Origin of the sequence: Alcaligenes sp. SMD-FA (assembly GCF_025960365.1) — a bacterium.
Classification (GTDB): domain Bacteria; phylum Pseudomonadota; class Gammaproteobacteria; order Burkholderiales; family Burkholderiaceae_B; genus Alcaligenes; species Alcaligenes aquatilis.
Map to the genome: position 1 here is coordinate 2800749 of NZ_CP110108.1, position 227243 is coordinate 3027991.

A 227243-nucleotide genomic window follows, 5' to 3' on the forward strand; every position below is an offset into this window, starting at 1 on the left:
GACATGACCTCCGGCCAGCCTATGGACCGCCTCGTTTGTGGGGATGTGGGCTTTGGTAAAACCGAAGTCGCCCTGCGTGCCGCTTTCCTGGCCGTGGCCAATGGCAAACAAGTGGCCTTGTTGTGCCCAACCACCCTGCTGGCCGAGCAACACACACAAACATTTTCAGATCGTTTCGCCGACTGGCCTATCCGTGTTGCTGAGCTGTCTCGCTTCCGCTCGACCAAAGAAACCCAAGCCGCCATTGCGGGCCTGCGCGACGGCAGCGTCGATATTGTGATTGGCACGCACAAGATCCTATCCTCGGACGTACGCTTCAAGCAACTGGGCCTGGTTATCATCGATGAGGAGCACCGCTTTGGTGTGCGCCAGAAAGAGGCCCTAAAGCAGTTGCGGGCCGAAGTCGATATCCTGACCCTGACCGCCACCCCTATCCCCCGTACCTTGGGCATGTCTCTGGAGGGTATACGGGACTTCTCCGTGATTGCCACGGCGCCGCAAAAACGTCTGGCGATCAAAACCTTTGTACGTCGTGAAGATGGCAGCACCATACGCGAGGCCCTGCTACGCGAATTAAAACGCGGTGGCCAGGTCTACTTCCTGCACAACGAAGTTGAAACCATCCACAACCGCCGCGCCCGTCTGGAAGAGCTGGTGCCTGAGGCCAGTATTGCCGTGGCTCATGGTCAAATGCCCGAGCGCGAGCTGGAAGCCGTCATGAAGGGCTTTTACCAGAAGCGCTACAACGTGCTGCTGTGCACCACGATTATTGAAACCGGCATTGACGTGCCAACCGCCAACACCATCGTCATCCACCGCGCGGATCGCTTAGGTCTGGCTCAATTACACCAGTTACGTGGGCGCGTCGGCCGCTCTCACCACCAGGCATACGCCTATCTGCTGACCCCCGGCGAAGATGCCATCACCAGCAATGCAAAAAAACGCCTGGAAGCTATTCAAGCCATGGAAGAGCTGGGCGCAGGCTTTTTCCTGGCCATGCACGATCTCGAAATTCGGGGTGCCGGTGAAGTACTGGGCGAGTCCCAGTCCGGAGACATTCAGGAAGTAGGCTATTCCATGTATGCAGATATGCTCAACACCGCCGTCAAAGCCCTGAAAGCCGGTGAAGAGCCTGACTTGGATTCGCCCTTTGCCTTGCAGTGCGAAGTGAACCTGCACACGTCCGCCCTGCTGCCGGCCAACTACTGCCCGGATGTGAATGCCCGTTTGGGGCACTACAAGGCCCTGTCACACGCTCGTACAGAAGACGATCTGATCCATATCCATGAGGAACTGATCGACCGCTATGGCTTGCTGCCAGAGGCGGGCGAGAACCTGCTGGCGGTGCATCGCTTGCGCATCAAGGCCGAACCATTAGGGATTGTGAAAATCGATGCCAGCGAAGCCCAGGCAACAATTCAGTTTTCTTCCAAACCCAATGTAGACGCAGTCAGCATTATCGAGCTGGTGCAAAAGAACAAGCAGGTGCGCCTGGCTGGACCGGACAAGCTGAAGATTGAAATTACCAAGGGCGAGGAAATCAAGAACCGCATCCAGGCCGTACGTAATGTGCTGAACAGTTTGCGCAAAGAGAAATAAGCCTTAACAACAAGGCTGGACATAAAAAGAGCGCTGCCACTGACAGCGCTCTTTTTTCGACGGTAAAGGCTGACTGCTTGAGTGTTTACTCTAGCCAATGAGGCGTTCTGAATACGGATCGAACCATTGCACTGTTTGCTTGGCAACAAACCGAATTCCGGGTTCAAGAGAAGCGCCCAACACTATAAAGAAATAGCCGGATCGACGCAGCGTTCTATTGCTCCTCTTTCTGCCTGGCCTGGTTCTCAGGTAGTTTGCTGCGCTGCGTTTAGCTTTACTTTGCATCGCCAGACTACGCTGGCGATCCACCACCATCAAACATCCAGGCGGAACCAGTTCAGTACGGCATCCAGCGGAGAGTGATTCAACGCAAAGCTGGCTTGCTCCTGCACCACCGGTTTGGCACGGTAGGCCACCGAGTACTTGGCCTTGGACATCATGGGCAGGTCATTGGCCCCGTCGCCTATCGCAATACATTGTTCCGGACCAGCGCCCAGTTCCACAGCCAGTTCCTGCAAGAAGCGAGCTTTGGCCTGACCATCCACGATTGCGCCCAGCACCTTGCCAGTCAGCGTGCCGTCCACCACTTCCAAGGTATTGGAGTGGGCGTAGCTCAAGCTGAAACGGTCTTTCATACGTTCGGTAAAGAAGGTGAAGCCACCCGAGACCAACAAGGTTTTCACGCCATGGGCATGAGCCGTCGCAATCAAGCGGTCTGCGCCCAGATTGGGTTGCAAACGCTCTTCATAGACACGGGTCAGATCACTGACAGGCACACCTTCCAGAAACGCAACACGGCGATTCAGGCTTTCGGAGAAATCCTTGATCTCGCCGCGCATGGCTGCTTCGGTAATCGTGGCAACCTGCTCTTTACGGCCAGCCATATCGGCAATCTCATCAATACACTCGATATTGATCAGCGTGGAATCCATGTCCATTGCCAGCACACGCATTTCTTTCAGGCGGTCAATCTGCTCCAAAAAGGCAAAGTCCATCGCGCCGGTCTTGCACAAGGTTTGCACGTGAGCACGTTGCGTGGCGTCAGCACCCAACAGGCGTACGGCGGTAGGCCCCAGCTCCTGCACTCCATCGGCCTGCACCACTGCGGCAATTTTTTCGATGATGGCGCTATCTAGGCGCGGCCCTTGAAGAATGAGATGAGACATCAGATCGTCCACAAAGCAAAAAGTACAGCACAGCCATTGTGCCAAAAGACGATTATTGTAGCCTGCCACGGGCCCTGCACACCCCAAGCTGTACACGACGATGTCAGTTTCCAGCCTGAACCCATCCTGCTACGATAAACGCTATCGCGAAATGACGAGGACGCCTTTCATGTACATCTGGCCCAACAATACTTTGCTGGATCTGCTTCACATCGAGCAACCCATCGTTCAAGCCCCTATGGCAGGTGCCCAAGACAGCGAACTGGCTATTGCCGTTGCTCGTGCCGGCGGCCTGGGTTCCCTGGCCTGCGCCATGCTCAGCCCAGAACAGATTCGGGAACAAGTGGGTTTGTTCCGGCAAGCTGTCTCGGCCCCTATCAACCTGAACTTCTTTTGTCACGACGACCTGCGCCTGGAGCCAGAGGCCCTGCAAGAGTGGCGGTTGCGATTAATACCCTATTACCAGGAATACGGCCTGGATCCGAATCAGGAACTGCCCAAAGCAGCACGCGCACCGTTCTCCAACCCACATGCTGAATTGGTTGAGGAATTAAAACCTGAAGTCGTCAGTTTTCACTTTGGTCTGCCCTCCCCCGAGCTGCTTGAACGCGTGAAAAAGGTCGGCACTCTGGTCATGTCCAGTGCGACTTCCACGGCCGAAGCGGTCTGGCTGCAAGAGCACGGTGCCGACATCATCATCGCCCAAGGCCTGGAAGCCGGTGGCCACCGTGGCATGTTCCTGGACGATAAGGTGCATACACAAGTAGGCACCCTGTCTTTGGTTCCCCAAATTGCTGATGCTGTCAGCATCCCCGTGATTGCTGCCGGAGGTATTGCCGATGGGCGCGGTATTGCTGCTGCCCTGGCCTTGGGTGCCAGCGCCGCTCAAATTGGTACTGCCTATTTGTTCTGTCCTGAATCCAAGATCACCCCGCTGCATCGCCAAGCCCTGTCCAATAGTCGTTCAGACGGCACAGCGCTGACCAATTTGTTCTCTGGCCGCCCGGCTCGCAGCATCCGCACTCGCCTGATGGATGAAATCGGCCCGTTAAGCACCAGTGCTCCGGTATTCCCCCATGCGGGTTCGGCACTGAGCCCGCTACGTATCGAAGCCGAGAAACAAGGTCGCACTGAATTCAGCTCCCTGTGGAGCGGACAAAGTGCTGCCTTGGGCCGTGCCCTGCCTGCTGAGCAACTGACGCTGGTCCTCGCTCAAGAGGCCCAGGGCGTCTGCAAGCGACTGGGAGTGGCTGGTGCCACCCATGCCCCTTTGGACAAACCTTGATCGATTGTACGGGCAGCTTGTGGCTAGACTGGCGAAACAAAGCAAGTCTAGCCCCACAGGCCTTCAATAGACAGCTATCGAGCATCCAGGCGGGATAATAATCGGACGACAAGACTTTAGAACTGACGCACTGAAAAAAACACCAAGCAGTTTTTTGACCTTGAGCGGCCAGACATAAAAAAAACCTCGCAAACTGATTTGCGAGGTTTTTTTATTCAATAGCACCACTACTCAAACTTGCCCTTGGGGTGTCGCATCAAATAGCGATACACAAAACCGGGATACGCCATTACCAAGAACAATGCAAAGGTAATGGTGTAGAACACCCAAGTCTGTTTGAACGGATTACCGATGCTTGCTTCAAAAGCAAAGCCGAACGCACCCACAATCCCGTAAAACGCACAGACTTCCAAAAGGCGAGAAAAAAAGCCTTTGGACACTTTCTGATGGCGCGAGCGCCAAACCGGAAAGTAAAACATGGCTCCTACCAATACCAGACCCAGAAGCAGCTTACCCAACAGAACGGGCAAGGAGTTCAGGCCAGAGCTGGAGGCAATCATTGTGTAGATTCCCAAGCCCAACGCGGCCAGCACGGTCAGGTACACAAGGCCGACAATCAGTTGCAGCCAGGGCGAGAGACCAGAGCGCTCGCCCGGCAAGGACCAAGGCAAAACCAGCAAGGGCTTTTCCACAAGAAACGGCAAGTTTGCCGTAATCACGGAAAGAACAATCAAGACCCAGATGGAAAGGCTTTGGTCCATAGTGCTACCTACTTAAAACTGCAAGGAAGACTGAATCACGCGGATGCAGGTATCCATCAGGCCACCCGGCAACAAGCCCAGGCCGATAATCAGAACACCATTCACCATCATGACCAGCTTGGTCATCAAGCCTGTTGCCACAGGATGCGCTTCACCTTCGGGCTCGTCGAAGTAAACGACCTTCACGACACGCAGGTAGTAGAAAGCACCGATCAAGGACATGATCACGGCAAACACGGCCAGCCAGACATAGCCCGCACCCACCACGGCTTGCAGAACACTCAGCTTGGCGGCAAAGCCGGACAGCGGAGGAATACCAGCCAGGGAGAACATGGACAGCAGCCAGACCAGAGCCAAGCCAGGGTTTCGACGGTTCAGACCTTTCAGGTCGCTGATGTTTTCACATTCAAAACCGCGACGGCTCAAGATCAGAATCAGGCCGAAGGTGCTCAGTGTGGTCAGAACGTAGATCACCACGTAGAACAACGAAGCGCCGTAGGCTTGAGAGTGAGTCTCGCCATTGAACACGCCAGCCAGCAAGCCCAAGAAAATGAAACCCATGTGCGAGATGGTCGAATACGCAAGCATACGCTTGAGATTCTTTTGCATGATCGCCGTCAGGTTACCCAGAGCCAGCGACAGCACAGCCATGATCAGCAACATAGGCTGCCAGTCCACGGCAATACCGTGCAAGGCTTCAACCAGGAAGCGCATGGTCACGGCAAAAGCAGCCAGTTTGGGAGCAGCACCGATGATCAGGGTGACGGTGGTTGGGGCGCCTTGGTAGACGTCCGGTGTCCACATGTGGAAAGGAGCCGCCGTCAATTTGAAGGCCAGACCAGCCACCACAAACACCACACCAAAGACCAGAGCCAGACGCTCGGCTTGACCGTTGGAGATGACTTCAGCGATGAGCGGGAATTCCAGATGGCCGGTAGCGCCAAAAATCATGGACATACCGTACAGCAAGATACCCGATGCCAAAGCACCCAGCACGAAGTACTTCAGAGCCGCTTCGATGGACTGGCGATGTTCACGACGCAGCGCAACCAATGCGTACAGCGCAAAGGACATCAGCTCCACACCCAGATAAGCGGTCAACATGCTGTTGGCCGAAATCATGATCATCTGGCCCAGCAGAGCCATCAGAGTCAGGGTGTACAACTCACCACCACGTTCCATCATGTCACGCTGCTCAGCGTATTCACGGCCGTAAATCAGGGTGGCGGCCACGGCTGCACACGAGAGCAGCTTCAGGAAGTGAGCCATCTCGTCCACGACGAACAGGCCACCGAACGAGACGCCGCTAACGCCCTTGGACCACTGCCAGGCCACGCTGGCCGCAACCACGGCAAGCGTCAGCAGGCTGAAAACAAACGTCGAGTGGCGCTGTTTGTGTGTACTGAATGCATCAAAAATCAGCACACACGAAGCCAGAACCAGGAGCAGGATCTCGGGCAAAGCCAGAGAAAAGTTAAAGGTAGTATCCATAGTGATTCGGCCTACAGTTTCGAGATGGAGACGTGTTGCAGCAACGCTTCAACCGAAACGTGCATGACCTCGGTGAACGGCTTGGGATAGACACCCATGCCCAGCACCGCAATCGCCATTACGCCAAGAACGAAGAACTCACGGCCGCTCAGGTCGCTCATGCCGGCAACCTTGTCGTTACCGACAGGGCCAAAAGCCACACGTTTGAGCATCCACAGCGAGTAAGACGCACCTGTAATCAGCGCTGTTGCAGTCAACAGACCAATCCAGAAGTTGTACTCAACCGCACCCATGATGACGGTGAACTCACCGATAAAGCCGCTGGTGCCTGGCAAACCGCTGTTGGCCATCGAGAACAGCACAAAGAAGGTGACGAAACGAGGCATGACCTTGACCACACCACCGTAATCGGCAATTTGGCGGCTGTGCAGACGGTCGTACAGAACGCCAATACACAGGAACATGGCGCCAGACACGAAACCGTGCGAGATCATTTGCATGATCGCGCCTTCCATACCCGTGGTGTTGAATACGAAAAAGCCCAGTGTGACAAAACCCATGTGAGCCACAGAGGAGTAAGCCACCAGCTTTTTCATATCGTCCTGAACGATGGCGACCAAACCAATGTAGATCACCGCGACCAGGGACAAGGCAATAATGATTCCGGCCAGACCTTGCGAGGCATCAGGAGCGATGGGCAGGGAAAAGCGCAGGAAACCGTAAGCACCCAGTTTCAACATGATGGCAGCCAACACCACGGAACCACCGGTAGGTGCTTCCACGTGGGCATCCGGCAACCAGGTGTGGACAGGCCACATAGGCACTTTCACTGCAAACGCCATGAACAGCGCCACAAAGATCAGCACCTGCGTGGTGTAGTCCAGGGGGACTTTGTGCCAAGTCAGGATATCGAAGGTGCCGCCGGACACGTTCCACAGGTAGATGAAAGCAACCAGCGTCAGCAGGGAGCCCATCAGGGTGTAAAGGAAGAACTTGACCGATGCATACACGCGGTTTGGACCACCCCAGATACCGATAATCAGATACATCGGGATCAGCGTGGCTTCAAAGAACACGTAGAACAGCAAGCCATCCAGAGCGGCAAACACGCCAACCATCAGACCCGACAGGATCAGGAAGGCACCCATGTATTGCGCCACGCGGCTGGTAATCACCTGCCAGCCCGCCAGCACCACGATCACCGTGATGAAAGCGGTCAGCAGAACAAACCACATGGAAATACCATCCACGCCAAGGTGGTAATTCACCTTGAAGGCATCAATCCAGGGAGCCAGCTCGACAAACTGCATGTCGGCTGTACCGGGATTGAAGCCCGTGTATAGAGGAATAGTGACAACAAGACCGGCAATCGAACCCAGCAAAGCCAGCCAGCGGGTGAAGGTGGGACGATCATCACGTCCCAGAGCCAGCACCAACAGGCCAGCGACGATAGGTACGAAAATCGCCAGCGTTAACCAAGGAAGAGTAGAAGACGCCATATCGCTAGCCATTACCGAACCGTCAGTACAAAAAAGGATAAGAGCGCCAGGATCCCGAGGATCATGGCAAAGGCGTAGTGATAGACATAGCCGGACTGGATATGACGGCTGATTGCAGCCACCCAGCCCACTACGCGCGCACTACCGTTGACCACCAGGCCGTCAATCAGACCGCGGTCAGCACCTTTCCAAAGGCCCGTACCCAGGCAGCGAACGCCACGAGACAGCACTTGCTCGTTGAACCAGTCAACGTAGTACTTGTTCTCCAGGATACGGTAGATAAAAGAGCAGTTCTTTTTGATAGCGGCAGGCAAGGCGGGATTGACCAGGTACATGTACCAAGCCACCACCGCACCGGCTACAACCAGCCAGAATGGCACCGTCACAAAACCATGCAAGGCATATGCCATCCAATCAGTCCAGTGGGCAGCCAGGTTTGCCATTGCAGGGTGGTCGGGCAGAACCGTAACAATGCCGTCAAAGTAACCACCGAACAGCAGCGGATCCACAAACCAGATACCAGCGAAAATCGATGGAATGGCCAGCAGAACCAGAGGCAGCGTCACCACCCAGGGCGACTCGTGAGGATCACCACCGTGAGCGTGATGATCATCATGAGCATGCGACTCGTCGTGTTTGACATCACGGAAGCGCTCTTTGCCGTGGAAGACCAGGAAATACAGACGGAAGGAGTACAGCGAGGTAACGAACACACCGATCAGTGTGGCGTAATAAGCATAGGTCGAACCCCAAATGCCAGCTTCGCCTGCGGCTTCGATGATGTGCTCTTTCGAATAGAAACCCGAGAAGAACGGTGTACCCACCAGCGCCAACGTACCGATCAGGAATGTCAGCCAGGTAATAGGCATGTACTTGCGCAGACCACCCATGTTGCGGATGTCCTGATCATGATGCATGCCGATAATGACCGAACCAGCGCCCAGGAACAGCAAGGCTTTGAAGAAAGCGTGCGTCATCAGGTGGAACACAGCGGCCGAGTAAGCCGAAGCTCCCAGAGCCACCGTCATGTAACCGAGCTGGGACAAGGTGGAGTACGCCACAACGCGTTTGACGTCGTTCTGGATAATACCCAGCAAGCCCAGGAACAAGGCACCGGTTGCACCGATCACGATGATGAAGGACAGCGCGGTTGTCGACTGTTCAAACACAGGCGAGAAACGCGCCACCATGAAGATACCGGCCGTCACCATGGTCGCGGCGTGAATCAGTGCCGAGATAGGAGTAGGACCTTCCATGGAATCAGGCAACCAGCTGTGCAAAGGAACCTGAGCCGATTTACCCATGGCACCTACAAACAGGGCCAGAGCCGCAACGGTCAGCAATTGCCAGTCGGTACCGGGGAATGTCATGGTGCTCAGTTCCTGAACCTTGGCGAACACGTCGCTGTAGTTCATGGAGCCGGTGTAGGCATAAAGCAAGCCAATCCCCAGAGCAAAACCGAAGTCACCTACACGGTTGACCAGAAAGGCCTTCATGTTGGCGAAAATTGCGGTCTTGCGCTCGTACCAGAAACCGATCAGCAGGTAGGAGACCAGACCCACTGCTTCCCAACCGAAGAACAGCTGCAGCATGTTGTTGGACATGACCAGCATCAGCATCGAGAAGGTAAACAGCGAGATGTAGGAGAAAAAGCGCTGATAACCGGGGTCATCTTTCATGTAGCCAATGGTGTAGATATGCACCATCAGCGACACGGAAGTGACCACCACCATCATCAGGGCAGTGAGCTTGTCGATCAGAAAACCGATGTCCCACTGAATGCTGCCAATGGTGATCCAGGTGTAGACCGGACCATTGAAGGTCTGGCCGTCCAGAACCTGAAACAGGACCATGACCGAGCCGACAAAAGAAAGCAGCACGCCCGCGATCGTGATCAGGTGAGCGCCTGTCTTGCCGATAAATCGACCCAGAAAGCCGGTACCGAACAAACCGGCTAGCGCCGAGCCCACCAGGGGGGCAAGCGCAATCGTTAAGTAAAGATTTATGGAGTTCATTAGTGTGCTATCCCATCAACCCTTAAGCTGGTCGAGATCTTGGACATTGATCGAATTAAGGTTACGGAACAACAGAACCAGAATTGCAAGACCAATGGCCGCCTCGGCCGCTGCGACCGTCAGGACGAAAAAGACAAACACCTGACCGGCCTCGTTGCCCATCCACGTTGAGAAGGCCACAAAGTTCATGTTGGCCGACAAAAGAATCAGCTCAACAGACATGAGCAGGATAATCAGGTTGCGACGGTTCAGGAAAAAGCCAAACAGGCCGATCGTGAACAGCACAGCGCCCAGGACCAAATAGTGCGCAAGCGTCAGCGTCATCATCATTTGTCTCCTGGCACGACAGCGTCAGCCGAACTGGACACCGACGGCTTTTCGGTTTGAGAAGGAATAGAAACCATGCGCAGACGGTCTTTGGCGCGAACCTTGACCTGTTCGCTGGAGACGGTGCGCTTGACACCCTCACGTTTACGCAGAGTCAGCGCAATGGCCGAGATCATGCCAACCAGCAGCACAATGCCGCCCAGCAACACCGCCAGTACATACTGGGAGTACATCAACTCGCCAATGACGCGGGTGTTGTTGTAGTCCGCAGCCACTGCGGCAGCAGGTGCCGTTGTGAACCACAGCTTGGTCAGCACAAAGCCCATTTCCAGAACCATGATGGCGCCGATCAACAGCCCCATCGGCACATGAGCCTTGAATTTCTTGGCAGCGGATTCCTGACGTACGTCCAGCATCATGATGACGAACAGGAACATCACCATCACCGCGCCCACATAGACCACCACCAGCAAAAGGCCCAGGAACTCGGCCCCCATGGTGATCCACATCATGGCGGCCGTGAAGAACACCAGAATCAAGTGCAATACGGCCGTAACCGGGTTTTTGGCAGCGATCACGCGATACGCGGCCACCACCATCACCAGCGCCAACACATAAAACAGAACAGTAGTAAATAACATGAGTGTAGAGCTCCGGCCTTAGCGATAAGGTGCATCTGCGGCACGACGACGAGCGATCTCGTCTTCGTAGCGATCACCGATAGCCAGCAGCATGTCCTTGGTGTAGTACAAATCGCCGCGTTTTTCGCCGTGGTATTCGTGAATATGTGTTTCCACGATCGAATCGACCGGGCAGCTTTCTTCACAGAATCCACAGAAAATACACTTGGCCAGATCGATGTCGTAACGCGTGGTGCGACGGGTGCCGTCCTCACGTTCGGCCGATTCGATCGAGATAGCCATGGCGGGACATACTGCCTCGCACAGTTTGCACGCGATGCAACGCTCTTCGCCGTTTTCGTAGCGACGCAAAGCGTGCAAACCGCGAAAACGTGGCGAAGCGGGCGTGGTTTCAACGGGATAACGCAGCGTCACTTTACGCTTGAAGAAATACTTCCCCGTCAGGCGCATGCCTTTGAGCATCTCGGACAGCATCAGGCTGCCAAAGAAATCTTTGATTGCTTCCATAATCTTGCCCCTTAGCCTTATTGCCAGATGTTCCAGGGCGTCTGCATCCAGATCGCCACAATAACCAGCCAAACACCGGTCAGCGGGATAAATACTTTCCAGCCCAAACGCATGATCTGGTCATAGCGGTAACGTGGGAACGTTGCACGGAACCAGATGAACATGGAGACCACGACAAAGGTCTTCAGACCCAGCCACAGCCACCCCGGAATCCAGGTAAATGGAGCGAACTCGACGATTGGAGTCCAGCCACCCAAGAACATGATGGACGCCAGAGCCGACAAGAAAATCATGTTGGCATATTCGCCCAAGAAGAACAGAGCGAAACCGGTACCGGAGTACTCCACCATAGGACCGGCCACAATTTCCGATTCGCCTTCCACCACGTCAAACGGGTGACGGTTGGTTTCAGCAACGGCGGAAATCACGTAGATCACAAACAGTGGCAGCAGTGGCAGCCAGTTCCAGGACAGGAAGTTCAAGCCCTTGTCCGCAAAGTAACCCTGAGTCTGACCGACCACGATACCCGACAGATTCAGCGTGCCGGACACCAGCAGCACGGTAATCAGGACAAAGCCGATGGCCAGTTCGTAGGACAGCACCTGAGCGGCGGCACGCAGACCACCTAGCAAGGCGTACTTGGAGTTGGATGCCCAACCGGCCACGATCACACCGTACACGCCCAGCGAGGTAATCGCCAGAATGTACAACAAACCGGCATTAACGTCGGCCAGAACCACATCGGGGCTGAAAGGAATCACCGCCCAGGCGGCCAAAGCAGGCATCAGCGTCACTACCGGAGCCAACAGGTACAGAACCTTGTTGGACTTCGCCGGCACGATCAGCTCTTTGGTCAGCAGTTTGAAAACGTCAGCGAAAGGCTGCAGCAAGCCGCGGTAACCAACACGGGTCGGTCCCAGACGAACGTGCATGAAGCCGATCATCTTGCGTTCCCAGTAGGTCAGGTAAGCAACACACAGAATGACGGGCACCGCGATAGCAACAATCTTCAGCAGCGTCCACACCACATACCATGCGTCCGGACCCAGCAGGTCCGAACCGTAGCTATTGATGGCAGAGAGAAATTCCATGTTATGCACGCTCCACTGTCAATTGACCGAATGCGCTACCCAAAGCGGCAGTTTCAGAAAAAGCGGTGGCAACACGCACCGAGTTCAATGCCACGGTGTCATCCAGCTGAGCTGGCAAGCTGACTTCGCCTTGCGAAGAACGAACCTTCACCAGATCGCCGTCGGCCAAACCCAGTTGAGTCAGCGTGGCGGCGGCCATGCGAGCCGTAGGGGCGACCGAAGCAGGTGTTTCCTGCAAAGGAGCCGAACGGCGCACCAGCGCATCGCTGCGGTAGATAGGTACATCAGCCACACGCTCCAGACCGCTAGCAGCAGGCAGCACGCTGGCAGCCAGATTGATCTGGTTGGACAGACGCGATTCCACACCGGCAGCCATGACAGAGTCACGCACCGATTCGGAAGTTTCGTCGTCAAAACCATCCAGCTGGAACAGATTGCCCAGTACGCGCAGAACCTTCCAGGCCGGACGGGTATCACCCACAGGAGCAGCAGCGCCCTTGAAGCTTTGTACACGGCCTTCGGCATTCACAAAGGTACCGGAGGTTTCAGTGAACGGAGACACGGGCAGCATGACATCGGCCCACTGCTCGGCAGCGGAACGATAGGAAGTCAGTGCCACCGAGAAAGTGGCGGACTTCAATGTTTCTACAGCTCGTTCGCCCAGATCGCTGTCCAGTGCAGGCTCGACATTTAAAACCAGGTAAGCACGCAGGGTTTGAGCCAGCATTTGCTCGGCGGTCAGACCGCCCTTGCCCGGTACGGCGTTGGCCAGGTAACCACCCACCGTGTTACCACCGGCAGTCAGGAAACCCAGCTTGGCACCGCTAGCCTGTGCAATGGCATTGGCGTTAGCAGCAATCACGCTGGCCTGATCCGAGTTGGCCGCCATATTGCCCAGCAAGATAGCCACACGTTCGCCGGAGGCCAGGCTGTCAGCAATCTGCTGAGCTTCAGCAGAAACCTGTACGCCTTCCAGACCAGCAGGAACAGCGCTGTCCTTGGCTTTGGCAACAGCAACCAGCACTTGAGCCAAGGAATTGGCCAACTGGCTGGGAGCCACCGTCATGCGGCCAGCAATCGCATTGAACAATGGATTATCGGCAGCCGAATCAATAAAGGAAACTTGAGCACCGCGTTTGACTGCCTGACGCAGACGCTGAGCCATCAAGGGGTGATCTTTGCGCAGGAAGGAACCTACGACCAGAACGCGATCCAGCTCGTTCAAGGCCGTCAGAGGCATACCCAACCAAGGCACACCGGCCAGAGCGCCGTCCAGACGGGCATCGGTTTGACGCAGACGGAAGTCCACGTTTTCGGTACCCAGCGCACGACCCAGACGAGCCAGCAAAGCCAGTTCTTCGGTTGTGGAGGTAGCCGAACCAATACAGCCCAGTTGATCTGCACCAAACTTCTCGCGTACGGCATTCATGCCGGCAACGATGGTTTGCATGGCGTCGTTCCAGGAGGCTTCACGCCACTGGCCATCATCACCACGCACCATGGGGCGAGTCAGACGGTCTTCGGTGTACAGGCCTTCGTAGGAGAAACGGTCACGGTCGCTGATCCAGCACTCGTTGACTTCGTCGTTCTCGAAAGGTACGACGCGCAACACCTTGTCCATCTTGGCTTGCAGTACCAGGTTGGCACCCACGCTGTCGTGCGGGCTAACGCTGCGACGACGGGCCAATTCCCAGGTACGGGCATTGAAACGGAAAGGTTTGGACAACAAGGCACCCACGGGACAAACGTCAATCATATTGCCCGACAATTCGGACTCGACTGCGCGACCCACAAAGGTGGTGATTTCGGCGTGTTCGCCACGGTTGAGCATACCAACCTCTTGGACACCGGCGATTTCTTCACCGGTACGCACACAGCGGGTGCAGTGAATGCAACGCTGCATGGCTTCGGTCGAGATCAGTGGGCCCATGGATTTGGCGGCTACGACGCGCTTTTCTTCCTTGTAGCGCGACTCGGAGCCACCGTAACCCACGGCCAGATCCTGCAGCTGACACTCACCGCCCTGGTCACACACGGGGCAATCCAAAGGGTGGTTGATCAGCAGAAATTCCATGACGCTCTTTTGAGCAGCCACAGCTTTTTCCGAACGAGTACGCACAACCATGCCGTTGGTGACGGGAGTGGCGCAAGCAGGCAAAGGCTTGGGCGCTTTTTCCACGTCCACCAAACACATGCGGCAGTTGGCGGCAATACTCAGTTTTTTGTGATAACAGAAGTGCGGCACGTAGACCCCGGCGTCATGGGCAGCCTGAATGACCATGCTGCCTTCCGGGGCGTCAACTTTAATGCCATCGATGGTGAGTTCTACCATTACGTTGTCCTGGCCTACAAATATTGAGGCACCACACAGCCTTTATGCTCGATGTGGTGTGCGAACTCGTCGCGGAAATGCTTAACGAAACTGCGCACCGGCATGGCCGCAGCATCACCCAGGGCGCAAATGGTGCGGCCCATGATGTTGTGTGCGATGTCGTCGAGCATGTCCAGATCTTCCGGACGACCTTGACCGTTCTCGATACGATGCACCATACGCCACAACCAGCCTGTGCCTTCCCGGCACGGCGTACACTGGCCGCAGCTTTCGTGATAGTAAAAATAAGACAGGCGCAGCAGGGACTTGACCATGCAACGAGTCTCGTCCATCACAATGACAGCGCCCGAACCCAGCATGGAACCCGCCTTGGCAATGGAGTCATAGTCCAGGTTGGTGGCCATCATGATGTCAGCGGGCAAAACGGGCGAGCTGGAACCACCGGGGATCACCGCTTTCAGTTTGCGACCGTCACGCATGCCACCGGCCAGTTCCAGCAAGGTGGCAAAGGGGGTACCCAAAGGCACTTCGTAATTGCCGGGACGCTCTACGTCGCCAGTAATGGAGAAGATCTTGGTGCCGCCGGCGTTAGGGATACCTACTTCCAGGTATTCCTGGCCGCTGTTGCGCAGAATCCAGGGTACAGCCGCGAAGGTTTCGGTATTGTTGATGGTCGTTGGCTTGCCGTACAGACCGAAACTGGCTGGAAATGGTGGCTTGAAGCGAGGCTGGCCCTTCTTGCCCTCCAGGGACTCCAGCAATGCGGTTTCTTCACCGCAAATGTAGGCGCCGTAGCCGTGGAACGCATGCAGTTGGAAGCTGAAGTCCGACCCCAGGATCTTGTCACCCAGAAAGCCTGCCGCGCGGGCCTGCTCCAGCGCTTCTTCAAAACGCTGATAGATTTCAAACACTTCACCGTGGATGTAGTTGTAGCCGACGGTAATGCCCATGGCGTAGGCGGCAATGGCCATGCCTTCGATCACGATGTGCGGGTTAAAACGCAGAATATCGCGGTCTTTAAAAGTGCCGGGCTCACCCTCGTCAGAGTTACATACCAGGTACTTTTGACCGGGCAAGCTGCGAGGCATGAAGCTCCACTTCAAACCTGACGGGAAACCTGCACCACCACGACCACGTAACGCCGAAGTCTTGACTTCAGCAATCACGTCTTCGGGTTTCATGCCAGTGGTCAATACTTTACGCAGGGCTTCATAGCCACCACGCTTGACGTACTCTTCCAGGCCCCAGTTGTCGCCGTTCAAACCAGCCAGAATCTGTGGCTGAATATGACGATCATGAAAAATCATGCTGCGCGACAGGTCGCCACCAGGGTTAGGTTCCAATCCCTGAGCGAACTTGCGCAGAATGTCCGGTGCAATCATGCCGATTCTCCGTGTGTCTTCAATTCTTCGAGCATGGCATCAATGCGCTCGGCTTCCATGCGCACGCACATGTGCTGATTGTTCAGCAACATGACGGGCGAATCACCACATGAACCCATGCACTCTCCCATGATCAGGGAGAACTGGCCGTCCGCCGTGGTTTCACCATATTCGATACCCAGCTTCTCTTTCAGGTATTCGCCAGCCTTGACGCCATCACGCAGCGCACAGGGCAAGTTGGTGCAAACGGAAATAGTGACGCGACCAACGGGTTTGGTGTGGAACATGTTGTAGAAGGTCGCAACCTCCTGCACCGCGATCGGCTCCACGCCAATGTATTGGGCAACATCCTCGATAATTTCTGGCGATACCCAGCCTTTTTCCTGCTGGGCAATGGCCAGGGAGGCCATGATGGCAGAGCGACGTTGATCTGCCGGGAACTTGCTCAGTTCCTTATCTATCTGTTGGTAGGCTTTTTCGGAAAGCAACATAATTCGGTTCCGTTTTTCCAGGCGCGACCTTAACGGTCGATCTCGCCAAACACAATGTCCTGCGTACCGATGATCGTGACCGCGTCAGCAATCATGTGACCGCGGCTCATTTCATCGAGGGCCTGCAAGTGGACGAAGCCCGGAGCACGGATCTTCATGCGGTAAGGCTTGTTGCCGCCGTCAGATACCAGATAAATGCCAAACTCGCCCTTGGGATGCTCCACACCGGCATACACTTCGCCAGTCGGCACGTGCATCCCTTCGGAGAACAGTTTGAAATGGTGGATCAGGTCCTCCATCCCGGTTTTCATGCGTTCGCGCGACGGCGGCGCCACTTTGTGGTTATCCGTGATGACAGGGCCGGGGTTGTTGCGCAGCCACTGCACACACTGACGGATGATGCGGTTACTCTCGCGCATTTCTGCAATACGAACCAGGTAACGGTCGTAAGAGTCACCGTTGCGACCCACAGGAATATCAAACTCGACGCGGTCGTAGACTTCGTAGGGCTGCATCTTGCGCAGATCCCACTCCACGCCCGAACCACGCAGCATGGGGCCGGTAAAGCCCAGCGCCTTGGCGCGATCAGCGTCGACCACACCTACGCCCACCAAACGCTGCTTCCAGATACGGTTATCGGTCAGCAAGGTCTCGTACTCGTCAACACAAGCAGGGAAACGGTTGGTGAAGTCTTCAATGAAATCCAGCAAGGAACCTGAACGCGCTTCGTTCATGGCTTTCAGTTCTTTGTCGGAGCGGTATTTGTTGGCCTTGTACTGGGGCATGCTGCCGGGCAGATCACGGTACACGCCACCTGGACGGTAGTAAGCTGCGTGCAAACGAGCACCGGAGACCGCTTCGTAGCAGTCCATCAGGTCTTCGCGCTCGCGAAAGGCGTACAGAAACACGGCCATGGCACCCACGTCCAGCGCATGCGAACCCACGGACATCAGGTGGTTCAGAATGCGAGTGATCTCGTCAAACATGACGCGGATGTACTGGGCACGCAAAGGCACCTGCACACCGACCAGACGCTCCACAGCCATACAGTAGGCGTGTTCATTCACCATCATGGACACATAGTCCAAGCGGTCCATATAAGGCAGGGTTTGCAGAAAAGTGCGGTTTTCGGCCAGTTTCTCGGTGGCGCGGTGCAACAGACCAATATGAGGGTCAGCACGCTGAATAACTTCGCCGTCCAGCTCAAGCACCAAACGCAATACACCGTGTGCGGCGGGGTGCTGAGGACCAAAGTTCAGGGTGTAGTTTTGAATTTCTGCCATGATGCTTATCGCCCAATTCCGTAATCATCCTCGCGCACCACACGTGGCGTGATTTCACGCGGCTCGATGGTGACGGGCTGGTAAATGACCCGCTTCTGCTCGGTGTCATAGCGCATTTCGACGTAGCCGGAGATGGGGAAGTCTTTGCGGAACGGATGGCCGATGAAACCGTAGTCGGTCAGGATGCGACGCAGATCAGGGTGGTTCTCGAAAATAATGCCGTACAGGTCAAACGCCTCGCGCTCGAACCAGTTCACCGAAGGCCAGACCTCGAACAGGGTTGGCAAAGCGGGAAAATCGTCGTTTGGCACAAAGCAGCGCACACGCAAACGCCAGTTGTGCTTCAAGGACATCAAGTGCAACACAACAGCAAAGCGGTGGGGAAACTGAGCCGATGCAGCCTGATAGGTGGGTGCTTTCCAGGCGGAATAATCAATCCCGCACAAATCAATACAGGTCTCAAAGCGCAAGTCAGCGTGGTCACGCAGCAGTGTGCAGGTATCGAGCCATGCATCAACCGGCACTTCCAAAGTGAGTTCATTGCGCGCTTGCGTCAACGCAGCCTGCTCACCAAGAATAGAGAGCAAGTTGGTTTTTAAAGTTTCTAGCCGTGTCATAGTCTTGTTTAGCCTGTTCTAACCGTTCAGCGTGCGATGGTATTGGTCAAACGGATCTTGTTCTGCATTTGGAGCAAGCCGTAAACCAAAGCCTCAGCGGTTGGAGGACAGCCCGGCACGTACACGTCTACCGGCACGATGCGGTCACAGCCGCGCACAACCGAGTAAGAGTAGTGGTAGTAACCGCCACCATTGGCACAGGAGCCCATGGAAACAACCCAGCGTGGCTCAGCCATCTGGTCGTACACCTTGCGCAAGGCAGGCGCCATCTTGTTGCACAGAGTGCCCGCCACAATCATCAAGTCAGATTGACGAGGGCTGGGACGGAAAATAATGCCAAACTGGTCCAGGTCATAACGAGCCGCACCAGCGTGCATCATTTCCACTGCACAACAGGCCAGACCAAATGTCATGGGCCACATGGACCCTGTTTTTGCCCAGTTCAGAAACTTGTCTGCACTGGTCGTCACAAAACCTTCTTTGAGAATGCCGTCGATAGCCATAGTAGTTGCCTTTTGCCGGATCAGAGCCTGGGAAGCCCCGGCCTATCCTGTTGCTGACCAAACCCGCTGTCATCAAGACGCATCCTCGTGCCCCTTATGCCCAGCAGCAGACGCGAAAACCCCAAGCAGGGTTCTCCATGGATGGGTTATTCCCAGTCCAGAGCGCCTTTTTTCCATTCGTAGATAAAACCGACCGTCAAAACGGCCAGGAACGCCATAACGGTCCAGAAACCGACCAGGCCTACTGTTCCATTGGCCATGGCCCAGGGAAACAGAAAAGCGATTTCCAGATCGAACATGATGAACAGAATCGCGATCAGGTAGTAACGAATGTCCACCTTCATGCGCGAATCGCCGAATGCTTCAAAACCGCATTCGTAAGGAGAGAGCTTTTCAGCATCGGGCCGGTTTGGACCAAGCACTCGACCGACTAAAAGTAGAGCCAGGCCAATCCCAGTGGCGACGATGATAAATAGCAAAACGGGAAAGTACTCTTGCAGGTTCATGCAAAGCATCCAATCGCAGTAAATAAACTCTTGGATTGTAGCATTTTGAGAGCACAGTTTTGGGGGATAACCCCAAAGCATTACATCTATGCGCGGGTGTTGCACCCACGCCGCAAAAACTGTCAGCTACCTGACTGGAAACCCTTCAACTATTGATTATTTATTCTATTAAGGGTTGCGATTATAGACCTCAATCAAACATCTTACTCGTTTTTGTAAGGTAAATGTCAGCCACCAAGCAGAAGAAAAGGATTTTTCCTGCTTATTTTGTAAGCAAGCCAAACAAGACCAAGCAGTCGCAATGGACGTTAGACAGACTTAGCACGCGCTCCAGCCCCTGACCCTACACCACAACAACAGAGCACTACCCCAAGAAACCCATAACCTTAACTCAACAGCAAGCACATACCAACGCACTCATCAACACGAGCAGCAAAACCAAATAAAGCCGCTATAGCCCAAACGGACTCAAACAGACACCAAAAAAAACAGCAATAAAAAAGCCATCCCGAAGGATGGCTTTTTATACTTCTGCAGTTCAGGCGAATCCGAAAATTCGCCTTTCGCAACGCGTAGACATGCTACGCGAAACGATTAGAACTGGTGACGCAGACCAACGCCGATCAGAGTCGACTTAGCATCAGGCATGAAGTACACGTTCTTGGCGTAGGAACCAATTGCGTACACGTTCGTGCGCTTGCTCAGTGGGTGGCTGTAACCCAGGCTGAAGGTGTGCTGTTTCTTCATTTCCCACGACAGCGTGGAGTTAGCCAGTGCATCTGGAGCCGAACGAGGATCAGCCATCGTCCAGGAACCCATCACAGTACCGGCACCCACTGGAGCGGACAAACCGACCAAGTAGGAGTTAACTTTCAGGCCGTCCAGGCTGTTCAAGCCATTGGCAAGCATTGCATCACCCAAACCAAAACCGCTGTAGGATTGAGCAGCGAACAAACCGTCACGGGTTTGACCGAAAGCCAAGTAAGCCTTCACAACTTCAAAGTCGTAGCTACCACCGATGTTCCAGGACTTAACAGTGTCACCACCGCTAACTGGACCATTCACAACAGCACGGCTTTCAGCAGTTTTGTACTGATCGTATGTCAGAGCAACACCGATAGGGCCGTTAACGTAACGCAGACCGGTGGTCACGGCGCGCTGGTTGCGCTCCAGACCATCATTAATGTTGTTAACTTCGTTAATCTTAGCGACTTGAGAGCCATCAGTGTTGAAAGAGTAACCAACGCCGAACTGGAAGCCGGAGAAGTTAGGGGTTTGGTACATGACCATGTTGTCGTAACGAGCGGTGTTAGCGGCTGTGAAAGCACCACCGATGTTAGCTTGGTCGAAACCACCGCCGAAAGGATCGGCTACGCCTGGCAGGTACTTGGAGGCGATGTTAGTTTGACGACCGAAGTCCAGTTGACCCCAGCTGTCACCAGCCAGACCCAAAGTGGCGTGACGACCGAACAGACGGCCACCTTGAGCGGACTTACCGGTGGACAGGTCAAAGCCGCTTTCCAGTTGGAATACAGCGCGCAGGCCATCGCCCAGATCTTCGGAACCTTTCAGACCCCAGCGGTTGCCCGACTGGATGCCGTTGATCATACCGGTTTTCTTCTGTTCGTAAGAACCACCGGCGCCGTTAACGTAGGTTTCAGTAGCTTTGAATTTTTGGTAACCGATACCACCGTCCAGAATACCGTACAGGGTGACAGACGTTTCTGCGTGTGCGACGCCAGCGAAGCCGGCCATCAGAGCAGCAGCGAGCAGAGTCTTTTTCATGTAAGAAATCTCCGTAGATTTGAGTAAATCAGAGCAGCCCAACTACAACAGTGCTGCTGCTCTTTCTAACTCCGCGATGGGAAGTTAACGCTATTGCATCAAAATTCCCGTCGCTTGACTACGAAACCCTTCGGAAACGTGAATCTTTGTACACAGCTTGTTGGCTATACACAACAAAAACCCACTTACAGCGGCTTTCCAAGCCACCTCAACCTAAGGCGACGATTAGCAAGCTAAAGCCAAAACCCTCTTAAGAACTTGCTTTAACTTCTGCTGGCAATCGGTCGCCAATACTGGCTCTATGGAAACACAACAAAAAAACAAACCCTGCCGCCTAACTGGAAGTAAGCCCCTAAAGCCCATCCCAAACTCGGGACACCCAAAGCAGTGATAACAACAATTTCCCATATTACGAGAAACAAGGATTTAACAAAACTCAGAACACACTGACCCAGCCGAAGCTCTTTTCAAACCAGAACAAACACCCCAACACACCCCAAAACCCTGCAATTTGAGCAAGACACTAAGCACCAAAAAAATGGCAAAAAAAAACCTGCCCTTTTCAGGATCAGGTTTTATTTCCAGGCTCTGCAATCACAAAGCTTTCTTACTTTTTAGTTTGGTGCCGACGACGAGACTCGAACTCGTACAGCTTTCGCCACTACCCCCTCAAGATAGCGTGTCTACCAATTCCACCACGTCGGCAAGCAATCAAGACAGCGATATTAGCATGACAAAAGTAAGACTGTCAGTACAAAACAAGCCCAAACACCCAAAAAAGCCCGTACTCAGGCATATTTTGCATAAACGTCACTAAATAAATGAAGCCCGCCTTAAAGCGGGCTTCGATATCGCACCTTCAGATCCTGCGCGTGACCTTTGTGAGCCCTTATAGAGAGCGACAAGAACCCCACAAATAGGCCAGACTTACTCAGCAGCAGGAACTGCTGGCGCGCTTGGTTCAGGGGCTGCCGAAGGAACCGCTGCAGGTACAGAAGCCGCTGGCGCAGGAACCGAAGCAGCACCCGATGAAGCTGCACCAGGCACAGAGGATTCATACCCCTGCATCACACCCGCATCAGCTTTTTGGGCTGGGTGATGAGCTACCCAAGCCAAACCGCCAGTAGACACAAAAAAGACAATTGCCGCCCATTTGGTCATGCGCGACAAAAAGTTGGCCGCACCTGCTGCGCCGAACACACTACCCGCCGAGCCACCACCAAAGGCCGAGCCCATATCAGCGCCCTTGCCTTGCTGCAGCAGAACCAGACCAATAATCAACAGCGAGGAGATAACCTGCACCGCCATCAGAACGGAAGACATCCAATCTTGCATTTAAAGACTCCAGACCCTTTAAGCGGCCACAATACGTAAAAATTCCTGTGCATCCAAAGACGCACCACCCACCAAGGCACCATCAATATCCGGCATGGCAAACAGCTCTGCGGCATTATCCGCTTTCACACTGCCACCGTACAAAATACGCAACTGATCCGATTCCATGTAGGCACGAATCTGCTGATGCATTTGCTGCGCTTGCTCCGGCGTTGCGGTCAGACCCGTACCAATCGCCCAGACCGGCTCATAGGCCAGCACCAGTTTGGAAACCACCTCGGCCCCAAGAGCCTTGATAGGTTCGAGTTGATCTTGCACCACACAGGTTTCCTGCCCTGCCTCACGATCGGCCAACTGCTCGCCAATACAGACAATCGGCGTCAAGCCCGCATCCAGTGCCGCAATAACTTTGGCGGCGACTTGAGCACTGCTTTCCTGATGATACTGACGACGTTCGGAATGCCCGACAATCACCCAACGACAACCCACATCAACCAGCATTGCCGCCGAGATCTCCCCGGTATACGCCCCCTTGGCGTGGACACTGACATCTTGAGCACCGACCGCGATGGTCGAATCTTTCAAGATACCTGCCACCTGGGACAAATACACATAAGGAACGCATACAAGCACATCACAATCTGCCTGAGCATCAGGCTGAACGAGCAGTTCTTGCAGCAGACGGCTGTTGCCATCAAGCGAGCCATTTAATTTCCAATTACCCGCAACCAGTCGTTTACGCGAAGAATGTACGCTCATTGCTCCCTTGATGCCAGTCAAAAAGTTACACCAACGCCCACAATCAAGGCGCAGCTAACCGACTATTGTAGCGTGAGCGAATCCATTTCGCGCATATTTAGCAGAAAATTCATTTCAACACGATAAGAAAAGGGGCGGCCACGCCACCCCTCGCAGCTTTTAAGGAATAAGAATGATCTTGCCCACCTGCTCACCCGCCTCCATCATGGCGTGCGCTTCACTGGCTTTTTCCAGAGGGAAAGTGGCGTGAATCAAGGGGCGAACCTGCCCTGCTTCCAGCAAAGGCCAGACTCGCGCTTTCAGCGCCTGAGCCAGTTGCGCCTTGAACTCTACAGAACGAGAGCGCAAGGTTGAGCCGGTAATAGTCAGACGACGACGCAGAATCTCACCACAATTAATCGTGGCCTTCACCCCACCCAGCAAAGCAATAATGACGATACGGCCGTCATCGGCCAGGCACGTCAAATCCCGGTTGATGTAATCACCAGAAACCATATCCAGAATCACATCCACGCCACGACCACCTGTTTTGCTCTTGATGACGTCTTCGTAAACCTCGGTTTTGTAGTTGATACCAATCCCGCCCAGACGATGAATGGCCTCTACGCGCTCGTCGCTGCCAGCCGTGGCATACACCGTATGCCCCAAAGCCACTGCCAACTGAATGGCTGTCGTTCCAATGCCACTGGCACCACCATGAACCAGCAAGGTTTCGCCCTTGCTCAATTGGCCACGCTCAAACACATTGCTCCAGACCGTAAAGAAGGTTTCTGGCAGGCCCGCCGCTTCAAGCAAGCTGAAACCCGCAGGAATAGGCAAGCACTGCTGTACTGGCACCACACAATATTCGGCATAGCCACCACCAGTAACCAACGCACAGACCTGATCACCAATCTTGAACTCACTACCCTGCACATCGCCCGATACGATTTCACCGGCCAGTTCCAGACCAGGAATATCAGAGGCACCAGCCGGTGGCGGGTAAGCGCCTGCTCGTTGCAAGACGTCCGGACGGTTCACGCCCGCCGCCAGCACCTTGACCAGCACCTCACCAGGACCTGTTTGTGGCATGGGGCGCTCGCCCACTCGCAACACTTCCGGCTTTCCAAACTCGGTAATCTCCACAACTCGCATACCTACTCCCTAATCTCTAGACTATTTTTTCCAGCGCGGCCAAAAGACAAACAACAAAAAGCCACCTTACTTGCTGCAATCTATCACAGGCACTGGTATCAACACCCCTATTCCTGCCATGAAAACAGATTATTTCCATGACGTTGGCAAATTTATACGTTACACTTTAAGGCTTTCCTGGCCGCCGTGCTTTTCACACGAAGAGCGTGCCGGGAAAAAGCCCAAGGAATAGGAAGCGTGCCAGAGCGGTTGAATGGACCGGTCTTGAAAACCGGCGATGGGGTAACCCATCCGTGAGTTCGAATCTCACCGCTTCCGCCATCATCTCCCGCTGCATCCATGGCGGAATTGGTAGACGCAAGGGACTTAAAATCCCTCGATCTTTGATCGTGCCGGTTCGATTCCGGCTGGATGCACCAAATATTCACGATAGCTGGCAGATCTCTTTGCCCACCATAAAAACCTCGGTTTTTATTCGCTCGTGACAAATAAGTACCAATCAAAAAAGCTCGCTTCAAAGCGGGCTTTTTTGCGTCCTGCCTGAAAACCAATCCAAGCCATCGCCCCGCAACCGCCACCTGAACCTGACCGACTGTTTATCCCTCCGCTCCGTAAAGTCTCTCCAACCCCTACTGGACCGAAACCGTCCCAAGAAGCAAACAGCTCAGAAATAGCGAACCAACAACAAGCAAAGCCACAACTACAACTACAACGACAACTAAGGCTACGACTGAAACCACTGGCATAACAAGCACAGGTACAGGTACAGGTACAGCACCAACAGATTACCCTCCAGCTCCTGACACAACCCAATACGCAGCCCCTTTCCCAAAAAGCAGCCAAACGCAAAAAACCCGCCTTTCGGCGGGTTTTTCTTCATGCAGACTGCAAACGCTATCAGGAAGCAGCAGGAGCGGCTGGGCCGCCTTGGGCTTCAATACCGCCGATTGCCTTGATCGACAGACGCAGACGACCTTTCTCGTCAGCTTCGATGACCTTGACCTTAACAACCTGACCCACTTTCAGCACGTCATTGATGTTGGCGATACGGTAGTTGGCAATCTCGGAGATATGCAGCAAGCCATCACGGCCTGGCAGCACTTGAACAATCGCACCAAAGTCCAGCAAGCGCATCACTGGGCCTTCGTATTCCTGACCCACTTCCACTTCGGCGGTCAGTTCTTTGATACGACGCTCGGCTTCGCGGGCCTTGTCCAGATCGGCGCTGGCGATCGTGATGGTACCGTCATCCGAAATATCGATCTGTGTACCGGTTTCTTCGGTCAGGGCGCGGATGGTGGCACCACCTTTACCAATCACGTCACGAATCTTCTCGGGGTTGATCTTCACGGTCAGCATGCGAGGCGCGAATTCGGACATCTCGGTACGGGAACCGTCGATGGACTCTTTCATCTTGCCCAGGATGTGCATACGGCCTTCGTGAGCCTGAGCCAATGCAACCTGCATGATTTCCTTGGTGATGCCCTGGATCTTGATATCCATCTGCAAAGCAGTAATACCTTTCTCGGTACCGGCAACCTTGAAGTCCATATCGCCCAGGTGATCTTCGTCACCCAGAATGTCGGTCAGCACAGCAAACTTGTTGCCTTCCTTGATCAGACCCATGGCCACACCAGCCACGTGATCCTGCACAGGCACACCAGCATCCATCATGGACAGAGAGCCACCACACACGGATGCCATGGAGGAGGAACCGTTAGATTCAGTGATCTCGGACACCACGCGGATGGAGTACTGGAAATCTTCAGCGGCTGGCAGCAAGGGAGTCAAAGCACGCTTGGCCAGACGACCGTGACCGATTTCACGACGCTTGGGAGCGCCGAAACGGCCAGCTTCGCCGGTGGCGAACGGAGGCATGTTGTAGTGCATCATGAAGCGATCACGGTACTCGCCCATAATCGAATCAATGATCTGCTCGTCTTGCTTGGTACCCAGGGTGGTCACCACCAAAGCCTGAGTTTCGCCACGCGTGAACAAGGCGCTACCGTGAGCACGAGGCAGAACGCCCAGACGGATGCTGATAGGACGAACGGTACGGGTGTCGCGACCGTCAATACGGGACTCACCGCTCAAGATGCGCGAACGCACGATCTTGCTTTCCAGGTCGAACATCATGTTTTCGACGGCAACCATATCAGGCAAGGCCTGACCGGCGGCTTCAGCTTGAGCCTTGACCGTTTCTTTAACTTGAGCGTAAACAGCGCGCACTTGCTCGGTACGAGCCTGTTTTTCGCGAGTTTGGTAGGCTTGTGTCAGGCCCTCTTCAGCGGCAGCGGTTACCGAAGCCAGCAGGCTTTCGTTAACTGCGGCAGGCTGCCAATCCCACTCGGGCTTGCCAGCTTCTTCAACCAGTTCGTGAATGCAGTTGATGGCTGCTTGCATTTGCTCGTGAGCAAACACCACACCACCCAGCATGATCTCTTCAGACAATTGCTTGGCTTCGGACTCAACCATCAGCACAGCTTGTTCGGTACCGGCCACAACCAGATCCAGAGCCGAGGATTTCAGCTGAGTGGCGGATGGGTTCAGCACGTACTGGCCATCAACGTAACCCACGCGAGCAGCGCCCACAGGACCGTTGAAAGGAATGCCGGAAATAGCCAGGGCAGCCGAGGCACCAATCATGGCAGCGATATCAGGATCAATTTCGGGATTGACCGATACCGTGTGAATAATGACCTGAACTTCGTTGTAGAAGCCTTCAGGAAACAGAGGGCGCAGTGGGCGGTCGATCAAGCGAGAGATCAGGATTTCGCGCTCGGACTGACGGCCTTCACGCTTGAAGAAACCACCAGGGATCTTGCCAGCGGAGTAGGTTTTTTCGACGTAATCAACGGTCAGAGGGAAAAAATCCTGACCTGCTTTCGCTTCACTTTTGCCAACAACAGTGGCCAACACAACCGTGTCTTCAATCGAAACCAGCACGGCACCTGACGCCTGACGTGCGATTTCGCCGGTTTCCAGAACGACGGTATGTTCGCCGTACTGGAAAGACTTGGTGACTTTATTGAACATTAGGAGAATCCTTACAATAAAAAAACCGTGCACACAGCGAAACCAGTTCGCCGAATGCACGGTTGTTTAGCGGGGAGCCAGCCCCGGTATCACTTACGCAGACCGAGTTTTTCGATCAAAGCACGGTAAGCGTCTGGATTACGACCTTTCAGGTAATCCAGCAATTTGCGACGACGGCTAACCATGCGCAACAGACCACGACGGGAGTGGTGATCTTTGTTGTGAGCCTTGAAGTGGCCAGTCAATTCGTTGATGCGAGCGGTCAGCAAAGCCACTTGCACTTCTGGGGAGCCTGTATCGCCTTGTTTACGCTGAAACTCGGAAACGATATCGACTTTTTTGATATCTGCAACTGCCATTTTATTTAGCCTCTAAGACTTGCGTTAGGACCGAGGTGCCCTAACGTGTTGAAAATGAAATTGAACGCACCAGACCAAGGTCCGATGCAAGCAAACGATTATAGCTAAAAACTGGAGAAGGCGTTAAGCATTTCAACCTGAAAACCCGCTCAAGCCGAGTATTTTAGTTGTTTCCACGCCGAAGTCGTGCCAAGGCTCGGGCCCGACGCCAGCGCCAGGCCATAACGAACCAACCCGACAAACCATACAGGCAGAACAAGCCAAACAGGAACACAGGGGGATCAGTAGAGACAAACACAAAGACCAGCACAAAAAGCAGCATGGCCCAGAACGGTACGCTACGGCTGACCGCAAAGGACTTGCCACTATAGAAAGGCGCATTGGACACCATGGCCAGACCGGCATAAATGGTCAAGCCAAAGGCAACCCAGGGAATGACGTTCACTTGCAAGGACAGCTTGTTGTCCACGGCCAGCCAAACAAAGCCGGCCACCAGCGCAGCAGCGGCCGGGCTTGGCAAACCCTGGAAAAAGCGCTTGTCGACCACTTCAATATTGGTATTGAAACGAGCCAGGCGCAATGCTCCACCGGCCACGTAAATAAAGGCAGCCAACCATCCCCAGCGCCCCAAACCCTGCATGGCCCAGACATACATGACCAGCGCGGGTGCCGCACCAAAAGAAATCATGTCAGCCATGGAGTCGTACTGCTCGCCAAAGGCGGACTGGGTGTTGGTTAAACGAGCGACCCGCCCATCCATGCCATCAAATACCAGCGCCAGGAAAATGGCGATGGCCGCCGCTTCAAAACGGCCATTCATGGCCTGCACAACGGCATAAAACCCCGCAAACAGATTGGCGGTCGTAAATGCGTTGGGCAGAAGATAGATGCTACGCCGACGACGTGTTTCATCATTGAGCAAATTGGGCATAATTTATGCTTTAAGAGTTGTTGCTAAGGACTGAACACTCAAATGTAGCATTGTCCACAAAGCTACAGAGTGCGAATAATTCCAGCAAATATAAGCCAGAGCGAACAGAAATGGCCAAGGGGCCTGCGGCCAGGGAGTTCGCGGATAAATAATGGATTTTATCGAACCCGCTTGCGCGCCACCCCGACAGGGGCACGATAGACCAATCAAGCACTGCATTTTATCGCGCCCTCACCAATACGGCTATAAGACGAGAACAAGGCGCTTCCACGCTTGCTTTTAGCCCAAGCAGAAGCTGCGTTGAAGGTCAAATTCTTGCAGCAATAAAAAACCGGCTGACGCCGCAAGACGTCAGCCGGTTCAGGTTCAAGACCAGGACAGCTTATGGAACTGCCCCGATATCAAACTTAGTTCTTGGACTTATCAACCAGCTTGTTAGCGGCAATCCAAGGCATCATGGAGCGCAGCTTGCTACCCACTTGCTCGATCTGCGATTCGGCGTTGATACGACGACGCGAGATCAGAGTAGGAGCGCCAGCGGCGTTTTCCAGGATGAAGTTCTTGGCGTACACACCAGTCTGGATGTCTTCCAGGCACTGACGCATGGCTTTGCGGGTTTCGTCGGTAACAATCTTCGGACCGGTCTCGTATTCGCCGTATTCAGCGTTGTTGGAGATCGAGTAGTTCATGTTGGCGATACCGCCTTCGTAGATCAAGTCCACGATCAGCTTGAGCTCGTGCAAGCACTCGAAGTAAGCCATTTCAGGAGCGTAACCCGCGTCAACCAGCGTGTCGAAGCCAGCCTTGATCAGCTCAACGGCACCACCGCACAGAACAGCCTGTTCGCCGAACAAGTCGGTTTCGGTTTCTTCGCGGAAGTTGGTTTCGATGATACCGGCACGGCCACCACCGTTAGCGGATGCGTAAGACAGAGCCACGTCGCGAGCAGCGCCGGTCTTGTCCTGGTACACAGCGATCAGGTGAGGAACACCGCCGCCTTGGCTGTAGGTACCGCGAACGGTGTGACCTGGAGCCTTGGGAGCAATCATGATGACGTCGATATCGTCACGTGGCACAACTTGGCCGTAGTGAACGTTAAAGCCGTGAGCAAATGCCAGAGCAGCGCCGGGCTTGATGTTTTCAGCAACCTGGTTGCGGTAAACCTCAGCAATGTTTTCGTCAGGCAACAAGATCATGACGACATCAGCACCCTTGACGGCCTCAGCCACTTCCTGAACTTTCAGGCCAGCGTTCTCGGCTTTGCTCCAGGAGGCGCCGCCTTTACGCAGACCAACAACCACGTTCACGCCGGATTCGTGCAGGTTCAGGGCGTGGGCGTGGCCTTGCGAGCCGTAACCGATGATGGCAACGGTCTTGCCTTTGATCAGGGAAAGATCACAATCCTTGTCGTAGAAAACTTTCATTTCAGGTGCTCCAAATTTAATAATTTCGCTTAAACAGCAATTCGAGAATGGCCGCTCATGCAGCAGCGGCACAAAAAAGACCTTGACTCATTACTTCCAGAACAGGCCACCGCGGTCTACACAGCACCAGGCCGTGTTTACCCTTTACAAGGAGCCGCCTTGAAAAGCAGCCCCCTGAATAAAAGCGGTAATTATGTCCTGAAAAAGCCTTGGCTTACAGCTTTAAGACACGTTCGCCACGGCTGACACCAGAGACCCCGGTGCGCACTGTTTCAAGAATGGCCGTACGATCCAGCGCATTGATGAAAGCAGCAATTTTGTCTTGAACACCGGTCAGTTCGATGGTGTATGTCTTGTCCGTAACATCAATGATGCGACCACGGAAAATATCCGCCATACGCTTCATCTCTTCACGTTCCTTGCCCACTGCCCGCACCTTGATCAGCATGAGTTCACGCTCGATGTGAGGGCCTTCGGACAGATCCACCACCTTGACCACGTCAACCAGACGATTCAAGTGCTTGGTGATCTGCTCGATGACGTCGTCCGCCCCTCGGGTAACGATCGTCATGCGAGACAGGGTGTCGTCCTCGGTTGGAGCAACCGTCAAGGTCTCGATGTTATAGCCACGGGCCGAAAACAGGCCGACCACACGGGACAGTGCGCCGGGCTCGTTTTCCAGAAGGATAGAAATGACGTGTTTCATGGTTCTCTCCTTACAGATCGTCCGGGCCCAAAAGCATTTCTGTCAGGCCGCGGCCTGCTTTCACCATCGGGAACACGTTTTCGGTTTGGTCCGTGATGAAGTTCAGAAATACCAGGCGGTCTTTGTGCGTGGTGAAGGCTTCGCGAATAGCGGGGACCACATCGGCTGGCTTGTCGATCTCCAGACCCACGTGACCATAGCTTTCCACCAGTTTGACAAAGTCAGGCAGTGCATCCACATAGGACTCGGAATAACGCGAGCCGTAGTCGATTTGCTGCCACTGGCGCACCATGCCCAAATAACGATTGTTCAGGCAAAGAACCTTGGGGCTCAAGCGGTACTGTTTACACGTAGACAGTTCCTGGATGTTCATCTGGATAGAGCCTTCACCCGTGATGACCGCAACATCCTGGCCAGGGTTGGCCATTTGCACACCCATTGCGTAAGGCAAGCCTACGCCCATCGTGCCCAGGCCACCGGAATTGATCCAGCGACGGGGTTTATTGAATTTGTAGTACTGAGCCGCCCACATCTGATGCTGTCCTACGTCGGAGGTCACGAAAGCGTTGCCGCCCGTCACTTCCCACAGGGATTCCACCACGTATTGCGGCTTGATCAGTTCGTCCGACTTGGCGTAGGCCAAGGAGTTCTTGCCACGCCAGACATTGATCTGTTTCCACCAGTCGTTCAAGGAAGGCGGGTTTTGCGCTTCCTGACGGCTTTGCGCATACAGCTCGTTGAGCTCGGTCAGCACGTCTTTAACACAGCCTACGATAGGCACATCCACTTTCACGCGCTTGGAGATCACGGAGGGATCAATATCAATATGAATGATCTTGCGTGGATTCTGACCAAAGTGACGGGTATTGCCGATCACGCGGTCATCAAACCGTGCACCGACAGCGACCAGAACGTCGCAATGCTGCATGGTCATATTGGCTTCGTAGGTACCGTGCATGCCAGGCATGCCGATGTACTGGTCGGCCGTGCCTGGATAAGCGCCCAGCCCCATCAAGGTAGTCGTGCACGGAGCACCGCTTAACTTGACCAGCTCATTGAGCTCGTTTTCGGCATTACCCAGCACCACGCCACCACCGACGTAAATCAGTGGGCGTTCGGCGCTATTGAGAATCTGGACGGCTTTCTTGATCTGCCCCTGGTGGCCTTTGGTCACAGGCGCGTAGGAGCGCATCTTGACCTCGCCACGCTTGGGCGTGTATTTACACGTTGCGGTCGTAATATCTTTGGGGATATCAATCAGCACAGGACCAGGGCGGCCCGTCGTGGCAATGAAAAATGCCTTGCGAATGGTATCGGCCAAATCACGAACATCGCGCACCAAAAAGTTGTGCTTGACGCAAGGGCGGGTGATACCGATGGCATCACATTCCTGGAAAGCATCTTCACCAATTGCCTGGGTGCTGACCTGTCCACTGATGATAACCATCGGAATGGAGTCCAGGTAAGCGGTTGCAATACCGGTGACAGCATTGGTGACGCCCGGGCCACTGGTTACCAGTGCCACGCCCACTTTTTGAGACGAACGGGAATAAGCATCCGCAGCATGAACAGCGGCCTGTTCATGGCGCACAAGAATGTGCTGGAAGCGGTCCTGCTTGAAGATTGCGTCGTAGATATAGAGAACGGCACCACCCGGATAACCGAAAACGTGTTCCACGCCTTCGTCCGCGAGCGTGCGCACGACAATATCTGCGCCATTTAATTCAGACATGAGTTTTCCTTTCAGTCTTGCTCTGCAATATCGATCGACCACGACGGTCCGAGCTTGAACCGATGTCAGCAACATGATCTGGCGCTTCATGGCCCACAGGACCACACCACCCAGACACATTACCGTCCGGCCTGCACTCTTCGACACCCAGTGCGTGCACACAAAAACGTATGCGTTAGCTTGAAACGGAAGTCCTGGCATCCCACGCTTGTGACGCGGCCAGCAACAAAGTTTTTAGGCGCAAAAAACCGGGCGGATGGCCCGGTTAACAGTGCCTCGCTACAATTTGCTCGGATATGGAGCAAAAACACCTGGTTACTTTACCTTGACTGCACAAAGCGAGCAACTGTGATTGTTGGTAAAGTGCAAAAAAACAGGCTTAAAGCTTACATACGTAAAACGATATACTGTCTACCCATGACGAGCTGTCCGGGTATTTTATGGCATCGCCCATCCCACAATTAAAACAATTCCTGTATAGCCACTATTTTTTCGGTGGGCTGCGCCAGTCCATCGGCGTGTTGTTGCCGGTCATTATTTTGGGCCGTTTCTTCGGTCACTATGATATTGGCGTCATTGCCTCCATGGGGGCCACCTGTGTGGCCATCATTGACCAGCCGGGCGGCCCGCGCCGCTACCGCAACAATGAAATGCTCGGTGGCATTGCACTGGGCACGGTCACAGTCGGCCTGACGGGTCTGGCCTCCAGCTCCCCCCTGCTCCTGGTGCTGTGCGTCCCCTTTCTGTGCTTTCTGTACAGTATGTTCTCCGTCTTTGGCCGTCGTGGCGGGCTGATTGGTTTTGCCGCCCTGCTGCTGATGACCTTGACGATGCGCTTTCCCATGCAGCCTCACGAGGTGCTGGCCCATACGCTGTACTCCTTTGCCGGTGGCCTGTCCTACTACCTGTTCAGCACCCTGTTCCGACGCCTGTTCTGGTATCGGGAAGAGCGCCAGACACTGGCAGTAGCCCTGTTTGCCACAGCGGAATACATGGAAGCGCGCTCACAGTTCTATGACTCCACCTCGGACCTGGACGCCTGCTATCGACGGCTGATCAATCTGCAATCCAATATGACCGAAAAGCACCAGGCCGCCCGCGATGTGGTGCTGCGTGAACTGCCACGCGGTTATGGACGAGGCGATCACCACCGCAAGGCACTGCTGACAATCTTCTTGAATATGGTCAGCATTCTGGACTCGCTGGTCGCGACCTATACCGACTACACCGTCCTGCGCCGCCAGCTTTCCGACAGCGATTTCATGATTTTTGCGCGTGATGGCTTGCACAAGCTGTCGCTGGATATTGGCCGCATTGCCATGAATGTTTCACGCAGTGCTCGCACAACTCGTCGCTCCAGCGTCAAAGCAGAGATCCGCGCCATGGAATACGAGCTGGAGAAATACAAGCGCCAGGGCATGTCTCAATCAGACCCGGAAACGTATGCACTATTAGTTCAGGTGTTACGCCGCCTGCGTAACCTGAACCGGATCGTCGAGCATATGGCCAGCCTGTCTCACCGGGCCAGCCAGAATCTTCCAGTTGATCAGTACCTGAATAAATCGCTAAGCCGAATGCTGTCGCGCGAGGAGCTACGGCTGGGCATGCTGACCAGCAATTTCAAGCTGAAGTCCTCGCACTTTCGCTATGCGGCACGGGTCAGTATTGCTTCCATGGTGGCACTGGGTGTCGGCGCACTCAGCACTCACTTCCAAAGCGAATTGGGCCTGGTCAGTGCCCTGACCGCCCACAGCTACTGGATCATCCTGACGATTCTGGTCATCATGAAACCGGGCTTTGCCATTACCCGCCAGCGCAATGGCTGGCGTCTCTTTGGCACGGTACTGGGCTGTGCGGCCGCTTTCCTGCTTCTGAAACTGACCAACAACCGCGAGCTGTATCTGATTGCCATGTTACTGGCCTACCTCTTGGGCAACAGTCTGGTCCAGTTGAACTTCCTGCTATCGGCTCTGTTCAACACGATCTTTGTGATCCTGTCCTTCCAGTTCCTGTCCACGGGTGGCTCCTTCATTATTGGAGAACGTTTGGTGGATACGCTGATTGGTTGCGGTATCGCCATGGCAGCCAGCTACTTGCTGCCCAACTGGGAGTCCAGCGCCATGACAGGACTGGCTCGCGCGGCCTTGGCCGCAAACAAAGAATTCTGGCGTGCCGGTCTGGAATTCGCTCGTTTGAGTCGTCTGCACAACCAGAGCCTCAAGAGCGGGCAGGATGGCCAGCCCACGATGACAGAAGCCCAGAAAGAACAAGTGGATCTAGACTTGATGGAAGCCGATACCGCTTGGCAAGTGGCCAACAAAAACGTACACATTGCCTTCAGCAATTTTGCCTCGGCCTTTTATCGCATGATGGATGAGCCTGTCAGCCGTCAAGCCAATGTATCCCTACTGAATAATCTGCTGATTCAAAACCATGTACTGGCCTCGCAAATCAGCGCCGCCACGCCACTTCTGGCTAATTTGAGCCAGATCCCGCCGGGCATACAGAACTCTTTGGATGCGATTGGCGCACTGATCAACGATCAGGATGCAGAGCCGCCCGCCTCTATCGAAACCGAAGGCGAACTGGCCATGCTCGCCTACCCTATCCGCCAAATGAGCAAAGCCGCCCAATTGATACGTCAGGACATGAGAGGTCTGGAATACAGCACTGGCCCGCAGTTGCCACCGGAGCGCAAGCAGGAATTGAAACAGCAAGGGGCGTGATGGCCCTATCCCGTATACATGGGGAACTCGCTGTCAGGGCCAAATACGCAAAAGCACAAAGCACAAAGCACAAGAGCATAGGGCACCAAGCCTTCCTCAGGCCGCTGGCCAAAAAAAAGCAAGGCGCAATATATGGCCCTGCCTTTCCTCTTCATACCAGCAAGACTGCAGAGCAACTAAAGATCTGCCCCTACTAGGAAAGTAATAAAGCTAAATGCTTATCCAGCCTTGGCGTCCTGTTCGGAGCGACGAAACACCAGCTTATCCTCGCTGGACAACTCGGGCTGAAATATATAGCCTTCACGATCAAACGCTTTCAAACCTTCCACCGTTTGAACACGCTTATCGATAACAAAGCGTGCCATCAAACCACGGGCTTTCTTGGCGTAAAAGCTGATGATCTTCCAGACACCGTTTTTCTCGTCCTGGAATACACACTGCACCACACGAGCACGCAGGGCTTTCTGATCCACCGCCTTGAAATACTCTTCGGAGGCAAGGTTCAGAACGACGGGCTTGGTTTTCCCGTCCTGACGCTCGTTCAGATAGTTGGCAATGCGGCTGCCCCAGTACGCGTACAGATTCGCACCACTGGGGTTTTTCAAGCGAGTCCCCATTTCCAGACGATAAGGGCGCATCAAGTCCAAGGGACGCAATACGCCGTACAAGCCACTGAGAATCACAATGTGGTCCTGCGCCCACTGCAGTTCCTTGTCCGACAAGTCTGTCGCAGCCATACCTTCGTACACATCACCATTGAAAGCCAGAATGGCCTGACGGGCGTTGGAGCGGTCAAATTTGGGCTCCCACTCCTGGTAGCGCTGAACATTCAAACGAGCCAGATCGTCACTTAGCTTCATCAAACCAGCGACATCCTCTTCGGACTGAGTGCGCAAAATATCAATCAAGCCTTGCGCCTGCTCCACAAACAGAGGCTGGGTCGCCAGCTCCGTGCGTACAGGGGAGTCGTAATCCAGCTTTTTTGCTGGCGAGAGCAATAACAACATGCGCCTATATCCTTTCTATACAAACAGATAAAGGGCCACGCCCTTTATCTGTTATCCACACAATACGCTTTGACAACAATTAGCGAGCCGTCCAGCCACCATCCAGGCTTAGCGTCGTACCCGTCATCTGATCCGCAGCGGGAGACGACAGGAACACAGCGGCACCGCCCAATTGCTCGGGGGTGACAAACTGCAGGGAAGGTTGTTTCTCAGCCAGCAGCTCGCGAGCGGCGGCTTCAATATCAATGCCTTTTTGCTGGCTGATCGCTTCAATCTGTTTTTCTACCAAGGGCGTACGTACCCAGCCCGGGCAGATTGCGTTGCAAGTAATACCCTTGCCAGCATTTTCCAGCGCCGTCACCTTGGTCAGGCCCACTACACCGTGCTTGGCAGCCACATAAGCCGATTTATTTACCGATGCCACCAGACCGTGTGCCGAGGCGATATTGATAATGCGCCCCCAACCCTGCTTTTGCATGATGGGCAAGGCTGCTGCCGTACCGTGAAACACAGCCGACAGGTTCAAGGCAATGATGGCATTCCATTTATCCACCGGGAATTCTTCGATAGGCGCGGTGTACTGAATACCAGCGTTATTGACCAGAATATCCAGACCGCCCAAGGCCTCTGCCGCCTTGGCAATAAAGTCACGCGTGGCCTGTGCGTCGCTCAGATCTGCATTCAGATAATAGGCTTTGACACCAAACGTGGACTCCAGCGTGCTGCGCTCGCGCTCGATATCTTCAGGCTGACCAAAACCATTGATCACCACATCTGCACCGGCTTTTGCCAATTCGGTGGCCATGGCCAGACCGATACCGCTGGTCGATCCTGTTACAACTGCTTTTTTACCTTTCAGCATAGATACCTCGTGAGTATTGACAACAGAGAACTGAAACCTCAAGTGTACTCGCCGCCCCCACTGCCGGGAAATGCAATGGGATCCTTTTGTCCGGAATCCTCAAGGCCTCCAGAGCAAAGTCAAACACCATCGGACCCGGTGTTAGCGCATTGCCCTATATACCTTCTGCCTACGCTGGAAAAAAGTCGGCCATGCAAAATGTGACGGGTGAATTTCCCGGACATCGGCTGCCACTGACACTTTTACCTTAACGTGCTCATGTGACAAAACGGCAAACAAACCAAGCACAGAGAACAGGATATTCAGACCGGCAGAAAACAAAAAAGCCCTTGAATAATCAAGGGCTTTTAAAATCTTAGGTGGCGGACAGGGTGGGATTCGAACCCACGGTACGCTTGCACGTACGCCTGATTTCGAGTCAGGTACATTCGACCACTCTGCCACCTGTCCGCGATTGCTTATATGGTTACAAGCAAGCCCATAAATATAGATGAAATAACCAGCTATGACAAGCATTAAAAATGAAAGGCGAAAACGCCCTACCAGATAGGTCTGGAGAACTCGCTGACGGCTATACCAACGAGAGGGACCCGCTTGGACTGAGGACGAGTGGCATCAACCGGTGTTATCGGCGATAGACAAGCGAAATCAAGCTCTCTAGCATCACAGAAGCTGAGCCATATCGCCTTGCGGTCACAAAACCTGAACACACTGACAGCAAGCCAGTATGCGGCACGACTCGAACAAACACCTCAGCGTCACTTGGGCTCCTCATCCTGGCGCTGCCGCTGCATTGACCAGCCCAGCCTTAACAAACGCTGCAACGCACATTTTCATGTTTGTCCATCTGACTGACGCAGACATGCGTGGAGCCACATAAACCAGCCCTCCTCACCGAGTCTTTCATCATGCCTATTTCCCTGCTCTCACCACAACGCCTGCTGATTCCACTGCTCAGTAGCACCAGCCTGCTGCTAGCCGCTTGCAGCGGCAACTATGATCATGCGCCTTCCAACGACCTGACTGAGGCACAGCTTGAGCGCGGCATACAAGGCCTGCAAACCCTGGTGCCACAATTGATGGAGCGCTCTGGCGTGCCTGGCGTTGCCGTGGCCGTTGTCTGGAATGGAGAGCTGCGTTATGCCCAAGGCTTTGGTGTGCGCGAAACAGGCAAACCCGAGCCTATCACGCCAGACACTGTGTTCCAGCTTGCCTCAGTCTCCAAGTCTGTGGGCGCCACCGTCGTTGCCACGCAAGTGGATGCAGGCGTCATCACCTGGGACACTCCCGTAGCCACACAGCTACCGGACTTTCTGCTTGCCGGCGGTGGCGCCCAACCTAGCGTCGGTGATCTTTACGCCCATCGATCAGGCCTACCCGACCACGCAGGGGACCAGTTGGAAGATCTGGGCTATGACCGCGAGACAATTTTGCACCACCTGCGGTATGTGCCTGTCAAACAACTGGGTAGCCACTACGCCTACACCAACTTTGGTCTGACTGCGGCGGCTCAGGCCGTTGCCAACGCCGCAGGCACCGAATGGGCCACACTTTCGGAGCGTGAGCTATACCAACCTTTAGGAATGAGCCGCAGCAGCTCGCGCTTTGCCGACTTCATCGCCCAGGATAACCGTGCCATAGGACATAGTTGGCAAGACGGGCGCTACCAGGCTTTATATCAACGCCAGCCCGATGCACAATCCCCCGCTGGTGGCGTCAGTTCTAGCGCACGCGATATGGCGCGCTGGCTGGCCCTATTGCAAGGCATGGGTACCAGTGCCGAAGGTCGCAAACTATTCGCACCGGCTGCTCTGGAACCCGCACTGGTGCGCCAGTCTCCGCCCGGCCACCAATACGGCTTTGGCTTTAATGTCGGTAATGATCCCTATGGCCAGCGACTGAACTCACACTCGGGAGCTTTTCTACTGGGCGCCTCTACCGTTTTCATGCACTGGCCCGATTCTGCACTTGGCATTGTAGTACTTACAAATGCAGCCCCCAGCGGCGTCGCCGAGGCCAGTGCAATTTCCTTTATCGAGCTGGTGCGTAACGGCTCCACCTCACAAGACTGGTACACCGTCCTTCATGATCAATTCCAGCAGGAAATGTTCCAACCTTTCGGCTCATTGGCGGGCCAAACACCCCCTGCCACACCTGTCCAGCCCTTACCGCTGGAGCGCTACACTGGCACGTACGACAACGATTACTACGGTCAGGCGTCCATCACCCTCGCCAACGGTACGCTGACACTCAGTCTGGGCAAACAAGGCCAATCGTCCTACAAGCTACGCCACTGGGACGGCTCTCGCTTCGTTTTCAGTCTGCTGGGTGAAAACGCCGTCGAGGGCTCAGTCTCGTATCTGGATTTCACGATCAACCCGGTCGGCAACGTAACGGGCCTGCGCACTGAATACTTCGCTGAAGATTTATCAGGTGGCAGCTTCATGCGTAGCGGCTATTGACCCCAAAAAAAGAAGGCTGAACAATCAAGGGTTTACCCTGCATTTCGGCCTTCCTGGCTTGTCCGGCGCATGGGGTGAGCCTATAGTGAAAACAGACATTGATGCATCACAGCCCTGCCTTTTGGGGGCAGCCCTTGGAATTCCAGTGCCACGCGCTGGACTTGATAAAAGGAGTTGTCATGCAAACCTTCCAATGGATTATTGACGCGAATGGCGACGGTATATATAGCCTGAATGAGATCCTTCAGACTATGCGCTGGGGATTCCGGATACCGGGTAGCCTGATCATCGAAACCCTGGGTTCTATTCCAGCCTTAGCAGACCTGCTCAATATTCGGGCCTCGGATGCGACAGGTTACGCTTCGCTGCGAGGTGGGCTGGTCAATATCCTGTCACTCTTTTTCTGGGCTTCTCTCTGTCTCTGGTTTCTGGAGGCCAGCTCCAAGCCGCGCACAGAGCCTGCGCAACGCAACCCACGCCGTACCCCACACCTGAACAAGCAAATGGATTCCGTACACGGTCGACAGTTGCATGCGAATTACAATCGTCGCCCCATCCGCCATCGTCAGGTTGAACGCCACACCTTCTGAATCCACTCATGCACCTCCCCTGTCCTGTCGGGCAGGGGAAACATATGTTAAGAAAGGTAAACCTCCCGCATAGCTCATACGAGCCATGTTGCGTTTGGAAGTGCTTTGCCAGGATTGCCTAACGTTTGGGACACCGATTTCAAGCAACAATCGCTGCTGCTAGAGTCACGAGAGGTGCAGCATATGAAAAAGCTACTATTAGCTGGCTTGATGGTCTTGGGCACCCACACTGCCTTTGCAGGTGGTGTAAGTGTGGACATCAATGTCGGTATTCCCGGTATCGGTTACGGACCGATCTACTACCCGCCCGCTCATGTTGTGGAACGCCCGGTTTATGTCGCTCCACCGCCGGTGGTTTACCACCCTCCCCGCTATGTCTATCGTCCCGGCTACGTGGAATATGGCCGCTCCAACAAGGAATGGCGCAAGGAGCAGCGACGCGCACACAAACGCTGGCGCAAGCACCAGGAACGCGACTGGGATGATGACTAATCCTTCACGACGGGACCAGGAATAAAAAAGGGCTGAGGACCATGAAGGTCATCAGCCCTTTTGCGATTCAGGCAGATGCTTTTACTGCGCAGGCACCAGGCGTTCCAGACCGCCCATATAAGGACGCAGAACCTTGGGCACAATGACGCTGCCATCTTCTTGCTGGTGATTTTCCAGGACGGCTACCAAAGCCCGGCCTACAGCCAGACCAGAGCCGTTCAATGTATGCACAAACTCAGGTCGAGCCTTGCTGTCGGCACGGAAACGGGCTTGCAGGCGACGGGCCTGGAAAGCCTCGCAGTTCGAGACCGAGGAAATCTCGCGGAACGTGTCTTGTGCTGGCAGCCACACTTCCAGATCGTAGGTTTTGGCGGCAGAAAAACCCATATCGCCGGTACACAGCTGCACCACACGGTATGGCAGTTCCAGAGCTTGTAGAACATGCTCGGCATGGCCGACCATGGACTCCAACGCTTCGTAGGATTGTTCGGGGTGAACGATCTGCACCATTTCCACTTTGTCGAACTGGTGCTGACGAATGACGCCACGGGTATCACGACCACCGCTACCGGCTTCCGAACGGAAACAAGGCGAGTGAGCAGTCAGACGCATAGGCAACGCATCACCAGCCAGAATCTCGTCGCGCACCATGCCCGTCAAGCTGATTTCGGAGGTGGAGATCAGGTACAGGTCTTCAGGCTTGGATTCGGCCGGATCGGCTGGCTCGTTGTCCTGACCACCTTTGGTAACCCAGAACATATCGTCCTTGAACTTGGGCAGTTGGCCTGTGCCGTACAAGGTAGACGCGTTCACGATGTAAGGGGTGTAGCACTCGGTGTAGCCGTGCTCTTCCACTTGAGTATCCAACATGAACTGAGCCAGAGCACGGTGCAAACGGGCCAGAGGGCCACGCAGAACCATGAAACGGGCACCAGCCAACTTGCGGGCGGCTTCAAAATCCAGGCCAAATTGTTCGCCCAGGTCCACGTGGTCACGCGGCGCAAAAGTGATATGTGCAGGTTTGCCCTGATCATCTTTAGGACCGGGAATCCAGCGGCGTACTTCTACGTTGTCTTCTTCGGACTCGCCCACCGGAACGCTGTCGTGCGGCAGGTTAGGTATCGTGGCAAACCAGGAGGACAGCTCGGCCTGTACTTGGGACAGGTCCTGCTCCAACTGCTTCAGGCGCACCGGGATTTGCTGGGATTGAGCCAATGCCTCGCTGGCGTCTTCGCCCTTGGACTTGAGCTGGCCAATGCGTTTGGCCAGTGCATTGCGCTCGGCCTGCAGGGTTTCAGTTTCCACCTGTACCGCTTTGCGGCGGGCTTCCAGCTGCTGGAAACGCTCGGTGTCAAATTGCACGCCACGTTTCGCCAGGCCCTGTACCAGCGGCTCCAAGTCTTTGCGTAATTGGTTCAGATCTAACATTTAATAGCCATATAGGTGATGGTTCAATCCCGATTGATCTGGTGATTTTAACCACAAGCCACCACAAGCGCAGCACAGCGCAAGCCGTAGCGGGATATCGGGAAATACGGAGGTGGCAGGTCAAGCAAGCGCCTGTCCTGTCTTAGGTATCTTTTTTACCGGCCTGCTCGTCCAGCTGACGCAGGCGCTCCATTTTTTCAGCAATCTTGATTTCAAGACCACGGGGCACGGGCTGATACCAATGCGGATCGGGAATACCCTCCGGCAAGTAAGTCTCACCCGCCGCGTAAGCATTGGGCTCGTCATGAGCATAGCGATACGCATGACCGTGGCCCAGCTCTTTCATCAGCTTGGTCGGGGCGTTGCGCAAATGCACGGGCACTTCACGGCTTTTATCCTGCTTCACAAAGGCGCGGGCCTGGTTGTATGCCATATAACCGGCATTGCTCTTGGCGGCGATAGCCAGATAAATCACGGCCTGCCCCAGCGCCAGTTCTCCTTCAGGGCTGCCTAGGCGCTCAAAGGTCAAGGCGGCATCATTGGCAATTTGCATGGCGCGCGGATCGGCCAGACCGATATCCTCCCAAGCCATGCGGATGATGCGGCGCGACAAATAACGGGCATCTGCCCCACCATCCAGCATCCGGGTCAGCCAATACAAGGCGGCATCCGGGTTGGAACCGCGCACCGATTTATGCAAAGCAGAAATCTGGTCGTAGAAATTGTCTCCCCCCTTGTCAAAACGCCGAGAGTTCAAGGTCAGCGCGTTTTGCAGAAAGTCCGTTGTGACCCGCTCGGTGCCGGAGGTCTTGGCGGCCGTATTAGTCTGCTCCAGCAGGTTCAAGAAACGCCGGGCATCACCGTCGGCATAGCCGATCAAGGTATCAACGGCTTGATCGTCGAACGCCAGACCATCCAGCGCATTTTGCTCCTGTACGCGGCGCAGCAGCAGCTTGAGTTCATCATCCGTCAAAGACTTGAGCACATAGACCTGCGCCCGCGACAGCAAAGCCGAATTGACCTCGAACGATGGATTTTCTGTAGTGGCGCCAATAAAGGTCACCAAGCCACTTTCGGCATAAGGGAGAAGCGCGTCCTGCTGAGATTTGTTGAAGCGATGTATCTCGTCCACGAACAGGATGGTGTGCTTGCCCATGGCCAGATTCTGCTGGGCCTGCTCCATGGCCGCACGAATGTCTTTTACGCCTGAAAAGACGGCGGACAAGGCGATGAACTCGCACTCGAATGCACTGGCCGTCAAACGCGCCAGCGTGGTTTTACCCACACCGGGAGGCCCCCAGAAAATCATGGAGTGTGGTTTCCCGGACTGAAAAGCCAAACGTAGTGGCTTGCCCTCGCCCAACAGGTGAGACTGGCCCACCACCTGATCGAGGGTTTTGGGGCGCAGCGCTTCGGCTAAGGGTGCGGCGGGTTCCTGAGCGAACAAATCACGCATGGCGATCGCCCTTCCTAAAATGGCAAGACCTGGTCAAAGCGGACCAGGTCTGTATTGAAAACTTGTTTTGTCAGAGCCAGCTAAGCGCTGCCTCTGACGATAGCTGCACAAAAACAGAATGTGCATCAAGGCATGGAGACGACATCCACTCCGGCAGGAGCCTTGAACGTGAAGGTACCCAAGGTAATCCGAGGGTTCGGTTCCAAGCCGGTGAAGTCGATATACGTGGTTTGCCCGAACGAGTCCTGCAATTCCAGACGACGTGGCTCACGATCCTTGAAGCCGATGTCTACGTAGGAAAAGCCAGCATCGCTTTGCAAAGGCGTGGCTCGGATCCACTCCAGCCCATCCCGCGCATCTTGTTCAACCAGACGGAAGGAATCTTCCAGATTGCCGGTACCAAACAAGATTGCGGCAGGCGAGGCGCCAATGGACTGGTCCACACCACGCTCGGTAACTTGGGCCAGATCCGGGTCGTATTGATAGAGCAGCTTGCCGTCAGACACGATCAACTGCTCATAAGGGCGTTGCACATGCCATTTGAACTGGCCGGGGCGCTGAAACACGAATTGCCCGGACTGCGGCGCACCTTTGGACTGGCCATTGCTATCGACTGTGCGCTGGGAAAATTCGCCTTTTGCGGCATGCACATCTTGCACAAAAGAGCGCAATTGCTCGCTGGCCGACGCGGCCATGGTCAAGGCAGGTGTAGCGGCCAGCAGCATGCTGGCCAACAGTGTCTTAATCTTCATCTTTGGCACCTCCTGCGGGGACCAGAATTTCGCGGTTACCGTTGGGCTGCATGGCCGACACCAAGCCTGCCTGCTCCATTTGTTCCAACAGTCGGGCGGCTCGGTTATAACCGATACGCAAATGACGCTGCACCGAGGAAATCGAAGCGCGGCGATTTTTGATAATGACTTGAACGGCCTGGTCATACAGCGGGTCGGCTTCTGCATCCGCCATACCCGTCACCGGGTTGACTCCCTCACCCGATTCGCCTTCGACAGCACCTTCCAGCAGGCCCTCGATGTAATCGGGCTCGCCATGTTCTTTCAAGTGCTCGACAACACGGTGAACTTCCTCATCGCTGACAAATGCGCCGTGTACTCGTTTTGGCAAGCCTGTACCAGGGGGGAGGTAGAGCATATCACCCATGCCCAGCAAGGTTTCCGCCCCCATCTGATCCAGAATGGTGCGCGAGTCGATCTTGGAGGACACCTGGAAAGCAATACGGGTAGGAATGTTCGCTTTGATCAGACCCGTAATCACATCCACACTCGGGCGCTGCGTGGCCAGAATCAGGTGGATGCCAGCGGCACGGGCCTTCTGGGCCAAACGAGCAATCAACTCTTCGATCTTCTTGCCCTGCACCATCATCAGGTCAGCCAGCTCGTCGATAATGACGACGATCATGGGCAACACGGACAACGGCTCGGGAGCATCCGGCGTCAAAGAGAAAGGATTAGGGATAGGCTCTTCACGCTTTTGCGCTTCGCGTATTTTGGCGTTGTAACCGGCCAGATTGCGCACGCCCAGCTTGCTCATCAAGCGGTAGCGTTTTTCCATTTCCGCCACACACCAGTTCAAGGCGTTGGACGCCAATCGCATATCCGTGACCACCGGTGCCAGCAAATGAGGAATGCCTTCATAGACACTCATCTCCAGCATCTTGGGGTCAATCAGGATCAGGCGCACATCGGCCGGGTCTGCCTTGTACAGCAGCGACAGAATCATGGCGTTGATACCCACCGACTTACCGGAGCCCGTGGTACCGGCTACCAGCAGGTGGGGCATCTTGGCCAAATCCGCTACCACGGGCTTACCAGCAATATCCTTGCCCAAAGCCATGGTCAGCAAAGAAGCACTGCTGTGATAAGTTTGCGAGCCGACGATTTCCTCCAGACGCACCATTTGGCGGCGGGGATTGGGTAGCTCCAGACCCATCAGGTTTTTGCCGGGAATGGTTTCCACCACCCGAATGCTGACCAGACTCAAGGCACGGGCCAGGTCTTTAGCCAGATTCACGATCTGGCTACCCTTCACACCCGTGGCAGGCTCGATCTCGTAACGGGTAATCACGGGGCCAGCCTGAGCCGCCACCACCGTTACCGCGACACCGAAGTCGGACAATTTCTTTTCAATCAGGCGCGAGGTGAATTCTATCGTTTCCTGCGACACGGTCTCTACATTGTCTGTAGCCGGGTCCAGCAAAGACAGCGGAGGCAAATCGCCCGCTTCGCCAGCCTGACGAGGCACCTTGAACAAGGTCTGCTGCTTTTCTTTCTCGACGCGCTCGGATTTGGGCACGGCCACAAAAGCAGGTTCGATACGAACAGGCTGTTCGTGTACCAACTGCTCCTGCTTGGCCACCACGCTTTCCGTACGCTCGGCACGTTTGACCTCGCCTACCCGGCGATCCTGACGCGCCGACCACAAGATCATCACACGACGAATCGCCCCTTCGATCAATCCGCCCAGTCGTTCAGCCAGCGTCAGCCAGGAAAAACCGAAGAACAAGCTGGCCCCACCGGCGAGCAGGCCCATCAGCACTAAAGTGGCACCGCCAAAGCCTATCGACGTTACCAATAGTTGCGAAAACAATTGGCCTAACTGCCCACCAGCCCCCGCCGGAAGCTGCCATTGCTGCCCCAGATCTTTAAAGAACAGCGACTCCAGGCCCATACTGCCCAGAAACAAAAAGAAAAAGCCGATGCCAATTTCCCAATGCACCCGCGGCAAGACGTCCTCGCTCTTGGTGCCGGGCAAGAGTAAAGCGGTCAGACGATAAAAGCCCACAGCCACGCGCTGTACCAGCAGCACCACCCAGAGCCAGGCTGTCAGGCCAAATAGGTACAAGAGGAAATCGGCGATATGGGCACCAAAAATGCCCCCGCCATTTTGAGTCAGACCCGAATGCACGGAATGCGACCAGCCAGGGTCGCCCGGATCCCAGGTCGCCAGTACCAGACCGAGCCAGGCTGCCAGCGCAGCGAAGATAATCCACCGTGCTTCGCGCAGCAGTCCTGTCAGGCGCTGTTGCAGGGCGGAAGGCCCATTACGCACATTTTTGGATGACCGGGACGAACGAGGGGATGTTGCAGGTATTCTTGCCATGGACTCATTATAATTGGAGATCGTCTTTTTCGGATTTTCTGTGATGTCGACTACTAAGCACGCAAAAGTACTCATTCTGGGCTCAGGCCCGGCCGGCTATACCGCAGCGATCTACGCAGCCCGCGCCAACCTCAACCCTGTCTTGGTCACCGGCATGGAGCAAGGTGGCCAACTGATGACCACCACGGATGTAGATAACTGGCCAGCCGATGCCCAAGGCGTCCAGGGACCTGATCTTATGGCACGTTTCCAGGCGCATGCGGAACGATTCGAAACAGAATTAATCTTTGACATGGTGTCCTCGGTTGACCTGTCCACCCGCCCGCTGACCTTGAATGGGGATAGTGGCACAGTCTACACCTGCGATTCGCTGATTATTGCAACAGGTGCGTCGGCGCAATACCTGGGCTTGCCATCGGAACAGGAGTTCATGGGCCGTGGCGTCTCCGGTTGTGCAACATGTGACGGTTTCTTCTACAAGAATCAAGACGTGGTGGTCGTCGGTGGTGGCAATACCGCCGTAGAAGAAGCCCTGTACCTGTCCAATATTTGCAAAACCGTGACACTGATTCACCGTCGCGACACTTTCCGCTCCGAGCCCATCCTCACCGACAAACTGATGGATCGCGTCCAGAACGGCAATATCCGCCTGAAACTGCACAGCGAATTGCAAGAAGTGCTGGGCGATGCTTCTGGCGTGACCGGTGTGCGCATTATCAACAAGCAAACCCAAGCCACTGAAGATCTGGCCGTGACCGGCGCTTTTATCGCCATCGGCCATAAACCCAACACCGGGATCTTCGAAGGCAAACTGGATATGCACGATGGCTACATCACCACTCGTAGCGGCCTGAAAGGCATGGCAACCATGACCTCCGTTCCCGGTGTGTTTGCCGCAGGTGACGTGCAAGACAATATCTATCGTCAGGCCATTACCAGTGCAGCCAGCGGTTGCATGGCCGCCTTGGATGCACAGCGCTGGTTGGATGAAAACAAATAAGCCCAAAGCCGTAGGCCGCAGCCTGGCAGACCTGAAGAAGTTGCAAGGTCAGGTCCGCCAGGATCTCAACCCGCCCCCGGCCCCCGCTCGTCCTCAAGCTCGCAAGCGTCCCCGTCCACCGGATCCCGGTGGCAAGCCGGCCAAGCCGGCTCCTGCCAGCAGCGCCGCAGCAGCCCAAGACCCCATTTCTTTATTGGACCCCAGCGACAGGGCCTGGCTACGCCAGTCCCTGCGTGACGTCGCTCCCTTGAAAAAACGCGGTCAAAGCATGCTTATGAGCCGCCCTACAGCCAGCCCGGAACAGTTGGAGCAACGTCGTCGCCACGCGGTAGGTGCGCCCGTCAACACACCTGCCCTGCCCCAAGCCTCTGACCAATATGTCAGCGTGCAAGGCGAGAGCAACGATATACGACATTTGCGTGCCAGCTGTGGCCCCGATGTCTTGCGCGACCTGGAGCGCAACCGTTGGCCGATTGAGTCCAGCCTGGACTTGCATGGCTCCGATCTGGAGCAGGCCCGAGAGCGACTGGACAACTTTCTACGTTCCTGTCTGGAACACGGTGTGCGCTGTGTACGAATTGTCCATGGCACGGGCTACGGCTCACGCAATGGCGAACCCGTTTTGCGTCATGCCGTGCGTCGCTGGCTAACCCAGTTGCCCAGCGTTCTGGCCTATATGGAATGCGCGCCCAATGAAGGTGGGCAAGGTGCCGTCAAACTGGTGCTGCAAGCCATGTCTGAACCCGGTGTTTGATTTTCTTTATTGAGTACAGACGTAAAAAAGGCCAGCTTTCGCTGGCCTTTTTTTTGTTGTTGTTATGTTGTACTGCCTATTGCTTTTATAATAGTGACCGTTTTGTTCCGGTCTTTGTTGCCCAGCTTCGCGGGCTATGTCTCCTCACCTGCATGAAACGTATTGTGCCCCATTTATAACGCTGTCACACTTAGGGAATGCACTGATACCCGCATCGCAAGAAAAGATCCGTCGCCCATTCGTAATGTTTATTCGGCTGCCTGCTCCAAAGCCTTTACGGCCCGTTTCAAAAACACCTGCATTTCTTTCTCAGCCTGCTTATCGCCCTGTTCCTGGGCAATTACCAAACCCTGCTCCAGAATTTCCCTGGCCTGTTTGAATTGCTGCAGATTCACCAGCACCCGGCCCAATAGCTTCCAGGCTGCGGTGTAACGCGGATTCATTTCCACCGCTTTGGACAAATGTTCACGAGCGGCTTCCAAATCACCCTCGCCCATACACGCATTGCCCAAGCCAAAGCGCAGCAAGGCATTATCCTTGCCTGCGGCCAGTAGTTTCTCCAATCCTTCGCGCATAATCCGTACCTCTGAAAACCCAGCAAGACTTGGCCGCGTTGCCTTTGCACAAAGCAAAATAGCGACAGCGATAAGCCTGAACAGCTTGATGGCTATCGAACAATATAACCATCAATCTTTAAGCTTGGTTTTGTAGCACGGAATATCAACGAGCAACCAAGCAGCCCAGGCTCGGTAGGCCCATTCCCCTGCCGGTACCGCCTTGGCTAGCGCTTTAGGCCAGATCGCCTTGCAACACCCCCTTGCTGACCACTTCACGGCCATCCAGGCTCACCGTGCAATTACGCATCGGATAGTCGAAGTGGCAATCGGAAAAACGACCTGCCGCAGGATTGGCGCCAGTAGAAAAGAGAAAGTTACCCGCAAAGGCACGCAACTCCGTTCCGTTGGTATCGCGCTTGTCGTACATGGCCAAGGAATCCCAACGAGCTGCCGGTGCCATGCCCCAGCCCACATGGCTGACCGCATAGGCATCCTTGTCATTCCAGCTTGCGTAGTAGGAACGGATCAAATCGGCATCCACGCCCTTGCCCTCAATAGCCACTACATAATCGTTTTCGATACGCAGGGTCACCGCCGATTCCAGATAACGCTTGAAGGTCAGGTTCACATCCCCGCTATCGAGCACCAGCGTGCCATTCACACTGCCATTGCTGGGGTAGCAAATACATAAGCCGGCAGGCCAATACCCAAAGCTGCCCGGCTTGTCGGCTATCCCGGCACTGCCGCGCCCGATCACACCCGCCAGGCTGACCGTCAGGTCCGTACCGGCCTCGGAGCTGATGTGCATAACGCTGGCGTCGGTAATCAGCTTGCCGCCAATATCGCACTTACTTTGCAAGTAAGGACTGGGTTTGACCCGCTCCAGAATCTCGGGATGCTCGTCGCTGATCATCATGATGCGGGCACCGTTGGCCAGCAGAGCCGCACGCTCGGGCGAATGCAGCAACCCTTCTACCGTGCAGTCCACGATGAACTGGCTGCCTGCCAAAGCCTGAACAATCGGGTCCATACCTTCCAGAGCCAAAGAAGTCCCTGTCGAGCGCAAGGCAATATTGCTTTTCAGACGTGGCGAGACCAGTTTCACATGGCAAACCCGTGCGCCCATTTGCGTCAGGGCCAACTCGGCCAGCTCGGCCAGCACGGAGCGCGATTGCGTCTCGGACAGCACAACGGCCATTTCGCCGGGCTGCACCTTGCACAGACCAAACACCTCTACAAAATCAGCAATCCACTTGCCTTCAATATGCTCACGCAACATTTCTTACTCCTTGAGAACTCAAAAAAGGCGCTGCGCGGCTCCTTCAGCCGGGCAACGCCTATACAGGTCAATCGTGTAAATCCTTGCCCTTGGTCTCAGGCGAGGCAATGGTGGCCCACAAGGCCAGAATGCACAGACCAATCAGGTACCAGTCAAACACCTGCTTTTGATTGATGGAATGCAGCCAGGCTTGCAAATAGGGAGCAGTCCCGCCCGTCAGGGCACCAGCGACCGAATACGGCAAACCCATGGCGACCGCCCGGATACGAGTCGGAAACTGCTCGGGGAAAAAGGCGGGCATGATCGCAGTGGGGGCAGAGATCAAAAGCATGCCGCCTGCCATGAACACCATCAGACGCCAAATTTCGCCCTGACCACCCGTTAGCACCAGGGTCAGCGGGATGATGCTAACGATTGAGCCAATGGAGAAAAAGTACCAGTTCACTTTGCGACCAAAACGATCCGAGAATGCCCCCCAGAAAATCAAACACAGGATCAGGAACAGATTGGCCCCAACGCCTACCCACATCACCTTGGCAGCAGGCATGCCCAAAGAGGTAATGGCAAAGGTGGGTGCCATAATGGCCCAGACGTAATACAGCACCGTGCCGCCTGCCGACAAGGCAAAAACGCGCAAGCAGGCGCTGCGGTACTTCCAGACCTCCGCCCAGAACACCCGCGCACCAGGGCGTGCCGTTTTGCCTGACGCTTGCGCTGCAGCCTGACGGGCTTTGAACATGGGGGTTTCGTCCAGTTTTCTGCGCAGATACAGCGCATATACCCCCAAAGCACCGCCCAGCACAAAGGGCACACGCCATGCCCAGGCCCGCACAACCTCTTCACCCAGCAGGCTGGTCAGGCAGGCACTGAGCAAGACAGCCGCCAGAACCCCGATCGTGACAAACACAAAGACGGAGGAAGACCACAGCCCGCGTTTATGGGCAGGTGCCATTTCAGTGACGTAAGTGAAAGAGGACACCACCTCCCCACCATGGCCAATGCCTTGCAACAGGCGGCCCATCAACAAGAACAAGGCGGCAATCGGCCCCACCATGTCATAAGTCGGCGCAATACCAATTACCAAACTGCCCAAGGCTGTCACCAGCATGGACAAGGTCATGGTGAAACGTCGCCCCTTGCGGTCGGCCAGCCAGCCAAAAAAGATGCCTCCCAAAGGGCGCATGAAAAAGCCCACGGCAAATACTGCCAGCGTGCCCAGCAAGGCCGCCAGCGGGTCCTCACTATGAAAAAACTGCTTAGCAAAATAGGCGGCAAAAATCGAATACGCCGTCCAGTCGTACCACTCCAGGGCGTTACCCGCCCCAACCCCCAAAATAACGCGTCGACGCTGCGCAGCAGTCATGGGCTGCTCGCGCAAAGATGATGTAGGTGCGTCCAAGAGATGTCCCCTTCACTGTGATAGTTATGCTTCTTGTTGTTTGTTTTTGATCCGGTGGCTCAGGCCACCAACTGCGTGAAACGAGAACGATGAAAGATCAGTGGCGAGATTTCGCGTTCGATCTGCACATCGTGGATAAGCAATTGCACGGCATCGTGGTCCCCGGCCGGATGCACTTGAAAAACACTGCAGTCAAACCAGACTGATGCCCCTTGGATATGGACAGCCCCCTCCTCGGTCAGCTCGACCTCGATATCGCTGAAGCGGCTGTCCTTGTCCGGCCCAGCCAGCTGACGGCAAATAGCCGCATGTTCAGCACTCAAAATTGACACCCCCAGACGCGAGGCGCTCGACAGCAGCGCCCAGGTCGAGGAACTTTTCTGTACAAAAAAGGCGGCCAAAGGCGGATCCAGCGATACCCCTACGGAAAAACTGGACGCCACAATGACGTGCGGCTTGCCATCGAGCACAGCCGCAATAGCGGCAACCCCCGACGGAAAGTGCCCAAAGGCTTCGCGTACCGCCCTGGCTCCCAACCCACTTATGTTTTCTTTCATGACGATGACTCTGCTCAGGCGTTAAAGACCCAAAACCCAAAATGAGGCGAGCGCTCCTGCAGCCTGCTCGCTTGGCCTAAATTCTGTTTCGATCGTCATTTATTTGCAATAACAAAATAGACAATCAATGTCTTTTTTTGTTGATTTTAGGTGTTAACCCTATGAAAAATCGTCGTTTTAAACACTATAGGCCTATGCAATTTGCCTGTAATTTATTGCGAATAATGATCTGTAATTATTTATTTGCAATAAAATACCAATTAATAAAGCCCTGAACTACGGCAACAGGGCCTATCCCTAACAAGAAGGACAGCATGTATTTACATATCGTTTTGATGGCGCCCCACACCCCGCTCAGCCCGGAGCTGGTCCCCAAGCTGGATCACGCCTTTATCCGCATACGCCAGGAGTGCCCAGGCATAGAGCGCTTTGAGTGGGTGCCGAATTTGTCGCGCAGCTCTGCGCGCTACAGCCATGCCCTGCTGTCCGTATTCCGCACGCAGGAAGCTTTGGACGCTTACCGGGAGAGTGACGCTCATCAGGCCATGCTCGATGCCATCGCTGCGCATATTCAGGACATCGTGGTGCTGGACAGCGTGCTGGAGGAAACCCTGCCCTGAAAGGCCATGCCGCAGCCCTGTCGCACAAGACGTAACAAGCCTCGAATGCGGCCACGCTAGCGCCGCCGGGGCACGCACGGTAAAATGGCCCGCTACAAACCTACTATCAAAAATGGGTAGCGATCAGCCCCTCCACCGGAAAACAGAATGAAAGCAAGCGTCGCGATTGATGAGTTCATCGCCAGCCGAGACCATGGCGAGCACGAGCAACTTGCCCCGCACCACTACATTCTGACGCTCTACGGTCTGTTCGCCCGTCCCACGGGCGTCATCATTCCGGTGGCCAGCGTGGTCCAACTGCTAGCTGACCTGGGCGCTGAGCCATCCAGTGTGCGATCCGCTATTTCCCGACTCAAGAAAAAAGGCGTACTGGTCAGCCAACAAGCCGCCTCAGGCAAAGGCTATGCCTTGGCCGCCGAGCTGGAACCGCATATGCAAGCCGGTGACGAGCGGATTTTCTCCTCGCCCTCCATGAATATTCGGGATCCCTGGCTACTGGTCTCCTTCTCTGTTCCAGAAAGCGAACGCCAGAACCGTCACAAGATTCGTACCGGCTTGGCCCGCATGGGTTTTGGCACGGTGAATGCGGGCCTGTATATAGGTCCGGCGCGCTTGCAGGCAGAGGCTGTCGAGTACATACGCGAGCACCAGCTCTGGCCCTATATTGAGTTGTTCACCTGCGAACCCAGTGGCCTGAGCGATATTCAGGAAAAAATTTCCCGCTGGTGGAATTGGGACAAATTGGCCAACGAGTACCAGTCCTTTTTAAACTCATATCAGCACGAGGTTGAGGTCTGGCAAACCGCTTTGCGCCAGGGCACGGGCGACCCGCTGGAAGCCTTCCGCCTCTATATGCCCATGGTGACCCGCTGGCGCAGACTGCCCTTTCTGGATCCCGGCCTGGCACCCGAGCTATTGCCTGACAACTGGGTCGGCAATACGGCCCGTAAATTATTTGGTGACCTACACCGCCTGCTTAGCCCCTTGAGTTCGCAACACGTGCAACAGGCCATTCCAAACTGGAAGGCCCACCGCGCGGAGTAGATCAGCTTCTGGAGTCATGCCCCTACAAAACGGGCAATGTCCCCCCTCAAGTCCTGGGAAACACACTCAAATCGTTCCTGCGTTACCCCCTGCATCATGGGGGCATCCTGCCAAGCCAGAAAGTTGCCAAACTGAAACGGCAGATCAAAACAATGCCCACTGAACACCGCGTCAAGTGGGCTTTGCTCTGTAAAGTCACTCCACACCACAGCTCGCCCCGCTGCTTTCAGGCTAGCCGCATACTGGGTAGGAAAGCGCTGAAACTGCAACCAGGAAGACGCCGCCACAACTTGCTGATACGGTGTCAAGCCCGACTCTGCTCCCTGATACACGCCGTTTCGCAGCAGGTTGGCGGGTAAATCTTCCGCAGGCCATACACCCAAAGCCTGATCGACCTGTTCCTGCGTCGCCTGCCGGTGAAAAGGTACATCAAAAAAGAACACCGAGGACTCTTGGGCAGTACAACGCAGATACACCGCCTGCGCATGGCAGGTTTGTGCCGCCCAGTCAGGATTCAATAAATCCGGCGGCATCCCGGCACTGGCCACCGGCAAGAATGCCGAAGGAGCATGAGCCAAGCGTGGCGGCTCTTTATCCAGGGCCAGCATGCCGTGCTGCATCAAGGTATCGACATCCGCCATCAGCCACTGATCGCCCAGGCTTTGTCGCACACGCTCCGTGGTTTTTCTTTGTTGCTCGGGCGTCCACGGTGTGCGCGTCCCCATGCTGAGCAAAGCCACGCGATCAATCCAGCCTCGCGTGGACTCCAGCACACTGAGCAAATGCGCGTACCAGCCACCCGCCGACTGCCCCATCAAGGTGATCTTGTCCGGGTCGCCACCAAAGGCGTGGATGCGATCTTTCACCCATTGCAGCGCCAAGAGCAAATCGGCTGCTGGTAAAGGCAAATCATCCGCCTGTGCATCACCCAAGTGCCCCAAGGCGCCCAGACGATAATTCACATTGACGACCACCATGCCCTGCGCTGCCAAACGGGTGCCGTCATACCAATTCAAAGAAGCACCACCACTCATCCAGGCACCACCGTGGATAAAAAAGACGACAGGCAGACCTTGCGCTTGAGCTGGCGCCCACACATTCAGAAAATAAGCATCTTCAGATTGGGGGTTGGCACTGCCTGCGCCCATGACTGCAGCAAGGCGGCTGGGGCGCTGCGGAAATAAAGGCACCTGATCCAGAGATGTCGCTGCCACCCGCCCCACCGCCGCCTGCGCCGCTTCAAAACGATGCGTGCCTTGGGCGTAACGCAGGCCATACCAGGCCTGCACCTCTACGCCATCGGCACGACAACGGCGCGAGGGCGCATTGATCAGCAATGTCGCCGTCATGGCTTAGAGCTTGTTGGAAATATAAGGCGTACCGGTCATGCCGTTGCCGTGCAGCTCGTATCCCATGGGCGCAGTAATCGAGGCATGGCGAGTACCGGTATTAATATCGCGCCACATCCGGCCCAGCGGGCTGTTTTCCGCAAACGAAGCGGTGCCATGCAACCAGCAAAGATTGTTCACCGCATCCACCAGTTCGTGTCCGGCATGGCCGATCCCGGCGCGATGACGCGCACGCAGTTCCAAGGGCATGGGCACTATGCCAGAGGCAGCCGCATCAATCTGCGCCGCAGCACGTTCCAACAATAAACGGGCGCCATCAATCTGGATACTGGCCGAGCCCAAGTTCTGCACAAACGCCCCCGAATCCGACTGTTTCTTGTAATGGGTATAGGTAATGCCACGCTTGCCACTGACGCCACTGGTGAAATCCACGGCCGCTTGAGCCGCTCCCAAAGATGGCGCTTGAATGCAGGTGGACATGGTCAGGTGCGGCGTCAAACGACGGCCAAACGTGGCCGAAGGATCTTGCTCCTGCACATCCCCCATCAATTGCTGAAACGTGATCAAGCGCTCTTTGGGCACCCACAGGTTTTCAGCCACCATGGTGTTGGAGCCAGACCCTCGCATACCGATGGTGTACCAGGTGTCCTGAATGTCAAACTCATCACGACGCATCAACACAAAGCCCACGGTAGGCTCGACCAGCTCGCTTTCCTTGATGAACAGAATTCCCAGCGCCCAGTCCGAATGATTGCTGTTCGATGCAAAAGGCCACTTGCCCGTAATGCGCCAGCCATCGCCATCCGGCGTTGCCGTGCCTTGCGGTTGGGCAAAAATGGACGCGGCACGGATAGGGCCATCTGCAAACACCTCATCGAGCATCGCATCGCTAAAACGGTTGGCCAGCATGACCGAACCATTCGAGATCACCACACACCAGGCGGCTGCCGGATCGTAATAGCCCACGGCGCTGGCGCACTGCAAGAGCATGTCCGCGCCACCCTCGTACCCGCCGTAGCGCTTCAAGGTCGAAATGCGCCAGGCCCCGGTGGACTCCAAAGCCTGAACCGCCTCATCCGACAACACGCGATTACGGTCAGCCTGTGGGGCCAGCTCGCGTAACAGCGGACCGATCTCATGGATACGTTCTAGAATCTCCTCTGTCTCCTGACGGGATGGGGCCTGAGTAACGGTGATCCGCTCGTGCTCGGCGACCAACGTAGCTCCTGTGATAGCCATAACTGCTCCTTAGAATTATTTGATGTAGCAAATTTATATCTATCGTCAGTTAATCGCAATATCAATAATTATGGAAACAGTCGAAAACCCTTGTTTTATTGGGTTTATTCGGGTTTTCACCTAGTAAAAATCACGCCTTCTTTTTATTTTTAATTGCATAAAACTAACGATCAAAAATAATTTGAGCGCAATGATAGAAGAAAAAGACAGGAGCGGAACGGCCCGCCAAAGCATGAGGCGAAAAAAAACCGCCGACCCGAAGGTCGACGGTTTTTCATGTAGAAAACTGGCTTTAACAGCCTGTTTTCATTACATGTTTTCGATCATGACATCGCCAAAACCGGAGCAGGACACTTGAGTAGCGCCTTCCATCAGACGGGCAAAGTCATAAGTCACTTTACGCGAGGTGATGGATTTTTCCATGCTGGAAATGATCAGATCAGCAGCTTCGGTCCAGCCCATGTGACGCAGCATCATTTCAGCGGACAAAATCAGCGAACCTGGGTTCACGTAGTCTTTGCCAGCGTACTTGGGAGCAGTACCGTGGGTAGCTTCGAACATGGCCACGGAGTCCGACAGGTTGGCGCCGGGAGCGATACCAATACCACCCACTTGAGCAGCCAGAGCGTCGGAGATGTAATCGCCGTTCAGGTTCAGTGTGGCGATAACGTCGTACTCGGCAGGACGCAGCAGGATCTGTTGCAAGAAGGCGTCAGCAATCGAATCCTTGACGATGATCTCGCGACCGGTCTTGGGATTCTTGAATTTGCACCATGGGCCGCCGTCGATCAATTCAGCGCCGAATTCTTTTTGAGCCAGTTCGTAAGCCCAATCACGGAAGCCACCTTCGGTGAACTTCATGATGTTGCCCTTGTGAACGATGGTCACGGAAGAGCGATCGTTGTCGATAGCGTACTGGATGGCCTTGCGCACCAGGCGCTCGGTACCTTCGCGGGAAACAGGCTTGACACCAATACCGGAAGTATTGGGGAAGCGGATCTTGTTCACGCCCAGGGTGGTTTGCAGGAAATCGATCAGCTTCTTGGCGCTTTCGGACTCAGCAGCAAATTCGATACCGGCGTAAATGTCTTCGGAGTTCTCGCGGAAAATGACCATTTCGGTCTTTTCTGGCTCACGCACAGGCGAAGGAACACCCTTGAAGTAGCGCACTGGGCGCAGGCAGACGTACAGGTCCAGTTGCTGACGCAGGGCCACGTTCAGGGAACGGATGCCACCGCCAACGGGAGTGGTCAGAGGACCTTTGATGGACACGACGTAGTCTTTAACGGCATCCAGTGTTTCTTCTGGCAGCCACACGTCGGAACCGTACACCTTGGTGGATTTTTCACCGGCGAACACTTCCATCCATTCGATCTTGCGCTTGCCGCCATACGCTTTGGCAACCGCAGCATCGACCACTTTGATCATGACTGGCGAAATATCCACGCCCGTACCATCACCCTCGATGTAGGGAATAATGGGTTGATCGGGAACATTCAGGGAAAAATCCGCGTTAACTGTAATTTTCTGCCCCGACGCGGGGATCTTGATATGCTGATAGGACATGGATGCTCCAGTTGTGCTCCAATATTAGGGATAGCTAAACACGGAACGCTTTTGCGTTTCCGAAGTCTTATATAAGAGTTTAACTTAATTCGCGCGTATTCAGGCACCTGTAAACTCAAAGCTTGTCAAAAATGCTTGCATTCTTGACAACTTATCTATTCTACACGGCCCCGATGGTGGCTTGTACCAGCCAGTCATTCTCACCGTTTCCCGTAAAATTCGCGCCAAAGATTCGCATTTTCTGACCATTTTTTTCTCGACTCCACCATGTTCAACCCCTCTCGCGAGCAGGTTCGCCAATTTTTCATTGAAGCTTGGGACAAACACCAAAGTGGTCATCTGCTGACCGCTCTAGAGACCATGGCAGTGGATCTGGTACAGCAGCACCCCGAGTACCACGACGATTTACGCAACGCCGATGCCGTCAGTCAGGACTATTCCGTGGAGCAAGGACGCAGTAACCCTTTCTTGCACCTATCCATGCATCTGGCCATCAATGAGCAACTGTCGATTGACCAGCCTCCGGGCATCAAGGCAGCATATCAGCGCTTATTGACCAAGCACGATCAGCATGCCGCAGCGCACATCATCATGGAGGCACTGGGCGAGGTGATCTGGGAAGCACAACGTCTGGGCACGCCGCTAAACAATGAGCGCTATATCGAATTGATTTTGCGCCACAGCACGCGCGACTAACGCCGCAAGCTGCTTTACTTCCTATGGCTTAACGGGCCGGGCTGACGCGACAGCCACACGGAAATACTGTCAATATCCGCTTGGCTCATGGTGTTGGCCATCGCTCCCATGATCGCGTTCTTGCGAATATTGGACGTTGCCGGCGCTCCGGCCTGCCCACGCTTGTACGCCATCAAGGCCTGACGTAAATAATCCGCATGCTGGCCAGCCAGAATGGGATACTCCGGATTCAAGGGCGTTTTCGCATCCTCGCCATGACAGGAGGCACAATTCAGGTTCTTCCAGGCTTGTCCGCCTGCATTGACCAAATCGTCAGCAGCCATTGCCTGACCGCCCCCTGCGACCATCAGCCCCATTGCCACCAGTAAGACTGTTTTTCTCATACGTACCTCCCCGTCCTTAAGGTTTGTTGCCCGCGTAATACGCGGCAATGTCCGCCATGTCCTGTTCGGACAAGCTCAGCGCAATGGCTTGCATGGTGGGGAAGGTTCGAGCGCCGCTGGCATACTCCTTGAGCGCCGCTTCTATATACGCAGCACCCTGCCCGGCAATCATGGGAACGTGATAGACCTCGGGAAAGCTGGCCTTGTAACCGGGCAAGCCATGACAGCCTATACACATGGAGATCTTGTCGCGCGCCGCCTCGGGATTGGCCTTGATCGGCTCGGAATCCTGCGCCTGGGCTGCCCAGGGCAGACAGGAGCTGGAGGCCAGAAGAAAGAAAGAGACACACCGCTTCATTTGCAACTTCATCATCGCTATTCGCTTTGTCGTGGAGTTGAAAACGGTCCGGGTCAGGCTCTGCGTCTATTGCAGCAAAAGGTGAATCAACGCGACACCTGGCTCTGTGATGCTGACCGACGAGTACTGAGACGATTGTATGATAATTGCCAAGGATGACTGATACTAGTATTTATACCCGAGTTTCTATTCTTGACAGATCAACATTTTAAGTACAAGTTTGAGCCGATTTATGACTACTACGACCCGTTTTGAAGGCACCGACCAGTACGTTGCCACCGATGATTTGAAGCTGGCCGTCAACGCCGCTTTGACGCTACAACGTCCTTTGCTGATCAAAGGCGAGCCGGGTACCGGCAAGACACTGCTCGCCCTGGAAGTGGCCCGTGCCCTGGGACGTCCCCTGCTGCAATGGCATATCAAGTCCACCACCAAAGCGCATCAGGGTCTGTATGAATATGACGCGGTCTCGCGTCTGCGCGACTCCCAATTGGGTGATGAGAAAGTCCACGATATCGGCAACTACATTGTGCAAGGCACCTTGTGGCAAGCCTTTGAGTCCGAGGAGCCTACTGTCGTTCTGATCGACGAAATCGACAAGGCCGATATCGAGTTCCCCAATGACTTGCTGCAGGAACTGGACCGCATGGAGTTTCATGTCTATGAGACTCGCCAGACCGTCAAGGCGCGCCACCGCCCATTGATCATCATCACGTCCAATAACGAAAAAGATCTGCCTGACGCCTTCCTGCGCCGCTGTTTCTTTCATTACATCCGCTTCCCGGAGCGCGAGACCATGGAACAGATTGTGGCCGTGCACTATCCCAACCTGCGCAGCGACATCCTGTCCAGCGCCCTGGATACCTTCTTTGCCCTGCGTGATGTCCCTGGCCTGAAGAAAAAACCCTCCACCTCGGAGTTTCTGGACTGGCTGCGTCTGCTACTGGCTAACGACATTCCGGCCGATGCCCTGCATGAGCTGGATGAAGGCCTGCCCCCCATGGCCGGTGCCTTGCTGAAAAACGAACAAGACTTGTCCTTGATGCAGCGTCTGGCCGCCATGAGCCAACGCAGCCAGCGCCGGAGCTGATATGCAAACAAGCGCTTTTTCCCAGCCACTGGCTCCCTTGACGCTGCAAGGATGGGGCGTGCGTCTGGAGCCTTTGCAACTGGCGCATGTGAAATTGCTGGAAGCGGCTGCGGCCGATGGCGAACTTTGGAATGTGCGTGTGACCAGCGTCCCCGCCCCCGGCCAGACCCAGGACTATGTCAATAAAGCTCTGGACGGTCTGGAACAGGGCCATATGCTGCCCTTTCTGGTATGGGACCTGAGCACAGACCGAGCTGTCGGCACCACGCGTTATCACGACATTATTGCGCCAGTGGGCCGCCTGGAAATCGGCTACACCTGGTATGCTCGCAGCGCCCAGCGCAGCCACGTCAATACCGCGACCAAGCTGCTCTTGCTGCAACATGCTTTCGAGACCTTGGGAGCTGGCGTCGTAGGCTGGCGTACCGACCACCTGAACTTCAAATCCCAGCAAGCCATCACCCGCCTGGGAGCTCGTTTCGACGGACGAGTTCGCCACCATGCTATGCGCCGCGACGGCACGATACGCGACACCCTGTTCTACAGCCTGATGGCAGGCGAGTGGCCGGATGTCCGCGCCCACTTGCTGGACAAACTAAGGCAGCACGGCCATGTTGCTTGATTTCTTCTACCACCTGCGCGAGCGCGGCCTGCCGGTTTCCATTCAGGAACACCTGACGCTGCTGGACGCATTGTGCAAAGGGATCATGCCCCCCACGCTGGACGATTTTTACCATCTGTCCAGACTGGTGCTGATCAAGGACGAAACCCTTTACGACCGCTTTGATTTGGCCTTTGGTGAGTTCTATCAGCCACAGTTGGAGGCGCTGGCCAAGGACAAGACCTTGCCCGAGGACTGGCTACGCAAAACACTGACCCGCAACCTGACGCCTGAACAGAAAGCTGCATTGGAAAAGCATGGGCTGGAAAAACTGCTGGAGATGTTCAAGGAACGTCTGAACGAACAGCAAGGGCGACATGCGGGCGGCAGCAAATGGATTGGCACGGGTGGCTCCTCACCGTTTGGACATGGTGGCTATCACCCCGAAGGGATCCGTATCGGCGGCCCCTCTGCAGGAAACCGTACCGCCATCAAGGTCTGGGAAAAGCGCGAGTTCGTGGATTACGACGACCAGCAAGAGCTGGGCACACGCAACTTCAAAATGGCGTTGCGACGCCTGCGCCGCTTTGCCCGCCAGGGCGCCCCCACCGAGCTGGATCTGGACAGCACCATACGCGAGACAGCTCGCAATGCCGGCATGCTGGATCTACACATGCAGGCCGAGCGACAAAACCGGGTCAATGTGCTGATGCTACTGGATATTGGCGGCAGCATGGATGACCACATCGCCCAGGTAGAATCCCTGTTCTCGGCTGCACGCTCTGAATTCAAGCACCTGGAAGCGTATTACTTCCATAACTGCGTGTATGAATCAGTCTGGCGGAACAATGCTCGCCGTCAAAGCGAGAGGCTGGATACCTGGGATTTGCTGCGCAAGTACAACGAGGACTGGCGCATCATTATCGTAGGCGATGCCACCATGAGTCCTTACGAGATCATGGCTCCAGGTGGTTCTGTTGAGCACTACAACAAGGAAACCGGTGCAGCCTGGCTGCAAAGGCTGAACGATCACTGGCCACGTATCGCCTGGCTCAACCCGGAACCGCAGGCTTATTGGCCGTATCGACAATCCATCGCCATCATTCAGAACCTGATGTCCGACCATATGTACCCCGTTACCAGCGCAGGGCTGGAAGAGGCGATGCGTTACTTGTCGCGCTAAACAACCACCTTCTGTTCGACGACGGACAGGAAATCAACACCCGAGGCGCCAAAGACAAGGGCATAAGGTCAGCCAAGGGCGCTTTCCCTTCAGACATAAAAAAAACCCGCACAGTCACAAAACTGCTGCGGGTTTTTCATCACGCTTTTCAAGCCATCAACGCCCTTTCTGACGCTGCAACATCCCAGCGCGCTGCTTCTCCAACTCATTGATCTGACGCTGCAATTCACGCAGCTGCTCACGGGCTTCACGTTCCTGCTCTGCCAGAGCCTGAGCTTCGCGGCGGGACTCTTCACGCTGGGCGATGGCCAAAGCTTCTTGCTGACGCTGCAAAGCCAGATCGTTTTGCAAAACAGTCAACTGGTCCGCGCTTTCATTCAATTTCTTTTCAGCATCAGCCACTTCGGCCTGCAGCTTGATGCGCTCCAGATCAGCGGCGGCATAGTCTACTGTGTCCTGACGGTACTGGGTGTACATACGCTCGGCCAGGGATTCGTCGGTGGTCTTGAACACACGCCAGAATTCACGCTGCTGAAACAGGGCCACGTAATACGTCATGCTCTCGGCAGAGAACAGCAAGCTGGCACCAAAACGACCGTTATAGGCAGTACGCAGCTCTTGGACGGCACGCGCCTGAATCAACTGCTGCAACTGGGCCACAGTGGTGTTCTGATAGGCAGGAGCCGGTGCCGGTGTAGGGGCCACTTCCGGCGAAGCGACAGGCGCCACTTCCTGGACATCTTGCTCTTGAGTTTGCGCCACTACAGGCCGCTCTGGCTCCTGCACCAAAGACATCGAGCTGCACCCTGACAATAAAAAAAGTCCTCCCAAGGACAGCAACGCCGCCGTCTTCTGACTAAGGTTCACCATACCCATCCCTTGATAATCCATTTTTTTGTGTTTAGCTTGATACACAGAATCAGCCCGTATTCTAAACGCGCGTTGTCGCATCTTGTGCCTTTATGTTGAATTTGCGCATCTTTTCCCACAAGACTTTGCGAGAAATTCCTAATACAGCAGCCGTATCCTGGCGTCGCCAGTTCTGCGTATCCAGAACATTGATAATGCGAGCGCGCTCCTCCTGCTCCTGCGCACTCAGGCTGATGACCGGCTCGGGCCGCTCCAAAATAGGCGCCCCTTCAGGCAAAGCCATGGCCGGAGCCATCACCGGGGCGTTAAAGCGTTCCAGCACTTGCCGCAGTTGTACCGACTCCCAGGCACCGAACTGTTTACTCATGACAGCAACACGTTCAACCAGATTAGCCAGTTCCCGCACATTACCGTTAAAGCGCATGTTGCCTACGGCATCCAGCACCCATTGCGGAATATCTTCAACGTCACATTCCAGCGCCTGTTCCAGCAAGGCGCAGAAAATAGCGATCTTTTCCTGAGAGCCGCGCTGCTCCAGATTCGGAATCAGCAGCTCAACCACGGCCAGACGGTAATACAGATCAGCGCGAAACTGACCCTGCTGCACCAAACCCAAGAGGTTTTTATTGGTGGCCGCGACCATACGAAAATCGACCGGGATCTGTTGCGTCGACCCCAGGCGCGTCACGCAGCGCTGCTCCAGAACGCGCAGTAGTTTGACCTGTTGATGCAAGGGCAAATCCCCGATTTCGTCCAGAAACAGGGTGCCTTGATCTGCCTGCTCGAAATAGCCTTTATGAGCGCCAATTGCGCCCGTAAAGGCCCCTTTCGCATGGCCGAAGAAATGAGCCTCGAACAAACCCTCGGGCACTGCCCCGCAGTTCACCGGAACGAAAGGGCCTTGGGCACGTGAGGAGCGCTCGTGCAACAGTTGGGCAATACGCTCTTTACCCACGCCTGTTTCGCCATGAATCAGCACACTGGCCCCGCTATCGGCGTACATATCCGCCTCAGCAATCAAGGCTCGCATCACAGGCGAGACGGCAACTAATGGCTGAGGGCCACCCTGCCCTTCACGCTCGACCTGTGCGGTCAAGCCGGCCAACTTGGCAACCAGGGTACGCAACTCGGCCTGACTGAAAGAAAGCGGCAAAGTATAGGAGTACGCCGACGGGTAAAAACGGGGGTCATAGCCCCGGTTCTCCGAAGCGACCCAGATCACCGGAATGGCATGCTCAACCAGCCATTGGTGCTGCTCAAAACGCCCCTGGGCCATCACACTGACAGACACCAGAGCAACCGCATGACGCGTGGGATGACGCTCGGCGTCCAGCACCAAGGAAGGCTCTACGCGCATGACCGCTACCGAACTGGGCTCCATGGCACGCTCAGCGCGCGTCACCAGATCAGAGCTGCCCTCCCAGACGTATAAAACAGGTTCATTACCCATAAAGCTGACACTCATTGCTGTGTTCGCCTCCCGCCCTATTGCACCAGATAGGCAGTACCACACTGCACATCATGAAGTTTCACATCAGCCTCGACCAGACTCAGGCCCAGCAGCTTTAGCAACCCCTCCAGCAGCGCACTCAAACCTTGCAACACAGGGTCCAACAAAGCGACGACCAGACTTAATACGGCACCGACCAGGTTGGAGTCTTTAAAGACCAATACCTCGACCGCACCTGTCCGGCACTCGCGCATCGCTTGCTGACCACCAATACCACCGATCACGCAGGCCAGATCACTCAAGGGCGCACCCAGCAGGGTTGTCAGCAAATTATCGACAAAGCCCAGGGTTCCGCCCAGCACACCAATCAAGCCGTTCTGGCTCATGGTTCGAGACAATTGCTCCATGCGCTCCTTGGACCAGTTCATCTCGTTCACAACAGCCGACACTGATCGACCTGCCCCATCCCCCACCAGACTTTCTGCCATCTGACGCTTGCCGGATGCACCGCTCCATGGGGTGTTCAACAAATCACCAAGAATGCCGGAAAGAACGGCATCAGAGAGCAGACGCACACTACGGGACAGGTCCAGTTGAGTGGCATTGACAGTCGCTTCCGAAGGCTCGCCCGGAGGTGCCGTCAGCGTCACGTGAACCGGATCTTTGGTATCAATCAGGGGTAAGGTCACTTTGGCCGTCAAGGGCAAAATACCCAGCACGTTAATGATGCGGTGACGCTGAATATCCCCAAAGGACTCATCCTTGCAACTGTTGCTGGTCGAGAAGAAATCCGAATGCGGAAATTTGCCCAGACACACGTTCACCAAGGAGGAACTGACCGCAATGGTGGCCTGATTCTCGGCAATCGGAGCGCGGCAGATATTCACCAGTTCGCCAGAGGCCTGGGACAATTCGATAATGACCGGCAGGCTGACTTCCGTCCCCAGGATTTTCAAAATCGGGCCTGCCAGCGGAATCTTGGAGGTATCCAGATTCAGATAAACACGTACACCTGCCGAATTCGCTTTAGTGCCTACCCCGCCCATGGCAATACTAGGCGGCTCTACGATCCGTACTCGCAAATCCAGGGCATTATTGAACATATCGGTCAAACCGGCTGGCAGCGCCGTCAGGCTCAGATCGATCAGGTTCTGACCATTGGCCACCACCAAACCGGTGTTGACCAATTGCAGCACATCCAGATTCACATTCAAGGCCGACAGAGGATCCACACCATTGATCAGGGCCAAGATACCGCCATCCCCCAGCAGCTTGATCGGCAAATCCAGGGGGCCGACACCCAGCAGCAAGCGAATATAGTCCTGTAAGGCGCCAACATCCAGACCCAGTGTTTTTTGCTGATCCAGCAAATCCAGACTGGCACTTAGCAAATCAGCCAAGGTCAGTTGCTCCAGTTGCGCCAACTCCTGCGGCGTTCCGACACCGGCAATGACAGTGGCAGGCAATCCCAGGGCTTTCAACAAACCGGAAGGCGTAATTTTGGCATTGACCAGACCGGCTGAGTCCAGCACCGTCAATTGATCCGGACGCAGACCTACGCCGCGCAGCAGGTTATAGACCAGGCCATTGCGTTTTAAGGACAGCAATCGACTGCCCACGGAAAAGGTCGCAACCGGCTCGCTGTTCTTGGCAGTGGCAACCGCTTCGATCACCGAGGAGGTGAAAAAGGGAAACAAGGAAGGGGGTTGATAACTCAAGTGGACGCGCACCGAGTCAGCGGGCAAGGCCGGCACGAAGCGCTGGGTCGGGTCACTTTGGTTGCTGTTCCATTGACCACAAAGGACTTTGGCGCCATCGCCCGTCAAACCCGCCGCAGGCGAATCGGGTTGGCTACGCAGGCTGAACCTGGCCATGTTCTCACCTTGCTGGCAGCCCAGTGCATCCCCAGAACCCAGGGCCTGCGCCCCCGCCAAGGCAGCCAGGTCAGCCGCGTTTTGCAGCCCCCGCTTCACATGGAAGTTATGCCCCAGGTGCGCCGCCCCCAGCAGCACCAGCCCCACCAGCAAAGCTGCGGCCGCAGGCACAATAATGGAACCTTGCTGCTTGTGTGCCTGCTCGTTTTGGGTTCGAGTTATTCCCCATTTCATCTCGCTCTCCTGGCCTGCTCCAGCCTTATAGGCTTAATCACTACTGTTTGTTTTGATGCGTTCTTTCATGTACTCAGGAATGGGATGCTTGAAGCTGTTCAAGTAACGCTCCCACACCAGATTGGCTGCGGCTCCGTGCACGGGCAAGGCCTTGCCTTCCCGGTCCGGGTCGGCCTGCATGCTAAGTAGGCTGCGGGTATCAGGGCCCACCTCGATGCGTGGTGGGATATGGCGACGCTCGTTCTGCACATGCACAGGCAGGCCTTCCACTTCAGGCCAAGGATGTACTTCCTCATCACTCAAGCGGTACTTCTCGTAAGGCTGACGTTCAGCGGGCACTGTTTCCGCCACCGGAGCGGCCGGTGTATGCACACCCTGATTGCTGGCTGCTGCCGGGCTGGTGCTGACCGGGTAGGTGCTGGTGCCTGAAACCATGGTTCCAGTCAGCGGAGCTTGTGTCTGCGCCCAGGCACTACTGGCCATCAACAAGGTGCAGCAGGCCAAAATGCGGGATCGGTTCATTGCGATATCCTTGAAAAAACGGCAATCAATTCATTGACGAGGACACAGGGCCCAGGCTCTCGAGCAAGGGTCGGTTCAAGCCCGCTTGCGTGGAGGAAACCACAACAGAGGCGGGACGAGCCACAACCTGACGCTGAGGCTGAACGGATCGATTCAAGACCACTTGATCCGCTGCCACCGAGGGGGCTGAGCTCAATGCCACCGCCTGAGCTCTGGCCTGCTCATCCTTTGCAGCCGCTGCCATGCGCCGCTCCTGTTGTTTCTGCATTTGCTGACGCGCATGCAATTGCTCTAGTTCCTGCCCAATTTGCTCGGCCATCTGCACAATGGCTTGCTGGGTTGCCGGGTCCATACCCGCCTGCTGCATCACAAAACCGGCCCGCTGCGTCTCCTGACTAACCAGCAGATACAAGGCCATATTGCTCAAGATCTTGGGATTGTCCGGGGCCAGTTCTGCGGCCTTACCCAAGGCCAGACGTGCTTCCTGGGGGCGGCCGGAACGCAAGTAGGCATAGGCCAGATCGCTTTGGACAATCGCGTTCGTAGGGTCTTGCTGAGCGGCCTGTTTCAGAAAATGGGCGGCCTGATCAAAGTGCTCTTGCGAACCAGCGATCAAACCCAAGCCTTGATAAGCCCTCCCGGCCACTGGCGTATTCAACAGAGCCTTAAACGTATGCGCGGCTTGTTCCAACTGCCCGGTTTGACGCTGCGCCTCGGCCCGCAACACCATGACCTCTGGATCGGTGCCGTATTCTTTTTCCATGGCCTCGGCATAGGCCAGGGACGCAAAGTAACGTCCCTGCTTCTGCGTCTCTTGCAGCATGCGTACCGCCATCTGCTTGTCGGTGGGCTTGCGCTTTTCCCAGTGCTCAATCTCTTTGCTCTGCAAAAAGGCTTCCTGCTCCTGTTGCTGACGCACCAGCTCGTAAGCAGAATCCGTGGTGGAGCACGCCACCAGCAAGGTACTGCCCAAACCCAGTGCAGCCCAGCGCATTACGGGACGAATCCATGTCGACGTTTTCATTAAAATCATCCTCCGGCCACTTGGCTCAAGCCACGGAACAAGGCCAGAAAACCCGACCCTGCAGTAATAATCAACAAGGCAGGCAGCAAAGTCAGCACCATGACGCCCGTCATCTTCACCGTCAATTTGCCCACTTTGGCCTTCAGCTCCAGACGACGCTGCTCGCGCAAGCGCACACCGAAGCGGTGCAAGGGTTCTTGCATGGCACCGCCGTGCTGATCCACCTGCACAATCAGGCGGCAGATGACGGCCAGATCCTCGTTGGTAAAGCCGCTGGCAATCCGCTCCAAAGACTGCTCACGAGTACGGCCACGGGCGTATTGCTCGACCGCAATGGTCAGCTCGGAACCCATAACGGGAATCACGTCATGAAATTCACGCTCGATGGTGTGCAAGGTCTGGTCCATGGACAGGCCCACGCCTTGCAACAAACGCAGCAAGTCCACAAACAAAGGCAGCTCGGCAGCGATACGCAGACGACGCTGCGAGACGCGGCGTACCAGCCACCATTTGGGTAACATCCAGCCCAGGGCAAAACCAATGAACACGGACACAAACGGCACATACTCATTTAGCCTGCGCGTCATGGGCAGCAAGCTGAACAAGATGATCAGGAAAATGCTCAGGCCGACTCGACTCAAGACGAAATACTGCCGCGCCACATCAATATGCTTGAAGCCAGCATTCATGACGAGCACACGATCTTCTTCACTAAGCAGGCTGGATCCGAAGCGCCCTTTAAGCCAACGCTCCCCCAAACTGCCTGCCTGCATCTTGATCTGTTCCACCGTTTGACGAGACTGGCTAGGCGCCTGCGACGTATGCGCTGCACCTTTCAGGCGTTCATCAACGACCTGGCTTAAACGCGTGGCTTGCTGACGCTGCTGCCAATGGTGGTGAAACCACAAAGCAAACAGAATCAAGCCTGCCAATGCGCAAGCCACGGCTCCCCAGACCAGAACGGTTTGTGCTTCCAAGGCCATCATGTCTTGCTCCTAGACATTGCGTGCCATCCAATACAGCCAATAACAACCCACACACTGCAGGACTGCTGCGAACAACAGCATGCGAAAACCCACCGGGTCATTCCACATCGTCAGGAACAGCTCGTTATTGAAAATCAGAATGTAGACCCCGATCAGGATCGGCAATAAAGCCAAAATCCAGGCGGACAGGCGTACTTCAGCCGACAAGGCGACCAGCTCACTGCGCGCATTTTCCCGGTCACGCATGAAACCCGCCATACGTTCCATGGTCTGGTCACTACGGCCACCAAAACGCATCGCTACGCTGATAACGGCAGCCACCAAAAACAGCTCATGCAAGCCGTGTTGGCGCGACACCGCACGCAAGGCCACATCCAGATCCTGACCAGACCGATGCAGGGAGTTGGCATCCTGCAACACCTGGCCCAAAGGTTGCGGCGTGTTGTCAGCCGCACTTAAAAAGGCCGCGCCCATACTGTTACCGATGGTGATCAAGCGAACCATCAGATCCAGAAAGTCCGGAATCTGCGAAACGATTTTGCGGTGACGCTTATCGCTGCGAAACCACAAAAAGGTATAGGCTCCCAGCACCGTCGCAAGCAGCATGGCGCCCCCCGCCACAGGGCCAACCAGCACCAGCAAGACAGCAGGCGGCACCACGATGCACAGCAAAAGGGTCAGATAAAAACGCTGCGAGGGCCGAATCCCGGTGCGCAGCATGAACTCACGCCACCCTTTCGGTGCGCCCAACCAGGCATCCTGGGTGCCGGGCTGTGCCCGTACGCTGCTCTGTACCGCCGGGCGCAAAGCCAACTGCTGCTCCAGAACGTGGGCTGAACGCTGTGCCTGCTGGTGCTGTGCACCTTTGGCCCAAAGCAGCAACGCCCCCAGCATTAAAATCACAGCCGCCAAAGCGATATACAACGCCATCATTTAGCGTCTCCAATCCCAAAAACCACCGCCTTCTTTAGGCGTGTTTTCCTGGGCCTGAACTTGCTCGTTAGCCAGTTGGTCGCGATACTGCAGCAACTTGCGGGTATGCGGATGAATGCCCAGGCTGACCCAACGATCCTGTTCGGTGCCATCGTCCAGCACATAGGATTCGTGGCGATACAGCTCTTGCATGGCAATCACGCCATCGCCCATGCCGGTCACTTCGGTAATAGACAGCACCCGGCGCTTGCCGTTGGGCAAGCGACCAATCTGAATAATGAAGTCCAGCGCACTGGCAATCTGCCGGCGCAAGCTGTCTTCACTACCCTGGAAACCCGCAAAACCGGCCAGCATTTCCACTCGATACACACATTCACGCGGCGAGTTGGCGTGGATTGTGGCCATGGAACCTTCATGGCCGGTGTTCATGGCCTGCAGCATGTCGATGACTTCGGCACCTCGCACCTCACCCACCACCACCCGGTCAGGACGCATACGCAAGCTGTTACGCAACAGTTCACGAATCGAAATCTCGCCACTGCCGTCATATCCTGCCTGACGCGCTTCCAGACGCACTACATGCGGGTGGTTCAAGGCCAGTTCGGCGGTATCCTCTACTGTGACAACGCGCTCGGTCTTGGGGATGTAAAAGGCCAGCGCATTTAGCAAAGAGGTCTTGCCCGAGCTGGTCCCGCCAGAAATCAAAATATTGCAACGCGAAGCCACGGCCGCTTGCAGCAAGCGGTCAACCGGTTCGTCAAAGGCCCCCAGGCGCAGCAAGTCTTCCGGTTTGAGCGGATCCTTGCGGAACTTGCGGATGGAGACCATGGGGCCATCCACCGCCAAGGGGTGAATGACCACGTTCAGGCGACCACCATCGGGCAAACGGGCATCGACCATCGGAACCGACTCGTCCAACCTGCGTCCCAGCGGAGCCAAAATACGACGCACAATGCGCAGCACATGCTGATCGTCGGTAAAGCCGCTGGGTTCACGCCCCAGAACGCCACCACGCGACACAAACAGCTTGTCGTAGCCGTTGATCAGAATATCTTCGACCCCAGGATCTTCCAGCAGATCCTCCAAAGGCCCCAAACCCGCCAGTTCACGAGTAAGCGCCTGCACGATCTCGCGCACTTCCTGTTCGTTGACAGGCACCCGCTTCAAACGCACAAAGCTGGCTAATTCGATACCCACAAAATCCTGAATGGCCTGCCGTGTCCAGCGGCCAAACTCGGCTCCCAACTCCTCGATGCGAGCCAGCAAATGTTCATGGGCCTGTTCCCGAACCTGAATCAGGTCGGGACGACCACCGAGCAATGAAGTATTGTTCATGCTTTACTTTTCCATGCTTGGGCCTGTTCAGCCCCCGAACCTGAATTTCAACCGTCCCAAAACCGAACTGACCTTGTTTTGTGACAGCCCCTGCCTGCGTCCCGTCAGCCCCGATGCCAGACTTTGCAAGGCACGGGTATACGGGTCCTTCTCATCCACTTGCACCAAAATCTTGCCCAACCCGGCGCTGCGCATATGCCCAAGACGCCGATCCGGTAGCACGGCTGCCAGTTCCAGGCCAAAGCGCTCTGCAATGGCTTGCCCCGAAAAGCCGTAAGCCGGATCAAACTGATTGACCACCAGACGCACATTGGCCAGCGCATCGAACTGCGCACGCACAGCCATGAATTCCGCCAGGGATACCAGCGCTCCCATACTTTGGTCGGTTACCACCAGCACCTCGTCCACCAGCGACTCCAGTTCCACCAGAAAACGCGGATTAGGAAAGCCACCGGCATCAATGACCAGACAGCCCATGCGTTCACGCAAATAACTGCACAGGCCCAGCGAATCCTCCAGACTGATCTGATTCAAGGTGTTCACATCGGCGGGCAAAGACAGTAGGTTCAAACCGCTACTGTGCTGCGCCAGCGCCGAGTGCAGCATGGTGTCGTCCATGCGATGACGCTGCGAGGCGGCCTGAATAAAGTCAAAATCCGACCCCAAGCCCATGTACAACGCACAGTCTCCGGTAGGCGCTCCCAAATCCAGCAAACCTACCCGCTCGGTCAGCGGCACCAGCTCAATCGGTAAAGGCTTGGCTGAAGACACACCGCGAACTTCCTTGCCCACGCGATTCATCTCTTGCTGCAAGAGCCAGGCCAGACTGCTGGCGGCGGTGCTGCAACCGACGCCAATACGCGCGCCCATCAACAAAACACTGCGAAAAGGCTTGTCCAGCAAAGGGCTATGCTGGGCCTGCCCCAGTTTTTCTATCAGCACCTGCAACTGATGATGCAGGTCTTCAGTCGTATCCAGGTTCAGGAACTCATTGGCACCCGCACGCAAGGCATTCACAGGCCCCTGCGGCACCGAGGCCCGTCCCACCGCCACACGCTGCACACTGGCATCGAGCCGGGCCAGGCTGCGCACCAAAGTCATGACCGGTCCGTTTTTATCCCCATGCTGTCCATGCACAAAGTCAAAAAACACCAAAGGTTCTGCTTGCTTGGCCAACTCCCGGCGCAAACTCTCGGTCGTGGGCTCAATCGCCCTTACCGTCAGCAAGCCGGCGGCTGCCGTATTGATCATCACAGCCAGCTCGGGGTGCTCTGTACACAAGAGATATTCCCGATATCGTTGCACGTCACCACTCCACGCGCTTAGCGCGAAAACCCTGGCATCTGCTCGTAACCATGACGGCCCAGCAAGAAGTAGCCCCAGGCATTGGGTGCGTCATCCAGCTTTTCCTGACGACCACCCGGCAAGGCAATCGTGGCACCTTTCTGGATAGGTTTGATCAGACGGGGCGTGACGACAATGACCAGTTCCAGCTCTTTCTGGCTGTACTGCACGTTGCGGAAAAAACTGCCCAGAATCGGCAGATCACCCAGGAAGGGGATCTTTTTGACGGCGGCTGCGGTTTGGCGCGACACCAGGCCACTGATGATGTAGCTCTGGCCATCACCCAGCTCGATCGTGGTATCGGCACGGCGGGTGCGCAGTGAAGGCATCACGCCGCCACCGGGCATTTCCACCACACGTGAGTAATCCAGATCACTGGCTTCCGGGGCAACCTTCAAGGCAATACGTTCGGGAGACAGCACGGTTGGCGTCACCGTCAAACCAATCCCGAAAGGCTTGTATTCCACCGTGGTCGTTCCCAAACCGCCCGAGCTGGGGATAGGGATTTCGCCACCGGACAGAAAGCTGGCGCTATGGCCGGACATGGCGACCAAAGTCGGCTCGGCCAGCACACGGGCCAAGCCATTTTGCTCCAGCAGATTCAAGGCCGCACTAAAGTTGCGCGAGTTATACGCCAGACTCAAACCGCCGCTTAAAGCCTGAGGCAGCAAGTTCACTCCGCCCGACCAGGGTTTACCGCCAATGGCATTGGCACTCAGGCCGATGTCCTTCATCACTTCACGGGAAACCTCCACCACTTTGACTTCTACCTGCACCATGCCACTGGTGCTGACCTCGGACAGGTCCAGCACATCCGCATCCGGGCCGGAGCCAGAACGTGCTGCGGCCATGGCATTTTGATGATCCAGCAAAGACGGACTACTCCCCGTAATCAAGGACTGCTGCCCGGCACTGGAGATCTGTGCCGACAGAGGGCTGCCCGATTGCGCCAGTTGCTGCTGCACCTGGCTGGTCACTTCAATGGTCCAGCGATCCGGGTTGGTGCGACCCGGCATCCAGACACGCAAATCCGCTGTGCCTGCACGCTTGCCAATCAGCAGAACCTCGCCCCGCTGTCCGGCCGACGCAGACAGGATCTGCACATCCGCCACACTTTCATCGCTGATCGCCACACGCTGCGGCACTTGCGACAAGCGCAAAACATCCTGATCGTTAGCGACCAGGCGAATCACCTTCTGGCTGGCGCTGGTCTGCGTCGTTTGTGCCATGGCTGGAATCGGTGCCAGACCCAACAAGCAGAGCGCGTACCAGCACCCCAAACCCAGACCCGCTTTTTTGATTTTCTGTCTCATGTGTTTAATCCATGCTGCCTTGCGTCGCTTCCCGTCAGCCCCCACAGCTTGGCTGACCCGTCCCCACAACAAGATGTGTATTGCTTAATACTGAATGACCTCTAAACGGCCCCCGCGGATGACTTCCGTGCGGCGCGGCGGCGCCGCATACGGTTCACCATTGGCTTTGGCTCGTGCCTGAACCTGCTCTTTTTCAGTCTGGCTGATGGCAAACTCGCGCAAGCCCAAACCGGCCATCGCACGGTTTTCCGGCAATTTCAAGGCGTCGCGTTGATCCGCGTCCAGCCCCGCACGCGCTGGAATCAAGCCCGCAAATTCGGGGAATAAAGAAGCATCAGGCAGGTTTTCGTCCTGGGGCGCACGCAAGACCAATTGCAGGCCGCCGCTGCGGCTGGCCAGCAAAAGCTCATTGACCGACTCCACAGGGACCGCCAACATGGCATGGCGGGCTTGGGTCTCGGCACGATTGTTGGTATTGGCTTGCACCGGATCCGGCCCGGACAGCGAGGCACCGCCGTAGGCCAGCACGCGCACACGCGGCATCAACAAACGGGCTTGCGTGTCGTTGACCTCGTTACCACTATTGAAGGTGATGAAAATATCAACCAGATCACCCGGCTCCACCCTATGGCTGGCGCCGGTAATCACGTCAATGGGAATGGTGACGGCCCGCTCGCCATCTTCCAGATACGTGGCCAAGCTTTTAGCAATGAAACTGCTCAGCACTGGCTGGCCCTGGCCCAGATCAAAACGCAAGGTTTTGCCGGTCAAGGCCTCCAAGTTATTGAAAGACTGAGCGGGAGCGGCAGGCCACTGCGCCAGCTCCAGGGCATCGGCCTGCAAGGTTTCCCCGGCTTTCACATCTCGTTTGACCAGAACCACCGCCTGCAAGCTGGCCGCAGGCTCTGTGTTTTGCGTGCTAACTACTGGCTGGATGACCTCGGGTTTGGGCTTCATACCCAGGTACAAGGCAAACGCAACCAGCACGGCTGCGATCAGCAATAAAAGGACTGCTGCCCCCTTCATAATGCCGCTCATTAATGTGGTCTCCGTAGTACGAGTAATGTCTTGGCGCTTAAGCTGCGCAATGGATCTGCCTGATCTTCTTCAGGTCTGAGCAGATCCAGGGTTTGAGAAAGGATTCCGGGTTCAATATCCAGCGTCAGGGAAATCTGGGCGCAGTCGTACTGCGACTCCGAGGTACAGGCCTGGGACTGAACATCCGCACTAAGATCGCCAAACCAATGCAAAAACGCATCGCTCTTGGCTTGGCCCTTGCCATAATCTTTCGCCAGTACGTCATTCAAAAAGGGGGCAATTTCATCCACGGTTTTGACGTGCATCGTCACTTGCCGGGAAAGGTCACCGACCAGATGGCTCATTTTCTGCTTGGCCAAAAACAAAGAGCTAAACGTGATGATGCCGCTGAAGATCAGCAGTAGAACCCCCACCATCAAGGCGAATTCGATAGCAGCAATGCCTTGCTGGCGCTGCGTGGCAGGCAAGGACTGGGCTAACCGAGTCATGGCGTGCCCCCCATTGCGCCCACTTCGCCAGCGACCAGCAAATTAATTTGCGCATTGCCCTTTAATTGTTCGGGCACCACCAAGGCAAACAAGGTATCGGGAGCGAAACGGGGAATCAGCGGGGCTTGAAGATAGTCGTACACAATGCCAACACGCAGCTCTTCACTATGCAAATCCGTGGTGATGCGTACATGCTCACTGCCCACCCAACTGCTTAACCACTGCACCTGATCGGCAGCCACTGCCTTGGCGCGATCCGCGCGTGCCTGCAAACGATCCGGGCTAAGCATAGGGCCGCCCGGCCCAGCACCTGGCTCAATCAGGGCAGCACGGGCACCGGATTCGGCCGCAAAATTCAAAGACTGCTGGGCGGTCATGATCAAACCGAACGTCAGCAAGCCATACATAAAGAGAAACAGCAGGGGAAAAACCAATGCAAACTCCAGCGCGTAGGCTCCTTGTTGGTACTTTTTATCGACACCACGCCGTTTTGCGAATTGGCCCTCTCGTGGGGGCTTTATTGATTGTGAATCCATACCCACCCCATTGTTGCAAGGCATAACCAGGCCCCCAAGGGCACACTACGTGCCTTGACCCGGACGCCCGGCAAAGCAAATCCGTACTTACGTTCCAACGATGGAATCAGCACCAGTACCAAGGCATGCAAACCGGCCAATACCGTGCCAAACAACACCACCATGCCGGCTTCTTTCCACCCCAAGGCCAGGCCCAGCACCGCCATCAGCTTTACATCGGCTGCCCCCATCAAACGTAATAACCAGACTGGATAAAACACGATCAGGGCGGCTGCAAAACCGATCAAGGAGTCCCCCCAACCCGCCACCCATCCAAAAGGAAGGCCATAAGACAGGCTAACAACAAGCTTATGCAGCAGAACCGCTAAACCATAAAAAACTAATAAGGCATTAGGAATTTTCCGTAATCTCAGATCGTTATAAATAATCTGAACGGAAAAGAAAAACAGAATAAAAATAAAAGAAAGATTAATTAAAACGGGCATAAGCATCAGCCATTCAAGCTAAAAGGCACAGCCATTCTTGAATTGGCTGATGCTCGAACAACAATCTCGTAATTAAAACTAGAGATTACCCCCCCGATTTGGTTGTGCCTTCCGTTCCAGCCTTAACTGACGTGGAAACCTTCTCAAACATCGCACGCAAATCGGCACCGAGTGCTGTCAAAGCAGCAATAATCGCCACAGCGATCAGCCCTGCGATCAGGCCGTATTCAATAGCCGTTGCACCGTCTTCATCGTTCCAGAATTGCTGAAGTTGAGTCTTCATGACCGTCCCCATTTAAAAAGAAAAAACCACCCTCAATGGCGAGGGCTAGAGGCCCCTCGGGGCACAACACTTTGCCAAATTTGGCAACTTTCACCGCTAACTGTTATCAATTTTTGTATTTTTCAGATGAAATCATCTTAAACCCAGGTATGTCTATGTTTTTACTAGGGTTTACGTGTAACAACCGTTAAATACACAAACGAATTCTAGCCTAAAGATACGAAAAACGCATGATTGTGTATTTACAACAGCCAAATTCCCATGAAAAAAGGCTAAAAAACAGCTAATTTGAAACTTTTACTTACCTGTTTTGTGTCGAATCTTGTTAATGTTACCGTTTTTATCATTTCAAAATGAAACAGAACAAACGGAAACCCATTGTTGTAGAACACCAGGAATACAGCTTTAATTACTTGAAAGAAAGCGGTTTTTTTTCGATTCGTCGCTACCCACAAGGGAAAACCAGAACCCCCTTAAGTAAGCATGAATACAGTGATAAAGGACTGTTCGCTAACGAGCTAAATCATGCCTATTTTTTTTACGTTTCAGAATGTAATAGTTAACGCTTTTTAAAGCGGCAAGAAGGAATTCCCTGCTTTCAAACACCAAAAAGTGACAGCGAAGATAAACTACGGCACAGTAGAAAAAAGCGCCCGATTTCTAGCGAATACTCATTAATGAACATGAATCTCAAGCACCACTTGTCGCTGGCCCTGCCCAGAAAAAAAACCCCCGATATCATCATCAGCTTGGGTTTATGCATGGGTCTGGCCACAACAGGTTCAGAAAGCTGGGCAGACGCCCCCTTGCGGGGGAACCCGGTTGACTCTTTGCCGCCTATTAATGCGCCTACACCCAGCACCCGCACGCCCTCTTTACATATCCCGCCCGCAGCAGCCCAAAGTCAGTTGCAACAACAACTGCAACTGCAAGTGGTGGTGCGCAGCTTTGATGTCAGCGGCAGTCGCAGTATTCCTTTTGAGCAGATCACTGCTATTTTGGAACCCCTGGCCGGCAAAACACTGAGCATTGCCCAGTTGATCAATGAGGTGAACAAGATCACCGCCCTGTATCAACAACAAGGCTACCCGCTGTCCTTTGCCATCTTGCAGCAGCAGGACTTCTCGCAAGGACATATCAAGGTCACGGTGGTGGAGGGCCATGTGGGCAGTGTTCGTATTGAGGGCGATCCAGGACGCAGCCAGGCACGCATCGAACGCATTGCCCAGGCCATGGTGGATGAAAAGCCGCTGACCCAGCGCACGCTGGAGCGCACCATGAATCTGCTGCGTACCGTCCCTGGCCTGAAAATCGATCCCAAGCTGGACATGCCCGTACGCACCGATGGCGCCTCTGAACTGCTCATCAATGCCCAGCACAAATCCTTCAGAGCCAATGCCAGTGTCGCGGAAATGGGCTCCAGCAAGCAGGCTCTGGTACAACTGAGCGCCAATAGCCTGACTGCCTTGGGCGAAGAGCTAAAACTGACCGCCGCCATTCCTACCCACTCCGAAGACGTCAAATATGTCAGCGGTAACCTGACCATTCCCCTGACCGGCAACGGCTTGAACCTGGAAATTGACGGTTATCACTACCGCTCCGAGCCGCGCGACGAAGTGCTGGAAAGCCAGGGCTGGAACCGTAAGGTCATCAACGAACGCATCGGGGCGGCGATCAGTTATCCCTTTATTTTGAACAATCAGCGCAGCCTTAAAGGCACAGCGGGCTTTTATGCCAGCCGCTCCCTGGACGATTACACCCACAAAACGCTGGATAATGTCTGGATTGAAAACACCACGGACGTACGCGCTCTGAAGGCCGAATTGCGCTATACCGATGCCTCGCCACGCCAATCTCGCGAGGTCAATTTCGGGGTATATAAAGGCCTGGATGCCATGGGCGCCCGCAAATCCCTGAACACCTATTTGCAGCGTGATGCCGAATCGGATCTGGATTTGGACTTCACCCGCTGGACAGCCTCTTTCAAACAGAACCTGGCTTTGCCAGGCCAGTTCGGCATGAGTTTTTCAGCCAGCGGCCAGTACAGCTCGAACGTCTTACCGAACTCCGAACAGATTTCTTTTGGCGCCTGGCGGCATGGCTATGGTTACCCACAAGGCGAACTGGCGGGCGACAAAGGCGTGGGCGCTACGCTGGAGATCAACCGACGCTTCACAAACTCTTCCACCTGGCTCAACAACATTCAGCCGTATATCGCCTATGACTGGGCGCGCGCCTGGTACAACCTGGACCGACTCAACAGCTACAACAACCGCAACCTGCGATCTGCTGCGATTGGGGTCCGGCTATCGAACAACAAGCATTATTTGTTTGACATCAATGTCGCCAAACCACTGGGAGATTTGCCGGTTAACTCCAATGAACGCAAGCTACGTTTAAACACTAACTTCCTGTTCTTTTACGACGGGTTTTAAACACGGCACCTGTTGCACAGTTCCCCAAGGCCATCACAAGATGGCCTTTTTTGTTTTGCATTCCAACGAATTTCAAGCTCAGGTGTTACGAAAAACGTTACGTAACAGGAACGGAACACTCCACAAAAACAGCCTTCAACAAGCTTAAATGAGCCTTGAAACCTGGCAGCATGATTTCAAAAGAAAACAAAAAACCAACCCAACCATTTGATTAAAAACAACAAAATTAAAACAAAGCATTACCAAGCAAATCTGGCACGATACTTGCTTAATGTCTATCAAGAGCCCCTTGAGGGCGTGCTCACACTTCAGATCGGAGTCAGACATGAAAGCAAGGAATTCAGCAAGAAACGCCTCGACCCAACGCAAGCTGCAACGCGCCGTTGTCGCTACCTTAGTCATCAGCGCCGCCGTTCTGGCCGGTTGCTCCTCGCGCGGTGGGGTACGCGATGGTCTGGATGTATCGGTTCGCCCACCTGTTGTTGATCCCAACCTGCCCAACCCCGGCGATGGCGACCATGGCGGCGGAGACAACGGCGGTGGAGATAACGGCGGTGGGGACAATGGTGGCGGCGATAACGGCGGCAAGGACACTAGCCTGACACAAAATGCGCTGGGCAATCTGGGCCAGGCAGTGGACAACGTAGTGCCCTTGAACCTGAGCAAAACGGGCAATCAACTGGGCAAAACGCTCGATAGCGCACTCAAACCCGTCACCGACATCGTGACCGACACCACACGCACCGTCGGCGGCGTGACTGGACTGGGCCAACCGGTCAACGGTCTGACAAATCAAGTCGGTGGCGTTGTGACCAATCTGGGCGAGCAATTAGGTCAGACAGGCCTGCCCCTGAATCTGGGTGAAGGCGCTGGCGGCCTGCTATCCCATCTGGGTCAAGCCGTCGGTTCGGTCGGCGGCTTGCTGGTTAACGATCCCAACAACCCCAACCCGCTGGGCAACACCCTGCACCACGCCACCAAAGGCGTAGAAGTGCTGACCGGCTCCTTGCTGGGTGAAGGCAGCCTGCTGCACCCATTGACCTCACAACTGGGCCTGGACGGAATCTTGTTGGCGGGCAGCGGCGAACCCATCCTGCAACCTGCACTGGGCAATGTCGGGCAAACCGTGGACAACATTCTGCCGCTGGGCCTGAACCCGATTCTGGGTGATGTGGGTGGCGCCTTGGATAACACGGTGGCACCGGTCGTTGCCACCGTCACCAATGTGACTCAGCAAGTGGGTGATGGCCTAGGGGTAGGCCAACCCATCAATGCGTTGCTCGGGGGTGTCGGTAGTGCCTTGGGGAACGTGGGTAGCCAGTTGGACAATGCAGCGCCTCTTGGACTGGGCGGTGTCGTAGGACATCTGGGACAGGCTGTCGCCTCGGCAGGCGGGTTGTTGCACGCGACAGATGCAAACACCAATCCCTTGGGCAACACCTTGAATCACGCCACCCAAGCCGTCGCTTCCCTGACAGGTGGCTTAGGCGGCATCACAGGCGGTGAAGGGGGTGGCCTGCTGGCACCTGTAACCGGGCTGCTAGGTGGCCTTGGTGGCGGAGATGGAGCGAACGGCGGTTTGCTGGCACCCGTCACTAACCTGGTCGGTGGTTTGACCGGCGGTTTGGGCGGCGGTGATGCTGCCAACGGTGGGCTGCTGGCCCCGGTTACTGGTTTGGTCAGTGGACTCACTGGCGGCTTGGGCGGCGGCGACGGCGCGAACGGTGGGCTACTGGCCCCGGTTACCAACCTGGTCGGTGGCTTGACCGGAGGCTTGGGCGGTGGTGAGGCCGCCAACGGCGGACTATTGGCCCCCGTCACTAACCTGGTTGGCGGTTTAACGGGTGGCTTGACTGGTGGTGACGCATCCAACGGTGGCTTGCTAGCCCCTGTAACCGGCCTTCTGGGCGGTATCACAGGCAGTGTTTCGATTGGTGGTGGCGCCGCCGTAGAAGGCCAGGCAGGTGGCGGCTTACTGGCACCGGTTACCGGTTTGGTCGGCGGCCTGGTGGGTGGATTGACCGGCGGCGTCAACGTGCAGGCAAATGCAGACACAAGCGGCGGTGGGCAAGCCAATGGCGGCTTGCTGGCGCCCGTAACCGGCTTGCTCGGTGGCCTGCTGGGAGGTGGCCGTCAATGATGAATAAAGTCATGAACCCGGTCAGTTTGCCGGTGAGCCGTCACCCTGGCGCACAAAGTGCCGGGGCCCGCTCCAACTGGTCCTCGCACAACGATGAACACAGCATGCTTTCAGAAAAGATGCTGATGGATCTGGGCAAGATGCTGGGTCGTCAGTTCACCATCTACGCAGAAGCTCTGAAAGCCAGCTTGGCCGAAGAGGCAAACATGCCTCTGAACGATTTCAAGGCCTTGGAATACATCATGGAATTCGATGCCTTGCCCACTGGTCAGTTAGCACACCTGATGGACTTGAGTGCCAGCGGTGTCAGCGCCCTGATCAACCGCCTTGAACATCGGGGTTACATCACACGGGGCCGTCACCCCCTGGACAAGCGCGTAATTGCCTTGCACCCGGTGATGGAAAAGTGTCGCGAGGTTCTGGCTGTGAAAGAGCGTGCCATTAATCAGGCCATCAACACCGCAGCGAATCAAAACCCGGCCCAGCTAATTGCCATGTACGACTTTCTGGTCGATAGCATGAGCACCTTCAGGCAGAACACCAAAGCCTGGCTGGATGCCAAGGCCCTGGTGCCACGAACCTCCTGAGCACCCTGCCCTCCCTTTACCGAACCGCTGCTTGTCAGCGGTTCTTTTTTTGTTACGTAACACGTTCCGCCCAAAGCCCAAAACCCGTAACAAATAGCCCTCTTTTTTTTGCTTACTTTGCGCCAAACCAAGAGCACATGCGGCCTATCGCAAACCCAATTAATTGGCATGCAAATTGCTTATACAAGAATCAGGAAGCAAGCAAGTACCCCGATCATTTATTGGAGCAAGCAATGCATAAAAATACAGACAGCAAGAAACCAGGCCTACGCCTGACACTCCTGGCCACCTTAATGGCCAGCACATTGACCTTGACCGCCTGCGGCAGCTTATTAGGAGGCGGCAGTGGTGGTGGCGGTGGAGAAACCCCCACCAACCCTGGCCCAGGTACGGGCGGACCAGGTAACGGCGGCGATAACGGCGGCGGTGATAACGGCGGTGGCGACAACGGCGGTGGCGACAACGGCGGTGGCGATAACGGCGGCGGTGATAACGGCGGTGGTGATAACGGCGGCGGCGACAACGGCGGCGGCGACAACGGCGGCGGCGACAACGGCGGCGGCGACAACGGCGGCGGCGACAACGGCGGCGGTGATAACGGCGGCGGTGATAACGGCGGCGGCGACAACGGCGGCGGCGACAACGGCGGCGGTGATAACGGCGGCGGTGATAACGGCGGTGGTGATAACGGCGGTGGTGATAACGGCGGAAACCCTCACACTCCAGGCCCCCTTGAAACTACGCTGAATAATGTCGGCGAAGCCGTCGACAATGTCCTGCCAGTCGGTCTACAAGATACCGGTGGCAAACTGGGCAAAACACTGGACACCGTGGTTGCTCCTGTCGTGGACACAGCCACGGGTCTGACTCAACAAATTGGCGGCGCAACCGGCTTGGGCCAGCCCATCAATGGTCTAACACAGCAAGTAGGTGGTGTTGTGACCAATCTGGGCGAGCAACTGGGCAATAGTGGCCTGCCCCTGAATCTAGGCCAAGGCGTAGGCGGTCTCTTAACGGGATTGGGCAACGCGGTGGGCAGTGCAGGCGGTTTGCTGCATGCTGACGCCAACAACCCTAATCCATTGACCGCCGTGCTGGGCCACGCCACAGGTGGCGTGGCGGCACTGACCGACTCCCTCTTGGGCGAAGGCAGCTTGTTGCATCCCATCACCGGCCAACTCGGTTTGGGCGGTTTGCTGGACGGTACCGATGCCGCCCCCATTCTTGAACCTTCCCTTGCCAACGTAGGCCAGACTGTCGACAACATCTTGCCTGTTGGCTTGAACCCCATCCTGGGCAATGTCGGTGAAACCCTGGATACCGTGGTCGCTCCTGTAGGTGCCACGGTGACCAATATCACTCAACAAGTGGGCGATGGCCTAGGTGTTGGCCAGCCCATCAACGCCCTATTGGGCGGCGTAGGTAGTGCCCTGGGCAATGTGGGTACTCAGATCGATGGCGCCGCCCCGCTGGGTCTGGGCGGTGTCGTTGGACACTTGGGCCAGGCCGTTGCCTCGGTCGGTGGACTGGTTCACCAAACTGACAGCAATACAAACCCGCTGGGCAACACCTTGAACCACGCCACACAAGCCGTCGCCTCCCTGACTGGTGGCCTGACAGGTAACGGCGAAGGTGGCTTGCTCTCACCAGTTACCGGCTTGCTCGGCGGCCTGACAGGAGGCTTGGGCGGTGGTGACGCTGCCAACGGCGGTTTGCTGGCTCCCGTCACAAATCTGGTCGGTGGCCTGACCGGAGGACTGGGTGGTGGTGATGCTGCCAACGGCGGTTTGCTGGCTCCCGTCACAAATCTGGTCGGTGGCCTGACCGGAGGACTGGGTGGTGGTGACGCCGCCAACGGCGGTTTGCTGGCTCCCGTCACAAATCTGGTCGGTGGCCTGACCGGAGGACTGGGTGGTGGTGACGCCGCCAACGGCGGTTTGCTGGCTCCCGTCACAAATCTGGTGGGTGGCCTGACCGGAGGATTGGGTGGTGGTGACGCCGCCAACGGCGGTTTGCTGGCTCCCGTCACGAATCTGGTGGGTGGCCTGACCGGAGGATTGGGTGGTGGTGACGCTGCCAACGGCGGTTTGCTGGCTCCCGTCACAAATCTGGTGGGTGGCCTGACCGGAGGACTGGGTGGTGGTGACGCTGCCAACGGCGGTTTGCTGGCTCCCGTCACAAATCTGGTGGGTGGCCTGACCGGAGGACTGGGTGGTGGTGACGCTGCCAACGGCGGTTTGCTGGCTCCTGTAACTGGCTTGGTCGGTGGTTTGACCGGCGGGCTTTTGGGCGGAGCAGCCCCTTCGGTAGATGGCGGTGCCTCTGGCAGCGTGAATGCCGGTGGTGGGACCACTGCAGGCACCAACAACGGCGGCTTGCTGGCCCCGGTAACCGGCCTGCTCGGCGGCTTGCTGGGCGGCCCCCGCTAAACGGAAGGATGGGGCGCTCAACCGCCCCATCCCTTATCCCCAGGAGCTCACTCATTCAGATTTGAAACGCCTGAGCAATCCTGATCTTCAGATGGAGTAAGTCATGACTATAAAGACACGTTTTACGTCCAGCAGGATCGTTTTGCTCAGCCTGACAGCCAGTCTGTTCTCTACGACTGCCCAGGCCGATTTGCTGGGAGCCAGCCCTCTCGCTGTTCCAGCAAATCTGAACCTGAGTCAAAACCTGAGAACAGCAGAAACAATGGTCGTCCAACCCGGCCCGCTTGAAACGAGCTTGGCAAATACAGGTCAAGCAGTAGATAACATTCTGCCTGTCGGATTGCGCAATTACGGACAGCGTGTTGGATTAAGCGCTGATCAAATACTAGACATCCAGGATATAGAGCCCTGGAGAGCTCGAATAATGGAAGCAATTGATCTAGGCACCATCATCGACAGCGAGGGCGTCAACGTCACCCTGGACGAAACTGAACATGGCATCGATATTGTGGGCAAGCTCATTGAAAACGCCAATCTCCCACTCAACGCAGGACAAGCGGCGGGCAACTTGTTGTATGGAGTCAGTGATACGGTCGGTAGCGCAAGAGGCCTGCTCCATAACGACCCCAACAATCCCAACCCGATTAGCTCCACGCTGGAAAACCTAACGGGCAGCCTTGCCGCGACAAGCGATACGCTCTTGCATGGCAGCAATCAGCTACAACCTTTGCTCGGTGCTCAAACCACAGCACTCAATAACAACGCCGGTTTACTGGCCCCTGTCACCAATCTGGTCGATGGGTTAACTGGTGGCTTAGCAGGCGGGAACGTCGGCAATGACGGGCTTCTGTCCCCCATTACTGGTCTGGCCCACTCCCTGACTGGCGGACTTGCGGACGGCACAGAACAAAACGCTGGCCTGCTCGCCCCTATCACCCACCTGGTCAGCAGCGTGACGAGTGGTCTTGGTGGCGACATGGCCAATAACCCAGGCTTGTTGGCCCCCATCACCGGTCTGCTGGGCAATGGTTTGCTTAGCCCACCTGCGGCCACGACCGAAACGCCTCCTGGCAACACAGTCGCCGCCACCAATGTCGGTCTACTAAGCCCCATCACCGATCTGATTGACGGTTTGCTGGGCGCTCCCCCGCGCTAAGGATGTGTGCATATGCCTAATAAACAGCCCCTGAGAACGGATTGGACTGAGCCAGAAGCAAGGGACGAGGTTTTATCAGGGCATATGCAAAGCGACATTGTGCGCATGATGCTGCGCCAGTTTGATGTCTACCTGGAGGCAAACAAAACCCAGTTGGCACAAGCAGCGGGCTTGAGCCTGAATGAATACAAGGCTCTGGAGTTCGTACTGGAGTTCAAACCTCTGTCTCCCGGCAAGCTGGCCCAGCTACTGGACTTGAGTCCCAGTGGTACGCAGGCTTTGATTACACGCTTGGAAAGCGCCGGATATCTGCTGCGCAAGCCGCACCCGCGCGACGGGCGCATGACCAGCCTGTATCCCAACCAAGAGCGCTGCAAGCGCCTGATTACTGATATGAACCTGCCTGCCCATCACATCATGGATGCCACGGCACACTACAACCCCAAGCAATTGGCTGCACTTTACGATTTTCTCTTCAAGAGCCTAGGCCACCTACGCAAGGACGCTTTGGAGAGGCTAAAACACAAACCCAGCTAGACGCGGCATCGTTTTCTTGCTGTTTTGCCCATCAGTGTCCCTGATGGGTTTTTTTTCGATCACGCCGGACATTTGTAAGGCAAGCTGCCTACCCAGCCAAACGACCCCATGCTACAAAAGACACTGGTCGGCTTGGCTGGCTTTTTCATCGCTAAAACCGTAAGGATGTGTTCATGAAACTCTCTGTACTGATTGCCGCCCTGCGCCTGCGCCATCTTGCAGGGGCTGCGCTGCTGTCCACTTCGCTGGCAGCCTATGCCCTACCCGCAGGTCTGGCCCAAGGTCCCTCTGTCGAAGGCGTCACTCAATACACTCTGGACAATGGCCTGCGCCTGGTTCTGGCCCCAGACGACTCCAAACCCACGACCACGGTCAATATGACGTATCTGGTCGGCTCACGACACGAGAACTACGGGCAAACCGGCATGGCTCACCTGCTGGAGCACATGCTGTTTCGCGGCACGCCCACCTTGCGCAATGCGCTGGGCGAATTTTCCAAGCGCGGTCTGGAAGCCAACGGCACCACCTCCAGCGACCGTACCAATTACTTTGCCAGCTTCGCTGCAGATCCCGAAACCCTGAAATGGTATCTGGACTGGCAAGCCGATGTCATGGTCAACGCCTTGATCGACAAGCAGGATCTGGAAGCGGAAATGCCCGTGGTACGCAATGAAATGGAAAGCGGTGAAAACAGCCCTTTCCGTGTTCTGATGCAAAAACTGACCGCTGCCGCCTACCAATGGCATAGCTACGGCAAGACCACGATCGGCGCCCGCTCCGACGTAGAAAATGTGGATATTGAACAGCTTCGCAAGTTCTACCACGATTACTATCAGCCCGATAATGCCGTGCTTTTTATAACCGGGCAGTTCGACACCGATCAAACCCTGGAAAACATTGCCAAGGCCTTTGGCTCCATCCCCAAGCCAACTCGTACACTGCGCCCCGAATACACGGTTGAGCCGGTGCAAGACGGCACGCGCACAGTCACCTTGCGCCGACACGGTGGTACCCCCCTGATCATGTCGCTGTACCACCTGCCCAGCGCCGCCAGCCCGGAATATATGGACTTGAGCCTGGGCATCAGCGCCTTGGGCGATACCCCCAGCGGACAGTTGTACAAGAACCTGGTCAACCAGAACCTGGCTACCAGCGTATTTAGCTTTGACTCCGAAAGCCACGATCCGGGCTACGCCCTGTTTGGTGCCGAGCTCAAACCCGATATGGATCAGCAAAAGGCCTTGAAGGTCATGAATGACACGCTGGAGGGTTTAGCCAAGTCCCCGCTGAAAGAGACGGATCTGGAGCGCATCCGCAGCCAATGGATGACAGGCTGGACACAGACCTATGCCAATCCCTCCAGCCTGGCCAGCGCACTGTCTGAAGCGGCTGCCAGCGGGGACTGGCGTTTGTTCTTTCTGCAGCGCGACCGGGTAGAAGCGGCCAAGCTGCCAAACGTTCAAAAGGCGTTGGAGACCTGGTTGGTAGCCAGCAACCGTAGCAATGGTTTATACATCCCTACAGAAAAACCGCTGCGCGCCCCGCAAGCCACTACAGTAGATGTGGCCAAACTGGTGCAAGACTATACCGGCAAGGACAGTGGCAAAGCGGTAGAGGCCTTTGATCCTAGCCCTGCCAACATCATGGCCCGCACTGATCTGCAGCCCCTGTCCCTGGGCAAGGACCTGGGCGAAGTGAAAATGGCGCTGCTACCCAAGGGAACGCGCGCTGAACGTGTGGAGGCCCGCTTGTCCTTCAAGTTTGGCTCACCTGATCAACTCAAGAACCAGACAGCTACCGCCGCTGCCGTGGCCAGCCTGCTGAGCACCGGCACCAAAAAGCTGAATCGGGAACAGATTTCCGACCAGTTCACCGCCATGCAAACCCAGTTCAGCACCAGCGGCTCCAATGGCCGTTTGTACCTGAGCCTATCCTCGAATCGAGAGAACCTGCCTAAAGCCATTGCTCTGGCGCTGGATGTGCTGCGCGAGGCGAACTTCCCCGAAGACGAGCTCAAGAAATATCAGCAAGCCGTTGTAACCGACCTGAAATCGGCCAGTACCGAGCCTGCAGCCCTGGCAAGCCAGGCCATTGAACGCTATACCAACCCCTGGCCTAAAGACGATATTCGCTACACGCCCAGCTTTGAGGAAGGCATAGAGCGAGTCCAAGCGGTAAACATCAAGCAAGTACGGGACTTCCATCAAAAATTCTACGGTACGGGCGATGTCGCCTTTAGCGCCGTGGGCGACTTTGACAAGGAAGAAGTTCGCAAGGCTTTGGCGGAGGGTCTGAAGGGCTGGCGCAAAGCCCCGACCTACCAGCGTCCGGACGACCCACTGCAAACCGTGGCCCCCAAGGTCTTCGATATCAACACCCCAGACAAGGCCAACGCCTTTTATCTAGCGGATCTGGGTCTGAAGTTACAAGACAGCGATGCTGACTTTCCGGCTGTCTACTTGGCCAACTACTTGCTGGGCCTGTCTGAGACTTCGCGCCTATGGAACCGCGTGCGAGTGGAAGATGGCTTGTCCTACAACGTACGCAGTCAGGTGGAGGCGTCCAGCTATGAGCCCAATGGCTCGTGGAAGGTCTATGCCATCCACGCCCCCAGTAACAGCGAAAAACTGGGCAAGACCATCGACGAAGTACTGACTCAAACACTAAAAGATGGCTTTAGCGAGCAAGAGGTCAAAGAAGGTGTGAATGCTTTGCTGAATTATCGTCGCTTGTCGCGCAGCCAGGACACCGTGGTCAGCAGCGCCTGGTTGAACTACCTGGACCTGGGTCGTAGCTTTGAATGGTCCGAGAAAATGGACCAGGAGCTGCAAAAACTCAATGCCGAACAGGTCAATGCGGCTTTGCGCAAATACCTGAAACCCAAGGAAATGGTCGTGGCAATTGCCGCAGACCACGAGCGCCAGAAACAAGGTGCTGCCGCTCCTGAAGCCCAGGAAACAAAGCAAGGACAGGCACCCGCCCCAGCTCCAACTGATGCCCCGGCTGCACTGGAAGCCCAGCCCTGATAGCTGAAACCCAGGGCCTGCTCAGGCAGGCATAAAAAAGCCCGGTACACATGTACCGGGCTTTTTACTGCGCTTTGCCTTGCAGGATTCAGGAGAAGAAACCCTTCACCTTATCCGTCCAGGACTCGCTTTTGGGCGAATGCTTGACGCCACCATCGTTCAAGGCCTGTTCAAACTGACGCAGCAACTTCTTTTGCTCTTCGTTCAGACGTACAGGTGTCTCGATTTGAATGTGGCAGTACAAGTCACCAGGGTAACTAGAGCGCAAGCCCTTGATACCCTTGCCGCGCAAGCGGAATGTCTTGCCCACTTGAGTACCTTCTGGAATGGTGATTTCGCCACGCCCTGTCAGGGTAGGCACTTCCACCGTTCCGCCCAAGGCTGCCGTGGTAAACGGGATGGTCAGCTCGCAATGCAGGTCCTCGCCATCACGCTGGAAAATACCGTGCGGCTTGATGCGGATTTCCACATACAAGTCACCGGCAGGACCACCGTTAACGCCAGGCTCGCCATTGCCGCTGGAGCGAATGCGCATGCCATCATCAATACCGGCAGGAATCTTGACCTGCAAAGTCTTGGTCTTTTTAACCTTGCCTTCGCCGTGGCACACCACGCAGGGATCAGGAATCTCCTTGCCACTACCGTGACAGGTCGGGCAGGTTTGCTGCATGCTGAAAATGCCCTGCTGCATGCGGACTGCGCCACTGCCTTGGCAGGTACGGCAAGTCTGTGCAGAGGTACCGGGCTTGGCACCCGAACCCGAGCAAGTTTCACAGTTTTCCCAGCTTGGTACGCGAATTTCTGTATCAAAACCGGCTGCTGCCTGCTCCAGGCTGATATCGAGCGCATAGCGCAAATCCGCGCCACGGTAAACCTGAGGGCCACCGCCGCGACGTCCACCGCCACCACCAAATATTTCACCAAAAATATCGCCAAAGGCGTCTGCAAATCCGGCCCCGCCCATGCCACCACCCATACCGCCCATGCCGGCATTGGGATCGACTCCGGCATGACCATAGCGGTCATAGGCTTCGCGTTTCTGTTCGTCGGACAGGATCTCGTACGCTTCCTTGGCTTCCTTGAACTTTTCCTCGGCGTCCTTGCTATCCGGATTACGGTCAGGGTGGAACTTCATGGCCAGCTTGCGATACGCTTTGCGGATTTCATCCTGCGTCGCATTTTTGGCCACACCGAGAATTTCGTATAAGTCGCGTTTTGCCATGTTTGATTAACGACGTCCAAACGCCGCTGTTTGAATAATAATGCCCGATCTCCAGCGTATGCCGCCAAAGATCGGGCCAGGGAACCTGAATCAGGCTCTCAATTACTGATCGCGTTTGACTTCTTTAAAGTCAGCGTCGACCACGTTCTCATCGGCGGGCTGCTGCTGCTGGGCTGCACCTTCAGCACCTTCTTGTGCTGCGGCTTGAGCCTGCATGTCAGCGTACATCTTCTCGCCCAGTTTCTGCGAGGCCACACCCAAAGCTTCCACCTTGGCGTCGATGGCTTCCTTATCGCCTTCTTTCAGAGTTTCCTCCAGATCAGCGATTGCCTTTTCGATCGCTTCTTTCTCTGCCGCTTCCAGCTTGTCGCCGTAGTCCGTCAAGGACTTGCGGGTCGAGTGAATCAAAGCTTCGGCCTGGTTGCGAGCAACGGCCAGTTCAGCGATGCGGTGGTCTTCAGCTGCGTTGACCTCGGCATCCTTGACCATACGCTCTATCTCCTCGTCGGACAAACCGGAGTTTGCCTTGATGGTGATCTTGTTCTCTTTGCCTGTGCCCTTGTCTTTGGCTGACACATGCAAGATACCGTTGGCGTCGATGTCGAACGTCACTTCAATCTGTGGCAGACCACGTGCTGCTGGTGGAATACCCTCCAGGTTGAATTCACCCAGAGCCTTGTTACCGGCAGCAATTTCACGCTCGCCCTGGAACACCTTGATGGTCACCGCAGGCTGGTTGTCGTCAGCCGTGGAGAACACTTGCGAATGACGCGTAGGGATCGTGGTGTTCTTCTGGATCATCTTGGTCATGACGCCACCCAGGGTTTCAATACCCAGGGACAGAGGAGTCACGTCCAGCAGCAGGACGTCAGTACGGTCGCCCGACAAGACGGAACCTTGAATCGCGGCACCAGCGGCCACAGCTTCATCCGGGTTGATGTCTTTACGTGGGTCACGGCCAAAGAACTCTTTAACGCGCTCTTGCACCTTGGGCATACGGCTCATGCCGCCGACCAGGATCACATCGTCGATTTCCGACACTTTCACGCCAGCATCCTTGATGGCAACGCGGCAAGGCTCGATCGTGCGTTCGATCAGGTCTTCAACCAGCGCTTCCAGCTTGGAGCGAGTGATCTTCAGGTTCAAGTGCTTGGGACCGGAAGCATCTGCCGTGATGTAAGGCAGGTTGATTTCGGTCTGCTGCGTAGAAGACAGCTCGATCTTGGCTTTTTCAGCGGATTCTTTCAGACGCTGCAAGGCCAACACATCTTTGGACAGATCAACGCCGCTTTCTTTCTTGAACTCGTCGATGATGTAGTCGATGATGCGCTTGTCAAAGTCCTCACCACCCAGGAAGGTGTCGCCGTTGGTGGAGAGCACTTCAAACTGCTTTTCACCGTCGATGTCGGCGATTTCGATGATGGACACGTCAAACGTACCGCCACCCAAGTCATACACCGCAATCTTGCGATCACCCTTTTCAGCCTTGTCCAGGCCGAAAGCCAAAGCCGCTGCGGTTGGCTCGTTGATGATGCGTTTGACATCCAGACCGGCAATGCGGCCTGCGTCCTTGGTTGCCTGACGCTGGCTGTCGTTAAAGTAAGCAGGCACGGTAATCACGGCCTCGGTTACTTCTTCGCCCAGATAGTCTTCGGCAGTTTTCTTCATTTTGCGCAAGATGTCGGCAGACACTTGCTGAGGTGCCATCTTCTTGCCCTGTGCTTCTACCCATGCGTCACCGTTATCAGCGGCAACAATGGTGTAAGGCACGTGTTCAATATCTGTCTGAACAGCCTTTTCAGTGAACTTACGACCGATCAAACGCTTGACCGCAAAAATGGTGTTGGCAGGGTTGGTCACAGCCTGACGTTTGGCAGGAGCGCCAACCAGGATTTCACCATCCTGCATGTAAGCCACGATGGAAGGGGTCGTACGACCACCTTCGGCATTTTCGATAATACGAACCTGGTCGCCGTCCAACACCGATACACAGCTATTGGTGGTTCCAAGGTCAATACCAATGATTTTGCCCATGATTTTTTACCTGACTAAAAGATTGATTGCGAAAGCAAATTATTTGATGAAATGCATATGGGGAACTGTGTACGCATTTCAAGAGCAACAGCCTTATTTTTTTCACTGTGCCTGCCAAAAATCCGGAAAAGAAGCTTGAAAGCGGGTTTAGCCCGGAAAGCCTGCTGGCACAGTCAGGCAAGCTCTGATTACTTGGGAGCTGACACCATCACCAAGGCGGGACGCAACACGCGATCCGAAATGGTGTAACCCTTTTGCAGCAGTTGGGCGACTGCGCCCTCTTCAAACTCCGAAGGCACGGCCGAGATAGCCTGATGCAGATGCGGATCAAACTTGTCGCCAGCTTGTGGAGCCACTTCTTTCAAGCTATTGCGTTCAAAAGCCTTGTTCAGTTGACGCAAGGTCGTCTCCACCCCTTCTTTCCAGGTTTCAGGGCTTTGCTCGCCCTGGGCCAGGGCTGCTTCCAGGCTATCACGCACCGGAATCAGGCTTTCGGCAAAGGACTCGGTGCCGAACTTACGGGCTTTAGCAACATCATCATCCGCACGACGACGGATGTTTTCCACTTCAGCTTTGGCACGCAGCAACTGGTCGTAATACTGCGACACTTTCTCCTGGGCATGGGCCAATTCGGTCGCCAGATCAGCCGAACACTCTTCAGGCTGCTGGGCCAAAATCTCTGGCTGGTCTTGCTCGACGGTGCCCGTTTGCGCCTGCTCAGGCGTGTTTTCCGTCACTTCCCCGTCCAGAGGCTTATTGGGATCGGCGTGTGTAGCCATTCGATTTTTCTCCACTACAGAATTCGTTGATCGCATAAAAATGGGGGCATCTGCCCCCAGTTCAAGACCTGCTTTCGTATTTTGCTCGCTCGGCCCGTTAAAACCTTCCCTGGCCACTACTGGGCTGACACCAGACGGCTGGGCAACCAGCCTCCCAAATGCTGCACAGCCAGCCGTCCCAGACCTTCGATCCATTGCGGGTCGTCATTCAGGCAAGGAATGTAATGGAACTCGCGACCACCCTCTTCCAAAAAGGCGTCGCGACACTCCACCTGAATCTCCTCCAGGGTTTCCAGGCAATCTGCCAAGAAACCGGGGCAAACGGCATCGACACGTCCTACTCCCTGCTTACCCCACTCACGCAAGGTAGGCTCGGTGTACGGCTCCAGCCAGCGCTGCGCACCAAAGCGACTTTGAAAAGCCATGTGGACCTCTACAGCAGGCTCATCAAGCGCCGCACGCAAGGCATTGGCCGTTTCACGGCAATCGCGATAATAAGGGTCGCCCAGTTCCACGCAGCGGCGTGGCAAACCGTGAAAACTCAACAACAAACGCTCTGGCTTGCCATGTTCATCCCAATAACGACGAATCAGCGCTGCCAAGGAACCAATGTAATCCGGGTGCGTGTGATAGCGCTTGAGAAAACGCAGCTCTGGCTGATTGCGCTGTTTGCCCAGATGCGCCGCGACACAATCGACCGCTGTCGCGGTCGTGCTGGCTGCATATTGTGGATAGAGGGGCAAACTCAAAATCCGCTCGCAACCTGCAGCTTTCAATTTATCCAGTCCGCTGGCAATGGACGGGTTGCCATAACGCATCCCCAGTTCCACCTTTACATCGTGGCCCTGCGAGTGCAACAACTTTTGTAAACCATCGGCCTGGGCCTGGCTATAGACCAGCAAGGGGGCGCCCTGCGGCAACCAGATGTCCTTGTAACGCGGCGCCAGCTTGCTGGGACGGCGGGGCAAAATGAATAGGCGCAAAATAATCTGCCAGACCGGCTGCGGGATTTCAATTACCCGAGGATCAGACAGAAACTCGCCCAGATAACGGCGAATGGATGCCGCATCGGGCTGATCCGGCGTACCCAGATTGACCAGCAAGATACCGACCGGCCCAGCCTGGCGTACCGGAGCCTGGTCATTGAACATATCGGCGTCCTGCTCTTCGGGCAAATAAGGAGAAGCAAACAACTTGGGCATGATGATTAATACCTTAGACAGCCAGCAAACCTTCCGCCTGCCAACAGGTTGAAGATCTATCCATTAACTGGCCGAGTGATGGCTCAGGGCATTGGACAATAGCCGAGCCGTAATGTCCACGATCGGAATCACACGATCATACGCCATCCGCGATGGCCCGATCACACCCAGCGTACCCACGACTTTGCCGTCCACTCCATACGGGGCGGTAATCACAGAGACATCATCCAGCGGCAGGAGCTGGGAGTCTCCGCCGATATAAATCTGCACCCCTTCAGCCTGGCTGGACACATCCAGCAGATGCAGCAGATCGGTTTTTTTCTCGAACAGGGAAAACAGACGGCGCAAACGATCCATGTCCGCCACCATTTCCGAGACATTTAACAACTTGCTCTCGCCAGCGATCACCACGGCCTCCTCACTGTCAGGCTGATGGCTGCCTACATCCACCGCTTGCTGCATCAGGCGCGAAATGTCCGCCTGCAAAGAGCTAAGCTCCTGCGACAAGGCCAGCTTGACCGACTCAAAAGACAGGCCAGAGAAATGCTGATTGAAAAAGTTGCTGGCCTCAACCAGCTCCTGCTCCAGGTAATCACGCGGCACAAACAGGATACGGTTTTGCACATCGCCATCTGGTGTGACGATAATCAGCAACACTCGCTTGTCGGACAGGCGAATAAACTCAATTTGCCGGAAGGTCTGCGCTTTTTTCGGTGCCAGCACCACGCCAGCAAACTGCGACAGATTCGACAGCAAGGCAGCGGCGGAACTGACCGCCCGGTTGGGTTCATCAAAAGGCAGATACTGGCTAAGGTTGCGAGCATCAGGCCGCTCGAAACGCTCTGCCGCTAATAGACGATCCACAAACAAGCGGTAACCCTTGGGCGTGGGAATACGCCCCGCCGAGGTGTGCGGGCTGTGAATCAGTCCCAAGCCTTCCAACTCGGCCATCACATTTCGAATGGTGGCCGGAGAAAAATCAAAAACGGTCGATAAGGTACGAGACCCTACCGGCTGACCATCGGCGATGTAACGCTCGATCAGCACCTTCAACAAGGCATTTGCTCTGTCATCCATGTCGCGTACGTCACTTAAAAACACCAGCACTGCATGATAAAGGGGAGAATCTTACAGCCAAGCCTAGAGTGGCAACTCTATAATCCACTGATCGCCATTATTTCATTAATCTTAAGGTTTTCGCCCCATGCATTTCAAAACGGTTGCCATTGTTGGCAGATACCAGGACTCCGGCTTGGATGCGCCCATCCGATCGCTGGCCAATACCCTGGTCAGCACTGGTTGCTCGGTATTGCTTGAGGCCACAACCGCCCAGAATGCCGGTATTACCGAATTTCCCATCGGCGATTATGCCCAAATTGGCGAGCACGCCGATCTGGCTATCGTGATGGGCGGCGACGGCACCATGATAGGCGCGGCTCGCGAATTAGCACACAGTAAAGTCCCCCTGATCGGAATCAACCATGGTCGCCTGGGCTTTATTACCGATATTCCCTTGAATGACGCCAACGACGCCTTGCTGAGCGTTCTCAAAGGCGAGTATGACGTTGAAGAGCGCTCCATGCTGGAAGGCCGCGTCGTGCGCGACGGACAAGTGCTGTATTCAGGCGTGGCCCTGAACGATGTGGTCATCAACCGCGCTGGCCGTGGCGGCATGATCGAGCTGCGCGTAGAACTGGATGGTGTATTCATGTATCGCCAGCGCTCGGACGGCCTGATCATCTCCACTCCCACCGGCTCGACCGCCTATGCCCTGGCCGCCAGCGGCCCCTTGCTGCACCCGTCCCTGAAAGCCTTTTTGCTGGTGCCTGTCGCGCCGCAAACCCTGTCTAACCGGCCCATCGTGCTACCCGACACAGGTACCTTGAACTTGACCATTACGGCACTGGGCCGGGTGGAATCGGGTGGTAGTGTGCACTTTGACATGCAAACCTGGTCCGACTGTCAGCAGGGAGACCGCATTGATGTGCGTCGCTCCCAGGACACCATTCGCTTTATCCATCCCAAGGGCTACAGCTTTTTTTCCACTCTGCGCCAAAAACTGGGCTGGAATCACATCCCTTTGCCTAACGACGAAAACGAATAAACCTCTATGCTCCGTACCCTGCACGTTCGAGACTTTGTCATCGTGGATCAAGCCACGATTGATTTCGACACCGGCTTCACGGTCTTTTCCGGGGAGACCGGCGCTGGCAAATCCATCCTGATTGACGCGCTCTCCCTGGTTCTGGGAGCACGCGGCGATGCCAAAGCCATACGCGAAGGCTGCACACGCACTGAAGTCAGCGCACACTTCGATTGCGAACAAGACATTCAGCGCTGGCTGAGCGAGCGTGACTTCGATGTTTCGGACGAGTTGATCTTGCGTCGTCTGATTGACCTGCAAGGGCGCAACCGCAGCTACATCAACGGCAGCGCAGCAACCTTGACCCAGTTGCGTGAGCTGGGCGAATTGCTGGTGGATATTCACGGCCAGCACGCACATCAAAGCCTGATGAATCCTCAAAGTCAGTACGATCTGCTCGATAGCCAAGGCGGCCATTTGCCACTGGCGCGTCAAGTGGCACAATCCTGGCAGCAATTGAGCCAGGCGCGCAAAGCCGTCGAACAAGCCAGCCAAAGTGCGGAACAAGGCAAGCGCGATCAAGAGCGCCTGGAATGGCAGATCAATGAGCTCTCCAGCCTGAATCTGCGCGCTGGGGAATGGGACCAGCTACAACAAGAACACACCCGTCTGTCTCATGCTCAAGCCCTGATTGATGGCAGTGCGCTGGCCCTGACCGCTCTGGATGGCGAGGAAACCTCGGTACAGCAACTGCTGGGCAAGGCCAGCCACGAAATGAGCGCCCTATTGCGCCATGACCCTGGCCTGCAAGCGATTGTGGATGCGCTGGAGTCGGCACAAATTGCCGTCACCGAAGCGGCTTCGGATCTGAACAGCTACTTAAGCGATATGGAGCTGGACCCCGAGCGCCTGGCTCAAGCAGAGGAGCGGGTGTCAGCCATTTTCAGTGCCGCGCGCAAACTGAAAGTGGAGCCCGAGGAATTACCCAGTCTGCTGGACTCCTGGCAGGAGCAGCTCGCACAGTTACAGCAATCTTTTGATTTGGAGGCCTTGCAAGCCAAGGCCCAGCACGCGCAGAAGCAGTATCAGGAGCTTAGCGGCAAGCTCAGTGCGGCAAGACGCAAAACCAGTGTGCAGCTTGGCAAACAAGTCAGCCAGGCCATGCAGTCCATGGCCATGCAAGGCGGCCGTTTCGAGGTCGCCCTGACCGCCTGCGAACCTCAAGTCCACGGTGTCGAGCACGTGGAGTTCCTGGTTGCAGGTCACGAAGGCGTCACACCGCGTCCACTGGCCAAAGTGGCCTCTGGTGGTGAGTTGGCTCGAATCTCCCTGGCGCTGTCTGTTATCGCCAGTCAAGCGGCTCGTGTACCTACCTTGATTTTTGATGAAGTCGATACCGGTGTGGGTGGCGCAGTGGCCGAAGTGGTAGGACGTCTACTGCAAGAGCTGGGCGCACGCCATCAGGTTCTGTGCGTGACCCACCTGCCCCAGGTGGCTGCCTGTGGGAACCATCATCTGAAAGTCGAGAAAACGACCGAACAAGGCCAGACTTTTTCCTCGATCCGCCCCTTGACGCAAGATGAACGGGTAGATGAGATTGCCCGTATGCTGGGTGGTCTGAAAATTACGCAAACCACGCGTGAACATGCACGGGAAATGCTGGCGCGACAGTAAAGCCGCTTTTGAAACGCAAACCAAACCACCAGCGCCGCAGCAACTGGTGGTTTTTTCATGTCCGGCTGTGATGCCCTATGGCCTGAATCTGACTGTTCTTTGAATTTTCAGAATGCCGTCCTGGCTATCCTGCCCCCCAATCGTCAGATCCTGGGCCTGCGGGCCAGCTACAACAGAATTAACTACGCAAACCGGGCTTGGCCTGCTTGCCCGCTTCCGAACATTTGGGGCAAATACCATACAACAGCATCGTATGGCTCTCCAGCACAAAACCGTGATCCTGTGCGACCTGATGCTGACGGGCTTCGATATTGCTGTCGGTAAACTCTTCGACAACGCCACAATTGGTGCAAATCAGGTGATCGTGGTGATCGCCATCATTCAGTTCAAAGACGGCCTTGCCGCCGTCAAACTGGCTACGCACCAAAATGCCGGCTTGTTCAAACTGGGTCAGCACACGGTATACCGTGGCCAAACCAATATCGACCTCTTCAGCAATGAGCAAACGGTATACGTCTTCAGCGCTCAGGTGTCGTTGGCCGTCCTGATCGGAGCGGCGAAAAATATCCAGAATCTTCAGGCGTGGAAACGTCGCCTTAAGCCCCATGTTCTTCAGTTCATTTTGATCGTTCATGGCTAAATTATCGCATCTTGATGGGGATGGATCTCAAGTCCGTTCTGATTGAAAACCAGCTCGTCTTGAGGCGGTTCAACGCGCAATTCATGCGCTTTTTCCTAAACCCTTATATGATAACGATTTTATTCCTACTGGGGCATTTCGTGCAGAAGAAGGCCAATTCATTCACTCCTGTCATCCGCGCCATACTCGCAGCCAGCTTGGCTGCCGCCGCCCTGAGCGCCTGCGGATCCTCCAAATGGGGCTTCCCATACCGCGCAGACATTCAGCAGGGGAACTGGATCACTGCCGAGCAAGTGGCCCGCCTGCAACCGGGGATGACTCGCGAACAGGTACGTTATCTGCTGGGCTCACCGACCTTGCAAGACATTTTCCACGCTGACCGTTGGGACTATCCTTACCTGAACCGACCTGGCTACGGCAAGATCGAGCAGCGCACGTTCACCGTCTGGTTTGAAGGCGACACCCTGGTTCGCTGGCAAGGCGACGAACAGCCTGATCGCCAACCATTCGAGCGCAGCGATACCGGCAAGAAACAAACGCCGCCTCCCGCTGACGCCGAAAATACGGCCCCCACGCCCAGCGTGACCGGCAACCAGCCCACGCTTTAAGCTTTACGTTAAGGACACTGGATACATGCGCATTGCCATTGCTGGCGCAGACGGCCGTATGGGCCGTATGCTGATTGAAGCTGTTTTGAACAGTACCGACCTGACACTGGCCGCCGCCTTGGACCACAGCGGCTCCAAAGCCATCGGCCAGGATGCAGGAGCTTTTCTGGGTAAAGACACGGGAATCAAGATCACGGACGATCTGAACGCCCTGGCCCAAGCCGACTGCCTGATTGACTTCACCCGCCCTGAAGGCACCCTGGCCCATCTGGATGCCTGCGTCCAACACGGCACCCGTCTGGTGATTGGCACCACCGGCTTTTCTGAAGCAGAGAAACAACAGATCCAAGCCGCTGGCCGCGAGATTGCCATTGTCTTCGCCCCGAACATGAGCGTGGGCGTCAATGCAACCTTGAAACTGATTGAAATGGCCGCTGCCTTGTTGAACCAGGGCTTCGATGCCGAGGTATTTGAAGCCCACCATCGCAACAAGGTGGATGCACCCTCGGGCACCGCCTTGGCCATGGGTGAAGTCATCGCCCAGACCTGGGGCGAATCCCTGAACGATGTAGCCGACTGGGCCCGTCACGGACATACCGGGGCGCGTCAGGATGGCCGCATTGGTTTTTCCGTTGTCCGTGGTGGCGACATTGTGGGCGACCACACCGTGTTTTTCTGCGGTGAAGGCGAGCGCATCGAAATTTCGCATCGCTCCAGCAGCCGTGCCGGTTATGCCAATGGCAGCCTGCGTGCCGCCCGTTTCCTGGGCGATAAAAGCACCGGCCTGTACACCATGCGGGACGTACTGGGCCTGTAAGTTCCTGACTTGCAGACACTCTGATAAAAAGCCGGCTTTCGAGCCGGTTTTTTTACGCCGCGCAACATCAAGCCATTGGGCCTTCTTTTTCGCTTATTGGCGACCCACTACTTCAACCATTTATTTTATTGTTTGGACTGCAGCAGAGATTTCATCTTGAATATCAGTACATATGCAATAAGAAATACCGAATACAATCAGAGCCACCCCTACAAAATCAGCCATGAAGCTACATTACGCACCCACGGAGACGCTACATGAGTATTCCCTCCTCCTCTGCTGACACGTTGCTGGCTACCCAAGCCTTCCAGGCATTTCGTCATTTATTGGCGACCGGGCAGGTACGCGCGGGGCAGATGGTGTCGATGGCGGAGCTGATGAAACTGAGCGACTTTCCACTGGCTCCGGTGCGCGAGGCCGTCAAGCGGGCGGCGGCGGCCGGGCTGGTCTCTATCTTGCCCAAGCGCGGCGTTCTGGTTTTGGAGGCAACCACGGAAGCCCTACGGGAATGTTTTCAGTTGCGCTGTGTCTTCGATCAGGAAGGGGCCAGGATATTGGCAAGCCGTGCCACGCAGCCCGCACTGGAGAGCTTGCGGGAACAACACCAGAACATCCTGGAGCAGGCGCAAAGCGGCCTTGTCACCACCGCCTTGCAGATTCAGGCCATGGAAGTGGACTGGGCCTTGCACCGCTATCTGGCACAAGCGTTGCAGAACCGCTCGGCCATGACGATTTACGAAGAAAATTGTGATCGCATCAATGTGCTGCAGCACTCGCGACGGCCTTTGCCCGAGCGCATCGTACCCGCCATGAAGGAACATTTGCACATTCTGGACACGCTGCAGGCGGGCAAACCCGAAGCGGCCATGGAAGCGGTACGCCACCATCTGGCACAAACGCTGCGATGGTGGGGCGCGGTAGACGCTTAATTCACCATAACGGGCTCTTGTTCCAGCTCCACGCCAAAGCGTTCCCGAACAGAGCCACGAATTGCTTGGGCCAAGTGTTCAATATCATGCGCGGTCCCGCCGCCATGATTTACCAGCACCAAAGCCTGACGGTCGTGTACACCCACCGCGCCATCGCGCTTGCCTTTCCAGCCACACTGGTCAATCAACCAGCCTGCCGCTAACTTGCATTGGCCTTGCCCAAGGTCATAAGAGACCAGATTGGGCCATTGCTGCTTCAAGGCATCACGCTGCTCGGTCTGCACCACGGGATTCTTGAAGAAACTGCCCGCATTACCCAGGACGCGGGGATCAGGCAATTTTTGACGACGAATCTTGCAGACCGCATCAAAAATGCGTTGAGGGTCTGGCTCCCCCGCCAAATGAGCTTGTTTATTCAGATCGGGATACGCCAGCACCGGTGTCCATTGACGTGGTAAGGCAAAACGCACCGCCAGAATCAACCAGCTACCAGCCGGATCATGCTTGAAGCGGCTGTCTCTATACGCAAAGCCACACTCGGTCGCAGACAGTTCCACCTCTTTGCCTTCTTTAAAGCTCCAGGCCAGCACGCTGTGCACCCGCTGCTCCAGTTCCAGGCCATAAGCACCAATGTTCTGAACCGGAGCCGCACCCACCGTACCAGGAATCAACGCCAGGTTCTCCAAACCAGGCCAGCCCAGATTCAAGCAATGCTGAACAAAATCATGCCAGCACTCGCCCGCCTGCGCCTCCACAACATAGACATCGTCCCGCTCTTGCAGCAGACAGATCCCTTTGCTTTCCACCTTGATCACCAGGGCATCCACGTGCTCGGCCAGCACCACATTGCTGCCACCGCCCAGCACAAAGATACGCTCGCCCTGCTCCACCAGCGCTTGCAAGGCAGGTAGCTGGGTAACATTGTCATACACCACCAGGTCGCGCGCGCGGCTATCCAAACCCAAGGTATTAAAAGAGCTCAAATCCACATTACGCTGCCTGTCCACGGCCCTGTCTCACAATCAAAGAAAGCAGTAAGCATAGCTCGGACGGCCTATTTTCCGGAAAAATTTACAGAATCTATTGACAAGCATATTTCCTGCGGTCTATAGTTACGTTCTTGCTTAGCGCAGCGTTGGTTTCGCAGCAAAAAGCAGTTTATAGGCAGGCTAGTTTGTTAGGCAGTGCAGATAAAAAGCGTAAGCGATAAAAAGCATAAGCAAAATATCAAAAACTCTTGACAAACAAAGATAGCCACTCTAAACTAGCTTTCTTTACTTAATAAGCAAAAGCTAATAAGTAAATCGCTGAAAACAGATTCAATCTGCACAGCAAAATGCGGGAGTAGCTCAGTTGGTAGAGCGCAACCTTGCCAAGGTTGAGGTCGCGAGTTCGAGACTCGTCTCCCGCTCCAGATTCCTAAGGGAAGCCTAGGCTTCCCTTTTTAATCGACCACGGCGCAATGGCAGAGTGGTTATGCAGCGGATTGCAAATCCGTCTAGGTCGGTTCGATTCCGGCTTGCGCCTCCAGTAATGCTGGTCACAAGTCGGTAGTGCAGTAAAAAATGCGGGAGTAGCTCAGTTGGTAGAGCGCAACCTTGCCAAGGTTGAGGTCGCGAGTTCGAGACTCGTCTCCCGCTCCAATATATGATCTACAGACTTCCACTGGCGTCTGTAAGTCGTTGAAAAAAGGAGCTTCGGCTCCTTTTTTCATTCCAGCGAGTGCCACGGAAATCCACTCACAGCCAGCATTTTTGAGGCGCCAATTGAGGCACAAGAATGCGGGTGGGTCGGCTACCGGATAGTTGCTGGGGCTGAGCGGGAACCATGACGAGCATAGGGCCTAAGTCATAACTTAGGAGCCTCGAAATGGCACTCTCTGATCTGACCGTCCGCCAGGCAAGGACTACCGGCAAACGCTATACCCTCTCTGACAACGACTGCCTGAGCCTGATGGTCTCTGCCGCAGGCGGCAAGTCGTGGATGTTCCGCTACTACTGGCTGGGCAAGCAGAAGCGCATGTCCCTGGGCGGCTATCCCGCCCTCAGCCTGCGCGAGGCCCGCACCGAGCGGGACAAGGCCCAAGCCCTGCTCGCCAAGGGGATCGATCCCCAAATCGAACGTGACCAGCGCCGGCACGCGGCCAAACTGGCAGGCGAATACACCTTCAAGAACGTTTTCGATGCTTGGGTCGAGCATCGCCGAAAGGAACTCAAGGAAGGCCGCCAGAGCACGCTGTCGCAGATCCTGCGCATCTTCAACAAGGACGTGCTGCCCGCCTTGGGGAAAATGTCGATCTACGACATTCGCCGCCCCCAGCTCCTGGGGGTTCTGGCGGTGATCGAGAAACGCAAGGCATTCACCACCGCCGAGAAGGTCCGCACCTGGTTCAATCAGATGTTTCGCTATGCCTTGGTCGTTGCCGAGGGGTTGGAGGTCAACCCGGCTGCCGACCTGGACGTGGTGGCGGAACCCAAGCCTCCGGTGACCCACAACCCCTACCTGCACCTGCCCGATATGCCCGAGTTCCTTCAGAAGCTCCGGCTCTACACTCCCCGCGGCTGGCAGACCCAGCTTGGCGTGCGGCTGCTGTTCTTGACCGGGGTGCGCACCGGCGAGTTGCGGTTGGCGGAACCGGAGCAGTTCGACCTCGCCCGGGGTTTGTGGATTATTCCGCCGCAAATCGTCAAGCAGCTTCAAGATGAGATGCGCAAGGCTGGCAAACGTCCGCAAGACGTGCCGCCCTACATCGTGCCGCTGTCCTTGCAGGCCATCGAGGTCGTGCGCTATCTACTTGGCGTGATGCGACCGGCGCAGAAGTACCTGCTGGCTCATACCAGCGATCTCAAGAAGCGCATCAGCGAGAACACCCTCAACAAGGCCTTGCAGCTCATGGGCTACGAGGGGCGCCTGACCGGCCACGGCATCCGCGGCACCATCTCGACGGCGCTCAACGAGATCGGCTATCCGAAGATTTGGGTGGACGCGCAGCTTTCGCACTCCGACCCGAACAAGGTCAGCTCGGCCTACAACCACGCCAAGTACGTGGAGCCGCGGCGCCGCATGATGCAGGACTGGGCAGACCGTCTCGACCTGCTCGAACAGGGTGAAGTGGAAGCCGCGAGCGCGCACCTGACCATCCGCATCGACGGGGTGCCGGCGATGGCGGAAGTGGAGGAAGCGCTGGGTGCGGCCCCCACGGCGGCCGAGCCCGCTGTCACCGGCGTGCCACCCGTGGTGGCCACGCCCATCGTCGTGACCCCGAACAGCGGCGGAATCACGTTCCAGCGGCTGTCGCAGGTGCCGCCGGCTCCGGTGCATGCCCCGGAGCCGGAAGTGTCCGCCATCCAGCGCGAGCGTGAGGAGATGCTGGCCATCTACGAGTCGCCGAACAATCTGCCCGTCCCGTTGTTCGGCAAGCTGGCCGGGAAGTCCAAGGACCAGATCAACCGCGAGCTGAAAGCAGGCAAGCTGCTGTCCATCAGCCTGGGCAACCGGGGGCAGCGGGTTCCCGACTGGCAACTGGTGCCGCTCAAGCACAAGCTGGCCCAGGTGCTCATGAACCAGTGCCCGCACGCAGATTCGTGGGACCTGTACCGCATGCTGACCCAGCCACACCCCGACCTGGGGGATCGTGCGGCCATCGATGCGGTCACGCCGACCAACGTGCCCGCGATCATCCGGGTCATCATGGGCGGCTACCAGCGCCATGAGGATGCGCCCGAGGCCATTGCCATGCGGCCCATCCCCGAAGATGTGCGGCTGAGCGTCCGTCGGCTGGTAGATAGCGCAGTAGTGCTTGAGGGGGCCTAACCCCATTTCGACCTATAGCCGGGGGCCATGACCCCGGCCGTAGGGGCGCCACTACGTGGCGCCAGTCCCGGTGACTTGCATCGCTCTGCGCTCGAACCGCTCCGCAACGGGTTCGGCTTGCGCGTGGGGCCGCTGCAGGTAGGTCACGATTTCATAGGGGCCGTCGGCGAGCGGTCGCATGGTGATTCCCCATCCATGGGCACGCTCGATGCGCGATCGCGCAGATACCCCGATGCCGTAGCCCGCTGCAACCCATAGCGCCAGCATCTCGAAAGAAACCACCCGCCGGATGCTCTCCTGGTCTGCTGGCATGAGGGAGGCCAGCCTCTCATTCAGAAGCGGACAGGCCTCTGCCTGCCAGCGATAGACGGGATAGTCCTGGAGATCGGCGATGGTGAGCTTCGCCTGGTCGACCAAGCGGGACCGAGGCGGAATGGCGACGGCCATGGTCTCCGTCCACAAGAGCTGCGTTTTGAGAGCCGGGTCGCGATCCCCCTGAAGCGACATTCCGACGTCGTAGCGGCCTTCAAGAAGCCCATCAAGCAGGACGTCCCCTGCAACCTCGAAGAACGAGAGGGTGACGTCTGGCTCTTCCGCGCGCTGTCGCGCGAGAAGCGCCGAAAGGTGTGATGACGGTACGCCCGGTGCTACGGCAAGTCTGATACGGGGGGGCGGACTGGTGGCATCGTGCATAAAAGTCCCCACGGAGAGTGTCGATTGCGAAGACAACGCGACATGATACTCATGAGTTAAATTTAACGTGGTTAAATTTTTGTGCCTGATCGACGCTTCTGCTAATGCAGAAGCGTACTGTTCAACGAGGGCGTCCTCCGGGTGCAACCAGATTTGAGGCCGAGCCAGCCCTGGCTTTCGGCAAGGCCGTGCGTACGTTTCGTGTGGATCAGGGTATTGCGCAGGAGGAGTTGGCCGCGCGGGCCGGGATTGAGCGTTCACATATGGGCAAGATCGAGCGAGGGGAACACTTGCCCTCGCTGGCCGTAATCTTGAAAGTTGCCGCAGCGCTCAAAATGAGCGGCACCGAACTGATGACTGCAACGGAACGCAATCTGCATGCCGATGCAGGCTGACGCCCCATCGGAAAGGGCTTCTATCCGTCCACCTGCGAACGCAGGCGAGCAATGAAGCGCTCCAACGGAGGGCACGGCGTGTCTCTTCGAGGCCGGAGTAGGTAGGTGGTAATCACGGCCGAATCTACGGCCAAAGGACGAGCAACGACATCGGCGCGCCGGCTGACCGCAAGTCTGGCGGCTGTGGTGAAGCCGAGACCGTATCCAGCCCCGACCAGTGTGAGCATCATGTCCAACGAGGATGCGTGTCCGACGATATTTGGTTCTCTCTCCAGTGGTCGCAGCAACCTTGATAGCTCGCGGCAGTAACCTTCACACACCCGAGGGTCACACAAGACCAGGGGGTGATCCCCGATCTCCTGAAGTGGAACCTCCTTGTGGGCAAGCAACTCGTGCCTGGCCGGAACAGCAATTACCAAGGGGTCTCGCCAGATGGGGTCGGCAACAATATCATTCTCGACATCAGCTGTATGTGCAAATCCAATAGTGAAATCGCCAGACCGCAGTCCGCGTATCTGTTCAGCCAATGGAACCTCAGAAAGCCGTATTTCAATCTCTGGCTCTTCCTCTCGGCAGTCCGCGAGGAACGCAGACAGGCGCTGGTCTACGGTGCCGTCTGATATAGCAATCCGCAGACTACCATTGAGGCCCGCCGCGACAGCTTTGACGTTTTCTCTGGCCTGATCCAGAACAGTGAAAAGCCTTCGAACATCCTGCAAGAACACAGTGCCCGCTGGAGTCAGACGCGTTCCTCGCCGATCACGATCAAAAAGCAATGTTCCCAGTTCGTCTTCAAGTTCCTTGATGGTGCGGGACAGTGGTGGCTGTTCAATGTGTAATCGCTCTGCAGCGCGTGTGAAGTGCAATTCTTCGGCTAATGCAACAAAACAGCGAAGGTGCCGCAATTCCATGAGCAGTTCTCCTCAATCCTATTCAGGTTCCATGGCGCATCGCATTCGGAATGCGCGGCGAAAGAAGTGAAAATCCTCCCCTATCCTGCTTGAGCCCAAAGAACATTTCAGCAGTTGGAATGAACGTCGCAACCGCGACCCGTCAAACACTCACACTCCAACATCCGCTAAACCAACCAGAGAGTTCCCCCGGCTCTGCCGGGGAGGCAGTAGAAGTTTGACGTTTACAGGGGTCCATCGGGGGAAACTCCAACTCGTGAGCCGCCAAGCACACGAGAGGAGAATCCACCGATGGACGACTACGAGAGCTTAAACCACACGCAATGGGAGTGCCTGTACCACGTGGTGTTCATACCGAAGTGTCGACGCCGCACCTTGTACGTGGAGCTTCGGAAGTACCTGGGAGAAGTGTTCCGTCGGCTGGCGGAACAGAAGGAGAGCCGGGTCGAGGAAGGCCATTTAATGCCGGATCATGTGCACATGATGCTGCGGATTCCGCCGAAGTATGCGGTGTCGCAGGTGGTGGGTTACATCAAGGGCAAGAGCGCTATCCACCTGGCGCGAGTGTATGGAGAGCGCAAGCGCAGCTTTGTTGGGCAGAGTTTTTGGGCGCGGGGATATTTCGTCTCGACCGTAGGCCGGGACGAACAGGTGATCCGGGCGTACATCCGCAACCAAGAGGCAGAAGATCGGCGATTGGAGCAGTTGCAGTTGCTGAGGTAGGCAGGCCACCGCAGGGTGGCCCATACAGAGGGGCCGCGTTAGCGACCCCGCCCAAGCCGCTTTGAGCAGCTCACAAAACTAAAGCCCCCGGCTTTGCCGGGGGATACTTACTGGCTCGTGGTCATCCGACGTTCACTATGTAATTGCTGGCTTTAAGCCAATGGTGGAACGGCGGGTTGATTTAATGCCTTTCACACTCACAGCATTCATCGTATTTGGCGTTCCGTGCTATCTCAGCAATAAGGTGGGAATTGTTGAGGCTTTTAAAAGCTCGGTTGTCTTGCTGCCAACCACCAAACTGCGCAGTGGCGAATGCCCGAATGCCCCCATGATCAACATATCAATGGCCTGCTCTTGTATTGTCCGAACAATGACTTCCTGCGCCTCACCTGGCGTCATAGAAGACGTCACCTCGAAGCCCGCCACCTCCAAGGCGCCCCTGGCCCACTCCAGTGACTTGGATGCATCTTTGCGTTGCGTGCCTGACATCAGCAACAGAATGGGCAAGCCGCGAAACAATGGACTGCCCGCCACCATTTCAACTCCGCGCCGCGTGACGACACCGCCGTCAAAAGCGATCATCACTCGCTGGGGTGCCTTGAAATCTTCGGTCACGGTCAGGATAGGCCGATTCAGCGCGCGAACCATGTGCTCCACATGGTGCCCCAATTCACTACGCTGCGATGTGGCCGCGTCGGCGCCGCGCCGGCCCAGTACCAGTAGTCGTACGCCCTTCGCCTGCTCTACGACAGTTTCTTCCAAATCGCCGTGACGCTGGCGCACATCGACATCGGTGGCCCCGATGGCCATCGCCCGCTCACGCAGCCGATTTAGGAACAAGCGGCCTTGTTCCCGTGCGCTCTTGGCGCGGGTTTCATCCTCTGCTGACAGTTTGGCCAGCAGACTTTCCTGGGCGTCGATACCGATCGCACCGCTGCGGTCATCGCCCATTCCTCGCTCTGGGTGGCTGTCGATGACATGCAAAAACTCCAGGGGCGCATTCATACGGTGTGCCGCCCATGCCGCGCAGTCAGCCACATAGTCCGCATACCTGGATTGATCGACGCAGGCCAGCACCTTGTTCTCGTTCTTCATGATTCGTTCTCCTTTCAATGGCCCGCAAGCATGTCGGCAGCGCCGTCCTTGTCGTGGACAGCAAACTTGTCCACCATCGTGGCGCTGGCCTCGTTCAGGCCGATCACCTCCACTTCAGTACCTTCGCGCCGGAACTTGATGACCACCTTGTCCAGCGCACTGACGGCAGTGATGTCCCAGAAGTGGGCACGGCTGACGTCGATGCATACCTTGTCGATGACCTCTTTGTAATCGAACGTGTTGACGAAACGCTCGGCCGACGCGAAGAACACCTGGCCGGTGATGGTGTAGGTGCGCATGCGGCCTTCGTCCTCCGTGCGCGAGGACGCATGGAAGATCCGCCCCACCTTGTGGGCGAAGAAGAAGCCAGACAGCAGCACGCCGACCAGCACGCCCTTAGCCAGGTCGTGGGTGCCCACCGTCATGGCGACAGTGGCCAGCATCACCACACTGGAACTCTTGGGGTGCTCTCGCAGATTTCGGATCGAGGCCCAGTTGAAAGTGCCGATTGACACCATGATCATCACCGCGACCAGCGCGGCCATCGGGATGCGCGCCACCCAGTCACCGATGAACACCACCATCAGCAGCAGGAACACGCCAGCAGCGAGCGTGGACAACCGACCCCGGCCGCCCGATTTCACGTTGATGACCGACTGGCCGATCATGGCGCAGCCTGCCATGCCGCCGAGAAAGCCAGTCGCGATGTTCGCCACGCCCTGGCCCACGCATTCGCGGTTCTTGTTGCTGTTCGTATCGGTCAGGTCATCGACGATGGAGGCCGTCATCATGGATTCCAGCAGGCCCACCACTGCCAGGGTGGCCGACACCGGGAAAATGATCTTGAGCGTCTCCAGGTTCAGCGGCACATCGGGCAGCAGGAACACCGGCAGGCTGTCAGGCAACTGGCCCATGTCGCCCACGGTGCGGATGTCCAGGCCAAGGAAGATCGCCACGGCGGTCAGCACCACGATGGCTACCAATGGGGACGGCACGGCCTTGGTGATGTAGGGAAACAGGTAGATGATGCCCAAGCCCGCCGCCGTCATGGCATAGACATGCCATGTCACATTGGTCAGTTCGGGCAACTGGGCCATGAAGATCAGGATGGCCAGCGCATTGACGAAGCCGGTGATGACCGAGCGCGAGACGAAGCGCATCAGCGCACCGAGCTTGAGCCAGCCCGCGACGATCTGGAGCACGCCGGTCAGCACGGTGGCGGCCAGCAGGTATTGCAGGCCGTGCTCCTTGACCAGCGTGACTATGAGCAGTGCCATGGCGCCGGTGGCGGCCGAGATCATGCCCGGCCGCCCGCCGGCAAAGGCGATGATCGTGGCAATGCTGAAGGAGGCGTAGAGGCCGACCTTGGGATCGACGCCCGCGATGATGGAAAAAGCGATGGCTTCGGGAATCAATGCCAGCGCGACGACGATGCCTGCAAGCAGATCGTTGCGGACGTTGGACAGCCAGTCCTGGCGAAAGGATTTGATCATTGTTCTATTCCGAGAGAAGACTCAGCCACGGGCTGGAACGGACACAGGCGCGAAAGCGTCTTTCCGAACCCGGAATAGAAAGCCGCCCCTACGCAAAAAAGGGCGGCAAGACGCAGTCAAACGGACGCGCAGCCTCGTGCGAGCAAGAAAGAAATGGGAGAGAAGCTGGCTCGCAGCGAGAATGAGACTTACACCGGCAAAAACTCCAATTGACTGCGGATGAATGCAAAGTCGGTGATTTTAAAGCATTTCGCCTGATGAAAGCAAAAACGGGCTTGGCTTCCATCCTTGCTTCGTGCCGTGCACGATCCTCACGCGGCTTTTGTGGTGCGCCGATACATCGCGCCCCAAGCCAACCCCAGCAAGGCTGCCAGCAACGACCCCGCCAGCACGCCCAACTTGGCCGCGCCCAGCAGGGTTTCATTGTCGAACGCGAGCATGGAAATGAAGATCGACATGGTGAAGCCCACGCCCGCCAGCAGGCCGATCAGGACAATTCCGCTCCACGACACGCCGGGCGGCAACCGGCACCAGCCCAAGCGGACCATCAGCCAGCTCACGCCGACCACGCCCAACGGCTTGCCCAGCACCAGTGCCAGGCCGACGCCGGCCATCACCCACTGCGGGCCTGCGGCGGACAGGTCAATGCCGTCCATGCTCACGCCTGCGTTGGCCAGTGCGAACAGGGGCATGATTCCGAACGCCACCCAAGGGTGCAGCGCCGTTTGTACGCGCACCACAGGGGGCAGCAGCTCGCGCTGGGCCAGCCGCAATTGCTTGAGCGGCATGGCAAGGTGGTGCGTATCGTTGGCGTCATCGTGGTTGCGCAGCTTCTGCGCCGCGTACGCCACCATGTCCAGCGGGTGTTCACGCGTGGGCCGCGACAGCACCGGCGTGAGCATACCGAGAACGACGCCTGCCAATGTTGGATGCGCCCCGGTCATCAACAGGCCGGTCCAGACGATGGCGCCAGGCAGCACGTAGGCGAAGGCCGAGCCTACGCCCATGCGCTGAAATCCCAGCACCACGAGGATGCCCATCGCGGCGACGAGAAATCCCGACAGGTCCAGGCCGCCCGAATAGAACAGCGCGATGATGAGCACCGCGATGATGTCGTCGATGATCGCCAGCGCCAGTAGAAAGACGCGCACGTTGCCCGGAATGCTCCGGCCCAGCAGGGCGAGCACGCCCACGGCGAAGGCGATGTCGGTGGCCGTGGGCACGGCCCAACCCTGCAAGCGAGATGGGTCGGTATTCAAGGCCACATAGATCAGCGCGGGCACGGCCACGCCGCCCAGCGCCGCCATGATGGGCAGGCTGGCCTGACGCAGATTGCTCAAGGCACCTTCATGGATTTCGCGGCGGATTTCCATGCCCACGACCAGGAAGAAAATGGTCATCAGGCCGTCGTTGATCACGAAGTGCAGCGACTGGGAGACAGTGAGGCTGCCGATGCCAAGTGACACCGGCAGATGCCAGAGCGCGTGATAGCCGGGGGCAAACGGAGAATTGGCCCAGATCAGCGCCACGGCGGCGGCTATCAAGAGCGCGATGCCGCTAGCGGCTTCTATGTGCAGGAAACGTTCGAGGGTGGCGAAAGCGCGCTCGGCCAGAAGTTGGGCGCGCGGTAGATCCTGCCGCGTGGTGTGGCGATTCATGGTCGTCAAAACTCCGCGTGGCGGCCCGACCGACGCATGAACCTGTCCCGCTGCGACATGCAGCTAACACCCAACTGCCATTTTACAGGGTTGTAGCTAGAAGATCAGCGAGCGTGAAGTGATGCTCATCGAACTCGTTCCCCGGGCAAGAAACATGGCCGTCCATGCTGCCGTTTGCGCTTGTTGCGAACCCGAATCGCCTCCATCAACCCCACAAGCCAGCAGGCTGGACAACCCCGCATGAAGTAGATGGCCAAGCCGAACAGCCCCATTGCCGGCCAGAAGTGAGGGGTTAGCACGATGCCACCTGCCATAGATGCCAGGGCCAAAACGCCGCGAACCAACTGCGCTGTGACGGAAGTGCTGCAATACATGATGCGCTCCTGTCACCAGAGAACGGTGCGATGGGAATAACTGGAGGATGGCGAGGTTGCCCGCCCTAGACGAGCGTTCTGCCTCTTCCCGCCAATAAGAGGGGCGCGGCCGCCAAAACGGTTCGCGGCAGGCTCAAAAAGTCGGGCTTCATGAAAACGCGGACGGGTGGAGTAGCGCCGCCGTGCAGATATTTCCGTTCGGTTGCGAACCGCTTTAACGACTCCCAGCCTCTAAATGAACAGCCACCGTTCTTGGCGGCCAAGTTCGCCCCTGCGCGCCGTCGCCTTGGGCGGTTCTCCCCTTATTCAGGAATACGCCCATGAAACTACGTATGACCGCCGCCTTTCTCGCTCTTGCCACGTTCGCCAGCATCGCCAGCGCCGGGGAGATCAAACCGTTCAGCCAAGCCGAGTTCGACCGTCTGACGCAGGCTGGCCAGCCCGTGGTAGTGGACGTCAGCGCGACGTGGTGCCCGACCTGCAAGGCGCAGAAGCCGATCTTGGAAACCCTAATGAAGCAGCCCGCCTACAAGGACGTGACCTTGCTGACCGTGGACTTCGACAGCGAAAAGAGCACCGTCCGGGCCTTCAAGGTCAGCATGCAAAGTACGCTGGTAGGCTTCAAAGGCACCCAGGAAGTGGCTCGTTCCGTGGGCGACACCACCGAGGCCGGCATCGAGGGCCTGATTCAGAAGACCACGCGCTGATGACGCTCGGCCTCGGTTCCTACGGCCTCGGACTGCTCGCGGGGGTGCTTTCCACGCTGTCGCCTTGCGTCCTGCCCATCGTACCGATCCTGATTGGCTCGGCGGTCAACGCCCATCGGCACGCGCCGTTGGCCCTGGCGGGCGGCCTCGCTCTGTCCTATGCCATTGTCGGCACGGCGCTGGCCTGGGCAGGCGCCTCGCTCGGCATCGACACAACGATCTTCCGGGGCGTGGGCGCGGCCGTCCTGGGACTGCTAGGGGTGGTGCTCATGTCCAGCGCCCTCCAGCAGCTGTTTGCGTCGCTGACGGCCGGCATCGGCAATGCCGGGAACGACCTGCTTGCGCGTGTCCAACTGGACGGGCTGACGGGGCAGTTCGTGGTGGGCCTGGTGCTGGGGCTGGTCTGGAGTCCCTGCGTGGGGCCGACGCTTGGCGCGGCCATCGTTCTGGCCAGCCAGGGTACGAACCTGGCGCAAGCAGGCTCGATGATGGCGGTGTTCGGTATCGGCGCGGCATTGCCCCTGGTTGCACTGGCCTATGTGTCGCGCAGCGCGATCGGCCGCACGCGATCCAAGCTCCTGCACGCCGGCAAGGCCGGGAAAGTCCTGTTGGGCGCGATCATGCTTGCCCTGGCCGCCCTGATCCTGACAGGCGCCGACAAGCCGATGGAAGCATGGCTTGTGGAACATTCACCGGCCTGGCTCACACAACTGACGACGAGGTTCTGAGCCATGCCGCGCCCGAATTTCACCTTCGTTTCGACAGGGTGACGCCGTGGGAAACATCTTGGACAGCATCGCGCGCCGCTGTGGAGAAGGACTGAGCCGCTACCTCAGTCGGCCCCACCATGTGCATAGCGTAGCCCCGCCGACCGATCCAGACCTTCTCATGGCGTGCCTGCAGCCCGGCGACGTGCTGCTGGTCGAAGGTCAGAGCCGGGTCAGCGTGGCCATCAAGTACCTGACCCAATCCACCTGGTCGCACGCGGCACTGTTTGTCGGCACGGCCGGCAGGCCGACCGATGCCGAAGGGCGGCCCCGTTGCTTTCTTGAAGCCGATCTACGCGAAGGCGTGCGTCTGGTCAGCGTGGCCGAGTTCGCCGATCTGCATACCCGAGTGTGCCGGCCCGTGGGCCTGACCGCTGCCGAGATTGACACCCTGGTCGGCACGGCGGTGGCTCGGCTGGGCCATCAGTACGACTTGAAGAACGTGATCGACCTGGCCCGATATCTGTTGCCCACGCCGCCGGTGCCGGTGCGTTGGCGCCGTCGCATGCTCGGCCTGGGCAGCGGCGACCCCACCCGCGCCATCTGCTCGACGCTGATCGCCCAAGCTTTCCAGTCGATTCGCTATCCGATCCTGCCGCTGATCGAGACCGTGCCGTCGCAGGACCCGATGTGCCCCGGCTGTGTGGCCGAGATTCTTCATGTGCGGCACCACAGCCTTTTCGCCCCGCGCGACTTCGACGTCTCGCCCAACTTCGCCATCATCAAACCCAATCTGGAAGCCGGAATATTTCCACTTAGGAGCACTCCATGAACGCCAAGCTGACACTGCCTCTTCTTACCGAAGACACCGCCCCTGAAAGGAGCCGCGAGTTCCTGAGCAACACGCGCAGGAAGCAGGGATTTGTTCCCAACATGTATGGAGAAATGGCCCACGCCCCTGGCGCGCTCTCGACCTACCTCCATGGGTATGACTGGTTCCGCAAGGAATCCGGCTTCACGCCGGCCGAGCAGGAAGTCGTGCTGCTGGTCATCAGCCGGGAAAACGGCTGCCACTACTGCATGGCCGCTCACAGCATGATCGCCGAGAAGGTATCGAAGGTGCCGCCGCAGGCGCTCCAGGCGATCCGTGAGGGCACGGCGATTGATGACCCGAAGCTGCGCGCCCTGGCTGACTTCGTCAACGAAATGGTGGAATCGCGGGGCAATCCGTCCCAGGCCAGTTTGCAGAGTTTCACCGGCGCAGGCTACAGCGAGCCGCATGCATTGCAAGTGGTGCTCGCCATCGCCATCAAGACGCTCTCGAACTACACCAACCACCTGTTCGACACCCCTATGGAACCAGCCTTTGCGTCCTACGCTCTGCCGGCGGTGACGAAATGAATGCAGTGCCCACTTTGGAGTCAACCATCACTTGCCCGAAATGCGGTTTCAAAAAAACGGAAGTTATGCCTGTTGATTCGTGCCAGTTCTTCTACGAGTGCCCGGTGTGCCATGAATTGTTAAAACCGAAGCCGGGCGACTGCTGCGTGTTCTGCTCTTACGGCACCAGCAGGTGTCCATCCAATCAGGAAGGGGTTGCCGGAGGATGTTGTGAGTAGAAGACATGAGATTGTTCGGCGTCCGGTGGTCGCCGCCGCCGTAGGGATTCTTTGGCGAGTCGCTGACCGCGCTCTACATGGGCGTGATCGCGTGGATCGCGGTGGCCATGCATGTTCACTACATTCTTTCTCCCGGACTGGGCGCTCTGACCCACGACGTCATCAAGCGACCGCACGGCACCTGGGCCAAAACGCCGGGGATGCTCGTTCTCACACCGCTTCTCACCGGATTGGTGGGCACAATCCTCGTGCGAAATATGGGCGGCGGGATGGTGCCGATTCTGCTGGCGACCGCTGCCGCGATGCTCATCATCCGCGTCTTGAAGTCACCGATTGCCCCAGCCATATTCGTGGCTCCCGTTCTTTCTGGTGGTTCTGGTCGGCACGGCAACCCTAGCCGAAGTCACAGGCTGGCGGCTGATCCTGTTCCCGCCGCTGATCGTGATTGCCTTCGAGATGTTTGCCCACGCGGACGTTTGCCCCTGGGCAAAGAAGCCGATCAGGCTGCCGGTCGCGTGTACTTTGAGTGTGCTGATCGGGGGTGCACTAGTCACGACGTTCGGGGATGCGCCGCTGGCGGTGATCGCCAGCACGGCATGCGGCATCCTAATCTTGCGATTATTCGATCTGCACGTGCCGCCGGCGCTCGCCGTGGGCCTGCTGCCGTTTATCATCCCAGCCGTCGATTACCGATTCGCGGCCTCCGTGGGCATTGGCACCTTAACTCTGACCATGCTGTTCCTTGTATGGGGCAGGCTGAGAAGGGTGCGCCTTTCACCGTCCTGAGGGGGCGCAACCTTCTTAGCTTTTGCTATCCAGCGCAGCACGATAGCTGCTTCACGTCCTTGCTGAAGGTCTGCGCGGCGAGCTTCAGGCCCTCGACCATCGTCAGATACGGGAACAACTGGTCGGCCAGTTCCTGCACCGTCATGCGCGCGCGGATCGCCAGCGCCGCTACCTGAATCAACTCGCCCGCTTCTGGGGCCACCGCCTGCACGCCGATCAAACGGTGGCTGCCTTCCTCGATCACCAGCTTGATGAAGCCGCGCGTATCGAAGTTGGCGAGCGCGCGCGGCACGTTGTCGAGGGTGAGCGTGCGGCTGTTGGTCTCGATGCCGGCGTGGTGCGCCTCCTGCTCGCTCAAGCCCACGGTAGAGACCTGTGGGTCGGTGAACACCACCGCTGGCATGGCAGTCAGATCCAGTGACGCATCGCCGCCGGTCATGTTGATCGCGGCGCGGGTACCGGCCGCCGCCGCGACGTAGACGAACTGCGGCTGGACGGTGCAGTCGCCGCCGGCGTAGATGTCCGGGGCGCTGGTGCGCATGCCGGAGTCGATCTCGATGGCCCCTTGCTTGTTCACCGCCACCCGGGCGGCTTCGAGGTTGAGGCTGCGCGTATTAGGTGCGCGACCCGTCGCCACCAGCAGCCGGTCGGCACGCAGTTCGCCATGGTTGGTGGTCAACACAAACTCGCCGTCCACGTGCGCGACCTGGCTGGCTTGCGTATGTTCCAGCACTTCGATGCCCTCCGAGCGAAACGCCACCGTTACGGCTTCGCCGATGGCCGGGTCTTCGCGAAAGAACAGCGTCCTGCGCGCCAGGACCGTGACCTTGGCCCCAAGCCGAGCTAAGGCTTGCGCCAGCTCAACAGCCACTGCCGATGAGCCGATCACAGCTAGGCGTGCGGGAATCGTGTCGCTCACCAGCGCCTCGGTTGAAGTCCAGTAGGGCGTGTCCTTGAGGCCTGGGATCGGCGGCACCTCCGCGCTCGCGCCGGTGGCGATCAGGCAGCGGTCGAACGAAACCACGCGCTCGCCGCCCTCGTTCAGCCGCACGGTGAGGCTGCGGCCGTCCTTGAAGCGGGCTTCGCCCGCTAGCCGCATGATGGCTGGGTTGCCGTCCAGGATGATTTCGTACTTGGCATGGCGCAACTCATCGACGCGCGCCTGCTGCTGGGCCAGCAGCCGTTCGCGCAGGATCGCTGGTGGAGTCGCCTGGATGCCCCCATCGAACGGGCTTTCGCGGCGCAGGTGGGCGATGTGGGCGGCGCGGATCATGATCTTCGAGGGCACGCAGCCGACATTGACGCAGGTGCCGCCGATGGTGCCGCGCTCGATTAGAGTCACCCGTGCGCCGCGTTCGACGGCCTTCAGCGCCGCCGCCATCGCGGCCCCACCGCTGCCGATGACGACAATATGCAGGCCGCCGTCGTGGCTGGCCTTGTCGCCGCCGTCGGCCCAATCGCGCATGCGGTCGAGCAGTCCGCCTTTGGGAAGCGCGTTCGACGCATCGGCCAGCGCCGCGCGGTAGCCGAGTCCGGCGACAGCCGCGATCAGGGCATCGGGTGAAGCGCCGGCCGCGATTGCGAGCTGGGCGCTGCCCTTGGTGTAGGACACTTCGGCCGATTGCACGCCAGGCACGTTTTCCAGTGCTTCCTTGACGTGGACCGCGCAGGAGTCGCAAGTCATGCCGGTGATCTTCAACTGTGTCATGAAGTCATTCCTTTCAATTCGTTGTGGCGCAAGCCAGTCAGCCGTGTTTCGCGGGCAGTTCGCAGCCGTCGGTACCGCAGCGGCGGTTGGCCTGGAATACCAAATCCCAGATCGAAACGACGGCCATCAAGGCGATCCCCGTATAGACCAGGGGCCGCATCCAAGCGGTGCCAAGCAGCCAGACCGCGCCCACGATAACGATGGCGGGACCGACCATACCCAGCAGACTCCGGTGCCATTGCCGGTGGCGTAGCCAACCGAGCGCGTTGGCCGCAAGCGCCAATGCAGCAAACAACGGCAACAGCCTGGAAATGAACAAGCCTTCATATTGCTGGAGAAAACCCAGCCCGATGGCCGCGCCTAGGCTGGCGAGTGCCGGAAAGCACATTGCGCAGCCCATCGCGGAGACGAGGGTGCCCAATGCCCCCGCTTTGTCGGCGATACGCGCAATCGGTTTCATGGCATCGCTCCCGGTTTAGCGTTTGACGCTGGACGGATAGCCCGCGTCTTCGGTGGCTTGGGTCAGCTTCTGGACGTTGGCCTTGGCATCATTGAAGGTGACGACCGCTTCGCGCTTCTCGAAGGTCACATCGACTTGGCTGACGCCCTCGACCTTGGAGAGCGCCTTCTTGACGGTGATCGGGCAAGCGGCGCAGGTCATGCCCGGCACGGCAAGCGTGACGGTCTGGGTAGCGGCCAACACTGGAACGGTGACGGCGACGAGCGCAAGGGATGCAAGCAGTTTTTTCATGGTGTACTCCTGATCAATAGAAGAAAGGCAACACGTAGGGAAATCCGAGCGCGATCAGAACGAGCGCGGCCACGATCCAGAAAATCAGCTTGTAGGTGGTGCGAACCTGCGGGATCGCACACACCTCGCCCGGCTTGCAGGCAGTTGCCGGCCGGTAGATGTGCCGCCAGGCGAAGAACAACGCCACCAGCGCCGCGCCGATGAAGATCGGGCGATACGGTTCCAGTGCGGTCAAGTTGCCGATCCAGGCACCGCTGAAGCCCAGAGCGACCAAAACCAGTGGCCCCAGGCAGCAGGTCGAAGCGAGGATGGCTGCGAGTCCGCCGGCGGCGAGAGCGCCGCGCCCGTCTTGCGATTCCGACATCAGATTCTCCTTTCGAGGATTTGCTCGTTGGAGTAACGTTACTGCCGTAGTCAACTACGGAGTCAAGCGGAATGGAAAACACCTTGGAAAGCCTGACCATCGGCACCTTCGCCAAGGCAGCCGGGGTCAACGTGGAGACGATCCGCTTCTATCAGCACAAAGGGCTGCTGCCCACGCCGGAACGGCCCTACGGCAGCATTCGACGCTACTGCAGCGCCGACGTGGCGCGGGTGAAGTTCGTGAAGGCGGCGCAGCGGCTGGGATTCAGCCTCGATGAAATCGGGGAGTTGCTGAAGCTGGAGGACGGCACCCATTGCAATGAAGCAGCCGAACTGGCGGCACTGCGGCTGGCCGATGTTCGCACCCGCCTGAACGACCTTATGCGGATGGAGCAGGCGCTGTCAAAATTGGTGAGCGAATGCTGTGCGCATGAGGGCCATGTGTCCTGCCCGTTGATTGATGCGCTGCATGGCGATTGAACTGGCATATAGGCGGCTGCTGACACTACGGCGTGATCGCAGCGTTCGTCAGTGCCGCCCTCGATTGCCGATCCGCAGGCCCTGTAGACATTGGGGCCTTGTCTCTGAACATGCTGCCCCCAGTATGGCGCAGGCGGAGCAAACAGGCTCTTCACTACCCTGACGGTGAGGCCAAGACGGACGAGCGCGCTTATTTCCGAATCGCCTCCTGTGTCATGCCACCCAACGCCTTCGACATATTTTCGGTGACGGGACCGCAGTTGTCGGCGCCGTGGCGCGACGCGAGATACTTCGGATCGTTGTAGGCCAGCCAAACTTGCCCGGCCGCGTCCTGCCAGGCCAGCGCCTTCAGGGGTAGGTCGATACCGGCAGTCTGCGCGCATTCCATCAAGGGGGTTCCGCCCTGGGGATTGCCGAACACCAGAAGTTCGGTCGGCCGCAAATCCTTGCCGACCTTCTTGGCACCCTGCGCGTGATCGAGGCGCAAGAAGACGTTGATGCCCCGAGACTTGGCGGCAGTCTCGAAGCGCTCGATGGTCTCCTTGACGCTGTAAGGGCTTTGTACCGCGATCAGCCCATCGGCGGCTCCCGCCGCCGAAGCAAAACAACATGCCATCACGAGGGATGTGGCGCGCAATGCAAGCATGCAGACCTCCTTGTCAGGCCGAAGCCTGTTGGCGCTTCAAGAATCCGCGAATCCAATGGTCGAGCGATAGTTGTCCCGGCCCGATGGCGATCAAGGCAATCGCCATCGTCGCCCAAGGCAGATGAAAGTTCGCCCACCCGTCCGGCACGATGAGTTGGATCACCGCCGTCATGCCGAGCAAGCCCAGGGCACTCAAGCGCGTACCAAGTCCGAAAATCAGCAGGATCGGAAAGATGATCTCGGCCGATCCACTGGCGAAGGCGAGCACGTCAGGCGCAGGCAGGTCATAGACCTTCCCCAGGATGTGTAGCTTGAATTCCTCTTCAAAAAGAAAGCTCGCCGTCGGCGCCAGCGACAGGAAGCCGTCCCATTTGGTGAGGCCCGACTTGAAGAAGGGCAAGGCCAGTGCTACGCGAAGGAACAGCGGCGCCGCCATGCCGGCGATCTTTGTTAGCCAGTGCAATGCGCAGTTCGCCGCGCCAAGTATTCCGGGCCAACCCTTCGGCACTTGGAAGTTACTCATGATCGTTCTCCCTGGCTTCCAACTCGAAGCCGACAAAAGCGCCCATCTGGATTAATTCCCGCAAGTTCTCCGACAGGTCGAAACCGCCGTCGGTGGCGAGGGCTGTTTCCATCGCCTGCGATAGCGTCAGGCCCTGGCCGAGCGCGACCACGAAGTCATGACTCGCGGGGAGCACCTGGCGCACATCCACCTCGGCGTCGGGGCGCAGCACCATCGTGTCCTGCGCTTCGGAGAGATCAATGGGTGCTGGCGTGCCATCGGGGGCGTTCATCCGCCAGATCGTGAAGGCTGGGAATGGCGAGCGCACCAGGCGCACGGAAGGGTGAAGCCGAAACCGCAGCACGGGTGCCTGGTCTGGCGATACGCTGGTGAGCGCGCTGGGTGCCAACGGCTCTGCTTCGCGCTCGTGGTAAGCCTCGGTCGCGGCGCGCTCGATGCGGGCCACGTCGGCGAGATAAGGCAAGGATTCCGTCGGCGGAAAGGACGCGATGAAGTCCGGGAACTCGACTCCATAGTGCAGCAGCACCGGCGAGCCCGGCGGCGTGGCGGCCGCGAAGACGCGGGCCATCGCCGCGAAGAATTCGTCGCCCACCAGCTTGACGACACAGGGAAAGCCTGCGCGCAGCGCGTCCGTCAGGCCAACGAACACATTGTTCCGATAGACGGCAAAGCGCCGTGCGCTCGGCTCGCTGTCGGGGCCGACCAGCCCCTCGGGCACCGCGCGTTCCGGGTCGAGCAGCGCCGAGGCAAATTCCTCCAGGCGTTCAGCCAAGCGTGCCATGACGTCGCTCCTGTACGTTGGACATGCCCATCAGCACATCGGCCATCACGGCTTCCGCTTGCAGTTCGGGCCATGCGGGAATGTTGGAATCCCACTCGATCAGCGTAGGGACTGACCCGATGCGTTGGATGACCTGCCTAAAGAGGTTCCACACCCGCTCATCCACTCTTTGGTCGTGTGAGTCGATCAACAAGGGGCGTCCCTTCTCGTCCGTCTGGCGGGAGTGGCCGGCCAGGTGGACTTGCTGCACATGGTCAAGGGGGAAGTCGTTGATATAGGTGCGCGCGTCCCATTGCTGATTCGTGCTCGCCACATGGACGTTGTTCACATCCAGCAGCAGACCGCATCCGGTTCTGCGGGCGATCTCACGGATGAAATCCGTCTCGCGCCAGGTGCTCTCCTTGAACCAGATATAGGTCGCGGGGTTCTCCAGCAGCATTTGCCGGCTCAGGGCCGTTTGCACCTCGTCAATGTGCTGGCAGATGCGGTTCAGCGTCTCGTCGGTGTAGGGCACCGGCAACAGATCATCGAGGTAGCTGGTGCCGTGCGAAGACCATGCAAGGTGCTCCGACACCAGGCCGGGTTCGTACCGCTCGGCCAGTGCCTTTAGGCGTTGCAAATGCGCCTGGTCGAGCGGTCTGTCGGCCCCGATGGACAGGCCCACGCCGTGCAACGACAGGGGATAGTGTTCGCGGATGGCGGTCAGGTAGCGATGGGGCGGACCACCGGCGCCCATGTAGTTTTCCGCATGGACTTCAAAGAAGCCCATATCCGGCCACGATTCGATGATCGTGCGGTAGTGATCGGGCTTGAGGCTGACACCAGCTCGCGCAGGGATTTCCCGCTCGGCGGCGTGCCCGGTTTGGTGAATGCCCATGTTGGTCCTCGTTATCGCAAGCTGATGGGCGGGGCGACAGGCCACCGCCCACCAAGGTGAACGCTGGCGTCAGGACTTGGCGGTGAGGCTGCCGTGACCGTTGGGCGTCGAGATCGTGGTGCAGGTGCCCTTGGCGACCAGCTTCCAGGCGTTGCCCTGGTAGTCGGTGGTGCTGGTGCCCGCGCAGCTCGTGCCGGCGCCAGCGAAGCAGTCGTTCTGCCCCTTGAGGGCGACGCCGTAGCACTTGTCGAACTTGCCGGTCTTCATCATCTCCATGCTCTTGGCTTGGTTCTCCTGCATCTTTTTCTGCATGTCGGCCTGGCTCATGCCCTGAGAAAATGCGGGAGCAGCGAAGGCTGCGACGAACGCCGTGGCGACGGCGGCGGACAACATACGGTTTGACATTGCAATCTCCTGAAAGGAAAGAAGCAGCCGGGTGAGCTGCGGGTAGTGGGCCGGCAACTGCCAGCCTCATTTCCTAGGAGGTGCCCGTCACGCAAAACGGTTCGCGGGCAGCGAAAAAAAGTCCTCGATCGCTGGTCGCCCCCCAACGCTTGGCAAGCGAGCGCGAGATTCGCCGTCAAGCGCAGGCGAAGGCTGGTTGTGGTTAGACAGCCCGAGGAAGGCGATCAGTACCAATTCGATAAGGCATACCGCCATGCCAGTGGAATCGCACGCAGAGGGCATCGCATGTCGCATGTGCTCTGGGCTTCTGCGGCTTATCAATGCGGACTCTTCCCACGCGGGAGTAGCCTAAAACCCTTTACTTCGTCGGGGCGCGGTGACCGGAGGATGGCTCTAAACCAAGCATGTATTCGCGCACCAGTTCGCGAGCGCGGTGCAGACGACTCTTGACCGCCCCAGGTTGCTCACCCAGCTTGGCGGCAATCTCGGCAATGGTCAACTCCTCGAAGTCGCGCAGAAGTACCACTTCGAGGTAGTGGGCAGGCAACGACTCCAGAGCATGGGCAAGGTCGATTCTCAATTCATCGTCGGGGCGATGAAGCAACAGCTCCTCGGCTACTTCATCAGGCAGTGGCTCGTGCTTGAACATCATTCGCGCGAGCTTGCGGCATTCATGCTTGATGATCGTGAACAGCCACGATGAAAAGGCCGCCGCCGCTTTTAGCCCGCTGACCTTGCGAGAAATGATGAGTAGCGATTCTTGAACGGCATCATCAACGTCGCTCGCATGGCAGTGCTTGTACGCATAGCGGCGCGCATCAGCTTGGCACACTGCCAGCAAACGGGAAAGGGCGGCTGCGTCTCCAGTCTGTGCCGCCATGATTAAATTGTTTCGGTCGCTAACAGAGGCACGCATGCTGATCTCCTGTTCCGGCTCAATGATCAGTTAATCAGTGAGCCTCTATTCCGCCCGTCGTTATGCCGCTCCCATTTTTGGGCTTGCGGCTTCGATTCCTGATCTTCTGATATACACCCGTCGCAAGCAAAGCGGGAGCTGCTGGAGCGATGAAGAGGTATTGTTTGCATTTCAGATGCGTGATCCCAAAATGGCACGCATGCGCTGCCGCACGGGGTCAGCCATGCTCTCGGGTCGGGTGACCAGAGCACTATCGAGCGCCGTATGGGCAATGGAGCGCGGTGACTCTCGGGCAATCATCGGGATGACTTCAGCCAGGATGCGCTGGCCGAGTTCGGCGTTTTGCATCAGATTGGCGATGGCTTGATCGGCGCTGACATGCGCCTCGCGTGGGTGCCAGCAGTCGTAATCAGTGACCATGGCCATGGTGGCATAGGCGATTTCGGCTTCACGAGCCAGTTTGGCTTCAGGCATATTGGTCATGCCGATGAGGTGGGCGCCCAGTTGCTGATACATCCTGGATTCGGCTTGGCTGGAAAACTGCGGTCCCTCGATGCAGACATAAGTGGCCCGTTCATGCAGCGCCCGGTCTGTTCCCGCAATGAGATCGCGAGCAGCCTTCGCCAGTAGATCGGCCAAGGCCGGGCATACCGGTTGTGCCATCGAAACATGGGCCACGACCCCCTGCCCGAAAAACGTGCTGTCCCGACGGCGCGTGAAGTCGATGAACTGATCTGGCAGTACGACATCGAGCGGTCGCATCGCTTCACACAAAGAGCCCACCGCAGATACGGAAACGAGGTAGCGCACGCCCAGTTGCTTGAGCGCGTGAATATTGGCTCGGAATGGCACTTCGGACGGAAGTAAACGGTGACCACGGCCATGCCTTGCCAAAAACGCCACCGGCACACCGGCCAATCGGCCCGTCACGATCAGGTCAGACGGTGAGCCGTAAGGCGTGTCGATGGCGCGCTCTTGAACATCTTTCAGCCCGTTCATCTGATACAAGCCACTGCCGCCGAGAATGCCGATGAATGCTGATGCCATGGGGTGTGTCTCCAAAGATTGGGGGTGATGCGCTTTAGTCGCGCAATGGCCCGTGGTTCTTACAAGAAATTCTGTGCAGGGGGGGGCTGTAACAAATGCGTGCGTTGCAACGACCAACGCAACATGACGACTTGTTCGAGATGATTGATCCATGTCCTGCCAGATCTTGCCTGCTCGCCCCCATCCCTTCATCGTCGCTGAAATGAAACCTTTTCTGGAGGCAAACGGATTTTCGGCGCTCAAGCCCGAAGGGCCGCAATCCCTGGATGCGTTGGCACGCGGCTGTGCGGGTGCCGTCATCTCGCTGGCGGTAACTTCTTAGACTGTTCTGGAGGCGGATGAAGTTCTCAAACGTTTGCGGTCTTCGGCTCCGAAGCTGCCATTGATCGTTGCAAGGTTGCTTTCGTTCGATGAATACCAGCAAACGCTTGAGCGCCTGGCACAGCAGGCTGGACTCGCAGGAGAAGGATTGGCGGTTTCGGCCGGGACCGAAAGCAGCAAGGCGCTGGGCACGTCCGAGGGTTGGCTGTATGTCAGCAAAGACGATTTGACTGATCCTATGCGACGCGAACTGGCCGCACGTTTTCTTAAGCGTTATTATCGTTGAGAGCGATTGATGAAGCGGCTGGTGCTTGTCGGAGGTGGCCATGCACAACTTGGTGTGCTGTTTGGTTTGGCGCGCGCACGTTTGAGTGGCGTGGAAGCGGTATTGGTCACGCCGTCGCCATATCAGTACTACTCCGGCATGTTGCCGGGCTGGATGATCGGAGGGTATGACGAGACGGAATGCCGCATTGACCTGCGGCCTCTGGCGCAAATGGCTGGGGTGCGTTTGGCGCTTGATCACATCTCGGGCATGGATGCGCAGCGGCGCTGCGTTGCCTTATCGGACGGACGCCATCTGGATTACGACTTGCTGTCGCTGGACGTTGGCAGCGAAATTGATGTGAGTTGGCTCGGCGAGTGTGGCGAACGGCTCTTGCCGGTCAAACCGCTCGAAGCCTTTTATGCAGCATGGCCTGCGCTGGTCGATAAGGCGATGCGTGCCTCGTCGTTTCGGCTCGGGGTCGTGGGTGGAGGTGCGGCGGGCGTAGAGCTGGCGCTCGCCGTGCGTCAAAGCTTAGGCGGGGACTCTGCTTCACGGCAGATCATGCTCATCGCCGGGGAGCGCGGTGTACTGCCCGACCACGCGCCAAGTGTGCAACGTCGGGTGCTGCGGCATTTGACTGCGGTTGGCGTGGCCGTGCTGCCGCACCGTGCAGCCGGTCATAGCGAGGGCGTGGTGCTTGATGATGGCCGCTTGATCGCACTGGACGCTGTCATCGCTGCCAACGGCGCGAGTGCACCGTGCTGGCTGCAACGCGCTGGAATCAAACTGGATGCGGGCGGGTTTGTAGCCGTTGATGCCATGCACCGGAGTCTGTCACACCCCGATGTGTTCGCGGCTGGAGATGTGTGTGCCAGGCTGGATCAGCCCATGGCGCGCTCCGGGGTGCATGCCGTACATTGTGGTCCGGTTATGGCGCGTAACCTGATTGCATCGCTGACGGGTGCCGCACTCATATCCTACTCGCCGCGACGCCGTTCTTTGTACTTGCTGGCGCTAGGCAATAGCCGCGCCGTGATGTCCTGGGGGCGTTTCAGCGCTGAGGGAGCCTGGGTTTGGCGCTGGAAAGACCATATCGATCGTCGCTTCATTCAGCGCTACAGCATCGAAAGTAGCCTACACAAAGATGAGGAGGTTTGATCATGAGCCTGTTTCAGCACATCAAAACACTGCGCCATGGCGGAGCTGCGTCCTCATCGCATTGGGCCGCGCGGCAACTGCGCAAGAACCTGCTGGCCATGGCATGGTTAGTTGAGGCCAGCGACCCCTACACGGGCGGGCATCTGTGGCGGGTGTCCCGCTATGCGCGGCTGCTGGCTGATCACGCCGGGCTGCCAGAGGCAGATGCGGCTCGCGTCAGTCTTGGAGGTTTCTTGCACCACCTTGGCAAATTGTGTGCCAGATGCCATCTTGCGCAAGCCCAGAGTGCTCACCGATGAAGAATACGCGGTGATGAAAATCCATCCCGATGTCGGCGACGCGCTCTTTCGCCGAAATTGCGGCGGAGGGTTTCACCAGGAAGCAGCGCCGGAAGGGTTGCTTGTGCAGCCAGAAGGAACATCGGGCGCTCCCGCTGATCTCGAATCCGAGCTGGACATTGCCCTTATTGGACGCACGCTTGATCCAACGGCCTCAGCGCTCTTGATGATTGACACTGAGCCATGAACGAACTGCTATACGCCTTTCGAAGCGCGAGCATTCGCCGTAGTGCATTTCGCGTGGCGCTGGTGGTAGGTGCGCTCCTCAATATCATCAATCAGGGAGGCGCGATCTGGAACGGTGGTGACATCGATTGGTTTCACGGGTTGCTAAATTATCTGGTACCGTTTCTGGTTTCGAGCTACAGCGCCGGAAAGAGAGGCTTGGAAGACGAAAAACACCAGGAAAGAGGATGAATTCAACTACAGAAATAACTTCCGCGTCGCTTGGCGATCCGGTGTTTTTACAGGACTTACGACAGCAAATGATGCGGTTTGCGACCTTGCAGTTGTCAGACGCACACTTGGCTGAAGATGCCGTGCAAGAAGCCCTGATCGGTGCACTCAAAAGTGCAAATCGCTTTGGTGGGCGCGCTGCGCTCAAGACTTGGGTGTTTGCGATCTTGAAGAACAAGATCGCTGACGTGCTACGGCGGCGACAGCGCCTGCATGAAGTGGATCTGGTACTACATTCTGACGAAGAAGGCGAAGATTTTCGGGGGTTATTCGATGCGCGTGGATTCTGGCGAGCGGACGAGCGTCCAGCGGCCTGGGGGGACCCCTATCAGGCGGTGCACAGTGCGCAATTCTGGCGTGTCTTCGAGAGCTGCCTTGATCATCTGCCGAATCAGCAGGCGCGGGTATTCATGATGCGCGAATTTATCGAACTGGAAACGCCGGAAATTTGTGAGGCGGTTGGCATTACGGTCAGCAATCTCAATGTCATGTTGCACCGTGCTCGTTTGCGCCTGCGTGAGTGCCTGGAAAACAACTGGTTCGCAGCGGGAGAGACGCCATGCTGAACTGCAACGAAGTCACCCAACTGTTCTCCGAGAGCCAGGAGCGCAAGCTGACACTCAAAGAAACGATGGATCTCAAATTGCATACCCTGATGTGCACGGGCTGCCGCAATTTTGGCAAACACATGCAGGCGTTGCGTATTTTCGCGCGTAGCTATGCTCAGGGAGAAGGCGCGGCAAAACACTTGCCGCTGGGGTCTGAGAGCGATCAATCAAAGCCTGAATGACGACATTGCGACACATCACGCCGTCGTCCGGTCGGTCCAGTGCAGGCCATGAAAATCAAAGCCCTGCTCCAGCAGGGGCTTGACGACCTGAAAATAGGGCGACACGTCGAAGTCGCGTGGTGCGAACAGGCTGTGATGACGAATGCGTGCGATTTCTTGGATGCAGGCCGGGCAGTCGGGCGATTCGCTGCGGCGCTGTTCGATCACTGGCAGGATGGGATAACGCACCGATTGAAACGCCTGAGCAATTAGGGTTGAGCAGATGGCGCGGCTCGGGTCGCCACTACCCAAAGCCAGCATGCGTCTGCGCATGCCCAATGGCACCGGCGGCGTCGGCAGCAAGTAGCGCGCCAGATCGATCACGTTGCGAAGGTCGTAGCGGTTGCCAATGCGCTCGATCGCATAGCGGCACACACGTTGGCACTCCGCATCGGAGAGCCCGATGGGTCGGCAAATCCGGCTGGGCAACATCGCCAAGGTATCGAGCGATACGCTGCGCACCCCATCCACGGTATCGGCCTCGACCAGCACATGCTCGGGAGGTCCCCCGCGTTCAGCAAGCAAAGGGCCGACATAGAGCGCGGCGTGCGACCAGGTGGATTGGGTCAGGTATTTGATGGCGGTGCTGATACGGCTGTTTCCTTCAACCAGCAGGACATCGCCAGGTCGGAGCGTAGCGGCCAGAAGCGATGGCGGTGTGACGGAGGCTGTGCCATGAACGTGATGTTCACGACTCAGGAAGCGTGCAAGCGCACCGCCAAGGCGTGACAGTACGATGTTCATTGCAACGGACCATCCGTCCGAATCCAGCAACGACGTGCGATCCAGTGATCCAGGGAAATCGCGCCAGGGCCACGTGCAATCAAGAATAACACTACAGTTGCCCACGTGCCATGCGTGGGATAGGCATCAGGGTAAAAATAGATCCGGATGACCGCCGTCATGTCCAGCAGCCCCAGTGCGGAAAAACGGGTGTCGAGCCCAACGAGCAGCAGGACCGGCAACAAGTGTTCAGCGGTGGCCGCCAGCGGAGCGGCAAGTTCCGGAGGGATGAGCGGCAGGCTGTACTCTGCCGCAAAGAGTGCCAGTGCCGAATCCGATAGGCGTGGCCAGCCAACCCGATGCCCATCAGAACCAGGTGCAGTGTTTCCAGTCGGACAACAACCAGACAAGAAACCAGTGTGCCCGCGAGGATGGACGACCCGATCCTCGCCAGGGTTTGAACAATAAAAGATCGGGTAGACATGACTGTCTTTCCCTATCGCGACCAACGCTCGCTCTCGAAAGCCGGGTTCAGGGGCGTGCCCAGCAGGTGATTGGCATAGTTGCTCAGCGTCTTCTGCGTGACGCCGAGCACCACCTCCAGCGCCTGCTCCTTGCTGAACCCTGCCGCCAGAAAGCGTTGCAGCGCCGGGTGATTCGCCACCCAGCCTCGCTCCTGCACGATGGCACGTGTCAAGGCGACCAGCGCCGCCAGTTTGACGTCGTCAGGCTCACGGCCTTCGCGCACAGCGGCCACAACCGGTTCGGGCACGCCAACTATCTTCTTCGCAATCATCGAGTGCGCCGCCACGCAGAATTCGCAGCCGTTATCCACACTGGTGGCCAGCAACACTACCTGGCGTTCGATGGCCGACAGGCTGGTCTTCTCGAAAAATCCCGATAGCGCGATGTAGGCTTCGAGTGCCGCCGGGGCATTGGCAAGACCGGCATACAAATTCGGCACGAACCCGAGCGTCGCCTTGGCTTTTTCGAGAATGGGCGCGGCGGATGCAGGGGCGGATTCGGGCGTGTGGAACGGGTATTGATTCACGGTGTGGCTCCTGTAAGGGCTGGTGGTTGGGACTGGAGATCGGATGCTTCAGATCGGACTCAAGAACTTAGTCGAGCCATGACGACCCGTTCTTACACCCACGGCGAAAACCCGTTGCTGTAATAAATCGGACACTGGCGACGACCAAAGGCACATCACGATTCGTTCATGCCACGCCGAGGAGTTCACATGCACGCCACCTTACCGCTGCTTGCCGCCACTGACTTTCCCGCGCTTAACCGACGCCGATTGACCACTTTGCAGGTCAATCTCGGTTACCGCTGCAACCAGTCCTGCGTTCATTGCCATGTGAACGCAGGGCCTAACCGCAAGGAAATGATGGATGCGGAAAACCTGGCACTCATTCCGAAGGTATTGACCGCGCGCGGGATCACAACGCTGGATCTGACCGGCGGCGCACCGGAGATGCATGAGGGATTTCGTGATCTGGTGCGGCAGGCGCGTGCCCTGGGAGTGCATGTGATCGACCGCTGCAATCTGACCATCCTGTTCGAACCCGGACAGGATGACTTGGCCGAGTTCCTGGCGGCCAGCCAAGTCGAAGTCGTGGCTTCACTGCCGTGCTATTCAGCGGCCAACGTCGACAAGCAACGTGGCAATGGCGTGTTCGAGAAGAGCATCCTGGCGTTACAAAAACTCAATGCCCTGGGCTATGGCGCTGATGGCAGCGACCTGCAATTGAGCCTGGTCTACAACCCGCAAGGGCCCGAGCTTCCTCCGCCTCAAAAAAGCCTAGAGGCGGCCTACAAGCGCGAACTGCTGGATCACTTTGGCATTGTGTTCAACCGGCTACTGACCATTACCAATATGCCGATTCAGCGCTTTGGCTCGATGCTGATTTCCAAGGGGCAGTTCAATGACTATATGCGCTTGCTCAAACACAACTACGCGGCAGGCAACCTGGAAGGTGTGATGTGCCGCGAGCTGGTGAGTGTGGACTGGCAAGGCTATTTGTACGACTGCGATTTCAACCAACAACTTGGGCTGACGTTGCCGGGCTTGGGCGAGCGTCCGCATTTGCGTGCGCTGCTGGATGCCGATCTGTCGGGAAAACCGATTCGCGTGGCCGATCACTGTTATGGATGCACGGCTGGGCAGGGCAGCAGTTGCGGTGGTGCACTGGAGAACGCGAGGCAGGTCATCGCGGTGCAGGCGGTTCACGCATGAAATCCAGGCTAGTGATTGCGATTGCGTTGCTTGCTCTCGTCGCGCTGTACGGCTACTTCGATCTTGGGCGTTTCTTCAGTTTGGCGGCCTTGCAGGCCAGCTTGAGCGATCTGGAGGCCTGGCGCGATCAGACGCCCATACTGGCGGCAGCCCTCTTCTTCCTGATCTATGTGGGGCTGACCGCCCTGTCCGTGCCGGGCGCGGCCGTGATGACCCTGGCTGGGGGTGCCTTGTTTGGCCTGGCATGGGGGAGCGTACTGGTGTCATTTGCCTCCACCGTTGGCGCGACGCTGGCCATGCTGGCATCGCGTTATGTGCTGCGCGAATCGATACAGAAGAAATTCAGTGCCCGTCTGGCCGCCATTGATGCGGGTCTGGCGCGTGATGGCGCCTTCTATCTTTTTACCTTGCGTCTGGTACCGGTCTTTCCGTTTTTCGTCATCAACCTTGTCATGGGTTTGACGCGGATGCCCGCATGGCGGTTTTTCTGGGTCAGCCAACTCGGCATGTTGGCAGGCACACTGGTCTATGTGAATGCGGGCACGCAACTGGCACAGCTCAAAAGCCTGTCGGATGTGGCATCGCCGACGCTGTGGCTGTCTTTAGCGCTATTAGGGGTCTTGCCGTGGATCGGCAAGGCGCTGGCGCGATGGGTGCAGGCGCGTCGGCGCTATGCGGGCTGGACCCGCCCCAAACAATTCGACCGCAATCTGATCGTGATTGGCGGTGGCGCAGCGGGACTGGTCACGGCCTACATCGGCGCAGCGGTCAAAGCCAAGGTGACCCTGGTGGAAGCGCACAAGATGGGAGGCGATTGCCTGAACTATGGCTGCGTGCCCAGCAAGGCGTTGATCAAGAGCGCGAAGGCCGCGCATCTCATCCGCCATGCCGACCATTACGGGCTGACGGCCAGCGAGCCGACCTTTTCATTCAAGGCGGTCATGCAGCGGGTGCAAGCGGTGATCCGCGCGGTCGAGCCGCATGACAGTATCGAGCGCTATACCGGCCTGGGCGTTGATGTGGTGCAAGGTTACGCCAAGATCGTTGACCCCTGGACGGTGGAGATCAAGCGCAACGATGGCGGTATTCAACGCCTGACCGCTCGCAGCATTGTCATCGCTGCCGGGGCACAACCCTTCGTGCCGCCGTTGCCCGGTATCGACGAGGTCGGTTACCTCACTTCGGACACCTTGTGGGAGAGCCTGGCACTGCGCGACGACATGCCACGCCGGATGGTGGTGTTGGGTGGCGGGCCCATCGGCTGCGAGCTGGCGCATGCCTTTGCGCGGCTTGGCGTCAAGGTTACCCAAGTCGAAATGGCATCGCGTTTGCTGATTCGCGAAGACGAAGAAGTGTCGATGCTGGCCAAGAACTCGCTTTCGCGCGATGGCGTCGAGGTGCTCACGGGTCACAAGGCGCTGGGCTGCGAACGCGAGGGCGAACACAAGGTCATCGTCGTCGAGCATGCGGGCCGTGAGCAGCGCATTGTCTTCGACGAACTGATCTGTGCCGTGGGCCGGGTTGCCCGCCTCAATGGTTATGGCCTTGAAGAACTGGGTATCGAGACGCAGCGCACCGTCGTCACCAACGAGTATCTGGAAACGCTGTATCCGAATATTTATGCCGCCGGCGATGTCGCCGGGCCCTACCAGTTCACCCATACGGCGGCGCATCAGGCGTGGTACGCTGCCGTCAACGCCCTGTTTGGCCGCTTCAAGAAGTTCAAGGTGGACTATTCGGTGATTCCCTGGACGACCTTCATCGATCCGGAAATAGCCCGCGTCGGTCTTAACGAGCAGGACGCCAAAGAGAAAGACATCGCCTACGAGGTCACCCGTTACGGGCTGGATGATCTGGATCGCGCGATAGCCGATGGCGCGGCCCATGGCTTCGTCAAGGTGCTGACCGAGCCGGGTCGCGACCGAATTCTGGGCGTGACCATCGTCGGTGAGCATGCCGGTGACCTGTTGGCCGAGTTCGTGCTGGCCATGAAGCATGGTCTGGGGCTGAACAAGATTCTGTCCACCATTCACGCCTACCCCACCTGGGCGGAAGCCAACAAATACGCGGCGGGGGAATGGAAGCGCGCGCACGCACCGCAACGGGTGCTTGCCTGGCTGGAGCGGTTCCACGCCTGGCAGCGCGGGGGTGCGCAATGACAGCCGTGCTTCGTTGGGTTTTGATGGTCTGGTTGGGTTTGAGCGCCATCACCGCGCAGGCCGCAAGCATCCATGATGAATGGGATGGCTTGCTCAAGCAGCATGTCGTGAGTCTGCCGGGTGGGCACGCCACGGCAGTGGATTACCAAGGCATGGCGCGTGACAAGGCGCGCTTGAAGGCGTATCTCGCGCGGCTGGCGCAGGTGCAACAGAGTGAGTTCGACCGCTGGCCGACCGCGACGCAACTGGCTTTTCTGATCAATGCCTACAACGCCGGGACGGTGGACTTGGTGTTGTCGGGCTATCCCGGCATCAGCTCGATCAAAGATCTTGGCAGCCTGTTCTCATCCCCTTGGAAAAAGCGCTTCCTGCCATTGCTGGGCAAGGAGCGCACACTGGATGAAATCGAGCACGAACTGATCCGCGGCTCGGGGCGATACCGTGATCCGCGCGTTCACTTTGCCGTCAATTGCGCCAGCATCGGCTGTCCGGCCTTGCGCGGCGAAGCCTATGACAGCGCGCGGCTGGATGCGCAACTCGACGAGCAGGCGCGGCGCTTCCTGTCTGACCGCAGTCGCAACCGTCTGGAAGGTGGAACGCTGCGCGTGTCGCCGATCTTCAAGTGGTATCGCGGCGATTTCGAGCAGGGCTGGCGCGGCGCGAATGCGCTGGGCGCATTTCTGGCGTTGTACGCCGACGCTGTCGGGCTGACACCCGCGCAAGCACAGGCGCTGCGCGAAGGCGCATTGCCGATCGAGTTCCTCGATTACGACTGGCGGCTCAACGCCAGGCAGGCAGGGCGGTAAGCATCATGAAGATCGCGGTCGTGGTGCCGATGCTCAACGAGCGGGAGGCGCTGCCTGCGTTGCTTGAACATTTGCTGATGCTCAAGCGCCAGTGCGCTGACATATTGCTGGTTGATGGCGGAAGTCTGGATGGTAGCGCCGCGTTTGCCCGGGCCTTGGGTTTCCCGGTGCTGGATTGCGTTCGCGGTCGGGCACGGCAAATGAATGCCGGTGCGCAAGCAACGGCCAGTGATGCCTTGCTGTTTCTGCATGCCGACACGCGCTTGCCGGTGCAGGGCCTTGAGCAAGTACAAGCGGCCTTGGCGGAGGGAGCGGTGTGGGGGCGCTTTGATGTGCACATCGAGGGTCGCAGCCCTTGGCTGCGACTGGTTGCCTTGCTGATGAATCTGCGATCGCACTGGTCAGGCATTGCCACCGGCGATCAAGCCATTTTTGTCAGGCGCGCCGCCTTTGATGCGGTGGGAGGCTTTCCCGATCAGCCCTTGATGGAGGACATCGAACTGTCCAAACGCCTGAAGCGGCTGGCCAAGCCCACCTGTTTGCGCGGACCTGCGGTGACATCCGGGCGTCGCTGGGAAACACGCGGCGTTTGGCGAACCATCGTTCTGATGTGGCGCTTGCGCTGGGCCTATTGGCTTGGTGCGAGTGCGGAAGCACTGGCGGAGCGCTACCGATGAAGACGCGAATCATGGTGTTTGCCAAGGCACCGCAAGCAGGCCGCGCGAAAACCCGCCTGATTCCGGCGCTGGGGCCAGAAGGCGCGGCATCCCTCGCGGAACGGCTGCTGCAGCTGACCATCACGCAAACCCTGGCCGCCAAAGCGGGGCCGGTCGAGTTATGTGTCACACCTGATCCGGCAGACCCGGTGTGGCGGACAGCAAGGCTGCCATCGGGCCTGATGCTGTCCGCGCAGGGCGAGGGCGATCTCGGCGAGCGTCTCACGCGCGCAGCCCGGCGATGCATTGAGAACGGCGAAACGGTGATGCTGGTGGGTACCGATTGCCCGGATTTGACGCCCCAGCGATTGCAAGCCGCCGCGATGGCCCTTGAAAGCCACGATGTGGTGATCCATCCGGCAGCAGATGGCGGTTATACGCTGCTGGGGCTGAGACGCTTTCATCCGCGCATCTTTCAGGACATCGCCTGGAGCACAGATTCCGTGGCTCACGCAACGCTGTGCCGCTGTGGCGAACTCGGCTGGTCCGTGCATGAGGCCGATCGCCTGCACGACATTGATCAGCCAGAGGATCTCGTTCATTTGCCCGAGTCTCTGCGAGGTGTCTTGCATGCGTAGATTCTTGGGGATTGGGACCGCGCTGTGCGGACTGCTGATGCCGGTGGCACTGATGGCGCAGGATGCATCCTCGCTACGACAGGACGTTGGCGTATTCCCTTCGGAATCAGATGTCCCCCCCGCCCCTTGGCGGCTGGTGCGTTTCAAAGAGAGTGTTCCGCCGACCGACTACCGCATCCGCGCCTGGGCAGGCGAATTCGCCATTGAGGCTCACGCCCATGCCAGCATGGCCCTGCTGGCCCGTCCGATTCAGATCGACCTGGTGCGTACGCCGATTTTGTGCTGGCGCTGGCGGATTGACGCGCCGATTGCTGCGGCCGACTTGCGCGAAAAATCGGGCGACGACTACGCCGCGCGGGTCTATGTGGCTTTTCGGATTCCACCGGAATCCATGAGTTGGGTAACGCGCAGCAAGCTTGCCCTGGCTCGCTCCGTGTTCGGCGCTGAAGTACCCGATGCCGCGCTCAACTACGTGTGGGACAACCGCCATCCTATCGGTACCGTGACCCCGAATGCCTACACCGAGCGCGCCATGATGATCGTGGCGCGCTCGGGTGCTGCCGATGCCGGACGCTGGGTCAGCGAGCGCCGCGACGTGCTGGCGGATATCCGCTCCGCCTTTGGCGCTGGCTCGTTTACACCCGTGCTGCTGGCCGTGGCCAGTGATGGCGATGACACCGGAAGCAGCGCGCACGCCGGTTTTGCACGCCTGCGTTTTGTGGCGCGAGGCGCGAGTTGTGATTAATCGCCTATTGGAGGAATGCTTCGTGCGACGTTTACAGAATGTTTGGGGCTCATTCCGTGCTCTGCCGATGTGGGTGCAGATCTGGGTCGGTCTGATCCTGGTGCCGGTCAATGCGTTGCCGTTTTCTTTCTCGACACACCAACGGGGCGTTGGGCCGCTTGGGCGTCGGTATTCGTGGTTTCGACCAATATCCCCATCATGCTTATCGAGGGTGGCATGAGCCGCTTGATGGCGGTGCCGCATCTACTTGCATGGGGGCCGCTGGTGGTGATGCTCTTTCTGCGCCTTGCCAATCCCCATGTAGGCAGCGCACCGTCCACGGCCTCTGAATCCGCTTTGATGTGGGCGCTGTTGCTGGTCAATTCGGTGAGTCTATGCTTCGATACGCTCGATACCTGGCGTTGGTGTCGTGGGGAGCGCGACATTCCCGGGCGGATTCCACATGAGCGGCTGTAATAAACGGCTGGCTGGCCGCGACTAAATCAGCAATCGATCACTTATTTGGAAGTTTGTGCCATGCATGAAGTCGTTCAAGATTATTACGGTCGTCAGCTCAGCGGGTCATCCGACCTGAAGACCAGCGCTTGCTGTGATCCCAGCCAGATGCCGGAATGGCTCAAACCCCTGTTGGCGCGCATTCACCGAGACGTATTGGGCCGCTACTACGGTTGCGGTCTGGTCTGCCCGCCACTGCTCGAAGGCTGCCGCGTGCTTGATCTCGGTTGTGGCTCTGGCCGTGATGTGTATGCGCTGGCTCAGTTGGTTGGCGCGTCGGGCGAGGTTGTCGGCGTGGATATGACCGACGAGCAACTCGCGGTGGCCGAAAAGTACCGTGCCTACCATGCCGAGCAGTTTGGCTACGACAACGTGCGCTTTGTGAAGGGCTATATCGAACAGCTCGATGCGCTGGATCTAGCGCCGAGAAGTTTCGACATCATCGTCTCCAACTGCGTGGTGAATTTGTCTCCGGACAAAAGCGCCGTGCTCAAGGGCGTCGGCCGCCTGCTCAAGCCCGGCGGCGAATTTTATTTCTCGGATGTGTATGCGGATCGGCGTGTCCCGGACGCCGTGCGCAACGATCCGGTGCTCTATGGCGAATGCTTGGGCGGCGCGCTCTACTGGAACGACTTCCTGCGTCTTGCGCGTGCTACCGGCTTCATCGATCCCCGGCTCGTGGAAGACCACCCGATCGCAGTCACTGATCCGGCGCTGGCCGCGAAAGTCGGGGCGATCCGCTTTTATTCAGCGACTTACCGGCTGTTTGCCATCAATGGACTTGAAGATGGTTGCGAAGACCACGGCCAAGCGGTGGTTTATCGCGGCAGTATCGCGCAACACCCCGACCGTTTTGTTCTCGATAAACACCACGATATCGAGACGGGAAAGGTCTTTCCGGTATGTGGCAATACCTACCGCATGTTGCGCGAATCACGGTTTGCCCCCCATTTCGAGTTCATCGGCGATTTCAGTCGCCATTTCGGCCTGTTTGAAGGCTGTGGTGGGGGATTGCCGTTTGATGCCGGTACCATCGCCACTGGGGGAATAGCATGTTGCTGAATACACCTGCCGTAGAGACCGACTCTACCCGTTGTCAAACCTAGTCTTGGTGTGCTGGTGCTATGCAGAGGTAACTCTGCGCGCAGCATCATGGCAGAAGCGTTGCTCAATGGCATCGCGGGACGCTGGATTCGCGCGTACAGCGCTGGCAGCCATCCGACCGGGAGGTCCAGCCGCTGGCATTGGCGTTGATTGATCGCGCGGGGTTTCCGACTTTGGGTTTTCTCAGCAAGAGCTGGGCCGAGTTCGCGTGCCCTGATGCGCCCCGGCTTGACTATGTGATCACCGTGCGTGGTGGCGCCGCCTCGGAGCCTTGTCCGATGTTCCCCGGTGAGGCCGTGCGCATTCATTGGCCCCTTCCCGACCCGACTGCCCCAAGCATCCCGGAGGCCGAACGCGGCCAAGCATTCGCCAACATATTTTAGACGCTCACAGCGCGCGCCCGAACATTGGCGGCTGCGCCACTCGCGGATATGAGCAAACCCGCCATCACAGAGAACTGGGCACCGAACCGGACATTACCGAAGGAGCATCAACATGGAAGTATTCCTGATCCTCGCCGCGCTGGCCGTCGCCTTCAGTAACGGCGCCAACGACAATTTCAAAGGTTTCGCCACGGTATGGGGATCAGAGACACTGGACTACCGCCGCGCGCTCACCCTGGCCACGCTCGCCACCGTAGCAGGAAGTCTCGCGTCGCTGTTGCTGGCTGAATCGTTGGTGCAGCAGTTCTCGGGTAAGGGGCTCGTATCCGATGTGGTGGCAAGCGCTCCGCTCTTTATCGCCAGCGTGGCCAGCGGTACCGCGATGACGGTGTTCCTCGCCACACGGCTGGGATTCCCGGTGTCTACGACACATGCGCTGATCGGCGGCTTGGTTGGTGCCGGTCTGGCGCAGAACGGAGCCGTGCATCTCGACCGGCTGGCATCCACTTTCCTGATGCCGTTGCTGGTCAGCCCAATGCTTGCGGCGGCGCTGGGGGCCGTCGCCTACAGCGTTTTCCGCCTGTGTCCGGTGGATAAGGATTGCGCCTGCGTGGCGCTGCCGGAACCAGCCAAGCCTTCGCCGGTTGATGGCGCCGTTGCAGTGCACTTTGCTATCCCCGACGTCGTCGTGGCGAGCGTGGCGGACTGCGAGCGGCTGGATACGCCGGTGCGCTGGTCAGTGTCTCGGAGCATGGATCGCCTGCACGTGCTGTCAGCGATGGCGATCTGCTTCGCCCGGGGCGTCAATGACACGCCCAAGCTGACGGCGCTGCTACTCGCCGCGAATCTCTTGAGCGCGCAGGGTTCGATTTTGGTCATCACCGCTGTGATGGCGGTGGGTGGTCTGCTGTTCTCACGCCGCGTCGCGCAGACGATGAGCCAGCGCGTCACGCGGATGGATCACACGCAAGGCTTGAGCGCGAATTTGATCACCGCCGTCCTGGTGTTGTTCGCCAGTAAGCTGGGGCTGCCGGTCTCGACCACTCACGTTTCGGTCGGCGCTATCGCCGGCGTTGGGGCGAATGCGGGCACGCTGGATTGGGTAGCGCTGCGCAACATCCTGCTGTCCTGGGGGGCGACTTTGCCGTTGGCGATGGGGCTGGCATGGAGTATCGGCCGTATTGTCTAGCGGCGAAGGCTTGCATGTGTACAGCCTGGTAGGGCCGAGCAAATCAAGATGACCGCTACCTGGATCGGTATCAACTTAACGCAGCAGCAGCGTGGGGATCGTCGATGAACGCAACAGATCATTTGTCTTGCTGCAGAACAACAGGCTGCGTAGCGGCGAATGGTGGCTTTGTTCAACCACCGGAGATCGACTCCCCATGCAGACCATCCATAAGACCCAGTACCACTGCGCTGAGCTGCGGCGCTCTGTGGCCGTGATCCAGCGTATCGAGCAGGCGAGCGGGATCGACCAAGACGATACCTGCATCACCGCCAGCGTCTTGCGCTGGGTCGGGCGGGCGCACCGCACCGCGCCGACCGACAGCGGAATCCAGTCGATCTGGGTTTTCATGAGACCGGTCATCGCGCCGTGGCGCTCGGGCGAGCACCAAACCATCCCTTCGGCCCATTGCGTGAGCGCATGCAACTCCTGCACCTTGGGGTGATCGCTAGGCGCATCGTCCACCAGCGGCAGGCCAGATGGATTGAACATGCGTGTCTCGCCACCGAGCGCACGCAGGATGCGATGCGGGCGGCCTCTTCGGTGGCGAGACGGCTGTACGAGCGCTCCCGCAGCGAGCCATAGAGCAGAAGAAAGCGCGGCGCGTGGCCTGCACGTTCGGGCGCCAGTAATCGCGCTGCATCCGGTTGTTGAAACAGCGCTGCGTCGATATTGGGGAGGTCAAGGCGCGCTTCAGACACGGCGGCCTTCCGCATCGATGACTGGCTCGCCGTCTTCCTTGTTGAATGCGCCGCGCTGCGGCTGCGGCAGAATGTCCAGCACGGTTTCCGAAGGGCGGCACAGCTTCGTGCCCAGCGGTGTGACCACGATGGGCCGGTTCATCAGGATGGGATGTTGCCCGATGAAATCGAGCAACTGGTCATCCGTCCATTTCGGATCGGCCAGGCCCAACTCTGCATAGGGCGTGCCTTTTTCGCGCAGCACGTCGCGCACGCTCAAGCCGGCATCGGCCAGCAGCTTGACCAGCGTTGCGTGCGAGGGCGGCGTCTTGAGGTACTCGATGACCGTGGGTTCTTCGCCGCTGTTGCAGATCAGGCCCAGCGTGTTGCGCGATGTGCCGCAGGCGGGGTTGTGATAGATGGTAATTTGGCTCATACCCTTGCTTCGACTCAGAGATTCGTGGGGTTGGAGAAATTCATGCTGGCCCCTGCGAGCCGCCACCGGCGGCCCAGCCACAAGGCAACATGCACTAACAGGATGAGCACCGGCACCTCTACCAGCGGCCCGATCACCGTGGTGAAGGCGACGGGCGAAGCCAAGCCGAACGATGCGATGGCAACGGCAATGGCCAGCTCAAAGTTGTTGCCTGCCGCGGTGAAGGCGATGGCGGTGGTGCGCGGATAGTCGGCCTGGATCAGCCGGCCCATGAAGAAGCTGATGAGAAACTGGATCACGAAGTAGAGCGTCAGCGGTACGGCGATCTTCAGCGCGTCCAGCGGCAAGCGCACCACGTCGGCGCCCTTGAGGCTGAACATTGCCACGATGGTGAACAGCAGCGCCACCAGGGTGATGGGGCTGATCCGGGGCAGGAAGGCGCGCTCGTACCAATCCTGTCCCTTGCGCCGGATCAGTGTGCGTCGGGTCAGGAAGCCGGCCAGGAACGGGATGCCTAGGTAGATCAGCACCGCTTCGGTGATCGTCCAGAAGCCTACGTCGATGACACTGCCTTGCAAGCCGAATACAGGCGGTAGCACCGACAGGAAGAACCAGGCGTAGGTCGAGAAGAACAGGATCTGGAAAATCGAGTTGAAGGCGACCAACCCCGCGACGTACTGGTTGTCGCCACGCGCCAACTGGTTCCACACCAGCACCATAGCGATGCAGCGCGCCAGCCCGATCAGGATCAGGCCGGTCATGTATTCCGGCTGGTCACGCAGGAAGATCACCGCCAGCACGAACATCAGCACCGGCCCGATGATCCAGTTCTGCACCAGAGACAGCAGGAGCACGCGCCTGTCGGCGAAGACTTCATGCAGCGTCTCGTAGCGCACCTTGGCCAGCGGCGGGTACATCATCAGGATCAGACCGATGGCGATAGGGACGTTGGTCGTACCGACCGAGAGTGCATTGAGCGCATCGGGCAAACCGTCGAACAGCGTGCCCAGGGCAACACCCAGCGCCATTGCGGCGAAAATCCAGACGGTGAGGTAGCGATCCAGGAAGGACAGGCGAGCGGGAGGATTCGGCAGCGAATGTCCGCTTTGAGAATTACCTTGATTCATGACATTTTCCAGTTTGCCAAAGCCCGCAGGCGCTCTACCCCTACCGGCTCCTCGGTCAGAAGAGGCACTACGGCATAGCGTTGAGCGTGCCGTGTGGTCACAGCGTCGATTTCCTGCAATTCGTTGCGTGCACGCTGGCGCAGCAGTGGGGAATGCGGGTGCGCGGCCGCAACGCTGTTGTTGACGATCCAGGCCCACGGTTCGATGCCCGCGCGGCGCAGGTCGTCTTGCAGGTTGGCCGCTTCCAGCACGGGCGTGGTTTCGGCCAGGGTGACGATAAGTACCTTGGTCTGCTTCGGGTCTTGCAACTGCATCATCGGCGTCGTGAAGTGAACGCCCGTCTCACCCATCTGCCGGGCAATGTCGCGGTGGTATGCGCCGGTGGCGTCGAGCAACAGCAAGGTGTGGCCCGTGGGCGCGGTGTCCATCACCACGAACTTCCTACCCCCTTCGCGGATGGCGCGGGAGAATGCCTGGAACACCGCGATTTCCTCGGTGCAGGGCGAGCGCAGGTCTTCTTCCAGCAGAGCGCGGCCTTCGGCATCAAGCTGCGCACCCTTGGTGTCCATGACATGCTGGCGATAGCGTGCCGTGGCTTCCTGGGGGTCGATGCGGCTGAGAGCCAGATTGGGCAACGAACCTTCCAGCGTGTCAGCCAGATGCGCTGCCGGGTCAGAGGTGGTCAGGTGCACGGGCAATCCCCGGCCCGCCAATTCCACCGCGATGGCGGCGGCCAGCGTGGTTTTGCCCACGCCACCTTTGCCCATCACCATGATCAGCCCGTGCCCATCAGCGGCGATCTCATCGACCAGCGCAGACAAGTCCGGCGCATTGATCTGCTCGGGCAGTTCGATGGCATCGGCGCTATGCGTGGCGTCGGTATCAACCAGCAGGTGGCGCAGGGCATCGAGGCCGACGAGGTTGAACGGCTTGAGCGCGATCTGATCCCGAGGCAACGCCTGGAGGACAGCCGGAATGGCGGCCAGCGTGGCCTGTTCTTTTTCGTAGATCGCAGTGGCCAGCGTATCGTTCTTGGCCTCGCTGGCAGGGAATACGCCGTTGATGACCAGGTGTTGCTGCGACAGGCCGATCGCGGCCAGTTCTTCATGGGTGCGTGCCGCCTCGCGCAGCGTGGGGCGCTGCGCGCGAGCAACCAGCACTAGGCGAGTCCGTAAGGGGTCGGCCAACGCTTCTACTGCTGCCTTGTATTGGCTGCGCTGTTTTTCCAAACCCGCCAGCGGCCCCAGGCACGACGCATCGCCTTTGCCTGCTTCCAGAAAACCACTCCATGCGCCCGGCAGTTGCAGCAGGCGGATGGTGTGGCCGGTAGGGGCTGTGTCGAAAATGATGTGCGTGTAATTCTGTGTCAGCGTCGCATCGGTCAGCAAGGCCGTGAACTCGTCGAAGGCAGCGATTTCCGTGGTGCAGGCTCCCGATAGGGATTCTTCGATGCCATCCACGACCGCATCGGGCAACACCCCTCGCACAGGGCCGACAATGCGGTCACGGTACGCTTGTGCGGCCGCCTGCGGGTCGATTTCCAGTGCCCACAGGTTCGGCACGGCGGCAATCGCCGTGATGCGGTTGCCGATGCGCTCGCCGAAAACCTGCCCCACGTTGGACGCCGGGTCGGTGCTGACGAGCAGCACGCGCTTGCCCTGGGACGCCAGTTGTACCGCCGTTGCACAGGCGATGGAGGTCTTGCCGACTCCCCCCTTGCCGGTAAAGAAAAGAAAACGGGGCGGCTGGGTCAGAAAATGCATGGAATCTCCTTGTTCAGCAGCAGCGGCCGCCAGAGCAACAGGCGTTTTGGGCTGGAGAGGCTTCGGGCGCCTCAATGCCAGCCCAGCGGGTCAATTCGCTTCGGCTGGGGTAGCGGCCGGCCAAGGCCACCTCGCCATCGACCAGTACCAGAGGCAGCGCCTCTTGGCCCGAACGTTGCAAAAAGCCTTTCACTGTCAAGTTTTCGGCGAAGGCGAGGGGTTGCTGTGCCAGGTTGAAGCGTTCGACCTGGGCACCGTTTTGCTTGGCCCAATCCACATCGGCGGCAAAGTTCACCAAGTTTTGATCCACTTCAACGCCACATACGCCGGTGCTGCAACACAGCGCCGGGTCGAAAATCTGGATGTTTGGCATGGGGTGTCCTTTCAAATCTGGTTGTTAACGACGCAACGCTCTTTACTCTTGGCCGATGTTTCGCAACTCGCGTTGCAGCGACATCGCGTCCAGGCGTTGCAATGGCAGCGACAGAAACAACTCGATGCGGCGGCGCAAGGTCAGCGCGGCATCCTTGAATGCCTTGAGTTGTTGTTCTTCGCTGCCTTCGATGGCTGCGGGATCGGGCACGCCCCAGTGCGCCGATACCGGCTTCCCTGGCCAAAACGGGCATGCCTCGCCGGCGGCGTTGTCGCAGACGGTGAAGATGAAGTCGAACACTGGTGCCCCTGGCGCCACGAATTCGTCCCAGCTTTTGCTGCGGTAGCCGGTCGTCGGCATATGCAGCCGCTCCAGCGTGGCAAGTGCCAGCGGATGCACTTCGCCCTTGGGTTGGCTGCCGGCTGAGTAGGCGCGGAAGCGCCCCTTGCCCAGCTCGTTGAGGATGCCTTCGGCGAGGATGGAGCGTGCGGAATTACCCGTGCAGATGAACAGTGCGTTGTATGTGGTGTCGGTCATGGCGTCAGCAGTCACAGTGGGGGGGATTTGTGACTTCGCACACGTTGCCCTGGCAGCAGTGCTCGGTCAGATAGCTGAGTAGCCCGTTCATATGGGCGAAGTCGGCGCGGTAGATCAGGTTGCGGCCCTTTTGCTCAATCGTGACTAGACCCGCGTGGGCCAGCTCTTTCAGGTGGAAGGACAAGGTGTTACGGGCGACGTCGAGCTGGTCAGCCAAGACGCTGGGGGTTTGCCCTTCGGGGCCGGCAACGACCAAGGCACGAAATAGGCGCAATCGTTGCGTATGAGCCAGAGCACTCAGAGCAGAGACAGTTTGATCTTCGTTCATTGTTCGATAATACAACATTTATTGAATCATTGACAAGAGGCAATGCGAAGCCGCATAGCGTCCCGGCGTGCCGCCGTCGGGTTCGCGGGCTACGCCCCGCGCTTCGTGCCGAATCGCGGCCATCTGGCTTTGACCCCTGACGCCTTCGGCCTTGGCGGGCCTGCGCACCAGCAAGATCAGGATCGATCTGATATGGGTCAAAGAGGCGTTTCGGCGGGCGAATACATGGCTTACACGGCAGAATCTGCTCGCAAAAGCGAGAGATATGGATTATTTGGAGGACACTCGGCAAGCACATGGGCAGGTTCTATCAATAGATAGCCATGCAGCCGACGAGACTTGCGAGGTCCGGTTACCTCGCAAGTCCAGATATTCAGGCCGTTGGGATGCTTGCGGTGGTATTGCAGCCGCTCGAAGCGCTTCTGTACCCATTGCCAATCCTGCTGGCTTTCCTGCTTCGCCAGCGTGCCAACTTGCGGGTGCTCCTGCGCGTAACGCTGGAAGACGCCGGGGCTGACCAGGTAGGCGGTGTCGCCCACGGTATGCACGAGCGCCTTGGCGTCGTTGATGATGAGCCGCCGCGAGGCGACGCCCTGTTGCAGCCATGTCATGAAGTGCTCACCGGATGGCTGCGCCGCCGTAGGCGCTGGTGATGGAGGCAGAGGGTTCGCCAGGGGCGGTGCTGGCATTTCGAGGCCTGCGGCAGGCGCTTCGACCGAGACGGCTTCTGCATCCTGCCGGACAGCAGACAAGTCACCCATTCCTACCATCGCGAGCATGTCTTCCATGACATCGAGCACGGCTTGGGCAGTGGGAGGTTGAAGCGTGGCAGCGCCGCTGTCGGGGTCCTTCCAGGGAGCAAGCTGCTGATCTTCCGCGGCTTGCGTTGCCACGATCGCCGGCGTGGGCGCCGAGACATCGGCATCTTTGTCGGGCGGTATGGTGTCGAGCGCCACCGTCCCGGCGAACGGCGCCGGCCGCTCGCCAGGCTCCCAGATCAACGCAGGTGCCAGCCGCAGCAGGGTGAACGCGTGGGACCAGCCGGTGGAGCTGGTGACCGTTGCGCGCCAGATTGCCTTGCCATCGGACGTCGGCTGCAACATGCCGTGATCCTGGAGGACGTTGAACACTGCGGTGTTGTTCGCAGGGATGCCATCGACGCCCTGGGACAGCAGGTGCGCGCGCAGCTTGTCCGAGACCGTCTTGCTGACCAACCACAAGGCGTCCTCGGTGAGCCAGCCATCGGAGGCTTCGGGCTGGTTCAGTTTCAGCTCTTCCTTGAGCAGGTAGCGCAGCCCGTTGACCAGCTTGCGTTGCAGCGTGTGCTTAGGCGCGGCTATGGCGCGGGCGGGATCGCCGCCCAGCTCTTGGGCGACGGAAGCGCGGTCGGCCTGCACGACCAACTCGCCCAGCACCCCGGCGTGCTCGTACTGCCCGGCCAGGACGTAGAGCAGTGGCGCCCATAGGGATGGATAGCCACTGAGCCAGTCCAGCAGATCGCGATCGAGCAGTTGCCGGTAGAGCAAGCCTGTCGCAGCGCTATGGAGCCGGTACTCGCGGTCGGGGTTGTAGCGGAAGCGGTAAGGCTGGCGCAGTGGGCCGTGCCACGGGTGCCAGGTGCTGCCGTCGGCCAGCTCGACGTGCAGATCGACCGCGACCTTGCCGATGTCATGGAGCAGCGCGGCATAGGCGACGGCTGCAGTCCAGGCTTCGGCCTGCGCGGCCTGGTCCTCGGGGCTGGCGCCGATGGGCAGCAGATGGGACTGCCGCAGCTTCAGGCTGTAGGCGACGATTTCGAGGCCATGGTCGAGCATGCCACCCGGGTATGCGTGGTGATGCGCTTCGGAGGCCGGGAAAGCCTGGACCAGCTCGGCGTAGCGCTCCAGTGGCGTGCGGTACAGGGTGGCGAACTGCCTGCGCGAGAGCGACGTGCGTTGCCAGATGTGTTCCAGCAGCTTCTGCCGGCGCGGCGTCGCCAGCAGCGATGCGGCCGACTCGGGCCGCATCAACCCTTTCAAAAGGTCGATGGCGGGTGGTGGCGATGGAGCGGCGGCGACCGGGGGCCGTTTTCGCTGGAACATGGAGAGCATGTACGTGTCCTGATGGCGGGCCGGGTGGGAGGCCTTTTGGCCTTTGTATGGACGCCTCCTGTTTTGCAAGTGCTTTCAGTGTGATGCCGAACAGAATGCGGCTGCAGTTTTGTATCCGGCCTGTCATGCAGGTCGATACCTGCTGGCCCCGATGGAATCCGCTGATCTGCTCCTCATTTTTCGAGTGGGTTCGTAACCCGAGGCCAAAACCAGGTTTGGCAGATCACGGTCCGACCTGTTTGCCATCACATTTCAGTGCACCTGCAGAACTCGTAAGCAATCCATTTCTACCCAGTCGGTTAAAGGGAGCCGGACCGGCTATGCCGGCCGGCTTGCGTAATTCGGTTCGTAAGCGCGCCCATGAGCCAAGAGCGCCCACAGCGTTCGGGCGGTTCGGTTCGCTATCGCCACCGCAGCGACGTTGACGTGTCGATGCCGCGTTGCAGAAGCTGCCCACGACGGCAGCTCTTTACTGTTCCAGAGCACCGAGCGGGCACCGTGAATGAGCAGAGTTCGCAGATAGGTGTCGCCCCGTTTGCTGATACCCAGCAGCTTGACCTTCCCGCCTGTCCCGACCTGGCGTGGCACCAGCCCCAGCCATGCGGCGAACTCACGCCCAGATTTGAATGCAGCGGGATCACCCATCGTTGCCACGGCAGCGGTTGCCGTCAGCAGACCTACCCCTGGAATCTCGGCGATCCTTCGGCACGCTTCGTTCTGCTTGAGCCACGCCTGAAGGCGGCGTTCGATCTCAGTGACCTGCTTGTTCAAGTCGCAGATCCTGCTGAACTGTTCGCGCAGGGTGTCAATCAGAACGGTCGGCAGCTTGTCTACCAAGCGAGCGAGAACGCCTGGCACTGCCTTGGCGACGGCTGCAAAGCCTTGGGGCATGACTTCCCCGTACTCCGTCAGCAACCCGCGCAGAGCGTTGATCTGGGCGGTGCGAAACTTCACCAGTTGCTGACGCATGCGGTGCATCGCAAGAACGGCCTGCTGCGCCTCCGATTTGACGGCCACTGCCTTGACCCCGGGCTGCTGAACAGCCGTCCAGATGGCCCTCGCATCTGCGGCATCGTTCTTATTGCCATACACGAATGCTTTCACCTGCATTGCCGGCAGGAGCTTCACCGCATGCCCCATCGCCATGAGCTGGCGAGCCCAATGGTGCGCGCCACCACACGTTTCCATGCCAATCAGGCAGGGTGTGCGGTTGACGAAGTGCTCCAGGAACTTCTCACGTCGTAACTGCAGGCTGATGATCTCGCCGGTTTGCCAGTCGACTTCATGTACCTGGAAAACGCGCTTGGCGATATCAACACCGATGACGGTCTGCTTGTCGGTCATGTCGAACTCCCGATAAGGTGGGTGAGCGATAGGTTTAACACCGGCGCCTTTTGCTGCGGACCTTTTGAGCGGTTCGCCGCAGGTGGAGGCGTCCATACCATTTTTCGAGGTAGGGCCTTTCCCCTTGCACCCCATTCCCTTGCCGTTTCAGCCCTTTGGCCTTTAACCGTTTCGGTATAGCGGGGCCTGGGTTGCAGCGCCAGCGTCAATGGGGAACCCGCTCGAATGGATTGGACGGTGCCCCGGTGCCGCCCACGACCTATGCTGCGGAGACACCGCTTCCGCCAGGTAAGCTCGCATCAAGGCGATAAAGTTGACAAGAGAGACAAAGGAGACTAGAGTGAATCCTGTCTCAAACCTACCTGGGAGATGACCATGCCCACTGCCATCGAATTCATTGCCGACCGTCTGCCGCGCGTCACGGTGGAGGATGTGCGCCGTTTCGCGGATACCGTCGAAATCCGGGATGCCAGAGCGTTTGCAGCCGAGCTGCAGGCGTTCGTCCACGAGCGCGTGGAGGCTGTGAAGCTGCCTGCCAACCTGGAAGGCGAAACGGTGGGCCAGGCCTTGGAGCGCAAGGCGGCCGCGCTGCGCGCCGACACGCGCTGGGCACCGGCCGAAACCGACATCCAGCGTGGCCGCGCCGTGCTGTTGGAAGCCTTCAACCAGCCGCACAACCTGGCGATCCCCGAGTACGCCAGGCTGGCCGACAAGTCGCGCCAGCAGATCTACAAGGACATCCTCGCCCGTCGCCTGCTGGCATTGAACGTCGGGGGGCGCGGTCAGAAATTGCCCGACTGGCAGCTCGACCCGGTGAAGCAGCAGTTGACCCAAGCCGTGCTTCAGGAGGTCGAGGGCATCGACCACTGGACGATTTACCGCGCGCTGTCCGAACCGCTCGAAGGCCTGGGCGGGCGCTCGCCGGTGGATGCGGTGACGCATGGCACGATCGATGACGTGGCCGAGGCCGTGTTCAACGTGCTGGGCGTCCAGGTGCATTGAAGCGAGATCGCCATGAGCCACGAGCTGCCTTCGTTCCTGATTGATGCCGGTGAACTGCTCCAGCATGTGAGCCGCGTCGTCTATCGGGGCAGCCCGCTGTACTATGGCCGCAGCAGCACGAATCGCTACGATGACCCGACAGGGGCCTACGGTGTGCTCTACCTGGGGCGCGACCTGCCCACGGCGCTGATGGAGTCGGTGTTTCACAAGCACCAGTGGCTTGAAGACACGAAGCGCTCCATCGCCTTGAAGGAAGTTCAGGCCCGGATGGTGCGCGCAGCCGGCGTGCTGGACGACGTGCTCCTGGCCGACCTCACGGCACCGAACGTCATGGCGGGTTACTTCGGCCTGAATCTGGAGCAGTTGGCCAGCCGTGACTACACGCACACGCAGCAGGTGTCCGCCCAGGTGCATGCGATGCTCGGAAACGACGGCCAGCCGTTGTTCGACGGGGTGCTCTACCCCTCGCGCAACAACTATCCCGCCGCGAGCATCGCCCTGTTCGATCGGGCAGGAACGAAGATCAGCGTCATCACGGACATCGACCTGGTGGACCATGTGGACTGGCCGCTTTTCGTTGCCACCTACCGCATCGGCGTCGAACCCGACCCCGGCCCGGTGGAGCCGGATGACGAGGCACCCTGAAGCAGCAAGAAAACACATTGAAGCCTCAAACCGAATGAAGTGGAGCAAACTGAAATAGGCATTCCTCAGCAGCAGGAGACGACCATGAACGCGACGACCCGCACCAGCACCGCAGAACGCCTCGGCCGCACCTTTGGTCGCGGATGGCGCGCCTATGCGCGTGGCGAACGGCGGGCGTCGAACTGGCTGGTATCCAAGGGCGTGCCGCGAGCTGGTGCTACCGCACTTGTGTGGATCTTCAAACTGGCTGTGCTCGGGGTGCTGCTCTACGTTGCTTTCTGGTTCGCACTAGTGCTGCTGGGCGTGGTGGTGGCAGGATGGGCTATGAATCAGCACCATCCCGATGAAGAAGGGTTTGAACTGCAGTACCCAACCATTGAGGAACTGCGAGCCACGCCTGGCTACGATCCCAACCTGTACAACGATACATCCCACGAGATGTACCAAGACGACTGACGCCGAAGGTCATTCGATCATTTGAGCTTGCCGCCTGAGACAGCACCTGCTCCTTTGCCACCAGCGCTTCCTGCATCCTTTGTGGCGGTAGCGAAGGTGTTGGCGATCGCACCGGCACGTACACCGACCCAGGTGAGTGCGCCAATCCAGAACGTAGGCAGGACGATGAACATGGTGCCCATGACGAACATCAGAAGCATGTCGCCAAAGGCATTGTTCAATCCCACCAGCGGGTCGAAGTTGGTGTGCGGCCGATTCCACCCGAAGCCCCAGCCGTAAAGCGCATCGAGGATGGTGCTGTCGATCCAGCGGGCGAGCTGGAACCAGAAGTCCACGAAGAACAGCGCGAACTGCACGACGCTGACGGTGACGACCGTTTTCAGGTCATATGTGCCGATGACCAGCACGAGCGGGATGCAGATGACCAGCGCCATCTTGAGCAAGGCGAGGACCATGGGCAGAGCCTGCCGCACAACGTCCATGGCCGGAAACGCGGCAATCGCCCCGACTGCCATCCCGACGTCGCCCGTGGCCCGCGTCACGATGTTCGGCAGGGTCTTGTCGATCTGGCCGCCGTAGTCCGTATAGACGCTGCCCTGGTTCAACTTCTGCTGCCGCGGGGAGGCGATGGCGCGGATCACCGAGTCGTCCACCTCGGCCCGGCTCAGGAACCCGGCCCAGCCCGCCAGGCGATTGAGCAGGCTCGGGTCCACCTGTCCCAGCAGGCGTGCCCGCAGGCCGTTGCTGCCATCGGCCCACCACTGCCTGCAGTTCGGATAGCCGCCGCCGCTGGCCACCTGCGCAAGCCCGGCATCGCGGTTGCTGTCGTAGGGCCAGTCGTCGCGCGGCGTGCTGGAACGGTACGTGTCGTAGTAGCCGTTGGTGTCGGTGAAGAACCTCGATCCGATCCAGGTCACGTCGTGCATCTGCTGCTCATCGAGCTGAGGGCGCTGCATGAACAGTTTGGCCCGCGCAGGCCCATAGCAATCCCGCGAGAAGTCCGCCACTTCCTGGGCCAGTACCGGGTCGTCAATGCGGGTCGCGTCGATCTCCATGCGCATTTGCCGCAGGTCCGTACCACATGGGATCGCCGCCACCGAGGCGCTCGTGACAGCGCGCGAGAGCGCGTGCATGAAGGCCCACCAGACCGGCACCTTCGCCGACTGGTTGTTGATGGTGCTGAAGGACTGCGACCAGCCGGTATCCGTGGGCTGTGGCACGCTGACCTGGCACTGGGCCGAGCGCGAGCTGTCGTACTGGATGGTGTTGAGGTCCACGTCGATGAACGGAATGCCCGCGAACATCACCACCACGATGGCGACGAAAACCCGGTTCTCGATGCGTGCAGCCGAGAGCAGGCCTTTGTTGCCCTCGTCGGCGCCTTCCGCTCTGGCCTTCAGCCACTCCTGCACGATGATGGCGACGAAAGGCAGCGCGAATACCCCGCTGGACACCAGCACCGCCCAGATGCCGTTGTTGACGATCCAGGACACCAGCGTCAGGTAGTACTCTAGGTAGTCGGTCGTAAAAAGCGTCATGGCCTTGATCTCCCCTCAAACTGCCTGCATCAACAGGCTCGCTTCCAATGCCATGATGGCGACGACCCCGGCGATCTCGCTGCGCACCAGGCGGCGCCGTGCTTGCGCGTCGTCGGCCTCGCGCGCCAGCAGCCGGTGGCGCATCCAGACCCATCCGTATGCCGTTGCCCCGTACAGGCACAGCCGCCACACCAGGAAGTAGCCCGAAGCGGCCGCCAGCCACCGCTGCCAGCCGGCCACGCTGCCGACGAGGTAGATGCCGAGGATGTTGGCACCCACGGCGGCGGCGACGAGCGCCACCGTCCACAGCAGCACCTTCGCCGCGCGCCGACTGAACAGCCAGCGCGGGCGCAGCCATCCGGCGCGGGTCTGGTTCATGGGTTGCCTCCCGGATTGCCCCTCTGGAGCCGGTCGAGGCGATCGGGAACAGGATCACCCTCGTAGATGCCACGCGAGCCAGCCGCGCGCGTGCCGTGGCGCTGGATGATGGCCATGGGTGAGTTGTTCGCCAGCTCGCGCCGCAGCTCCAATTCCGTCTTGAGGTTGCGGATCTCCTGGTCGAGCGTGTCGCTCTCGTGGTTCACGGCCTCGACCGCCAACTGGTTCGCCGCCACGTTGGGCTCCTTCTTGCCCGTGAGCAATGTGCGCTGTAGCAGCAAGGCCTTCTCCAGCACTGACGACAACGCGACCTCTGACGCCAGGCGGCGCGCGAGCAGGTCCTGGTCCGGCTCGTCGCGCAGTGCTTCGATGACGCCGCGCGTGATGGGCAGCGACGTGCTGCCGGCCATGCGCAGGTTCTCGAACGTTGTGGTGCGCGTGCCCGAGATCAGTTCCTGCAGGGCTTCCAGCTTCGTTTCGTATTCCTCCTGGATCAGCGGCGTCAGCCCGACGCCGGGCACCGTCTCGGTCTTGGTGCAGGCATCGCAGGTGCGCTGTTGTTGCTCCCCGAGCACCCGGGTCGCCCATTCCACCGCCTGCTGCGGTGAGGTCCAGGTCTGGCAGGACAGGCTCGCGCAACTGGCCGATGCGATGGACGACGTGTCCGTCACGCCGCGGCCGTTGACCAGGTTGTAGCCCGCACGGGTCACGTCGCCGACCACCCGGATCGCAGGCTGGCCCGTGCCGCCGGCATTGCTGCCGCCCACCCAAGGCACGCCGTCGTTGCCTCGCCGCGTCTCGGCCTGCTCGATCGCCGACACGGCGTCCGTGCTCGACACAGCATCGCGCAACGCCATGCCTTCGGCGACCTGGCTCCAGCCAAGCTGTCCACCCGCCGCGTCTGCCATCCGTTCGGCCATGGCGCGGCACGTCAGCTTGGAGCGGTCGAAATCCATTCTGGCCTGCAGCACGCCGTTGGTCAGCAGGTTGTAGAGACCAGGGTCGGCACGCTGGATGATCAGCGCAGGCAGGGACGCCACCGCACTGGTGGCGCTCTGGATCACGTTGCTCATGATCTGCTGAAAGCCGTTGGTGATGCCGTTGAGCTGGTTGCGCAACGTGGTCTGGATGCTCATGTCGCCGCAGATCAGGTTGCTGTTCCAGCCCACGCCGACACCGATCGAGCGCATACCGGCCGCACGCCCCATCGATACGGCGCTGCCGCCGCCGATCGAATACATCACCTCGTCGCCGAGGATGGGGCCGCTGGTCTGGAAGCCGGTCTGTGCCCACGCGAGGCCGCAGCCCAGGGCGAGCGCCCCGGCCAGCGCCGTCGGGCGCAGCAGGCGACGAGCTTTGGTGGAGAGGTTCATCAGTTCAGGACGCTTCATTGCCGTACCCTCAATAGAAATCGACGCTGCCGAGGAACACCTGGCCCCTGCGTTCACAGCAGGCATACGGCCGCCACAGCGCCCAGGCGTAATCGCCTTGCTGGGCCTGGGTCAGGAAGCCGCTGCGCGGGAAGACCGTGCAGGACGAGGACAGGATGGGGGTGAGTTCCTGCCACTTGCCGGTGGAGGCATCGCCCTCCATCAGCGCGCCGGCTGGCCAGTAGCCGGGCCGCGAACTGGCGAGCAGTGGCTGATAGACGTGGATCTGCCCGCGGCGCGTGACGACATCGCCAGCGCGCTGGGCCACTACGGCACCGGCCTTGTGGTCGTCGGTCTGGTGCAGAAAACCACCGCGCGGATACACGTTGCCCCAGAGGTTCAGGGTGGTGCGCGCGCCGACTTCGCGCATGCCTGGAATCAGCGCTTCGGGGTACACCATCTCGGGCACGTTGTAGCGCCAGGCCAGCGTGTCCAGGGTGCTGAGCAGATACGGCATGAACGCCGTGCCTGCACCCTCGCAGAAGTAGCCCGACGACGAGACGAACTGGTTGAACACCTCGGCGCCGGGGTGACCGATCACGTCGGCGTTCTTGAACTTCGCGAGGTTGTTTTCGTGATCCTCGTTCGTGGTTCCATCGCCGCCCGCTTGGGCGGACGGGTTGGGTGTGCTCATTGCCCGGACTTCAATCCAGGGGTTTTCGCCGGTATTCGAGTACGACGACACCACCGCATCGGGGATGTAGTGGCGCACCTTGATCGACGTGCGCACCGTGCAGCCCGTCCAGGTGCAGTAGAGCCAGTAGCAGATGCCGACGACCCGGTATTCGAGGCAGTCGGGCGACGCCACCGAGCCGACGATGGTGGCGGTGTTGAGGGCGTAGCTGCCGGTGGCGCTGAGCAGCAGGAACGAAGCCACGCCTACACGCACACGGCGCAGCAGGTCGAACGGGCGGCTCATGGCTGTGCCCTCCGGTGCTGCTCGATTCGGGCCACGGCACGCGCCACGTCCGGCTCGCCATAGACCACGTAGCGCTGGTCCACCACGACTGCTGGGAGGCTGGTGATGCCCAGGCTCCATGCGTCTGTGACGCCTTGGTACGCGGAAGCGATGCGGCGCTGGAGATCGGCGCCGCCGCTGGACAGCCGGCGCTTGACGATGGCCGTCGCCTGTTCGGGGTCGGCGGGCAACTCCGCTGAAAGCTCCGCTTCAATCCGGTGGGGTTCGTCCAGCTCGATCAGCCGCTCACCACCCATGGTCTTGACCGGGTGGCGGCTGTCGGTGACGACCACCACGTCGGCGGCGAAGGTGGCCGGGCTGAAAACGGCCAGAGCGGTCGGCAGCGCGACGGCCAGGCCGAGGGTTCGCCAGCCCGACGCGAACCTGGAAAGAGATGCTGGCATGTCGCGTGCCCTTGAAGTTGATCAGAGCAGTAGTCAAACGCGAAGCCGATGCGATCCCAACAAACAATGCGCATCGCGGACTGCCCGCATACCTGGTTGTCTCACACTCATGAAAAAGCGGAGGCCGAAGCCTCCGCGTGGATCAAGGAGCCGCTGCCGTCGCTACAGCAGGCCGGATTCCGCGAACGAATAGGGGGAGCCTTGACCGACGATGATGTGGTCCAACACTCGTACATCGATGAGCGCCAACGCAGCCTTCAGGCGATCGGTCAAAACACGATCCGCGCTCGACGGCTCAGTGCATCCCGAGGGATGCTGGTGCGAAAAGATCACCGCGCCGGCATTCAGCTCCAATGCCCGCTGCACGACAACACGCGGGTAAACCGCGGTCGAATCGAGCGTGCCTTTGAACATCGGCTCGTAGGCCAACACCCGATGCTGGCTGTTCATGAACACGATGGCGAACACTTCGTTCGGTTCTGCAATGAGTTTCAGGCGCAGGTAGTCCTTCACGGCCTGTGGCTGGTCAAGAAGCGGCCCGGCCTTGAAAACACGTTGTTCCAGCAGCGCGATGGCTTGCCGGATGATCCAATCATCTGATTGGGACGCTGGGGCAAAACGTGGCTCCACGCAGGAGTCATTGGCGACGAGAGACATGGCGAACCTCCAGAATGTGAACGGAGGACGCCACCCAGGGAGGGCAAGCCCTCCTGGGATGGAAACAGCGGAACAAGGTGCATCCACCACCGCGCAGCGGTGATTGTTCGCAGCCAGGATGCGAAGCGAACGGGTAGCGGTCATCGCGGCAAGCCGCGCCGTAGCCTCCAAGACCGAGGGCTACCTGGGCATGTCGCCGACAACGTCGGCGGGCATTTCGGATGTGGGGGTGGTGGGTGAAGCCGCCGCGTCGCTGACCATGTCTCCGGCCGCCAGCATGTCCATGGCCGAGAGCAAGGCATCACCCTCGATCGGCCCCTGCAGCAGGATGGCCTGGCCCGTCTGGCGATCGAGCAGTCGCAGCGACGGCGTGGCGGTCACGCCGCTCTTGGTGGCTTCCGCGGCCTGCGCGCGGATGGCCACGTTGGGGCGCTCGCTCGCCATGCACTGTTCGATGGCCGACGTTGTTTCGGGGTAGCGCAGGCCATCGGGCAGGCCCTGGCCATCGCTGCGCGTGTGGGCATAGACCCACTCGACGGCATGCCAGAACGCGGCATGCCCGCCAGCTTCGGCGGCGCACTCGGCCAGGCGTGCCTCGGCCGACGCGGCGGGCTCGTGTGCAGCCAGCGGCTGGTGGTGCCATTGCAAGGCCACGTCGGTGTTGCTGCCGACCCACCGCTTGAGCTGCGGGAAGTACTCCCGGCAGAACGGGCATTCCAGGTCGGCATAGAGCGTCAGCGTGAAACGGCCCTCCGGGTTGCCCATCTGCCAGGGCGGCCCGGAGGGCTGCGCTGCGCTGACCGGCGCGGGCGACGGCGCTGAGGATTCGCCGGGCGTCCGGGACACCAGCCAGATCAGCAGCAGCGCGACCAGCGCAGCAGCCAATACCCAGGGCCAGCGGAGCCGCCGATTGCGGCGGTGGAATGCCTGGACCTGCATCGGAGTGAAAGGACGTTTCTGCTCCATGGCGTTCTCCGGCTTACGGCAGTTCCAGGGCCGGCGACTCGATGCCGCGCGCCTGGTCGATCTTCTCGGCCACCTTGAAGGCTGCTTCCAGTTCGGTGCAGCCGTACTGCTGCATGAGCTGGTAGCGCTCGGCCTTCTCCTCTGGCTCGGTCTGCGCGAGCGCGAGATACAGGCTCGGCGGCACGGCGCGGAACAGCACTTCCATCGACTTCGACAGGATGACGCCCTCGGTGAACTTGCCCGCTTCTTTGCGCGCCGACAGCATCAGCGCTTTCTGCGCGGGCGAGAGTTCGCGGAACCTGGCGATCTTCTCCACCTCATCGGGCGGCATCGACAGGCAGACCCACCACTCAATCATGTTGAGCATGGGCTCGGCCGCACGCGGCAGGTCGTCGATGTTTTGCGTAGCCAGCCAGAACCAGGCGCCGAGCTTGCGCCACATCTTCGTGATCTTGACCACATAGGGTGCGAGCAGCGGGTTCTTGGTGATCACGTGACCTTCGTCGGTCACATTGATGATCGGGCGCCCCAAATACTGGTCGCGCTCTGCGATGTTGTTCACCGTGCTGATCAGGCTGATGTAGGCGATGGAGAGCTGCGCGTTGTAGCCCTCGCGGGCGTAGGTCGCCAGATCGACCAGGGTGATGTCGGCCTCGGGCCACGGCGTGCCATCGCGGTCGAACATCTCGCCGTCCGTGCCTTGGCAGAACATATCCATCGCGTCCGCCATCTCCAGCAGCCGCACGCGTCGCATTTCGGGCAGCGTCGGGTCCTGGCTGCGGGTGCGCAGCGCGTTGCGCACGTCGCGGGTGAGAACGGTGCGCTTCTCGCTACCACCCCCACCGTGGCAGTGCTCGGCGGCGTCGAGGATGCACTGGCGGATCAGCGAGCGGTCGGCCCGCGTCATCCGGGCTTCTTCCTTGTCCTCGCCGCCCGTGATCATCAGCCGCGCCGTGATCTCCAGTTCGCCCAGCACGTCGCGCTGTTCATCCGCCTCCATGGCCGAGGCGTCCGGGGGCAGGTCCTCGTCCAGCGCATCGGCATCGAGCGTCTGTACGTCGCTCGGCGTTTCGATCAGCCGGCGCGCATCGGCGAATGGTGCCAGGCTGATGCCGGAGCCTGGGGCCAGCTTGACCCGGTTCACCGTTAGCCCGAGCCTGCGTGCGAAATCGCTGAACAGGCCGAAGCTGTTGCCGGCCTCCACGATGAACAGCCGCGGGCGGTATATCGCCGTGACTTGGTTCAAGAGGTTGTTGAGCGTCGCTGACTTGCCCGAGCCGGTAGGGCCGAACAGGAACAGGTGGGCGTTCATCTGCCGATCCAGCCTGTTCAAGGGGTCAAACGTAATCGGGCCGCCACCACGGTTGAACATCGTGATGCCGGGGTGCCCCGTACCTTGGGCGCGGCCCCACACCGGCGACACGTTCGCGATGTGCTGCGCGAACATCAGTTGGGTGTACCACCTGCGCCGATCCTGGCCGGGGTTGTAGCAGCACGGCAGCCAGCGCAAGTAGCTGTTGAGCGGAGCCACCTCGTCGTCCTCACGCACCGGCTGCAAGCCGGCGTTGAGCATCACGTTCGCCAGGTCGAGGCCGCGCCGGTCCAGTTCCGCTTCGTCGCGTCCGCGCAGGTAGAACGCCAGCGTCCCCCGGTAGAGCTTGTGCGCGCTGCCGATGAGGGAGCGGGCTTCCTGCACGTCCTTGAGCGTCTGCTCCGACGCCAGCGTCTCGCCCACCGCCTTCTTCGCCAGGTGGTTTAGATCCGCTTCCAGGACATCCTGCGGCGTGGCGACCATCGTGAGACAAAGCAAGGTGTCTTCCGGCATCTGGTCGAACAGCGTGTTGATGGCATCCCCTTTGCGGGTCTCGCCGGTCAGGTGTCCGGTGCCGGGCGGCATGCGCAGCCGGTCGGTGATCAGTACGCGGTGCGGCATGCCGTCGAAGTACCAGGTGCCATGCTCCACGTCGGAGCGTGGCTGGCCGAAGAACAGCCGCTGGCTGAAATCCCGCCCGCTCGCCAGCTCGATCTCGCCAACCTCGGTCTCGTCGGGGTAACGCGCCAGGGCATAGAAGCGCTCCCGATCTTCGGCTCCAGGCCCGAGCATCGCGGGGCGCGGATTGAACCACCGCATCAGCCAATCGTGGACGTCGGCTGCGACCATGCGTCGTGCCTGGATGCCTGCGTTCGCCAGCCCACCGCACAGACGATCGCAGACGATGTTCAGCATCTGCTCGGGCGTCTGACCGCGGCGGCTGGCCTGTCCGGTGGCACGGCGATAGATCACCATGCGCACCCGCCGCGTCTGGCCGCGCCAGCGCAGCCGCGTGACCACCGTGTCCTCGAACAGGCCGCCCGGCTTGGCGACCGCGCGCAGATGGTGGCCGAAGAAGCGCAGGTAGAACTCGGTGAACGCAGTGCCGCGGGCGCGCGGCTGCACGTAGTTGTGCAGGTTCTCCATGTACTGGTCGAAGCTGGGCTCGTCCTGGGCGTAGAGCTGGAGTACCCACGGGTTTTCGTCTAACTCGTCGAACGAGTCCTGGAGCGCGTTCTCCAAGGCATCGCGGGCGTGCGCAAGCCAGCCGGGTTCCCGGCCCTCGGTGCCCAGCGGCACCAGCTCGTAGAAGGCCGCGACCGACTGCCCATCCTCCAGCAGCATGGATTTCGACTGCGGCAGGAACTCCACCCATGGCAGCAGTTCCGCGAACGACGGCGCGACGTCGTACAGCGCCTGCTCGTCGGCTACTGTCGCCGGCCTGCGGCCCTGTACCGCTGCGCCGGGTTCGGGGACGCCGGCCTGGCGCAAGGCCTCGACGTGGCGCTGCCAGCCGTCCGGCTTCTCTTCGCCGCCGGTGCCGGATGCGGCCAGCTTCGGCCAGGGAAGTTTCCAGCGCATCAATAGTCCTCCACGCGCTCGCCCGGCATGGCGTACTGCACGCGCTGGTACAGCGGGAAGACCGTCGTATAGCCCGGCACGGGAACGGGGTCCGTGCCCGCCAGGTGCGGGTACACGTACATGACCAGATCGGGATTGGGCAGGCGCTGGAACTGGCGATACACCTCGCTCTGCGCCGTGCGCGTGTAGCGCATCTGCTCGGCGGGCGCGGCCTGCACGTCGGTGTCGGTCAGCGGCCGGCGCAGGCTCTGGCGTGCGTCGAGCAACTGCCGGCGGGCGACCTGGCCGGTGCCACCGCCGCCGCCACCCGTTTCCTGCTGCCAGATGTCCATCATGGTGCGGTCGCTATGGGTCAGCAGCTCTTCCTTGCTGGTGGCGCAGCCGCCGAGCACGGCGACGGCCGCTGCCAGCGCGAGGCCTTTAATCGAGTTCGAGCGCATGGCTTTCTCCTGCACGGTGATCGACGCGCCGGCCTTCGGGGTCGTGATCGATGGCGAGCGGTTTTTCGAGGTGGACGGCGACCTTGGCGCCGGGCTGCACATAGACGGCGGCGAAGGCCTGGCCGTAGAGCTTGTTGACCCAGGCCGACATGTCCCGCACGCCGCCCGCGAGGATCTGTCCGACCGCTTCCTGGCCGCTGATGCCTACGGTGCCGATGGAGCCATCCGAGCCGACATAGGACATGCGGCCGCTGTCGCTCTCGATGAGCGAGGCCACGCCGGCGCCGGCGGCCGTGATCAGGGCCTGGGAGCCGAGGTACTGCTGGGCGTTGCTGCGCCGCTCGCCGCTGACGCAGGGGATGCCGTGCGGGTCGCTGATCCAGCCCAGGCCGTCGCGCTGCTGGTTGTTCTGCTGGTTGCCTTCGCGGTCTTCGGGGATCGTGCGGATCGTGCCGTCGTTGAAGACGAAGGTGATGCTGCGCACCTGGCCGCGCACGCACGAGAGCGTCCAGTCGCCCGACGCAGTTCCGCTGAACACGGCGCCGGCCACGTCGGGAATGTCGATGCCATTGGCCGTGAGGTTGTCCGGCCCCACCAGCACCTTGAAGGGGTACGGATCGTTCACCGTCCCGTCGATCGGCACGCGGCCGATCAGCGCCGTCATCGCGACCGACCCCATGAGCGTCGAGTTGGTCGGCACGGTATAGACCGGCGTGGCGCTTTTGACGCCTGCCGCACGTGCGCCGGCGTTCGCCACGGTTTCCGCGGTGGTTTCCAGCGTGCTTTGCGCGGGGCCGAAACTCGTCGGGAAGCTCATGCCGTTGCCCGTGCCACGACTACCGTTGCGGCCCTCGGCCTTCTTCGCGTCATCCGGTTCGACCCAGCGCATGCCGCCTTCCATGCCGGCCTCGTCGCCATCGCGCAGCCCCAGGCCCACCGGCAGGTCGGCATGGCCGCCGCCGCGCCCGCCGATGCTGTCCAGGCGCCGCTGCAGGTCGGCGAGCAGCCCTTCGGTCTTCTGGCGCGCGCTGGCCGCCTGTTCCTGGTCACGGCGCAGGTTGGAGCGCTCGGATTCGAGGGCCGAATTGATGCGCTGGTCGATGGAGTTTTCGCGCTGGCGCAGGCGCTGGTTTTCTTCGCGCTGCGACTTGTTGTCGGTCAGCGCGGTCTGAAGCTCGGTGCGCAACTGCTTCACCTGGGCGACGAGCGTTGCCACGGTATCGCGCGGGGTATCGCCTTCGATGCCCAACGCCTTCATTTCCTCGGGCGTGAGCTTGGAGCCGGCATCCGCCGCGGGCGGTGCCGACGTGCTTCCGCCGGAGAACAGCCGGATGGCAACGAACAGCACCAGCAAGGCGACCGGGATCATCAGCCACTTGAGCAAGCCGTTACTGCGCATGGCGGGTCTCCTCGCCGTCGCCGGCTTCAGCTTCCGGCTGCGGCAGGTGCGCAGCCGGGTCGAAGCGGTGGATCGCCGGCAGCAGCGATTGCGCGAGGCCGTGCCCGCGCGTCACCAGGTACAGGACGGTCGTGTCCTCGGGCGTCCCGCGGGGGCCGAGCGCTTCGTGCTGGAAGGTGGCGGTGAGGAAATCCCCTTGCAGCACGCGCGGGTCGAGCGTGACCCAGCCGCTGCTGCTGTTGGTCAGACGCACGGCGGTGACCCACTGGTCTTCCAGACGCCACGACGCGAGCGCGACCGCGCGCACCGGCAGCGTCGGCATCAGTGTGCCGAGGTCGAGGTCGCGGCGCAGGTTCACCCGCATGACGCCGGGCAGCGGCTCCACGGTGCGCAGGGGCGCGTAGAGGTTCTGCGCAGCGAAGCGCGTCAGGACGACCGAAACCGGGGTTTCGCGCCGCGCCGCATGAGCGCCTGTCTGATCCTGGGCGCGCGCCGGGGCCTCGTCGGCATCGCCTGCCTGATCGCCGTAGCGCGCCGGGGTGCTGCTGCCCTCGACGATACGCACCGGCTCCAGTTCGGCCTCGCCGTCCTTGGGCGGCTCGGCCGCGATGTCGAGCAGGATCAGTGCGCCGGTATCGGCGTCCTGCAGTTGCAGCCGCGTGGGCTCGATCGGTTCGTTGGCGCGCAGATACACCGCGCCACCCGCGCTCTGCACGCGCAGGCGTTCGCCCACGCCCGCAGGCACGCCCACGCGGACGTTCCGGTCGATGAACACGATGCGCTCCTGGCCCACCTTCAGCGGCACCGCGAGCGGCATGCGTTCCCAGCGCAGAATCTCCACAGCTTGGGAGACGGGTGCCGCGGCCGCGGCGAGCAGCCCCAGCAGCACGAGTACAGGATGCTTCATGGGGTCTTTCCTCCTTGGGGCGCTTGCGGAGACAGGCCGCCAGGTGCCGGACGCGTCGGCTCCGGTGCGCTGATGCGCTGGGGCGCACCGTCGTAGCAGTCCAACGCCAGGCCGAACGGGTTGCGGGCGGGATCGACGTCCACCCGCGTGACCTTCACCGGGTAGCGCACGAGCGCGCGCTTGACCTGCTCGGCGCCGTAGTACTCGTCGGCGGTGATGTCCAGCGTCACCACCCAGTCGCGGTCGGAGACCACGCGCACGCGCGCCGTGGGGTCGTCGCCGTAGCCGCGGCCGGGGATTTCGTAGATGCCACGCACGCGCTGGCGCAGCTCGCCCGTGCTGCGGCGGTAGTCGTAGTCCGCGCGCAGGAAGGCCTGGCAGGACGGCGTGAAATACGGCGAGAGTGTGTGGAGATTGCGCGGATAGTCCTCTTCGCCGTTCGTCGGCCAGCGGTTGAGGGTCTGGAACACGTAGAACGTGAACGCATAGACCGATTCGGGCGGCACTTCCCACCACTTGCGGGTACTGCCGGAGCGCAGGTCGGGCGGAACGTGGATGGTCAGGTCGCGCGGCGCGCTCCACCAGCCGCCGCCCATGACCAGCGCGACGACCACCAGCGCGCCGGCCCCCAGGCGAAGCGTCTTGATGTGCGCCTGCAGGTGGGTGATCTCGTTCTTGAAGCGGCTCATCGTGCCCCCTTTGCAACAGACCTTCGGGTGGACCAGAAGCCGGAGCGCGAGATCAGCACGTGCCCGCCTACCCAGCCCGCCATCAGCGGATGGCGCGTGGCGATGCGCCATTGCAGTTGCCGGTACAGCCAGGTATCGGGGCGTCCGCGCTTGAGGCGGCGCAGGATGCCGCCGCCGATGAAGACGCCCAGGGCCACGCCCAGGACGACGAACGTCGGCGCGATGGCGATCGTGCGGAACACCCAGGACAGCGGCGCGCCGACCAGCAGGCCGGCGGCGCCGGACAGGCCGCAGCAGATCCACAGTTCGTCGGCGGTGAGGCCGCGCACGACAACGGGATGACGGTTGAGCCGGTGCGGAAGGAACGTGACCGTCCCGTCCGCACGAACGTGCTGCTGCTCGGACATACCGGCCTCGCCTTACAGGATGCCGGTGGCTTCGGTGAGCAGCCAGATGCCGATCACGAGCAGCACGGCACCGATCGCGACGGTGAGGCCAAACTGGCCCCAGGTCTTGCGGCCGGTGTGGATTTCCGCGTAGGTGCCGTAGGCATGGTAGCAGACGCCGATGAACATCGACGCCACGACCAGGAGCGCCACGAGCATGATGATGTCGTAGCCGTAGTTCCTGATCGTTTCCATGATGCCGTTGCCGGTGCCGCGGGTCGGGTTCTCCAACTGCGGCAAGCCTTGCGCGAACGACAGCGCGGGCAGCGCGGCGGCGCCTAGTGCCACCGCGGCGCGCTGGGCAAGACGGGAATGGAAGATGCGGTTTTGCATGGTCGTGCCTTTCAGGTCAGGAGAGGAGGAAGAAGCTTAGGACGAGGTACATCGCGACGAAGCGGATGCAGACGCCGAGGAACTGGCGCTGGTTGAGGCGGCTCTCGGACCACCCCACGTAGGCCGTTCGGATGGCCCAGACGCCCCAGACGAGCAGGACCGCGAACACGGCGCCGACCAGGACGGTCGCCATCGCCGAAGGCGCGATGCCGCTGTTGGCTTGAAATGCCGAGACCTGGGCGCCGTTCATCGCTTGCACTCCGCAGTCGTCGTCGGCGATGGCGCAGCGGCCCGCTCGGCGCGGTAGTCGCCGGCCAGTTCGGAGGGGTCGCGCGGCTGGGCACGCGACGGTGTGAGATGGGCCTGGATGCCGGCGCGCACGCGCGCCAGGTCAGCCAGCAGCCGCGGGTAATCGAAGTGGTAGCGCTCGCCCGGCTGGATGGGGGAATGCGCGGCGCTGTCGGCGACGGTGCGCTCCAGCGCGTCGAGCTGGCGCAGCGCGGCGACCAGTTCCTGGCGCTGCGCGGGGGAGTCGGCCGCCGCCATCGGGGACTGACCCAGCAGGAGGGCCGTCACGAGAAAAATGGGCACGCCGCGATGCGCGGCGCGCTGCCAGATCGGAGCCAACATCGCGCCATTCCTGTGTGATCAGCAATGGCTCGATCGTGGGCAGCGAGAGACTTTTAGGCCGCAAACAATAGGAACTCGCGCATGCCCGGATTGATGGCCTAGAGGTACTTCTTGAAGCTGCCTGCGGTCAGGCTCACGGCCAGTCCCAGCAAGGCGGCGCTGGGCAGCAGGATCAGCAGTGGATGCACCGAGATCGGCAAGGCCAGGTACGTGACCCACGGCAGTACGGCCAGCGGCATCAGGCTGGCCTTCGCGCGGTGGTAGATGAAGCCGGATTCCCGGCCCGCGCCGAACCGGCGCACGTCGCGCCGCACAAGACCGTCGATCAGGCCGACGAACGCCGCGGTGAAGATCAGTGGCAGCGTGAGCACCAGGACCAGCAGGCGCACCAGAAACGTGAGCGTCGTGAAAGCCGCGGCGATCAGGTAGCTCTCGGTCCAGACATAGACCTGGCTGATGTAGTAGCGGAAGTTGCGCGTCTGCCCGTGACTGGGCGCGCGGGCACGTTCGGCGGTCTGGCTCATGCGCTCCAGCAGCCCAGAGCGCACGAACACCCATTCGTAGCCGGTGTCCACCAGCTCGTGCGCCGTGCGGCCAGGCTCCTGCACGACCACGCTGCGCGTGAAGTGGCTGGAAAGATGTCCCAGTTCGTACTGCAGCATCTGCTGCGAGTGCCTCCAGCCCTGGTCTTGCCAGAATAGGTGCATGCCGACGCACTCGATCACGATCGAGAACAGCAGCGAGCCGATCAGCACCCCGAGCAGCCGGAACGGCAAGGTGATGGTGCCGACGATCAGGCCCTGGCGCTGGTTCTGCTCCCGTTGCGCAGTCGAGGCGGCGTCCTTCATGGTGAGGCCTCGTTGCCGGTGTCCTCGTCGGTGGCGGTGGCCACCGCGGGAGGTTCGGCCGCAGCGGCGTCATCCAGCAGGTCGTCGGGCAGGCCCGTGTCCTGCAAGGCCGGGGAGCTGGTGAACTCCCACCACTGCGTCGCTTCGCTGTAGCTCTGGCGCATATACCCGGCCAGTTGCTGCAAGTCCGCCGGCATCACCTCGTCCGGGTCCGGCGCCGGTAGCGGCATGCGCACTTTCCAAAGCTGGCCGCCCTGCAGCAGCGCGAAGCACTGGCCTTTCGGCAGGCCGACGATGTGCGACGGCTCGATCATCGGCACGCTGGACATGCTGATGCGGTCCTGGGTGTTCGACGTGAAATCCGTCGCTCCGCGAATGTCGGAGCTGTCGGTCGCGCCGCTGACGATGGTGGTCGTATAGACCTCGACCTTCGGCAATTGCCGCGTCAGCAGTTCGGCGGTTGCGGTTTCGCGCACGCGCAGCATGAACAGATTGTTGAAGTTGCCAATGACCTGACCGGCCTTCGCGCGGTTGCCGATGCGGGCCTCGATGTCCGAGAGGGTTTGCGTGTAGGCGGTGACTTGCAGGCCGGCACCGCCACCCTTGTTGATCAGCGGGATGAACTCGTCACCCATCAACTCGTTGAATTCGTCGGCGTGGACATTGATCGGCAGGCGCGCACCGGCTGATGCGCCCGGCAGGCCATCGTCGATCCCATGCTTGTAGATGTGGCCTGCGACCGACACGAGATCGCTGAACATCGAATTGCCGACCGCTGCGGCAACCTCGGCATCGGAGAGCGCATCCAGGCCCACATAGACGATGGCCCTCTTACGGATGATCTGCATCCAGTCGAAGATCGGGCGCGGGTCAGCCAGGTCGGAGTAGTTCGGGGCCAAGAGCTGGGCGATCTTGCCGCTGGTGAGCTTCTCCAGCAGCGGCAAGAGGCTGGCGACGATCTTGTCGAAGTACGTCTTGTCGTATCGGACAGCGGAGCGCAGGCCATCCAGCACCGGGTCGTAGTTGCGTGCCTGCGAGAGGTATTGTTCCAGCGCCGCCACGCGCTTCTCGCGCCCGATCATGTTGCGCGGAATGTTCTTCTCGTTGAGCTTCGCCTCGATCTGGACGATCACTTCCCAGGCCTTGGGCTCCGTCTTGGCGAAGTAATGCTGTGCGTACTCGATGAACAGCGCGTCGATGTTGATGACGTGCCGCTGGATCAGCATGTAGTCCGGGCGCTGCCCCAGCTCCACCAACGCGCGCGCGATGATGTTGACGAAGCGCCAGGCGAACTCGCGGAACGCCGCGCTGTTTCCTTCGCCGGAAAGCTGCCCCGCGACGCGGGTGGCCACCTCGCTGATGCGCCCAAAGCGGCCCACGGCGTTGTAGCGCGCGGAAATGTCTGGCCACCCAAGGTGAAAGACATAGAACTCGCCTTCGCGGTCCGCGCGCTTGGCCTCGACGTACATCCGCTTCAGGAGATCGGCATCGCCCTTGGGGTCAATGACGATCACCACCTCGTGCTCGCCCGCGGCGTTCACGCGCCGGATGTCCTGGGTCACGAACAGTTCGGCCAGCCGGGTCTTGCCGACGCGCGTCGTGCCCAGCACCAGCGAGTGGCCGACGCGCTCGCCGAGCGGCAGGCTGACGTCCACCTCTTCGGGTTCGATGCCGTGCAGGCGCGGCAGGCCGCCCACCGGCGGCAGCGGTCGCACCGGGTTGAAAGGCACGTCCCAGCCGGTGAGCGCAGGCAGCCGGGACAGCGGGAACGGCGCGAACTCCAGCCGTTCTTCCAGCCGCCGCGCCAGACGGTACGCAGACGTCGGCTCGACGTAGCGGCGGAACTCCGGCCGGTACGTCTGCATCAGCCTATGGGTGTGCTTCTGCTCCCACAGGAAGCCGCGCCCCACGAACAGCCGCTGCTGGCTGACCGGCACGTCCTTGCTGGTCATCACGTACCGGGGCAAGCGGCGGATGTTGCGCCGGTAGCGCAGGATGACGCGGGCATCGCGGTAGCGGATGGCACCGTAGGCACCGAACGCCAGCGCACTGCCGACGCCCATGGATGGGCTCAGCGCGAGCGACCATGGGGCCACCAGGGACAGAAACGCGGCGCCCGCGCATGCGGCAACGGTGTATAGCTCCACCGCTGGGCGTAGCAGTACCTCGACCGGCTGTTTCCCCGACATGGCTTCATTGCTCGATGCCGGTGGCCGTGATCAGCGCCGGGTAGTGCCGCAGGCCCAGACGCTCGGCCAGGTCGTCGCCGGACACAGGCGCGAGCGGCACACCGGGCACCAGGGCGCGCAGCCGCGCCAGGCCCTGCACGGTCTCGACGTTGACCACCAGGCCGACCGCGCCGCGCTCGCGCAGCGCTGCCGCCTGGCGGCGCAGCCAGGCCCGGGATGCCTCGTCGTCGCCGACGACCACGAAAGGCCGCAGGCCCGGAGCCTCGATCACCCGCCGCGCGACGGTGCCGGGCGTGAGCTTGGCGCTGTGCACCGGCAGCATCGCGGCCTCGTCCGCCGGCGTGGCGGGAACCTGGGGCGTCGGGATCGGCGGCCGGGCCGGCGCGTTGGCGCGCGGCTGAAGATTCAGGGCCTCGTAATACGGCAGTGCCGATGCGCCGCCACGGTCTTCGACCACGGTCAGTGGCTCGCCGGCAAGCGAGGCCAGCGGCAGACCCGCCAGCAGCACGAGCAGGCCCCGTAAGGCCAGATGGAATGTCGTCATAGGGATGTCTCCTGGCGCGCGGCGAGGACCGCGGCGGTTGGGCGCGCGCCCTGCACGCGGGCAAGGTGGCGGGATACGCTGCGCCGGTAGCGGGCGGCAGGCTCACCCCCGGCAGGACGGTGGTAGCGGCCGATCGCCAGCAACCAGTCTTCGCCCGGGGTGTGCTGCTCGCGCAGGATCTCGGCGGCGATGGCGAGGTTCCGGTACGGGTCGAGCAAGTCGCAGGCGCTGGCGTAGCGCTGTTGGTGGTAGCCGAGGTTGATCTGGCCCAGGCCCGCGTCGATGCGCGTGTGCGGCGTGGAGCGCATCGCCCGCTGCAAGCTCGCGCAGGCGTCGGCACGGGTCGCATAGCGGCGCGATTGGCCGGCGACGTTGAGCGACCACGGCCACGGGACGATGCGCCCGTTGCGCCGGATGCCGCTCTCCTGCAAGGCCACGGCATAGAGCACCGTCGAGGGGATGCCTGCGCGCTGTGCGGCGAGCTGGTAGGCCGGTGGCGGAACCTCTTGCGCATGGGCCGCGCCGGCGTACAGGCCAGCGGCAAGCACCAGTGCGCGCAGCGATGCGACTACGGCTGGCGCTGCCATTGGCCGTTCACCTCGCGCACGACCGCAGGCAAGTCGCCGGGCAGGCCCAGCGACAGCCAGCGGCCGCCGTCGTGGTTGAGCGTGATGGTGCCGCGGCGCACGCGCGCCGGATCGACGTTCGCGCGTTTGGCCCAGTCGCGGATGCGCGCATCGTCCTGGCGGCTGCCGACCATGTACAGGTCGAACTCGGTTCCCGAGGATTGCAGGCGCTGTACGAGCTGGCCGCAGGCTTCGCAGCCGTCCTTGACGAACACCGCCGTGCGGCCGGAGCCGCGCGTGGCTCCCGCGACCGGCTTGTCGTCGGGCAAGTTCACCCGCTGCATGCCGGGGTTCAGACGCTGCCAGGCCTCGTCGTATGCCTTCTGGTAGGCGAGCAGCTTCTCGACGCGGCGCGCTTCGACCTGCACCTGCAGCTCTGCGTAACGGCGCCGTTCCTCGTCGGTGCGCGCCTCGATGCCCAGGGCCGACAACGGGTCCAGGTTGGGCGAGTAGATGCCCAGCGGCCCGTCCATCAGTTCGCGGTAGCGCGCCCACTCCTGCGGTTGCAGGCCCCAGTCGCTCTCCACCCGGTCGTCCAGAATGCGGGCGACAAGCGGGCGCTCCTGGCTTTGCGCATTGCGGGCGGGAGCCGTGGCGGGCTGCTGCGCCCAGGCGGGCCACTGGGTGGACGCCAGCAGGAGCGCGGAAAGGATGATCGATGGCTTCATGCGATCTGCTCCGGTCAGGGAATCGCCACGCGGCGGGTCTGGTCGCCGGCCTGGAACACCGCGGTGTTACCCTCGACGGCCTGCAAGCGCCACGGGCCGAACGCATCGCCTGGCAGCAGCACCTGAAGCTGGTCGGGCGTGAAGTCCCCACTGCTCGGCGCGACGGACACGCTGCGCTCGCCGGCGCGCAGTTCGGCACCGACGATGCGGAACGGGAGCGGCGGTGGTTCGGGCTTGGCGGTGGGCTTGTTCCTGGTGCGCGGCTGGGCGGGTGCAGCGGCGCGCGCAGCGGTCTGCCGCGCCTTGACTTGCTCGACTTCGGCGCGCAGCGCCTGAAGGTCGGCGGCGGCATAGGCGCTCAGCGATTTCTCGACCTGGGCCGCGCGTGCCTCCAGGATTTGGCGGGTGTCCTTGAGGTCCGCAGCCGTGGCGACGGCCGGACGCTGCTGGATGGCCTCGATGGTCTCGGCCAGGCCCGTCGCCTGCGCTTCGAGGCGTTGCAGCCGGGTATCGAGTCGTTCCTGGTCGGCCTGGTCGTTCATGGCCTGGTAGCCCAGGGCCACCAGAACACTGAGGCCGATCAGCCAGAGCCACATCAGGCTCTGCATCACCACGGCGGCCGTTGAACGATGGGTGGGCTGCGGGCTGTTCATGGCTGGCCTCCCGATGCCGCGGGCGCCAGCGGAAAGGTCTGCGCCGCCTCGGTGGCGGGCGGCGCGGGTGCGTTGTCGGCGGTCATGCTGTCGCCGGGCCGCTCGAAGCAGATTTGCCGCGCGCGGTCATCCGCGTGCAGTTCCCAGGCCGGACCAGCCAGGGTGAGCAGCGCATCGCGCAGGGTCATGGGGCCGAGGTGCAGGTGCGCCGCCGGCAGCGGCAGTGCGTACAGCTCGATCACCGCGTGCGCGGTCTCGCAGAGCTGGTAGCCGCTGCGCTTGAGGACATGCCGCAGCCCGTCGCCAACCGTGACACGGGCATCCTCGGGCATCGACACGTCGATGGTCTGCAACAGCAGGTCCCGCTGCGCTGCTGTCGGTGCCAATTCCACGAGGGTGTAGCGGCCGTAGCGCACGACAGGGATGTACTCGGGAGCCTCGGGTGCGGGCGCGGCCGAGACTTCCTCGATGGCTTCGGGCGCGACCGGCGCGCTCGTCGTCGCGCAGCCGCCAGCCAGCACCGACCAAAGCAGGCCGAGAAATCCCGCCAGCAGGCGGCGTTCGGGATGGTGAAACCAAGGTGGAGAGGGGCACATGGCGCGTCGTCCTGAAACATCGAGCCCTCACCATCGCCGCTCGGGCCACGAGCGGCAGCAAACAATGCGAACCAGGCAGTGCCCGATTTACCGACAGCCTCCCTCCAAAGAAAAAGGCCCCCGAAGGGGCCAGTGAAGATGCAGGCACATCCACGGAGATCGTGGACGTGGCTGCAACGTGGAACAACGGAGAGCCGGCGGCGCCATGTCGGCGTTGGCGTGACGATCAGGCGGCGACCAGTTGCCGGGCCAGTGCGACCTCGACGGAATCACCGTCCTGGTTGAGCACATCCAGGCCCGATTCGGGCACGTCGCCCGATGTGGACTGCGAGACCATGATCTTCTTGGCCATCAGCTCCAGGCAGGTCATCTGCGAAGAACCGGCGTAGCCGAGGTAGATCACGCGCACGGACTGTTTCTGCCCGATGCGCCACGAGCGCCTTGCCGCCTGCTGCAAAGAATACACGTTGTAGCCGCTCTGCATGAACACGATCGTTGGAAACTCCAACAGATCGAGGCCCGTTTTGACCAACTCCGGGTTCGTCACCAGCACGTCGATCCCGCGGTCCAGTTGCTCGGCGATCCAGTCCTCGCGGCGGGAGGCATCCACGCTCGCGCGCAGCACCGCCACCTTGAAGCCTTCCTGCTCCAGTAGCACCTTCAGGCGCGACGTGGTGTCGCGCGTGCCGGTATAGACCGTGTAGGCCAGAACCTTGCGGCCCTGGGCCTTCTCTTCCTTGCAGATGTCGATCAGCTCGCGCTCTTTCGGCGTCAGCTCGAACTCGTTGAACTGAGCCGGGACGAACGCCAAGGTGTTGCGCGTGCGCGGATGCACCACGGTCTCCGACCGGAAGCAGCAATCCGGCCAGGCCAGCAGTACGTTGAGCACCACACCCAGCAGGGTCGTATCGCGTCGCGCCAGAGCCTGCTTCAGCTCCGCGGTCAGCCGACCCGCCAGGTCGCGGTAGGCCGCGGCTTGCGCCACGTCCATCTGGACCTCGCGAAACTCCTCGTCATACGGCGGCAGGACGTTGCCACCGATGTCCTTGAGCTTGAGGAAGATCGTGAACGGCAGGATGCAACGCAGTACGCCCTTGGGGCCGAAGCCCGGGGCCTTGACTGTGCGCACCGATACCTTGGTGCCCTTGGCCGTCTTGTGCGCCGTGCCGATGCTCTCGGAGTAGATATCCTTCAAGACACCGTGATCGCGCATGAACGCCATCGCGGCCGAGGTCATGCTGCCGCTCGTGGTTGGGCGGTAACCGTCTTCGATCATCCGCCCAGGCAAGGCGCGGAACAGCAGATAGAAAAGATCGTCCCCGTATCCGCCCATCAGCGTGCCGGTCAGCAGCAAGGTCTTGCGAGCCTTCGCCGCCAGCACACCCATGGCCTGGCCCTGGGCGCTGCCACCGTTCTTGTACTCGTGCGCCTCGTCGGCAATGAGCAGGTCGAACGTGCCTTGCGGCAGGTAGCGTTTGATGAACTCGGACGGCTGGTAGCCGCCCTCGCCAAAGCCGAACTCCATGTTGGCCATCGCACGTTCCATGCGCGTGGCCTGACGGTCAGAGAACACCAGCTCGCCGTTCGCATCCATGAGGTTGATGAACTCATGGATGTTGTCGCCCAGCATTGACGCGAGGAACCCGTCGCCGAACTTCTGCATCAGCTTCTGCGCTGTGACTTCCCCGATGGTCGGGATGCGCTTCAAGGCTTTCAGCACGGCTGAGGACTGGTCGCTGCCGGACAGGCTGCGCGGGCGGATCAGCGTCCACAGGGGGGCGGCGCAATGGCTGCACTTCCTGCGGGACTCCTCGGCTTCGAGCGCGATCGGGTTGACCGGCTCGCCATCAAGGTCGGTGATGACTGTGCCGCAGCCTGGGCACGCCGCCACGTCGCCGTGACGGGAGCGCCGCCGGGTGAAGACGGGCTTCCAGTGAAAGCCCATCCGCATCCGCACACGGCCCAGGACAAAGAACTCCTGGCCCGTGGGCTGCACGCCCAACTGCTCGCGCAGCTTGATGAGCTTGACCAGCGTGTCCGGGCCGTTGAGCACCCACACCTTCGCGCCTGCCACCGTCTCCTGGATCTCACGCCGCCACTTGTAAACAAGGTGCGGAGGCGAGAGGACCAGGGTACGGCGGTAGCCTTCGGCGTTGAGCACGGCGGCCGTGGCGATGCCGACGGTGGTCTTGCCGCAGCCCATTTCGCCATTGACGATCGCGGCGCGTTCGCCACGATCGATCAGCAGCTCGGCGGCGGCGTGGACGACTTCGGCCTGGGCCGGGAACAGCTTGCGCTTGAGGCTGGCGACGACGAGCTGGCGGTGCGCCTGCGGTTGGCCGTTATAGACCGGCGGATTGGCGCTGTTGAGGGCGTCGAGCAGTTCGTCGCCGAACTCGCCGACGAAATCCTGAAGGCTCAGGGTCAGAGGGGAGGATTCCGCATCGATCAGTTCCCCCTGTTCGGGTTCAATGTCGGTGACGGTGGTTTCGATCTCGGTGGACATAGTGATGCTCCAAAGAAAATGGGGCATGCACGCCCCCCAGCGGAGCGATGGCATGCCCCGTGGTGGGAAGAAAAATCGGCACGCGGCCGACGGTGGACGGAAATGCAGGCGTCGATGGCCTGCCAGCGACGCAGGTGTGGTCAGAACTCGAACGGCAGGCCGATGACCGTGGCATTGCGCTCTGCATCGGTGACGATACGGATGCTCAGCTCACGGGTAATGACGTAGTGCGCGTCAAGACGTTTTCCTGACTGCACGGCGGCATTGTTTTGCTGCCACTGGTCGTCATCGACCTCACCCCAATCCCCACGCATGTAGCGCTCGAAATAGGGAATGGGATCGAGCCGACCTTCGAGCATCAGGTTTTCGACGTCTTTGCTGAATTCCAGCGCGCCGATCTCGAATAACCGCTTGCGGCGGTATTTGCCATGAGAGTTGGATGTCATGTGATTTCCTCTTGGGAAAGAGGCCACAGCGCCCCTGCGGGGCGACGGTGACCCCACGTTGGAGAAGATCAGTACTCGCTGGGAAGCAGCAGCGTGGTCACGCTGCGATCCCATTCGGTGATGATCCAGAGTTGCAAGGAGGGTGCGATCTGGTAGGAAGAAAATAGGCGATCTTTGCCGGACGCCAGCGCGGCATCGTTTTGCCGCCTGTCGTAGTCGTCGAGGTCTCCCCAGTCGCCATTGAGATGACGATGCAGGTACGCAACCGGGTTGAGCCGGCCTTGTTGGACCAGGGCATCGACGCCGCAGGTCATGACGGTCTGGCCGGGAGAGAAACGCCGGCTGTTTGCCTGGCTGATGGGAAATGCTTGGGCTGCCATGGAAGGCTCCTTCAAGATGGAGGGGCCACGGCACCCCATCGGGGCGGCTGGACCCCGTTGGGTGGATAAGATTGACGGCGAGCCGTCAGCGGTGGAGAAACGATCAGCGGATGGTCAGGACTTCGCCCCGGGTCGGGGAATCAGGCGTCATGTCCCACGCACGGATGACGGGTACGAACTTGTCGGTGAGGATGCGAGTCTCGGCAACGGAGCCGTCTTCGCGTTCGGTGAATTCCCGCTGGAGCGTCTTGTCCTTGTGGGTGTCACCTTTGACAACGAGCACGCGCCCGGTCTTGGAGCGCACAACCCCTGAGATCGCGCCCGCAGCCAATGCCAGGGCGAGATGCCAGTGGGACAAGGCACGCGCCGGTGGGCGCAGCGACTGCTGCGAGGCCCCCAGGTGCGTGTCCAGCGACGGCCAGAGGCCTTGCAGCCTGCCGACTTCATCGGCGAACTGCTCCGGCTCCATCGTCACGCGGAAAAAACTCTCCGGCTCGGCTGGGCTGGCAGGGACGAGGTACGGCAGGAACGGCCACTCGATCGGCAGCTCCTCGGCTTCGACTTCGCCAAGCCCCACCTGCAGCAGCAGATTGCGCACGGCCTTGACGCCATCGGAAGCCAGCTCGCGCTGACGCACCCTGCGACCGAAAATCACCACCTGCTTGAACTGCGTTTCCACCGCTCGGTAGATGCGCAGGTCGGTGTAGTGGCGCGTCAGCCAGCCGACCAGCTCCGCGTCGAGCACATAGCCGGGGACGATGAAGACCAGCACGCCGCCGTACTGCAACAGCGACAAGCTGCGCTGGTAGAACAGCTTTTCGAGGCGGGCACGGCCCTGGCCCTGATAGCCGATGTTGCCGTTGACGTCTTTGGACAGGTCGCCATATGGCGGGTTGAGCCAGAGCAGCCCGAAGGACTGCTTGGAGAGCATCGTGTCCATCAGATCACCGTGGATGCAGTGGTCGACCAGGCCGCGGGCATGGCGTGCTCGCTCCGCGTCGAACTCGACAGCGAACGCCTTAGTCTGCTCGCGCCCGAGGGCATGAGCGGCTTCGGCGATCGCCACGCCTTCACCGGCGCAGGGATCGAGGATGCACATCGGGCCATCGCTGGGCATCAGTGCGTTGAGGGCTCTTTCGAGCGTGGGTTCGTCGGTCGGGTAATAGTCGGGTAGGGACAGGCCATTGCTGGCCCATCCCCCCCTAAGAACCGTACGTGAGAGTTTCCCCTCATACGGCTCAAGCCTTTCAAAGCTCGCTTTCGCTAACCGGCTTCACTACCTTCAAACCTTGGACATGTAGCTGGTTATGGCAGTTTGGATGAAGCAGAACCAAGTTTTCCAAAGTGTTCTTTCCGCCATCAACCCGACGTTGGATATGGTGGGCATGCCAACCGGTCTCCTTCGTGATGGGCTGCTCGCAGATCAAGCACTTTCCATCCTGCGCAAGCCATAGTTTGACGAGCTTCCTGCGCTCGTGCAGGGACTGGACCATCTTCTGGCTCAAGCGAGCTTCAAAGTAGCTTTCCCATTCGGGATCGAACGGGTTGGCTAGGCCATTGACCTTGACGTGGCGTCGTATCTTGGTATCCGCCGCTATGCGCAGCATCTTCCATTTCACGTTGCCGTCAGGGAACCTCTGACCATCGTCCGCAGCAAACACCCAATTCCTGTTGCCTATCCGGTGGAAGTACCTTTCCTTAACCCAATAGGCCCCTTTCTTTGGATGCGGCCGCCTGCACCAGCGCCATAGGCTGCGCCATATGACTGCATCGACGCGAGTAAACGTCTGGGATGAAGCATCGGCACTGTGAAATTCCGCCCAACCCTTGATGCGTGGATTGAGCATGCCGATGAGGTCGTCTTGTTTCACTGCCTTGTTGGCACGGATCAAACCTCGGATCGAATCTAGAAAAGCCTTCGTGTTCTTCTTCGATGGCTGGGTCAGGCACACCCCGTTGAACTTGCGGATGTTCTTGCCCAGGAAGTCGAACCCTTCCGAGATATGAGTAACGCGAGTCTTCGCTTTCGAGATGTTGAGGCCCCTGGCGGCAAGAAACTTCTCCACCAGTGGCAGCACCTCTATTTCGAGTAGCTCACGCGAGTACCCCGTGACGATGAAGTCATCGGCGTAACGAACGAAGTTCACCTTCGGATCGTAGTGCTTGTTCTGGCGCCTCGTCCTGAAGAACGATTTGCCAAGAACCTCTTGCAATCCATCCAGCGCCATGTTCGCCAGCACCGGGGAGATGATCCCCCCTTGTGGAGTACCTGCCTCCGTCGGGAACAAACTACCGCTCTCGACGTATCCGGCCTTGAGCCAGCTTTTGAGGATCGCCTTGTCCATCGGAATGTTCTCGGCGAGCCAATCGTGGCTGATGTTGTCGAAACACCCTTCGATATCGGCTTCAAGGACCCACTCCGCAGAGCGTTTCCAAGCCAGCACCGTGTGGCATTGCCTGATGGCGTCTGCCACACTTCGGCCGGGGCGGAACCCGTAAGAGTCCTTATCCCCGGTCGTCTCCGCGATGGGTTCGAGAGCCAGCAGGTATAGTGCCTGCATAGCCCTATCCCTCATCGTGGGAATACCGAGAGGCCGCTTCTTGCCATTGGCTTTTGGAATATAGATCCGCCGTAACGGGCGGGGTCGATAGCCATGACGGCGAAGGGACAACACTGCTTCGGATTTGGTCTCCGGCGTTGACCACGTGACGCGATCCACACCAGGAGTCCTCTTTCCTTGGTTTTCAGTAACTCGTTTGACGGCCAATGCTTTGCCGCTGAACGAGTGGGTCAGAATCCACTGCAAGGATTTCGCCTTGCCGTATTTTCCTTCCCGAGTCGCCTTTACGATACGCGCTTGGAGCCTTCGCACTTCACGGTGACACTTGGCCCAGTCGATGCTGTGCCATGTGACCGATTCGTGTGAGGGCGCACCCGCGCAAGCAATTTCTTGCGTAGTCATCTGCAATTCCCTCTTATAGAAGGTTGGACAAGTTTTCTCGTAGAGAAAGACCAAGTGGAAGTCTGCTCGCTTTCGCGCAGGATGATGTTGCCTTGCGGCTCAATCCCTATCCGTCCCATTACAGGACGGCATTCGCCTTTTCCACATTCCTCTACCCGCACCACCAACAGCATTCCTTACGGTCTGCCTGCCCCGAGGGGCGGTGGTACGGGCTTACCGTGTTCCACGTGAGTAACAAGAGCGAGTTAGGTTCTGCCTTTTCACCGGTAGTCGTGATGTCCGCGCAACCCCAAACGGACGAGGGTTGACCGACTACGTTGCCTTTTGGCCCAAGCCTGTCAGCATCTTTGGCTTGTTCGCTATTACAGTGTTTATCAGCAGTTCACTTGCGTTAACCATGTCGCTCAGCCTAGCGACCCATCCGCCTTGATGCTGGCAGATTTGGCCCTCCCTCGCGGAAGGACCTTTCCCTCATGGGAGGTCTACATTGTCCCGACAGCTTCACACCACCTCGTTGCCGAAGTCGCATGTGTCGGTAGGCTACTGATAGCGGAATATCAGGTCTCGCTAACCCCGAGGGGCTGAGACAATTACTCACGTGACTTCACGTCACACCCCGTTCTTGGCGAAATTGCGGGCGAGCCGCGGGAACATGAGAGCCATGGGAAGTCTCCTGGTTGGCGGGGATGAAGGGCGCAAGCACGCCGTGCCTGCACGGGTGGATCAGGCCGCTACCGCTTCCGGCGTCCAGATTCGGGCCGGGTCTGGATAGGCGGTGAGTGAATCGCTGCGGATCAGCGAGCCGAGCGCCAGAGTTAGCGCCGGCACGTCGATGACGAGCCGATGGCCTTCCAGCGGCCCGAGGGCGAACGGAAGGCGGGCCAGCATCTCGCGGGTTTGCAGCAGTTCCAGCACGTTTGCGCGCCAGTGATCGAGCAAGGGCAGCGGGCAGGTGTCCCGCACCAGCGTCCACAAGCGGTCAAGCCGATGGTCGCTACCGCGTGGCAACAGTGCCAGCACGCTGGCGTTGGCCTTGTCGGGCTTGGCGCAGCGCCGATCGAACAACCACACGTTGGAGAGCGAACCGAACAGCGTTCGCCGGTAGGCGCGTGTGATGCGTTTTTCCAGACGATCGACGTTGCTGACGAACACTGGGACGCTGCCGCCCTGGTCAGTGATGACGTGGAACTGGTCCAGCCCCTGCTCGTCGCGACCGAGGGTCAGGCGAGCGAGGAACTGTTGGACGGCGGTGTCCCGCGCCCAGATGGACAGGAAGATCAGGTTGCCCTGGTCATCGCCGACGCAGGCGTCGGCCATCACGTCGGGGCATTCGTCGATGCGATACAACGTGCTGGAAGAAGTGTTTGCGGGCATGGTGATGTCCTCGGATGAACGGGAACAGCACCGCCCGCTGGGGCAAGTGCTGCCCCTGGGGGTGGATGAAAAGCGCGCCTTCTGGCTCAGGCCGTCGGCGCTGCGGTAGATGCCACCGCTTTTGTGGGGGCGCGCCGCCGGGCGTGGTAGGCGCGAACGCCTGCACGCCAGTCGGCGGACTGCTCCGGGGCAAGGCTCAGATAGGACAGCGGGCACGAGTAGTAGTACGGGTGCATGGACTCGTCCAGTGGCTTGTAGCCCCACTCGCCGCCGCTTCTTTGAAGCAGATCGCAGCGGATGGTGCGCAGGGATTGGCCTGGTGCCGGATCACGATGCACACCTTCGGCCTTGGCCGTCACTTCCGCAACGGACCAGAGGACGTTGTCGCGCAGCGCGTGGGCGATGACCTTGACGCTTGCGCGCTCGGTCTCTTGCGGTTCGATCAGTTCTGCGATCAGTTCAGATCGCGATTGGGGGGAGAAATACCAGCCCATGAGAGGCCTCCTGCACAGGTAGGGCCGGAGGCTCCCCCGCTGGGGAAGGAGCCCCGGCGGGTGGATGAAAAGCACCGCAGATGCGGCGTTTGCGATCACGCAGGTTGCAGTTCGGCCTGGCGGCTCCACTCCTGCGTCTTGAAGTCCAGCGCGTAGCCCAAATCACCCAAGCGGGCGATCTGCGCGCGCAGGGCGCGGCGGTCGATGGTCGAATCCAGTTTCACGGACTCGCCCAGCGGCCACAGCAGGCCGAACAGCGCGGCATCGCCATCTTCGGCGCTGCCAGAAGCAGCAGCCGCAGCGGACGGCGACGCATCCACACCGAAGGGCGTGGTATCGACCAGCGGGTCCGCGGACGCCTGCACGGATGCGGGCTTGGCGGGTCTGGATACTTTCGCGGGCTGGGCCGGCGTTGCCGCAGGCTGAGTACCCAGCTCTTCATCGAGCGGATCGACCTCCTGCGTGGCGAAGCTGCGAGCCTCGTCGCGGCTCAGTTTGTCGATGCCGTTGAGCGTCATGCCATCGAGGTTGGCGCGGACTTCAAATCGCGCGCCGCCCGCGACCGGATAGGACTTCGCGAAGATGTAGCGGATGACGAACTCCCCGTCGTACTTGCCTTCGGGGTATTGCTCCAGCTCCGCATCCTTGACGGCGAACTCGCCGATGGGAGTGGTCAGGCGACCGACCGTGAACGGGCCGTTCTTGCCGCGGATGGTCCGCAGCGTGAGCTGGCCTGGGACGACGATGGGCAGGACTGATCTCGTAGGTGCCGATGTGGCTGCCATGATGGTTCTCCTTGGGAAATAGGAAACAGGCAAGGCCCCGTGAGGGACCATGCCGGATCAGAACGAAGCAGCCAATGCCGGCTCCTGCTCCTCGACTTCACCTGCGGGCTCGCGCTCGACGGGCTCGACAGGCTGGTCGGCGGCAACCTCGGCTTCGGGCGCGGGTGCGTCCTCGGCCTGCGGTGCCTCGGCTTGCGCCTGGCTCGTCGGGTAGACCTGGGTGCCGTCGATCTTGATCAGACCGATGTGGACCAGCGTCGATTTCAGGCTTGCAGCTGGTTCCCCAGCATGTTCGCCCTTGGTGCGGATGTACGGATCGATCTTCATGTCGTTCAACTTGAAGCCGACCAGCACCTTGCGGTCCCCTTCGATGGCCTGCACGCACCGGCGAACCAGGTGCTCGGCTTCAGGGGTGGCGACGATGGTGTCGAAGTACCGATATTCCGGTTCACCGACAGGCCCGGACAGTGCCGCGACGCAGCACGACAGGAATGGATCGCCATCCTTGGGGGTGACGTCCTTGGGACGGCTGAGGTAGCCGATGCCGCGGGTGATCAGCTCGTGCTGCTTGATCGAAGCCAGTTCGGCCCGGTCAAGCGGCTCGGCCTTGAGCAGTCGCGCCTTGAGGGACGCGGCGGCCTCGCCCTTGTGCTCACCCTTGTCGCGGATGTACGCATCGCCCCAGAGGTCGCCGAGGCGGAAGCGCACCAGCGGCCGCTGCTTGGGATCGTCAACGCCGATGTAGCGCTCGACCAGTTTCTTGGCCTCGGCACCCGAGACCTTGACGTCGAAGTAGCGGTAGCTGGGGTCCTTGGCGGAACCGACCAGCGCGGCGATGGTGCATGCCAGGAAGGGCTGCGCGCGGCGGCCGCCCCGGACGGGAACCTCACGGACACGCTGGATGTAGCCGATGCCCGAGGTGTGGATGTCGAAATACGATTTCTCGTTGGACGTGGTGCTCATGGTGAATCTCCATAGGGATGAAGCGGAGACACACCGGCCCACGCATGCGGGGAAAGGTGCGTAACCCCGCGATGGGTTGATAAGGCGAAAGCATCCACCACCAAGAATGGTGGCCGCTCGCGGATGGATGCGGTGCGAGCTGGCTCGATCACGCAGTGGGAACTGCGCCGCAACCTCGAAGACCGATGGTTGCCTGGCATGTCGCTGACAACGTCAGCAGGCATGGGGTCAGCATGGCCGGTCCTCGCGCGCAGGGCAGCAATCAATCGGCATCCGGGCGTTTCCCTTTGCATCCGCCACTTGATCCGGCCCAAAAGAAAGCCCCCAATGGGGGCTGTGAGGGGTGCAGCAGTAGTTGCGCTATACCGATGGAGCGACCTCCAGCGACAGATGCGTCGTGGTGGCGGACAGCATCAGATCGTCGGTGCCGTGCAGGATGCGTGCGAAGACGCCTTCCTTCGGGTCGAAGAATTCGCCGAAATCGTCGCCGCCCAGTTCGGCGCGCGCCAGTTCCCACCATTCATCGAACGGGTCGGTATCAGGGTTGCAGCCGACGGCATAGGCCAACAGCTTCACGCGGCCATCGGGGCGGCGCTCCCCGCGCTCGGCGAGAAAGTACACGCCCTGGTCCTTTGCGAGGACGACGCGGCATTGGTTGGCGACGGCCTCGGCCAGCACGGGGCGCAGGTCGGAGCCTTTGAATCGCAGTGACATGATTGATCTCCTGAAAAAAATGGCCTCCACCCGAACGGATGGAAGGCCTTTGGGGCAAGTCGCCGGTAGGCTGCGGATTCAGCCGTAGCGCCGCTTCGTTGCCTTGGCGTCGATCACGCTCACGTCGATCAGGCGCCAGCGCCCGTCATCGATGAGCCGCTCCAGCACTTCACCGAGCATGTCGAAATACACCTCGTCGTGCCGATCGAACTGTTCGCCGTGGCGGTGCAGTTCCACCACATAGGTGTCGCCCGCGCGGTCGTACAGGATCGTCACCTGGCCCTCGAACTTCGCGGTCGAGACCGTGAAGCTGATCGCCGGAGGCGTTTCGATGATCTTGGACGGCGAGGGATCGACCCAGGTGAAGTCGCGGGCGCCGGCATCGACCAGCATGTGGGTGATGCGACGGAACCCGTCGGGTGCCGGCATTTCCTCCAACTGCTGGATGAGCTGGCCCAACTCCAGGCACTGCGGCTCGGGGATGGGTAGCTTGGCTGGTGCGGAGCCGAGGATGTGCGTCTTGACGGTGTAGGGAATGCCGTCGGACGTCATCTCCGTGCGCTCTTCCGGGGTGTCCGCACGCAGGCCGTCGAAGCGGCGGCGGGCATACGGTTGGACATGCACCTTGGTGCCTTCGCTGGGAACGGTGGTCACCAGGTTGGGATCGAGCACCGCGAACTCACTGGGCTTGAGCTTGACGACGATAGCGTCGTCGTTGGCTGCGACCACCTTGCCGTCGAAGGGCTGGGGATCGATGGCGAAGCCCAGTGTCGAGGACTGCGGCTGATCATCGAACACGCGGTACTTGAACGACCGCACGTTGCGGGGGACATGGCCTGCGACAAGCGAAGGCATCAGGGTCTTGATGAGAGAGCGATCCATGGGAATCTCCTTGAGGAAGAACAAGGGAGTCCCCGCCCGCAAGGGAGAGATCCCTTGTGGGTGGATGGACGCGGTGCGCCCGTAGGAAGAAACGACCAGCACGGTTTCCCGCGCTTGCAGCCTCGAAGGTCTTGGCTGCCTGGGCATGTGTCGGCAACGCCGACGGACATGGGGACAAGGATGACCTTGGGCCGGGCTACCCGCCGGTATGAAACGGCACTGTGCTGTACCCGGTTTCCTGCCCAGCGGGCAAGAAAAAGCCCCTCGAAAGGGGCTTGTCGGGTCAGGCTTCGTACACGAAGTAGTGCTCGCGCTGACGCGGGAAGAAGACATGCTTCCATGTGTCGCCGCTGGTGTTGCCACCGTCAAAGACGACCATCTCGTAGTCGTCAATGTCGGTGTCCGACAGGTCGGCGCTGGCGATGTGGCGCATGTGCAGCGTACCGTGCGTGCGCTCGAATACCAGGATCTGGCCGATGGCGTTGTCTTGGCTCATGGCGTTGACGCAGGCTCCAAGCTGTTGCTCGAAGTCGGGTGCGCGCGAGATGAGGTCGGGGAACATGAGGTTGCTCCTATGAAAATGGACCAGCCCGGCTCCTGGCGAGGAGACGAGCTGGCATGGGGGACAAAAAGGAAGGCTGGCGCGTTGCGCGGCTGCTAGGACTCGGCCAGCGGCAGGCCCAGTAGCGCAGGTGCGTCGGCGTCGAGGATGAGAATGCGTACGTCGGCCTGGCCAGCCAGTTCAAGGATTTCCGCCAGATCGTCCGGCATGCCCTTGTTCTGGTGTTCCTGTCGGAGCTGCGCTGCGCTGATGCCCTCGGCGTGCTCCAGGTTCTCGTCCGTCCAGGGTGTGGAGATCAGCTTGACGCCGATCGCCGGGCTGTACGGAACCCGGAAGGCGATGAACAGGAAGGCCTCCGGCGTCGCGAGGTCTGCCAGGTTGGCGAGGTACTGGCCTGTTTCCTCGCTGATGTGTGCGCTGCTGATTTCCCAGCACCGGCTGTAGTAGCCGGTCTCGAAACTCAGGCGCTGCACGACTTCCCGCGCGGCTTCCGCCGAATAGGTGTCGCCGACGTGGACAGGGCGGCCGTCAAAGTCGTCGCCATGGATGGCATAGACCACTGCACCGATCACGCCTTCGCCGCTGACACCTTCACCGGCTTCGCATTCGGCCAGTACCTCGGCACTCACGGGTTCGGCGCCATTGCTGACCACCGCGAAGTCGCTGGTGACGATGCAGGACGATGAAACCAGTTCCTCGTCGGAGAGGTGCGCCTGGCTTGCGTGGATGTTTCGCCAGACATGCGGGCTTCCATCGTCGTAGCCGATGCACAGCGTGCGGACGATTTTCAGATTCCAGTAGCCACGGAGAAAGGGATTGGGATTCTGGGTCATGGGAACTCTCCAGATTGAATAATGGAGCCAATTCCCGCCACCGGGAATTGGACCCGGTGGGTTGAAGATGGAAAAAGCGTCAGGCAGCGCGAACCATGGCGTTGTCAGCACCGCACTGGACGACGGGAAATGAATCGAGGGACATGGCCTTGTGGGCGCATGTCCCTCTCGGGGGTGCGAAAAGGCGGTGGTGTGCCGGGGACCGGCTCACCAACCGTTGTAGTTCACCAGCAGGTCGGCGATGACCTTGCGGCGTTGCAGATCGAGACCGTCGAAGTCCGACAGCCCGTGGAAGTGGCAGCGCTTGAGCATGGCACCACCTTCGCGCGCGTTGTAGAAGCTGACCATGGCAGACAGGAACATGCGTTCGCCGCTGCTCAGGACGCCGAGGGCATCATTGAGCTGCAGCATGTTGGGACGCAGATCCCACTTGCTCTTGGCCTGGTTCAGACCTTCACGAGTGCCGTTGCCGAACCATTCGGGGCCAGCGATCTCGACACCACGCTTCCATGCCTCGAAAAAGGCTTTGGGCGCGGCAGCGAAATGCTGTTCTTCCCGCATGATCTGATCGACGACTTCCCGCGGCAGTAGCTGGTTCATGACGTGATTCCTCCAGTTGGATCAGGGAATGGCGAGCTGGGACCAGCCGCCTCTTTCGAGGGCACGTTGAGCCGCGGCATAGCTGCGGAAGAACTCGCGGGATTCCCGCGAAACGGGGCCTTCGGTATCGCGCGTGCCGATGTAGTGGCCGGCGGCGCTTTGCAGGACTTCGAGCGGCAGGAACTTGCCGCAGTAGGTCGAGGCCAATTGCCCGAAGGTTTGGCCGAAAGAGGCTTGCTGGGACATGGATAGGCTCCTTGGAAAAGCGGTGCCACGTCCCTCACGGGATAGCAGCTCCCGCACGCGGTTGATAAAAAGCATCGACGTCGCGGGGACGCGCGTCCGCAGACTTGATGCGATGCGGACTGGTGGGTAACGCGGGAGAGCCCCGCGGCAGCCTGAAACCCTGGCTGCTGGCATGTGCTGACGAATCAGCGAACATGCGGGCAGCTTCGTGCGCGGGCCGCGCTGCGTCAGTTGGAAAATGGCATCCGGCCCAACCCCGATTGATGGGCACCGAAAGAAAGAAGCCCCGCATCGAGTGCGGGGCTGTCAGGGGGGGTGGTGACGCTGAGTCAGTCGGGCTTGTCGCCCAGGACATGCTGCTTCCACAAATCGAATGCCTGCTCGGGTGGAAGCTCGGCCAGGATGACGATGGGCTGGGCCTGCCGAGCGCGCAGCGAAGCGAAGTACGCCTTGCGGTCGGCGATGGCCTTGAGCTTGATGCCTTTGATGAACAGCAATTTGCCGTCCTTGATGAACAGCACCTTGTTGCCGATGTCGCGGTTGAACGCGGCTCGCACCTTGCGTTCCGCGTGCATGGCGTCGGCCAGTTCATCGACCAGGAAGTCGAGCGTCATGTCGATGTAGTGAGGGTCTTCGCCCTCCTGGCCGAGGTCGAGAGGCGCAGGCGGCAGGCCCTTGGCGAAGGCTTCGGCCTGCGCCAGCAGCGTCGCCTTGCCGTTGAGCGCGTGGAGGAACGTCGAGCCGCCGTGGCCGTCGTTGCGGGCCTCGGCGATGGGAGTGCCGTCGAACACGACGGTGGCGCTGAAGCACATCGTTTCCTCGCTGGCGAAGTCGGCCACCTTGAGGTTCTTCAGCGTGATGCGGTCTTGCTGGGTGATGTTGTCCATGGGAAGTCCTGAGATCGACCGGGTGGCGCCATGCCCCTGACGGGACGTGGCGGCCATCCCGTGGGTTGGAGGAAAAAGAGGCATCGATGCCCCGGTGGGCAGCGTTCGCCGGTGAGATGCCGAGGCGAACTGGCGGGTGGCGTGGGCGAAACCCACGGCAGCCTTGACACCCTGGCTGCGGGCTGCTGCCGATACGTCGGCAAAGCAGAAGGGAGAATGGCGCGGCCCGCAGGCTGCGTCGCCGATCAATCCGAAGCGGTTGAGCCCGTCTTGTGCAGGCACTGCACCAGGTGCTGGCCCAGCCATGCCATGCACGGGACGGCCATGGAGTTGCCGATTGCTTTGTAGCGCGGAGCATCCGCGGCGAGCTTGCCGCGGTACGAGATCAGCGTGTAGTCGTCGGGCATGCCTTGCAGCCGCTCGCACTCCACGGGCATCAGCCTCCGCACCCGCCAATGCGACCAGTCGCCGGGGCCAGGGTCGTTCCAGTCGCAGCGGAAATGCGCCTCGAAGTCGGGGGCCAGCACATGGGGCTTGTCCGCGCCGCCGCCGCTGGTGCGCAGTGCGGCCGCCACGCTGCCGCCCAGCTCGGCGGCAAGACCTTGCTCGCGGCCGCGCAGGGACACGCAGGCCACCATCGGCACCCCGTAGCCCGGCTTGCCGTTGGACAGGACGGTGCAAGCGACCTGGCCATGGCCCGACTCGAAGCGCACTTCACCACGGTTGTTCTGCGCGAACGCGATGGCGGGCACGACCCCGGCGTTCGCATGGCTGTTGCGATGGCCGCCAGCGCGCAGCGTCGGCGTCAGGTCGAGCGTGGCATCCGCGCCGCTGCCCTGGGCGGTGAAGGCGATGATCGGAACGCCTTTGCCGGTGCCGTCCTCGCTGCTGCCCTTGCCGTTGTTGGCGGTGTCGAGGGTGTGGGCGATGCTGCCGGCGACCGACTGCACCATGAACGTCTCGGTGCGGATGTCGTGCTTGGGGCCTGCGGCCATCAGGCATGCGGCCACATCGACGGGGCCGGTGCCGCCGCTGAATCCGAACGTCGTGGTGACCTTGCCGTAGGGCTGCTTCAGTCCTGCGAATCCTGCAAGTCCTGCGCATGCGCCTGCTGCTTCAGCACCCGGTCCAGCAGTGCGGGCAGCTTCTTGCCACGGCGCGCTGCCCGCACAAGAATCCCCGAGCAGGCCTGCGCGCTCAAAAAGTACTTCGGCGGGATCAAGGTCATCTCCACCACTTGCCACAAGAAACACGCGCTTGCGGCGTTGGGCGACACCGAAATATTGAGCGTCGAGCACGCGCCAGGCGATGCGGCGGCGGGGTCCAGACACACAACCAGCGTGCGCCCACCGATCCCCTGGCGGCTGGAGCGCACGGCTTTCTCCGGCCAGTGCCCCCAGGAAATGCCCGAAGGCATTGCTGCGGTCGTTGAGGACGCCGGGGACGTTTTCCCAGACGAGCGTGGCCGCCGGGCGGCGGTCTTGATGGCGGGTTTGGTCGATGGCATTGGCAAGCTCCACATAGGCAAGGCTCAAGGCACCGCGCGGGTCATCCAGCCCACGGCGCGCACCGGCCACGCTGAACGACTGGCACGGCGTGCCGCCGACCAAGATGTCGGGCGCCGGCACGGTGCCGGCGCGCACCTGGCGGGCGATCGCGGTCATGTCGCCGAGGTTCGGCACGTGGGGGTAACGGTGGGCGAGCACGGCGCTCGGGAACGGCTCGATTTCTGCGAACCACGCGGCTTCGAGGCCGAGGGGTTGCCAAGCGAGGCTCACGGCCTCAATGCCGCTGCACACGCTGCCGTACAGCAGTGGCGTGGCCTGGGGCGCACCGCGTGGGGTGCGAGGTTGCGGGTTCATGGTCGGGTCTCCTGTTCGTGTGGCCCTGGACCGTGTGGCCGGGCCGGGACGTTGATCGGCAGGAGAAAGGCGCCGAAGGCCTTGCGGCCTCCGGCTCAGGAGGACGGAACCACCCGTGGGCTGATTGGCAGGCCCGGTCGTCGCTAGAACCGTCTGCTCATCAAGCAATCGCACCCGGCGCATGTCGTGGTTGGCGCCGGCATCTTCTGGCGCACATCCGCGCACAAAAGGAGCCCTGTTTTTCGCCGTTGGGCACGGCATCGAATACCGCTGACCGCGAAGGGTCTCCAGGTGGCTCGCGCAGCCTGGCAAGCCACCGGGGGACCCTTCGCAGAGGCGGAAAAATGCAGATCAGCAGAACGCGCCGGGAAACCCCGGACATGGTTCGCGGAGAAGCTACCTTCAGGCCCCGTGGCCGGGGACGGCTGGGCGGGACGCGCACACGGACAAGAGAAGGCGTTGCGCGCTGGGCGTCCCGCAGGGCGTGCGGGACATGGGCCACGCCTTTGAGAACGGGCGTGGCTCTCGGGGAGCGGGGTCGGTCAGGAGCCCTTGCGGCCGCTACTGCGCGGGCGCGAGGCACCGCGCTTGGACGCGCCGGAATCGACCGGCAGCGTGCCTTTGCAGTCGGGGTAGCGACTGCACGACCAGAAGGGGCCGGTCTTGCCGGTGCGCTGGCGCGTCGGTGCGCCGCACTGCGGGCAAGCGGGTCCCTGGGGAACCTTGATGGACAGCGAGGTGCTGCCGTACTGCGCGATCAGTTGCGAAATCCATGCGGCCTGCTTGCCGATGAATACATCCAGGGTGAGCTGTCCAGCCTCGATCATGTCGAGCGCCTGCTCCCACACGGCGGTGGTTCCGGGGTCGGCAATCGCCGCGGGCACGGCATCGATCAAGGTGAACGCTGCATCCGATGCGCGGATGGAGCGTCCTTTCTTCACAAGGTAGCTGCGGGCGATCAACCCGCTGATGATGTTGGCCCGCGTGGCCTCAGTGCCGATGCCGACCGTATCCTTGAGCTTCTGCTTCAGGCGCGGGTCCGTCACCAGCTTGGCGACCCCCTTCATGGATTTGACCAGCTCGCCCTGCGTGTAAGGCTTGGGCGGCATCGTCTTGAGCGCCTTGATCTCGGCCTCGGCCACCTGACACGCCATGCCTTCGCGCAGCACGGGGAGTACCTGGCTGCGTGCCGTGACTTCACCGTCCTCGTCCGCTTGCGGCTCGGCCAGCACCAGGCGCCAGCCCTTGACGACCACCTGTTTTCCGGTGGCCACCAGCTTCTGCTGGTCGCAGGACAGCTTGGCGACAGTGCGGTCGAACTCGTGGTGAGGAAGGAACTGCGCCAGGTAGTGCGCGCGAATCAGTCGGTACACCGCCATTTCCTTCTCGCTCATGGCGGAGAGGTTTGCGGGTTCGAGCGTTGGGATGATGCCGTGGTGCGCCGTGACCTTGCCGTTGTTCCAAGCGCGCGAGCGCTGGGAGCGGTCGAGCTGGCCCATGATCGGACGCAGCGAGGGATCGGTCTTGAGCAGGCTGTCCAGAACAGTCGGCACCTCGGCGAACATGCTTTCAGGCAGGTAGCCGGAATCTGAGCGTGGGTATGTGGTGGCCTTGTGCGTCTCGTACAGGGCCTGGGCGATCTCCAGGGTCTCCTGCACGTCCAGCCCAAGCTGCTTGGAACAAACCTCCTGCAAGGTGCCCAGATCGAACAGCAGCGGTGGGCCTTCGCGCACGCGTTCGGTCTCGACCGATACCACCTGGGCGCTACCCGCAGTGCGGATCTGCTGCGCGGCCTGCTGGGCGATGGGCTGCTGCAGGCAGCGGCCGGCGTCGTCGGTGCAGCCATCGGGCGGAACCCACTGCGCGCTGAAAGTCTGTCCGCCTGCGGAAAGGGACACGTCGATGGCCCAGAACGGCACCGACTTGAAGGCCGCGATCTCGCGGTCGCGGTCCACGACGAGTTTGAGCGTCGGCGTCTGGACGCGCCCGACCGACAGCACGCCGTCGTAGCCTGCCTGCCGGCCCAGCACGGTGAACAACCGGCTGAGGTTCATGCCCACGAGCCAGTCCGCCCGTGAGCGCGCCAGTGCCGAGTAGTACATCGGCAGCGTGTCGGACGACGGCCGCAGCTTGCCGAGCGCGGTACGGATCGAGGCATCGTTGAGCGCCGACAGCCATAGCCGCTCGATGGGGCCGCGGTAGCCGCACAGGTCGATGATCTCGCGGGCGATCAGCTCGCCCTCGCGGTCGGCATCGGTGGCGATGACCAGATGGGTCGCCTTCGCCAGAAGCGCCTTGACGACCTTGAATTGCGTGGCGGTCTTCGGTTTGACCTCGACCCGCCACTGCTGGGGAACGATGGGCAACTGCTCCAGCGACCAGCGCTTGAGCGCTGCGTCATAGACCTCGGGAGCTGCCGCTTCTACGAGATGGCCGATGCACCAGGTAACGGTGACGCCGGAGCCGCTGAGACAGCCTTCACCGCGCTGCGTCGCGCCGAGGATTCGACCAATGTCTTTGCCCTGGGAGGGCTTCTCGCACAAGAACAGCCGCATGTCCGTCCATCCGAATTCCGTGGTTCATTGAGTTGCTGGAATCGAGGATGCCGAGCACCACCAGGGGCAGCAGCAAACAAGCCGCATGCGGTGGCGACCACTTTCACGGGATGGAATGGCGGGGACGGGAGTGGCGTGCGGCCGGAGGTGTGCGGGCCGGGAGCCGCGATTTTCGGGAGTGCGTGGAAGCCGGTGGACGTTGATGGAGCTATCCCCTGGGGATAGCTCGCGAAGGCATTGGGGCGACGGACAACTGCCGCCGCCCCATGCCGGCTCACTTCCTGCGCTTCGGCTCCTTCGGCGCTGCCGGTTCCTGGGCGGCCTGGGGATTCGGCTGCGTGTCCTGCGTGGTCTCCTGCTGCCTGGGGCTGAGGGTCACGGACTCGATGCGGAACGGCAGGATGCCGACGCTGCGCGCGTTGATCTGCCAGGTCTCGCGCGGCTGATCCTCGTTGTCCGTCCAGGGTTCGCGCTCCATGCGGCCGACGACCAGGACACGCATGCCTTTCTGGTACAGGTCCTTCCAGTGCGCGGCGTCGCGGTGCCAGACTTCCACCGGCGCCCAGAAGCCGCCGCGGTCCTCGAAGCTGCCATCCTTCTTGGGAATGGGGTTGTCGAAATAGACGTTCAGGCGCAAAAGGCGGCTGGGCTCGTCGTTGCCGTTGGGGAACTCCCGGTACTCGGGGGGCGAACCGATGTTGCCCTCGCCAGAAAAATGCGTGCTCATGTTGCAATCTCCGTGGTGGTTGAAATACCCGCACCTGGTCGGTGGCGGGCGCGTGCTGGGTTGCCCGGCGCGATCACCGATCACGCATGGCGGCTGGCGTGGACTTGAGCCGGCGCAGGTAGGCGTCTTCCGCCTCGGCGGCCTTGCTGGCGCACTCCTGGGCCTGCCTGCCCAAGGTGTGCAACAGGCTGATCTGCATGTTCAGCGTAATGCGCTGAAGCTCGATGGCGTGCAGGTCGGCCAGCAGGTTGACCGGCGTGCTGGTGCTCGCCATCAGCTCTTGCCACAAGGTGACGCCCATGGCCGAGCGGTCGTGCTTGCGCCAGCGCAGAAACGCCGTGCCTGCGCCAGTGGTCTGCTGGGCCAGTTCGATGGGCAGCAGGTGGAAGGGATGCCCGAGGGCCTGTTGCAGCACCTGACGCTGCGCCAGGGCAATCAACTCGTCGCGCATGCCGAAGCACTGGCTGGCCCAAGCCTCAAGATCCCCCTTACCCTTAAAAGGCTTCAAAAGGCCTTTTAGAGAGGCGGCATGTTCCAGCTTCATGAAAGCTGTCTGTTGCAGGGGGTGGAAGTAGCGGGTGTCGCGGTTCGGATCGCTCATGCCTGCGCGTCCTCGCCGCCCGTCGCTTCGGGGGCCTCCGTGGTGGCGGCCTCGTCGCTGGGGGAAGGTGCCGCGGCAGGACCGTCACTGCGCAGCTGCAGGCCACGGCGCACGGTGGGCGGCGCGAACTTCGAGCGGCGCGTGCCTTCCAGCACGTCCTGCGGCAGTTCGCCGAATTTTTCCAGTGCGGCCCGAGCTGCAGCGTTCTTCGCCGCGAAGTCGTCGCGGGTGCAGCCCGAGTAGCGGTACTGCTGCGCCAGGCTGAAAAGACTGCGCAGTGCGTGCGCGCCCTCGTTGAGCCAACGCTCCAAAGTGCTGCGGTCGATGAGTGCGGTGTGATGCGCGAGGATCAGCTTGCGGGCAATGTCGTCGTAGTCGGCCAACAGATAGACGGCGGCAAAGCCCAACTGCGCATTGACGAACAGCGGCAGCTTGACGGGTTGCACGTTAAGGTTTTCGCCCAGGGTCAGTGCCGGCGGAACGCTCGCGAGTGCCTGGTCCACCTGTTCGCGCAGCGATTGCAGCGTGGCCTTGGTCTGGTCGAGCTTGTCCTCGATGCGCAGCGTCCAGAAATCGCTGTACGGGTCATCCTGCTCCGAGCCGCGCCGCATCTTGTTCATCTGGGCGATGTAGCCGTTCAAGCCGACGATGCCGGGTCGCCCCTCGGCAGCGGCGCGGCCGTGCCAGATGCGCGAGGCGTGATGCGTGTGCAGCGTCAGCGACATCGCGCTGCGCAAGGAGCCGAGATTCAGTTGCAAGGGTTCATTGGTCGTTGCCATGGTGTCCGCTCGTTGTTGGAAAAGAGCGGCCAGCTTCGGCAAGAAGCGGAAGGCAGTCAGTCAACAAACCGAAACCCGCCCGTCCCCGGTTCAGGGCGCGGTGGTTGCATGTGGCGCGAGCTATCCCCTGGGGATAGCTCCATGGAGCGCCAAGGAACGCTGCACACCCGGATCAGCGCGGACAAGGCCGATCCGCGGCAGGCGATCCAGGCCCGGCGTGCAGCGGTTCGACGTCGTAGCCGTCAGTGGAACTATCCCCAGGGGATAGCTCTACTGAAAGCCACCGGCAGCCACTTCACCGTCTTGCACGCCTGCTCACTTGCTGGCGAGCAGCTTGCGTAGCCGCTCGATGTGCTGCCTGGCGACTTCTGGCGGCACAGGCTTGCCCTGCGGTTGAGGTGGTGGTGCCGCTGGTGGTGGCCGCTCGTTTGGCGGGACAGGTGCCGAGGGTGCGTCTTTCTTGGCCCAGGCGTTGAACTCGCCATGGATGGCCCGCTGGATGATGCCGAACAGATACCCCGCAGGATTGCGGATGCCGTGGTTGCTGCATCGCGTGGCCCATTCGTCCAGCACGGCCTGCCTGAGCGAAACATCGACTTGCTGCAATGCCACTCTGGCACCTGTTTGCTGCTCTGCCTTCAGTTCCGCGAAGCGCTTGGGCCATTGCAGGTCGTCCAGCACGCGCGCCTGCGCGGTAGTACGTACTTCATCAATACGACTACTACGTACTGTACGGGCCTGCTTCGGATTCCGAAGAGAGGCGTCTGGCGCGGGTTTCGGCCCTGCTTCGGATTCCGAAGTGGGGTCATCGGGATTCCAAAGAAGGCTCGTCGCCCCTTCTTCGGAATCGTGCGTGGCGTCCTCCTGTGGATAACTTTCGTGCGCCCCGACGCCCTGGCTGGCGAGGCGTTCGGCCAGGACTTGCAGCCTCGACGGCAGGGTGCGCCCGGCCAGCATCGGGTCTTGGCCGATTTCCTTGAGGGTGTGCAGGCCCACGATCTGCACGGCCTTGGCGGAATGGCCGAGCGCCTGGCTGACGAGTTGCAGGTAGTCCGGGTCGAGCTGCATGGCCTCGAACGGGGTCAGTGGTTCGTCGTGTAGCACGTACAGATTGCCGAGGATGCGGCCACTCTTGGGGTCGCGTCGCCGCCGCACGAGGCTCAGCCAGCGGGTCAGGCGCAGCAGCGTCAGCGCTCGCGCCACGGTTTCGTGCGAGGCCTGTCCGGCGCAGGGCATCGAGGCCAGCCAGGGCCGAAGCTGTTCATACGTCGGGAACGCCGTCACGCCATCGTCGCCCTGCATCAGCCGGAAGACCTGCCAGGCGTTGCGCTCCAACGGCGTCAGGCGACGGTCGAGGAACAGCCGCCGCGGTACGGACTCGTGCCGGTTGCCGCTGAACAGGAAGGCATCGCCAGACGCCGGGCCCGTGGGCATCGCGACAGGCGTGGGTGTGGGCGGGGGCGCGTCGGCGTTGGGCTTGGGCACAAGGTTTTTCAGCGCAGCGTCGAACAGGTCTGCGAGTGCGATGGGGCCACGACGTGGTGCGGTGTCGTCCACGGCCATGGTCAACCCAATCCCTGATCGACCCAGCTCTTGATCGAGGCCCAGACCACCGATAAAGGCAGCGACATGCCTTCAGCCAAGTCCATGGCGGCATCGAGGATGGAGGTCTCGTCTTCGAGATCGACGTTCCTGCTGCTGGTCACGGCCTTCCATTGCTGCCACAGCTCCGTGTCCTGCTTCTCGTCCAGCACGGGATGGCGGCCCTTGCGCTTGGGCAGGCCGAGGATTTCGCGGCGAAGCGCCACTTCCTGGTGGGTCAGGCCGTAGAAACGGCTCACCATTTCGGTGCTCGCGCCCAGCCTAAGCATGCGATCGACCGTGGCGATTTCCTTTTCCACGTCCTGCGCCTGCCTGAGCAGACGCCGGAGTACTTCGCGGTTGACCGTCACGGAGCACCACGAGACGCTGGCGTTAGCCAGCACGCTGATCAGCGCGGGATGCTTGAGGGCGCCCAGCTCTTCCTCGCCAAACCCCATCAGCTTGCAGCGGCGCAGTTGCCCATTGCGCAGGTCATAGAGAGCTTGGGCGATGACAGCCTGGTTGAGTGGGTGTGGTGTGGACATGCTGGTCTCCCTCAGTCACGTTCCAAGGTCCACAGCGCTGGCGTCCAAGTCGAGCAGACGGCGGGCCAGGCGCAGCAGCCGGAACAGCTTGACCAATGCGGTGTCGCTTAGACGCCGGCTTGCGTCCCCCTGTCCGTGAAGCAGCGCCGGCAGGTCGATGACGACTTGCCCGCTGTTCAGGCCGACTTCGGCGGGCTGCTGACCAGCCAGGCACGCCAGCAGCGCCAGGGCGGCACGACCCAGCGGCGCCGGGGCACGGGCGCCGGCATGGCATGCGAAACCAATACCGTCCGCGCGGTCCTCGATGCACTGATCGAGGCCTGCCTCGCCCGCGATCTCGCGTGCAAACTGCGCGATGTGGATGCGCAGGCGGTCGGGCGTGTCCAAGCCCGCGTCGATGTGCCAAACGTCGGAAATCGGATAGAGCCCGCCTGCCTGGACAGGAATGGACTGCAAGACGTTGGCCGAAAAATCGGGCAGCGCATCCCCCAGCTCGTCGGCGACCATCCGCTGAATGGATTGCAGCCGTTCCGTCGTCGGTGCGGGCGAAACGATGTGCTCCTGCAGCAGATCACCAGGAGCAGCCACGGGGCTGACTGCAGGCGAGTCGTCCGTTTCCGAATCGCCCTTGCGCTCACGCGCCCCATGCGTGGCCGCCGGCGTCGGGGTCGCTGGGGCTGGTGCGGCGGGCGGGCGTGCCATGGCGCCCGGCTCGGGCAGCGCGGGCGGTGCCGATGGCGGGGTCGGGTCGCTGACCAGGGCGCGATGGCGGCTTTCGGATTCGGTGAGGTCGAGCGCCAGCACGTCGTAGTCGATGCCGAGCAACTCGGACATTTGGCCGATCAGCTCGTCCTGCACGCGCTGGGGGGCGAACTCGCCGGCCTGCGCGTCGAACTGCGACAGCACCTCCTGAAAGAAGTCGTCGAAGTCCTGTACCAGCGTGCGGCCCTTGGCGTAGCGCTCCCACGCGAGCAGGCAGGCTTTGCGCATGACCGACAGGCGTTCGACCTGGTGGCGGCCGAGGCCGCCATAGAGCACGGCGGGGATCGCCGGTAGGAGGTAGCGCACCGCATCGTTCATGCGGCTGATGTGCGACTGCTGGACCGGGAAACCATCGGCGGCGAGGCGTCGGGCCAACTCGGATTGGCTCAGGGTGGTGCTGCTTTCCTGCTCGTAGAACTCGCGCGCTTTCTCGACGCCAAGGGCGCGTTCGATGAACGTGAGGCCGCCGCGCAATTCGTTTTCGGCCAGATGGCCGGTCAGCATGACGACTTCGCCGCGGCTGGGCCACGGGCGGAACAGGCACGAGAGGCGGAAAAACTGCTCGTCCTTGGTCTCCGACCACAGTTCGCGCAGGATCGCCAGGCGCGTGTTGCCACCGTTGCGGATGATGTAGTGGTCCTCGCCCGGCCGACGCGTGATGGCCGGTGCCGCGTCCAGGCCGCGCTCGCGGATGGAAGCCTTGATGTCCTCGTAGGTCGGATTTCGCTTCTTGCGCGGGTCATGGTCGTAGGGACGCAACTGATCCAGGGTCACGACCATGGGCGTGTCGGCGATGGGGTCGCTCAGAGTCGAGGCAGACGAGCCGCTGCGCTCGAACCCGGCCGCAAGCAGCTTGCCGGCCATCTGCTGGGAGGTCAGCTCAGCCATGACTGCGTCCCTGTGCAGGAGGGCGGGTCTCGCGTTCGGCGCGGCGGATCTGCGCACGGGCGTTGAGGGACGCGCGGTGGTCGCTGGCCGTCGAACTGGTGTAGATCGCGGCGCAACCTGCCTTGGTGAATTTGAGGTGGCCGCCTGGCGTGCGCTTGACGTGCCAGCCCTCGCCGACTGCGAACTCGATCAGGGCGCGCAGCCGCTGGTGGCCTCGGGCCAGTTCATGTGCGTTCGCCATGAGGCCTCCCGGTATCAAGAGGAAATGGCGGGCGGCCGGATACCGTGGCAAATCGGTGCTGCCACTGCGGGAACAATTCGCTGGCGAGGCTGCGCATGGTGTCGATCGCAGCGGGGGCGACTCTGCCCGGCGGCTGGCGATACTCGACGCGGTGTACCGGCAGGCCGCGCGTTGCGGCGCGCGGATAGGCTTCGATGGCCGGCACGTCGGTGGTCAGCACGCGGATGCCGGCGTGGTCTTGGAACAGGTCGCGCAGGGCCTGCTGAATCAGCCGGGCGTTCGCCGACACGGGGTGGACGCGGTTGATGAGCAGGTGCAGCGGTGGCGGCTCGATGCCGAGATGCCGGTACGGCGCGATGTCTTCGAGCAACTGCATGGTGCCGCGTCGCAGTTCGCGGGCGGCGAGAATTTCCGGGGTCACGGGCGACAGCGCGATATCGGAGGCGAGCACCGCCATCTCCAACATCACCGAGCGCGCGCCCTGGGTGTCGATCAGCACCAGGTCGTAGATGGGTGCCAGCACGGGCAGCAGGTGCCGCAGCCGCAGACGCCCGTCCGGCGCGTGCAGCAGCAAGGTGTTCAGCTCGCCGCGGTGGTCGTTGGACAGCACCAGGTCCAGGCCGGCGACGGTCGTGCGGGACACGAGCTGGCCGAGGTCGCGCTCGTTGAAGGCCAGCAGCTCATAGATGCCTCCAAGCGCGCGGTGAGCCAACTCGTAGTAGGACGACAAGGTGGGCTGCACGTCGAGATCGAGCAGCAGCACGCGCAGCCCCGCGTCGGCGATGAGTCCGCCCAGGTTCGCTGCCGTGGTGGTCTTGCCGACGCCACCTTTCGTGGAAATGATGGATACAACCTGCATGGCGTTCTCCGTGTGAGGATGGAAGGTCCGCGGGAGAACGGGTCAGGCCCGGTTGTTGACGCGCTCGGCGATCCACTGATCGATCTCGATGGAATCCCAGCCGACCGCGCGCACACCCAAGCGCAGCGCTTGCGGGAACTGGCGCTTCTTCATCAGGTTGTAGATGTGGGCACGCTTGAAGCCGGACTTCGCTTCCACTTCTTCCAGGCGCAGGATGCGGCGCTCGTTTGGTTGCAGTACAGGTGTTTGCGACATGGCGGTCACTCCTGAACGCTCAGTGGCGTTTGTTGGCGTGACCTCTATTCAATAGACATGACTGCGAAAAGACATTGCAAATGCAATCTCCGCGACTGCACATACAAGCTGGAAATCTTCAGAGGGTGGCGCTATGCAGCCGGCGCCGGGCCGTGGCGAACTTGCCGTTCAATGTCCGCTCGGCGATCCCCATGACGCCGTGGTGATGGGCGACCAGTGCGCTGACTACGGCCTCTTGCGTCTCGAAGCTGGAGTACGGCGCACCCGAGGGCGACTGGCCGAGCATCAACTCCAGCATGCCCCCGATGATGTTCAGGTAGGTGGCCTCGGCCCGATCGCTGATTGGGCACTGCGCGCAGGCGGGAATCACCGTGGACTGCTTGAGCAGCGCGTCGTGCTTGTCCTGCAGCTCGCGAAGTTGGCGCTTGGACTGCTCCAAGGCGGATTTCAGGGCGAGCTGTTCAACCAGCATGGCTTGCCCGGTCTCCAGCGAGATGAAGGGATGGGTGATGCGCTCGCTGCGGGAGAAGAGAAAGCCTGGACGCTGTTCGGGGTAGTGCTGGCGCATCCAGCGCTTCAGATCGACATGGCGGACGGTGAGATCGAGAGAGTCGATCAGTTCGGTGTCGTGCGTCGTGATGCCGTCCCGCCCGAATGGCAGTTCCCCATTGAGAATGCCGTCATAGATGCGTTCGGTGTACAGCCGCAGTTCGCCCCAGCGTGGGCAGTCCAGCGAAAGTGGCAGGTTCCGGGGCGACGAAATCGAGGCCAGGATCGCCTGCTCGTACCGCAGCAGCCCGGCCCAGCGGATGGACGCTTCGATCGGGCGATAGAACACCTTTGATGTGGGTGCATCATTCTTGTTCTCGTGCATGCTCCGTCTCCTTCCAGGACAAGAACTACATGGCCGACTCCTTTGCCGCCGACCTCATGATCGGCGTGTTGTCTGTGCAGGACGCGAGCCCCGAGGGCGGCTTCGTCATTGGGCTTGAGTACCTCTTACCAGTCGGCGCTACTGGTAGCCGTCGTGTGCTCGATGTGTAAAAATTCATCGACTAGAAGACCGAGCATCAGGACGCAGGCTCGACAGTGACGCTCTCGCTATCAGGGTCGTAAGAATTTGCGGCCTCTGCAAAACCGTCTGGGTATGGCCTGATATGCCAACGGTCTCAAGGGGTGCGAAGGGGAGGGCAATCGTCATCCAACGTCCAGCCGGACGCACCGAATCCGCGCCTGTCATGCTCATCCTGGCATGCTGATATATCCATAAAGAATCGCGTCCACGCACCATGGCTAGGGTGTGCGTTCTTCCGGCGTGGCTTGCGCAGATGGGCGCCGCGATGCGCGGTGCGCACCTTTCCACGGTGGCATTCGAATCGCCCCGACATCGGAAGCCTGCTGCCTAGTCGGCATCGCGGTGAAGATGCGGAAGCAGAGAACGGGATATGGGGGGCTAGTTCGAGTCCACGCGGATGGCGATGTGCGGGGTGCGGGTCTGGTGCGCGGAGTGTGCGTCTTTGGACGTCGATGGATTTCTTTGGACGAACTTGTTGCCGGGGACGAAAAACAAGGCTACAATTGAGGTCTTCGCTGGTCACCTCGGCGAAGAAATTGTTTGGGAAACAACGACTTACGCGCCTAGTAAACGTCTCGTCTCCCGCTCCAAATTCAGAAAGCCCAAACTTCGGTTTGGGCTTTTTTTCGTCCTGCCTCCCCCCATTTCCTCCCCTTGCTGTCACAGCCACGGCCTGCTGCTGCCTGCCCGTTACGTATAACTACCTACATATAGATAAGACAACACCGCCCGCCTGAGGGTATAAATATCAGTAAACTGCGGTTACACAGAACAAACCGGAGGGGCACCAGCTCCCAAACATAAACGTAATCGATACGGCCACCAGTTATTGATTATTTTTACAGTTAAATCTATGGAGCACAGGACAACTATGAAATCCCTCTCCTCCCCGGTACCTGTCGAAGAAAATCGTCGCCTACGCATCCTAGCGGAGTACAAACTGCTAGATACTCCCCCTACAGAAGAGTTTGACCGGCTCGTTAACCTGGCAGCCAGATTATTCAAGGTACCGATCGCTCTGATTTCGCTGATAGATAGGGACCGACAGTTTTTCAAGGCACGTGTTGGTCTTGATCTGCGCGAAACAAGGCGCGCTGATTCGTTTTGCACGACGACCATCCTGTCCAATGACATTTTGCTTGTCCCGGACGCCTTGAACGCCCCCCACTTTGCACCGAACCCATTAGTCACCAAACCGCCACACGTTCGCTTCTATGTGGGAAAACCACTACTCGCCCCGACGGGGGAGCGATTGGGCACGGTATGCCTGATGGATACCAAGCCGCGCCATGTCTTCACCGAAACTGATCGTGCCAACCTTTCCGACCTGGCAACCCTGGTAATGGCGCGAATGGAAGCGCACCGCCTGGAACAAACCAAATCAGACAGCAAAGCCCGTTTTGAAAATATCGCAGCCACCTCCCCTGATGCCATCATCTGCTCTGACGAGCATGGCCGCATCACGTTCTGGAATCGCTCTGCAGAGAAAATCTTTGGCTATCTAGCTGACGAGACCCTCAACCAGCCAGGATCGATTATTGTGCCCGACAATTGGCGTAAGATTTACGAGAAAGAGCTTTTACGGCTGCGACAGGGCGAGCGAATGAAACTTGCTGACCGCACGATCGAACTATCCGCTTTGCGTAAGGACGGAACCGAGTTCCCGGCAGAGTTCTCATTATCGACCTGGGTTGAAGCAGACACCACCCATATCGGCGCCATTGTGCGAGACATCACTGAGCGCCGGCATCATGAAGAAAGGCTGTTTCAACTGGCCTCGCTAGACGCACTAACAAACCTTGCCAACCGGGAAATGTGGCGGGCACGCCTTGCCCAAACGCTTGCCAACGAAACCCCTGCAACCATATTGTTAATTGAGCTGGACGACTTCAAGGAAATCAACGATACCTTCGGCCACTCGGCTGGCGATGCCGCCCTCAAACACATCGCCCAGCAATTAAAGTCGACATTTCCCAACGCCATTAAGCTTGCTCGATTCGGTGGCGACGAGTTTATGGCCTTGCTGCCCGGAAACGGCGTGCAGGCGGCACGAAGAGCCGCACAAACACTGATCAACGTCTTTGCAACGCCGTATAACTTTGCTGGCCAGTCTTTTGACACCAGTATCAGCATTGGCGTGGTTCTCGCGCCGACGCACGGCACTAGCGCCGAGGATATTCTGAGCGCAGCCGATCTGGCACTCTACAAAGCGAAATCATCCGGTAAGGGATACTACGAGGTGTTCTCTCCGGCCTTGCGCGAGGTCGCTGTCGCACGCAGATCGTTCGAGCGGGAATTACGCCTGGCCTTTGAAAACGATGAGTTTGAGCTTTTCTACCAACCCCAAGTATCAACACACACTAGGCAGTTGACCGGAGCAGAAGCACTGATTCGGTGGAACCACCCCACAAGGGGCTTGTTAACGCCGCTCTCTTTTATTGATGTGCTCAACGAAAAGCCATCTGCGCCTGCTATAGGAGAATGGATATTACAAACGGCCTGCCGTCAGGCCGTCCGCTGGCAAGCAACCATCCCCGATTTTCGTATCAGCGTAAACCTGTTCGAGGCACAGCTACGTACCAATCGCCTGCTCTACACAATCAGCGCTCTACTGGCTGAAACAGGTCTGCCTGCCAGTTCTCTTGAGCTGGAAATCGTGGAGACCTCCTTGCTTCGCAACGAAGCAGTCACCAAAAACTTGTTTCGCGGTTTACGAAACATAGGCGTTGGTCTGGCCTTCGACGACTACGGGACAGGCTATGCATCATTAAGTCTGCTAAAAACATATCCAGTCAGCCGCCTAAAAATCGACCGGTCATTCATCCACCATGTCTACGAATATGCCGGAAATGCCGCACTGGTCAGGGCTATTATCTACTTAGCCAAGAACTTTGGCCTGGATGTGATTGCAGAAGGCGTGGAAACGGAAGAGCAATTCATATTCCTTAAAAATAATGAATGCCCAGAAATACAAGGCTATCTTTTTGGAAGACCTGTTTCAGCTGAAACATTCACAGCGCAATTTATCGAGCACAAGGGTCCACTTAACTTTCCGCACGCCAGGCAAGCAGTCAACGCGGGATCAACCGAACAACTCATGACTGGCAAAGATGGCCCTTGATCTTGGTACCGCTATCTATTTAAAGAAATAATCAGGATGCCTCATCTTGCCGGATACTGCTCTTTATGACACCTCAAACTGCCATCCGCATGGCTGACTACAACAGCCAAATGAACCGCCGTCTTTATCAGGCCGCCGCTCGCTTGCCCCCAGAGAAGCAGCATCAAGAGTGCGGCGCCTTCTTTGGCTCCTTGTTCAAGACGATGATGCACATTGCAGTGGGGGATACGATCTGGCTGCACCGCTTTGCCCAACATCCTGATGCCCTCAGCTTGCGCGAAGAAATGGAGGTATTTGCCAAGCCACGTACACTGGATCAGCAGTTATTCGACACCTTGGCGGAACTGGATCCGTACCGTCGCAAACTGGATCTGATTATTATTGCTTGGGCGGCCACACTGACACCCGAGCAACTGGGCCAAACGCTACGCTATAACAATATGGCGGGCCAGAGCATGGAGAAGGATGTTGCGCTTTTGGTGACGCACTTTTTTAATCACCAGACTCACCATCGTGGTCAGGCCAGCACCTTGTTGTATCAAGCGGGTGTCGATATTGGGGTGACTGATTTAATAGCCTTGGTATCCTGAATGTTGTAGCCCGCAGGCCTCAAGGCAGACGGACAGCGCCACGCTTGCCGCTCCAGGACCACAAGATTTTTGCGTCTGAGATAACGCCGCTCAGGTATCCGCTTCCAATGAAAAAAGCCTGCTTGTCCTTGCCAAGCAGGCTTTTGTATCAGGCAAGCCTGTCTGCTCACTCCACCCTTAATACTGCGCCCGCAAGGACAGCATCACGTTTTGCGGAGCACCGTACCAGCCCTGGTTATAAAAACCGATCTGCGAGTAGTACTTTTTGTCGAACAGGTTGTTCACGTTCAAGGTGGCCGAGACGCGCTTGTTGAAGTCATAACTTGCCATCAGATTCACGATGGCATAGCTGCCCTGCTCAACATTCACCACTTTGCGGCCTGGTGCCGTGGCGTTCTGATACATGCGATTTTGCCAATCAATGCCGCCGCCCACAGTCAGCCCTTGCCAATCCCCTGACAAGCGATAGGTGGTATAGAGCTTGAACAAGGTACGTGGCTTGCTGGTATTGATGGGCTTGCCTTTCGCATCCTTGGCGGTAAAGGTCGTCAAACTCGTGGCCAGATTCCAGCCAGGCATCAGTTCTCCGCCCAACTCCAGCTCCACCCCTTCTACTTTGGCCCCCGACACCGGGCGGTAAGCAGGTGTATTAGGTGGTGCACCAATCACATTATTACCTGTGGCTTCCGCCAAATTGTCCTGCCGTGTCTGGAACAGGGACAACGCACCATTGAGCCGGCCATCCATCCATGCCGCTTTCAAGCCCAACTCATAGCTTTTACCGGTAATCGGTGCCAGAATCGCACCCTGTTCGTTGCGGGCGTTCTGCGGCTTGAATATCTCGGTATAGCTGGCGTAAGCGGTATAGGTATCGTCAAAGTCATAGATCAGGCCGGCATAGGGGATGAACTCGTTACGATGGCGATACTGACGCTTGGAACCAAAGTAGGTCTGATCAGTTTCCCAGTTGCTCAGCCGCCCCCCCACCATCAAGCGCAAACTATCGCTCAAGGCAAAGCGGCCAACGGCATAGGCGCCGGACTGTTTGTTATCCGTATCATCAGCCTGGGATGGCTCACTGGACCAGTTCGGCTCCGGCTCTCGGCCTGGCTGATAGAAGCTGGCCGCCGCAGCCAATGGGGGTACGGCCCGATACTGCGGGAAAGATACGCGATCCTGGGACATCATCCAGCCCACCGAAAACTCGTGCTCTTTGCCAAACAAGGTAAATGGCCCGGACAAGGACGCATTCAATGCCTTGCGGCGTACATCGCCTTCGTAATAAGAGTACGAGTTCGATGTACCCAGCCCTGTTTCCCGATCCGGATACCCACCCCGAAACAGGTTTTTCATGAAGGCATCGGTGTAGGACTGGTTATAGGTCAAGCGCAAGCTCAAGTTATTCTTGAACTGGTGGCTCAAATCCACAAAACCCGTTGTCGTATTGTTCTCGACGCGTGACCAGTTTGTATTGTTGGAAATCGAACGCTTGAAATCCGTACGAGAGCCATCGCTATAGAACAGCGGAAAACCACTGCCAAAACCATTATTGGAGCTGGACTGATAGGCAACACCCCCCGTCAACTCCATGCCAGGCATCAAGTCAGCCGTGACCACGCCATACAATGTACGGGTTTTAGTATCCTGCAAATCGGTATAGCTATTGGCCTTGCCATAAGCTCCTACAATACGGCCACGGATACGCCCATCTTCCGTAATCGGGGTAGACACATCTGCGTATCCACGCGCAAAGTCCCAGCTTCCGACACTGATCCCCCCCGATGCGGCAAAGTCCCGCAAAGGACGTTTACGTACATAATTGACGGCTGCCGAAGGATTACCGGCCCCCGTCATCAAACCGGTCGCGCCGCGCACCACTTCAACCCGATCAAAAACGACCAGGTCCAGGTTGCTTTCACCAAAGGCCCAGGGCGACAAAACTGGCTGCGTCAAACCATCAAACTGATAGTTGTCGATACCAAAACCACGCGAGGAAAAGGAATAACGGTTGGTATCGCTGCGTGTCACAGATATACCCGGCGCGCTCTGCAAGGCATCCGCCGTCGTCTGCATGCCGCGATCATCCATCATTTTTCGGGTGACCACACTGACCGATTGCGGCGTCTCCTTGATAGAAAGAGACAGCCCCGTCGCCGTGCTCATGGCCTTGGTGGTGTAAGACGGATCGGTTTCCGTCACGCCTGGGTCTCGATTGCCCTTGATCGTAATGGTGGACAGTTCTACAGGCGTATCAGCCACGGAATCCTGCGCCCAGGCCGGGCTGCTGGCAGCAACCAGCAACATGGCAGAACGAGTGACAGGGACAAGCAAGCGCAATCTTGAACGGGCATAGCAGGTTGAAACAGCAGGCATGAGCAAGGATCTCAGAACAGGTTTTAGATGCGAACAATTATCATCTACAGAGTTTGCATGAGCGTATCCCTAAACGCAAAAACCCTATTCCAAATATCAGTCCTGCCGCTTTCCTTCTAGGAGGGGCATCGATCCGCGCGTAGTTGCAGCCAAAACCAGCTAACGGCACTGAGCAAGACGCAGATCAGCATGGCGGCTGACATCCGCAGAGGCTGGCCGTAGACCCACGGCACCAGCCAACCGCTGACCAGCGAAAACGTACTCATCTGGCAAAAGCCCAATAAGGAGGCCGCCAACCCGGCCCGACTGGGAACTTGGGCCAAAATACGCATGGTCACCACCGGCATCAACATAGCCAGACCTGCGGTGAAAAAGGCGGGGAGCAACACGGCCCACGGCAAGGCAGGATGCCAGGCGCTGGCCAGATACCCGGTATAGACAAGGCAACTGGCCAGCATCAAGCCATAGGCGCAGCGAATAATCGTGATGTCTCCCCAATGTCGCACAAGATGGGCAGAGGCCAAAGCCCCCAACATGGCCCCGACCACCAAAGGCACAAACAACACGGCAAAGGCGGTTTCAGGCAAGTTCAAAGTATGAGAAATGAAATCCGGAGCAGCGCCGATCAGAAAGGCCTGAGCCCCAATCAGCAAACTTAAGGCCACACTCATGCCCATAAAAGGCACATCGCCCAGTAATTGCCCAATATCGCTACGCAACTGGCGCCAGGCCAAAGGCTGACGCTTACTGCTGGGCAAGGTTTCAGGCAAGCGACGCAGGCACAAGTAGCACGCCGCAGCGGCCAGGGCGGCCAGCATCCAGAACACAGCGCGCCAACCCAAAAGCGCAATCAATTGACCACCCACAATCGGGGCCAGCGCGGGCGAGACATTAAAGACCACGACGATATAAGACAGAGTCCGTTGCGCCTGTTCACCTTGATAGCAATCACGCACCATGGCCTGGCCAATCACCAAACCCGCTCCGGCCGACAAGCCTTGCAGTACCCGAGCAGCCAAGAGCCAATCCATGCTGGGCGCCAAGGCCGCCATCACCGAGCCAGTGATATACACCGCCAGGGACGCCACAATCACAGGTTTGCGCCCCCAGGCATCGGACAAAGTGCCATGCAGCAGCAACATCGCTGCATAGGCAGACATATACACACCCAAGGTCTGCTGCACGCTTTCGGGGGGTACCTGAAACTCGCGCTCCAACGCGCTGAAAGCAGGTAAATAGGCGTCAATAGTGGCAGGTGCAACGCAGGCCAGCAGGCCCAGAATCAACACCATCAAGGGATACGGGGGAAGCGAGGAAGGCAACACAGCTCTGTCTGAAATAAAGAAACAAACCCGCATAGGGGAGGTCTTTTTCAGGATGGACCAGGCTCGCCAGAGTGGGGAATGGCAAACGCCTAAAGAGCTTTGAACAATGACAGAGCTGGCCGCCCGGCCACCTCAATTCAATTCGCTGGGCGCAATCCCGTAGCGCTCACGAAAGGCTGTGGCAAAGTTGGTGGCGTGGCGATAGCCCACAAAATGAGCCGCCTGCTGTACGCTCCAGCCCTGCGCCAGATAATCACGTGCCAGCTCCAGACGACGCTCACGTAACCAGCCAAACACAGAACACTGGTAGGTTGCCTGAAACTTCACCCGCAAGGTGCTCGGACTCATGCAGGCCAGCTTGGCCAGATCCGCCAAGGTATGATCGTCACCCGGCGCGTTGTACAAACGTTCACGCACACGCTCCAGTAGCTGTCGGTCACGGGCAGTGGCCGGCGACTCTTTAGCAGGCTTTGGAGTCAATCCGTCCAGCGCATGAGCCAGCATTTGCAGGCTGACACCTTCCAGCAGCAAATCGTACGTCGCCCCCTGCCAGGGGCTGTCTATCAACTGCTCGAGCGTGTTGAGCAAATGCGGCGGGACCGTCCACTTCTGCATGCACAGTCCGGATGGGCCCATCAGTTTGGACAGGGTGTCGCCCAAGCGCGAGTCGCCCACGCTTTCCGCTGAACGCAAAGAGAGGTTAATACAGCGCAAACGTTGCCCGGCCGGGTGTATCCCGGTCAACGCGACCGATTCGCTATGCGCAATACTGACACCACTTTGCGCGACCAGGCTCAGTTGATTCTGACTGGCCAGGCGGGCTTGCGCGCGGCCTTGCAGCATCACAATGGCAGAGAACTGCGGCGCGCTGACGGAACTGGATTCGTAGTGATGGTGCGTGACGATATCTGACAGCACCAACTTGATGCCCGGCCTGACCTCGTGTTCCTGCACACGCCCCTCGGCAATGCAAAGCTGCTCCCTTTCCCGATCTGGGCCAACATAGTGAGGCAAACAATAGTGAAAGCCTGCCGGACGACCGAGTCGGTCAAAGTCCGATACTGTGAATCTGATCATAGGAATAGAGAAAGAAAACGATGTCAGCCTGGCGGATACGGGCTCAAGGCACTCGGGCCGATGGGAACAGAACATCCGACACAATGCAACTGAGAATAACATACATTCTCAATTATATGGCACCTCTAAAGAATTCAAAGAGTACGGCAATGCCTTGAATTAACGGAGTTTTATGTTGACCTCATCGTGCCAGGGTCTGTTCTTGCATCAAAATCGACACACAGAATCGCTACAATTTTGCATCTGTGCTGTACCTATTCTTCTTGCCGTTGATCACCTAGCAAAATGCAATCAGCTAAAGCAATCGGGGCATAAGCCCTTTTTTCATCACACCAATGGTTCCACATTTCCAAGCATGATTTCCCGCTCGACACCCCGCCTTAAATCAACGATTGGCCTGATTATTTTTTCTAGTCTGGCTGGTTTTTTCTGGTGGCTATTTTACGAGCGCTACTACCGCTATAAAGACTGCATAGAAACGGCTGCCTCCAGTTGCCTGAACGCGCAGGGAGACAACCTGATCGGCGCAGGTATGGTCTGGGCTTTGCCCGCCTTTATCTTTAGCGGCATCGCTGTGTACTACCTGTGGCGAGTCATCGGCCGCTGCTGTGCGAATAAACCTTAAACGCTATCCGCTTTAAAAACGACAGTATCAGCACAGCAAAAGCAGTTTATACACAGACTGCTATAATCCGGCCCGGCAATTAGCGATCCTTTTGCCAACACATTTTCTGCAAGAAGAACCTTTCATGAATACCAACGTACCAAGTTTTGGTCGGCGTCAGTTTCTCAAAATTCTTGGTGCTGGGGCAGCTGCGCTGTCAGCGACCGCGATGGGACTTTCGACAGCCGCCGCTCAAGTTCCCGCCGCCGTCCGGCCCTACAAACTCCTTCGATCCAAAGAGACACGCAACAACTGTACATACTGTTCAGTGGGCTGCGGCATCCTCATGTATTCCATGGGCGATGGCTCCAAAAACGCGAAACCGCGCATCTTCCATATTGAAGGCGACCCGGACCATCCGGTCAGCCGTGGCTCGCTCTGTCCCAAAGGCGCTGGCCTGCTGGACATGATTCACTCCAAGAATCGCCTGCTGCACCCCGAATACCGAGCCCCGGGCTCCAAAGAATGGGTCAAGATCAGTTGGAGCGAAGCCACCAAGCGCATCGCCCGTTTGCTCAAAGATGACCGTGACGCCAACTTCATTGCCAAGAACGAAAAAGGCCAGGTGGTGAACCGCTGGCTATCCTCGGGCTTTCTGGCCTCCTCGGCCGCGTCCAACGAAACCGGCCTGCTGGACTTCAAATTTACCCGTGCCTTAGGCATGCTGGGTATCGACTGTCAGGCGCGACTCTGTCACGCCCCGACCGTGTCAGCCCTGGCCCCCAGCTTTGGGCGCGGTGCCATGACCAACCACTGGGTGGACATCAAGAACGCCAACGTGGTGATTGTGATGGGCGGCAACCCTGCCGAAGCCCATCCGGTCGGCTTCAAATGGGTGATTGAGGCCAAAATCAAGAACAAGGCCAAGGTCATTGTGGTGGACCCACGCTTTAACCGTACAGCCGCTGTTGCCGATATCTTCTCGCCCATCCGCGCCGGCTCGGACACCGCCTTTTTGATGGGCATGGTGCGCTGGCTGCTGGAGAACGACAAGATTCAGCACGAGTACGTGCGCGCCTACACCAATGCCTGCCTGATTGTGCGTGACGACTTCGCCTTTGACGAAGGCATGTTCTCCGGCTTCGATCCGAAAACCAAGATCTACGACAAGTCCTCCTGGACCTACGCGCTAGACGAGAACGGCGAAGTGATGCGCGACAACAGCATGACGCATCCACGCTCCGTGCTGCAGTTGTTAAAAGCGCACGTGGACCGCTACACGCCCGAAGTCGTGGAAAACATTACCGGCGTCAAACAGGCCGACTTCCTGCAGATTGCCGAGGTTATTGGCTCCTGTTCGGCCAAGAACAAAACGCTGACCTGGCTATATGCGCTGGGCTGGACGCACCATACCGGGGGCGCACAGATCATTCGTGGCGCCGCCATGATTCAGCTCTTGCTAGGCAATATCGGCATGGCCGGGGGCGGCGTGAACGCCTTGCGCGGTCACTCCAATATCCAGGGCTATACCGACCTGGGTCTGCTGTCCTTGCGCTTGCCAGGTTATATGAACCTGCCCTCGGACAATCAGCAGACACTGGCACAGTACCTGGAAGAAACCACGCCCAAAGACGTATTGCCCGGTCAGGTGAATTACTGGAAAAACACACCCAAGTTCTTCATCTCTTTGCTCAAGAACCTGTACGGCAAGCACGCCACGCCCGCTAACGATTTCGCTTTTGATCTGCTGCCCAAATGGGATCGCAGCTACGACATGCTGGCCTACTTCGACATGATGTATGAAGGCAAGGTCAACGGGTACTTCGCACAAGGTTTTAACCCGCTGGCCGCGATGCCGGACAAGAACAAGACGTCCAAGGCCCTGTCCAAGCTGAAGTTCCTGGTTATTGTGGACCCACTGGTCACCGAGACCTCGAACTTCTGGCGCAATGAAGGTCAGTTCAACGACATCAAGACAGAAGAAGTCATGACAGAGGTGTTCCGCCTGCCGTCGAACTGTTTTGCTGAAGAGGACGGTTCCATCGTGAACTCGGGCCGCTGGTTGCAATGGCACTATGCCGGCCAGCAACCTCCCGGTCTGGCCCGTCATGATCCCAACATCCTGGGCGACATCATGATGGAACTGCGTCGCCTGTACGAAGAAGAAGGTGGTGCCTGTCCCGAACAAGTCCTGAACATGACCTGGGACGCCGACACCTATCACGACCCGCATTTCCCGCATCCGGAAGAAGTGGCCAAAGAGGCCAATGGCTATGCACTGGCTGATGTTTTCGACGAGAACGGCACGCAGATTCTACGCAAGGGCCAGTTGCTGGATAGCTTTGCGCAATTGCGCGATGACGGCACGACACAAAGCTACTGCTGGGTATTTACAGGTTCCTGGACCGAGAAAGGCAACCAGATGGCTAATCGGGACAACACCGATACGGGCTTGGGCAACACCCCTGGCTGGGCATGGGCATGGCCTGCCAACCGACGCATTTTGTACAACCGCGCCTCTATGGATGAAATGGGCAGACCCTGGGATGAGCATCGCCAGATTTTGCATTGGGACGGCCAGCAATGGACCGGGGCGGATGTTCCGGACTTCCCAGCCAACCTGCCTCCTGGTAGCCCAGCAGCGCCTTTCATTATGCTGCCCGAAGGGCTGGGCCGCTTGTTCTCGGAAAAAGGCATTAATGACGGCCCCTTCCCCGAACACTACGAGCCGGTAGAAAGCCCCATTGCGAAAAACCCGCTACACGAAAACGTAACGCATAACCCGACCGCACGGATTCTTTCCAATGACGCCGAGCGCATGGGCAATCGTCACGATTACCCGTATGTAGCCACCACCTACTCCATTACCGAATTGTTCCGCCACTGGACCAAGCACTCTTATCTGAATGCCATGTTGCAGCCTGAACAGTTCGTGGAAATTGGCGAACAACTGGCGGCTGAAAAAGACATCCGCCACGGCGACACCGTCAAAGTCACAACCAAGCGCGGTTACATCACCGCCAAGGCGGTGGTGACCAAACGCATGCGCACCCTGACCGTTGCCGGCCAGCAGGTGCAGCAAATTGGTATCCCCTGCCACTGGGGCTTTGAAGGTGAAACCCGCAAGGGCTTTCTGGCCAATACGCTGTCCCCCGGCGTTGGCGATGCCAATACGCAAACACCGGAGTTCAAAGCCTTTCTGGTCAATGTCGAAAAAATGAAGGGAGCCACGGCATGAATTCGCAAAACATAGTACGCCGTTCGGCCACCAACTCGGTCACACCAGCCCCACAGGTGCGTGATCACCAGATGGAAGTGGCCAAGCTGATTGACGTGTCCATCTGCATTGGCTGCAAAGCTTGCCAGGTCGCCTGCAATGAATGGAACGATTTGCGCGGCCAGGTGGAAGAAAACGTCGGCGTGTACGACAACCCCAGCGACCTTAGCCCCGACAGTTGGACCTTGATGCGCTTTACCGAGCACGAGGACGAAGCAGGCAAGCTGGAATGGCTGATCCGCAAGGACGGCTGCATGCACTGCGAAGACCCTGGCTGTCTGAAAGCCTGCCCGGTTCCCGGCGCGATTGTTCAATATGCCAATGGTATTGTGGATTTTCAGTCCGACCTGTGCGTGGGCTGCGGTTATTGCGTGGCCGGCTGTCCTTTCGATGTGCCCCGTATTTCCAAGAAAGACCATAAAGCCTACAAGTGCACCCTGTGTTCGGACCGCGTTACCGTGGGCCAGGCCCCTGCTTGCGCCAAAACCTGCCCGACCGGCGCCATTGCGTTTGGCTCAAAACAGGAAATGAAGGATCTGGCCCTGAGTCGTATTGAGGACTTGAACGAGCGCGGCTATGAAAACGCCGGTCTGTACGATCCTCAAGGTGTTGGTGGCACCCATGTCATGTACGTGCTGCAACACGCGGACGATCCGCAGCGCTACGCGGGCCTGCCCAAAGACCCGCAGATCAGCTCTGTGGTGGATGGCTGGAAAGACGTACTCAAACCTGCTGCTGCCGTAGCTGGTGCGGTGGCGGTGGCCGGTATGGCAGCCCACTTCATCGGTGTGGGCCCCAACAGCGTGGACGAGGACGAAGAACACGAGCACGACAAGGCAACGCAAGGAGACGATCATGAACAAGAAAAGTAATCTTGTGCTGCGCACCCCATTCCGTGAGCGGCTATGTCATTGGGCCGTTGTGCTCTGCTTTTTCCTGGCTGCCACCTCGGGGCTATCCTGGTTCTACCCCTCTTTTTCCTGGTTAAGTTCCTTTCTGGGCACCCCGCAATTGGCACGCGTTCTGCATCCCTTTTTAGGGATCGCAGTTTTCGTTGGCCTTGGCTATATGTTCACCCGCTTCGTAAAGTACAACCTGCCCGCCAAAACCGATCTGATCTGGTTTCGTAACGTCAAAGGCGTGATCCTGAACAACGCCAAGCAGCCATTGAAAATCGGCAAATACAATGCCGGTCAAAAAGTACTGTTCTGGCTGATCATGCTGTCTATCGTCACGCTGCTGGTATCGGGCCTGATCATGTGGCGCGCGTACTTTGCCGAGTTCTTCTCCATTCCCGTTCTGCGTCTGGCCATCCTGATCCACTCCGTGGCTGGGATTGGGCTGATCTTGCTGATTCTGGGCCATATTTATCTGGCGATCTGGGTGCGCGGCTCCATCACCGGCATGGTGACAGGCTATGTTTCCAAAGCCTGGATACGTCATCATCACGATCGCTGGCATGAAGAGCTTCAAGCGACCAAGAAAGACGTGAAGGAAGGCAAGGCATGAACGAAGTTCCTGTCCGTCGTTCCGTTCCATCGGAAGAGTCCACCCGGCACTTTGACCCCATCCTGCTGCCTGAATTGCATGAGCTGTACACCGCCCGCGCGGCCCGTTTGCGCGAACTGGCTGCAGGCCATGAGCTGGAGGCCTATCTGCGTTTGGCCGCCGATGTCGCTCAGGCTCAGGCTCAGGCTCAGGCTCAGGCTCAGGCTCAGGCTCAGGCTCAGGCTCAGGCAACAGTTTCACCTGAAAGCCGTTCCAATGCCGTGGCCGTTGATCCTGTAGAGATCGCTCGCCAAGGTACATGGGTAACGCATCTGGATACCATGCTGGACCAGCTTATCCCTGGTGCTTCACCAGCAATTACCCCACATCTGGATGCCCTGCGCGCCATGAGCACCCAGGCGCGTCTGGATGCAGGTCTGGCCCTGGCCCAACACCAGTTCCATTCCGTATCCCAGGCCCTGGCTCCTTTTTTGTGGGCGGCTTTTTCTCTGGACGTGGCTTTGGCAGCACGGACAGTGCCTTTGCCTGTGGCCAGCAGTGAAGAGTCCCCCAGTTGCCCGGTTTGTGGCAGTGCCCCTGTCGCCAGCCTGATCTATAAGGGCACCCGACAAGGTCTGCGCTATTTGCACTGCTCCTTGTGCGAGAGCCAATGGCATATGGTTCGCGCCAAATGCACCAACTGCGCCGATGCGGGCGATCTGGACTACCTGAGCTTCGACTCCACCGAAGCCGTGGTGCGTGCGGAAAGCTGCGGTCACTGCCACAGCTATCTGAAGGTGATCTCACAGGAACGCGAACCCAATGCAGAAAGTGTCGCGGATGACTTGGCGACGCTGGTACTGGATGATGCAGCAAGCGCAGAAGGTTATGGCCGCACCGGCCTGAACCCCTTTGCATTGCCTGATCAAGCCCTGTAAAGAAAAGCCCGGATCCGCATGCTGCCAATCCGGGCTTTTTTTTTCACACCTGTTTTACTACCCGCTTCAATCTCTGCACCAGGCACACTCTGTGCTCTGCGCTTCTCGCTGCATGATCAAAAGCAGTCGACAACCCCCTATTACAGACAGGCAAACTCTTCATCGCCCACAATGAGCAATGAACGATTGATCATTCGCCCCTCATCATAGAGATACGATTTGTTGTCCGGGTATTGGTTTTCTGAGATATCACAGGCCCTATAATCAAGAATGATTCCTGTTTAGCTTTCTGCAATCTGACCTTGATGAAAACCTCCTTACCCCGCTTTCTGCTCAGTGCCGCCACGCTCTGCCTGGCCTGCACGCTGCCCGCCCAAGCCCAACAAACTACCCGCCCCTGGAACGAATCAGTGGGCCCCACCATCGTGGATCAGCAACAAAGCCTATACCGCTTCGAGACGCTGATCATGTCCTCGGAAGACGGCAAGCGGCACTACAAAATACAGATAGGCACCCCGAACCGCCCCGCCCCCGCACGCGGTCATCCGGTGATTTATATGGTGGATGGCAATGCCGCCATGGCCAGTATTGATGTGGACGACCTGAAAGCCATCAGCAGCCTGTCTGCGCCGGTACTGGTCGCCATTGGCTACGACACCGAAGCACGTCACGATGTGATTGCCCGCTCCTTCGACTACACGCCTCCGGTCGCGGAGAACGGCGTCAGCAAGCCGGTGGAAGTACGGGGTCGTTTAGGGGGCGGCGCCGATATTTTTCTGGACTATATAGAAACGCACATCAAGCCTGCAGTAGAAGCGCGCGAGCCTATTGATCGCTCCCGCCAGACGCTGTGGGGCCACTCTTATGGTGGCCTGTTTACCTTGCATACCCTGTTTACCCACCCTGATCTGTACCAGCGGTACGTGGCGGGCGATCCTTCCCTGTGGTGGTACGACGGAATTCTGGTCAAGACGGCTCAGGCCTTTGATACAAGGCGGGCCAAGGACAAGCAGATCGCCATCATGGTCGGCGGACAGCGCCGCAGTACATCCATGAGCAATGCTGCGGCACAATGGTCCACACAGGATATGGCCAAGCATTTGCAAGAGGCCGGGCTGAACGTCAGCTACGAGAACTTCAGCGAGCTGAACCACGGGCAGATGCTGGCCGCCTCCTTGAAACCCGCCCTGCGAATTGCGGCCCAACCGTGATGCCTTCGAACCGAAAGCATCACCACTGAGCACCACATCAGTGCCCTGCCCTCAAGGGCGCTGAGCCGCCCCCACAAAGCCGCCATCGGGCAAGGTCAATACATTGAAAGGCGCCGGTTCAACCTCCGGCCCCTTGGTATGAATGCCATCAATAATGGCGCCTTGTTGCGGCGCTGTGCGCGATAGGGATCGCTCCCTATAGTTGCTGGCACAGGTACTTGATTTCCAGGTACTCGTCGAGACCGTAGCGTGAACCTTCGCGGCCCAGGCCAGATTGTTTGATGCCCCCAAATGGGGCTACTTCGTTAGAGATCAGACCGGTGTTTACACCAACCATGCCGTACTCCAAGGCCTCACCCATCCGCCAGACTCGCGCGTTGTCCCGGGTGAACAGGTAGGCGGCCAAGCCATATTCGGTATCGTTGGCCATGGCAATGGCCTGTTCTTCAGTGTCAAAGCGGAACAATGGAGCCACTGGGCCGAATAACTCTTCACGGGCCACACGCATGGCTGAGCTCGCCTCCCCCAAGACCGTGGGCAAGAAGTAGGTCCCGCCTAAGGGGTGGGGTTTACCGCCTAGCAGAACACGGGCCCCGTGTTCAAGGGCATCCTCAATCAGCTCACTCAGATGATCGACGGCTTTTTGCTCGATTAATGGGCCTTGTTCTACACCCTCATCCATCCCGTTGCCCACTTTCAGAGTGGCAACACGTTCGCTTAAGCCTTTGGCAAAACGATCATAAATACCGTCCTGCACAAGAAAACGGTTAGCACATACACAAGTCTGACCACTGTTGCGGTATTTAGAGGCTATCGCTCCCTCAATGGCGGCATCCAGATCGGCATCATCAAAGACGATGAACGGAGCGTTGCCACCCAACTCTAACGACAGACGTTTGATGGTAGGAGCACATTGCGCCATCAGCAAACGACCCACTTCGGTCGAGCCGGTAAACGATAGCTTGCGCACAATGGGACTTTCCGTCAACGCAGCCCCCACCACGCTGGACGAGCCTGTGACCAGTTGGAATACACCGGCAGGAATACCCACCTGCTCGGCCAGCGCCGCCAAGGCCAGGGCGGTCAGGGGAGTCAGGCTGGCGGGACGCACAATAATGCTGCAACCCGCAGCCAAAGCAGGCGCTACCTTGCGAGTAATCATGGCCGCAGGGAAGTTCCAGGGAGTAATGGCCGCACACACACCCACAGGCTGCTTGACCACCACAATGCGTTTGTCCGACTGGGGGTGCCCCATCACATCGCCGTATACGCGCTTGGCTTCTTCGCTGAACCACTCTACAAAGGAGGCGGCGTACAGCACTTCACCGCGCGCCTCCGCCCAGGGCTTGCCCTGCTCCAGGGTCATGATGGTGGCCAGATCGTCTGCGTTTGCAACCAAGGCATCGAACCAGGCGCGCAACAGCTTGGCACGCTCGTGCCCGCTGCGAGCCTTCCATGCGCGCTGGGCCACTTCAGCATCGCTTATGACCACTTCAACTTCTGCTTTAGCCAGGCTGGCGACATTGGCCAGGCACTGGCCCGTAGCAGGGTTCAGAACGGCAAAGGTATTGCCATCCGCTGCGCTGACCCAACCCCGAGCCGTCCAGGACTGATCGTTAGCCAGGCGGGGATTGTTCAGTTTATGAATCAATGATGCCGCTATAGTGTTCATTATGGTCGACCTATTTCTAAAATGATGAACCCGATCAAAAACATCAAGGTCAAACAATCGGAGCCTCAAAGAACTGAGGCTCCAGTTTACCTACAGAACATCCATATCGCTTAGGCCATCGTCATCAGGCTTGCATTCCCTCCAGCAGCAGCCGTATTAACGCTCAAGACTCGCTCCTGAACCAGTCGCTCCAACGCAATCGCATGGTCTCCTGGAGCTAATGCCGTAATACTGACAATCATTCCCTCTCGGGCCGCGATCCGTTGCTGCCAACGTTGCAATGAACTGGCCTGTCCGTGATGCAGCATGGCATCAATGTAGCAGCGCTCCAGATCATCAGACAGCGTAATGGCCGAACGCAGCAAGGCTGGCAAACGTGCATGTAGTCTCTGTGCCTGCTCATCATGCGCATCCCATACCATCTGACTGCCAACAGCCAACACGGCGCACAATTGCGCGATACGATCGCGCTCATTATCTGCCACGCCCAACACGGCCTGGCGAGGCACTAAGCGATAGGTGTTGGACTCCCCCGTTGGCCCACGCAGCTCAAAGCGTTGGTTACTGAAAAACGTCATCGGAGTACGCGTTGGAGCCAGTTCCGGATGCTGATCCAACCAATTGGCCAAGGCTTGTCGCGCAGACTCCTGTGGGTTCCCTAAGAACTGGCCTGCCCCGTCTGTGCCGAAAGGCTGACTGAGCGCCTGTTCGGGCCGCTCAGCTAATAAGCGATACAGGTACAAAGGTCCACCTGCTTTGGGCCCTGTTCCAGACAAACCCTCTCCACCAAACGGCTGTACTCCCACGACCGCCCCCACCGTATTGCGATTGACATACATATTCCCCACATGGCTGCGCGCCACAACATAGTCAATCGTTTCATCAATACGGGTATGCAAACCCATGGTCAGACCATAGCCCTTGGCCCGGATCTGCTCCAGCACTGCATCCAGTTGATCACGGCGATAACGCAGCAAGTGCAGTACCGGGCCAAATACCTCTTGCGTCAAATCGGACAGATCGGGCAGCTCAATCAAGGTTGGCGCAATGAACGTACCGTGGGCCGTTGTCAAGGTGCGGGCGGCTTCACCGCCCAGACTCAACTGATGGACGACATGACCCTTGGCACGCATTTTTGCAATATGGCGCTCAATCCCCTCTTGAGCCCGCTGATCAATCACCGGACCAATATCATTCGCCCACTCAATAGGATTGCCTACCCGCAATTGAGCCATCGCGCCCTGCAGCATGGTGATCAAACGATCTGCCGCTTCTTCTTGGACAAATAAAACCCGCAAAGCCGAACAACGCTGCCCGGCGCTATCGAAAGCCGATACGATCACATCCTGCACAACCTGCTCAGTCAATGCAGACGAATCGACAATCATGGCATTTTGACCACCTGTCTCCGCAATCAGATGCACCGGTCCCCCATGCCGACCGATACGTTGGGCAACCGTCGCCTGCAAACCACGAGCCACTTCAGTTGAGCCAGTAAACATGACGCCTTGCACACGATCATCCGAAGTCAGCTGTGGCCCCACCACACTGCCCCGGCCAATCACCAGTTGCACAGCCTGGCGCGGTACACCCGCGTCCCACAAGATACGAACCGCTTGGGCGGCAATCAAGGAGGTCTGCTCCGCCGGCTTGGCCAACACCGTATTGCCCGCCGCCAGAGCAGCAGCCACCTGACCCGTGAAAATCGCCAAGGGGAAGTTCCAGGGGCTGATACACACTATTGGCCCTAGCGGTCGATGGCTGTGATTGGAAAACTGGACCTGTACTTGCTGGGCGTAATAACGCAGAAAATCCACCGCTTCACGGACCTCGGCAATCGCATTGGCATAGGTTTTACCCGCCTCGCGCACCAGTATTCCCATCAGAGGCTGCATTTGCGCCTCCATGCCATCAGCAGCCCGCAACAAAATTGCTGCACGCTCGGCAGGCTCGACCGTAGCCCATTGAGGAAAATACTGACTGGCCGTCTGCAAGGCCAATTCCACCTGCTGCGCTGTCGCACTGTATACCTGACCGAGCTGATCGCGATGATCCGCTGGATTTACGATCGCCGTCACCACAGCTGCGGCCAAATCATCATGCGGCGTCTCCGTGCCCAACATGGCTTGCACCTGCATAGACGTGCTCGCTTCCTGCTGCAAGGTTTGCGAAAGCGTCTTTAACTGCTGCTCATCGGCTAGATTCAGTCCCCATGAGTTGGGGCGAGATGCACCATACAAATCGCGTGGCAAGGCAATGCCAGCATGCGGCAAGCCAAGCTGCCCCTCTTGCGCGGCCATTTGCTCGACCTGCAACACAGGATCACGCACCAGTTCGCCCAGCGCGATGCTCTCGTCCGCGACCTGATTCACAAACGACGTATTGGCCCCATTTTCCAGCAAGCGCCGCACCAGATACGCCAACAAAGTCTCATGCGTACCAACGGGTGCATAAATGCGGCAAGGTCGCCCCAGCTTGCCTTGCTCGGAGTGGCCCACCACCTGCTCGTACAAGGGTTCCCCCATCCCGTGCAAGCACTGGAATTCATACTGTCCCGAATGATACTGATCAGGCCCAGCCAGCTCATAAATGCTAGCCAGTGTCTGAGCATTATGAGTGGCAAACTGGGGATAGATTTGCTCTGGTGCGGCCAGCAGTTTGCGTGCGCACGCGACATACGACAGATCAGTGTAGGGCTTACGCGTATAGACCGGATAACCTTCCAGGCCGTCTAACTGCGCCCGTTTGATTTCACTGTCCCAATACGCACCTTTGACCAGACGAACCATCAAACGCTGATTACTGCGACGGGCCAGATCAATGACATAGTCAATGACATACGGGCATCGCTTTTGGTAGGCCTGGATCACAAAGCCAATTCCTTTCCAGCCCCGCAAGTCTGGCTCGAAACAAAGCCGCTCCAACAGGTCCAGGGAAATCTCCAGGCGATCGGCCTCCTCGGCGTCAATATTCAGACCAATATCGTAGTGACATGCCAGACGGGCCAGCTTTAACACCAAGGGATACAACTCTTCGTGCACCCGGTCAATCTGGGCACGGCTGTAACGCGGATGCAAGGCAGATAACTTGATGGAAATCCCTGGGCCGTCATAAACGCCACGGCCATTAGAGGCCTTGCCAATGGCATGAATAGCCTGCTCGTAATCTTGCAGATAGCGTTGGGCATCGGCCGCCGTCAATGCCGCCTCACCGAGCATGTCGTAGGAATAACGAAAGCCCTTGGCCTCCAGGGAGCCCGCGTGTTGCAAGGCTGCCTGGATGGTTTCACCCGTCACAAACTGCTCGCCCATCATGCGCATTGCCATATCCACCCCTTTGCGAATCAGGGGTTCACCACCTTTGGCGATCAGGCGCCCCAGCGAGGCCGACATTCCAGTTTCGCTATAGGTGGATACCAGTTTGCCCGTCACCATCAAGCCCCACGCGGCGGCGTTGACAAAGATGGGCGCGCCTTTCTTGCCGACGTGTTGGCGCCAATTGCCATGACTGATCTTGTCGCGAATCAAGGCATCGCGTGTTGCCGTATCAGGGATACGCAACAAGGCCTCGGCCAGACACATCAGGGCAATGCCTTCCTGGGACGACAAGGAAAACTCCTGTAAGAGGCCCTGCACCAGTCCCGACTTGCCGGTGGCGGTTTTACGCTGTCGCAACGCTCCGGCAACCCGCAGTGCCAAAGCCTGCGCCCGGGTCGCCATCTCACCCGGTAAACGAGCCTGCTCCAACAGACTGGGCACAAGCTCGGTTTCTGGACGCAGCCAGGCCCGAGTAATGGCTTGCCGCAACGTGGATTGCTCCAACCAAGGCGTCAAAGCGGCAAAGGAGTGGACTGCTGCACGAACTGGCGACGCGCACGCACCTTGTTGTAGGACCATGAACTACCCCTGCAATAAATACGAAAGACAGATTGATGACAAATTTTTCGCTATTATTAAGGAATAAATGTAAAATTTCTCACTATATTCACGCCGATCTATAGTGAAAAATAAATCATGAAAGACCAAGAGCACCAACTTGACAAGCAAGACCTGAAAATTCTGGACTTGCTCCAGCAAGACGGACGTATTGCCAACACAAAACTGGCCGAAGCCGTTGCCCTGTCTCCAACGGCAGCTCTGGCTCGGGTGCAACGTCTGACACGAGAAGGCTATATCCTGGGCTACGAGGCCCGGCTCAATCCGGCCAAACTCAAGGCAGGGATGTTGGTGTTTGTTGAAGTATTGTTAGACCGCACCACGCCCAACGTATTTGAAGAGTTCAAGCTGGCGCTGCAGGATCGACGCGAGGTCATGGAGTGCCATATGGTGGCTGGTGGCTTTGACTACCTGCTCAAAACCCGCCACGAAGATATGAGTGCGTACCGGGACTTTGCCGGTCGCGTGCTATGGAAACTACCCGGTATCCGAGAAACCCGCACCTTTGCCGTCATGGAAGAGGTCAAAAGCTCCATGGCCCTGGATTTAAGCCGGATCTGGTAACTGAAATAGTTCTTTAAGGGCGCCGTCCGCGCCCATCTTACCGTCAAGCCAAGCCGTCCTGCGCGATGCCAAGCGCAACGCTGAGGCGGCCCGACCTTGCCATTGTTACCTGCTGATCGGCCAGCGAGTCACTCACCCAAGGAGGGGTGTGAACTTACCCACAGCACGGTGGCGTCCTGCTCGCCACCGGAAATACAGGCATGTCCCATCGCGCTGTCAAAGTAACAGGAGTCTCCACTTTCCAGCTCCAGAGGCGCATAAAAATCCGTGTGTATCACCACCGTCCCTGTCAACACATAGATGAATTCCTCGCCATCATGCCGCAACAAGGTCTTAAAGGCCTTGGAGTCATGCGCCTTGATCGTCGTTACCAAGGGGATAAATTGCTTATCTGCAAGATCGCTATGCAAAATTTCATAACTGTACTGACGCGTATCGTGCACCACCCCTTCCCCCCGTCGAGACACGCTGCGTCTACCTAGGGGCGTGGGTTTGGAAGTGTGGCCAAACAGCTCGCCCACATGCACATCTAATCCTTGGGCCAGGGCAGCGATTTTTTCGTACGTCGGAGAGAGCTGCCCATTTTCAATCTTGGATAAGGCCGAGGCAGAAATCCCCGATCGCTCACTTAATTGTTGCAGGGTCAATTTGGCCTGACGGCGTAATTGATTCAGTTTGACGGCCAATACATTGACGGGATCATCAGGGGGGGTCATGGCAGTTTTTAAGGCTTCCTGGATGCACTACCTATGGAAAACCCTTAAAGAGGATTTTCCGATATGGCAATATTATTTCGCATAAGAAATATTTTTCTCAAAATTACAGGCATGCGCCTGTACGTTGATGGTAGATCACATGCAAATCCTGGATCAAGCTCAAACTGAGCACTCCATGCCTTTCGATCGTCTTTTTGATGCGATCGAATCCATGTTCATTGAAGGCTGCAACGTGCCTTTACGGCATAACCACGCCATTGAAAACGCCGGTCACGCAACCGGCACCCTGCTGCTGATGCCCGCCTGGCAAGCCGGTAAACATCTGGGCCTGAAAACCGTGTCCATTTTCCCGGACAATAACACTCAGGGCCTGCCTGGCCTGCACTCAACCTATACCCTGTTTGATGCGACTACAGGCAAACCACTGGCGGCCTTGAACGGCGATGTCATCACCTCCCGTCGTACCGCTGCCGCCTCGGCCCTGGCTGCACGCTGGCTCAGCCGCCCAGACTCGCAAACACTGCTGGTCGTTGGTGCAGGTCGGATTGCCAGCCTGCTGGCCGATGCCTATCGCACCGTCCGCCCCATCCGCACGGTCTTGGTCTGGGATCGGAATGCCGACAATGCTCTCGCCTTGGTCGAACGGCTAAACCGCGATGGCTTTGACGCTCATCATGTGCGTGAGCTGGAAAGCGCTGCACGACAAGCTGACATCATTACCTGCGCCACCCTGGCCACCGAACCGCTGATTAAAGGCGAATGGCTGCAAGCTGGCACTCACCTGGATCTGATCGGTAGCTTCATGCCCACCATGCGCGAGAGCGATGATGCCTGCTTTACACGCGCCACCGTTTTTGTTGATACCGATGAAGCAGCGATGAAATCGGGCGACATTCTGGAACCCATCAAATCCGGAAAATTCGATCCGGCTGACATTACCGCCACGCTGGAAGATCTGTGCCAGGGCCGACACCCTGGCCGCCAGAGTGCCGACGAAATCACACTGTTCAAAGCCGTTGGCACAGCCTTGGAAGACCTGGCTGCCGCGACACTGGCTTATGACCTTTGGCAAGAACAATCCTCTACTTTTACACCGGGCTGATTGGCTCAACGCGAACCAATAACAAGGAAACCCCTCATGACGGCAAACGTCACCCCTCCCGCACAACGTGCCTCCGCCAAGCGCGTTCTTCTGGCTAGCCTGACAGGCAGTTCTATTGAATGGTTTGATTATTTTCTGTACGGCACAACCGCCGCACTCGTTTTTAACAAGCTGTTTTTCCCTACCTTCGACCCTGTCGTCGGTTTAATGCTGGCCTACCTCTCCTTTGCCCTGACCTTCTTCATTCGTCCCTTGGGCGGTTTGATCTTTGCCCATATTGGGGACCGAATCGGACGCAAGAAAACCCTGGTCATCACCTTATCCATGATGGGCGGGGCTACCGTTCTGATTGGACTGCTGCCTGGCTACGATACGATCGGCGTCTGGGCCCCCATTTTGCTGGTGCTGCTGCGTCTGATTCAAGGTTTGGGGATTGGTGGAGAATGGGGCGGAGCCTTGTTACTGGCCTATGAGTATGCGGCGCCGAACCGACGCGGGCTGTTTGGTAGCGTTCCGCAGATGGGAGTGACCATTGGCATGCTGCTGGCCACCTTGGCCATGACCTTGATGAGCCTGCTGCCCGATGAGCAGTTCATGAGCTGGGGCTGGCGCATCCCCTTCCTGGCAAGCGCCGGACTGGTTTTTCTTGGCCTATGGGTACGTAATGGCATTGATGAGACACCGGACTTTCAAAAAGCCAAGCAGGAGGGTCAAGTCGCCAAAATGCCATTGGTTGAAACCTTGCGAGACCATTGGCGTGAAGTACTGATCGCCATCGGTGCCAAGATTGTGGAAACGGCGCCATTTTATTTGTTCTCGACCTTTGTAGTCAGCTACGCCACCAGCAGCACATTGCAGTACGAACGTTTTGATGTTCTTAACGCGGTGACCGTCGCCACGCTGGTCACCACCTTCTGCATTCCACTGATGGGACTGCTGTCTGACTATATCGGCCGCGTCAAAGTATTTATTGCTGGGGCAGTAGCCATGGCCTTGTTTGCCGTCCCTTACTTCCTGCTGCTTGACCAACGTTCTACCACATCCCTGATGATTGCTACGGTTGTTGCCCTGGGCCTGATCTGGGCACCGATTACCGCCGTGCTGGGCACCATGTTTTCGGAGATTTTCGCCACACGTGTCCGCTATACCGGCATTACCCTGGGTTATCAAATCGGTGCCGCCTTGGCCGGTGGGACAGCACCACTGATCGCAACATGGCTCATGAGTCGTTACGACGGCTCCTGGGTGCCTGTCGCGGTCTACATTATCGTTGCCGCGCTCATCTCGATTGCTGCCGTGTCAGCCGTACGAGTCCGCAAACCAGAATAAGCCAACAACAAGCGGGTTCGCCACGCTTTCCCAGACCGCCGATAAACCCCAGGTTCGATAACTTGGGGTTTATTTTTTTGTGCGCCAAGCCAAGCAATCAGACCGTCGATCACAGCAGCGTGATCTGCTCCTGGCAGACTCACCTGCGCTGGGCTGCAGATGCCACACAGTGATCCGAGCAACAACATTAAGATGCCGCACACCAAGCGATACCGGTAAACTGTCGCTAAATCCTTTATTTTGCAGTTCTTTTTGATGTCACCCATCGTGCCCCATACCTCTTTCAGTACCCTTCCCCTTTTGCCCGCCTTGCTTGAAACCCTGGATAGCCTGGGTTTTGAAAAAATGACGGCCATTCAGGAACAGAGCCTGCCGCTGATTCTGCAAGGCCGCGACCTGATTGCCCAAGCCAAGACCGGCAGCGGCAAAACCGCCGCATTTGGCCTGGGTCTGTTGCAAACCCTCAACCCCAGCAAACTGACGCCACAAGCCCTGGTAATCTGCCCCACGCGCGAACTGGCCGATCAGGTCACGACCGAACTGCGTCGTCTGGCCCGCCAGATTCCTAACGTACGTATGCTGACGCTGTGCGGTGGGGTTCCCTCGCGCCCGCAAACAGAAGCCTTGCGCAACGGTGCTCACGTAGTGGTGGGCACACCGGGCCGCATCCAGGACCACCTAGAGCGCGGCAACCTGGACTTGTCCGCCCTGAAAACCCTGGTACTGGACGAAGCCGACCGTATGGTGGACATGGGCTTTCACGATGACATCGTGGCCATTGCCTCGCACTGCCCGCCCCGTCGTCAAACCCTGCTGTTCTCGGCCACCTACCCGGAAAACATTCGCAAGCTCAGCGCCCGCTTTCTGCATAACCCCGCCGAAGTCAAAGTGGAAGCCCTGCACGATGCCAGCCAGATCGAACAGATTTTTTACGAAGTTCACCCCGAGCAGCGTTTGTCTGCTGTGGTGACCCTGCTGGAGCATTTCCGCCCCTGCTCGACCCTGGTTTTCTGCAACACCAAGATGCGTTGCCAGGAAGTCGTCGAAGAGCTGCAATCCGAAGGTATCCAGGCTCTGGCCTTGACTGGTGATCTTGAACAGCGTGATCGCGACGAAATTCTGGTGCAGTTCTCCAACCAGAGCTGCGCTGTGCTGGTCGCCACCGACGTGGCCTCGCGCGGTCTGGATATTCAGAATCTGGGGGCTGTCATCAACGTAGACGTCACCAAAGACAGCGAAGTGCATATCCACCGCATTGGCCGTGTTGGTCGTGGTGATCAAAAAGGCCTGGCCTTGAATCTGGTCTCGCGCAACGAGCTGCGCTGGGTCAAGCTGATTGAAGACTTCCAGGGCCGTGAAGTGAAATGGGGCAATCTGAAAGCCTTGCGATCTCAATCAAAAGAACCCTTGCGCGCACCCATGATGACACTGGAAATTCAGGGTGGCAAAAAAGACAAGCTGCGCCCCGGCGACCTGCTCGGTGCCTTGACGCGTGATGTCGGTCTGAAAGGGGATCAGGTCGGCAAGATTGCCATTACCGACGCCCGCTCCTACGTGGCCCTGGATCGTGGAATTGCCCGTCAATTCTTTGACCGTATTTCCAACGCCAACATCAAAGGTCGCCGCTTCCGTATGCGCTTTGTGGAAGACAAATAAGGCCTGCCTTGCTGACTACATACAGGCTATTTTGCTGGGTGCCTGTTTCAAATGACTGCTGGCCGCGGAGGGTCCTGAACCATGCCAGCGTGCCAGCTCTCGTATGCGCTCTATCAGGCTGGCAGCCGCTTCGCTCATGCTGCCTGTCTCTCGCGGGTAGGCCATCAATAACTCGCAACGCGGGCCACCACCGATCAAGGGGCGTGACACCACGTTCTTGGGCATGAAGTATTCCGCGTAGGTTGGCAACAAGGTGTAGCCCAATCCAGCTGCGACCAGATTAATGCTCATCAGGGGGTTGGCCGAATTGTAGGTATGCTCGGGCACCACCTTGTGATGGGCCAGATAGCGAGCCAGCACATCGTGCATGGAGCGGCCATAAGAGCGATCCACGGCAATCATGGGCAGGCGGTTCAAACGCGCCGGAGGAATCAAGCTATACGCTTCCAGGCGATGACCTTTGGGTAGATAGACCCGCAAGGGCTCATCCAATACCACTTCGCTACAAACATTGGTGGCTCGCACCGGGCCACGCATGAAAGCCAGATCCAGTTCCCCTCGGGCCATGGCGCCTTCTTGCTCGTTGGATGTCAGGCTACGCAGCACCACATCCACCTGGGGGAAAGCCGCCCGAAAAGCGGGCAATACCGCTGGAAAGATACGCACCTCTGCCGCCGGGACAAAGCCTATCGTCAGCACTTCCCTGGCTTGCGAAGCCGCCTTGCCCGCACGTATCACCGCCTCTTCCACTTTTTGCAAAATCTCGCGGGCGTCATCCAGGAAAACGGCTCCGGCCTCCGTCAACTCGACCTTGCGACGAGTACGGTTCAACAAGGGATAACCAATATCCTCTTCCAGATTGCGGATCTGCTCACTCAAGGAGGGTTGAGAGGTATAGAGCCGCTCAGCAGCACGGGTGAAATTCAACTCTTCCGCGACTGCAACGAAGTAACGCAAGTGTCGCAATTCCAAGTTAGTCTCCTGTCAAATTAGTCGCCCTGTCCGGCTCTGACCCGAACAGCATAGGGCTCGGCCTGCGGTATTTCTCCCGAACAAGCCGTTCTTGCAAGCACTATTGTCGCTGCTCCAAAGGCGTTACAAGCGACTGCGATTTTCATTGCTGCAGCGCAGCAATTGGGATTCTCGTAAACCCTAAGTACCTGTAAAGCCGCATCAATATTGGCCTTCAGACTTAAACCCTATACATGCCAGGGTCTTAAAGCCGACTTATCGGGTTTGCCGATCACCCGATCTAAAGCAAGTATTGGTCGAATTCATTTCAAGCTTCTACATTTTGCCGTTGGCGACAAAAACCTGTTTCGCAAAAGCACGCATTGCAATAGCGAGGAGCAAGCGATGGGAATCAACCCTGAAAAAATCGAAGCCTTGGTCGATGCACGTAATGGACGCGTTACCCCTTCCATTTACACCGACCCGGATATTTATGAGCTGGAGCTGGAGCGCATCTTTGGCCGCACCTGGCTGTTCCTGTGTCACACCAGCCAGATCCCCAAAGCGGGAGACTTCTTCAATACCTATATGGGCGAGGACCCGATTATCGTTGTCCGTCAAAAAGACGGCTCGATCAAGGCCTTCCTGAACCAATGCCGACACCGCTCGATGCGCGTGTCCTATGCCGACTCGGGCAATACCAAAGCCTTTACCTGTCCCTACCACGGCTGGAGCTATGGCACCAACGGCGATCTGGTGGACGTACCGCTGGAGCCGCGCGCCTATCCGCAAGGCTTGTGCAAGGAAAAGTGGGGTCTGCAAGAAGTGACCCGCGTCAAAGTATACAAGGGTCTGGTCTTTGGCAACTGGGATGCGAGCGCTCCTGATCTGGAAGAATACATGGGCGATATCGCCTGGTATCTGGACGGTGTGTTGGACCGACGCGAAGGCGGGACTGAAATCATTGGCGGGGTTCAGAAATGGACCATCGAATGCAACTGGAAATTCCCCGCTGAGCAATTCGCTTCCGACCAATACCACGCTCTGTTCTCGCACGCTTCTGCTGTGCAGGTGCTGGGCCAAAAACCGGGTGACGAAGACAAGGCGCTAGGTGCCGGTCAAACCGCCCGCCCTGTCTGGGAAACCGCCAAAGACGCCGTCCAATATGGCCAACGCGGCCATGGCAGTGGCTTCTTTTTTACCGAACAGCCCGATGCCAACGTGTGGGTAGACGGTGAGGTCTCGCAGTACTTTCGCGACACCTATGCCGAAGCGCACGAGCGCCTGGGCGAAGTGCGTGCCCTGCGTCTGGCTGGCCACAACAATATGTTCCCGACACTGAGCTGGCTGAACGGTACCGCAACGCTGCGCGTCTGGCATCCACGCGGCCCGAACCAGGTGGAAGTCTGGGCATTTTGTATTGCCGATGCCGCC

General features: G+C 58.8%; 220 protein-coding genes, 7 tRNA genes and 1 pseudogene (2 of these 228 cut by a window edge). 76 read left to right on the forward strand and 152 right to left on the reverse strand.

What is annotated here, in order from left to right; translation table 11 throughout:
- Positions 1-1599 carry the 3' portion of a transcription-repair coupling factor gene (gene mfd / locus OKX01_RS12925; RefSeq protein WP_264671828.1) on the forward strand. It extends 1881 nt beyond the left edge of the window, so the window shows 1599 of its 3480 coding nt (coding positions 1882-3480); its start codon lies beyond the left edge, outside the window; the stop codon is at positions 1597-1599.
- A gap of 314 nt (positions 1600-1913) precedes the next feature.
- Here mfd and serB read toward each other — a convergent pair whose 3' ends face one another.
- Entirely contained in the window at positions 1914-2765 is an 852-nt protein-coding gene (gene serB, locus OKX01_RS12930; RefSeq protein ID WP_249459818.1) for a phosphoserine phosphatase SerB, read from the reverse strand.
- Positions 2766-2934: 169 nt separating this feature from the next.
- Between serB and OKX01_RS12935 the strand changes: the two genes are divergently transcribed.
- The gene (locus OKX01_RS12935; RefSeq protein WP_094197349.1) at positions 2935-4050 is read left to right on the forward strand and encodes an NAD(P)H-dependent flavin oxidoreductase; all 1116 of its coding nucleotides are present in this window, start codon (positions 2935-2937) and stop codon (positions 4048-4050) included.
- A gap of 227 nt (positions 4051-4277) precedes the next feature.
- Here the strand turns inward: OKX01_RS12935 and OKX01_RS12940 are convergent, their stop codons facing one another.
- The 20 genes from OKX01_RS12940 to OKX01_RS13035 all read right to left on the reverse strand — a co-directional run bounded on the left by OKX01_RS12940 (position 4278) and on the right by OKX01_RS13035 (position 24509).
- Positions 4278-4811 (reverse strand): DUF2818 family protein, encoded by a 534-nt coding sequence (locus tag OKX01_RS12940; RefSeq protein WP_230017687.1) that lies wholly within the window; start codon positions 4809-4811, stop codon positions 4278-4280.
- Between the two features lie 12 nt (positions 4812-4823).
- Positions 4824-6302 carry an NADH-quinone oxidoreductase subunit NuoN gene (gene nuoN, locus OKX01_RS12945; protein WP_108727772.1) on the reverse strand — a complete coding sequence of 493 codons (1479 nt, stop codon included), beginning with the start codon at positions 6300-6302 and terminating at the stop codon, positions 4824-4826.
- A gap of 11 nt (positions 6303-6313) precedes the next feature.
- On the reverse strand, positions 6314-7801 hold the full coding sequence (locus tag OKX01_RS12950; RefSeq protein WP_162496904.1) for an NADH-quinone oxidoreductase subunit M: 1488 nt from the start codon (positions 7799-7801) through the stop codon (positions 6314-6316).
- 11 nt (positions 7802-7812) lie between these two features.
- Complete coding sequence (gene nuoL, locus OKX01_RS12955) at positions 7813-9816, reverse strand: NADH-quinone oxidoreductase subunit L (RefSeq protein ID WP_094197353.1); 2004 nt, start codon at positions 9814-9816, stop codon at positions 7813-7815.
- A gap of 15 nt (positions 9817-9831) precedes the next feature.
- A complete protein-coding gene (gene nuoK / locus OKX01_RS12960) occupies positions 9832-10140 on the reverse strand; it encodes an NADH-quinone oxidoreductase subunit NuoK (protein WP_026483136.1) in 309 nt (102 codons plus the stop codon).
- Between the two features lie 2 nt (positions 10141-10142).
- Positions 10143-10784, reverse strand: a complete 642-nt coding sequence (locus OKX01_RS12965) for an NADH-quinone oxidoreductase subunit J (RefSeq protein ID WP_042482517.1) — start codon at positions 10782-10784, stop codon at positions 10143-10145.
- Positions 10785-10802: 18 nt separating this feature from the next.
- Positions 10803-11291: an NADH-quinone oxidoreductase subunit NuoI gene (gene nuoI, locus OKX01_RS12970; protein WP_003801051.1), complete on the reverse strand. Its 489-nt coding sequence runs from the start codon at positions 11289-11291 to the stop codon at positions 10803-10805.
- Between the two features lie 17 nt (positions 11292-11308).
- A complete protein-coding gene (nuoH, locus tag OKX01_RS12975) occupies positions 11309-12382 on the reverse strand; it encodes an NADH-quinone oxidoreductase subunit NuoH (protein ID WP_108727774.1) in 1074 nt (357 codons plus the stop codon).
- Position 12383: 1 nt separating this feature from the next.
- Positions 12384-14714 (reverse strand): NADH-quinone oxidoreductase subunit NuoG, encoded by a 2331-nt coding sequence (gene nuoG, locus OKX01_RS12980; protein WP_264671829.1) that lies wholly within the window; start codon positions 14712-14714, stop codon positions 12384-12386.
- Positions 14715-14728: 14 nt separating this feature from the next.
- The gene (gene nuoF / locus OKX01_RS12985; protein WP_094197356.1) at positions 14729-16096 is read right to left on the reverse strand and encodes an NADH-quinone oxidoreductase subunit NuoF; all 1368 of its coding nucleotides are present in this window, start codon (positions 16094-16096) and stop codon (positions 14729-14731) included.
- Entirely contained in the window at positions 16093-16587 is a 495-nt protein-coding gene (gene nuoE / locus OKX01_RS12990) for an NADH-quinone oxidoreductase subunit NuoE (protein ID WP_026483139.1), read from the reverse strand. The genes nuoF and nuoE overlap by 4 nt, the downstream gene beginning before the upstream one ends.
- A 29-nt stretch (positions 16588-16616) precedes the next feature.
- Positions 16617-17870, reverse strand: a complete 1254-nt coding sequence (locus OKX01_RS12995; protein ID WP_094197357.1) for an NADH-quinone oxidoreductase subunit D — start codon at positions 17868-17870, stop codon at positions 16617-16619.
- A gap of 5 nt (positions 17871-17875) precedes the next feature.
- Positions 17876-18487 (reverse strand): NADH-quinone oxidoreductase subunit C, encoded by a 612-nt coding sequence (locus OKX01_RS13000; RefSeq protein ID WP_042482529.1) that lies wholly within the window; start codon positions 18485-18487, stop codon positions 17876-17878.
- Positions 18488-18513: 26 nt separating this feature from the next.
- The gene (locus OKX01_RS13005) at positions 18514-18990 is read right to left on the reverse strand and encodes a NuoB/complex I 20 kDa subunit family protein (RefSeq protein WP_003801059.1); all 477 of its coding nucleotides are present in this window, start codon (positions 18988-18990) and stop codon (positions 18514-18516) included.
- A 146-nt stretch (positions 18991-19136) separates the two neighbouring features.
- Positions 19137-19496, reverse strand: coding sequence for an NADH-quinone oxidoreductase subunit A (locus tag OKX01_RS13010; protein ID WP_003801061.1), 360 nt, complete (start codon positions 19494-19496; stop codon positions 19137-19139).
- 594 nt (positions 19497-20090) lie between these two features.
- The gene (locus OKX01_RS13015; RefSeq protein ID WP_108727776.1) at positions 20091-21281 is read right to left on the reverse strand and encodes a porin; all 1191 of its coding nucleotides are present in this window, start codon (positions 21279-21281) and stop codon (positions 20091-20093) included.
- Positions 21282-21901: 620 nt separating this feature from the next.
- Positions 21902-21986 (reverse strand) — tRNA-Leu (locus OKX01_RS13020).
- Between the two features lie 222 nt (positions 21987-22208).
- Positions 22209-22616, reverse strand: a complete 408-nt coding sequence (gene secG, locus OKX01_RS13025; RefSeq protein ID WP_094197359.1) for a preprotein translocase subunit SecG — start codon at positions 22614-22616, stop codon at positions 22209-22211.
- Between the two features lie 18 nt (positions 22617-22634).
- Complete coding sequence (tpiA, locus tag OKX01_RS13030; RefSeq protein ID WP_094197360.1) at positions 22635-23375, reverse strand: triose-phosphate isomerase; 741 nt, start codon at positions 23373-23375, stop codon at positions 22635-22637.
- Positions 23376-23534: 159 nt separating this feature from the next.
- Positions 23535-24509: an NAD(P)H-quinone oxidoreductase gene (locus OKX01_RS13035; RefSeq protein WP_121739294.1), complete on the reverse strand. Its 975-nt coding sequence runs from the start codon at positions 24507-24509 to the stop codon at positions 23535-23537.
- Between the two features lie 231 nt (positions 24510-24740).
- Between OKX01_RS13035 and OKX01_RS13040 the strand changes: the two genes are divergently transcribed.
- Positions 24741-24830: transfer RNA gene (locus OKX01_RS13040), tRNA-Ser, on the forward strand.
- A gap of 12 nt (positions 24831-24842) precedes the next feature.
- Positions 24843-24928: transfer RNA gene (locus OKX01_RS13045), tRNA-Leu, on the forward strand.
- Between the two features lie 478 nt (positions 24929-25406).
- Here the strand turns inward: OKX01_RS13045 and pnp are convergent.
- The 6 genes from pnp to ilvB form a co-directional block, all read right to left on the reverse strand.
- The gene (gene pnp / locus OKX01_RS13050) at positions 25407-27545 is read right to left on the reverse strand and encodes a polyribonucleotide nucleotidyltransferase (RefSeq protein ID WP_094197363.1); all 2139 of its coding nucleotides are present in this window, start codon (positions 27543-27545) and stop codon (positions 25407-25409) included.
- An 89-nt stretch (positions 27546-27634) separates the two neighbouring features.
- On the reverse strand, positions 27635-27904 hold the full coding sequence (gene rpsO / locus OKX01_RS13055; protein ID WP_003801068.1) for a 30S ribosomal protein S15: 270 nt from the start codon (positions 27902-27904) through the stop codon (positions 27635-27637).
- 163 nt (positions 27905-28067) lie between these two features.
- A complete protein-coding gene (gene pssA / locus OKX01_RS13060) occupies positions 28068-28835 on the reverse strand; it encodes a CDP-diacylglycerol--serine O-phosphatidyltransferase (protein ID WP_094197364.1) in 768 nt (255 codons plus the stop codon).
- 407 nt (positions 28836-29242) lie between these two features.
- A complete protein-coding gene (ilvC, locus tag OKX01_RS13065) occupies positions 29243-30259 on the reverse strand; it encodes a ketol-acid reductoisomerase (RefSeq protein ID WP_094197365.1) in 1017 nt (338 codons plus the stop codon).
- 214 nt (positions 30260-30473) lie between these two features.
- Positions 30474-30965 (reverse strand): acetolactate synthase small subunit, encoded by a 492-nt coding sequence (gene ilvN / locus OKX01_RS13070; RefSeq protein WP_003801075.1) that lies wholly within the window; start codon positions 30963-30965, stop codon positions 30474-30476.
- A gap of 10 nt (positions 30966-30975) precedes the next feature.
- Entirely contained in the window at positions 30976-32697 is a 1722-nt protein-coding gene (ilvB, locus tag OKX01_RS13075; RefSeq protein ID WP_094197366.1) for a biosynthetic-type acetolactate synthase large subunit, read from the reverse strand.
- Between the two features lie 440 nt (positions 32698-33137).
- Between ilvB and OKX01_RS13080 the strand changes: the two genes are divergently transcribed.
- Positions 33138-35423, forward strand: a complete 2286-nt coding sequence (locus OKX01_RS13080; protein WP_125277924.1) for an FUSC family protein — start codon at positions 33138-33140, stop codon at positions 35421-35423.
- 218 nt (positions 35424-35641) lie between these two features.
- On the opposite strand, the gene yaaA is transcribed toward OKX01_RS13080, so the two are convergent.
- From yaaA to OKX01_RS13095, 3 genes are all read right to left on the reverse strand, one after another.
- Complete coding sequence (yaaA, locus tag OKX01_RS13085; RefSeq protein WP_264671830.1) at positions 35642-36430, reverse strand: peroxide stress protein YaaA; 789 nt, start codon at positions 36428-36430, stop codon at positions 35642-35644.
- Positions 36431-36509: 79 nt separating this feature from the next.
- Complete coding sequence (locus OKX01_RS13090) at positions 36510-37292, reverse strand: 3-hydroxybutyrate dehydrogenase (RefSeq protein ID WP_094197369.1); 783 nt, start codon at positions 37290-37292, stop codon at positions 36510-36512.
- Positions 37293-37652: 360 nt separating this feature from the next.
- Positions 37653-37742: transfer RNA gene (locus OKX01_RS13095), tRNA-Ser, on the reverse strand.
- 458 nt (positions 37743-38200) lie between these two features.
- Between OKX01_RS13095 and OKX01_RS13100 the strand changes: the two genes are divergently transcribed.
- The 3 genes from OKX01_RS13100 (at position 38201) to OKX01_RS13110 (ending at position 40836) form a co-directional block, all read left to right on the forward strand.
- Positions 38201-39754 (forward strand): serine hydrolase, encoded by a 1554-nt coding sequence (locus tag OKX01_RS13100; protein WP_264671831.1) that lies wholly within the window; start codon positions 38201-38203, stop codon positions 39752-39754.
- Positions 39755-39933: 179 nt separating this feature from the next.
- On the forward strand, positions 39934-40344 hold the full coding sequence (locus tag OKX01_RS13105) for a hypothetical protein (RefSeq protein WP_249459839.1): 411 nt from the start codon (positions 39934-39936) through the stop codon (positions 40342-40344).
- A 183-nt stretch (positions 40345-40527) separates the two neighbouring features.
- Entirely contained in the window at positions 40528-40836 is a 309-nt protein-coding gene (locus OKX01_RS13110; protein WP_094198403.1) for a hypothetical protein, read from the forward strand.
- Positions 40837-40917: 81 nt separating this feature from the next.
- Here the strand turns inward: OKX01_RS13110 and serS are convergent, their stop codons facing one another.
- The 4 genes from serS to OKX01_RS13130 all read right to left on the reverse strand — a co-directional run bounded on the left by serS (position 40918) and on the right by OKX01_RS13130 (position 46837).
- A complete protein-coding gene (serS, locus tag OKX01_RS13115) occupies positions 40918-42264 on the reverse strand; it encodes a serine--tRNA ligase (protein ID WP_094197371.1) in 1347 nt (448 codons plus the stop codon).
- A gap of 142 nt (positions 42265-42406) precedes the next feature.
- The gene (locus OKX01_RS13120; RefSeq protein WP_094197372.1) at positions 42407-43720 is read right to left on the reverse strand and encodes a replication-associated recombination protein A; all 1314 of its coding nucleotides are present in this window, start codon (positions 43718-43720) and stop codon (positions 42407-42409) included.
- A 125-nt stretch (positions 43721-43845) separates the two neighbouring features.
- Positions 43846-44472, reverse strand: a complete 627-nt coding sequence (gene lolA / locus OKX01_RS13125; RefSeq protein WP_108727785.1) for an outer membrane lipoprotein chaperone LolA — start codon at positions 44470-44472, stop codon at positions 43846-43848.
- A complete protein-coding gene (locus tag OKX01_RS13130) occupies positions 44462-46837 on the reverse strand; it encodes a DNA translocase FtsK (RefSeq protein WP_108727786.1) in 2376 nt (791 codons plus the stop codon). Before OKX01_RS13130 ends, lolA begins: the two co-directional genes overlap by 11 nt.
- A 43-nt stretch (positions 46838-46880) precedes the next feature.
- Between OKX01_RS13130 and trxB the strand changes: the two genes are divergently transcribed.
- Positions 46881-47837: a thioredoxin-disulfide reductase gene (gene trxB / locus OKX01_RS13135; RefSeq protein WP_094197375.1), complete on the forward strand. Its 957-nt coding sequence runs from the start codon at positions 46881-46883 to the stop codon at positions 47835-47837.
- Positions 47824-48591 carry a Smr/MutS family protein gene (locus OKX01_RS13140; RefSeq protein ID WP_264671832.1) on the forward strand — a complete coding sequence of 256 codons (768 nt, stop codon included), beginning with the start codon at positions 47824-47826 and terminating at the stop codon, positions 48589-48591. Before trxB ends, OKX01_RS13140 begins: the two co-directional genes overlap by 14 nt.
- Before the next feature lie 248 nt (positions 48592-48839).
- On the opposite strand, the gene OKX01_RS13145 is transcribed toward OKX01_RS13140, so the two are convergent.
- The 4 genes from OKX01_RS13145 to OKX01_RS13160 all read right to left on the reverse strand — a co-directional run bounded on the left by OKX01_RS13145 (position 48840) and on the right by OKX01_RS13160 (position 52383).
- Positions 48840-49166 (reverse strand): tetratricopeptide repeat protein, encoded by a 327-nt coding sequence (locus OKX01_RS13145; RefSeq protein WP_094197377.1) that lies wholly within the window; start codon positions 49164-49166, stop codon positions 48840-48842.
- Positions 49167-49380: 214 nt separating this feature from the next.
- The gene (locus tag OKX01_RS13150; RefSeq protein ID WP_094197378.1) at positions 49381-50427 is read right to left on the reverse strand and encodes a peptidase M29; all 1047 of its coding nucleotides are present in this window, start codon (positions 50425-50427) and stop codon (positions 49381-49383) included.
- Between the two features lie 67 nt (positions 50428-50494).
- Positions 50495-51826 carry an MFS transporter gene (locus OKX01_RS13155; protein WP_264671833.1) on the reverse strand — a complete coding sequence of 444 codons (1332 nt, stop codon included), beginning with the start codon at positions 51824-51826 and terminating at the stop codon, positions 50495-50497.
- 59 nt (positions 51827-51885) lie between these two features.
- The gene (locus OKX01_RS13160) at positions 51886-52383 is read right to left on the reverse strand and encodes a flavin reductase family protein (RefSeq protein ID WP_094197380.1); all 498 of its coding nucleotides are present in this window, start codon (positions 52381-52383) and stop codon (positions 51886-51888) included.
- Between the two features lie 314 nt (positions 52384-52697).
- Here OKX01_RS13160 and OKX01_RS13165 point away from each other — a divergent pair, with 314 nt between their 5' ends.
- Complete coding sequence (locus tag OKX01_RS13165) at positions 52698-53003, forward strand: Dabb family protein (RefSeq protein WP_264671834.1); 306 nt, start codon at positions 52698-52700, stop codon at positions 53001-53003.
- 147 nt (positions 53004-53150) lie between these two features.
- Positions 53151-54047, forward strand: coding sequence for a PaaX family transcriptional regulator C-terminal domain-containing protein (locus tag OKX01_RS13170; RefSeq protein WP_094197382.1), 897 nt, complete (start codon positions 53151-53153; stop codon positions 54045-54047).
- Between the two features lie 14 nt (positions 54048-54061).
- Here the strand turns inward: OKX01_RS13170 and OKX01_RS13175 are convergent, their stop codons facing one another.
- From OKX01_RS13175 to icd, 3 genes are all read right to left on the reverse strand, one after another.
- Entirely contained in the window at positions 54062-55396 is a 1335-nt protein-coding gene (locus tag OKX01_RS13175) for a carboxylesterase family protein (RefSeq protein WP_264671835.1), read from the reverse strand.
- 3 nt (positions 55397-55399) lie between these two features.
- The gene (locus tag OKX01_RS13180) at positions 55400-56635 is read right to left on the reverse strand and encodes an acyl-CoA dehydrogenase (RefSeq protein WP_264671836.1); all 1236 of its coding nucleotides are present in this window, start codon (positions 56633-56635) and stop codon (positions 55400-55402) included.
- A gap of 309 nt (positions 56636-56944) precedes the next feature.
- A complete protein-coding gene (gene icd, locus OKX01_RS13185) occupies positions 56945-58201 on the reverse strand; it encodes an NADP-dependent isocitrate dehydrogenase (protein WP_042488358.1) in 1257 nt (418 codons plus the stop codon).
- A gap of 267 nt (positions 58202-58468) precedes the next feature.
- On the opposite strand from icd, the gene OKX01_RS13190 reads away from it, so the two are divergent.
- Positions 58469-58897, forward strand: coding sequence for a DUF1841 family protein (locus OKX01_RS13190; RefSeq protein WP_094197385.1), 429 nt, complete (start codon positions 58469-58471; stop codon positions 58895-58897).
- A gap of 14 nt (positions 58898-58911) precedes the next feature.
- On the opposite strand, the gene OKX01_RS13195 is transcribed toward OKX01_RS13190, so the two are convergent.
- Both OKX01_RS13195 and OKX01_RS13200 read right to left on the reverse strand, forming a co-directional pair.
- Entirely contained in the window at positions 58912-59280 is a 369-nt protein-coding gene (locus OKX01_RS13195; protein ID WP_121739368.1) for a c-type cytochrome, read from the reverse strand.
- 16 nt (positions 59281-59296) lie between these two features.
- Positions 59297-59653: a c-type cytochrome gene (locus OKX01_RS13200; RefSeq protein WP_108727795.1), complete on the reverse strand. Its 357-nt coding sequence runs from the start codon at positions 59651-59653 to the stop codon at positions 59297-59299.
- 217 nt (positions 59654-59870) lie between these two features.
- Here OKX01_RS13200 and OKX01_RS13205 point away from each other — a divergent pair, with 217 nt between their 5' ends.
- From OKX01_RS13205 to OKX01_RS13215, 3 genes are read left to right on the forward strand one after another with little or no spacing between them, the layout of a single operon-like run.
- Positions 59871-60728: an AAA family ATPase gene (locus tag OKX01_RS13205; RefSeq protein WP_094197388.1), complete on the forward strand. Its 858-nt coding sequence runs from the start codon at positions 59871-59873 to the stop codon at positions 60726-60728.
- A gap of 1 nt (position 60729) precedes the next feature.
- Positions 60730-61350 carry a GNAT family N-acetyltransferase gene (locus OKX01_RS13210; protein ID WP_264671837.1) on the forward strand — a complete coding sequence of 207 codons (621 nt, stop codon included), beginning with the start codon at positions 60730-60732 and terminating at the stop codon, positions 61348-61350.
- On the forward strand, positions 61340-62512 hold the full coding sequence (locus tag OKX01_RS13215; protein WP_094197390.1) for a vWA domain-containing protein: 1173 nt from the start codon (positions 61340-61342) through the stop codon (positions 62510-62512). Before OKX01_RS13210 ends, OKX01_RS13215 begins: the two co-directional genes overlap by 11 nt.
- 156 nt (positions 62513-62668) lie before the next feature.
- On the opposite strand, the gene OKX01_RS13220 is transcribed toward OKX01_RS13215, so the two are convergent.
- The 15 genes from OKX01_RS13220 to OKX01_RS13290 all read right to left on the reverse strand — a co-directional run bounded on the left by OKX01_RS13220 (position 62669) and on the right by OKX01_RS13290 (position 77227).
- Positions 62669-63307 carry a DUF2968 domain-containing protein gene (locus tag OKX01_RS13220; protein ID WP_094197391.1) on the reverse strand — a complete coding sequence of 213 codons (639 nt, stop codon included), beginning with the start codon at positions 63305-63307 and terminating at the stop codon, positions 62669-62671.
- Positions 63308-63443: 136 nt separating this feature from the next.
- On the reverse strand, positions 63444-64847 hold the full coding sequence (locus OKX01_RS13225; RefSeq protein ID WP_094197392.1) for a sigma 54-interacting transcriptional regulator: 1404 nt from the start codon (positions 64845-64847) through the stop codon (positions 63444-63446).
- 20 nt (positions 64848-64867) lie between these two features.
- Entirely contained in the window at positions 64868-66940 is a 2073-nt protein-coding gene (locus OKX01_RS13230; RefSeq protein WP_264671838.1) for a pilus assembly protein TadG-related protein, read from the reverse strand.
- Between the two features lie 33 nt (positions 66941-66973).
- Positions 66974-67462 carry a DUF3613 domain-containing protein gene (locus OKX01_RS13235; RefSeq protein WP_108727798.1) on the reverse strand — a complete coding sequence of 163 codons (489 nt, stop codon included), beginning with the start codon at positions 67460-67462 and terminating at the stop codon, positions 66974-66976.
- A 25-nt stretch (positions 67463-67487) separates the two neighbouring features.
- Positions 67488-68486, reverse strand: coding sequence for a tetratricopeptide repeat protein (locus OKX01_RS13240; protein ID WP_264671839.1), 999 nt, complete (start codon positions 68484-68486; stop codon positions 67488-67490).
- Positions 68487-68491: 5 nt separating this feature from the next.
- A complete protein-coding gene (locus tag OKX01_RS13245; RefSeq protein ID WP_108727800.1) occupies positions 68492-69472 on the reverse strand; it encodes a type II secretion system F family protein in 981 nt (326 codons plus the stop codon).
- Positions 69473-69481: 9 nt separating this feature from the next.
- The gene (locus tag OKX01_RS13250) at positions 69482-70405 is read right to left on the reverse strand and encodes a type II secretion system F family protein (RefSeq protein ID WP_230017652.1); all 924 of its coding nucleotides are present in this window, start codon (positions 70403-70405) and stop codon (positions 69482-69484) included.
- Positions 70406-71740: a CpaF family protein gene (locus tag OKX01_RS13255; protein WP_094197398.1), complete on the reverse strand. Its 1335-nt coding sequence runs from the start codon at positions 71738-71740 to the stop codon at positions 70406-70408.
- A gap of 27 nt (positions 71741-71767) precedes the next feature.
- On the reverse strand, positions 71768-73045 hold the full coding sequence (locus OKX01_RS13260) for an AAA family ATPase (RefSeq protein ID WP_264671840.1): 1278 nt from the start codon (positions 73043-73045) through the stop codon (positions 71768-71770).
- A gap of 17 nt (positions 73046-73062) precedes the next feature.
- Entirely contained in the window at positions 73063-74397 is a 1335-nt protein-coding gene (locus OKX01_RS13265; protein ID WP_094197399.1) for a type II and III secretion system protein family protein, read from the reverse strand.
- Between the two features lie 84 nt (positions 74398-74481).
- Positions 74482-75435 carry a Flp pilus assembly protein CpaB gene (gene cpaB, locus OKX01_RS13270; RefSeq protein ID WP_094197400.1) on the reverse strand — a complete coding sequence of 318 codons (954 nt, stop codon included), beginning with the start codon at positions 75433-75435 and terminating at the stop codon, positions 74482-74484.
- Positions 75435-75923 (reverse strand): TadE/TadG family type IV pilus assembly protein, encoded by a 489-nt coding sequence (locus OKX01_RS13275; RefSeq protein ID WP_264671841.1) that lies wholly within the window; start codon positions 75921-75923, stop codon positions 75435-75437. Before OKX01_RS13275 ends, cpaB begins: the two co-directional genes overlap by 1 nt.
- The gene (locus OKX01_RS13280; RefSeq protein WP_319802188.1) at positions 75920-76483 is read right to left on the reverse strand and encodes a TadE family protein; all 564 of its coding nucleotides are present in this window, start codon (positions 76481-76483) and stop codon (positions 75920-75922) included. Before OKX01_RS13280 ends, OKX01_RS13275 begins: the two co-directional genes overlap by 4 nt.
- The gene (locus OKX01_RS13285) at positions 76441-76950 is read right to left on the reverse strand and encodes a prepilin peptidase (protein ID WP_319802189.1); all 510 of its coding nucleotides are present in this window, start codon (positions 76948-76950) and stop codon (positions 76441-76443) included. The genes OKX01_RS13280 and OKX01_RS13285 overlap by 43 nt, the downstream gene beginning before the upstream one ends.
- Positions 76951-77029: 79 nt before the next feature.
- Positions 77030-77227 (reverse strand): Flp family type IVb pilin, encoded by a 198-nt coding sequence (locus OKX01_RS13290; protein ID WP_094197402.1) that lies wholly within the window; start codon positions 77225-77227, stop codon positions 77030-77032.
- Positions 77228-77904: 677 nt separating this feature from the next.
- On the opposite strand from OKX01_RS13290, the gene OKX01_RS13295 reads away from it, so the two are divergent.
- The 7 genes from OKX01_RS13295 (at position 77905) to OKX01_RS13325 (ending at position 89537) form a co-directional block, all read left to right on the forward strand.
- Positions 77905-79662: a ShlB/FhaC/HecB family hemolysin secretion/activation protein gene (locus tag OKX01_RS13295; RefSeq protein ID WP_264671842.1), complete on the forward strand. Its 1758-nt coding sequence runs from the start codon at positions 77905-77907 to the stop codon at positions 79660-79662.
- A 325-nt stretch (positions 79663-79987) separates the two neighbouring features.
- Positions 79988-81802: a collagen-like triple helix repeat-containing protein gene (locus tag OKX01_RS13300; RefSeq protein ID WP_264671843.1), complete on the forward strand. Its 1815-nt coding sequence runs from the start codon at positions 79988-79990 to the stop codon at positions 81800-81802.
- Entirely contained in the window at positions 81799-82389 is a 591-nt protein-coding gene (locus tag OKX01_RS13305; RefSeq protein ID WP_230017640.1) for a MarR family winged helix-turn-helix transcriptional regulator, read from the forward strand. The genes OKX01_RS13300 and OKX01_RS13305 overlap by 4 nt, the downstream gene beginning before the upstream one ends.
- A gap of 233 nt (positions 82390-82622) precedes the next feature.
- Positions 82623-84818, forward strand: a complete 2196-nt coding sequence (locus OKX01_RS13310; RefSeq protein WP_264671844.1) for a collagen-like triple helix repeat-containing protein — start codon at positions 82623-82625, stop codon at positions 84816-84818.
- A 262-nt stretch (positions 84819-85080) separates the two neighbouring features.
- Positions 85081-85974: a hypothetical protein gene (locus OKX01_RS13315; RefSeq protein WP_264672882.1), complete on the forward strand. Its 894-nt coding sequence runs from the start codon at positions 85081-85083 to the stop codon at positions 85972-85974.
- An 84-nt stretch (positions 85975-86058) separates the two neighbouring features.
- A complete protein-coding gene (locus OKX01_RS13320; protein WP_264671845.1) occupies positions 86059-86511 on the forward strand; it encodes a MarR family winged helix-turn-helix transcriptional regulator in 453 nt (150 codons plus the stop codon).
- 173 nt (positions 86512-86684) lie between these two features.
- Complete coding sequence (locus OKX01_RS13325) at positions 86685-89537, forward strand: M16 family metallopeptidase (RefSeq protein ID WP_264671846.1); 2853 nt, start codon at positions 86685-86687, stop codon at positions 89535-89537.
- Between the two features lie 88 nt (positions 89538-89625).
- On the opposite strand, the gene dnaJ is transcribed toward OKX01_RS13325, so the two are convergent.
- The 5 genes from dnaJ to hrcA form a co-directional block, all read right to left on the reverse strand.
- Positions 89626-90759 (reverse strand): molecular chaperone DnaJ, encoded by a 1134-nt coding sequence (gene dnaJ / locus OKX01_RS13330; protein ID WP_094197406.1) that lies wholly within the window; start codon positions 90757-90759, stop codon positions 89626-89628.
- A 102-nt stretch (positions 90760-90861) separates the two neighbouring features.
- Positions 90862-92793 carry a molecular chaperone DnaK gene (dnaK, locus tag OKX01_RS13335; RefSeq protein WP_264671847.1) on the reverse strand — a complete coding sequence of 644 codons (1932 nt, stop codon included), beginning with the start codon at positions 92791-92793 and terminating at the stop codon, positions 90862-90864.
- A 188-nt stretch (positions 92794-92981) separates the two neighbouring features.
- The gene (grpE, locus tag OKX01_RS13340) at positions 92982-93572 is read right to left on the reverse strand and encodes a nucleotide exchange factor GrpE (RefSeq protein WP_264671848.1); all 591 of its coding nucleotides are present in this window, start codon (positions 93570-93572) and stop codon (positions 92982-92984) included.
- Between the two features lie 116 nt (positions 93573-93688).
- Positions 93689-94774 carry a ferrochelatase gene (gene hemH / locus OKX01_RS13345; protein WP_094197409.1) on the reverse strand — a complete coding sequence of 362 codons (1086 nt, stop codon included), beginning with the start codon at positions 94772-94774 and terminating at the stop codon, positions 93689-93691.
- Between the two features lie 63 nt (positions 94775-94837).
- Positions 94838-95851 (reverse strand): heat-inducible transcriptional repressor HrcA, encoded by a 1014-nt coding sequence (hrcA, locus tag OKX01_RS13350; RefSeq protein WP_094197410.1) that lies wholly within the window; start codon positions 95849-95851, stop codon positions 94838-94840.
- Between the two features lie 127 nt (positions 95852-95978).
- On the opposite strand from hrcA, the gene OKX01_RS13355 reads away from it, so the two are divergent.
- Positions 95979-96878: an NAD kinase gene (locus OKX01_RS13355; RefSeq protein ID WP_094197411.1), complete on the forward strand. Its 900-nt coding sequence runs from the start codon at positions 95979-95981 to the stop codon at positions 96876-96878.
- A gap of 6 nt (positions 96879-96884) precedes the next feature.
- A complete protein-coding gene (recN, locus tag OKX01_RS13360) occupies positions 96885-98531 on the forward strand; it encodes a DNA repair protein RecN (RefSeq protein ID WP_264671849.1) in 1647 nt (548 codons plus the stop codon).
- A gap of 178 nt (positions 98532-98709) precedes the next feature.
- Here recN and fur read toward each other — a convergent pair whose 3' ends face one another.
- The gene (fur, locus tag OKX01_RS13365; protein WP_094197413.1) at positions 98710-99165 is read right to left on the reverse strand and encodes a ferric iron uptake transcriptional regulator; all 456 of its coding nucleotides are present in this window, start codon (positions 99163-99165) and stop codon (positions 98710-98712) included.
- A 146-nt stretch (positions 99166-99311) separates the two neighbouring features.
- Here fur and OKX01_RS13370 point away from each other — a divergent pair, with 146 nt between their 5' ends.
- The 3 genes from OKX01_RS13370 (at position 99312) to OKX01_RS13380 (ending at position 101525) form a co-directional block, all read left to right on the forward strand.
- Complete coding sequence (locus OKX01_RS13370; RefSeq protein WP_319802190.1) at positions 99312-99779, forward strand: outer membrane protein assembly factor BamE; 468 nt, start codon at positions 99312-99314, stop codon at positions 99777-99779.
- Positions 99780-99804: 25 nt separating this feature from the next.
- Complete coding sequence (gene dapB, locus OKX01_RS13375; protein WP_094197415.1) at positions 99805-100596, forward strand: 4-hydroxy-tetrahydrodipicolinate reductase; 792 nt, start codon at positions 99805-99807, stop codon at positions 100594-100596.
- A 257-nt stretch (positions 100597-100853) separates the two neighbouring features.
- Positions 100854-101525 carry a GntR family transcriptional regulator gene (locus OKX01_RS13380; RefSeq protein WP_094197416.1) on the forward strand — a complete coding sequence of 224 codons (672 nt, stop codon included), beginning with the start codon at positions 100854-100856 and terminating at the stop codon, positions 101523-101525.
- Here OKX01_RS13380 and murB read toward each other — a convergent pair.
- Entirely contained in the window at positions 101522-102532 is a 1011-nt protein-coding gene (murB, locus tag OKX01_RS13385) for a UDP-N-acetylmuramate dehydrogenase (protein ID WP_264671850.1), read from the reverse strand. The two genes, OKX01_RS13380 and murB, sit on opposite strands and share 4 nt — an antisense overlap.
- 331 nt (positions 102533-102863) lie before the next feature.
- Here murB and OKX01_RS13390 point away from each other — a divergent pair.
- From OKX01_RS13390 to OKX01_RS13405, 4 genes are all read left to right on the forward strand, one after another.
- Positions 102864-102939 (forward strand) — tRNA-Gly (locus tag OKX01_RS13390).
- A gap of 42 nt (positions 102940-102981) precedes the next feature.
- Positions 102982-103055, forward strand: a tRNA-Cys gene (locus OKX01_RS13395).
- Between the two features lie 37 nt (positions 103056-103092).
- Positions 103093-103168: transfer RNA gene (locus tag OKX01_RS13400), tRNA-Gly, on the forward strand.
- 226 nt (positions 103169-103394) lie between these two features.
- Positions 103395-105338, forward strand: coding sequence for a tyrosine-type recombinase/integrase (locus tag OKX01_RS13405; protein ID WP_264671851.1), 1944 nt, complete (start codon positions 103395-103397; stop codon positions 105336-105338).
- A 51-nt stretch (positions 105339-105389) separates the two neighbouring features.
- On the opposite strand, the gene OKX01_RS13410 is transcribed toward OKX01_RS13405, so the two are convergent.
- On the reverse strand, positions 105390-106031 hold the full coding sequence (locus tag OKX01_RS13410; protein WP_264671852.1) for a substrate-binding domain-containing protein: 642 nt from the start codon (positions 106029-106031) through the stop codon (positions 105390-105392).
- A gap of 104 nt (positions 106032-106135) precedes the next feature.
- On the opposite strand from OKX01_RS13410, the gene OKX01_RS13415 reads away from it, so the two are divergent.
- Positions 106136-106426, forward strand: coding sequence for a helix-turn-helix domain-containing protein (locus tag OKX01_RS13415; protein WP_264671853.1), 291 nt, complete (start codon positions 106136-106138; stop codon positions 106424-106426).
- 20 nt (positions 106427-106446) lie between these two features.
- Here OKX01_RS13415 and OKX01_RS13420 read toward each other — a convergent pair whose 3' ends face one another.
- Entirely contained in the window at positions 106447-107337 is an 891-nt protein-coding gene (locus tag OKX01_RS13420) for a LysR family transcriptional regulator (protein ID WP_264671854.1), read from the reverse strand.
- A 291-nt stretch (positions 107338-107628) separates the two neighbouring features.
- On the opposite strand from OKX01_RS13420, the gene tnpA reads away from it, so the two are divergent.
- Positions 107629-108060, forward strand: a complete 432-nt coding sequence (gene tnpA, locus OKX01_RS13425; protein ID WP_264671855.1) for an IS200/IS605 family transposase — start codon at positions 107629-107631, stop codon at positions 108058-108060.
- A 228-nt stretch (positions 108061-108288) separates the two neighbouring features.
- Here tnpA and OKX01_RS13430 read toward each other — a convergent pair whose 3' ends face one another.
- The 3 genes from OKX01_RS13430 to nhaA all read right to left on the reverse strand — a co-directional run bounded on the left by OKX01_RS13430 (position 108289) and on the right by nhaA (position 112306).
- Positions 108289-109155, reverse strand: coding sequence for a universal stress protein (locus OKX01_RS13430; protein ID WP_022580562.1), 867 nt, complete (start codon positions 109153-109155; stop codon positions 108289-108291).
- A 14-nt stretch (positions 109156-109169) separates the two neighbouring features.
- Positions 109170-110648 (reverse strand): SulP family inorganic anion transporter, encoded by a 1479-nt coding sequence (locus OKX01_RS13435; protein WP_264671856.1) that lies wholly within the window; start codon positions 110646-110648, stop codon positions 109170-109172.
- Positions 110649-110959: 311 nt separating this feature from the next.
- Entirely contained in the window at positions 110960-112306 is a 1347-nt protein-coding gene (gene nhaA, locus OKX01_RS13440; protein WP_264671857.1) for a Na+/H+ antiporter NhaA, read from the reverse strand.
- A 694-nt stretch (positions 112307-113000) separates the two neighbouring features.
- Here nhaA and OKX01_RS13445 point away from each other — a divergent pair.
- From OKX01_RS13445 to OKX01_RS13475, 7 genes are read left to right on the forward strand one after another with little or no spacing between them, the layout of a single operon-like run.
- Positions 113001-113387 carry a thioredoxin family protein gene (locus OKX01_RS13445; protein ID WP_034112292.1) on the forward strand — a complete coding sequence of 129 codons (387 nt, stop codon included), beginning with the start codon at positions 113001-113003 and terminating at the stop codon, positions 113385-113387.
- Positions 113387-114115: a cytochrome c biogenesis CcdA family protein gene (locus OKX01_RS13450; RefSeq protein ID WP_034112294.1), complete on the forward strand. Its 729-nt coding sequence runs from the start codon at positions 113387-113389 to the stop codon at positions 114113-114115. The genes OKX01_RS13445 and OKX01_RS13450 overlap by 1 nt, the downstream gene beginning before the upstream one ends.
- A 58-nt stretch (positions 114116-114173) precedes the next feature.
- Positions 114174-114926 (forward strand): YiiX/YebB-like N1pC/P60 family cysteine hydrolase, encoded by a 753-nt coding sequence (locus tag OKX01_RS13455; protein ID WP_211505971.1) that lies wholly within the window; start codon positions 114174-114176, stop codon positions 114924-114926.
- Positions 114923-115495: a carboxymuconolactone decarboxylase family protein gene (locus OKX01_RS13460; protein WP_264671858.1), complete on the forward strand. Its 573-nt coding sequence runs from the start codon at positions 114923-114925 to the stop codon at positions 115493-115495. Before OKX01_RS13455 ends, OKX01_RS13460 begins: the two co-directional genes overlap by 4 nt.
- Positions 115492-115713 carry a GDCCVxC domain-containing (seleno)protein gene (locus OKX01_RS13465; RefSeq protein WP_264671859.1) on the forward strand — a complete coding sequence of 74 codons (222 nt, stop codon included), beginning with the start codon at positions 115492-115494 and terminating at the stop codon, positions 115711-115713. Before OKX01_RS13460 ends, OKX01_RS13465 begins: the two co-directional genes overlap by 4 nt.
- Complete coding sequence (locus OKX01_RS13470; RefSeq protein ID WP_264671860.1) at positions 115706-116110, forward strand: hypothetical protein; 405 nt, start codon at positions 115706-115708, stop codon at positions 116108-116110. The genes OKX01_RS13465 and OKX01_RS13470 overlap by 8 nt, the downstream gene beginning before the upstream one ends.
- Positions 116047-116499: an HPP family protein gene (locus OKX01_RS13475; RefSeq protein ID WP_264671861.1), complete on the forward strand. Its 453-nt coding sequence runs from the start codon at positions 116047-116049 to the stop codon at positions 116497-116499. Before OKX01_RS13470 ends, OKX01_RS13475 begins: the two co-directional genes overlap by 64 nt.
- A 25-nt stretch (positions 116500-116524) precedes the next feature.
- Here OKX01_RS13475 and merA read toward each other — a convergent pair whose 3' ends face one another.
- Genes merA through merT form a run of 4 tightly spaced genes read right to left on the reverse strand, consistent with a single transcriptional unit; the run spans position 116525 to position 119322 of the window.
- Entirely contained in the window at positions 116525-118207 is a 1683-nt protein-coding gene (gene merA / locus OKX01_RS13480; protein WP_264671862.1) for a mercury(II) reductase, read from the reverse strand.
- A gap of 37 nt (positions 118208-118244) precedes the next feature.
- Positions 118245-118667 (reverse strand): organomercurial transporter MerC, encoded by a 423-nt coding sequence (gene merC, locus OKX01_RS13485; RefSeq protein ID WP_264671863.1) that lies wholly within the window; start codon positions 118665-118667, stop codon positions 118245-118247.
- A gap of 15 nt (positions 118668-118682) precedes the next feature.
- Entirely contained in the window at positions 118683-118958 is a 276-nt protein-coding gene (merP, locus tag OKX01_RS13490; RefSeq protein ID WP_264671864.1) for a mercury resistance system periplasmic binding protein MerP, read from the reverse strand.
- Between the two features lie 13 nt (positions 118959-118971).
- Positions 118972-119322: a mercuric ion transporter MerT gene (gene merT / locus OKX01_RS13495; RefSeq protein ID WP_264671865.1), complete on the reverse strand. Its 351-nt coding sequence runs from the start codon at positions 119320-119322 to the stop codon at positions 118972-118974.
- A 71-nt stretch (positions 119323-119393) separates the two neighbouring features.
- Between merT and merR the strand changes: the two genes are divergently transcribed.
- A complete protein-coding gene (merR, locus tag OKX01_RS13500; protein ID WP_264671866.1) occupies positions 119394-119801 on the forward strand; it encodes an Hg(II)-responsive transcriptional regulator in 408 nt (135 codons plus the stop codon).
- 190 nt (positions 119802-119991) lie between these two features.
- On the opposite strand, the gene OKX01_RS13505 is transcribed toward merR, so the two are convergent.
- The 7 genes from OKX01_RS13505 to mtnP form a co-directional block, all read right to left on the reverse strand.
- Positions 119992-120447: a DUF302 domain-containing protein gene (locus OKX01_RS13505; RefSeq protein WP_264671867.1), complete on the reverse strand. Its 456-nt coding sequence runs from the start codon at positions 120445-120447 to the stop codon at positions 119992-119994.
- Positions 120448-120460: 13 nt separating this feature from the next.
- Entirely contained in the window at positions 120461-120970 is a 510-nt protein-coding gene (locus OKX01_RS13510) for a DoxX family protein (RefSeq protein WP_264671868.1), read from the reverse strand.
- On the reverse strand, positions 120963-121751 hold the full coding sequence (locus OKX01_RS13515; RefSeq protein ID WP_264671869.1) for a DUF2063 domain-containing protein: 789 nt from the start codon (positions 121749-121751) through the stop codon (positions 120963-120965). The genes OKX01_RS13510 and OKX01_RS13515 overlap by 8 nt, the downstream gene beginning before the upstream one ends.
- Positions 121735-122628, reverse strand: coding sequence for a DUF692 domain-containing protein (locus OKX01_RS13520; RefSeq protein WP_264671870.1), 894 nt, complete (start codon positions 122626-122628; stop codon positions 121735-121737). The genes OKX01_RS13515 and OKX01_RS13520 overlap by 17 nt, the downstream gene beginning before the upstream one ends.
- Before the next feature lie 69 nt (positions 122629-122697).
- Entirely contained in the window at positions 122698-122928 is a 231-nt protein-coding gene (locus OKX01_RS13525; RefSeq protein WP_223865769.1) for a DUF2282 domain-containing protein, read from the reverse strand.
- A gap of 463 nt (positions 122929-123391) precedes the next feature.
- The gene (locus tag OKX01_RS13530; RefSeq protein WP_264671871.1) at positions 123392-123949 is read right to left on the reverse strand and encodes an RNA polymerase sigma factor; all 558 of its coding nucleotides are present in this window, start codon (positions 123947-123949) and stop codon (positions 123392-123394) included.
- Positions 123950-124120: 171 nt separating this feature from the next.
- Positions 124121-124996: an S-methyl-5'-thioadenosine phosphorylase gene (gene mtnP, locus OKX01_RS13535; RefSeq protein ID WP_264671872.1), complete on the reverse strand. Its 876-nt coding sequence runs from the start codon at positions 124994-124996 to the stop codon at positions 124121-124123.
- A 151-nt stretch (positions 124997-125147) separates the two neighbouring features.
- Between mtnP and OKX01_RS13540 the strand changes: the two genes are divergently transcribed.
- The 7 genes from OKX01_RS13540 to OKX01_RS13570 all read left to right on the forward strand — a co-directional run bounded on the left by OKX01_RS13540 (position 125148) and on the right by OKX01_RS13570 (position 128327).
- On the forward strand, positions 125148-125318 hold the full coding sequence (locus OKX01_RS13540) for a hypothetical protein (RefSeq protein WP_264671873.1): 171 nt from the start codon (positions 125148-125150) through the stop codon (positions 125316-125318).
- A 294-nt stretch (positions 125319-125612) separates the two neighbouring features.
- Entirely contained in the window at positions 125613-126743 is a 1131-nt protein-coding gene (locus OKX01_RS13545) for an FAD-dependent oxidoreductase (protein ID WP_264671874.1), read from the forward strand.
- Positions 126744-126745: 2 nt separating this feature from the next.
- Complete coding sequence (locus OKX01_RS13550) at positions 126746-127042, forward strand: hypothetical protein (protein ID WP_264671875.1); 297 nt, start codon at positions 126746-126748, stop codon at positions 127040-127042.
- Positions 127029-127268 (forward strand): hypothetical protein, encoded by a 240-nt coding sequence (locus OKX01_RS13555; RefSeq protein WP_264671876.1) that lies wholly within the window; start codon positions 127029-127031, stop codon positions 127266-127268. The genes OKX01_RS13550 and OKX01_RS13555 overlap by 14 nt, the downstream gene beginning before the upstream one ends.
- The gene (gene nrtS / locus OKX01_RS13560; protein WP_264671877.1) at positions 127265-127498 is read left to right on the forward strand and encodes a nitrate/nitrite transporter NrtS; all 234 of its coding nucleotides are present in this window, start codon (positions 127265-127267) and stop codon (positions 127496-127498) included. The genes OKX01_RS13555 and nrtS overlap by 4 nt, the downstream gene beginning before the upstream one ends.
- Positions 127495-128103, forward strand: coding sequence for an RNA polymerase factor sigma-70 (locus OKX01_RS13565; protein ID WP_264671878.1), 609 nt, complete (start codon positions 127495-127497; stop codon positions 128101-128103). Before nrtS ends, OKX01_RS13565 begins: the two co-directional genes overlap by 4 nt.
- Positions 128097-128327 carry a hypothetical protein gene (locus OKX01_RS13570; RefSeq protein ID WP_264671879.1) on the forward strand — a complete coding sequence of 77 codons (231 nt, stop codon included), beginning with the start codon at positions 128097-128099 and terminating at the stop codon, positions 128325-128327. Before OKX01_RS13565 ends, OKX01_RS13570 begins: the two co-directional genes overlap by 7 nt.
- Positions 128328-128342: 15 nt before the next feature.
- Here the strand turns inward: OKX01_RS13570 and OKX01_RS13575 are convergent, their stop codons facing one another.
- Genes OKX01_RS13575 through OKX01_RS13585 form a run of 3 tightly spaced genes read right to left on the reverse strand, consistent with a single transcriptional unit; the run spans position 128343 to position 130140 of the window.
- Positions 128343-129110 (reverse strand): YiiX/YebB-like N1pC/P60 family cysteine hydrolase, encoded by a 768-nt coding sequence (locus tag OKX01_RS13575; RefSeq protein WP_264671880.1) that lies wholly within the window; start codon positions 129108-129110, stop codon positions 128343-128345.
- Positions 129107-129598, reverse strand: coding sequence for a DoxX family protein (locus OKX01_RS13580; RefSeq protein WP_413544454.1), 492 nt, complete (start codon positions 129596-129598; stop codon positions 129107-129109). Before OKX01_RS13580 ends, OKX01_RS13575 begins: the two co-directional genes overlap by 4 nt.
- Entirely contained in the window at positions 129586-130140 is a 555-nt protein-coding gene (locus OKX01_RS13585) for a carboxymuconolactone decarboxylase family protein (protein WP_264671882.1), read from the reverse strand. The genes OKX01_RS13580 and OKX01_RS13585 overlap by 13 nt, the downstream gene beginning before the upstream one ends.
- A 189-nt stretch (positions 130141-130329) precedes the next feature.
- Here OKX01_RS13585 and arsS point away from each other — a divergent pair, with 189 nt between their 5' ends.
- The 10 genes from arsS (at position 130330) to OKX01_RS13630 (ending at position 139503) form a co-directional block, all read left to right on the forward strand.
- Positions 130330-131328 carry an arsenosugar biosynthesis radical SAM (seleno)protein ArsS gene (gene arsS / locus OKX01_RS13590; protein WP_264671883.1) on the forward strand — a complete coding sequence of 333 codons (999 nt, stop codon included), beginning with the start codon at positions 130330-130332 and terminating at the stop codon, positions 131326-131328.
- Positions 131325-133487: an FAD-dependent oxidoreductase gene (locus tag OKX01_RS13595; protein WP_264671884.1), complete on the forward strand. Its 2163-nt coding sequence runs from the start codon at positions 131325-131327 to the stop codon at positions 133485-133487. The genes arsS and OKX01_RS13595 overlap by 4 nt, the downstream gene beginning before the upstream one ends.
- Positions 133484-134293, forward strand: coding sequence for a DUF547 domain-containing protein (locus OKX01_RS13600; RefSeq protein ID WP_264671885.1), 810 nt, complete (start codon positions 133484-133486; stop codon positions 134291-134293). The genes OKX01_RS13595 and OKX01_RS13600 overlap by 4 nt, the downstream gene beginning before the upstream one ends.
- 5 nt (positions 134294-134298) lie before the next feature.
- Positions 134299-134970: a TIGR04283 family arsenosugar biosynthesis glycosyltransferase gene (locus OKX01_RS13605; protein ID WP_264671886.1), complete on the forward strand. Its 672-nt coding sequence runs from the start codon at positions 134299-134301 to the stop codon at positions 134968-134970.
- Positions 134967-135587 carry a TIGR04282 family arsenosugar biosynthesis glycosyltransferase gene (locus tag OKX01_RS13610; RefSeq protein ID WP_264671887.1) on the forward strand — a complete coding sequence of 207 codons (621 nt, stop codon included), beginning with the start codon at positions 134967-134969 and terminating at the stop codon, positions 135585-135587. The genes OKX01_RS13605 and OKX01_RS13610 overlap by 4 nt, the downstream gene beginning before the upstream one ends.
- A complete protein-coding gene (locus OKX01_RS13615) occupies positions 135580-136332 on the forward strand; it encodes a DUF3047 domain-containing protein (protein WP_264671888.1) in 753 nt (250 codons plus the stop codon). Before OKX01_RS13610 ends, OKX01_RS13615 begins: the two co-directional genes overlap by 8 nt.
- Before the next feature lie 42 nt (positions 136333-136374).
- Positions 136375-136788 (forward strand): hypothetical protein, encoded by a 414-nt coding sequence (locus OKX01_RS13620; RefSeq protein ID WP_264671889.1) that lies wholly within the window; start codon positions 136375-136377, stop codon positions 136786-136788.
- Between the two features lie 60 nt (positions 136789-136848).
- Positions 136849-137889, forward strand: a complete 1041-nt coding sequence (locus OKX01_RS13625; RefSeq protein WP_264671890.1) for a methyltransferase domain-containing protein — start codon at positions 136849-136851, stop codon at positions 137887-137889.
- Positions 137890-137946: 57 nt separating this feature from the next.
- The gene (locus OKX01_RS18905; protein WP_413544455.1) at positions 137947-138081 is read left to right on the forward strand and encodes a hypothetical protein; all 135 of its coding nucleotides are present in this window, start codon (positions 137947-137949) and stop codon (positions 138079-138081) included.
- A 345-nt stretch (positions 138082-138426) separates the two neighbouring features.
- A complete protein-coding gene (locus OKX01_RS13630; RefSeq protein ID WP_264671891.1) occupies positions 138427-139503 on the forward strand; it encodes an inorganic phosphate transporter in 1077 nt (358 codons plus the stop codon).
- Between the two features lie 285 nt (positions 139504-139788).
- Here OKX01_RS13630 and OKX01_RS13635 read toward each other — a convergent pair.
- From OKX01_RS13635 to OKX01_RS13680, 10 genes and pseudogenes are all read right to left on the reverse strand, one after another.
- Positions 139789-140243: pseudogene (locus tag OKX01_RS13635) on the reverse strand (NAD(P)H-dependent oxidoreductase); the annotation flags it as partial.
- A complete protein-coding gene (gene arsC, locus OKX01_RS13640) occupies positions 140236-140658 on the reverse strand; it encodes an arsenate reductase (glutaredoxin) (RefSeq protein ID WP_264671892.1) in 423 nt (140 codons plus the stop codon). The gene arsC and the pseudogene OKX01_RS13635, both read right to left, overlap by 8 nt.
- Positions 140659-140672: 14 nt before the next feature.
- Positions 140673-141785: an ACR3 family arsenite efflux transporter gene (gene arsB, locus OKX01_RS13645; protein WP_264671893.1), complete on the reverse strand. Its 1113-nt coding sequence runs from the start codon at positions 141783-141785 to the stop codon at positions 140673-140675.
- Entirely contained in the window at positions 141782-143548 is a 1767-nt protein-coding gene (arsA, locus tag OKX01_RS13650; protein ID WP_264671894.1) for an arsenical pump-driving ATPase, read from the reverse strand. Before arsA ends, arsB begins: the two co-directional genes overlap by 4 nt.
- A gap of 13 nt (positions 143549-143561) precedes the next feature.
- Entirely contained in the window at positions 143562-143921 is a 360-nt protein-coding gene (arsD, locus tag OKX01_RS13655) for an arsenite efflux transporter metallochaperone ArsD (protein ID WP_264671895.1), read from the reverse strand.
- 42 nt (positions 143922-143963) lie between these two features.
- A complete protein-coding gene (locus OKX01_RS13660) occupies positions 143964-144458 on the reverse strand; it encodes an arsenate reductase ArsC (RefSeq protein ID WP_022580391.1) in 495 nt (164 codons plus the stop codon).
- Between the two features lie 4 nt (positions 144459-144462).
- Positions 144463-144804, reverse strand: a complete 342-nt coding sequence (locus OKX01_RS13665; protein WP_264671896.1) for an ArsR/SmtB family transcription factor — start codon at positions 144802-144804, stop codon at positions 144463-144465.
- Positions 144805-144987 carry a hypothetical protein gene (locus tag OKX01_RS13670; protein ID WP_264671897.1) on the reverse strand — a complete coding sequence of 61 codons (183 nt, stop codon included), beginning with the start codon at positions 144985-144987 and terminating at the stop codon, positions 144805-144807.
- Positions 144988-145016: 29 nt separating this feature from the next.
- Positions 145017-146876 (reverse strand): MobH family relaxase, encoded by a 1860-nt coding sequence (mobH, locus tag OKX01_RS13675; RefSeq protein ID WP_264671898.1) that lies wholly within the window; start codon positions 146874-146876, stop codon positions 145017-145019.
- Positions 146877-147194: 318 nt separating this feature from the next.
- Positions 147195-148220 carry an IS110 family transposase gene (locus OKX01_RS13680; RefSeq protein ID WP_094840673.1) on the reverse strand — a complete coding sequence of 342 codons (1026 nt, stop codon included), beginning with the start codon at positions 148218-148220 and terminating at the stop codon, positions 147195-147197.
- Positions 148221-148595: 375 nt separating this feature from the next.
- Between OKX01_RS13680 and OKX01_RS13685 the strand changes: the two genes are divergently transcribed.
- The 3 genes from OKX01_RS13685 to OKX01_RS13695 all read left to right on the forward strand — a co-directional run bounded on the left by OKX01_RS13685 (position 148596) and on the right by OKX01_RS13695 (position 150323).
- Entirely contained in the window at positions 148596-149222 is a 627-nt protein-coding gene (locus OKX01_RS13685; RefSeq protein WP_264671899.1) for an integrase, read from the forward strand.
- Between the two features lie 12 nt (positions 149223-149234).
- Complete coding sequence (locus OKX01_RS13690) at positions 149235-149867, forward strand: RES family NAD+ phosphorylase (protein WP_264671900.1); 633 nt, start codon at positions 149235-149237, stop codon at positions 149865-149867.
- A gap of 84 nt (positions 149868-149951) precedes the next feature.
- Positions 149952-150323 (forward strand): DUF3742 family protein, encoded by a 372-nt coding sequence (locus OKX01_RS13695; RefSeq protein WP_264671901.1) that lies wholly within the window; start codon positions 149952-149954, stop codon positions 150321-150323.
- 17 nt (positions 150324-150340) lie between these two features.
- Here the strand turns inward: OKX01_RS13695 and OKX01_RS13700 are convergent, their stop codons facing one another.
- The 51 genes from OKX01_RS13700 to OKX01_RS13950 all read right to left on the reverse strand — a co-directional run bounded on the left by OKX01_RS13700 (position 150341) and on the right by OKX01_RS13950 (position 197679).
- Positions 150341-151861 carry a conjugal transfer protein TraG N-terminal domain-containing protein gene (locus OKX01_RS13700; protein WP_124014509.1) on the reverse strand — a complete coding sequence of 507 codons (1521 nt, stop codon included), beginning with the start codon at positions 151859-151861 and terminating at the stop codon, positions 150341-150343.
- Positions 151862-151876: 15 nt separating this feature from the next.
- Positions 151877-152239: a hypothetical protein gene (locus OKX01_RS13705; RefSeq protein ID WP_264671902.1), complete on the reverse strand. Its 363-nt coding sequence runs from the start codon at positions 152237-152239 to the stop codon at positions 151877-151879.
- Entirely contained in the window at positions 152236-153630 is a 1395-nt protein-coding gene (locus OKX01_RS13710) for an integrating conjugative element protein (RefSeq protein WP_264671903.1), read from the reverse strand. Before OKX01_RS13710 ends, OKX01_RS13705 begins: the two co-directional genes overlap by 4 nt.
- A 10-nt stretch (positions 153631-153640) precedes the next feature.
- On the reverse strand, positions 153641-154588 hold the full coding sequence (locus OKX01_RS13715) for a TIGR03756 family integrating conjugative element protein (RefSeq protein WP_264671904.1): 948 nt from the start codon (positions 154586-154588) through the stop codon (positions 153641-153643).
- Positions 154585-155031, reverse strand: a complete 447-nt coding sequence (locus OKX01_RS13720) for a TIGR03757 family integrating conjugative element protein (protein WP_264671905.1) — start codon at positions 155029-155031, stop codon at positions 154585-154587. Before OKX01_RS13720 ends, OKX01_RS13715 begins: the two co-directional genes overlap by 4 nt.
- A 162-nt stretch (positions 155032-155193) precedes the next feature.
- Positions 155194-155688: a RadC family protein gene (gene radC / locus OKX01_RS13725; RefSeq protein WP_264671906.1), complete on the reverse strand. Its 495-nt coding sequence runs from the start codon at positions 155686-155688 to the stop codon at positions 155194-155196.
- A gap of 180 nt (positions 155689-155868) precedes the next feature.
- Positions 155869-156654, reverse strand: coding sequence for a DsbA family protein (locus OKX01_RS13730; protein ID WP_264671907.1), 786 nt, complete (start codon positions 156652-156654; stop codon positions 155869-155871).
- 13 nt (positions 156655-156667) lie between these two features.
- Positions 156668-159547 (reverse strand): conjugative transfer ATPase, encoded by a 2880-nt coding sequence (locus OKX01_RS13735; protein ID WP_264671908.1) that lies wholly within the window; start codon positions 159545-159547, stop codon positions 156668-156670.
- Entirely contained in the window at positions 159547-159987 is a 441-nt protein-coding gene (locus OKX01_RS13740; protein WP_264671909.1) for a TIGR03751 family conjugal transfer lipoprotein, read from the reverse strand. The genes OKX01_RS13735 and OKX01_RS13740 overlap by 1 nt, the downstream gene beginning before the upstream one ends.
- The gene (locus OKX01_RS13745) at positions 159968-161386 is read right to left on the reverse strand and encodes a TIGR03752 family integrating conjugative element protein (protein WP_264671910.1); all 1419 of its coding nucleotides are present in this window, start codon (positions 161384-161386) and stop codon (positions 159968-159970) included. Before OKX01_RS13745 ends, OKX01_RS13740 begins: the two co-directional genes overlap by 20 nt.
- Entirely contained in the window at positions 161376-162293 is a 918-nt protein-coding gene (locus tag OKX01_RS13750; RefSeq protein WP_264671911.1) for a TIGR03749 family integrating conjugative element protein, read from the reverse strand. The genes OKX01_RS13745 and OKX01_RS13750 overlap by 11 nt, the downstream gene beginning before the upstream one ends.
- Positions 162290-162982 (reverse strand): PFL_4703 family integrating conjugative element protein, encoded by a 693-nt coding sequence (locus OKX01_RS13755; protein ID WP_264671912.1) that lies wholly within the window; start codon positions 162980-162982, stop codon positions 162290-162292. Before OKX01_RS13755 ends, OKX01_RS13750 begins: the two co-directional genes overlap by 4 nt.
- On the reverse strand, positions 162979-163389 hold the full coding sequence (locus OKX01_RS13760) for a TIGR03750 family conjugal transfer protein (RefSeq protein WP_153376392.1): 411 nt from the start codon (positions 163387-163389) through the stop codon (positions 162979-162981). Before OKX01_RS13760 ends, OKX01_RS13755 begins: the two co-directional genes overlap by 4 nt.
- Before the next feature lie 12 nt (positions 163390-163401).
- Positions 163402-163761, reverse strand: a complete 360-nt coding sequence (locus OKX01_RS13765) for a TIGR03745 family integrating conjugative element membrane protein (protein WP_264671913.1) — start codon at positions 163759-163761, stop codon at positions 163402-163404.
- Between the two features lie 16 nt (positions 163762-163777).
- Positions 163778-164011 (reverse strand): TIGR03758 family integrating conjugative element protein, encoded by a 234-nt coding sequence (locus tag OKX01_RS13770; protein WP_003821106.1) that lies wholly within the window; start codon positions 164009-164011, stop codon positions 163778-163780.
- Positions 164008-164391 (reverse strand): RAQPRD family integrative conjugative element protein, encoded by a 384-nt coding sequence (locus OKX01_RS13775; protein WP_264671914.1) that lies wholly within the window; start codon positions 164389-164391, stop codon positions 164008-164010. Before OKX01_RS13775 ends, OKX01_RS13770 begins: the two co-directional genes overlap by 4 nt.
- 98 nt (positions 164392-164489) lie before the next feature.
- Positions 164490-165239 (reverse strand): TIGR03747 family integrating conjugative element membrane protein, encoded by a 750-nt coding sequence (locus tag OKX01_RS13780; RefSeq protein ID WP_264671915.1) that lies wholly within the window; start codon positions 165237-165239, stop codon positions 164490-164492.
- On the reverse strand, positions 165236-167428 hold the full coding sequence (gene traD / locus OKX01_RS13785) for a type IV conjugative transfer system coupling protein TraD (protein WP_264671916.1): 2193 nt from the start codon (positions 167426-167428) through the stop codon (positions 165236-165238). The genes OKX01_RS13780 and traD overlap by 4 nt, the downstream gene beginning before the upstream one ends.
- Positions 167429-167432: 4 nt before the next feature.
- Positions 167433-167972 (reverse strand): integrating conjugative element protein, encoded by a 540-nt coding sequence (locus OKX01_RS13790; protein WP_264671917.1) that lies wholly within the window; start codon positions 167970-167972, stop codon positions 167433-167435.
- Positions 167969-168559 carry a transglycosylase SLT domain-containing protein gene (locus OKX01_RS13795; RefSeq protein ID WP_264671918.1) on the reverse strand — a complete coding sequence of 197 codons (591 nt, stop codon included), beginning with the start codon at positions 168557-168559 and terminating at the stop codon, positions 167969-167971. The genes OKX01_RS13790 and OKX01_RS13795 overlap by 4 nt, the downstream gene beginning before the upstream one ends.
- On the reverse strand, positions 168541-169266 hold the full coding sequence (locus OKX01_RS13800) for a TIGR03759 family integrating conjugative element protein (protein ID WP_264671919.1): 726 nt from the start codon (positions 169264-169266) through the stop codon (positions 168541-168543). The genes OKX01_RS13795 and OKX01_RS13800 overlap by 19 nt, the downstream gene beginning before the upstream one ends.
- 14 nt (positions 169267-169280) lie before the next feature.
- Entirely contained in the window at positions 169281-169919 is a 639-nt protein-coding gene (locus OKX01_RS13805; protein WP_264671920.1) for a hypothetical protein, read from the reverse strand.
- Positions 169916-170515, reverse strand: coding sequence for a PilL N-terminal domain-containing protein (locus OKX01_RS13810; protein ID WP_264671921.1), 600 nt, complete (start codon positions 170513-170515; stop codon positions 169916-169918). Before OKX01_RS13810 ends, OKX01_RS13805 begins: the two co-directional genes overlap by 4 nt.
- A 226-nt stretch (positions 170516-170741) precedes the next feature.
- Complete coding sequence (locus tag OKX01_RS13815) at positions 170742-173021, reverse strand: helicase-related protein (protein ID WP_264671922.1); 2280 nt, start codon at positions 173019-173021, stop codon at positions 170742-170744.
- Positions 173022-173161: 140 nt separating this feature from the next.
- Complete coding sequence (locus OKX01_RS13820; RefSeq protein WP_264671923.1) at positions 173162-173467, reverse strand: hypothetical protein; 306 nt, start codon at positions 173465-173467, stop codon at positions 173162-173164.
- Positions 173468-173535: 68 nt separating this feature from the next.
- Complete coding sequence (locus OKX01_RS13825) at positions 173536-173847, reverse strand: hypothetical protein (RefSeq protein ID WP_264671924.1); 312 nt, start codon at positions 173845-173847, stop codon at positions 173536-173538.
- Positions 173848-173950: 103 nt separating this feature from the next.
- Positions 173951-175027 (reverse strand): DUF6094 domain-containing protein, encoded by a 1077-nt coding sequence (locus tag OKX01_RS13830; protein WP_264672883.1) that lies wholly within the window; start codon positions 175025-175027, stop codon positions 173951-173953.
- Positions 175028-175094: 67 nt separating this feature from the next.
- The gene (ltrA, locus tag OKX01_RS13835; protein WP_264671925.1) at positions 175095-176810 is read right to left on the reverse strand and encodes a group II intron reverse transcriptase/maturase; all 1716 of its coding nucleotides are present in this window, start codon (positions 176808-176810) and stop codon (positions 175095-175097) included.
- A gap of 723 nt (positions 176811-177533) precedes the next feature.
- Positions 177534-178184 carry a hypothetical protein gene (locus OKX01_RS13840; RefSeq protein ID WP_264671926.1) on the reverse strand — a complete coding sequence of 217 codons (651 nt, stop codon included), beginning with the start codon at positions 178182-178184 and terminating at the stop codon, positions 177534-177536.
- 86 nt (positions 178185-178270) lie between these two features.
- A complete protein-coding gene (locus tag OKX01_RS13845) occupies positions 178271-178678 on the reverse strand; it encodes a hypothetical protein (protein ID WP_264671927.1) in 408 nt (135 codons plus the stop codon).
- A gap of 95 nt (positions 178679-178773) precedes the next feature.
- Positions 178774-179463, reverse strand: a complete 690-nt coding sequence (locus OKX01_RS13850) for a DUF3275 family protein (protein WP_264671928.1) — start codon at positions 179461-179463, stop codon at positions 178774-178776.
- A 57-nt stretch (positions 179464-179520) separates the two neighbouring features.
- Positions 179521-180426 carry a DUF3577 domain-containing protein gene (locus OKX01_RS13855; protein ID WP_264671929.1) on the reverse strand — a complete coding sequence of 302 codons (906 nt, stop codon included), beginning with the start codon at positions 180424-180426 and terminating at the stop codon, positions 179521-179523.
- Between the two features lie 360 nt (positions 180427-180786).
- Positions 180787-181140: a DUF3085 domain-containing protein gene (locus OKX01_RS13860; RefSeq protein WP_264671930.1), complete on the reverse strand. Its 354-nt coding sequence runs from the start codon at positions 181138-181140 to the stop codon at positions 180787-180789.
- Between the two features lie 78 nt (positions 181141-181218).
- Positions 181219-182022 carry a GTPase gene (locus OKX01_RS13865; protein WP_264671931.1) on the reverse strand — a complete coding sequence of 268 codons (804 nt, stop codon included), beginning with the start codon at positions 182020-182022 and terminating at the stop codon, positions 181219-181221.
- Between the two features lie 283 nt (positions 182023-182305).
- A complete protein-coding gene (locus tag OKX01_RS13870) occupies positions 182306-182584 on the reverse strand; it encodes a uridylate kinase (RefSeq protein ID WP_264671932.1) in 279 nt (92 codons plus the stop codon).
- 95 nt (positions 182585-182679) lie between these two features.
- Positions 182680-183417 (reverse strand): ABC transporter substrate-binding protein, encoded by a 738-nt coding sequence (locus tag OKX01_RS13875; protein ID WP_264671933.1) that lies wholly within the window; start codon positions 183415-183417, stop codon positions 182680-182682.
- Positions 183418-183624: 207 nt separating this feature from the next.
- Entirely contained in the window at positions 183625-184017 is a 393-nt protein-coding gene (locus OKX01_RS13880) for a hypothetical protein (RefSeq protein ID WP_264671934.1), read from the reverse strand.
- Between the two features lie 21 nt (positions 184018-184038).
- Positions 184039-184263 (reverse strand): hypothetical protein, encoded by a 225-nt coding sequence (locus OKX01_RS13885; protein WP_264671935.1) that lies wholly within the window; start codon positions 184261-184263, stop codon positions 184039-184041.
- Between the two features lie 329 nt (positions 184264-184592).
- On the reverse strand, positions 184593-185150 hold the full coding sequence (locus OKX01_RS13890) for a hypothetical protein (protein ID WP_264671936.1): 558 nt from the start codon (positions 185148-185150) through the stop codon (positions 184593-184595).
- 245 nt (positions 185151-185395) lie between these two features.
- The gene (locus tag OKX01_RS13895) at positions 185396-187012 is read right to left on the reverse strand and encodes a DNA cytosine methyltransferase (RefSeq protein WP_264671937.1); all 1617 of its coding nucleotides are present in this window, start codon (positions 187010-187012) and stop codon (positions 185396-185398) included.
- 542 nt (positions 187013-187554) lie between these two features.
- Positions 187555-189567 carry a DNA topoisomerase III gene (locus OKX01_RS13900; RefSeq protein WP_264671938.1) on the reverse strand — a complete coding sequence of 671 codons (2013 nt, stop codon included), beginning with the start codon at positions 189565-189567 and terminating at the stop codon, positions 187555-187557.
- A gap of 274 nt (positions 189568-189841) precedes the next feature.
- Positions 189842-190294, reverse strand: coding sequence for a single-stranded DNA-binding protein (locus OKX01_RS13905; protein ID WP_264671939.1), 453 nt, complete (start codon positions 190292-190294; stop codon positions 189842-189844).
- A 73-nt stretch (positions 190295-190367) separates the two neighbouring features.
- Positions 190368-190895 carry a DUF3158 family protein gene (locus OKX01_RS13910; RefSeq protein ID WP_264671940.1) on the reverse strand — a complete coding sequence of 176 codons (528 nt, stop codon included), beginning with the start codon at positions 190893-190895 and terminating at the stop codon, positions 190368-190370.
- Positions 190892-191674: a PFL_4669 family integrating conjugative element protein gene (locus OKX01_RS13915; RefSeq protein ID WP_264671941.1), complete on the reverse strand. Its 783-nt coding sequence runs from the start codon at positions 191672-191674 to the stop codon at positions 190892-190894. Before OKX01_RS13915 ends, OKX01_RS13910 begins: the two co-directional genes overlap by 4 nt.
- Positions 191675-191989: 315 nt before the next feature.
- Entirely contained in the window at positions 191990-193237 is a 1248-nt protein-coding gene (locus OKX01_RS13920) for an STY4528 family pathogenicity island replication protein (RefSeq protein WP_264671942.1), read from the reverse strand.
- A 2-nt stretch (positions 193238-193239) separates the two neighbouring features.
- Complete coding sequence (locus OKX01_RS13925; RefSeq protein WP_264671943.1) at positions 193240-193800, reverse strand: DUF2857 domain-containing protein; 561 nt, start codon at positions 193798-193800, stop codon at positions 193240-193242.
- Positions 193801-193815: 15 nt separating this feature from the next.
- The gene (locus OKX01_RS13930; protein ID WP_264671944.1) at positions 193816-195450 is read right to left on the reverse strand and encodes a ParB family protein; all 1635 of its coding nucleotides are present in this window, start codon (positions 195448-195450) and stop codon (positions 193816-193818) included.
- Positions 195443-195691, reverse strand: coding sequence for a type II toxin-antitoxin system HicA family toxin (locus OKX01_RS13935; RefSeq protein WP_264671945.1), 249 nt, complete (start codon positions 195689-195691; stop codon positions 195443-195445). Before OKX01_RS13935 ends, OKX01_RS13930 begins: the two co-directional genes overlap by 8 nt.
- On the reverse strand, positions 195675-196550 hold the full coding sequence (locus OKX01_RS13940; protein WP_264671946.1) for a ParA family protein: 876 nt from the start codon (positions 196548-196550) through the stop codon (positions 195675-195677). Before OKX01_RS13940 ends, OKX01_RS13935 begins: the two co-directional genes overlap by 17 nt.
- A gap of 42 nt (positions 196551-196592) precedes the next feature.
- Complete coding sequence (locus OKX01_RS13945) at positions 196593-196805, reverse strand: AlpA family transcriptional regulator (RefSeq protein ID WP_264671947.1); 213 nt, start codon at positions 196803-196805, stop codon at positions 196593-196595.
- Between the two features lie 118 nt (positions 196806-196923).
- Positions 196924-197679 (reverse strand): hypothetical protein, encoded by a 756-nt coding sequence (locus tag OKX01_RS13950; RefSeq protein ID WP_264671948.1) that lies wholly within the window; start codon positions 197677-197679, stop codon positions 196924-196926.
- 29 nt (positions 197680-197708) lie between these two features.
- Here OKX01_RS13950 and OKX01_RS13955 point away from each other — a divergent pair, with 29 nt between their 5' ends.
- From OKX01_RS13955 to OKX01_RS13965, 3 genes are all read left to right on the forward strand, one after another.
- The gene (locus tag OKX01_RS13955; protein WP_264671949.1) at positions 197709-197849 is read left to right on the forward strand and encodes a hypothetical protein; all 141 of its coding nucleotides are present in this window, start codon (positions 197709-197711) and stop codon (positions 197847-197849) included.
- 902 nt (positions 197850-198751) lie between these two features.
- Positions 198752-201001 (forward strand): putative bifunctional diguanylate cyclase/phosphodiesterase, encoded by a 2250-nt coding sequence (locus OKX01_RS13960; RefSeq protein ID WP_264671950.1) that lies wholly within the window; start codon positions 198752-198754, stop codon positions 200999-201001.
- A 65-nt stretch (positions 201002-201066) separates the two neighbouring features.
- Complete coding sequence (locus tag OKX01_RS13965) at positions 201067-201591, forward strand: DinB family protein (protein WP_264671951.1); 525 nt, start codon at positions 201067-201069, stop codon at positions 201589-201591.
- 177 nt (positions 201592-201768) lie between these two features.
- On the opposite strand, the gene OKX01_RS13970 is transcribed toward OKX01_RS13965, so the two are convergent.
- The 3 genes from OKX01_RS13970 to OKX01_RS13980 all read right to left on the reverse strand — a co-directional run bounded on the left by OKX01_RS13970 (position 201769) and on the right by OKX01_RS13980 (position 206366).
- The gene (locus OKX01_RS13970) at positions 201769-203964 is read right to left on the reverse strand and encodes a TonB-dependent siderophore receptor (RefSeq protein ID WP_094197420.1); all 2196 of its coding nucleotides are present in this window, start codon (positions 203962-203964) and stop codon (positions 201769-201771) included.
- A 116-nt stretch (positions 203965-204080) separates the two neighbouring features.
- Positions 204081-205256 (reverse strand): multidrug effflux MFS transporter, encoded by a 1176-nt coding sequence (locus tag OKX01_RS13975; protein ID WP_108728738.1) that lies wholly within the window; start codon positions 205254-205256, stop codon positions 204081-204083.
- 165 nt (positions 205257-205421) lie between these two features.
- On the reverse strand, positions 205422-206366 hold the full coding sequence (locus OKX01_RS13980) for a helix-turn-helix transcriptional regulator (RefSeq protein WP_264671952.1): 945 nt from the start codon (positions 206364-206366) through the stop codon (positions 205422-205424).
- A gap of 172 nt (positions 206367-206538) precedes the next feature.
- On the opposite strand from OKX01_RS13980, the gene OKX01_RS13985 reads away from it, so the two are divergent.
- The 6 genes from OKX01_RS13985 to OKX01_RS14010 all read left to right on the forward strand — a co-directional run bounded on the left by OKX01_RS13985 (position 206539) and on the right by OKX01_RS14010 (position 213884).
- The gene (locus OKX01_RS13985) at positions 206539-206991 is read left to right on the forward strand and encodes a hypothetical protein (RefSeq protein ID WP_125277682.1); all 453 of its coding nucleotides are present in this window, start codon (positions 206539-206541) and stop codon (positions 206989-206991) included.
- 124 nt (positions 206992-207115) lie between these two features.
- Positions 207116-210208 carry a formate dehydrogenase-N subunit alpha gene (fdnG, locus tag OKX01_RS13990; RefSeq protein ID WP_108727819.1) on the forward strand — a complete coding sequence of 1031 codons (3093 nt, stop codon included), beginning with the start codon at positions 207116-207118 and terminating at the stop codon, positions 210206-210208.
- On the forward strand, positions 210205-211119 hold the full coding sequence (fdxH, locus tag OKX01_RS13995) for a formate dehydrogenase subunit beta (RefSeq protein WP_108727820.1): 915 nt from the start codon (positions 210205-210207) through the stop codon (positions 211117-211119). Before fdnG ends, fdxH begins: the two co-directional genes overlap by 4 nt.
- Positions 211103-211756: a formate dehydrogenase subunit gamma gene (locus OKX01_RS14000; RefSeq protein WP_264671953.1), complete on the forward strand. Its 654-nt coding sequence runs from the start codon at positions 211103-211105 to the stop codon at positions 211754-211756. Before fdxH ends, OKX01_RS14000 begins: the two co-directional genes overlap by 17 nt.
- Positions 211753-212673: a formate dehydrogenase accessory protein FdhE gene (gene fdhE, locus OKX01_RS14005; protein WP_264671954.1), complete on the forward strand. Its 921-nt coding sequence runs from the start codon at positions 211753-211755 to the stop codon at positions 212671-212673. The genes OKX01_RS14000 and fdhE overlap by 4 nt, the downstream gene beginning before the upstream one ends.
- Positions 212674-212978: 305 nt before the next feature.
- Positions 212979-213884 (forward strand): alpha/beta hydrolase, encoded by a 906-nt coding sequence (locus tag OKX01_RS14010; protein ID WP_264671955.1) that lies wholly within the window; start codon positions 212979-212981, stop codon positions 213882-213884.
- Between the two features lie 196 nt (positions 213885-214080).
- Here the strand turns inward: OKX01_RS14010 and OKX01_RS14015 are convergent, their stop codons facing one another.
- Together OKX01_RS14015 and putA are read right to left on the reverse strand one after the other, a co-directional pair.
- The gene (locus OKX01_RS14015) at positions 214081-215556 is read right to left on the reverse strand and encodes an NAD-dependent succinate-semialdehyde dehydrogenase (protein WP_264671956.1); all 1476 of its coding nucleotides are present in this window, start codon (positions 215554-215556) and stop codon (positions 214081-214083) included.
- Positions 215557-215666: 110 nt separating this feature from the next.
- Positions 215667-219452 carry a trifunctional transcriptional regulator/proline dehydrogenase/L-glutamate gamma-semialdehyde dehydrogenase gene (gene putA, locus OKX01_RS14020; protein WP_264671957.1) on the reverse strand — a complete coding sequence of 1262 codons (3786 nt, stop codon included), beginning with the start codon at positions 219450-219452 and terminating at the stop codon, positions 215667-215669.
- 117 nt (positions 219453-219569) lie between these two features.
- Here putA and OKX01_RS14025 point away from each other — a divergent pair, with 117 nt between their 5' ends.
- Positions 219570-220055, forward strand: coding sequence for an Lrp/AsnC ligand binding domain-containing protein (locus OKX01_RS14025; protein ID WP_094197427.1), 486 nt, complete (start codon positions 219570-219572; stop codon positions 220053-220055).
- Between the two features lie 128 nt (positions 220056-220183).
- On the opposite strand, the gene OKX01_RS14030 is transcribed toward OKX01_RS14025, so the two are convergent.
- Complete coding sequence (locus OKX01_RS14030) at positions 220184-220771, reverse strand: helix-turn-helix domain-containing protein (RefSeq protein WP_094197428.1); 588 nt, start codon at positions 220769-220771, stop codon at positions 220184-220186.
- A gap of 139 nt (positions 220772-220910) precedes the next feature.
- On the opposite strand from OKX01_RS14030, the gene OKX01_RS14035 reads away from it, so the two are divergent.
- From OKX01_RS14035 to dbpA, 3 genes are all read left to right on the forward strand, one after another.
- Positions 220911-221873 (forward strand): ornithine cyclodeaminase family protein, encoded by a 963-nt coding sequence (locus OKX01_RS14035; RefSeq protein ID WP_094198411.1) that lies wholly within the window; start codon positions 220911-220913, stop codon positions 221871-221873.
- 36 nt (positions 221874-221909) lie between these two features.
- Positions 221910-223202, forward strand: a complete 1293-nt coding sequence (locus tag OKX01_RS14040; protein WP_094197429.1) for an MFS transporter — start codon at positions 221910-221912, stop codon at positions 223200-223202.
- Positions 223203-223457: 255 nt separating this feature from the next.
- Positions 223458-224858 carry an ATP-dependent RNA helicase DbpA gene (gene dbpA, locus OKX01_RS14045; RefSeq protein WP_094197430.1) on the forward strand — a complete coding sequence of 467 codons (1401 nt, stop codon included), beginning with the start codon at positions 223458-223460 and terminating at the stop codon, positions 224856-224858.
- A gap of 15 nt (positions 224859-224873) precedes the next feature.
- Here dbpA and OKX01_RS14050 read toward each other — a convergent pair whose 3' ends face one another.
- On the reverse strand, positions 224874-225830 hold the full coding sequence (locus OKX01_RS14050) for a LysR substrate-binding domain-containing protein (protein WP_108727827.1): 957 nt from the start codon (positions 225828-225830) through the stop codon (positions 224874-224876).
- Between the two features lie 384 nt (positions 225831-226214).
- Between OKX01_RS14050 and hcaE the strand changes: the two genes are divergently transcribed.
- On the forward strand, positions 226215-227243 hold the 5' portion of the coding sequence (gene hcaE / locus OKX01_RS14055) for a 3-phenylpropionate/cinnamic acid dioxygenase subunit alpha (RefSeq protein WP_094197434.1). The gene runs 330 nt beyond the window's last position; 1029 of the gene's 1359 nt are visible here — the first part of the coding sequence; its start codon is at positions 226215-226217; its stop codon lies off the right edge, out of view.

What these genes read in the sequence shown, in the direction of transcription:
- OKX01_RS13790 (WP_264671917.1), bottom strand. Translation starts at nt 167,972, where the DNA reads ATGACGACATTCCATCTGGCCTTACGGGGCCTGCTCGTGCTGCTGGCG.
- OKX01_RS13415 (WP_264671853.1), top strand. Translation starts at nt 106,136, where the DNA reads ATGCAGAAGCGTACTGTTCAACGAGGGCGTCCTCCGGGTGCAACCAGA.
- OKX01_RS13735 (WP_264671908.1), bottom strand. Translation starts at nt 159,547, where the DNA reads ATGCGCTGGAAACTTCCCTGGCCGAAGCTGGCCGCATCCGGCACCGGC.
- OKX01_RS13275 (WP_264671841.1), bottom strand. Translation starts at nt 75,923, where the DNA reads ATGACTCGGTTAGCCCAGTCCTTGCCTGCCACGCAGCGCCAGCAAGGC.
- OKX01_RS13010 (WP_003801061.1), bottom strand. Translation starts at nt 19,496, where the DNA reads ATGAACCTGCAAGAGTACTTTCCCGTTTTGCTATTTATCATCGTCGCC.
- recN (WP_264671849.1), top strand. Translation starts at nt 96,885, where the DNA reads ATGCTCCGTACCCTGCACGTTCGAGACTTTGTCATCGTGGATCAAGCC.
- merC (WP_264671863.1), bottom strand. Translation starts at nt 118,667, where the DNA reads ATGAAACCGATTGCGCGTATCGCCGACAAAGCGGGGGCATTGGGCACC.
- OKX01_RS13290 (WP_094197402.1), bottom strand. Translation starts at nt 77,227, where the DNA reads ATGAAGACTCAACTTCAGCAATTCTGGAACGATGAAGACGGTGCAACG.
- traD (WP_264671916.1), bottom strand. Translation starts at nt 167,428, where the DNA reads ATGTCGGGGAAACAGCCGGTCGAGGTACTGCTACGCCCAGCGGTGGAG.
- OKX01_RS13600 (WP_264671885.1), top strand. Translation starts at nt 133,484, where the DNA reads ATGACAGCCGTGCTTCGTTGGGTTTTGATGGTCTGGTTGGGTTTGAGC.
- OKX01_RS13865 (WP_264671931.1), bottom strand. Translation starts at nt 182,022, where the DNA reads ATGGATCGCTCTCTCATCAAGACCCTGATGCCTTCGCTTGTCGCAGGC.
- merR (WP_264671866.1), top strand. Translation starts at nt 119,394, where the DNA reads ATGGAAAACACCTTGGAAAGCCTGACCATCGGCACCTTCGCCAAGGCA.
- OKX01_RS13685 (WP_264671899.1), top strand. Translation starts at nt 148,596, where the DNA reads ATGCCCACTGCCATCGAATTCATTGCCGACCGTCTGCCGCGCGTCACG.
- grpE (WP_264671848.1), bottom strand. Translation starts at nt 93,572, where the DNA reads ATGGCTACACACGCCGATCCCAATAAGCCTCTGGACGGGGAAGTGACG.
- OKX01_RS13145 (WP_094197377.1), bottom strand. Translation starts at nt 49,166, where the DNA reads ATGCGCGAAGGATTGGAGAAACTACTGGCCGCAGGCAAGGATAATGCC.
- rpsO (WP_003801068.1), bottom strand. Translation starts at nt 27,904, where the DNA reads ATGGCAGTTGCAGATATCAAAAAAGTCGATATCGTTTCCGAGTTTCAG.
- OKX01_RS13925 (WP_264671943.1), bottom strand. Translation starts at nt 193,800, where the DNA reads ATGTCCACACCACACCCACTCAACCAGGCTGTCATCGCCCAAGCTCTC.
- OKX01_RS13170 (WP_094197382.1), top strand. Translation starts at nt 53,151, where the DNA reads ATGAAAGCAAGCGTCGCGATTGATGAGTTCATCGCCAGCCGAGACCAT.
- OKX01_RS13105 (WP_249459839.1), top strand. Translation starts at nt 39,934, where the DNA reads ATGCAAACCTTCCAATGGATTATTGACGCGAATGGCGACGGTATATAT.
- hrcA (WP_094197410.1), bottom strand. Translation starts at nt 95,851, where the DNA reads ATGGATGACAGAGCAAATGCCTTGTTGAAGGTGCTGATCGAGCGTTAC.
- OKX01_RS13940 (WP_264671946.1), bottom strand. Translation starts at nt 196,550, where the DNA reads ATGCAGGTTGTATCCATCATTTCCACGAAAGGTGGCGTCGGCAAGACC.
- OKX01_RS12965 (WP_042482517.1), bottom strand. Translation starts at nt 10,784, where the DNA reads ATGTTATTTACTACTGTTCTGTTTTATGTGTTGGCGCTGGTGATGGTG.
- nuoH (WP_108727774.1), bottom strand. Translation starts at nt 12,382, where the DNA reads ATGGAATTTCTCTCTGCCATCAATAGCTACGGTTCGGACCTGCTGGGT.
- OKX01_RS14030 (WP_094197428.1), bottom strand. Translation starts at nt 220,771, where the DNA reads ATGACCCCCCCTGATGATCCCGTCAATGTATTGGCCGTCAAACTGAAT.
- OKX01_RS13255 (WP_094197398.1), bottom strand. Translation starts at nt 71,740, where the DNA reads ATGAACAATACTTCATTGCTCGGTGGTCGTCCCGACCTGATTCAGGTT.
- OKX01_RS13765 (WP_264671913.1), bottom strand. Translation starts at nt 163,761, where the DNA reads ATGCAAAACCGCATCTTCCATTCCCGTCTTGCCCAGCGCGCCGCGGTG.
- nuoF (WP_094197356.1), bottom strand. Translation starts at nt 16,096, where the DNA reads ATGATTGCACCGGACATTCTGCGCAAGTTCGCTCAGGGATTGGAACCT.
- trxB (WP_094197375.1), top strand. Translation starts at nt 46,881, where the DNA reads ATGTCGACTACTAAGCACGCAAAAGTACTCATTCTGGGCTCAGGCCCG.
- OKX01_RS13795 (WP_264671918.1), bottom strand. Translation starts at nt 168,559, where the DNA reads ATGGCAGCGCCAGCCGTAGTCGCATCGCTGCGCGCACTGGTGCTTGCC.
- OKX01_RS13980 (WP_264671952.1), bottom strand. Translation starts at nt 206,366, where the DNA reads ATGATCAGATTCACAGTATCGGACTTTGACCGACTCGGTCGTCCGGCA.
- serS (WP_094197371.1), bottom strand. Translation starts at nt 42,264, where the DNA reads ATGTTAGATCTGAACCAATTACGCAAAGACTTGGAGCCGCTGGTACAG.
- dapB (WP_094197415.1), top strand. Translation starts at nt 99,805, where the DNA reads ATGCGCATTGCCATTGCTGGCGCAGACGGCCGTATGGGCCGTATGCTG.
- OKX01_RS13895 (WP_264671937.1), bottom strand. Translation starts at nt 187,012, where the DNA reads ATGAACCCGCAACCTCGCACCCCACGCGGTGCGCCCCAGGCCACGCCA.
- fdnG (WP_108727819.1), top strand. Translation starts at nt 207,116, where the DNA reads ATGAATACCAACGTACCAAGTTTTGGTCGGCGTCAGTTTCTCAAAATT.
- OKX01_RS13975 (WP_108728738.1), bottom strand. Translation starts at nt 205,256, where the DNA reads ATGGTGTTGATTCTGGGCCTGCTGGCCTGCGTTGCACCTGCCACTATT.
- OKX01_RS13165 (WP_264671834.1), top strand. Translation starts at nt 52,698, where the DNA reads ATGTATTTACATATCGTTTTGATGGCGCCCCACACCCCGCTCAGCCCG.
- OKX01_RS13315 (WP_264672882.1), top strand. Translation starts at nt 85,081, where the DNA reads ATGGTCGTCCAACCCGGCCCGCTTGAAACGAGCTTGGCAAATACAGGT.
- arsC (WP_264671892.1), bottom strand. Translation starts at nt 140,658, where the DNA reads ATGAGCCAAATTACCATCTATCACAACCCCGCCTGCGGCACATCGCGC.
- OKX01_RS13265 (WP_094197399.1), bottom strand. Translation starts at nt 74,397, where the DNA reads ATGAGACAGAAAATCAAAAAAGCGGGTCTGGGTTTGGGGTGCTGGTAC.
- OKX01_RS13950 (WP_264671948.1), bottom strand. Translation starts at nt 197,679, where the DNA reads ATGCACGAGAACAAGAATGATGCACCCACATCAAAGGTGTTCTATCGC.
- OKX01_RS13985 (WP_125277682.1), top strand. Translation starts at nt 206,539, where the DNA reads ATGTTGACCTCATCGTGCCAGGGTCTGTTCTTGCATCAAAATCGACAC.
- OKX01_RS13195 (WP_121739368.1), bottom strand. Translation starts at nt 59,280, where the DNA reads ATGAGAAAAACAGTCTTACTGGTGGCAATGGGGCTGATGGTCGCAGGG.
- OKX01_RS13695 (WP_264671901.1), top strand. Translation starts at nt 149,952, where the DNA reads ATGAACGCGACGACCCGCACCAGCACCGCAGAACGCCTCGGCCGCACC.
- mtnP (WP_264671872.1), bottom strand. Translation starts at nt 124,996, where the DNA reads ATGGCATCAGCATTCATCGGCATTCTCGGCGGCAGTGGCTTGTATCAG.
- tnpA (WP_264671855.1), top strand. Translation starts at nt 107,629, where the DNA reads ATGGACGACTACGAGAGCTTAAACCACACGCAATGGGAGTGCCTGTAC.
- OKX01_RS13160 (WP_094197380.1), bottom strand. Translation starts at nt 52,383, where the DNA reads ATGAAAGAAAACATAAGTGGGTTGGGAGCCAGGGCGGTACGCGAAGCC.
- OKX01_RS13760 (WP_153376392.1), bottom strand. Translation starts at nt 163,389, where the DNA reads ATGTCCGAGCAGCAGCACGTTCGTGCGGACGGGACGGTCACGTTCCTT.
- nuoK (WP_026483136.1), bottom strand. Translation starts at nt 10,140, where the DNA reads ATGACGCTGACGCTTGCGCACTATTTGGTCCTGGGCGCTGTGCTGTTC.
- OKX01_RS13410 (WP_264671852.1), bottom strand. Translation starts at nt 106,031, where the DNA reads ATGCACGATGCCACCAGTCCGCCCCCCCGTATCAGACTTGCCGTAGCA.
- OKX01_RS12950 (WP_162496904.1), bottom strand. Translation starts at nt 7,801, where the DNA reads ATGGCGTCTTCTACTCTTCCTTGGTTAACGCTGGCGATTTTCGTACCT.
- OKX01_RS13190 (WP_094197385.1), top strand. Translation starts at nt 58,469, where the DNA reads ATGTTCAACCCCTCTCGCGAGCAGGTTCGCCAATTTTTCATTGAAGCT.
- OKX01_RS13595 (WP_264671884.1), top strand. Translation starts at nt 131,325, where the DNA reads ATGAAATCCAGGCTAGTGATTGCGATTGCGTTGCTTGCTCTCGTCGCG.
- arsD (WP_264671895.1), bottom strand. Translation starts at nt 143,921, where the DNA reads ATGCCAAACATCCAGATTTTCGACCCGGCGCTGTGTTGCAGCACCGGC.
- OKX01_RS13945 (WP_264671947.1), bottom strand. Translation starts at nt 196,805, where the DNA reads ATGTCGCAAACACCTGTACTGCAACCAAACGAGCGCCGCATCCTGCGC.
- pssA (WP_094197364.1), bottom strand. Translation starts at nt 28,835, where the DNA reads ATGCCCAATTTGCTCAATGATGAAACACGTCGTCGGCGTAGCATCTAT.
- cpaB (WP_094197400.1), bottom strand. Translation starts at nt 75,435, where the DNA reads ATGAGCGGCATTATGAAGGGGGCAGCAGTCCTTTTATTGCTGATCGCA.
- OKX01_RS13575 (WP_264671880.1), bottom strand. Translation starts at nt 129,110, where the DNA reads ATGAACATCGTACTGTCACGCCTTGGCGGTGCGCTTGCACGCTTCCTG.
- nuoE (WP_026483139.1), bottom strand. Translation starts at nt 16,587, where the DNA reads ATGTTGCTTTCCGAAAAAGCCTACCAACAGATAGATAAGGAACTGAGC.
- fdxH (WP_108727820.1), top strand. Translation starts at nt 210,205, where the DNA reads ATGAATTCGCAAAACATAGTACGCCGTTCGGCCACCAACTCGGTCACA.
- OKX01_RS13840 (WP_264671926.1), bottom strand. Translation starts at nt 178,184, where the DNA reads ATGCCCGCAAACACTTCTTCCAGCACGTTGTATCGCATCGACGAATGC.
- OKX01_RS13240 (WP_264671839.1), bottom strand. Translation starts at nt 68,486, where the DNA reads ATGAAAACGTCGACATGGATTCGTCCCGTAATGCGCTGGGCTGCACTG.
- OKX01_RS13110 (WP_094198403.1), top strand. Translation starts at nt 40,528, where the DNA reads ATGAAAAAGCTACTATTAGCTGGCTTGATGGTCTTGGGCACCCACACT.
- OKX01_RS13000 (WP_042482529.1), bottom strand. Translation starts at nt 18,487, where the DNA reads ATGACACGGCTAGAAACTTTAAAAACCAACTTGCTCTCTATTCTTGGT.
- OKX01_RS13935 (WP_264671945.1), bottom strand. Translation starts at nt 195,691, where the DNA reads ATGGCGAACGCACATGAACTGGCCCGAGGCCACCAGCGGCTGCGCGCC.
- OKX01_RS13915 (WP_264671941.1), bottom strand. Translation starts at nt 191,674, where the DNA reads ATGGCAACGACCAATGAACCCTTGCAACTGAATCTCGGCTCCTTGCGC.
- merP (WP_264671864.1), bottom strand. Translation starts at nt 118,958, where the DNA reads ATGAAAAAACTGCTTGCATCCCTTGCGCTCGTCGCCGTCACCGTTCCA.
- OKX01_RS13770 (WP_003821106.1), bottom strand. Translation starts at nt 164,011, where the DNA reads ATGAACGGCGCCCAGGTCTCGGCATTTCAAGCCAACAGCGGCATCGCG.
- OKX01_RS13800 (WP_264671919.1), bottom strand. Translation starts at nt 169,266, where the DNA reads ATGAAGCCATCGATCATCCTTTCCGCGCTCCTGCTGGCGTCCACCCAG.
- serB (WP_249459818.1), bottom strand. Translation starts at nt 2,765, where the DNA reads ATGTCTCATCTCATTCTTCAAGGGCCGCGCCTAGATAGCGCCATCATC.
- OKX01_RS13120 (WP_094197372.1), bottom strand. Translation starts at nt 43,720, where the DNA reads ATGCGTGATTTGTTCGCTCAGGAACCCGCCGCACCCTTAGCCGAAGCG.
- OKX01_RS12935 (WP_094197349.1), top strand. Translation starts at nt 2,935, where the DNA reads ATGTACATCTGGCCCAACAATACTTTGCTGGATCTGCTTCACATCGAG.
- OKX01_RS13325 (WP_264671846.1), top strand. Translation starts at nt 86,685, where the DNA reads ATGAAACTCTCTGTACTGATTGCCGCCCTGCGCCTGCGCCATCTTGCA.
- dnaK (WP_264671847.1), bottom strand. Translation starts at nt 92,793, where the DNA reads ATGGGCAAAATCATTGGTATTGACCTTGGAACCACCAATAGCTGTGTA.
- OKX01_RS13960 (WP_264671950.1), top strand. Translation starts at nt 198,752, where the DNA reads ATGAAATCCCTCTCCTCCCCGGTACCTGTCGAAGAAAATCGTCGCCTA.
- pnp (WP_094197363.1), bottom strand. Translation starts at nt 27,545, where the DNA reads ATGTTCAATAAAGTCACCAAGTCTTTCCAGTACGGCGAACATACCGTC.
- fur (WP_094197413.1), bottom strand. Translation starts at nt 99,165, where the DNA reads ATGAACGATCAAAATGAACTGAAGAACATGGGGCTTAAGGCGACGTTT.
- hemH (WP_094197409.1), bottom strand. Translation starts at nt 94,774, where the DNA reads ATGCCCAAGTTGTTTGCTTCTCCTTATTTGCCCGAAGAGCAGGACGCC.
- OKX01_RS13825 (WP_264671924.1), bottom strand. Translation starts at nt 173,847, where the DNA reads ATGGCAGCCCAAGCATTTCCCATCAGCCAGGCAAACAGCCGGCGTTTC.
- arsB (WP_264671893.1), bottom strand. Translation starts at nt 141,785, where the DNA reads ATGAATCAAGGTAATTCTCAAAGCGGACATTCGCTGCCGAATCCTCCC.
- OKX01_RS13810 (WP_264671921.1), bottom strand. Translation starts at nt 170,515, where the DNA reads ATGTGCCCCTCTCCACCTTGGTTTCACCATCCCGAACGCCGCCTGCTG.
- dbpA (WP_094197430.1), top strand. Translation starts at nt 223,458, where the DNA reads ATGTCACCCATCGTGCCCCATACCTCTTTCAGTACCCTTCCCCTTTTG.
- OKX01_RS13505 (WP_264671867.1), bottom strand. Translation starts at nt 120,447, where the DNA reads ATGCTTGCATTGCGCGCCACATCCCTCGTGATGGCATGTTGTTTTGCT.
- OKX01_RS13850 (WP_264671928.1), bottom strand. Translation starts at nt 179,463, where the DNA reads ATGGCAGCCACATCGGCACCTACGAGATCAGTCCTGCCCATCGTCGTC.
- radC (WP_264671906.1), bottom strand. Translation starts at nt 155,688, where the DNA reads ATGTCTCTCGTCGCCAATGACTCCTGCGTGGAGCCACGTTTTGCCCCA.
- OKX01_RS13615 (WP_264671888.1), top strand. Translation starts at nt 135,580, where the DNA reads ATGCGTAGATTCTTGGGGATTGGGACCGCGCTGTGCGGACTGCTGATG.
- OKX01_RS13210 (WP_264671837.1), top strand. Translation starts at nt 60,730, where the DNA reads ATGCAAACAAGCGCTTTTTCCCAGCCACTGGCTCCCTTGACGCTGCAA.
- OKX01_RS13220 (WP_094197391.1), bottom strand. Translation starts at nt 63,307, where the DNA reads ATGTCTTTGGTGCAGGAGCCAGAGCGGCCTGTAGTGGCGCAAACTCAA.
- OKX01_RS13750 (WP_264671911.1), bottom strand. Translation starts at nt 162,293, where the DNA reads ATGAAGCATCCTGTACTCGTGCTGCTGGGGCTGCTCGCCGCGGCCGCG.
- nuoN (WP_108727772.1), bottom strand. Translation starts at nt 6,302, where the DNA reads ATGGATACTACCTTTAACTTTTCTCTGGCTTTGCCCGAGATCCTGCTC.
- OKX01_RS13130 (WP_108727786.1), bottom strand. Translation starts at nt 46,837, where the DNA reads ATGGCAAGAATACCTGCAACATCCCCTCGTTCGTCCCGGTCATCCAAA.
- OKX01_RS13610 (WP_264671887.1), top strand. Translation starts at nt 134,967, where the DNA reads ATGAAGACGCGAATCATGGTGTTTGCCAAGGCACCGCAAGCAGGCCGC.
- OKX01_RS13690 (WP_264671900.1), top strand. Translation starts at nt 149,235, where the DNA reads ATGAGCCACGAGCTGCCTTCGTTCCTGATTGATGCCGGTGAACTGCTC.
- putA (WP_264671957.1), bottom strand. Translation starts at nt 219,452, where the DNA reads ATGGTCCTACAACAAGGTGCGTGCGCGTCGCCAGTTCGTGCAGCAGTC.
- OKX01_RS13100 (WP_264671831.1), top strand. Translation starts at nt 38,201, where the DNA reads ATGCCTATTTCCCTGCTCTCACCACAACGCCTGCTGATTCCACTGCTC.
- OKX01_RS13745 (WP_264671910.1), bottom strand. Translation starts at nt 161,386, where the DNA reads ATGCGCAGTAACGGCTTGCTCAAGTGGCTGATGATCCCGGTCGCCTTG.
- ilvB (WP_094197366.1), bottom strand. Translation starts at nt 32,697, where the DNA reads ATGTCTGAATTAAATGGCGCAGATATTGTCGTGCGCACGCTCGCGGAC.
- OKX01_RS13845 (WP_264671927.1), bottom strand. Translation starts at nt 178,678, where the DNA reads ATGGGCTGGTATTTCTCCCCCCAATCGCGATCTGAACTGATCGCAGAA.
- OKX01_RS13355 (WP_094197411.1), top strand. Translation starts at nt 95,979, where the DNA reads ATGCATTTCAAAACGGTTGCCATTGTTGGCAGATACCAGGACTCCGGC.
- OKX01_RS13705 (WP_264671902.1), bottom strand. Translation starts at nt 152,239, where the DNA reads ATGAACCAGACCCGCGCCGGATGGCTGCGCCCGCGCTGGCTGTTCAGT.
- OKX01_RS13740 (WP_264671909.1), bottom strand. Translation starts at nt 159,987, where the DNA reads ATGCGCTCGAACTCGATTAAAGGCCTCGCGCTGGCAGCGGCCGTCGCC.
- OKX01_RS13625 (WP_264671890.1), top strand. Translation starts at nt 136,849, where the DNA reads ATGCATGAAGTCGTTCAAGATTATTACGGTCGTCAGCTCAGCGGGTCA.
- yaaA (WP_264671830.1), bottom strand. Translation starts at nt 36,430, where the DNA reads ATGTTGTTATTGCTCTCGCCAGCAAAAAAGCTGGATTACGACTCCCCT.
- nuoG (WP_264671829.1), bottom strand. Translation starts at nt 14,714, where the DNA reads ATGGTAGAACTCACCATCGATGGCATTAAAGTTGACGCCCCGGAAGGC.
- OKX01_RS13235 (WP_108727798.1), bottom strand. Translation starts at nt 67,462, where the DNA reads ATGAACCGATCCCGCATTTTGGCCTGCTGCACCTTGTTGATGGCCAGT.
- nuoL (WP_094197353.1), bottom strand. Translation starts at nt 9,816, where the DNA reads ATGAACTCCATAAATCTTTACTTAACGATTGCGCTTGCCCCCCTGGTG.
- OKX01_RS13205 (WP_094197388.1), top strand. Translation starts at nt 59,871, where the DNA reads ATGACTACTACGACCCGTTTTGAAGGCACCGACCAGTACGTTGCCACC.
- OKX01_RS13880 (WP_264671934.1), bottom strand. Translation starts at nt 184,017, where the DNA reads ATGAACCAGCTACTGCCGCGGGAAGTCGTCGATCAGATCATGCGGGAA.
- OKX01_RS13565 (WP_264671878.1), top strand. Translation starts at nt 127,495, where the DNA reads ATGAATTCAACTACAGAAATAACTTCCGCGTCGCTTGGCGATCCGGTG.
- merT (WP_264671865.1), bottom strand. Translation starts at nt 119,322, where the DNA reads ATGTCGGAATCGCAAGACGGGCGCGGCGCTCTCGCCGCCGGCGGACTC.
- OKX01_RS13630 (WP_264671891.1), top strand. Translation starts at nt 138,427, where the DNA reads ATGGAAGTATTCCTGATCCTCGCCGCGCTGGCCGTCGCCTTCAGTAAC.
- OKX01_RS13875 (WP_264671933.1), bottom strand. Translation starts at nt 183,417, where the DNA reads ATGACCCAGAATCCCAATCCCTTTCTCCGTGGCTACTGGAATCTGAAA.
- OKX01_RS12995 (WP_094197357.1), bottom strand. Translation starts at nt 17,870, where the DNA reads ATGGCAGAAATTCAAAACTACACCCTGAACTTTGGTCCTCAGCACCCC.
- OKX01_RS13780 (WP_264671915.1), bottom strand. Translation starts at nt 165,239, where the DNA reads ATGAAGGACGCCGCCTCGACTGCGCAACGGGAGCAGAACCAGCGCCAG.
- OKX01_RS13180 (WP_264671836.1), bottom strand. Translation starts at nt 56,635, where the DNA reads ATGGCTATCACAGGAGCTACGTTGGTCGCCGAGCACGAGCGGATCACC.
- OKX01_RS13545 (WP_264671874.1), top strand. Translation starts at nt 125,613, where the DNA reads ATGAAGCGGCTGGTGCTTGTCGGAGGTGGCCATGCACAACTTGGTGTG.
- OKX01_RS13805 (WP_264671920.1), bottom strand. Translation starts at nt 169,919, where the DNA reads ATGAACAGCCCGCAGCCCACCCATCGTTCAACGGCCGCCGTGGTGATG.
- OKX01_RS13320 (WP_264671845.1), top strand. Translation starts at nt 86,059, where the DNA reads ATGCAAAGCGACATTGTGCGCATGATGCTGCGCCAGTTTGATGTCTAC.
- OKX01_RS13200 (WP_108727795.1), bottom strand. Translation starts at nt 59,653, where the DNA reads ATGATGAAGTTGCAAATGAAGCGGTGTGTCTCTTTCTTTCTTCTGGCC.
- nhaA (WP_264671857.1), bottom strand. Translation starts at nt 112,306, where the DNA reads ATGAATCGCCACACCACGCGGCAGGATCTACCGCGCGCCCAACTTCTG.
- OKX01_RS13510 (WP_264671868.1), bottom strand. Translation starts at nt 120,970, where the DNA reads ATGAGTAACTTCCAAGTGCCGAAGGGTTGGCCCGGAATACTTGGCGCG.
- OKX01_RS13140 (WP_264671832.1), top strand. Translation starts at nt 47,824, where the DNA reads ATGAAAACAAATAAGCCCAAAGCCGTAGGCCGCAGCCTGGCAGACCTG.
- OKX01_RS14040 (WP_094197429.1), top strand. Translation starts at nt 221,910, where the DNA reads ATGACGGCAAACGTCACCCCTCCCGCACAACGTGCCTCCGCCAAGCGC.
- OKX01_RS13420 (WP_264671854.1), bottom strand. Translation starts at nt 107,337, where the DNA reads ATGGAATTGCGGCACCTTCGCTGTTTTGTTGCATTAGCCGAAGAATTG.
- arsA (WP_264671894.1), bottom strand. Translation starts at nt 143,548, where the DNA reads ATGCATTTTCTGACCCAGCCGCCCCGTTTTCTTTTCTTTACCGGCAAG.
- tpiA (WP_094197360.1), bottom strand. Translation starts at nt 23,375, where the DNA reads ATGAGCGTACATTCTTCGCGTAAACGACTGGTTGCGGGTAATTGGAAA.
- OKX01_RS14010 (WP_264671955.1), top strand. Translation starts at nt 212,979, where the DNA reads ATGAAAACCTCCTTACCCCGCTTTCTGCTCAGTGCCGCCACGCTCTGC.
- OKX01_RS13730 (WP_264671907.1), bottom strand. Translation starts at nt 156,654, where the DNA reads ATGGAGCAGAAACGTCCTTTCACTCCGATGCAGGTCCAGGCATTCCAC.
- merA (WP_264671862.1), bottom strand. Translation starts at nt 118,207, where the DNA reads ATGACACAGTTGAAGATCACCGGCATGACTTGCGACTCCTGCGCGGTC.
- OKX01_RS13930 (WP_264671944.1), bottom strand. Translation starts at nt 195,450, where the DNA reads ATGGCTGAGCTGACCTCCCAGCAGATGGCCGGCAAGCTGCTTGCGGCC.
- OKX01_RS13520 (WP_264671870.1), bottom strand. Translation starts at nt 122,628, where the DNA reads ATGGGCATTCACCAAACCGGGCACGCCGCCGAGCGGGAAATCCCTGCG.
- OKX01_RS13955 (WP_264671949.1), top strand. Translation starts at nt 197,709, where the DNA reads ATGGCCGACTCCTTTGCCGCCGACCTCATGATCGGCGTGTTGTCTGTG.
- OKX01_RS13460 (WP_264671858.1), top strand. Translation starts at nt 114,923, where the DNA reads ATGAACGCCAAGCTGACACTGCCTCTTCTTACCGAAGACACCGCCCCT.
- OKX01_RS13820 (WP_264671923.1), bottom strand. Translation starts at nt 173,467, where the DNA reads ATGACATCCAACTCTCATGGCAAATACCGCCGCAAGCGGTTATTCGAG.
- OKX01_RS13715 (WP_264671904.1), bottom strand. Translation starts at nt 154,588, where the DNA reads ATGAGCCGCCCGTTCGACCTGCTGCGCCGTGTGCGTGTAGGCGTGGCT.
- OKX01_RS13860 (WP_264671930.1), bottom strand. Translation starts at nt 181,140, where the DNA reads ATGTCACTGCGATTCAAAGGCTCCGACCTGCGCCCCGTGCTGGCCGAG.
- OKX01_RS13090 (WP_094197369.1), bottom strand. Translation starts at nt 37,292, where the DNA reads ATGCTGAAAGGTAAAAAAGCAGTTGTAACAGGATCGACCAGCGGTATC.
- OKX01_RS13890 (WP_264671936.1), bottom strand. Translation starts at nt 185,150, where the DNA reads ATGGACAACATCACCCAGCAAGACCGCATCACGCTGAAGAACCTCAAG.
- secG (WP_094197359.1), bottom strand. Translation starts at nt 22,616, where the DNA reads ATGCAAGATTGGATGTCTTCCGTTCTGATGGCGGTGCAGGTTATCTCC.
- OKX01_RS12940 (WP_230017687.1), bottom strand. Translation starts at nt 4,811, where the DNA reads ATGGACCAAAGCCTTTCCATCTGGGTCTTGATTGTTCTTTCCGTGATT.
- OKX01_RS13905 (WP_264671939.1), bottom strand. Translation starts at nt 190,294, where the DNA reads ATGAGCACGCATTTTTCTGGCGAGGGCAACATCGGTTCGCCCCCCGAG.
- ilvC (WP_094197365.1), bottom strand. Translation starts at nt 30,259, where the DNA reads ATGAAAGTTTTCTACGACAAGGATTGTGATCTTTCCCTGATCAAAGGC.
- OKX01_RS13885 (WP_264671935.1), bottom strand. Translation starts at nt 184,263, where the DNA reads ATGTCCCAGCAAGCCTCTTTCGGCCAAACCTTCGGGCAATTGGCCTCG.
- OKX01_RS13755 (WP_264671912.1), bottom strand. Translation starts at nt 162,982, where the DNA reads ATGAGCCGCTTCAAGAACGAGATCACCCACCTGCAGGCGCACATCAAG.
- OKX01_RS13910 (WP_264671940.1), bottom strand. Translation starts at nt 190,895, where the DNA reads ATGAGCGATCCGAACCGCGACACCCGCTACTTCCACCCCCTGCAACAG.
- OKX01_RS13280 (WP_319802188.1), bottom strand. Translation starts at nt 76,483, where the DNA reads ATGCCTTGCAACAATGGGGTGGGTATGGATTCACAATCAATAAAGCCC.
- arsS (WP_264671883.1), top strand. Translation starts at nt 130,330, where the DNA reads ATGCACGCCACCTTACCGCTGCTTGCCGCCACTGACTTTCCCGCGCTT.
- OKX01_RS13035 (WP_121739294.1), bottom strand. Translation starts at nt 24,509, where the DNA reads ATGCGAGTTGTGGAGATTACCGAGTTTGGAAAGCCGGAAGTGTTGCGA.
- OKX01_RS13215 (WP_094197390.1), top strand. Translation starts at nt 61,340, where the DNA reads ATGTTGCTTGATTTCTTCTACCACCTGCGCGAGCGCGGCCTGCCGGTT.
- OKX01_RS13720 (WP_264671905.1), bottom strand. Translation starts at nt 155,031, where the DNA reads ATGCCAGCATCTCTTTCCAGGTTCGCGTCGGGCTGGCGAACCCTCGGC.
- OKX01_RS13230 (WP_264671838.1), bottom strand. Translation starts at nt 66,940, where the DNA reads ATGAAATGGGGAATAACTCGAACCCAAAACGAGCAGGCACACAAGCAG.
- OKX01_RS13660 (WP_022580391.1), bottom strand. Translation starts at nt 144,458, where the DNA reads ATGACCGACACCACATACAACGCACTGTTCATCTGCACGGGTAATTCC.
- OKX01_RS13515 (WP_264671869.1), bottom strand. Translation starts at nt 121,751, where the DNA reads ATGGCACGCTTGGCTGAACGCCTGGAGGAATTTGCCTCGGCGCTGCTC.
- OKX01_RS14035 (WP_094198411.1), top strand. Translation starts at nt 220,911, where the DNA reads ATGCAAATCCTGGATCAAGCTCAAACTGAGCACTCCATGCCTTTCGAT.
- OKX01_RS13965 (WP_264671951.1), top strand. Translation starts at nt 201,067, where the DNA reads ATGACACCTCAAACTGCCATCCGCATGGCTGACTACAACAGCCAAATG.
- ltrA (WP_264671925.1), bottom strand. Translation starts at nt 176,810, where the DNA reads ATGACTACGCAAGAAATTGCTTGCGCGGGTGCGCCCTCACACGAATCG.
- OKX01_RS13525 (WP_223865769.1), bottom strand. Translation starts at nt 122,928, where the DNA reads ATGCAGGAGAACCAAGCCAAGAGCATGGAGATGATGAAGACCGGCAAG.
- OKX01_RS13540 (WP_264671873.1), top strand. Translation starts at nt 125,148, where the DNA reads ATGTCCTGCCAGATCTTGCCTGCTCGCCCCCATCCCTTCATCGTCGCT.
- OKX01_RS13150 (WP_094197378.1), bottom strand. Translation starts at nt 50,427, where the DNA reads ATGTTGCGTGAGCATATTGAAGGCAAGTGGATTGCTGATTTTGTAGAG.
- OKX01_RS13380 (WP_094197416.1), top strand. Translation starts at nt 100,854, where the DNA reads ATGAGTATTCCCTCCTCCTCTGCTGACACGTTGCTGGCTACCCAAGCC.
- OKX01_RS13015 (WP_108727776.1), bottom strand. Translation starts at nt 21,281, where the DNA reads ATGAAAAAGACTCTGCTCGCTGCTGCTCTGATGGCCGGCTTCGCTGGC.
- OKX01_RS14015 (WP_264671956.1), bottom strand. Translation starts at nt 215,556, where the DNA reads ATGAACACTATAGCGGCATCATTGATTCATAAACTGAACAATCCCCGC.
- OKX01_RS13530 (WP_264671871.1), bottom strand. Translation starts at nt 123,949, where the DNA reads ATGCGTGCCTCTGTTAGCGACCGAAACAATTTAATCATGGCGGCACAG.
- OKX01_RS13665 (WP_264671896.1), bottom strand. Translation starts at nt 144,804, where the DNA reads ATGTTGTATTATCGAACAATGAACGAAGATCAAACTGTCTCTGCTCTG.
- OKX01_RS13305 (WP_230017640.1), top strand. Translation starts at nt 81,799, where the DNA reads ATGATGAATAAAGTCATGAACCCGGTCAGTTTGCCGGTGAGCCGTCAC.
- OKX01_RS14025 (WP_094197427.1), top strand. Translation starts at nt 219,570, where the DNA reads ATGAAAGACCAAGAGCACCAACTTGACAAGCAAGACCTGAAAATTCTG.
- OKX01_RS13465 (WP_264671859.1), top strand. Translation starts at nt 115,492, where the DNA reads ATGAATGCAGTGCCCACTTTGGAGTCAACCATCACTTGCCCGAAATGC.
- OKX01_RS13005 (WP_003801059.1), bottom strand. Translation starts at nt 18,990, where the DNA reads ATGGCTATCGACGGCATTCTCAAAGAAGGTTTTGTGACGACCAGTGCA.
- OKX01_RS13605 (WP_264671886.1), top strand. Translation starts at nt 134,299, where the DNA reads ATGAAGATCGCGGTCGTGGTGCCGATGCTCAACGAGCGGGAGGCGCTG.
- OKX01_RS13245 (WP_108727800.1), bottom strand. Translation starts at nt 69,472, where the DNA reads ATGATGGCCTTGGAAGCACAAACCGTTCTGGTCTGGGGAGCCGTGGCT.
- OKX01_RS13855 (WP_264671929.1), bottom strand. Translation starts at nt 180,426, where the DNA reads ATGAGCACCACGTCCAACGAGAAATCGTATTTCGACATCCACACCTCG.
- mobH (WP_264671898.1), bottom strand. Translation starts at nt 146,876, where the DNA reads ATGCTCTCCATGTTCCAGCGAAAACGGCCCCCGGTCGCCGCCGCTCCA.
- OKX01_RS13920 (WP_264671942.1), bottom strand. Translation starts at nt 193,237, where the DNA reads ATGGCCGTGGACGACACCGCACCACGTCGTGGCCCCATCGCACTCGCA.
- OKX01_RS13550 (WP_264671875.1), top strand. Translation starts at nt 126,746, where the DNA reads ATGAGCCTGTTTCAGCACATCAAAACACTGCGCCATGGCGGAGCTGCG.
- icd (WP_042488358.1), bottom strand. Translation starts at nt 58,201, where the DNA reads ATGTCCTATCAGCATATCAAGATCCCCGCGTCGGGGCAGAAAATTACA.
- nrtS (WP_264671877.1), top strand. Translation starts at nt 127,265, where the DNA reads ATGAACGAACTGCTATACGCCTTTCGAAGCGCGAGCATTCGCCGTAGT.
- lolA (WP_108727785.1), bottom strand. Translation starts at nt 44,472, where the DNA reads ATGAAGATTAAGACACTGTTGGCCAGCATGCTGCTGGCCGCTACACCT.
- OKX01_RS13970 (WP_094197420.1), bottom strand. Translation starts at nt 203,964, where the DNA reads ATGCCTGCTGTTTCAACCTGCTATGCCCGTTCAAGATTGCGCTTGCTT.
- OKX01_RS13445 (WP_034112292.1), top strand. Translation starts at nt 113,001, where the DNA reads ATGAAACTACGTATGACCGCCGCCTTTCTCGCTCTTGCCACGTTCGCC.
- OKX01_RS13285 (WP_319802189.1), bottom strand. Translation starts at nt 76,950, where the DNA reads ATGCTTATGCCCGTTTTAATTAATCTTTCTTTTATTTTTATTCTGTTT.
- OKX01_RS14000 (WP_264671953.1), top strand. Translation starts at nt 211,103, where the DNA reads ATGAACAAGAAAAGTAATCTTGTGCTGCGCACCCCATTCCGTGAGCGG.
- ilvN (WP_003801075.1), bottom strand. Translation starts at nt 30,965, where the DNA reads ATGAAACACGTCATTTCTATCCTTCTGGAAAACGAGCCCGGCGCACTG.
- OKX01_RS13435 (WP_264671856.1), bottom strand. Translation starts at nt 110,648, where the DNA reads ATGATCAAATCCTTTCGCCAGGACTGGCTGTCCAACGTCCGCAACGAT.
- dnaJ (WP_094197406.1), bottom strand. Translation starts at nt 90,759, where the DNA reads ATGGCAAAACGCGACTTATACGAAATTCTCGGTGTGGCCAAAAATGCG.
- OKX01_RS13225 (WP_094197392.1), bottom strand. Translation starts at nt 64,847, where the DNA reads ATGAGTGTCAGCTTTATGGGTAATGAACCTGTTTTATACGTCTGGGAG.
- OKX01_RS13815 (WP_264671922.1), bottom strand. Translation starts at nt 173,021, where the DNA reads ATGTCCACCGAGATCGAAACCACCGTCACCGACATTGAACCCGAACAG.
- OKX01_RS13310 (WP_264671844.1), top strand. Translation starts at nt 82,623, where the DNA reads ATGCATAAAAATACAGACAGCAAGAAACCAGGCCTACGCCTGACACTC.
- OKX01_RS13680 (WP_094840673.1), bottom strand. Translation starts at nt 148,220, where the DNA reads ATGACCGACAAGCAGACCGTCATCGGTGTTGATATCGCCAAGCGCGTT.
- OKX01_RS13775 (WP_264671914.1), bottom strand. Translation starts at nt 164,391, where the DNA reads ATGTTGGCTCCGATCTGGCAGCGCGCCGCGCATCGCGGCGTGCCCATT.
- OKX01_RS13080 (WP_125277924.1), top strand. Translation starts at nt 33,138, where the DNA reads ATGGCATCGCCCATCCCACAATTAAAACAATTCCTGTATAGCCACTAT.
- OKX01_RS13405 (WP_264671851.1), top strand. Translation starts at nt 103,395, where the DNA reads ATGGCACTCTCTGATCTGACCGTCCGCCAGGCAAGGACTACCGGCAAA.
- OKX01_RS13175 (WP_264671835.1), bottom strand. Translation starts at nt 55,396, where the DNA reads ATGACGGCGACATTGCTGATCAATGCGCCCTCGCGCCGTTGTCGTGCC.
- nuoI (WP_003801051.1), bottom strand. Translation starts at nt 11,291, where the DNA reads ATGGAAGCAATCAAAGATTTCTTTGGCAGCCTGATGCTGTCCGAGATG.
- OKX01_RS13430 (WP_022580562.1), bottom strand. Translation starts at nt 109,155, where the DNA reads ATGAAGAACGAGAACAAGGTGCTGGCCTGCGTCGATCAATCCAGGTAT.
- OKX01_RS13295 (WP_264671842.1), top strand. Translation starts at nt 77,905, where the DNA reads ATGAACATGAATCTCAAGCACCACTTGTCGCTGGCCCTGCCCAGAAAA.
- OKX01_RS13870 (WP_264671932.1), bottom strand. Translation starts at nt 182,584, where the DNA reads ATGTTCCCCGACCTCATCTCGCGCGCACCCGACTTCGAGCAACAGCTT.
- fdhE (WP_264671954.1), top strand. Translation starts at nt 211,753, where the DNA reads ATGAACGAAGTTCCTGTCCGTCGTTCCGTTCCATCGGAAGAGTCCACC.
- OKX01_RS13700 (WP_124014509.1), bottom strand. Translation starts at nt 151,861, where the DNA reads ATGACGCTTTTTACGACCGACTACCTAGAGTACTACCTGACGCTGGTG.
- OKX01_RS13450 (WP_034112294.1), top strand. Translation starts at nt 113,387, where the DNA reads ATGACGCTCGGCCTCGGTTCCTACGGCCTCGGACTGCTCGCGGGGGTG.
- OKX01_RS13710 (WP_264671903.1), bottom strand. Translation starts at nt 153,630, where the DNA reads ATGAAGCGTCCTGAACTGATGAACCTCTCCACCAAAGCTCGTCGCCTG.
- OKX01_RS13300 (WP_264671843.1), top strand. Translation starts at nt 79,988, where the DNA reads ATGAAAGCAAGGAATTCAGCAAGAAACGCCTCGACCCAACGCAAGCTG.
- OKX01_RS13900 (WP_264671938.1), bottom strand. Translation starts at nt 189,567, where the DNA reads ATGCGGCTGTTCTTGTGCGAGAAGCCCTCCCAGGGCAAAGACATTGGT.
- OKX01_RS13570 (WP_264671879.1), top strand. Translation starts at nt 128,097, where the DNA reads ATGCTGAACTGCAACGAAGTCACCCAACTGTTCTCCGAGAGCCAGGAG.
- OKX01_RS13250 (WP_230017652.1), bottom strand. Translation starts at nt 70,405, where the DNA reads ATGATGGCGTTGTATATCGCTTTGGCGGCTGTGATTTTAATGCTGGGG.